Origin of the sequence: Kribbella sp. NPDC051936 (assembly GCF_040680955.1) — a bacterium.
In the GTDB taxonomy this organism is placed as follows: Bacteria; Actinomycetota; Actinomycetes; order Propionibacteriales; family Kribbellaceae; genus Kribbella.
In genome coordinates, this window is sequence record NZ_JBFAXS010000003.1 from 618319 (window position 1) to 800082 (window position 181764).

General features: G+C 69.8%; 168 protein-coding genes and 1 pseudogene. 100 read left to right on the forward strand and 69 right to left on the reverse strand.

Features of this window, described 5'->3' with window-relative positions; all coding sequences use genetic code 11:
• The first annotated feature begins 46 nt into the window (after positions 1-46).
• Genes AB0L64_RS13200 through pepN form a run of 3 tightly spaced genes read left to right on the forward strand, consistent with a single transcriptional unit; the run spans position 47 to position 3980 of the window.
• Positions 47-1126: an NAD(P)/FAD-dependent oxidoreductase gene (locus tag AB0L64_RS13200; RefSeq protein ID WP_363710367.1), complete on the forward strand. Its 1080-nt coding sequence runs from the start codon at positions 47-49 to the stop codon at positions 1124-1126.
• Between the two features lie 9 nt (positions 1127-1135).
• Positions 1136-1528 (forward strand): hypothetical protein, encoded by a 393-nt coding sequence (locus tag AB0L64_RS13205; protein ID WP_363710368.1) that lies wholly within the window; start codon positions 1136-1138, stop codon positions 1526-1528.
• 10 nt (positions 1529-1538) lie between these two features.
• On the forward strand, positions 1539-3980 hold the full coding sequence (gene pepN / locus AB0L64_RS13210; RefSeq protein WP_363710369.1) for an aminopeptidase N: 2442 nt from the start codon (positions 1539-1541) through the stop codon (positions 3978-3980).
• Position 3981: 1 nt separating this feature from the next.
• Here the strand turns inward: pepN and AB0L64_RS13215 are convergent, their stop codons facing one another.
• Complete coding sequence (locus tag AB0L64_RS13215) at positions 3982-4521, reverse strand: RNA polymerase sigma factor (protein WP_359941710.1); 540 nt, start codon at positions 4519-4521, stop codon at positions 3982-3984.
• Positions 4522-4562: 41 nt separating this feature from the next.
• Between AB0L64_RS13215 and AB0L64_RS13220 the strand changes: the two genes are divergently transcribed.
• Complete coding sequence (locus AB0L64_RS13220; RefSeq protein ID WP_363710370.1) at positions 4563-5573, forward strand: serine/threonine-protein kinase; 1011 nt, start codon at positions 4563-4565, stop codon at positions 5571-5573.
• 17 nt (positions 5574-5590) lie between these two features.
• Positions 5591-6187, forward strand: coding sequence for a hypothetical protein (locus AB0L64_RS13225; protein WP_363710371.1), 597 nt, complete (start codon positions 5591-5593; stop codon positions 6185-6187).
• 255 nt (positions 6188-6442) lie between these two features.
• Here AB0L64_RS13225 and AB0L64_RS13230 read toward each other — a convergent pair whose 3' ends face one another.
• From AB0L64_RS13230 to deoC, 4 genes are read right to left on the reverse strand one after another with little or no spacing between them, the layout of a single operon-like run.
• Positions 6443-7456 (reverse strand): S66 peptidase family protein, encoded by a 1014-nt coding sequence (locus AB0L64_RS13230; RefSeq protein ID WP_363710372.1) that lies wholly within the window; start codon positions 7454-7456, stop codon positions 6443-6445.
• A complete protein-coding gene (locus AB0L64_RS13235) occupies positions 7457-8329 on the reverse strand; it encodes an aldehyde dehydrogenase family protein (protein WP_363710373.1) in 873 nt (290 codons plus the stop codon).
• A complete protein-coding gene (locus tag AB0L64_RS13240; protein ID WP_363710374.1) occupies positions 8319-9755 on the reverse strand; it encodes an aldehyde dehydrogenase family protein in 1437 nt (478 codons plus the stop codon). Before AB0L64_RS13240 ends, AB0L64_RS13235 begins: the two co-directional genes overlap by 11 nt.
• 5 nt (positions 9756-9760) lie before the next feature.
• A complete protein-coding gene (gene deoC / locus AB0L64_RS13245) occupies positions 9761-10717 on the reverse strand; it encodes a deoxyribose-phosphate aldolase (RefSeq protein WP_363710375.1) in 957 nt (318 codons plus the stop codon).
• Between the two features lie 58 nt (positions 10718-10775).
• Here deoC and AB0L64_RS13250 point away from each other — a divergent pair, with 58 nt between their 5' ends.
• The 4 genes from AB0L64_RS13250 to AB0L64_RS13265 all read left to right on the forward strand — a co-directional run bounded on the left by AB0L64_RS13250 (position 10776) and on the right by AB0L64_RS13265 (position 13945).
• Positions 10776-11336 carry a PH domain-containing protein gene (locus AB0L64_RS13250; RefSeq protein WP_363710376.1) on the forward strand — a complete coding sequence of 187 codons (561 nt, stop codon included), beginning with the start codon at positions 10776-10778 and terminating at the stop codon, positions 11334-11336.
• Between the two features lie 2 nt (positions 11337-11338).
• Complete coding sequence (locus AB0L64_RS13255) at positions 11339-12235, forward strand: alpha/beta hydrolase-fold protein (protein WP_363710377.1); 897 nt, start codon at positions 11339-11341, stop codon at positions 12233-12235.
• A 114-nt stretch (positions 12236-12349) separates the two neighbouring features.
• On the forward strand, positions 12350-13318 hold the full coding sequence (locus tag AB0L64_RS13260; RefSeq protein ID WP_363710378.1) for a neutral zinc metallopeptidase: 969 nt from the start codon (positions 12350-12352) through the stop codon (positions 13316-13318).
• Positions 13319-13495: 177 nt separating this feature from the next.
• Positions 13496-13945, forward strand: coding sequence for a hypothetical protein (locus AB0L64_RS13265; protein WP_355696387.1), 450 nt, complete (start codon positions 13496-13498; stop codon positions 13943-13945).
• Between the two features lie 33 nt (positions 13946-13978).
• Here the strand turns inward: AB0L64_RS13265 and AB0L64_RS13270 are convergent, their stop codons facing one another.
• Both AB0L64_RS13270 and AB0L64_RS13275 read right to left on the reverse strand, forming a co-directional pair.
• Positions 13979-15628 carry a phospho-sugar mutase gene (locus AB0L64_RS13270; RefSeq protein WP_363710379.1) on the reverse strand — a complete coding sequence of 550 codons (1650 nt, stop codon included), beginning with the start codon at positions 15626-15628 and terminating at the stop codon, positions 13979-13981.
• A gap of 9 nt (positions 15629-15637) precedes the next feature.
• Positions 15638-16099, reverse strand: a complete 462-nt coding sequence (locus tag AB0L64_RS13275) for a gamma-glutamylcyclotransferase (RefSeq protein WP_355696391.1) — start codon at positions 16097-16099, stop codon at positions 15638-15640.
• Positions 16100-16130: 31 nt separating this feature from the next.
• Between AB0L64_RS13275 and AB0L64_RS13280 the strand changes: the two genes are divergently transcribed.
• Together AB0L64_RS13280 and AB0L64_RS13285 are read left to right on the forward strand one after the other, a co-directional pair.
• Positions 16131-17510, forward strand: coding sequence for an NAD(P)H-quinone dehydrogenase (locus tag AB0L64_RS13280; protein WP_363710380.1), 1380 nt, complete (start codon positions 16131-16133; stop codon positions 17508-17510).
• A gap of 527 nt (positions 17511-18037) precedes the next feature.
• A complete protein-coding gene (locus AB0L64_RS13285; RefSeq protein ID WP_363710381.1) occupies positions 18038-19726 on the forward strand; it encodes a DUF222 domain-containing protein in 1689 nt (562 codons plus the stop codon).
• A gap of 173 nt (positions 19727-19899) precedes the next feature.
• On the opposite strand, the gene AB0L64_RS13290 is transcribed toward AB0L64_RS13285, so the two are convergent.
• Positions 19900-20172 (reverse strand): hypothetical protein, encoded by a 273-nt coding sequence (locus tag AB0L64_RS13290; protein ID WP_363710382.1) that lies wholly within the window; start codon positions 20170-20172, stop codon positions 19900-19902.
• Between the two features lie 874 nt (positions 20173-21046).
• On the opposite strand from AB0L64_RS13290, the gene AB0L64_RS13295 reads away from it, so the two are divergent.
• Both AB0L64_RS13295 and AB0L64_RS13300 read left to right on the forward strand, forming a co-directional pair.
• On the forward strand, positions 21047-21946 hold the full coding sequence (locus AB0L64_RS13295) for a hypothetical protein (protein WP_363710384.1): 900 nt from the start codon (positions 21047-21049) through the stop codon (positions 21944-21946).
• Positions 21947-21967: 21 nt separating this feature from the next.
• Positions 21968-22882, forward strand: a complete 915-nt coding sequence (locus tag AB0L64_RS13300) for a hypothetical protein (RefSeq protein WP_363710385.1) — start codon at positions 21968-21970, stop codon at positions 22880-22882.
• A gap of 54 nt (positions 22883-22936) precedes the next feature.
• On the opposite strand, the gene AB0L64_RS13305 is transcribed toward AB0L64_RS13300, so the two are convergent.
• Positions 22937-23776: a hypothetical protein gene (locus tag AB0L64_RS13305; RefSeq protein ID WP_363710386.1), complete on the reverse strand. Its 840-nt coding sequence runs from the start codon at positions 23774-23776 to the stop codon at positions 22937-22939.
• 153 nt (positions 23777-23929) lie between these two features.
• On the opposite strand from AB0L64_RS13305, the gene AB0L64_RS13310 reads away from it, so the two are divergent.
• The 3 genes from AB0L64_RS13310 to AB0L64_RS13320 all read left to right on the forward strand — a co-directional run bounded on the left by AB0L64_RS13310 (position 23930) and on the right by AB0L64_RS13320 (position 27793).
• Positions 23930-25333: a peptidoglycan recognition protein gene (locus tag AB0L64_RS13310; RefSeq protein ID WP_363710387.1), complete on the forward strand. Its 1404-nt coding sequence runs from the start codon at positions 23930-23932 to the stop codon at positions 25331-25333.
• Positions 25330-26514, forward strand: coding sequence for a SpoIID/LytB domain-containing protein (locus AB0L64_RS13315; protein ID WP_363710388.1), 1185 nt, complete (start codon positions 25330-25332; stop codon positions 26512-26514). Before AB0L64_RS13310 ends, AB0L64_RS13315 begins: the two co-directional genes overlap by 4 nt.
• A gap of 109 nt (positions 26515-26623) precedes the next feature.
• A complete protein-coding gene (locus AB0L64_RS13320; RefSeq protein WP_363710389.1) occupies positions 26624-27793 on the forward strand; it encodes a glycoside hydrolase family 76 protein in 1170 nt (389 codons plus the stop codon).
• A 71-nt stretch (positions 27794-27864) separates the two neighbouring features.
• Here AB0L64_RS13320 and AB0L64_RS13325 read toward each other — a convergent pair whose 3' ends face one another.
• The 4 genes from AB0L64_RS13325 to AB0L64_RS13340 form a co-directional block, all read right to left on the reverse strand.
• A complete protein-coding gene (locus AB0L64_RS13325) occupies positions 27865-28713 on the reverse strand; it encodes a peptidylprolyl isomerase (RefSeq protein ID WP_363710390.1) in 849 nt (282 codons plus the stop codon).
• Positions 28714-28782: 69 nt separating this feature from the next.
• On the reverse strand, positions 28783-29175 hold the full coding sequence (locus tag AB0L64_RS13330; RefSeq protein ID WP_363710391.1) for a VOC family protein: 393 nt from the start codon (positions 29173-29175) through the stop codon (positions 28783-28785).
• Between the two features lie 3 nt (positions 29176-29178).
• Entirely contained in the window at positions 29179-30954 is a 1776-nt protein-coding gene (locus AB0L64_RS13335) for a biotin carboxylase N-terminal domain-containing protein (protein ID WP_363710392.1), read from the reverse strand.
• A gap of 74 nt (positions 30955-31028) precedes the next feature.
• Positions 31029-31463: an Lrp/AsnC family transcriptional regulator gene (locus AB0L64_RS13340; RefSeq protein WP_363710393.1), complete on the reverse strand. Its 435-nt coding sequence runs from the start codon at positions 31461-31463 to the stop codon at positions 31029-31031.
• A gap of 76 nt (positions 31464-31539) precedes the next feature.
• On the opposite strand from AB0L64_RS13340, the gene AB0L64_RS13345 reads away from it, so the two are divergent.
• The 3 genes from AB0L64_RS13345 (at position 31540) to AB0L64_RS13355 (ending at position 34282) form a co-directional block, all read left to right on the forward strand.
• Positions 31540-32472 (forward strand): SMP-30/gluconolactonase/LRE family protein, encoded by a 933-nt coding sequence (locus tag AB0L64_RS13345; protein ID WP_363710394.1) that lies wholly within the window; start codon positions 31540-31542, stop codon positions 32470-32472.
• A gap of 42 nt (positions 32473-32514) precedes the next feature.
• A complete protein-coding gene (locus tag AB0L64_RS13350) occupies positions 32515-33444 on the forward strand; it encodes an SMP-30/gluconolactonase/LRE family protein (protein WP_363710395.1) in 930 nt (309 codons plus the stop codon).
• 64 nt (positions 33445-33508) lie between these two features.
• The gene (locus tag AB0L64_RS13355) at positions 33509-34282 is read left to right on the forward strand and encodes a hypothetical protein (RefSeq protein ID WP_363710396.1); all 774 of its coding nucleotides are present in this window, start codon (positions 33509-33511) and stop codon (positions 34280-34282) included.
• A gap of 21 nt (positions 34283-34303) precedes the next feature.
• On the opposite strand, the gene AB0L64_RS13360 is transcribed toward AB0L64_RS13355, so the two are convergent.
• Complete coding sequence (locus AB0L64_RS13360) at positions 34304-34558, reverse strand: hypothetical protein (RefSeq protein ID WP_363710397.1); 255 nt, start codon at positions 34556-34558, stop codon at positions 34304-34306.
• A 72-nt stretch (positions 34559-34630) separates the two neighbouring features.
• On the opposite strand from AB0L64_RS13360, the gene AB0L64_RS13365 reads away from it, so the two are divergent.
• Complete coding sequence (locus AB0L64_RS13365; RefSeq protein ID WP_363710398.1) at positions 34631-35548, forward strand: LysR family transcriptional regulator; 918 nt, start codon at positions 34631-34633, stop codon at positions 35546-35548.
• Here the strand turns inward: AB0L64_RS13365 and AB0L64_RS13370 are convergent.
• Positions 35517-36953 (reverse strand): Nramp family divalent metal transporter, encoded by a 1437-nt coding sequence (locus tag AB0L64_RS13370; RefSeq protein ID WP_363710400.1) that lies wholly within the window; start codon positions 36951-36953, stop codon positions 35517-35519. The two genes, AB0L64_RS13365 and AB0L64_RS13370, sit on opposite strands and share 32 nt — an antisense overlap.
• 103 nt (positions 36954-37056) lie before the next feature.
• Here AB0L64_RS13370 and AB0L64_RS13375 point away from each other — a divergent pair, with 103 nt between their 5' ends.
• Positions 37057-40086, forward strand: coding sequence for a LuxR C-terminal-related transcriptional regulator (locus AB0L64_RS13375; RefSeq protein WP_363710401.1), 3030 nt, complete (start codon positions 37057-37059; stop codon positions 40084-40086).
• A 32-nt stretch (positions 40087-40118) separates the two neighbouring features.
• Here AB0L64_RS13375 and AB0L64_RS13380 read toward each other — a convergent pair whose 3' ends face one another.
• Positions 40119-42293 carry an MMPL family transporter gene (locus tag AB0L64_RS13380; RefSeq protein WP_363710402.1) on the reverse strand — a complete coding sequence of 725 codons (2175 nt, stop codon included), beginning with the start codon at positions 42291-42293 and terminating at the stop codon, positions 40119-40121.
• Between the two features lie 192 nt (positions 42294-42485).
• Between AB0L64_RS13380 and AB0L64_RS13385 the strand changes: the two genes are divergently transcribed.
• The 8 genes from AB0L64_RS13385 to AB0L64_RS13420 all read left to right on the forward strand — a co-directional run bounded on the left by AB0L64_RS13385 (position 42486) and on the right by AB0L64_RS13420 (position 52781).
• Entirely contained in the window at positions 42486-43862 is a 1377-nt protein-coding gene (locus AB0L64_RS13385; RefSeq protein WP_363710403.1) for an MFS transporter, read from the forward strand.
• On the forward strand, positions 43859-45973 hold the full coding sequence (locus AB0L64_RS13390) for a molybdopterin oxidoreductase family protein (RefSeq protein ID WP_363710404.1): 2115 nt from the start codon (positions 43859-43861) through the stop codon (positions 45971-45973). Before AB0L64_RS13385 ends, AB0L64_RS13390 begins: the two co-directional genes overlap by 4 nt.
• Positions 45970-49866, forward strand: a complete 3897-nt coding sequence (gene nirB, locus AB0L64_RS13395) for a nitrite reductase large subunit NirB (RefSeq protein WP_363710405.1) — start codon at positions 45970-45972, stop codon at positions 49864-49866. The genes AB0L64_RS13390 and nirB overlap by 4 nt, the downstream gene beginning before the upstream one ends.
• Positions 49863-50198, forward strand: coding sequence for a nitrite reductase small subunit NirD (gene nirD, locus AB0L64_RS13400; RefSeq protein ID WP_363710406.1), 336 nt, complete (start codon positions 49863-49865; stop codon positions 50196-50198). Before nirB ends, nirD begins: the two co-directional genes overlap by 4 nt.
• Positions 50199-50232: 34 nt before the next feature.
• Positions 50233-51360, forward strand: coding sequence for a uroporphyrinogen-III synthase (locus AB0L64_RS13405; RefSeq protein ID WP_363710407.1), 1128 nt, complete (start codon positions 50233-50235; stop codon positions 51358-51360).
• A complete protein-coding gene (locus AB0L64_RS13410) occupies positions 51357-52040 on the forward strand; it encodes a CbiX/SirB N-terminal domain-containing protein (protein WP_363710408.1) in 684 nt (227 codons plus the stop codon). The genes AB0L64_RS13405 and AB0L64_RS13410 overlap by 4 nt, the downstream gene beginning before the upstream one ends.
• A gap of 62 nt (positions 52041-52102) precedes the next feature.
• Positions 52103-52327, forward strand: a complete 225-nt coding sequence (locus tag AB0L64_RS13415; protein ID WP_359935112.1) for a hypothetical protein — start codon at positions 52103-52105, stop codon at positions 52325-52327.
• A 19-nt stretch (positions 52328-52346) separates the two neighbouring features.
• A complete protein-coding gene (locus tag AB0L64_RS13420; RefSeq protein ID WP_363710409.1) occupies positions 52347-52781 on the forward strand; it encodes an SRPBCC family protein in 435 nt (144 codons plus the stop codon).
• Positions 52782-52784: 3 nt separating this feature from the next.
• On the opposite strand, the gene AB0L64_RS13425 is transcribed toward AB0L64_RS13420, so the two are convergent.
• Positions 52785-53186 carry a MerR family DNA-binding transcriptional regulator gene (locus AB0L64_RS13425; protein WP_363710410.1) on the reverse strand — a complete coding sequence of 134 codons (402 nt, stop codon included), beginning with the start codon at positions 53184-53186 and terminating at the stop codon, positions 52785-52787.
• Between the two features lie 68 nt (positions 53187-53254).
• Here AB0L64_RS13425 and AB0L64_RS13430 point away from each other — a divergent pair, with 68 nt between their 5' ends.
• From AB0L64_RS13430 to AB0L64_RS13445, 4 genes are all read left to right on the forward strand, one after another.
• Positions 53255-54418: an acyl-CoA dehydrogenase family protein gene (locus AB0L64_RS13430; RefSeq protein WP_363710411.1), complete on the forward strand. Its 1164-nt coding sequence runs from the start codon at positions 53255-53257 to the stop codon at positions 54416-54418.
• A gap of 19 nt (positions 54419-54437) precedes the next feature.
• Positions 54438-55967, forward strand: a complete 1530-nt coding sequence (locus tag AB0L64_RS13435; RefSeq protein ID WP_363710412.1) for an acyl-CoA carboxylase subunit beta — start codon at positions 54438-54440, stop codon at positions 55965-55967.
• Between the two features lie 13 nt (positions 55968-55980).
• On the forward strand, positions 55981-56757 hold the full coding sequence (locus tag AB0L64_RS13440; RefSeq protein ID WP_363710413.1) for an aldolase/citrate lyase family protein: 777 nt from the start codon (positions 55981-55983) through the stop codon (positions 56755-56757).
• A 160-nt stretch (positions 56758-56917) separates the two neighbouring features.
• On the forward strand, positions 56918-57613 hold the full coding sequence (locus AB0L64_RS13445; RefSeq protein WP_363710414.1) for a maleylpyruvate isomerase N-terminal domain-containing protein: 696 nt from the start codon (positions 56918-56920) through the stop codon (positions 57611-57613).
• Here the strand turns inward: AB0L64_RS13445 and AB0L64_RS13450 are convergent.
• Positions 57610-58683 (reverse strand): GTP-binding protein, encoded by a 1074-nt coding sequence (locus AB0L64_RS13450; RefSeq protein ID WP_363710415.1) that lies wholly within the window; start codon positions 58681-58683, stop codon positions 57610-57612. The genes AB0L64_RS13445 and AB0L64_RS13450 overlap by 4 nt on opposite strands.
• 96 nt (positions 58684-58779) lie before the next feature.
• On the opposite strand from AB0L64_RS13450, the gene AB0L64_RS13455 reads away from it, so the two are divergent.
• Genes AB0L64_RS13455 through AB0L64_RS13480 form a run of 6 tightly spaced genes read left to right on the forward strand, consistent with a single transcriptional unit; the run spans position 58780 to position 64148 of the window.
• Positions 58780-59988, forward strand: a complete 1209-nt coding sequence (locus tag AB0L64_RS13455) for a GNAT family N-acetyltransferase (RefSeq protein WP_363710416.1) — start codon at positions 58780-58782, stop codon at positions 59986-59988.
• Positions 59989-60005: 17 nt separating this feature from the next.
• Positions 60006-60710, forward strand: a complete 705-nt coding sequence (locus AB0L64_RS13460; RefSeq protein WP_363710417.1) for a DUF4129 domain-containing protein — start codon at positions 60006-60008, stop codon at positions 60708-60710.
• Positions 60707-61294: a hypothetical protein gene (locus AB0L64_RS13465; protein WP_363710418.1), complete on the forward strand. Its 588-nt coding sequence runs from the start codon at positions 60707-60709 to the stop codon at positions 61292-61294. The genes AB0L64_RS13460 and AB0L64_RS13465 overlap by 4 nt, the downstream gene beginning before the upstream one ends.
• A 9-nt stretch (positions 61295-61303) precedes the next feature.
• Positions 61304-62293 carry a MoxR family ATPase gene (locus tag AB0L64_RS13470; RefSeq protein WP_363710419.1) on the forward strand — a complete coding sequence of 330 codons (990 nt, stop codon included), beginning with the start codon at positions 61304-61306 and terminating at the stop codon, positions 62291-62293.
• Positions 62290-63603 (forward strand): DUF58 domain-containing protein, encoded by a 1314-nt coding sequence (locus AB0L64_RS13475; RefSeq protein WP_363710420.1) that lies wholly within the window; start codon positions 62290-62292, stop codon positions 63601-63603. Before AB0L64_RS13470 ends, AB0L64_RS13475 begins: the two co-directional genes overlap by 4 nt.
• A complete protein-coding gene (locus AB0L64_RS13480; protein ID WP_363710421.1) occupies positions 63600-64148 on the forward strand; it encodes a hypothetical protein in 549 nt (182 codons plus the stop codon). The genes AB0L64_RS13475 and AB0L64_RS13480 overlap by 4 nt, the downstream gene beginning before the upstream one ends.
• 28 nt (positions 64149-64176) lie before the next feature.
• Here AB0L64_RS13480 and AB0L64_RS13485 read toward each other — a convergent pair whose 3' ends face one another.
• From AB0L64_RS13485 to AB0L64_RS13495, 3 genes are all read right to left on the reverse strand, one after another.
• Complete coding sequence (locus AB0L64_RS13485) at positions 64177-64575, reverse strand: type II toxin-antitoxin system VapC family toxin (RefSeq protein ID WP_363710422.1); 399 nt, start codon at positions 64573-64575, stop codon at positions 64177-64179.
• A 14-nt stretch (positions 64576-64589) separates the two neighbouring features.
• Positions 64590-64778 (reverse strand): hypothetical protein, encoded by a 189-nt coding sequence (locus tag AB0L64_RS13490; protein WP_359935139.1) that lies wholly within the window; start codon positions 64776-64778, stop codon positions 64590-64592.
• Positions 64779-64855: 77 nt separating this feature from the next.
• Positions 64856-65407 (reverse strand): TetR/AcrR family transcriptional regulator, encoded by a 552-nt coding sequence (locus AB0L64_RS13495; RefSeq protein WP_363710423.1) that lies wholly within the window; start codon positions 65405-65407, stop codon positions 64856-64858.
• Positions 65408-65499: 92 nt separating this feature from the next.
• Between AB0L64_RS13495 and AB0L64_RS13500 the strand changes: the two genes are divergently transcribed.
• Complete coding sequence (locus AB0L64_RS13500; RefSeq protein ID WP_363710424.1) at positions 65500-66915, forward strand: MFS transporter; 1416 nt, start codon at positions 65500-65502, stop codon at positions 66913-66915.
• 2 nt (positions 66916-66917) lie between these two features.
• Entirely contained in the window at positions 66918-67244 is a 327-nt protein-coding gene (locus AB0L64_RS13505) for an MmcQ/YjbR family DNA-binding protein (RefSeq protein ID WP_363710425.1), read from the forward strand.
• Here the strand turns inward: AB0L64_RS13505 and AB0L64_RS13510 are convergent.
• The gene (locus AB0L64_RS13510; RefSeq protein ID WP_363710426.1) at positions 67237-68277 is read right to left on the reverse strand and encodes a neutral zinc metallopeptidase; all 1041 of its coding nucleotides are present in this window, start codon (positions 68275-68277) and stop codon (positions 67237-67239) included. The two genes, AB0L64_RS13505 and AB0L64_RS13510, sit on opposite strands and share 8 nt — an antisense overlap.
• A gap of 387 nt (positions 68278-68664) precedes the next feature.
• Between AB0L64_RS13510 and AB0L64_RS13515 the strand changes: the two genes are divergently transcribed.
• Entirely contained in the window at positions 68665-70356 is a 1692-nt protein-coding gene (locus AB0L64_RS13515) for a DUF885 domain-containing protein (protein WP_363710427.1), read from the forward strand.
• Positions 70353-71543: a Maf family nucleotide pyrophosphatase gene (locus tag AB0L64_RS13520; RefSeq protein WP_363710428.1), complete on the forward strand. Its 1191-nt coding sequence runs from the start codon at positions 70353-70355 to the stop codon at positions 71541-71543. The genes AB0L64_RS13515 and AB0L64_RS13520 overlap by 4 nt, the downstream gene beginning before the upstream one ends.
• A 142-nt stretch (positions 71544-71685) precedes the next feature.
• On the opposite strand, the gene AB0L64_RS13525 is transcribed toward AB0L64_RS13520, so the two are convergent.
• Positions 71686-71889, reverse strand: a complete 204-nt coding sequence (locus tag AB0L64_RS13525; protein ID WP_363710429.1) for an acyl-CoA carboxylase subunit epsilon — start codon at positions 71887-71889, stop codon at positions 71686-71688.
• On the reverse strand, positions 71886-73463 hold the full coding sequence (locus tag AB0L64_RS13530; protein ID WP_363710430.1) for an acyl-CoA carboxylase subunit beta: 1578 nt from the start codon (positions 73461-73463) through the stop codon (positions 71886-71888). Before AB0L64_RS13530 ends, AB0L64_RS13525 begins: the two co-directional genes overlap by 4 nt.
• Before the next feature lie 90 nt (positions 73464-73553).
• On the opposite strand from AB0L64_RS13530, the gene AB0L64_RS13535 reads away from it, so the two are divergent.
• Complete coding sequence (locus tag AB0L64_RS13535) at positions 73554-74906, forward strand: hypothetical protein (protein ID WP_363710431.1); 1353 nt, start codon at positions 73554-73556, stop codon at positions 74904-74906.
• Here the strand turns inward: AB0L64_RS13535 and AB0L64_RS13540 are convergent, their stop codons facing one another.
• On the reverse strand, positions 74907-75389 hold the full coding sequence (locus AB0L64_RS13540) for an SCP2 sterol-binding domain-containing protein (RefSeq protein WP_363710432.1): 483 nt from the start codon (positions 75387-75389) through the stop codon (positions 74907-74909).
• 230 nt (positions 75390-75619) lie between these two features.
• On the opposite strand from AB0L64_RS13540, the gene AB0L64_RS13545 reads away from it, so the two are divergent.
• The 3 genes from AB0L64_RS13545 to AB0L64_RS13555 all read left to right on the forward strand — a co-directional run bounded on the left by AB0L64_RS13545 (position 75620) and on the right by AB0L64_RS13555 (position 79806).
• Positions 75620-76246, forward strand: coding sequence for a TetR/AcrR family transcriptional regulator (locus tag AB0L64_RS13545; protein WP_363710433.1), 627 nt, complete (start codon positions 75620-75622; stop codon positions 76244-76246).
• Positions 76247-76357: 111 nt separating this feature from the next.
• Positions 76358-78985, forward strand: coding sequence for a phosphoenolpyruvate carboxylase (locus AB0L64_RS13550; protein WP_363710434.1), 2628 nt, complete (start codon positions 76358-76360; stop codon positions 78983-78985).
• Positions 78985-79806, forward strand: a complete 822-nt coding sequence (locus AB0L64_RS13555; protein ID WP_363710435.1) for a biotin--[acetyl-CoA-carboxylase] ligase — start codon at positions 78985-78987, stop codon at positions 79804-79806. The genes AB0L64_RS13550 and AB0L64_RS13555 overlap by 1 nt, the downstream gene beginning before the upstream one ends.
• A 93-nt stretch (positions 79807-79899) precedes the next feature.
• Here the strand turns inward: AB0L64_RS13555 and AB0L64_RS13560 are convergent, their stop codons facing one another.
• Positions 79900-81303 carry an OFA family MFS transporter gene (locus AB0L64_RS13560; protein WP_363710436.1) on the reverse strand — a complete coding sequence of 468 codons (1404 nt, stop codon included), beginning with the start codon at positions 81301-81303 and terminating at the stop codon, positions 79900-79902.
• A gap of 165 nt (positions 81304-81468) precedes the next feature.
• On the opposite strand from AB0L64_RS13560, the gene AB0L64_RS13565 reads away from it, so the two are divergent.
• Complete coding sequence (locus AB0L64_RS13565) at positions 81469-82086, forward strand: PH domain-containing protein (RefSeq protein WP_363710437.1); 618 nt, start codon at positions 81469-81471, stop codon at positions 82084-82086.
• On the opposite strand, the gene AB0L64_RS13570 is transcribed toward AB0L64_RS13565, so the two are convergent.
• Positions 82083-83294: a GNAT family N-acetyltransferase gene (locus tag AB0L64_RS13570; RefSeq protein ID WP_363710438.1), complete on the reverse strand. Its 1212-nt coding sequence runs from the start codon at positions 83292-83294 to the stop codon at positions 82083-82085. The genes AB0L64_RS13565 and AB0L64_RS13570 overlap by 4 nt on opposite strands.
• Positions 83295-83369: 75 nt before the next feature.
• Between AB0L64_RS13570 and AB0L64_RS13575 the strand changes: the two genes are divergently transcribed.
• On the forward strand, positions 83370-84287 hold the full coding sequence (locus tag AB0L64_RS13575) for a hypothetical protein (protein WP_363710439.1): 918 nt from the start codon (positions 83370-83372) through the stop codon (positions 84285-84287).
• Position 84288: 1 nt separating this feature from the next.
• On the opposite strand, the gene AB0L64_RS13580 is transcribed toward AB0L64_RS13575, so the two are convergent.
• On the reverse strand, positions 84289-84849 hold the full coding sequence (locus tag AB0L64_RS13580) for a GtrA family protein (RefSeq protein WP_355696517.1): 561 nt from the start codon (positions 84847-84849) through the stop codon (positions 84289-84291).
• Between the two features lie 153 nt (positions 84850-85002).
• Between AB0L64_RS13580 and AB0L64_RS13585 the strand changes: the two genes are divergently transcribed.
• The 3 genes from AB0L64_RS13585 (at position 85003) to AB0L64_RS13595 (ending at position 87984) form a co-directional block, all read left to right on the forward strand.
• Entirely contained in the window at positions 85003-86175 is a 1173-nt protein-coding gene (locus AB0L64_RS13585; protein WP_363710440.1) for a 5-(carboxyamino)imidazole ribonucleotide synthase, read from the forward strand.
• 8 nt (positions 86176-86183) lie between these two features.
• Positions 86184-86687: a 5-(carboxyamino)imidazole ribonucleotide mutase gene (gene purE / locus AB0L64_RS13590; protein ID WP_363710441.1), complete on the forward strand. Its 504-nt coding sequence runs from the start codon at positions 86184-86186 to the stop codon at positions 86685-86687.
• Between the two features lie 76 nt (positions 86688-86763).
• On the forward strand, positions 86764-87984 hold the full coding sequence (locus AB0L64_RS13595; RefSeq protein WP_363710442.1) for an MFS transporter: 1221 nt from the start codon (positions 86764-86766) through the stop codon (positions 87982-87984).
• On the opposite strand, the gene AB0L64_RS13600 is transcribed toward AB0L64_RS13595, so the two are convergent.
• Positions 87981-89318, reverse strand: coding sequence for a UDP-glucose/GDP-mannose dehydrogenase family protein (locus AB0L64_RS13600; protein WP_363710443.1), 1338 nt, complete (start codon positions 89316-89318; stop codon positions 87981-87983). The genes AB0L64_RS13595 and AB0L64_RS13600 overlap by 4 nt on opposite strands.
• Positions 89319-89442: 124 nt before the next feature.
• Here AB0L64_RS13600 and AB0L64_RS13605 point away from each other — a divergent pair, with 124 nt between their 5' ends.
• On the forward strand, positions 89443-90606 hold the full coding sequence (locus AB0L64_RS13605; protein ID WP_363710444.1) for an acyl-CoA dehydrogenase family protein: 1164 nt from the start codon (positions 89443-89445) through the stop codon (positions 90604-90606).
• A gap of 373 nt (positions 90607-90979) precedes the next feature.
• On the opposite strand, the gene AB0L64_RS13610 is transcribed toward AB0L64_RS13605, so the two are convergent.
• The 10 genes from AB0L64_RS13610 to AB0L64_RS13655 all read right to left on the reverse strand — a co-directional run bounded on the left by AB0L64_RS13610 (position 90980) and on the right by AB0L64_RS13655 (position 105646).
• A complete protein-coding gene (locus AB0L64_RS13610) occupies positions 90980-92146 on the reverse strand; it encodes an IS110 family transposase (protein WP_363710445.1) in 1167 nt (388 codons plus the stop codon).
• A 166-nt stretch (positions 92147-92312) separates the two neighbouring features.
• A complete protein-coding gene (locus AB0L64_RS13615) occupies positions 92313-92879 on the reverse strand; it encodes a hypothetical protein (protein ID WP_363710446.1) in 567 nt (188 codons plus the stop codon).
• Positions 92880-92909: 30 nt separating this feature from the next.
• Positions 92910-94301 (reverse strand): hypothetical protein, encoded by a 1392-nt coding sequence (locus AB0L64_RS13620; RefSeq protein WP_363710447.1) that lies wholly within the window; start codon positions 94299-94301, stop codon positions 92910-92912.
• A complete protein-coding gene (locus tag AB0L64_RS13625; protein ID WP_363710448.1) occupies positions 94298-97906 on the reverse strand; it encodes a tetratricopeptide repeat protein in 3609 nt (1202 codons plus the stop codon). The genes AB0L64_RS13620 and AB0L64_RS13625 overlap by 4 nt, the downstream gene beginning before the upstream one ends.
• A complete protein-coding gene (locus tag AB0L64_RS13630; RefSeq protein ID WP_363710449.1) occupies positions 97887-99335 on the reverse strand; it encodes a CHAT domain-containing protein in 1449 nt (482 codons plus the stop codon). The genes AB0L64_RS13625 and AB0L64_RS13630 overlap by 20 nt, the downstream gene beginning before the upstream one ends.
• A complete protein-coding gene (locus AB0L64_RS13635) occupies positions 99316-100431 on the reverse strand; it encodes a CHAT domain-containing protein (protein WP_363710450.1) in 1116 nt (371 codons plus the stop codon). Before AB0L64_RS13635 ends, AB0L64_RS13630 begins: the two co-directional genes overlap by 20 nt.
• Entirely contained in the window at positions 100428-101540 is a 1113-nt protein-coding gene (locus tag AB0L64_RS13640) for an MBL fold metallo-hydrolase (RefSeq protein WP_363710451.1), read from the reverse strand. Before AB0L64_RS13640 ends, AB0L64_RS13635 begins: the two co-directional genes overlap by 4 nt.
• Positions 101541-101712: 172 nt before the next feature.
• Positions 101713-102876, reverse strand: a complete 1164-nt coding sequence (locus tag AB0L64_RS13645; protein WP_363710452.1) for a hypothetical protein — start codon at positions 102874-102876, stop codon at positions 101713-101715.
• Positions 102869-104398, reverse strand: coding sequence for a hypothetical protein (locus tag AB0L64_RS13650; RefSeq protein ID WP_363710453.1), 1530 nt, complete (start codon positions 104396-104398; stop codon positions 102869-102871). The genes AB0L64_RS13645 and AB0L64_RS13650 overlap by 8 nt, the downstream gene beginning before the upstream one ends.
• 45 nt (positions 104399-104443) lie before the next feature.
• Positions 104444-105646, reverse strand: coding sequence for a patatin-like phospholipase family protein (locus AB0L64_RS13655; protein WP_363710454.1), 1203 nt, complete (start codon positions 105644-105646; stop codon positions 104444-104446).
• An 895-nt stretch (positions 105647-106541) separates the two neighbouring features.
• Between AB0L64_RS13655 and AB0L64_RS13660 the strand changes: the two genes are divergently transcribed.
• Entirely contained in the window at positions 106542-106928 is a 387-nt protein-coding gene (locus tag AB0L64_RS13660; RefSeq protein WP_363710455.1) for a GNAT family N-acetyltransferase, read from the forward strand.
• On the opposite strand, the gene AB0L64_RS13665 is transcribed toward AB0L64_RS13660, so the two are convergent.
• Positions 106900-107472: a TetR family transcriptional regulator gene (locus tag AB0L64_RS13665; protein ID WP_363710456.1), complete on the reverse strand. Its 573-nt coding sequence runs from the start codon at positions 107470-107472 to the stop codon at positions 106900-106902. The two genes, AB0L64_RS13660 and AB0L64_RS13665, sit on opposite strands and share 29 nt — an antisense overlap.
• A 72-nt stretch (positions 107473-107544) precedes the next feature.
• On the opposite strand from AB0L64_RS13665, the gene AB0L64_RS13670 reads away from it, so the two are divergent.
• Both AB0L64_RS13670 and AB0L64_RS13675 read left to right on the forward strand, forming a co-directional pair.
• On the forward strand, positions 107545-107994 hold the full coding sequence (locus tag AB0L64_RS13670; RefSeq protein ID WP_363710457.1) for a pyridoxamine 5'-phosphate oxidase family protein: 450 nt from the start codon (positions 107545-107547) through the stop codon (positions 107992-107994).
• A gap of 73 nt (positions 107995-108067) precedes the next feature.
• Positions 108068-108850, forward strand: a complete 783-nt coding sequence (locus AB0L64_RS13675) for a hypothetical protein (RefSeq protein ID WP_363710458.1) — start codon at positions 108068-108070, stop codon at positions 108848-108850.
• Here AB0L64_RS13675 and AB0L64_RS13680 read toward each other — a convergent pair.
• The 3 genes from AB0L64_RS13680 to AB0L64_RS13690 are packed head-to-tail and all read right to left on the reverse strand — an operon-like array spanning position 108801 to position 110775.
• The gene (locus tag AB0L64_RS13680; protein ID WP_363710459.1) at positions 108801-109472 is read right to left on the reverse strand and encodes a DsbA family protein; all 672 of its coding nucleotides are present in this window, start codon (positions 109470-109472) and stop codon (positions 108801-108803) included. The two genes, AB0L64_RS13675 and AB0L64_RS13680, sit on opposite strands and share 50 nt — an antisense overlap.
• Positions 109469-109948: a pyridoxamine 5'-phosphate oxidase gene (locus AB0L64_RS13685; RefSeq protein WP_363710460.1), complete on the reverse strand. Its 480-nt coding sequence runs from the start codon at positions 109946-109948 to the stop codon at positions 109469-109471. The genes AB0L64_RS13680 and AB0L64_RS13685 overlap by 4 nt, the downstream gene beginning before the upstream one ends.
• A gap of 32 nt (positions 109949-109980) precedes the next feature.
• Positions 109981-110775: a phytanoyl-CoA dioxygenase family protein gene (locus AB0L64_RS13690; protein WP_363710461.1), complete on the reverse strand. Its 795-nt coding sequence runs from the start codon at positions 110773-110775 to the stop codon at positions 109981-109983.
• Positions 110776-110846: 71 nt separating this feature from the next.
• Between AB0L64_RS13690 and AB0L64_RS13695 the strand changes: the two genes are divergently transcribed.
• Entirely contained in the window at positions 110847-111677 is an 831-nt protein-coding gene (locus AB0L64_RS13695) for an AraC family transcriptional regulator (protein ID WP_363710462.1), read from the forward strand.
• Here the strand turns inward: AB0L64_RS13695 and AB0L64_RS13700 are convergent.
• Genes AB0L64_RS13700 through AB0L64_RS13710 form a run of 3 tightly spaced genes read right to left on the reverse strand, consistent with a single transcriptional unit; the run spans position 111655 to position 113872 of the window.
• Positions 111655-112047 (reverse strand): MAPEG family protein, encoded by a 393-nt coding sequence (locus AB0L64_RS13700; protein ID WP_359935202.1) that lies wholly within the window; start codon positions 112045-112047, stop codon positions 111655-111657. The two genes, AB0L64_RS13695 and AB0L64_RS13700, sit on opposite strands and share 23 nt — an antisense overlap.
• Complete coding sequence (locus AB0L64_RS13705; protein ID WP_363710463.1) at positions 112044-113003, reverse strand: hypothetical protein; 960 nt, start codon at positions 113001-113003, stop codon at positions 112044-112046. The genes AB0L64_RS13700 and AB0L64_RS13705 overlap by 4 nt, the downstream gene beginning before the upstream one ends.
• Positions 113000-113872 carry a glutamate-cysteine ligase family protein gene (locus AB0L64_RS13710; protein WP_363710464.1) on the reverse strand — a complete coding sequence of 291 codons (873 nt, stop codon included), beginning with the start codon at positions 113870-113872 and terminating at the stop codon, positions 113000-113002. The genes AB0L64_RS13705 and AB0L64_RS13710 overlap by 4 nt, the downstream gene beginning before the upstream one ends.
• A 58-nt stretch (positions 113873-113930) precedes the next feature.
• Between AB0L64_RS13710 and AB0L64_RS13715 the strand changes: the two genes are divergently transcribed.
• On the forward strand, positions 113931-114431 hold the full coding sequence (locus tag AB0L64_RS13715; RefSeq protein WP_363710465.1) for a MarR family winged helix-turn-helix transcriptional regulator: 501 nt from the start codon (positions 113931-113933) through the stop codon (positions 114429-114431).
• On the opposite strand, the gene AB0L64_RS13720 is transcribed toward AB0L64_RS13715, so the two are convergent.
• Entirely contained in the window at positions 114395-114976 is a 582-nt protein-coding gene (locus AB0L64_RS13720) for a winged helix-turn-helix domain-containing protein (RefSeq protein WP_363710466.1), read from the reverse strand. The two genes, AB0L64_RS13715 and AB0L64_RS13720, sit on opposite strands and share 37 nt — an antisense overlap.
• 25 nt (positions 114977-115001) lie before the next feature.
• Here AB0L64_RS13720 and AB0L64_RS13725 point away from each other — a divergent pair, with 25 nt between their 5' ends.
• Positions 115002-115601, forward strand: a complete 600-nt coding sequence (locus AB0L64_RS13725) for a dienelactone hydrolase family protein (protein WP_363710467.1) — start codon at positions 115002-115004, stop codon at positions 115599-115601.
• A 28-nt stretch (positions 115602-115629) separates the two neighbouring features.
• On the opposite strand, the gene AB0L64_RS13730 is transcribed toward AB0L64_RS13725, so the two are convergent.
• Positions 115630-117084 carry an MFS transporter gene (locus tag AB0L64_RS13730; RefSeq protein WP_363710468.1) on the reverse strand — a complete coding sequence of 485 codons (1455 nt, stop codon included), beginning with the start codon at positions 117082-117084 and terminating at the stop codon, positions 115630-115632.
• A 196-nt stretch (positions 117085-117280) separates the two neighbouring features.
• On the opposite strand from AB0L64_RS13730, the gene AB0L64_RS13735 reads away from it, so the two are divergent.
• From AB0L64_RS13735 to AB0L64_RS13745, 3 genes are all read left to right on the forward strand, one after another.
• Positions 117281-117925, forward strand: coding sequence for a helix-turn-helix domain-containing protein (locus tag AB0L64_RS13735; protein WP_363710530.1), 645 nt, complete (start codon positions 117281-117283; stop codon positions 117923-117925).
• 391 nt (positions 117926-118316) lie between these two features.
• Positions 118317-118664 (forward strand): VOC family protein, encoded by a 348-nt coding sequence (locus tag AB0L64_RS13740; protein ID WP_363710469.1) that lies wholly within the window; start codon positions 118317-118319, stop codon positions 118662-118664.
• Entirely contained in the window at positions 118654-119778 is a 1125-nt protein-coding gene (locus AB0L64_RS13745; RefSeq protein ID WP_363710470.1) for an epoxide hydrolase family protein, read from the forward strand. The genes AB0L64_RS13740 and AB0L64_RS13745 overlap by 11 nt, the downstream gene beginning before the upstream one ends.
• 81 nt (positions 119779-119859) lie before the next feature.
• Here AB0L64_RS13745 and AB0L64_RS13750 read toward each other — a convergent pair.
• Positions 119860-120180 (reverse strand): annotated as a pseudogene (locus tag AB0L64_RS13750) (GNAT family N-acetyltransferase); the annotation flags it as partial.
• 127 nt (positions 120181-120307) lie between these two features.
• Between AB0L64_RS13750 and AB0L64_RS13755 the strand changes: the two are divergent.
• Entirely contained in the window at positions 120308-120799 is a 492-nt protein-coding gene (locus tag AB0L64_RS13755) for a helix-turn-helix domain-containing protein (RefSeq protein ID WP_363710471.1), read from the forward strand.
• Here AB0L64_RS13755 and AB0L64_RS13760 read toward each other — a convergent pair.
• Positions 120796-121674 carry a helix-turn-helix transcriptional regulator gene (locus tag AB0L64_RS13760; RefSeq protein WP_363710472.1) on the reverse strand — a complete coding sequence of 293 codons (879 nt, stop codon included), beginning with the start codon at positions 121672-121674 and terminating at the stop codon, positions 120796-120798. The genes AB0L64_RS13755 and AB0L64_RS13760 overlap by 4 nt on opposite strands.
• A 156-nt stretch (positions 121675-121830) precedes the next feature.
• On the opposite strand from AB0L64_RS13760, the gene AB0L64_RS13765 reads away from it, so the two are divergent.
• Entirely contained in the window at positions 121831-122661 is an 831-nt protein-coding gene (locus AB0L64_RS13765) for an SAM-dependent methyltransferase (protein WP_363710473.1), read from the forward strand.
• Between the two features lie 52 nt (positions 122662-122713).
• Here AB0L64_RS13765 and AB0L64_RS13770 read toward each other — a convergent pair whose 3' ends face one another.
• Positions 122714-123793 carry a ricin-type beta-trefoil lectin domain protein gene (locus AB0L64_RS13770; RefSeq protein ID WP_363710474.1) on the reverse strand — a complete coding sequence of 360 codons (1080 nt, stop codon included), beginning with the start codon at positions 123791-123793 and terminating at the stop codon, positions 122714-122716.
• Between the two features lie 106 nt (positions 123794-123899).
• Positions 123900-124454 carry an XRE family transcriptional regulator gene (locus AB0L64_RS13775; RefSeq protein ID WP_363710475.1) on the reverse strand — a complete coding sequence of 185 codons (555 nt, stop codon included), beginning with the start codon at positions 124452-124454 and terminating at the stop codon, positions 123900-123902.
• A 66-nt stretch (positions 124455-124520) separates the two neighbouring features.
• Here AB0L64_RS13775 and AB0L64_RS13780 point away from each other — a divergent pair, with 66 nt between their 5' ends.
• The 7 genes from AB0L64_RS13780 (at position 124521) to AB0L64_RS13810 (ending at position 129949) form a co-directional block, all read left to right on the forward strand.
• Positions 124521-125207 (forward strand): AzlC family ABC transporter permease, encoded by a 687-nt coding sequence (locus AB0L64_RS13780; RefSeq protein WP_363710476.1) that lies wholly within the window; start codon positions 124521-124523, stop codon positions 125205-125207.
• The gene (locus tag AB0L64_RS13785; RefSeq protein ID WP_359935236.1) at positions 125204-125527 is read left to right on the forward strand and encodes an AzlD domain-containing protein; all 324 of its coding nucleotides are present in this window, start codon (positions 125204-125206) and stop codon (positions 125525-125527) included. The genes AB0L64_RS13780 and AB0L64_RS13785 overlap by 4 nt, the downstream gene beginning before the upstream one ends.
• 243 nt (positions 125528-125770) lie before the next feature.
• Positions 125771-126469 (forward strand): hypothetical protein, encoded by a 699-nt coding sequence (locus AB0L64_RS13790; RefSeq protein ID WP_363710477.1) that lies wholly within the window; start codon positions 125771-125773, stop codon positions 126467-126469.
• Positions 126470-126474: 5 nt separating this feature from the next.
• On the forward strand, positions 126475-127176 hold the full coding sequence (locus AB0L64_RS13795) for a tyrosine-protein phosphatase (RefSeq protein WP_363710478.1): 702 nt from the start codon (positions 126475-126477) through the stop codon (positions 127174-127176).
• Between the two features lie 42 nt (positions 127177-127218).
• Entirely contained in the window at positions 127219-128109 is an 891-nt protein-coding gene (locus AB0L64_RS13800; RefSeq protein WP_363710479.1) for an ABC transporter permease, read from the forward strand.
• Positions 128096-128854 (forward strand): ABC transporter ATP-binding protein, encoded by a 759-nt coding sequence (locus tag AB0L64_RS13805; RefSeq protein ID WP_363710480.1) that lies wholly within the window; start codon positions 128096-128098, stop codon positions 128852-128854. The genes AB0L64_RS13800 and AB0L64_RS13805 overlap by 14 nt, the downstream gene beginning before the upstream one ends.
• A gap of 147 nt (positions 128855-129001) precedes the next feature.
• A complete protein-coding gene (locus tag AB0L64_RS13810; protein WP_363710481.1) occupies positions 129002-129949 on the forward strand; it encodes a type IV toxin-antitoxin system AbiEi family antitoxin domain-containing protein in 948 nt (315 codons plus the stop codon).
• A 96-nt stretch (positions 129950-130045) separates the two neighbouring features.
• Here the strand turns inward: AB0L64_RS13810 and AB0L64_RS13815 are convergent, their stop codons facing one another.
• Both AB0L64_RS13815 and AB0L64_RS13820 read right to left on the reverse strand, forming a co-directional pair.
• A complete protein-coding gene (locus tag AB0L64_RS13815) occupies positions 130046-131044 on the reverse strand; it encodes a glycosyltransferase family 2 protein (protein WP_363710531.1) in 999 nt (332 codons plus the stop codon).
• A 12-nt stretch (positions 131045-131056) separates the two neighbouring features.
• Entirely contained in the window at positions 131057-132544 is a 1488-nt protein-coding gene (locus AB0L64_RS13820; protein WP_363710482.1) for an LCP family protein, read from the reverse strand.
• 259 nt (positions 132545-132803) lie between these two features.
• On the opposite strand from AB0L64_RS13820, the gene AB0L64_RS13825 reads away from it, so the two are divergent.
• From AB0L64_RS13825 to AB0L64_RS13850, 6 genes are all read left to right on the forward strand, one after another.
• A complete protein-coding gene (locus tag AB0L64_RS13825) occupies positions 132804-133637 on the forward strand; it encodes a serine protease (protein WP_363710483.1) in 834 nt (277 codons plus the stop codon).
• Positions 133638-133889: 252 nt separating this feature from the next.
• On the forward strand, positions 133890-135905 hold the full coding sequence (locus tag AB0L64_RS13830) for a spermidine synthase (protein WP_363710484.1): 2016 nt from the start codon (positions 133890-133892) through the stop codon (positions 135903-135905).
• On the forward strand, positions 135898-136530 hold the full coding sequence (locus AB0L64_RS13835) for a class I SAM-dependent methyltransferase (RefSeq protein WP_363710485.1): 633 nt from the start codon (positions 135898-135900) through the stop codon (positions 136528-136530). The genes AB0L64_RS13830 and AB0L64_RS13835 overlap by 8 nt, the downstream gene beginning before the upstream one ends.
• A 62-nt stretch (positions 136531-136592) precedes the next feature.
• Positions 136593-137546 carry a UDP-glucose 4-epimerase GalE gene (gene galE, locus AB0L64_RS13840; RefSeq protein WP_363710486.1) on the forward strand — a complete coding sequence of 318 codons (954 nt, stop codon included), beginning with the start codon at positions 136593-136595 and terminating at the stop codon, positions 137544-137546.
• An 85-nt stretch (positions 137547-137631) separates the two neighbouring features.
• Positions 137632-138051, forward strand: a complete 420-nt coding sequence (locus AB0L64_RS13845; RefSeq protein WP_363710487.1) for a cyclic nucleotide-binding domain-containing protein — start codon at positions 137632-137634, stop codon at positions 138049-138051.
• 31 nt (positions 138052-138082) lie between these two features.
• Complete coding sequence (locus AB0L64_RS13850; protein WP_363710488.1) at positions 138083-141295, forward strand: adenylate/guanylate cyclase domain-containing protein; 3213 nt, start codon at positions 138083-138085, stop codon at positions 141293-141295.
• On the opposite strand, the gene AB0L64_RS13855 is transcribed toward AB0L64_RS13850, so the two are convergent.
• Positions 141270-142058 (reverse strand): SDR family NAD(P)-dependent oxidoreductase, encoded by a 789-nt coding sequence (locus AB0L64_RS13855; protein WP_363710489.1) that lies wholly within the window; start codon positions 142056-142058, stop codon positions 141270-141272. The genes AB0L64_RS13850 and AB0L64_RS13855 overlap by 26 nt on opposite strands.
• A 1-nt stretch (position 142059) precedes the next feature.
• A complete protein-coding gene (locus tag AB0L64_RS13860; RefSeq protein ID WP_363710490.1) occupies positions 142060-142740 on the reverse strand; it encodes a TIGR03089 family protein in 681 nt (226 codons plus the stop codon).
• Positions 142741-142807: 67 nt separating this feature from the next.
• Between AB0L64_RS13860 and AB0L64_RS13865 the strand changes: the two genes are divergently transcribed.
• Positions 142808-143137 (forward strand): twin-arginine translocase TatA/TatE family subunit, encoded by a 330-nt coding sequence (locus AB0L64_RS13865; protein WP_363710491.1) that lies wholly within the window; start codon positions 142808-142810, stop codon positions 143135-143137.
• Here AB0L64_RS13865 and AB0L64_RS13870 read toward each other — a convergent pair.
• A complete protein-coding gene (locus tag AB0L64_RS13870; protein ID WP_363710492.1) occupies positions 143093-144007 on the reverse strand; it encodes a LysR family transcriptional regulator in 915 nt (304 codons plus the stop codon). The two genes, AB0L64_RS13865 and AB0L64_RS13870, sit on opposite strands and share 45 nt — an antisense overlap.
• Before the next feature lie 70 nt (positions 144008-144077).
• On the opposite strand from AB0L64_RS13870, the gene AB0L64_RS13875 reads away from it, so the two are divergent.
• The 7 genes from AB0L64_RS13875 (at position 144078) to AB0L64_RS13905 (ending at position 151393) form a co-directional block, all read left to right on the forward strand.
• A complete protein-coding gene (locus tag AB0L64_RS13875; RefSeq protein WP_363710493.1) occupies positions 144078-144890 on the forward strand; it encodes an SDR family NAD(P)-dependent oxidoreductase in 813 nt (270 codons plus the stop codon).
• A gap of 119 nt (positions 144891-145009) precedes the next feature.
• Complete coding sequence (locus tag AB0L64_RS13880) at positions 145010-146347, forward strand: hemolysin family protein (protein ID WP_363710494.1); 1338 nt, start codon at positions 145010-145012, stop codon at positions 146345-146347.
• Positions 146344-147426 (forward strand): hemolysin family protein, encoded by a 1083-nt coding sequence (locus AB0L64_RS13885; protein WP_363710495.1) that lies wholly within the window; start codon positions 146344-146346, stop codon positions 147424-147426. The genes AB0L64_RS13880 and AB0L64_RS13885 overlap by 4 nt, the downstream gene beginning before the upstream one ends.
• 103 nt (positions 147427-147529) lie before the next feature.
• On the forward strand, positions 147530-148600 hold the full coding sequence (locus AB0L64_RS13890) for an NAD(+)/NADH kinase (protein ID WP_363710496.1): 1071 nt from the start codon (positions 147530-147532) through the stop codon (positions 148598-148600).
• A gap of 11 nt (positions 148601-148611) precedes the next feature.
• A complete protein-coding gene (locus AB0L64_RS13895) occupies positions 148612-149706 on the forward strand; it encodes a sugar phosphate nucleotidyltransferase (protein ID WP_363710497.1) in 1095 nt (364 codons plus the stop codon).
• 104 nt (positions 149707-149810) lie between these two features.
• A complete protein-coding gene (locus AB0L64_RS13900) occupies positions 149811-150176 on the forward strand; it encodes a YciI family protein (protein ID WP_363710498.1) in 366 nt (121 codons plus the stop codon).
• Entirely contained in the window at positions 150176-151393 is a 1218-nt protein-coding gene (locus AB0L64_RS13905) for a DUF6596 domain-containing protein (RefSeq protein WP_363710499.1), read from the forward strand. Before AB0L64_RS13900 ends, AB0L64_RS13905 begins: the two co-directional genes overlap by 1 nt.
• 54 nt (positions 151394-151447) lie before the next feature.
• Here the strand turns inward: AB0L64_RS13905 and AB0L64_RS13910 are convergent, their stop codons facing one another.
• The 3 genes from AB0L64_RS13910 to cofD all read right to left on the reverse strand — a co-directional run bounded on the left by AB0L64_RS13910 (position 151448) and on the right by cofD (position 154198).
• Positions 151448-152164 carry a DUF3105 domain-containing protein gene (locus AB0L64_RS13910; protein ID WP_363710500.1) on the reverse strand — a complete coding sequence of 239 codons (717 nt, stop codon included), beginning with the start codon at positions 152162-152164 and terminating at the stop codon, positions 151448-151450.
• Positions 152165-152249: 85 nt separating this feature from the next.
• Entirely contained in the window at positions 152250-153224 is a 975-nt protein-coding gene (locus tag AB0L64_RS13915) for a coenzyme F420-0:L-glutamate ligase (protein ID WP_363710501.1), read from the reverse strand.
• Positions 153221-154198, reverse strand: a complete 978-nt coding sequence (gene cofD / locus AB0L64_RS13920) for a 2-phospho-L-lactate transferase (RefSeq protein ID WP_359935288.1) — start codon at positions 154196-154198, stop codon at positions 153221-153223. Before cofD ends, AB0L64_RS13915 begins: the two co-directional genes overlap by 4 nt.
• Positions 154199-154312: 114 nt before the next feature.
• On the opposite strand from cofD, the gene AB0L64_RS13925 reads away from it, so the two are divergent.
• From AB0L64_RS13925 to AB0L64_RS13940, 4 genes are all read left to right on the forward strand, one after another.
• Entirely contained in the window at positions 154313-155575 is a 1263-nt protein-coding gene (locus tag AB0L64_RS13925) for a hypothetical protein (protein WP_363710502.1), read from the forward strand.
• Positions 155576-155902: 327 nt separating this feature from the next.
• Complete coding sequence (locus AB0L64_RS13930; RefSeq protein WP_355473429.1) at positions 155903-156169, forward strand: WhiB family transcriptional regulator; 267 nt, start codon at positions 155903-155905, stop codon at positions 156167-156169.
• A gap of 172 nt (positions 156170-156341) precedes the next feature.
• Positions 156342-159254: a glycosyltransferase family 2 protein gene (locus AB0L64_RS13935; protein WP_363710503.1), complete on the forward strand. Its 2913-nt coding sequence runs from the start codon at positions 156342-156344 to the stop codon at positions 159252-159254.
• A complete protein-coding gene (locus AB0L64_RS13940; protein ID WP_363710504.1) occupies positions 159251-160732 on the forward strand; it encodes a DUF5719 family protein in 1482 nt (493 codons plus the stop codon). The genes AB0L64_RS13935 and AB0L64_RS13940 overlap by 4 nt, the downstream gene beginning before the upstream one ends.
• 6 nt (positions 160733-160738) lie before the next feature.
• On the opposite strand, the gene AB0L64_RS13945 is transcribed toward AB0L64_RS13940, so the two are convergent.
• On the reverse strand, positions 160739-161122 hold the full coding sequence (locus tag AB0L64_RS13945) for a DUF3499 domain-containing protein (RefSeq protein ID WP_355696637.1): 384 nt from the start codon (positions 161120-161122) through the stop codon (positions 160739-160741).
• Between the two features lie 31 nt (positions 161123-161153).
• Between AB0L64_RS13945 and AB0L64_RS13950 the strand changes: the two genes are divergently transcribed.
• The 3 genes from AB0L64_RS13950 to AB0L64_RS13960 all read left to right on the forward strand — a co-directional run bounded on the left by AB0L64_RS13950 (position 161154) and on the right by AB0L64_RS13960 (position 163648).
• On the forward strand, positions 161154-161600 hold the full coding sequence (locus tag AB0L64_RS13950; RefSeq protein WP_363710505.1) for a metallopeptidase family protein: 447 nt from the start codon (positions 161154-161156) through the stop codon (positions 161598-161600).
• A 223-nt stretch (positions 161601-161823) separates the two neighbouring features.
• On the forward strand, positions 161824-162909 hold the full coding sequence (locus AB0L64_RS13955; protein WP_363710506.1) for a Gfo/Idh/MocA family oxidoreductase: 1086 nt from the start codon (positions 161824-161826) through the stop codon (positions 162907-162909).
• Positions 162893-163648, forward strand: a complete 756-nt coding sequence (locus tag AB0L64_RS13960; protein ID WP_363710507.1) for a ThuA domain-containing protein — start codon at positions 162893-162895, stop codon at positions 163646-163648. Before AB0L64_RS13955 ends, AB0L64_RS13960 begins: the two co-directional genes overlap by 17 nt.
• An 86-nt stretch (positions 163649-163734) precedes the next feature.
• Here the strand turns inward: AB0L64_RS13960 and AB0L64_RS13965 are convergent, their stop codons facing one another.
• From AB0L64_RS13965 to AB0L64_RS13975, 3 genes are read right to left on the reverse strand one after another with little or no spacing between them, the layout of a single operon-like run.
• A complete protein-coding gene (locus tag AB0L64_RS13965; protein WP_355696644.1) occupies positions 163735-164382 on the reverse strand; it encodes an ATP-binding cassette domain-containing protein in 648 nt (215 codons plus the stop codon).
• Positions 164379-165218, reverse strand: coding sequence for an ATP-binding cassette domain-containing protein (locus AB0L64_RS13970; protein WP_359935299.1), 840 nt, complete (start codon positions 165216-165218; stop codon positions 164379-164381). The genes AB0L64_RS13965 and AB0L64_RS13970 overlap by 4 nt, the downstream gene beginning before the upstream one ends.
• Entirely contained in the window at positions 165215-168322 is a 3108-nt protein-coding gene (locus AB0L64_RS13975; protein WP_363710508.1) for an FtsX-like permease family protein, read from the reverse strand. Before AB0L64_RS13975 ends, AB0L64_RS13970 begins: the two co-directional genes overlap by 4 nt.
• Positions 168323-168495: 173 nt before the next feature.
• Between AB0L64_RS13975 and AB0L64_RS13980 the strand changes: the two genes are divergently transcribed.
• Genes AB0L64_RS13980 through AB0L64_RS14000 form a run of 5 tightly spaced genes read left to right on the forward strand, consistent with a single transcriptional unit; the run spans position 168496 to position 173291 of the window.
• Positions 168496-169881 carry a phosphomannomutase/phosphoglucomutase gene (locus AB0L64_RS13980; RefSeq protein WP_363710509.1) on the forward strand — a complete coding sequence of 462 codons (1386 nt, stop codon included), beginning with the start codon at positions 168496-168498 and terminating at the stop codon, positions 169879-169881.
• Entirely contained in the window at positions 169882-170088 is a 207-nt protein-coding gene (locus tag AB0L64_RS13985) for a Trm112 family protein (protein ID WP_363710510.1), read from the forward strand.
• Entirely contained in the window at positions 170088-171164 is a 1077-nt protein-coding gene (locus AB0L64_RS13990; protein ID WP_363710511.1) for an SIS domain-containing protein, read from the forward strand. Before AB0L64_RS13985 ends, AB0L64_RS13990 begins: the two co-directional genes overlap by 1 nt.
• On the forward strand, positions 171158-172312 hold the full coding sequence (gene manA / locus AB0L64_RS13995; protein WP_363710512.1) for a mannose-6-phosphate isomerase, class I: 1155 nt from the start codon (positions 171158-171160) through the stop codon (positions 172310-172312). Before AB0L64_RS13990 ends, manA begins: the two co-directional genes overlap by 7 nt.
• Before the next feature lie 19 nt (positions 172313-172331).
• Positions 172332-173291 (forward strand): cation diffusion facilitator family transporter, encoded by a 960-nt coding sequence (locus AB0L64_RS14000; RefSeq protein WP_363710513.1) that lies wholly within the window; start codon positions 172332-172334, stop codon positions 173289-173291.
• A gap of 97 nt (positions 173292-173388) precedes the next feature.
• Here the strand turns inward: AB0L64_RS14000 and AB0L64_RS14005 are convergent, their stop codons facing one another.
• Positions 173389-173748, reverse strand: coding sequence for a MerR family transcriptional regulator (locus AB0L64_RS14005; RefSeq protein ID WP_359935311.1), 360 nt, complete (start codon positions 173746-173748; stop codon positions 173389-173391).
• A gap of 113 nt (positions 173749-173861) precedes the next feature.
• Here AB0L64_RS14005 and ahcY point away from each other — a divergent pair, with 113 nt between their 5' ends.
• Positions 173862-175295 (forward strand): adenosylhomocysteinase, encoded by a 1434-nt coding sequence (ahcY, locus tag AB0L64_RS14010; RefSeq protein WP_363710514.1) that lies wholly within the window; start codon positions 173862-173864, stop codon positions 175293-175295.
• Positions 175296-175391: 96 nt separating this feature from the next.
• On the opposite strand, the gene AB0L64_RS14015 is transcribed toward ahcY, so the two are convergent.
• On the reverse strand, positions 175392-176444 hold the full coding sequence (locus tag AB0L64_RS14015) for an RDD family protein (protein WP_363710515.1): 1053 nt from the start codon (positions 176442-176444) through the stop codon (positions 175392-175394).
• Between the two features lie 45 nt (positions 176445-176489).
• Between AB0L64_RS14015 and AB0L64_RS14020 the strand changes: the two genes are divergently transcribed.
• On the forward strand, positions 176490-177485 hold the full coding sequence (locus AB0L64_RS14020) for a stage II sporulation protein M (protein WP_363710516.1): 996 nt from the start codon (positions 176490-176492) through the stop codon (positions 177483-177485).
• Between the two features lie 28 nt (positions 177486-177513).
• Positions 177514-178284 carry a DUF1206 domain-containing protein gene (locus tag AB0L64_RS14025; protein WP_363710517.1) on the forward strand — a complete coding sequence of 257 codons (771 nt, stop codon included), beginning with the start codon at positions 177514-177516 and terminating at the stop codon, positions 178282-178284.
• Between the two features lie 9 nt (positions 178285-178293).
• On the opposite strand, the gene AB0L64_RS14030 is transcribed toward AB0L64_RS14025, so the two are convergent.
• Genes AB0L64_RS14030 through AB0L64_RS14040 form a run of 3 tightly spaced genes read right to left on the reverse strand, consistent with a single transcriptional unit; the run spans position 178294 to position 181357 of the window.
• Positions 178294-179880, reverse strand: a complete 1587-nt coding sequence (locus AB0L64_RS14030) for an ABC transporter permease (protein WP_363710518.1) — start codon at positions 179878-179880, stop codon at positions 178294-178296.
• Positions 179877-180764, reverse strand: coding sequence for an ABC transporter ATP-binding protein (locus tag AB0L64_RS14035; protein ID WP_363710519.1), 888 nt, complete (start codon positions 180762-180764; stop codon positions 179877-179879). The genes AB0L64_RS14030 and AB0L64_RS14035 overlap by 4 nt, the downstream gene beginning before the upstream one ends.
• Positions 180761-181357, reverse strand: coding sequence for a helix-turn-helix domain-containing protein (locus AB0L64_RS14040; protein ID WP_363710520.1), 597 nt, complete (start codon positions 181355-181357; stop codon positions 180761-180763). The genes AB0L64_RS14035 and AB0L64_RS14040 overlap by 4 nt, the downstream gene beginning before the upstream one ends.
• Positions 181358-181764 lie beyond the last annotated feature (407 nt).

The window sequence follows — 181764 nt, forward strand, 5'->3', positions numbered from 1 at the left end:
TGTCGATACGGTGTATCGACACATACGGTGTATCCAGGGGAGAAGCATGATTGCGATCATCGGCGGGGGTCCTGGTGGACTCACGCTCGCCCGGGTGCTGCACGTCCACGGCATTGCAGCGGTGGTGTACGAGCGGGACGCCTCGCGCGACGCCCGCGACCAGGGCAGCATGCTCGACCTGCACACCGACACCGGCCAGGCCGCCCTGCGCGCGGCCGGTTTGGAGCAGGAGTTCTTGCGCCATGCCCGCCGCGAGGGGCAGGACCTGCGCATGTTCGACTTCACGGGTGCCTTGCTGCTCCAGGAGGTCACCCCTGACGACGCGCCGATGGCGCGGCCGGAGATCGACCGCGCCGATCTGCGGGATCTGCTGCTGCGATCGCTGCCGGCGGACACCATCCGCTGGGGGAGCGCGTTCCAGTACGCCGACGGCCACACCCTGCACTTCGCGGACGGCAGTACGGCGACCTGCGACCTGCTCGTCGGCGCCGACGGCGCCAACTCGCGTGTCCGCCCGCTGCTGACCGACGTCCGGCCCGAGCACACCGGCAGCATCTCGATCCTGAGCGCGATCCACGACGCCGACCGCACCCAGCCCGAGCTGGCGGCCATGGTCGGCCGGGGCAATTTCTGGGCCTTCGGGCCGGATCGCCGGCTGGCCGCGCAGCGCAACGGGAACGGCACCATCACGGTCGGGGTCTCGCTGCAGGGTCCGCCCGACTTCGATCCGCCCGCGGTCGGCGAACTGCTCGACGGTTGGGCGCCGGAGTTCCAGCGACTGCTCGCTGCGTGCGACGAGCCGTTCGTGGTGCGTCCGCTGTCCGTCCTGCCGATCGGTCTGACGTGGCCGCGCCGGCCAGGCGTCACGCTGCTCGGTGACGCCGCCCATCTGATGCCACCGGTCGGGGAGGGGGCGAATCACGCCATGCTCGACGGCGCCGAACTCGCCCGGGCCATCGCGGCGCACCCAGGTGATGTGGAGGCGGCGCTCGACCTGTACGAGCCGGCCATGTTCGCTCGCGCCGCCGAGACCGCCCGCCGCTCGGCGGCGGCCGCCGAGCTGCTGACCGGCCCGGACGCCGGCGAGAAGGTACTGCGGTTCTTCACGCCCGAGCCCGCCGACTAGCCTTCAGGCATGAGCGCGGACGAGGTCGGCATCCCCCTGCAGGCGTTCGACGCGTTGCTGCACAGCCCCAACGTGCCGACCGTCTGCCGGGCGCTGAACATGTACCAGGTGGCCGCGGCGTACACGCGGTTGAGCGGCGGCAACCCGCTCGAACCGCTGGCCGGCGACGTCCGCCAGGTCGCGCTTGAGATCCTGTCCCGGCCGCCGGTGGAGGCGAGCGAGGACATCAAGGCCGGCTTCGACCACCTGAGCGCCCTGAACGTCCTGACGACGTTGGCCGAGCCCGACGACGCCGAACTGCTCTCGGGACTGCTGGAGCGGACGACGGACGAGCAGATCCGCGCGGTCGCTTCGCTGGCAGCAGACACCGCGCGGCGGAAGGCGACCGGCGCGGCGGGATAGCGTGCTGTGCATGCGCGCGCTGACAGTTGAAGAGGCCCGGCAACGGGCGGCAGACCTGGCCCTGCGGTCGTACGAGATCGCGTTCGACCTGACCGGTGCCGGGGACACGTTCGTGACGACCAGCCGGATCCGGTTCGGGGCGACGAGCACCGGCAGTTGGGTGGACGTGAAACCCGAGCGGCTGCTCGGCGTCGAGCTCAACGGGCGGGTCCTGGACCCGCTGCTGCTGGACGGCGGCCGGTATCCGTTGAGCGACCTCCGGGCGGAGAACGAGCTCGTGGTCACCGCCGAGATGAAGTACTCCGCCGACGGCGAGGGCCTCGTCCGGTCCGTCGATGCCGCGGACGGCCGCGTCTACACCTACGGCATGTCCTCGCTGGAGTCCGCGCCGCGGTACTTCCCGTGCTTCGACCAGCCCGACCTCAAAGGCCCGTACACCGTGACCGTGAAGTGCCCCGAGGATTGGGTGGTCCTCGGGAACGGCGCCGCCACCCGCACCGCGCCCGGCGAGTGGGCGCTCGCCGAGACCAAGCCGCTGTCGACGTACTTCGTCACGGTCGTGGCCGGGCCGTACCACCAGATCCGCTCCGAGCACGACGGGATCCCGCTCGGCCTCGCCTGCCGGCAGTCGTTGAAGGAGCACCTCGAGCGCGACGCGGAGGACCTGTTCCGGACCACGCGCGAGGCGTTCGGCGAGTATCACCGGCTGTTCCGGCAGCGGTACCCGTTCGGCGAGTACTGGCAGGCGTTCGTGCCGGACTTCAACCTCGGCGCGATGGAGAATCCCGGGTGTGTGACGTTCGCGGACGGCCTGGTGTACCGCGGGCAGGCGACCGAGGCGGAGCGCAGTACCCGGGCCCGGATCGTCGTGCACGAGATGGCGCACATGTGGTTCGGCGACCTGGTCACGATGAAGTGGTGGAACGACATGTGGCTGAACGAGTCGTTCGCCGAGTACATGGCGCACCGGGTGTCGGAGGACGCGACCAGCTACACCGGCAACTGGACCGACTTCGCGTTCGTGCGGAAGTGGTGGGGGCTGCACACGGACCAGACCAGCTCCACCCATCCCGTGGCGCCGGACAGTCTGAAGGACGCGCGGCAGTCGCTCGACGACTTCGACGGGATCTCCTACGCGAAGGGCGCGGCGGTGCTGAAGCAGCTCGCCAAGTACCTGGGGGACGACGTGTTCCTCAAGGGGGTGAACGCGCATCTGGAGGCGCACGAGTACGGGAACGCGGATCTGGCCGAGTTCATCGAGAAGCTCACCGACGCGGGAGCGCGCGACCTGGATGCTTGGTCCGGCCAATGGTTGCGGACGTCCGGGCTGGACACGATTTCCGCCGCGCGGACAGCGGCCGGGGCCGTACTGCACCGTTCGAGCCCGGACGCGTCGCGGCGGTTGCACAAGCTGAGCGTCGGCGGGTACGCCGCGGACGGATCGGGGACCCCGGTCGACGTGGTTCTCGACCAGGACTCGGTCGAAGTTGTGTTAGGCAACGATATCGCCGTGGTCGTGCCGGACGCCGAGGACGACACCTGGGCGAAGATCCGGCTCGACGCGACCAGTCTGGCCAATCTGCCGGTGGTGCTGCCGACGATCGGCGACGGGACCACGCGGGCGGTGGTGTGGAACTCGGTGCGGGACTCGGTCGCGGATGCGGAGCTGGATCCGCGGCGGGCGCTCGAGTTGTTCGTGGCGGCGCTGCCGCAGGAGACGAGCGATATCGCGGTCGGATCTCTCGTGCAGTGGCTCGAGAACCGGCTGCTCGGACGGTACCTGGACTATGACGAGTACCACGGCGTGGCGGCCGACGCGTTGCGTGACAAGCTGGCGCGGACCGCGCCGGGGAGCAGCCTGCAGCTGGTGACCACGCGGGGCCTGATCGCGACCACGGACGACGCCGGCCTGCTGACCTCCTGGTTGCAGGGCACCGCCGGCCCGGACGGGTTGGAGATCGACGCGGACCTGCGCTGGGCGATCGTCCTGCGGCTGGTGCGGCTCGGAGCGTACGGCGCCGTGGAGATCGACGCCGAACTGGCACGCGACCGCTCCACCGAAGGCGTGAACCAGGCGGCCCGCTGCCGCGCCGCGCTGCCCGACGGCAAGGAGGCGGCCTGGACGCGGATCATGACCGACCCGACCGTCGGCGTGAAGGAACTCCTCGCCGCGGCGGAGGGTTTCTGGCACCCGATCCAGGCCGCCGCGACAGCGCCGTACGAGCGCCGGTACTTCACCGACATCGCGTACACCGGCGAGATCCGGTCCGGCATGGTCCTCGGGCTCACCGCTCACCGCATCGCGCCGCGCTTCAGCGTCGACCCGGAGCTGATCGCCCCGGCCGAGGCCCTGATCGCGGACGAGGCCGTGGTGTCCGGCATCCGCCGGCAGACCGCGGACTTCCTCGACGACCTGCGCCGCGCCGTCGAGGTACGGCGTACCTTCGGCTGAGTCAGCGGACGGTGAGACGTTCCGCGACGGCCTTGCGGGCCTGGTGGATCCGAGCCTTCACGGTGCCGAGCGGAACGTCCAGCTCATCGGCGATCTCGGCGTACGACAGGGCGCCGAGGTCGCGCAGGACGAGCGGCTGGACGAGCTGCGGGTGACTCGACTCGAGGGCCTCCAGCGCCTCGAGGAGGTCGAGCCGCGAACCGGCGATGACGGAGGTGGTCCGGGGGTCGACCGACTCCGGCAGCACCTCGGCGGACTGCTCGACCGAGCGGCGCTTCAGCGACCGGTAGGTCTGCCGCGCCTGGTTGGTGGCCACGATCGTCACCCAGCCCGCGAAGCTCCCGGTGCCCTTGAAGGTGTGCACCTTGTTCGCGACCTGCAGCAGGGTGTCCTGGACCGCCTCCTCGGCGTCCTCCCGGTACGGCAGGAACTTGGCCACCCGGCGCTGCACCTGCGGCCGGATGGCCTGAAGAAGTTGTGGAAGCACCGTCTGGTCCCCGGCCGCAGCCCGAGCCGCGAGTTCTTCCAACTCCTCGGTCATGCTCCCCCTCTTGAACTGGTTTGTAGCCGACAATAGCCGGGATGGATGTCATCGGGCGGTACCGGTTACGGGACAAGATCGGCGCGGGCGCGTTCGCGACCGTTTGGCGCGGGTACGACGACGACCTGGACGTCGACGTCGCCGTCAAGGTGCTCGCGGACAACTGGGCCTCGCGCGCCGACGTCCGCGAGCGCTTCCTGTCCGAGGCGCGGCTGATGCGGCGGATCTCCAGCGACCGCGTGGTCCGGGTGTTCGACCTCGGCAAGCTGCCGGACGGCCGTCCGTACTTCGTGATGGACTACGTCGGCGGCGGCACCATCGGGGATGTCCTGAAGCACGGGCCGCTCGACGCGGTCGACGCGCTCTGGTGGGGCGCGGACCTGGCGCGCGCGGTGGCCGCATTGCACAGTGAGGGTGTCGTGCACCGCGACGTCACCCCGGCGAACCTGCTGCTCCGGCCGGGTGACGAGGTCGGCGGCGGCACGCACCGGATCGTGCTCGCCGACCTCGGCCTGGCGAAACGGGCCGCCGAGGCGTCCGGACTCACCCAGGCCGTCGGTACGCCGTCGTACATGGCGCCCGAGCAGGGCCGCGGTGACGGCGGATTCGACGAGCGCGCGGACATCTACGCGGTCGGCGCGGTCACGTACGCACTGGTCACCGGCCATCCGCCGTACTCCGCCGGCTCGATCGGCGACGTGCTGAACCGTGACCCGGACCTGCCGCCGCCGAGCCTGCGCCCAATGCTGCACGAGTCGGTCGGGCAGCTCGACGACATCTTCGCGCGGACGCTCGCCTACCGCGTCACGGACCGCTGGGAGCGTGCGGACACGCTGGCCGAGCGCCTGGAGGCCGAGGCGTACCGGCTGGAGCAGGAGGCGCCGCAGCGGGCCTCCGAGCGGACCACGATCACCGACGACGCCATCGGCACGACCGTCGCGGCCGACCCGCCGGTCCGGCGACGGCGCCGGCGGCGCGCATGGTTCCTCCTCGCGCTGCCCGTGGTGTTCGTCGCGGCAGGCGTCGGTGGATGGTTCCTCTTCGGGATGTGACTGCATAGAGTAGTCGTATGGCTACTTACTGCAGTATTGCGGTGACTCTTGCCTTGTTGACCCCGGCAGCGCCGCCTGTCGCCACTTATGCCTGTCGCGCCGACACCAAATTCGGCCGGCACACCGTCTCGCTCCGGCAGGCCGTCGACGCGCAGGCGCCGGCCGTCGTCCCCGCCAACTCGCGCTTCACCGTCGCCGTCCACCTGCAACCCGGCACGCTCCCGAGCGAGGTGAAGGGCTTCAAGCTGAAGGAGGTCCGCGACCTCGCGCTGCGCATCCCGGTGCCGGCGAACTCGTCCTACCTCGGCGCCCGCCTCACCGGCGGCTCCGGCCTCAACTCCACTCCCACTGTGCAGCTCGAGGGAAACACCGCGGTCGTCAAGGTCGCCGGTCCGATCCCGGGCGGCGCGAGCTACGAACTCCCGGCGCTGAGCGTCCGCCTGAAATCCGGCCGCGCCGGCACCACCATCGAGACCAAGCTCAAGGGCACCAGCTACGACGACCCCGGCCTCACCTTGCAGGCCAAGATCAAGTGGAAGTTCGTCACCACCAACGCGCCCGTCAGCTGCTATCCCGACCCGAATCCAGTCCTCACTCGCACCGCGGTGCGCTGATCCACGCAGCTCCGAGCGGCCGCCGGCACCGGTGCCGCGATCACCGCTCGACTTCGCGCGCGATGCCGTCTCAGGGGTTGACCCCGGAGTTGGTTGGTTGACCCCTTGAAAACCGAGGGGCCAACCATCCCTGTGAGGGGTCAACCCCTGAGACGTACCGGCGCGTGTGCCAGACGGGCGTTGCGCTCAGGGGTTTGCAGCTCGTGCGGACGTGTGGCGCCGGGCCATGGTTCGGGGTGGTTCGGGGTGGTTCGGTCAGTAGGTGACGGTGATCCGCTGCGTGGCCGGGTCGACGCGCACGGGGCCGCCGTACGGGAGGACGAGCATCGGGTCGGTGTGACCGATGTCGAGGCCCTTCACGACCACCGCGTCCGGGTTGTACTCCGCGAGGGCGCGGTCGACGGCGATGTACTGGTCGGCGACGTACGCGACCGACTGCTCCGGCGTCATCGTCCGATCCAGCGCCCGGGATTTAGGGCGGCCCCAGAGCACCGCGTCGAAGCGCTCCAGCAGGCCGCGCTCGCCGAGGTTGCGGAGCATCCAGTAGACGTGCTCCGACGACGGCAGCTCCTCGCTGGTCTCACCGAACAGCACCCCGCCGTACGACTCGGTCGGCAGCATCCAGCGGTTCGCGGCGAGTTGCCAGTCGAGAATCTCGATGCAGCCGCCCCAGAGCTTCCCCGTGACCTCGCGCGTGCCGCTCCAGGTCCAGCCGGTGCCGGGGAACAGCGGCGGCTCGGTCTCGAGGTTCGCCGGGACGCTCCAGTCGTGGTCGACGTCGGTCCAGCCCGCGGCAGGTGTCAGCTCGAACTCGCCGCCGCCGAAGATCGCCGCACGCAACGCCCGTTCGGAGTCCGGGTGCATCGCGCCGCCGCGGCCGAACTGCACCATGACGCTGCCGCCGTAGTAGCCCGGCAGGCCCAGCGAATACAGGAAGTTCAGCAGGTTGGTGTTGTCGCTGTACCCGAAGAACGGCTTGGGATCGGCCGCGAAGATCGCCGGGTCCAGATGCTTCAGCACGGTGAGCTGGTCGGAGCCGCCGATCGATGCGAAGACCGCACGGATCGACGGGTCCGACCAGGCCGCGTGCAGGTCGGCGGCGCGCTCCGCGGGGGAGGTCCGCAGCTTCCGGGTGGTCGGGTACTCGACCGGGTCGAGCCCGAAGTCCTCCCGCATCCGGCGCAGGCCGAGCTCGTACGGACCCGGGAAGATCTCCGGCAACCCACCGGACGGCGAGACGATCGCGACCCGGTCACCAGGCTTCAGCATTCAGACCCCGATCGGGTGCCAGACGGTCTTCAGCTCGAGGTACTGCGTGAGGCGCGACAGGCCCTGGTCCGCGGTCCAGTCCTCCTCGGCGGGACGGCGGACCCGCTTGAGGTTGCCGGCCGCGGCGATCTCCAGGTCACGGGCCTCGTCCGCGGACTCGATGCCGCACAGGTCGATCGCGTTCACGTCTTGGTGCGACGCCAGCCACGGCCCGATCTCGGACGCCGACCCGGTGAGGATGTTGACCACGCCGCCGGGTACGTCGGAGGTCGCCATCACCTCGCCCAGCGTGACGGCCGGCAGCGGCCGCTCGAACGACGAGACCGCGACGACCGTGTTGCCGGACACGATCGCGGGCGCGATCACACTGGTCAGGCCGAGCAGGCTGGAGTCCTGCGGCGCGAGCACCGCGACCACGCCGGTTGCCTCGGGCAACGAGAAGTCGAAGTACGGCCCGGCCACCGGGTTGCTGGAGCCGACCACCTGGGCGAGCTTGTCGGCCCAGCCCGCGTACCAGACCCAGCGGTCGATCGCCGCGTCCACGACCGCGCGGGCCTTGGAGATCGACAACCCTTCGGACGCGGAGACCTCGGCACTGAACTGCTGGTGCCGGCCCTCCATCACCTCGGCGATCCGGTACAGCACCTGACCGCGGTTGTACGCCGTCCGCGCGTGCCAGCCGCCGAACGCCTTGCGGGCCGCCACCACGGCGTCGCGGGCGTCCTTCCGGGAGGCCTGCGACGCGTTGGCGAGGAACTTGCCCTTGGCATTGGACACGACGTAGGACCGGCCGGATTCGCTGCGCGGGAAGGCGCCGCCGATGTACAGCTTGTAGGTCTTACGCACTTCGAGCCGCTGAGTCTCAGTGGGCAAGGTAGGCCTCCAGACCGTGGCGACCGCCCTCGCGGCCGTAGCCCGACTCCTTGTAGCCGCCGAACGGCGACGCCGGGTCGAAGCGGTTGAACGTGTTCGCCCAGACCACGCCGGCGCGCAGCTGGTTGGCCATCCAGAGGATCCGGGAGCCCTTCTCGGTCCAGATCCCGGCGGACAGCCCGAACGGGGTGTTGTTCGCCTTCTCGACCGCCTCGGCCGGGGTGCGGAAGGTCAGCACCGACAGCACCGGGCCGAAGATCTCCTCGCGGGCGATCCGGTGCGCCTGCGAGACGCCGGTGAACACCGTCGGCGGGAACCAGTAGCCGTTGGCCGGCAGCTCGCACTCCGGCGACCAGCGCTCGGCGCCCTCGTCCTCGCCGATCTGCGACAGCTCGCGGATCTTCGCCAGCTGGGCCGCCGAGTTGATCGCGCCGATGTCGGTGTTCTTGTCCAGCGGGTCGCCGACCCGCAGCGTCTCCATCCGGCGCTTCAGCCGGCCGAGCACCTCGTCGTACACGCTCTCCTGGACCAGCAGCCGCGAACCCGCGCAGCAGACGTGGCCCTGGTTGAAGAAGATGCCGTTGACGATGCCTTCGATCGTCTGGTCGAGGGCTGCGTCCTCGAAGACGATGTTCGCCGCCTTGCCGCCGAGCTCGAGCGTGACCGCCTTGTGGGTGCCGGCCACCGACTTGGCGATCGCCCGGCCGACCTCGGTGGAGCCGGTGAACGCGACCTTGTCGACTCCCTCGTGCTCCACCAGGGCCTGACCGGTGCGGCCGGCGCCGGTGACGATGTTCACCACGCCCGGCGGCAGGTCGGCCTGCTGACAGATCTCCGCGAACGCCAGCGCGGTCAGCGGGGTGGTCTCGGCCGGCTTCAGCACGACGGTGTTGCCGGCCGCCAGCGCGGGCGCGATCTTCCAGGCCAGCATCAGCATCGGGAAGTTCCACGGGATCACCTGACCGGCAACGCCCCACGGCCGCGGGTCGTCGCCGACGCCGGCGTACTCGAGCTTGTCGGCCCAGCCCGCGTAGTAGAAGAAGTGCGCGGCCACCAACGGGATGTCGACGTCGCGGGACTCGCGGATCGGCTTGCCGTTGTCCAGCGACTCCAGCACCGCGAGCTCGCGCGAGCGCTCCTGGATCAGCCGGGCGATCCGGAACAGGTACTTCGCCCGGTCCCTGCCGCTCATCGGGCGCCAGACCTTGTCGAACGCCTTGCGGGCGGCGCGAACCGCCTTGTCGACGTCGGCGGGGCCGGCCTCGCTGACCTCGGCCAGGACCTCCTCGGAGGCCGGCGAAACGGTTTTGAACGGCTTGCCGTCGGTCGCCTCGACGAACTGGCCGTTGACGAACAGCCCGTACGACGACTTGATGTCCACGATCGCGCGCGACTCGGGCGCGGGTGCGTACTCGAATCTGCTCATGCCTGTCAGTCCAAGGTGAAGTAGTCGGGGCCCGGGTAGTGCCCGGTGGCCAGCTTGGTGCGTTGCATCAGCAGGTCGTTCAGCAGGCTGGAGGCGCCGAAGCGGAAGAGCTCCGGGTCCAGCCAGTCCGGTCCGGCCGTCTCGTTGACCGTGACCAGGTACTTGATCGCGTCCTTCGCGGTCCGGATCCCGCCGGCCGGCTTGACGCCGATGCGCAGGCCGGTGGTCTCGTGGTAGTCGCGGACCGCCTCCAGCATCACCAGAGTGACCGGCAACGTGGCCGCGGGGGACACCTTGCCGGTGGAGGTCTTGATGAAGTCCGCACCGGCCAGCATCGCCAGCCAGGACGCCCGCCGGACGTTGTCGTAGGTGACCAGCTCACCGGTCTCCAGGATCACCTTCAGGTGCGCGTCGCCGGCCGCCTCGCGGATCGCGGCGATCTCGTCGAACACCATGCCGTAGCGGCCCGACAGGAAGGCGCCGCGGTCGATCACCATGTCGACCTCGTCGGCGCCGGCGGCCACCGCGTCCTTGGTGTCCTGGATCTTGATCGCGAGGCTGGATCGCCCGCTGGGGAAGGCGGTGGCGACACTCGCGACGTTGATCCCGGAGCCGTTCAGCTCGCGCTTCGCGGTGGCGACCAGGTCCGGGTACACACAGACCGCGGCCACCTGCGGGGTGGACGGGTCGGACGGGTCGGGCCGCTTCGCCTTGGCGCACAGGGCCCGCACCTTGCCGGGGGTGTCCTGGCCTTCGAGCGTGGTCAGGTCGATCATCCGGATCGCCAGGTCCAGCGCGTACTGCTTCGCGGTGGTCTTGATCGACCGGGTGCTCAGGGTGGCGGCGCGGGCCTCCGCGCCGACCTGGTCGACGCCCGGCAGCCCGAGCAGGAACCGGCGCAGCCGGTCCTCGGACGAGGTCACGTCGGCCAGTGTGTCGACGCCGCTGTCGAGTGTGGTCACCCCTGGGAGTCTAGTGCCGATCCTAGTGCCGGTACTGCGGGCCGGTTACTTTGTGCGGGTGAAGTCGAAATCGCCCGAGAGCGAGCAGTACCTGTCCGCGTCGAACCGGATCACCGGGTCCATCGTGCTGGTGATCGGGGCGCTCGGCCTGCTCGACGTGCTGCTGGAGTGGCGGACCACGACCGGCCTGATGGTGTCCGCGATCATCGGGATGTTCATGGTGCTGGCCTACGTCGGCCTGATCCGCCCCTCGGTCACCCTCAGCCCGGAGAACGTGCTGCTGCGTAACCACCTGCGCGACCACCGGATCCCGTGGTCGAAGGTGACCGGCGTCGACGTGACCGACATCCTCCGGGTACACGTCGACGGCGGCCGGTTCCGCGCCCCCGGCGTCCAGCTGGTCATGCGTGACCTCCGCAAGCAGCGGGTCGGCAGTCGCAAGGCCAACGCGGAGAGCTCGATCTCCAAGGCCGAGTTCGTCGTGAACCGGATCGAGACCCACCAGGAGCAGTACGCCGCGACGTCCGGCGGCGAGATCGAGAACGGCTGGGCGGTGCCGGAGCTGGCGATCTTCGGAGTGCTGGCCGTGATCGCCGTCGTGGCGGCCGTGGTCCGCTGAGCGTGCTCACCCGTCGCGCGTTGCTCCGAACCGGAGTCGCGGCAGGGGTGGCGGGAGTCGCCGCGGTCGCCGCCCTGGAGACCGGGGTCGTCCCCGGCCGGGCGCGGGTGCACGACCTGTTGGGCCTCACCGGTCCGGACGGCGTCGTCCCCGACGTCCCCGCGGGCCCGGCGGTGTCCGGCAGCTTCGACTCGTTCGGCCGCCGGACGAAGGTCGGTTACAGCATCCTCTATCCGCACGGGTACGACGCGGCGGCCGAGCTGCCCGTCGTCCTCGTCCTGCACGGCCGCGGCGGCGATCACACCTCCGCGGTCAACGACCTCGGCATCGACCGCTACCTGACCGCCGCGGTCCGGGCCGGGACGCCGCCGTTCGCGCTGGCGACCGTCGACGGCGGCCGGGACAGCTACTGGCACCGGCGCGCCGACGGCAACGATCCGGGGTTCATGCTCGACCAGGAATTCCTTCCCCTGCTGGCCAGGCGCGGCCTGCGGACCAGCAGGTTCGGCGTCCTCGGCTGGTCGATGGGCGGGTACGGCGCGTTGCTGTGGGTCGCTCTGCACTACTGGCAGCGGCGGGTCGGGCCGTCCGCGCGGGCGGTCGCGGTCGGCGCGCTCAGCCCGGCGCTGTGGCGGACGTACGCCGACGTACAGCCCGGCGCGTTCGACGACGCCGCGGACTTCGAGCGCAGTCAGGTGTTCGACCGGCCGAGCGGTTTCCGGGACGTTGCCGTCCGCATCGACTGCGGGCGGGACGACCCGTTCGCCGACGCCGCCCGGGAGCTCCGCGAACAACTGCAGGCGGCCGGCGGGCAGCAAGCCGGCGTACATACTCCCGGCTACTGGCGGCGCATGCTGCCTGACCAGCTGCGATTCCTGGGCGAAAAAGTCGGCCGATGAGTGGAACTGTGGCGCGAATCGCCGCGTCCGAACCCGTGTCCAGCCCCGAGTGAACCCCTGTGCACCTCAGGATTGGTCCGACAGGTCCCCAGACACACATCGAGAGTGGAGCTCATGGTCAACCTCTCCCGCTACACCCTGCGTGGCGTGGCCACGGTCGGCGCCCTGGCCGGCTTCGCGGCCGCGGTGATGCCGAACGCCCAGGCTGCGCAGGACTCTGGCGCCACCAGCGCCGCGAACACCGCGAACACCGCCGCCACGGCGGTCGCCGCGACCCCGCCGCCGGTCGACGGCGTCGCGTACGCGATCGGCAACCCGCCGGCTGGTGACGGCCTCACCACGAAGTCGTCGCTGACGAACGTCGTGCGCTACAACCGTCTGTACAAGACCGGCGCGATCCCGTCGTCGGGCTGCAAGCAGCTGAATGTCTCGCTGCGCACCTTCAGCGGCGTCGTGGCCTACGAGAACAACCTGTTCAAGTGCCTCTACGGGTCCTGGGCGCTGCCGCTGAAGCAGGCCGGCGCGGCCTACAAGGTCGCCCCGACGCTGGTCGTCCACAACAGCCGGACGGTCAACTCGTACTGCGGCGCCGTCACCGACACCGCGTTCTTCTGCGGTTACAACGGCAAGGCGTGGATCTACATCCCGGCCTACCAGATCATCAACTACTGGAACCAGAGCCCGACGTTCGCGCAGGCGTACGCCACCTTCACGCTGTCCCACGAGTACGGCCACCACGTCCAGTGGCTGACCGGCATCCTGGGCGCGTCCTGGCAGCGTCAGCGCGCCTTCAGCACCTATGCCGCGCAGCTCGAGGAGAGCCGCCGTCGTGAGCTGCAGGCGTCCTGCCTGGGCGGTGCCGTGGACGGCGCGAACAAGCGCAACTACCCGTTCAGCGGCGGCTTCATGACCCAGTACAACTGGATCATCTCCAACAGCGGCGACCAGCCGGGCGGGGTCCGGGACCACGGTTCGCTGAAGAACCACGCGTTCTGGGTGACCGCCGGCTTCAACGCGAAGCACAGCTACACGGTCGCGGGCAACTGCAACACCTTCAACGCCTCGTCCGCCTACGTCGCCTGATTCGACGTGAGCTGACGACCCGCAGCACGTAACTCAGCCGCCCGGTACGCGTTGCCGTACCGGGCGGCTGTTTCGTTTTGGCGACACCTGCACGATCTGCGATTGTGTGGTTACTTGTTTCGGGTGCGCACGCCCTAGAGTTCTGAGTCGAGCGTCGAACGGCAGGAGTCAAGGACAGTGAACTACGACGAGTTCAACACCGAGTACGCGAAGGTGCTGGACAAGATCAAGAGCGGGCGGTCCACCTGGTCGGAGCTGTCCGGGCACGTCACCCGGCTGCGGCAGGCGACCGTGGGGATCACGGTGCCGGTGGAGCGCACCCAGGTCGATCACGACCTCGCCGCGCTGAGCCAGATGGTGGACATGTCCCGCAGGACCAACGACAAGGAGGACATCTGGACGGTCACGTCCGACGCGATCCGTAAGGCCAGCAGTCAGGAGGGTACGGTCGCTGACCGGATCGCCCGGATCGAGGCCGCCATCAACGACATCACCGCGCTGGCGAACCGGAACCCGGACGAGCGGGACGCGCTGATGCAGTCGACCAGCACGCTCCGCATCCTGCACTCCTCGCTGCAGAGCTCTCTGCGCGCCGAGCAGGCCGAAGCGGCCGCAGCCGCCCGCTGAGGCTCCCGGAACCACTCGCCAGGTGTTCCGGAGTCAGATACCTGCCGCGGCAGCCAGGTCCGTCTTGACGGCTGCCAACGCGGTCGCCGCCTGAGCGCGTGCCGAGGGGACGTCCGTCGTGACCGGGACGACCACCTCGAGGTAGCACTTCAGCTTGGGCTCCGTACCCGACGGGCGCACGACCACGCGTGCGCCGTCGGACAGCGTGTACCGCAGGCCGTCCGTCGGCGGCAGCGCCTCCGACCCCTGACTCAGGTCGTCGATCCGCTCGACGGCGTACGACCCGAGCGTCGTGGGCGGTGTCGCGCGTAGCCGGTCCATCGCCTGCGCGATCAGCGACAGGTCCTCGACCCGCACCGACAGCTGGTCGGTCGCGTGCAGCCCGTGCTTGACCGCAAGGTCGTCCAGCAGGTCGACCAGCGTGCGTCCCGCCGCCTTCGCCTGCGCCGCCAGTTGCAGCACCCGGACCAGCGTCGACACGCCGTCCTTGTCCTTCACGGCCGCCGGGTCCACGCAGTACCCGAGCGCCTCCTCGTAGCCGAACACCAGGTCCGGCACCCGCCCGATCCACTTGAATCCGGTCAGCGTCTCGACGTACCGGACGCCGTACGAGGCCGCGATCTTGCCGAGCAGCGAGGACGACACGATCGAGCACGCGGCGACGCCGGCTGATCCCGGGAGCAGGAACTCGCCGAGGAGGCTTCCCAGCTCGTCGCCGCGAAGCATCCGCCAACCCCCGTCCGCCGCGGCGTCCGGCACCGCCACCGCGCAGCGGTCCGCGTCCGGGTCGTTCGCGACCGCGATGTCCGCGTTCATCTCGCGGGCCAGATCCAGCGCCGCGTCGATCGCGCCCGGCTCCTCCGGGTTCGGGAACGAGACGGTCGGGAAGTCCGGGTCCGGGTCGGCCTGCGACGCGACCACCCGCGGTACGGCGAACCCCGCACGGGCGACCGCCGCCTCGACCAGGGTCCGCCCGACGCCGTGCAGCGGCGTGTAGGCGACGTTCAGGTCCCGCGGCGCGTCGGCCGGTACCAGCTCGGCGATCCGGTTCAGGTAGGCGTCCAGCAGGTCGTCACCGGCCAGCTGCCAGTCGTCGCCCCGCGGCACCTCGGCCAGCGGGCCGACCGCGGCGATGGCGGCCGCGATCTCGGCGTCGGCCGGCGGCACGATCTGCGAGCCGTCCCCCAGGTAGACCTTGTAGCCGTTGTCCTGCGGCGGATTGTGGGACGCGGTCACGACCACGCCGGCGACCGCGCGCAGATGCCTGATCCCGAAGGCGACCACCGGCGTCGGGGCCGGCCGGTCCAGCAGAACGGCGTCGAGGCCGGCGCCCCGGATCACCGCGGCGGTGTCCTGCGCGAAGACGTCGGACTTGTGGCGGGCGTCGTACCCGATCAGGACCGGGCCGTCGGTGAGGCCCTTCGCCTTCAGATACGCGGCGAGTCCGGCGGCGGCGCGGATCACCACGACCCGATTCATCCGGTTCGGTCCGGCGCCGACGGCGCCGCGCAGGCCCGCCGTACCGAACTCCAGGGTGCCGGCGAACCGGTCGGCCAGCTCTGCGGCGCTCTTGGAATCTGGCAGCGCCCCGGCGTCCAGGAGCGTCCGCAGCTCGGCGCGTGTGTCGGGGTCGGGGTCCTCGCTCAGCCAGGCTTCGGCGGCGGCCTTCAGATCATCGCTCACACGGGCACTCTAGTGACCCGACGACTGGCACGGGCGGGTCCGCAGGTCGGCCACGTAGTCGTCGGGGGCGCCGGCCGCCTCGGCGGCCTCGGCCAGGATGCCCAGGTAGCGGGCCGAGGGCAGGCCGCCCTCGTAGGCGTTCAGCACGTACATCCAGGCCAGCTGCTCGCCGTCCAGGGTCTGCACCCGGACCTGGATCTTGCGGTAGACGCCCTCGTCGATCCACTCCCACTCGTCGAGCCGCTCGACGTCCTTGGGGTGGATGTCGTACAGCGCCACGAAGACCTGGTTGGCGGGGTCGGCCGGGTCCTCGACCACGGTTGCCATCGCACCCTCCCAACCGAGCTCCTCGCCGCCGAAGGTGAGGCGCCAGCCGGTGATCCAGCCGGTCCCGCGCAGGGGCGAGTACGGGCACCGCTCGGCCATCAGGTTCGGGTCCAGATTCGACGCAAACGCGGCGTACAGGGTCACGGAATCAGAGGATACGGAAGAATGGCCTCCCGTGGCGCGAGTTGTGATCATCGGAGGCGGTCCAGGCGGGTACGAAGCGGCCAGTGCGGCCGCCCAGTTAGGGGCGGAGGTGACGGTCGTCGATTCCGACGGGATCGGCGGTTCCGGCGTGCGCACGGACGCGGTGCCGAGCAAGACCCTGATCGCCACGGCGGAAGTGATGACCGAGGTCGAGGAGGCCGGCGAGCTCGGCGTCCGGCTGGACGACGGGGACGACGATCCGGCGAACTCCGTGCGTGTCGATCTCTCCGTCGTCAACAAACGGGTGAAGGCGCTGGCCGCCGCCCAGTCGGCGGGTATCAGCCGCCGGCTGGACCGGGACAAGGTCCGGGTGATCCAGGGCCGGGGCCGGCTGGACGGCCCGGAGAAGGTCGTGGCCGGAGACGAGCGGCTGGACGCCGATGTGGTGCTGATCGCCACTGGTGCAAGGCCTCGCGTGCTGAAGGGCTCCGAGCCGGACGGCGAGCGGATCCTGACCTGGGAGCAGGTCTACGAGCTCTCCGAGCTGCCCGAGCGGCTGATCGTGGTCGGGTCGGGTGTCACCGGCGCCGAGTTCGCCAGCGCGTACGACGCGCTCGGGAGCGACGTCGTCCTGGTGTCCTCCCGGGACCGGGTGCTGCCGGGCGAGGACGCCGACGCGGCAGCGGTGCTGGAGGACGTGTTCAAGCGGCGCGGTCTTACCGTGCTGAGCAAGTCGCGGGCCGAGTCGGTGAAGCGGCAGGGCGACGGGGTCGTGGTGACGCTCACCGACGGCCGGAAGGTCGAGGGGTCGCACGCGCTGCTCGCGGTCGGATCGCTGCCGAACACCGACGACATGAATCTCGTCGAGTCGGGCGTGTCGCTCACCGACGGCGGGTTCGTGCAGGTCGACCGGGTGTCGCGGACCACCGCCCGCGGCGTCTACGCGGCCGGCGACTGCACCGGCGTCCTGATGCTGGCGTCGGTGGCCGCGATGCAGGGCCGGATCGCGATGGCGCACGCCCTCGGCGACGCCGTCGCACCGCTGGACCAGTCGACGGTGTCGGCGAACGTCTTCACCGCGCCCGAGATCGCCACCGTCGGCCTGACCCAGGCAGTCGTCGACGCCGGGGGAAGCACCGCCCTGGTCGTCAAGGTCCCGCTCGCCGACAACGCCCGCGCCAAGATGCAGGGCGTCCGCGACGGCTTCGTCAAACTCTTCTGCCTGCCCAACACCGGCATCGTCGTCGGCGGCGTCGTGGTCGCCCCCCGCGCCAGCGAACTCATCCACCCCATCTCCCTGGCCGTAGCCGCCCGCCTCACCGTCGACCAGGTGGCCCAGTCCTTCACCGTCTACCCCTCCATCTCCGGCTCAGTAGCCGAAGCAGCCCGAAGACTCCACCTCAGAAACTGAGGCGACAGTCAGCGCATCAGAGTAGGCATCGACCTACCGCGGCAGGGAAGTGGCCGGGCGGGTTTTCAGGTGCTGGACAGCCGGCTGAAAGTGTCCGGCCGACCGCCGAGCTTGGGGTTGTAACGGCAGGTGATGCTGGTGCTGACGTAACGGGGTCTCGGCACCGGTCACGGGTGGCCGCCACGGCGATCACCGAGTGCGGCTGGGAACGCATCCCGGACCAGCACACCTGGTACGCCGACGCCGCCTACTTCGGCACCACCGCCACCGTCCCGTGCAAGCCCGGTCCGCGGTCGAACGCGAGGGCAACGCCTGACGGGTGGGTTCGCGCTGTCTCAGTTCCTATGGGGCTGGATCGCGAGGAGGTCGGCGAGTTGGTTTTCCGTCCTTGCCTGCCCAGGCGACGCGGGCCGCGCGGGTGCAGTCGAGTGGCGCGTGGTGTTTGCTGGTGTGGGCCCCCGAATAGCCCACAAAATAAGGGGATTCCGGCGCGGAAACTGTCGGTGGCGCCGTCTAGAGTCAATGCCATGGAACTCCTGGGCGAACGGCCGGCGTGGTCGATGAGTGGCGGCGAACTGCTGTCCACCCTCGACACGCTGGAGGCCGAGCTCGCCCGCCTGGAGGCCTACCGGCTGAGTGTGATCGCCGCGATCGAGTCCACCGGGTACGCGCAGGAGCTCGGCGCCCGCGACACCGCCGAGCTCCTGCGTTTCCGGTACCGCCTTGACCCACCGGCCGCCCGCCGCACCCTCCGCCTCGCCCAGACCGCCACGCACTACCCAGCCGTGGCGGCCGCCCTCGACCGCACCGCCTCCTCCGCACCCGCCGACGCACCCGACGACAACCGATCCGACGACAGCGGATCCGAGGACGGCGACGGTGCTGGCGGCGATGCTGGTGGTGGCTGGTTGCTGCGGCCGGCGCAGGCGGCCGCGATCGTGTTCGGGCTCGACCGGGTCCGGTCCCGGGTCCCGGTGGAGCACCTGGACGCGGCCGCGGAACAGCTGGTCGGGCTGGCCGGTCACCTGTCGCCCGGCGAACTGCGGACCGCGGCCAAGGAGATCGCCGACCTGCTGGACTCCGACGGCCCCGAGCCCGAGGAGCTGAAGGCGTATGAACGAGAGTCCCTGACGCTGTCGGCTGCCGACAACGGGGTGAAGTTCAAGGGCTTCCTGGCCAACGAGAACGCCGAACTCCTGCGCGCGGTCGTGCACGCCGGCGCCCGCCCGCACAAGACCGTCGACGGCGAACACGACCCCCGCCCCCGCGACAAGCGCCAGGCCGACGCGCTGTCCGGCGCCCTGAGCATCGCCGCTGCCGCATGGGACACCATGGGACCCGCCGCGCCCACCGGACCTACCGGACCTACCGGACCTGCCGGACCTGCCGCGGCGACCACGGCCGCCGCGAGCAGTGCCGGCAGTGCGGGCAGTGCGGGCAGCGCCAGCAGCGCGGGCAGCGCGGGCAATGCGGGCAATGCTGGGAGCGTGGGGAAGGATCGTCGGGTGGCCGGGTACGGCGCGAAGGCGAACATCACGGTCACGATCGACCTCGAAGACCTCAGGTCCGCCACCGCGGACGCGATCGGCCACACCGTCTACAGCGGCGGGCTGTCGGCCGCGACGATCCGGCGGCTGGCCTGTGACGCGAACATCATCCCACTGGTGCTCGGCTCGAACTCCGAACCGCTCGACGTCGGCCGCCGCGTGCGGCTCGTCACCGGGGCGATACGCCGCGCCCTGGACGCCCGCGACCGCGGCTGCGTGGTCTGCGGAGCCCCGCCAATCATGTGCGACGCCCATCACCTGATCTCCTGGCTCGACGGCGGCGACACCAAGGTCTCGAACCTGGCGTTACTCTGCCGCCGCCACCACGTCGACCTGCACAGGGGCCACTGGACCATCACCATCACCAACGGCACCGTCCACGTCGCCCGCCCCAGCTGGGCCGAACCCGGACCCGCCCCCGCCGCAGCGCGACGCACCGCGCCTCCACGCGCCCGGCCACCAGACCGCGCGACAGGCTCACCGGGGCCCGAGCCCACCGAGCCCACCGAGCCCACCGAGCCCACCGAGCCCACCGGGCCCAGCGAGTTCGCTGACGCCGGCCTGCGGGCGGTCGAGGGCGTCGTGGTGGAGACCGTCGCCGACCGCTCGCGGTGGCGGGCCGACGAGGGTGTGCTCCAGCAAGCGGCCGACTTCGCAGCCACCGGCTGAGACCGGAGAACACAACAACCTCCTACCCGCAGGCCTGCGGGCAGGAGGCCGTTGTGCTGCGGCGGGGTCAGGAGACGGCGGGATCCTTCCAGCCGCCTCCGGCAGCGGGTGGCTCGTGTCGTCGCCCACACCGAACCGCCGAGTTCCCGCTCGTCAACACCTCAGTTCCGCCTTCAGGCAGCTTCGTCCGACACCGCCGTGCAGGTGAATGCACGCGCAGGCCAGCCCGGACGGGCGTTAACAGCCAGGCTGCGGCCATATCCAGCATGCCCAGCCGGTGCGGACAGCCCCGGAACCAGGTTGTTCAACTGGCCGTGCAGACGCTGCTGAGCCGCCTTGCGGTCAGTGACCAACCAGCGTCGGTGCCGCACCACCGCCTGCAACACCTCCACCTCCAACTCATCCACCAGCACCCGCCCCGCGCCTCGGCGGGCCAGATAGCTCAACGCGGCACAGTCCCTGTCCAGCGGTCTTGAAGCTCCCCGACCCCGGCTGGATCCGCGCGGCCTTGGTCTCCGACGGCGCGAACAACCACCCCGCCGCGATAGCGGCGCCCCAACTGACGCGCCCATGCCCGATGCAGACTCCCGATCGCCTCGATCGCCCCGATCGCGATCACCGGCCTCCCACCCGCATCACCAAATCCAGCCAACCGCGCCCAGCCAACCGCGCCTAGCCAGCTGCCCAGTCAGCTGCCCAATTAGCCGCCCAGACAGGCGCCCAGACAGCCGCCCAGACAGCCGCCCAGACAGCCGCCCAGACAGCCGCCCAGATAGCCGCCCAGACAGGAGTTGGTCCAGCCTCTCGACCCCAGGACGACAAACTGGCAGCGACATTGGATCTTCGAATGGACCTGAACCATCACCGACTCAGACCCGGTTCATCACCTTGCCAGGATCCACAGGCACCGCCGACGTCGCCGGCTCGAGAGCCATCTGAAGCATCGACATCGGGCAGCGTCCCCATCTCACGGTGTGAACCGCTCCCCAGCCCCGTGCGCGCAGCAGCTGTCCGCTCGACGGCCCAAGCATCGGCCTGCGCTGATCGGTGTCAACGTCGTACACGCTCGCTGCACTGCGCGTGCTCCACGTTGACACCGCTCACACGCCGGCCGACTTCAGCCGGTATCGAGCGAACCGGCACACTTCACGGCCTATCAGCTGACTGAACAGACCGGTGACACAACTGCGCCCCGCAGACAAACCTACGGCCGACCGCCGAAGCCGGCCACGACCCCTGGATCTCTTCTCTGAAAGAGATGCTCGAGGTTGCCGGACATGGCGGCGCAACTTCCGTGTGGGTGGTTGCATCGTGTGAGGTGTGAAGAGCTATCTGACACGAACCTTCGTCGCGGCGGCCACCACCCTGCTGCTCGGCGGCGTGGCCGTGGCGCCGGTGCGTGCCGCGGTCGCGGCGTCGGCCGGGGCCACCGCCGCCTGCCAGATTCCCGTTGGATCCATCACCAGCGGCGGCGACCTCGCCGACACGACCGTCACCGCGACGACGCCGCCGACCGCCAAGCGCACGCCAGGCAAGCATCTGTTCACCCCAGGCATCGCCAAGATCAGTTCGACCTGGACCTACACGGTCCTCAACCCGGTCGGGTACCGCGACTCCGGGTACGTCGTGCTGAACTCGTCGCTGTACTACGCGGCGTACGGCGAGGACACCGACGGCTCGACGATCAACACGTTGAGCAAGATCGGCGGCGGGTGGGGCAACTTCACCGCGGTCGAGGAGTCGTTCTATTGGGGCAAGACGTTCCGCGGCGCGGTGTACGGCCTGCGCAACGACGGCGTGCTGTTCCGCTGGACCGACGGTTTCCGCAAGGTCAGCTCGTACCCGGGCTTCTCGGCGGTGAAGACGATGACGCTGATCAGCGAGACCGCGACGTACGACACCTTCCTGGCGAACACCCGCGGTGGAGCGCTCTACACGATCCACATCCCGGTGGCGACGCCGATGAAACCGGTGGTCAAGCAGCTGCGCAGCCGCACCTGGCAAGGCTTCGAGCACCTGGTCGCCGACAAGTGCGGCAGCCAGAGCACGCTCCTGACCGCGATCGACAAGGACACGGGCTCGGCGTACCTGTACGCGGTCAGCCACGCGAACGGCGCCTCGACCGTCATCAACAGCCTGGGCAAGGTGCCCGGCACCTTCACCGACCCCGTCCACTACCTCAGCACCTACGAAGGAAACGCACCGCTGTTCGGCGAGTGACAACCCACGAAAGGCATGTCGATGAAATTCAACCGGGCTTCTGCTGTCACGGCCTCAGCCCTGCTGCTCGGCGGGCTGGCCGCGGCACCGGCCGGTACGGCGAGCGCCGCGACCGCCACGACGACCGCGACCACCGCGACGACCGCCGCGACCGCGGCCTGTTCGATCAACCTCGGCTCGATCACGGCCGCCGGTGATATGGCCAACGCTTCGGTCACCGCCACGTCGCCCGCCACCGTCAAGCGGTCGACCGGTCCGCACATGTTCTCGCCGGGCCTCGCGAAGCTCGCGTCCACCTGGACCAACTCGCTCGGCGTCGGCGCGGACTACACGGTGTACGGCGACGTGATCGTGAGCGGCACGCTGTACGGCGGCTCGTACGGTGTGGACTCGACCGGCAAGCCGTTCACCTCGCTGAAGTCCCGCGGCGTCGGGTACATCGGCTACAAGGCGATCGAGACCTCGTCGTACTGGGGCAAGGTCTTCCGCGGGGCGGAGTACCGGCTGCGGGGCGACGGGGTGCTCTACCGGTACGTCCCGTCCACCCGGGTGATGTCGCGCTGGGCGGGGTACTCGTCGGTGAAGACGATGGCGCTGATCAGCGAGCAGCCGACGTACGACACGTTCCTGGCCACCACGAACGGCGGCGCGCTCTACACGATCCACATCCCGGTCAGCGGGCAGCCGGTCGTGAAGAAGGTCCGTACGTCGACGTGGCAGGGCTTCGAGTACCTCATCGCGGAGAAGTGCGGCGCGCAGAGCACGCTGCTCGCGGCGGTCGACAAGGACAGCGGCTCGGCGTACCTGTACGCCGTTGGTCACGCCAACGGCGCAGCGACCGTGATCAAGGGTCTGGGCAAGGTGCCCGGCGACTTCAAGGACCCGGTCTACTTCCTGAACACCGCCGAGGGAAACGCCCCGCTGTTCGGCGAGTGAGGACAGCACAAGGCCCCGGTGACCTAAGTCTTGGTCACCGGGGCCTTGTCGTGCTCAGAAGTCGCCGCCGAAGTCCCCGCCGCCGAAGTCGAAGCCGCCGCCGTCGCCCCCGCCGTCGAACGGGTTGAAGTCGCCGCCGCCGTCACCGCCGTCGCCGCCCATGTCGCCGCCGCCGTCGGCCATCCCGTCCTCGTAGCCGGCCGCGTAGTCGCCGTAACCGCCGCCGGCGAACATGCCGCCGAGCGCCGTTCCGATGAACATGCCGGTCAGCACGCCGCCGACGCCGCCGAACAGGCCCTGCGCGTACGGCGAGTAGGCCGGGCCGGCCTCCCAGTACGGAACGCGCTGCGGGCCGACCATGACCTTGCGGACGTCCGGCTCGGCGCCGGCGCGGACCCGCTCGGCGTCGGCCGCACAGGCCGGCACCTCCCGCGGGGCGCCGCCCGGCGGCGACCACATCACGTCGACCACCGACGGGCCGTGCTGCGGGTTGAAGAAGCAGGCCGGACGGCGCTGCGGAAGCGGCTCGCCGGCCACGCGGGCCTTCACGCAGGCCGCGGCGTACCGCCCGTCCTCGAGGATCTCGACCACGTGCTTGATCTGGTCGGCCTGGGTGACCTGACCGATCGCCTGCTTGGCGGACTCGTAGGAGTCCAGCGCGCGCTGGTAGTCCTGCCGCGCGCCGTCGCCGAGGTCCTTGCCGACCATCTCGAGGTCGAGGTCCTGCAGTTCCTCGCCGAAGCGGGTGATGTCCTCGTCCGCGGTCCGCTTGACCGCCTCGAGTTCAGCGGCGGTGATCTCGTGCTGCTTCTTGGTCTGCAGCTGGGTCCGGCGGTACGAGCGGTACGCCAGCACCGCGATCACCACGACAGCGATGAGCAGGATGAATTCCATGTCGGGCCTCTTCTCGGGGGCTCTTTGGGGAGAGCCTATCCAACCCCTCAAGACGCCACGCAGGGTGATCGAATCCCCGGAAAGCGGTCACCCGCGGCGCATAATCGAAGTCGCGCCGCCCAGCGTCTGTCCGACCCCGCCGGAAGGTCATAGATGGGCATCACCGCCATGGGCAAGACCACGCGACTGCTGCCGCTGGTGCTGACCGCGGCCGCACTGGTCCCGCTACCGCACGAGAATCCGTCGCCCGATCGGTCGCGCCAGTCCTATCAGGAGATTCCGCTCGACGGCCTGTCCGTCCGCGCGCAGACCGAACCGTACGGAATGGTCGGCATCACCTGGCCCGACGGCGTGCGGGACGTGACCGCGAAGGTCCGCGTCGAACGGGGCGGGAAGTGGACCGACTGGCAGACCCTGCATGTCGAGGACGACCACGGCCCGGATCCATCGGCACCCGAAGGAATTGCGCGGTCCGGCACCGAACCACTGTGGGTCGCGGACGCCACCGGGGTGCAGGCGAGCGCGGTGACGGGTGCCGGCGCCGCGGTGGCCGGTGCGAAGGTGGTGCTGATCCAGCCCGGGGTGCTCGGATCCGATTCCGAGGACGTCGGCGGCGTCGAGGCGCAGGCCGGCAAGGCGCCGCACCCGATGCCGTTGATGGTGAGCCGGAAGCGCTGGGGCGCCGACGAGCGGCTGCGTGCGTACAACGGAGCCTCTTGTGTACGGCCGAAGTACACGACGACCGTGCTGGCGGCGTTCGTCCATCACACCGCCGATCGGAACGACTACACCCGCACGCAGGTCCCGGCGATGGTGCGGGCGATGTACGCGTACCACGTGAAAAGCCGCGGCTGGTGCGACCTCGGGTACAACTTCCTCGTCGACCGCTTCGGCCGGATCTTCGAAGGCCGGGCCGGTGGTGCGCAGCTGCCGGTGCTCGGCGCGCACACGGCGTCGTACAACGCGAACTCGTTCGGCGTCGCGGTGATCGGCAACTTCGAGCAGAGCGCACCGCCGGCGGCGATGCTGGAGTCCACGGCGCGCGTGATCGCCTGGAAGCTGGACGCCAACTACCGCTCGCCGCTGGCCACCGTGGTGCTCGACGGAAATCGTCTGCACACGGTTTCCGGGCACCGCGACACGAAGCCGACGGCGTGTCCGGGAACCCAGCTGTACAAGCAGCTCGCTTGGCTGAAGCAGCGCGTGAACACCTTGATGGGCGGGAGTTTCACGACGCCGATCTATGTGTTCGCACGGAAACTCGGTTTCCGAACCATCGGACAGCCGTTCTGGGGCGAGCATCCGACACGGACCGGGCGGGCGGCGTACTTCGGCACGCGCGACGTCTTCTACTCCGTTGCCACCGGCCCGCATTCCACCGCGGGCGCCTTCCGGACCCGCTTCCGGCGGCTCGGGGCCGGGAGTGCGCGGATCGGGCTGCCGATCACCGAGGCGTACCAGGTCGCGGGCGGGGCGCGGCAGAAGTTCCAGCGCGGGTGGCTCGTCTGGGACCGGCGCGACCGGCAGGTTCAGCTCGTCTACGGGAGAGTGTCGTGAGGAAACGTGCGATCGCGGCTGTAGTTCTGTCGTCCACGGTGATCAGCGCGACCGCCCAGGCGCGCGAGGTCGTGCCGGAGGCGGCGCCGGACACGACCATCATGGGTCGCGGCTTCGGGCACGGTCGAGGACTGTCGCAGTACGGCGCGCAGGGCGCCGCGCTGGCTGGGAAGTCGGCACGGCAGATCCTCGACTTCTACTACCCCGGAACGACCACCGGGAAGGCGACCGGCAGCATCCGGGTCCGGATCAGCGCCGACACCACCGACGGGGTCCGGGTCGGCGCGGTCAGCGGGCTGGCGGTCCGCTCGCTGGCCACCGGCAAGGTCTATCCGTTGCCGAGAGCATCGACACGGAACCAGTGGTCGATCGACCCGAACGGCGAGCACGGCACGAAGCTCAGTTCGTACGACGCGAGGACCCGGAAATGGACGCTCTACAAGACGTTTTCCGGGATGGCGCAGTTCGAGGGGGCCGCCGTGATCGGGCTGGTGCTGCCGAGCGGCGCCGTCCGCCGGTACCGTGGCGCGCTCCGGGCGATCGACGTGTCCGGGACACATCTGGACACGGTCAACGTGCTGCCGCTCGAGCACTACCTGCGCGGCGTCGTACCGCGGGAGTCGGTCTCGAGTTGGCGGCCGGCCGCGTTGCAGGCGCAATCGGTTGCCGCGCGCACCTATTCGGTCTTCCATCGCGCCCGGGCGACGCGGAAAGCGTACGACTTGTGCGACACCACGTCTTGCCAGGTGTACGGCGGGTACGACTCGGAGGAGACGTCGACCAACACCGCGATCGCGGCGACCGCGGGCCAGGTCCGGCTGTACCAGGGCAAGCCGATCATCGCGGAGTTCTCCTCGTCGAACGGCGGCGCGACGGCGGCGGGCGACGCGCCGTACCAGGTGACGAAGGTGGACGGCTGGGACGCGTACCCGAAGAACGGGAACCCGAACGTGTCCTGGACAGTGACCCGGACGGCGGCCGAGATGCAGGCGGTGTTCGGCGTCGGCGCGATCCGCTACGTCCGGGTCCTGAAACGGACCGGCGTCGGCCCGGGCGGCGGGCGGGCACTCACCGTCGAGGCCGCCGGATCGCGCGGAAAGCGTGTTCTCACCGCCGACCAGGTCCGGATCCGGCTCCACCTGCGGTCCGCGTGGATCAGTTTCCCGGCCCGCACTTCTTGATATACCAACTGCTGATTCCGTTGCGGGTCGGCTGAGGCATTGACGAGGCAACGATGCGCCGGTTAGAACATGACATCGCTGTCAATCACCGCCCAGGAGGAGCAGGTCGATGCGCAGGAAAATTGGTATATCAACCCGTCTGGCCGCTGGTGTGCTCGCGGTCGCGGTCCTCGGATCGCTGAACATGACCACGGCCAGTGCCGGTGACGCGGCAGGGACCGACCCGACCGCGGCCGCCCGGGCGCGCGCGTCGTACGACGCGATCAACACCTACTTCGACGCCGGGAAGGGGCTGCTGCTCGAGGACTACCCCAGGACCGGGTCGAACCCGTACTCGTACGTCTGGCCGTACTCGCAGGCGGCGATCGCGGCCGAGAACCTCGCGGGTGTGCCGGGTGCGGGCCGCGCGGGTGCCGCGGAGGCCGACCGCCGACTCGCGGCGTACGAGTTCTACTGGAACGCCGGCACGACGCCGACCGGCTACGACTCCTACGTCCGGCCGCCGAACGGTCAGGGCGGGGACAAGTTCTACGACGACAACGAGTGGATCGGGCTGAACCTGATCCAGCGGTTCAAGCGGACTGGTGACCGCGCTGCACTCGCTCGTGCCAAGGAGATCTTCGCGCTCGTCGTGCACGGCTGGGACACCGACCCGGCGCACCCATGCGCGGGCGGCGTGTACTGGACCCAGGCGCCGTGGAGCCAGGACCGCAACACGGTGTCGAACGGCCCGGGCGCCGAGCTCGGCGCGCACCTGTACCTGCTGACCCGCGACAAGTCGTACCTGACCTGGGCGCAGCGGATGTACCAGTGGGCGCAGACCTGCATGCTCGCGCCGAACGGGCTGTACTGGGACCACATCGACCTGGCCGGCACCATCGAGAAGACGCAGTGGAGCTACAACCAGGGCGTGATGCTCGGCGCCGGCGTCCTGTTGTTCAAGGCAACGGGTGACGCCCGCTACCTGAGCGACGCGAAGTCGGTCGCGAACGCGTCACTGGCGTTCTACAACACGCCGGAGATCCTCGCCAAGAACGGCGCCGCGTTCAACTCGATCTGGTTCAAGAACCTGCTGATCCTGGACTCGGTCGCGCCGGATCCCCGCTACCGCGAGGCGATGCAGTCCTACGCCGACTACAACTGGAACACCACCCGGGACCCCGCCACGAACCTCTACAAGTTCCACGACGGCTCGGTGGAACTCCTGCAGCAGTCGGGCATCACACAGATCCACGCCCTGCTGGCCTGGCCCCGCTCGCAGTACCACCTGCTCGCCTGACCCCGAGCTCTCGCACGAAAGCCGCGCCGCCCGTCCCCGGACCCGGGGACGGGCGGCGCGGTTGTCTCTTCTCAGGCTGCTGTCGTGGCCGACTTGATGTCGACCGGCGTGACCGGAGTGCCGTCCTGCGGGCCGTTCTGCGGGATGACACCGGCCTGGGCGACCTTGTCGATCAGCTTCAGGCTCGCCTCGTCGATCGTCCCGAACGCCGTGTACTGCGGGGTCAGGCCCGACGCGTCGCCGTACACGATGAAGAACTGGCTGCCGTTCGTGTTGGCGCCCGAGTTCGCCATCGCGAGGATGCCGCGGCCGTACTTCAGCGTCGGGTAGACCTCGTCGGCGAAGCTGTACCCAGGGCCGCCCGAGCCGGTTCCGGTCGGGTCGCCGCACTGCAGCACCTGCAGACCCTCGCCGACCGTGAGCCGATGACACTTGGTGTTGTCGAAGTACTTCTGCCCGACCAGGCTGAGGAAGTTCTTCACGGTGCACGGCGCCAGCGCGCTGTCCAGTGTGAGCTGCAGGTCGCCGATCGAGGTGTTCAGGCTGACCTTCGACGTACCCGATGCCTTCGTCTTGCCGTCGGCCGGCGGATCGACCTTCTTCGCGGCCGCCTCGCCGGTCTTCTTGTACGTGCAGCTCACCTCGGCCGGCAGCGGAGTCTCCCGCTTGGGCGCCGCCGCCATCGCGGTTGGGATGCTGGCCGGCTTGTTCTCCGGGGCGACCGAGGGCGTCGCGGCCGGCTCGTCGTCACCGCCCACCCCGAACACCACGAAGACCCCCACGAGGACCGCGACCACCACTGCGATCGCGGACACGGTGATCCCCAGATTCCGCCGCTGCCGCCGCCGCTCGGCCTCCCGCTCGGCCTGCCGCCGAGCCTTCCGCGCCGCCAGCTGCTGCTCATGGGTCTTCTTGGACATGCAGTAAGCCTCCTCACCGAAACGCCTGGAGGGAACCTACAGCGAAAACCTGAGAACTGTCTGTACGCGTCAGGCGCGGGTGGGGGAGCCGGCGCCCCAGACGAAGCAGAATTCGTTGCCTTCGGGGTCCCGCATGACTTGCCAGAGGTCGCCGTCATAGATGTCGTCGGCGAGGGTGGCGCCGAGGCGGAGGGCGTTGGCGACCGCCTGGTCCTTGCGGTCGGGTGGGACGTACAGGTCGAGGTGCACGCGGTTCTTGCGGACCTGCTTGCCTTCGGGGACCTGAGCGAAGTCCAGGCGGACTCGACCGCCGTGCAGTTCGACGACGCCGTCCTCGTCCGCGCGCAGTTCACCGCCGAGCAGCGCCTGCCAGAACTGCCCGAGCCCGTCCGGATCCTCGCAATCGAACGCGACCGCGTCGATCACGGGCACCGGCTCGGGCGCCGCCCCCGCCTCCGGCACGGGTCAGTCCTTGATCTCGCAGATGGCCGCGCCGGCGGTGACGGTGGCGCCGACCTCGGCGGTGAGGCCGGTGACGGTGCCGGACTTGTGGGCGTTCAGCGGCTGCTCCATCTTCATCGCCTCGAGCACGACGATCAGGTCGCCCTCGGCGACCGTGGCGCCTTCCTCGACGGCGATCTTGACGATCGTGCCCTGCATCGGCGACGTCAGCGAGTCGCCGGAGGCGGCCGAGTTCTTCGTACCGCCCGCGCGCCGCGCCGGCTTCTTCTTCGACCCGGCAGCGGCCGTGGCCACGCCGAGCGCACCGAGCCCGGCGGGGAGGACGACCTCGAGCCGCTTGCCGCCGACCTCGACGGTCACCTTCTCGCGCTCGGCGTCGGTCGGCGCCTCGGCGGTCGGGCCCTCGTACGGCGTGAGCTGGTTGTCGTACTCGGTCTCGATCCACCGGGTGTGGACCGTGAACCCGTCCGTCCCGACGAACGCCGGATCGGACACGACCGACGCGTGGAACGGGATGACGGTCGGCATGCCCTCGACAACGAACTCACGCAGCGCGCGCCGCGACCGCTCCAGCGCCTGCGTGCGGTCCCGCCCGGTGACGATCAGCTTCGCGACCAGCGAGTCGAACGCGCCCGGCACCGTCTCGCCCTGGTCGTACCCGCCGTCGAGGCGCACACCCGGACCGGACGGCGCGTGCCACCGGGTCAGCGTCCCGGGAGCGGGCAGGAAGCCGCGCCCGCCGTCCTCGGCGTTGATCCGGAACTCGATCGAGTGGCCGGAGACGACCGGGTCGTCGTACCCGAGCTCCTCGCCCTGGGCGATCCGGAACATCTCGCGGACCAGGTCCAGGCCGGTGACCTCCTCGGAGACCGGGTGCTCGACCTGCAGCCGGGTGTTCACCTCGAGGAACGAGATCATCCCGTCCTGCCCGACCAGGAACTCGCACGTCCCGGCGCCGACGTACCCGGCCTCGCGGAGGATCTTCTTCGACGACGAGTACAGGATCTCCAACTGCTCGTCGGACAGGAACGGCGCCGGGGCCTCCTCGACGAGCTTCTGGTACCGGCGCTGCAGCGAACAGTCCCGCGTCGACACCACGACAACGTTGCCGTGGGCATCGGCCAGGCACTGGGTCTCGACGTGCCGCGGCTTGTCCAGGTACCGCTCGACGAAGCACTCGCCGCGACCGAACGCACTGACCGCCTCGCGCGTCGCCGACTCGAACAGCTCGGGGACCTCGTCCAGCGTGCGCGCGACCTTCATGCCGCGCCCGCCGCCGCCGTACGCCGCCTTGATCGCGATCGGCAGACCGTACTGCTCCGCGAACGCGACGACCTCGGAGGCGTCCGCGACCGGATCCGGCGTCCCCGGGACCTGCGGCGCACCGACCTTCTCCGCGATGTGCCGCGCCTTGACCTTGTCGCCCAGCGAGTCGATCGCCGACGGCGGCGGCCCGATCCAGATCAGGCCGGCGTCGATCACGGCCTGCGCGAACTCGGCGTTCTCGGCCAGGAACCCGTAGCCCGGGTGCACGGCGTCGGCGCCCGACCGGGCGGCCACGTCGAGGATCTTGGCGATGTTCAGGTAGGAGTCGGCCGGTGTCGACCCGTCCAGCGCGTACGCCTCGTCGGCGAGCCGGACGAACAGCGCGTCGCGGTCCTGGTCGGCGTACAGGGCGACACTGCTCAGCCCCGCGTCGGCGGCGGCCCGGACGACCCGGACGGCGATCTCGCCCCGGTTGGCGACCAGCACCTTGGTGATCTGCTTGCTGTCGGTCACAGCTGACTCCCTTCGGTGGCCCGAGTCTAGGGTCAAGCGGCCGTCCTGGGAGCAGGGTGTTGCTCACACCACGATCACAGTGCGGCGGGTTGTTTCTCGAAGAAGGTCTCCAGCACCACGATTGTCTGGGTGCTGGTCACCCCGTCCACTTGATGGAGCGCGCGCAGGGTCGCCTGGAGGTCCTCGGTGGTCGCCGTGCGGACCTTCACCAGCACCGACGCGGGACCGGCGATGATGTGCGCCTCCTCAACGGCGGGGATCGACCGCAGCGCCTGCAGTGTCGGCTCGTCGCCCATCCAGGCGCCGGCGTCGAGCAGGACGAACGCCAGCACGCCGAGCCCGACAGCGGCCGGGTCGACGTCGACCGTCGTCCGCCGGATCACACCGGCCGCCCTGAGTTTCCGGACCCGTTCGTGGGCGGAGCCGGCCGAGAGCCCGACCGCCTGGCCGAGCGCGGCGTACGACTGGCCGGCGTCGTCCTGCAACGCGGCGAGTAGGCCGCGATCCACATCATCTATTGTCATGTCCGTCACAAACCAAATCTCGTTCTGTCTGAATTGTCGGCAACAGGATAGCGTTCGGTTCATGACGATCACGATGAACGCCGCGCCGCGACGGCTGCGGGCCGACCTGGTGGTGCTCGACGACCGTTTCCGCGCGATCGCCGGCGACGAGTACCTCGAATGCCTGTACGACGGCGGCCGCTGGCTCGAGGGACCGGCGTACTCGCCGGCCTGGCGCTGCCTGGTGTTCAGCGACATCCCGAACGACCGGATGCTCCGCTGGGACGAGAGCTCCGGTCACGTCAGCGTGTTCCGCGAGCCGTCCGGCTACGTCAACGGCAACACGATCGACCGCGCCGGCCGCCTGATCAGCTGCTCGCAGGGCGACCGCCAGGTCGTACGGACCGAGCACGACGGCAGCCGCACCGTTCTCGCCTCACACCTCGAGGGCCGCAGACTCAACAGCCCGAATGACGTGGTCGAACGCAGCGACGGCTCGATCTGGTTCACCGACCCGCCGTACGGGATCACCTCGAGTTACGAGGGCCACGCCGCCGAGCAGGAGATCGACGGGTGCCACGTCTACCGGATCGGGCCGGACGGCGCGCTGACCGTCGTCGCCGACGACTTCGTCCGGCCGAACGGGCTGGCGTTCTCGAACGACGAGACCCGGCTGTACGTCGTCGACACGCCCGCGAAGCACATCCGGCGGTTCGACGTCGACGGCGACAAGCTGATCGGCGGCGAGGTGTTCGCGCCGTGCGAGGCCGGCATGTTCGACGGGATCCGGCTGGACAACGCCGGCCGGGTCTGGGCGGCGACCCACGAAGGGGTGCACTGCTTCGACCCGGACGGCACGCTGATCGGCAAGCTGCTGCTGCCGGACGTGGTCTCCAATCTGACCTTCGGCGGCCCGAAAGGAAACCGCCTGTTCATCACCGCGACGACGTCCGTGTGGTCGTGGCTGTCGACCGCCTGTGGACAGCCGGGAGCGAACCGCGCCACGACCGCTTAGGCTCGTCGGCGAGCGTTGCAGCCGAGTTCGCGAGGAGTCGTGATGACGGGAATTCTCGAGCCGTTGGCAGGGACCGCACCGGCCGTCTGGGAAAAGCTGGACGACCGGTTCGCCGGGATCCGCGGCGACAGCCGGCTCGAACGGCTGTGGACCGGCGGCCGCTGGGTCGAGGGCCCGGTGTACTCCGCCGCCGGCCGGTACCTGCTCTGGAGCGACATCCCGAACGACCGGATCCTGCGCTGGGACGAGACGTCGTACCAGGTTTCCGTTTTCCGGAATCCGGCCGGAAACACGAACGGGCACACCCGCGACACCGAGGGCCGGCTGGTGAGCTGCGAGCACGGCAACCGCCGCGTGACCAGGACCGAGCACCACGGCGGCATCACCGTGCTCGCCCACGAGTACGACGGAAGACGTTTGAACAGCCCGAACGACGTGGTGGTGAAGCGCGACGGATCGGTCTGGTTCACGGACCCGGCGTACGGCATCGACAGCGACTACGAGGGGTACCAGGGCCAGATCGAGACCGGCGGCTGCCACGTGTACCGGGTCTCGCCGGACGGTGTGCTGACCCGCGTCGCCGACGACTTCAACCGGCCGAACGGGCTCGCGTTCTCGGTCGACGAGTCGTTGCTCTACATCACCGATTCGGAGGAGGCGACGATCCGCGTCTTCACCGTCGACGGTGACAAGCTGAGCGGCGGCGAGCTGTTCGCCGAGTGCGGCAACGGCATCTTCGACGGCATCCGCCTCGACACCCAGGGCCGCATCTGGGCCTCGGCCGCGGACGGCGTCCACATCTATCACCCCGACGGCACCCTGCTCGGCAAGCTCCTCGTCCCGGAGACCGTCAGCAATCTGACCTGGGGCGGCCCCAAGCGCAACCGTCTGTTCATCACCGCGACCACCTCGGTCTACTCGCTCTTCACCACCGCCAACGGAGCCCCGGAGGCCTACGGCCCGGTCCGGTAATTCGGTCGCTGACCGGCCCGTGGCCGCGTGATGATGGCCTGCTGACCTGATCCAAGGAGGACTGGTGAGCATGATTCCGGAACATCTCCGGGCGGTGGCGGACAACGTGGTGGCCGAGGCGGAGCGGGATCCGCGGGTGCTGGCGGTGCTGGCCGGCGGCTCGGTCGCCACGGGCGCCAGTGACGAGCACTCCGATCTCGATCTGGTGCTGGTGTGTACGGCGGAGGGCCAGCCCGCGTGTCTCGCCAAGGCGAAGGAGTTCGCGGGCCGGGTGGGTCCGTTGCTGACGAGTTTCACCGGCGAGCACGTCGGCGAGCCGCGGCTGCTGATCGCGCTCTACGGGCCGCCGCTCGTCCACGTGGACCTCAAGTTCGTCACGCCGGACGGCCTGCGGACACGCGTCGAGGACGGCGTCGTCCTGTGGCAGCGGGACGGGACGGTCGACCGGATCCGGCAGGAAAGCGCGCCGGCCTGGCCGCAACCGGATCCGCAGTGGATCGAGGACCGGTTCTGGTGCTGGGTGCACTACACGGCCGTCAAGATCGCGCGCGGGGAGCTGTTCGAGGCGATCGGGGCCGTCGACGCGCTCCGCTCGGCGGCGATCGCGCCACTGGCCACGCTCGGCCGGACGGCGAGACCGGCCGGCGTCCGGCGGTTCGAGACGCTCGCGCCCGACCTCGTGCCGCAGTTGCGTGCCACGCTCGCGGACGCGGATCCCGAGGACTGTCTGCGCGCGCTGCGGGCAGCCGTCGACGTCTATCGCAAGGTCCGCGAGGGCGTCGAGGTGGTCCGGCGGACCGCGGCCGAGGAAGCCGTGGTCGATTTCCTCGGCCACTGACCCGCGAGTGAACCGGTCTGGTCAGTTCCTCCGGCCGGACCGGTTCGCCACTCGCGCGGAGACCCGCCCGAGCGCGGGCATGACGAGGTTCGTCATAGCGGTCACGAGGACACCGCTGATCAACAACGCCCGCACCGCCACCGGCAGAGATTCCAGCCAGGGACCGGCGACCAGCAGCAGTACCGTCACGATCAAGTAGGCAGCCAACCAGGCCAACAGTGTTACGGCGATCCGGCTCCCGACCCGCCGGCCCGGTACAACCTCTGAAGTGTTCATGGCTTAGACGCTACGGGCGGCCAGGTCGATAAGTCCAAGACCTGTTACTGCTGGTTGTCATAGGATCTGCTTATGGAACTTCGGCAGCTGGCCTACTTTCTCGCCGTCGCGGAGGAACGCAACTTCACCCGCGCGGCCGAGCGGGTGGCGATCGCCCAACCGGCGATCAGCCAGCAGATCCAGCGCCTCGAAGCAGAGCTGAAGGAACGGCTGTTCGTCCGGGACCGACGAGCCGTGACGTTGACCCCGGCCGGTGAGGCGTTGCTGCCACACGCCCGTTCGCTGCTCCTCGGCGCGGATCGCGCCCGGGACGCGGTCGCGGAATTGTCCGGCCTGATCACCGGCCGGCTCGCGATCGGTCTGGTGCAGCCGTTGCCGGATCGCCGGATCATCGGGCTGCTCGGTGCGTTCCACCGGGATCACCCGGCGATCGAGTTGTCAGTTGCCGAAGGCGAGACCGACGGGCTGCTCGACGGTGTGCGGGCCGGTCGGCTCGACGTCGCGCTGATCGGCCTAGGTCCGTACGACGATCCGCCGGGCGACCTGCGGGCCCTGGTGATGGACCGCGAACCCGTCGTGGTCGCGCTGCACCCGTCCAGCCCCCTCGCGCGCCGTCGTACGGTCGAGCTGGCGGCCTTGCGTGACGAGCCGATGGTCACGCTCACTCACGCCAGTAAACTCCGCACGACCCTCGAGGCCGCCTGCCGGACGGCGGGGTTCGCGCCCCGGATCGTCGCCGAGAGCAGCGATCTCGGGGTTGTCGTGGCGCTGGCCGCCGAGCAGGTCGGCGTGGCCGTCCTGCCGCGATCGGCACTCGACGGCTCCACCGGTGTCGTCCGGCGACGGCTCACCGCGCCGGCACTGGAGCGCCGGCTGCTGCTGATCTCGCCGGCCTCCGGCGCCTCGCCGGCGGGTCGCGCTTTCGACGCGCTGGCCCGCCGGCGGTTTCCGGCGATGTCTAGAGCTTCTTCGCCTGGTCGAGGATCGTGAAGACGGCCAGGAAGCCGAAGGCCAGGAACGAGAACCACAGGACTGCCGCGCGCCAGCCGGGGATGCGGATGGCGTGTGGGAGGGCTCTGGAGTTCATCCACCACAGCAGGCCGGAGTAGACGAACATCATGGTGCCGGCGGTGCAGGCCGAGATCACCAGCAGGACCAGCGGCTGGGTGAGACCGGCCAGCAGGACGATGATGCCGAAGGCAACAAGTCCCCAGACCAGCCAGAAGTACAGTTTGGACTCCGACACCTTCGACTCGCGAAGGTAGCGGGCCTTGATCATGTCCGCTGACAGCCGGGACGTGTAGTCGACGATGCCGGCCGCCGCCGCGAACAGCGCGAACGCGCCGATCGCCCAGAACAGGTACCCGAACCAGCCGCCGACGATCGTCTGCAGTGTTGTGCCCTCGATCTTCAGGAAGCTGATGCTGTTCTTCACGGCGTCGTTCCCGAACAGCGTGGCGTGCGCGAGCATCGACGTGAACACGATGGTCAGCACGGTGATCGCCACGAACGTCGCCGCCTGCTCGATGTTCGCGAACCTCCACCAGCGCCGCCAGCGCGCCAGGTTCTCGTCGTTCGGCTCGAACGTGTACCCGTTGGCGGTCGGGTCGGCCTCGGTCTCGCCGGTCACCGGCGACGTCAGGCGCGGCACGTGCACGCCCATCCCGAAGCCTTTGTCGCGGATCCAGTTGCTCTGCACGAGGTTCTGCCCGCCGCCCGCGCCGGCGTACGCGATCGCGCCCATCACCAGCGCGAACCCGAGCTGCTCGGCCGGGAACTGCGGCTGCGTCACCGCGTCCCCGAGGGCGCTGTACGTCTTGCCGCGGATCGCGAACACCAGCGCCAGTACGACGAGCAGCGCGACGGCCGCGATCTTCACCGCGATCAGCCGCTCCAGCATCACGTACACGACCGGCGCCAGGGTCAGGATCGCCCCGATCACCACCAGCATGCCGATCGCGATCCAGCGCGGGTCGCCGCCGCCGAACAGGTACGTCAGCATGCTCGCCGAGCTCGTCGCCCAGCCGGGCCAGAGGTTCGCGAAGTACGTCATGATCGCGAAGAACAGACCCCAGTGCTTCCCGTACCGGTTGAAGCCGGTCAACGCTGTCTCACCAGTTGCCAGCGTGTACCGCTCGATCTCCATGTTCAGGAACCACTGGACCACCACGCCGACCACGGCGCCCCAGAGGAACACCAGGCCGACCTGGCTGGAGATGTAGGGCCAGAGGATGAACTCGCCCGAGGCCAGTCCGACGCCGGCGCCGACCATGCCCGGGCCGATGATCTTCCAGGTCTTGCTGGGCGGCTCGGGAAGGTCGCGAACCTGCGGTGCGGGCAGGTTCTTGGTGGGCAGTGCGAATCGTCCGTGGTCAGTCGACTTGGTGTCTGCCATCAGGCTCCTCACAGTCTCGACCCCCTGCTTCGCGAGGGTAGCGAATACTGTCGACAAGGGCGACCCGACACAGCCGAATGGCAGACTGACGCGTATGGGTGGGGTGACAGTTCTCGTTGCGTCGTACGCCGGCGCCGCCAGCGCGCCCGCGTACGCACGGCTGACCGGCCTGGCCGCCGAACTACCGGGCGAGCACCTTGTACGCCGGGAGGCCGGGTGGCCCGTCCTGGCGTACGACGACGCGGCCGAAGCGATCGCTGCCGCAGAGACGCTCCGTGAGGCGGCCTCGCTGGTACCAGCAGGCGAATTCCTGCGGATCGCCCTGCACACCGCGCCGACCACCGGGCCGGCGGTTCGCCACGCCGAACACCTGCTGGCACTGGCCAACGCCGGGCAAACGTTGCTTACCACAACAACCGCGACCGCCGTCGAGTCCGCCGCGGAGCACTTGCGTGATCTCGGCCTGCACCGGCTGCGGGACCTCGGCTCGCCCGAGCGGATCTTCGAGCTCACCACAACGGCGGAGCCGCTGCGTTCTCTCGACCTGGTGCCGAACAACCTTCCGGTCATGCTCACCAGCTTCGTCGGCCGCGCGACCCAGGTCGCCGCCCTCCGCACGCAGCTCGCCGGCAGCCGGCTCGTCACGCTGACAGGCCCTGGCGGCAGTGGGAAAACCCGCCTGGCCGCGCAAACGGCTGCGCAGTTGGCCGAGCGCTGGCCGGACGGTGTCTGGTGGGTCGACCTGTCCGCGGTGACGGACAGTGCCCAGATTCCCGAGGCGGTCGCCGCCGCGAGCGGTCTGCTGGTCGAGTCCGGAGATCGACTGCTGATCGGCCAACTGCGGACCAAGCGAGCCCTCGTCTGCCTCGACAACTGCGAGCAGATCGTCGACGGTGCCGCGGAGTTCGTCACCGCGTTGCAGACCGGCTGTCCCGAACTCTCGATCCTCGCCACCAGCCGCGAGCCACTGGACGTCCCCGGCGAGACGATCTGGCGCGTCCCGCCGTTGGCTCCCGAGGAGGCCCGAGCGCTGTTCCTCGAACGCTCCGCGACCACCGCGGCCGAGCCGGAGTCGGATTCGGAGTCGCAGGCCGAGTCCGACGCGGTTCGGGCCATCTGCACGCGACTCGACGGCATCCCGCTCGCCCTGGAGCTCGCCGCCGCGTGGACACGAACCCTGACACCGCCGCAGATCGCAGCAGGCCTGGACGACCGGTTCGGTCTGCTCACGAAGAACGTTCGCGGGGTCGCGGCCCGCCAGCGCACGCTCGCCGCATCGCTCGACTGGAGCTACGACCTGCTCGACGAGGACGAACGTCGCGTCTTCAGCCGGCTCGCAGTCTTCGCAGGCGGTTTCACCCTGGACGCCGCGTCGGCCGCGACGGGCGCCGTACTCGATACGCTCGCGCGTCTTGTCGACAAATCGCTCGTTGTTGCCGAAGGTGGGCGGTACCGGCTGCTGGAGACGATCCGCGAGTACGCGGCGACTCGCCTGGCGGATGCCGACGGCGTACGCGACCGGCACCTCGACCACTATCTGCAGCTCGCCGAGACCGCGGAGCCCTTGCTGGACAAGGATCGCGACGCCTGGCGCGCGCTGATCGAGCCGGACCGGGAGAACTTCCGCGCCGCGCTGGAACACGGCCTCGCCGCGGACGATCCGGAACCCGCCCGGCGACTGGCTGCCGCGCTGAGATGGCTGTGGAACCTCCAGGCGACCGGCGCCGAGGGCATCGGCTACCTGCGCCGCGCGATCGACCGTGCACCTGACGACCGGACGTTGCTCCAGGCCCGCTTGCTGTACGCGTACGCGACCGTCGCCGACACCGTCGACCCGTTCGGGTACGACGCCGCGGGCCGCGGGCTGGAGCTCGCGACCGAGTTGCGTGACGACCGGCTGCGTTCGCTGTTCCTTGCACTGGTCGCGGTCGGCGAGTTCTTCACCGACTTCCGGAAGGCCTGGGACCTGACGACCGCGGGAGTACGCCTCGCGGACGGGATCGGCGACGAAGCGGCCCGGAACGCGAACGTCGCGCTGCAGTGCGTACTGCTTGCGCTGTGGGACCGCCACGACGAGCTCCGCCCGCTGCTCGACCGCGCCGCCGACGGCCTGATCACCAGCGGTGAACGCGGTATCGCCTCCACCGTACTGACCGTCTGGTCCGAGAGCCTGTTCTCCACCGGGGAGCCGTTGCGGGCGGTCGAAGTCGCCGAGCGTGCTCTCGCCGCGGCCGAGCCCCTCGCCGACTTCCATCGCGTCGGCACGGCTCGCGCGCATCTGGCGACGCTGCTGGTCAGGACAGGCCGCCCCGACGACGCGCGAGCGCTGATGCGGCCGTTGCTCGAGCTGGCCGAGACCGCGGGCGCGGTCGTACCGAATCTGGGGCAGGCGATGAGCCTGATCTCGTACTGGACCGGCGAGTACGACGCCGCGGTCGAGTGGCTGGCCCGCGACACCGCACCGGACAGCCCGCTCGCCGGGACGTTCGCGCCCGCGATGCTGCTGCCGACGGTCGCCGCGGCGGAACGCGCTCGCGGCCACGATGCCACTGCGCTGCTCGAACGCGCCGCCGAGTTGGCGCGCCGGTACGACCTGCCGCGGATCCTGGCCGACGCGCTCGATCAGCTCGGCCGGATCGCGATCACCGACCACCCGGACCGGGCGGCAGACCTGCTCCACCAGGCCCTCACGATCCGCGTCGACCACGGCCTGCGCACGTACGTCGTCGACAGCCTGGAATCCCTTGCCCTGCTGGCGAACCACACGAACCGCGCAGTGGACGCGGCGCGGCTCGCCGGCGCAGCCTCCGCCGCCCGTACCGAGCTCGGCCTCGCGACACCGGCCGATCGTCCCGACCTGCCGACGTCGGACGAGCCACCACTCGCGATCGACGACGCCGTCGCCTACGTCCGCCGTACGCGCGGCGCTCGCGGGCGGCCGTCGTCGGGCTGGGCCAGCCTGACGCCGACCGAGGAGCAGGTAGTTGCCCTCGCCGTCGAGGGGCTCAGCAATCCGGAGATCGGCGAGCGGCTGTTCATCAGCCGCGGCACGGTCAAGACCCACCTGGCCCACGTGTACGCGAAACTTGGCGTCTCCAACCGCACCGAGCTGGCATCCCTCAAGAAGCCCTGAGCATCTCCAGCGCCTTCGCGAAACCCAGCCGGTTACTTCTCTTTGGCGAGTTTGCTGGGCCACCAGATCTTCGGGCCGACGTCGTGGGCGAGGGAGGGGACCAGGAGGGAGCGGACGACGGTGGTGTCGAGGAGGACGCCGAACGCCACCATGAAGGCGATCTGGACCAGGAACAGGATGGGCAGGACCGCGAGGGCCGAGAAGGTGGCGGCCAGCACGACGCCGGCCGACGTGATGACGCCGCCGGTGACGGCGAGGCCGACCAGGATGCCCGGTCTGGTGCCGTGTTCCTGCGACTCCTCGCGGACCCTGGTCATCAGGAAGATCGAATAGTCGATGCCCAGGGCAACCAGGAACACGAAGGCGTAGAGCGGGATGCCCGGATCGGCCCCCGGGAACTTGAAGACGTGGTTGAACACCAGCGCGCTGACACCGACGGTCGCGCCGAACGACAGCACGTTCGCGATCACCAGCAGGACCGCGGCGGTCAGCGACCGCAGCAGCAGCATCAGGACGACGAAGATCACCGCGAGAATGGTCGGGATGATCACCCGCAGATCGCGTTGCGCGGCGTCCAGCACGTCGAGATTGATCGCGGTGTTGCCGCCGACCAGGATGTCGGGACTCACCTTGTCCAGCTCGGTCCGCAGGTGTTTCACCACCTTGGTCGCTTCGGGCGAGTCGGCCGGGACCTCGAGCGTGGCCTGGACCAGTACCTTGCCGTCGACGACTTTCGGCGGTACGCCGGGAGCGGCGGAGGCGGACGCCTCGCCGACACCGTCGACCTTCGTCGCGGTCTGGACCACCTGGTCGGCCTGGGCGACCGGGGTCAGGATCTCCACCGGCGTACCGGCGCCGGCGTCGAAGTGCTTGGCCAGCTCCTCCTGACCGGTGACCGACTCGACCTCGTTCAGGAACAGGTCCTCCTGGGACGTACCGCTGGCCTTGAACGTCGGCAGGAACGCCGCGCACGCGAGCAACGCCAGCGCGGTGACCACCCAGACCCGCCGGGCACGCCGGCCGACCAGCCCGGAGACGCGGCCCCAGAGGCGGCGGCCGCCGACCTGGTCGCTGGAGTGCACGTGGTCGACGCGGGGGATCGACGGCCAGAAGATCCGCCGGCCGAACGCGAGCAGGATCGCCGGCAGGAATGTCATCGACGCGATCAGCGCGCCGGCGATCCCGAAGGCGCCGACCGGACCGAGGCCCTTGGTGCTGCCGAGCTTGGAGAGGAGCAGACAGAGCAGGCCGAGGATGACCGTCGCCGCGCTGGCCGCGATCGGCTCGATCGAGGCCCGCCAGGCGACCCGCATCGCCTCGTACTTGCTGGTGTAGTCGTGCAGCTCTTCCTTGTACCGGGAGACGAGTAGCAACGAGTAGTCGGTCGCGGCGCCGACGACCAGGATGAACAGGATGCCCTGACTCTGCCCGTTCAGCTGCAGGACGCCGTTCTTCGCCAGCGGGTACACCACGAGCGCGGCGAGCGCGAGGCCGAAGACCGCGGTGAGCAGGACCGCGATCGGGAGGATCGGGCTGCGGTACACGATCAGCAGGATCACGAACACGACCGCCAGCGCGACCCCGAGCAGGATCCCGTCGATCCCGCTGAACGCGACCACGAAGTCGGCGAACACCCCACCGGGGCCGGTCACATAGACCGTGAGGCCCGTCGGGGTGAGGTCCTGCTTGATCGCGGTGCGCAGGCTGTCCGCGACCGCGAACAGGACGGTCTCGCCCCCCGCGACCACCTCGTCGGCGCGGTCGCCGTCGATCTGGACGGTGAGCAGCAGCGCCTTGCCGTCCTCCGACCTGATCGCCGGCGCGACCGGGGAGGCCAGGTAGTCGCCGAGCTTCTTGCCGCCGCCCAGGTCCAGGGTGGCGACCTTCGCCTGGAACGCCTGGACGTTCTGCAGGTCGTCCGGCGTGATGCCGGAGTCACGCTCGACCAGGACGAAGTACGGCAGCGCCTTGGAGTCGACGAACTTCGCGGCCTCGTTGGCGACCACCGTGGACTCGGCATCTTTCGGAAGGAAGTTGGCGTTGTCGTTCTGCTGGACCTCGCTCAGCTTGCCGACCGCGGGGCCGCCCAGCGAGGCGAGCACCAGCCAGCCGATCAGTACGGCGGCGATCGCGGCCCGCCAGGCCCAGCGCCGCGGCGCACGCTGCCTCCCACTCGTTCCGGCGGCGTTCTGGTCGTCGTCGTGCACGGTGCCGTCCCCTCGGTCTCCGATCCCGCCCTGAGACCGAACAGTACCCAGCGGCACCCGCAGATCTCTCACCACCCGGCCGCGGGTGTGCGGGAGCCGTTTCGGCGGCGTAACAACAAGATGACTACTCGGAAACACCCCGGTCATAACGTCCAGGCCTAATCAGTGAGGTCGGATGATCGGAGACTTGCGATGACGCTCGAGGCACGACAAGCGACCGTCGCCAACCGCGGCCGGACAGACGGCAGTGGCGCGGTGGGTACGGTCGAGGCGCCGCGGCGCGGGCGCTGGATCGACGTCTGGGATCCCGAGGACGCCACGTTCTGGGCCGGGAAGGGCCGGGCGCTGGCCCGGCGGAACCTGTGGCCCTCGATCTTCGCCGAGTTCCTCGGTTTCTCGGTGTGGCAGCTGTGGAGCATCGTCGTGGTGTCGATGCCGAAGGCCGGCTTCACCTACAGCACCGACCAGCTGTTCTGGCTGGTCGCGCTGCCGAGCCTGGTCGGCGCGACGCTGCGGTTGCCGTACACGTTCGCCGTACCGCGGTTCGGCGGGCGGAACTGGACGGTGTTCTCGGCGCTCCTGCTGCTCGTCCCGACCACCGGGCTGGCGTACTTCATGACGCAGCCGGACACGCCGTTCTGGCTGATGGGCCTGGTCGCGGCGACCGCGGGCGTCGGCGGCGGCAACTTCGCCAGCAGCATGACGAACATCTCGTTCTTCTACCCGGAGAAGGAGAAGGGCTTCGCGCTCGGCGTGAACGCGGCCGGCGGCAACCTCGGCGTCGCCGTGGTGCAGCTGCTGGTCCCGGTCGTGATCGTCGCCGGCGCCGGTCTGTCGCTGAACCGGTCCGGCCTGATGTGGCTGCCGCTGATCGTGCTGGCCGCGTTCTGGGCCTGGAAGGCGATGGCCAACCTGTCGGTCGCGAACTCGTCGTTCCGGACGTCGATCGCCGCGGCGAAGCGGCCGCACACCTGGGTGATCTCGTTCCTCTACATCGGCACGTTCGGGTCGTTCATCGGCTTCGGCGCCGCGTTTCCGCTGCTGATCAAGACCACGTTCCCCGACATCACGCCGGCGCACTACGCGTTCCTCGGCGCGCTGGTCGGGTCGGTCTCGCGGCCGTTCGGCGGCAAGCTCGCCGACCGGGTCGGCGGCGCGTGGGTGACGGTCTGCTCGTTCGTGGTGATGGGCCTCGGAATCCTGTCCGCGGTGTTCGCGCTGAAGGCGGAAAGTTTCCCCGCGTTCCTGATCAGTTTCCTGATCCTGTTCGTGGCCAGCGGCATCGCGAACGGGTCGACGTACCGGATGATTCCGGCGGTTTTCCGGCTCACCACGCCGGGTGACCCGGGCCGGGCCCGGCGGGAGGCGGCGGCCTGTATCGGGATCGCCTCCGCGGTCGGCGCGTACGGCGGTTTCCTGGTCCCGCGCGGGTTCGCGATGTCGACGAGCCACTTCGGCTCGCTGATCCCCGCGCTGTACGTGTTCTGCGGCTTCTACGTGGTCTGCCTCGCGGTGACGTACTTCTGCTACCTGCGCAAGGGTGGCCCGCTCACCCAGGAGCGCGTGTGACGGCTACCCATTGTCCGTACTGCGCTCTGCAGTGCGCCACCACGCTGCACCCGGTCGCGCGACCGGGTGCCGTGGAGGTGCGGCCTCGCGACTTTCCCACCAACAGGGGTGGGTTGTGTCGTAAGGGCTGGACGGCGCCCGAGGTTCTCACGGTGCCGGACCGGCTCACCGTGCCGCTCGTCCGCAACGCGGCGGGCGACCTGGTAGAGACGAGCTGGGACGCCGCGCTGGACTTCGTGACCGAGCGGATCGAGGCGCTGCAGGCCGCCCACGGGCGGGACGCGATCGCCGTGTTCGGTGGCGGCGGGCTGACGAACGAGAAGGCGTACGCGCTGGGCAAGTTCGCCCGGGTGGCGCTGAAGACCGCGAACGTGGACTACAACGGCCGGTTCTGTATGTCGTCCGCCGCGGCGGCGACGAACCGGGCGTTCGGGATCGACCGCGGACTGCCGTTCCCGCTGGCCGATCTGGGCGGGGCCGGTGCCGTTCTGCTGGTCGGCAGCAACATCGCGGAAACCATGCCGCCGGCCGTGGCCCATCTGCAGGGCGCACGCGACTCGGGTGGACTTCTGGTCGTCGACCCGCGTCGCTCCGCCACCGCAGGCCTGACCGAGGAAGACGCCGGCATTCACCTGCAGGCAACGCCGGGGACGGACCTCGCCCTGGTCCTCGCGCTCACCCACGTCGTACTGCAGGAAGGTTTGGCCGACACCGCATTCCTGGCCGAACGGGTCGACGACCCCGACGTGCTGATTCGTTCGACGGCGTCGTGGTGGCCGGAGCGGGCCGAGCGGGTCACTGGTGTGCCCGCCGCCACGATCCGGCGGGCCGCTCGGGTGCTGGCCGCGGCCGCACCGGTGCACGGCGGCGCCGGGGCGTTCATCCTCACCGGACGTGGAGCCGAGCAGCACAGCAAGGGCACCGACACCGTGACTGCCTGCATCAACCTCGCGCTGGCGCTGGGTCTGCCGGGACGGTTCGGGAGTGGATACGGGTGTATCACCGGCCAAGGGAACGGGCAGGGCGGGCGTGAGCACGGGCAGAAGGCGGATCAGCTTCCGGGGTATCGGAGCATCGAGGACCCGGCAGCACGCTCGCACGTTGCGCTGGTCTGGGGTGTGGACCCCGAGGAGTTGCCGCGGTCCGGGAAGAGCGCTGTCGAGCTGATCGATTCGCTCGGTACGGCGGATGGTCCGAAGGCGCTGTTCGTGCACGGGAGCAACCTGCTGGTGTCGGCGCCCAATCTCGCGTCGGTGCGGGAACGGCTGTCTGCGCTGGATCTGTTGGTGGTCGCGGACGTGGTGCCGTCCGAGACGGCGCTGCTGGCGGACGTGGTGTTCCCGGTGACGCAGTGGGCCGAGGAAGAAGGCACCATGACGTCGCTCGAAGGGCGGGTGCTGCGGCGGCGTGCCGCGGTGACCGCTCCGGGTGAGGTGCGCAGCGACCTCGCGGTGTTCGCGGGGATCGCGGAAAGGCTCGGAATCGCAGGGTTTTCCACCGACCCCCGCGAAGTGTTCGAGGAGCTGCGGCGGGCGAGTGCCGGCGGAAAGGCCGACTATTCCGGGATTTCCTGGGCGCGGCTGGACGCGGACGAGGCGCTCTTCTGGCCGGTGCCGCACGACGGGCATCCGGGCACGCCGCGGCTGTTCGCCGACGGTTTCCCGACCGCGGACGGCCGGGCGCACGTCGTACCGGTCGATCACCGGCCGGTGGCGGACGATCTCAACGCCGACGCACCGCTCTATCTGGTGACGGGGCGGTTGCTGCAGCACTACCAGAGCGGTGCGCAGACGCGGCGCGTTCCGGAGCTGGCGGAGGCCGAGCCGGAGGTGTACGCCGAGATCCACCCGCGGGTCGCCGCGCAGCTCGGGATCGGCGACGGCCGCCCGGTGCGGCTGCGTACGGCCCGCGGGTCGATGGTGCTGCCGGCCCGCGTGACGGCCGACGTCCGGCCGGACACCGTTTTCGTGCCGTTCCACTTCGGTGGCGCGGAGGCGGTCAACGAGCTGACCAACGACGTCCTCGACCCGCTGTCGCGGATGCCCGAGTTCAAGGCGTGTGCCGTCGAAGTCACCGCCGCTGCCCTGCCAGCGACGGGAGTGCCGGCATGAGAGTAGTGATCATCGGCGGTGGAATGGCCGGCCGGCGGCTGGCCGAGCTGCTGCCGCCGGACGACGTGACGGTCCTCGGCGACGAGCCGTCGTACAACAGAGGCCGGCTGACCGAGTACGTCGCAGGCCGGGCAGAGGTTGCTCGCGGCAACGAGCCGAGAGCGGTCGCGGTCGCGGTCGACCGGCGGCGACAGGTGGTGACAGACGCCGAGGGACGCCAGTATCCGTACGACCGGCTGGTCCTCGCGACCGGCGCGGTGCCTGTCGTGCCGGAAGGGGTAGGTCCGGCGGCGGGCATTCGTACGCTGCGGTCCGCCGACGATGCCGAGGCGATCGTCGCCGAGGCGGCGCAGGTACGGCGCGCGGTGGTGCTGGGCGGCGGCGTACTCGGCGTCGAGACGGCCTGTGCGCTGCGTGAACGCGGCGTCGCGGTGACCCTGGTCCACGACGGAGAAACCCTTCTGGACAAGACGGTTCGGCCGTCCGCAGGACGGAGGGTGACGCGCGCGGTCCGGCGGCTCGGCGTCGAGGTGCTCCTCAATACGGAGCTGGCCGGCACCGACACGAAGGACGGCCGGTTTCGCCGCCTGAGGTTGCGGAACGGCTCCGAGGTGTACGGCGAACTCCTGGTCGTGGCGTGCGGTGTGCGAGCGCGGACCGAGCTTGCGGACGGCCTGACGGTGCGCGGTGGGATCGTCGTCGACGGCACGCTGACGAGCCCGGACGATCCGCGCGTGCACGCGATCGGCGACTGCGCCGAGATCGAAGGCCGGCTCACCGGCACGGTCGAGTCCGCATGGACACAGGCCGAGGCGCTGGCGAACCACCTGACCGGCGAGGCCGCCCAGCTGCCGGACTACGAGGTCGTGCGGGTGACCGCCGGCGGACTCGACCTGCTCGTCCTCGGCGACAAGGACGAGGACGGCGAGGTGGTGCGGCTCGAGGACGACGCGCGCTACGTACGAGCCGTCCTGCGTGACGGCGTGGTGCGCTCGGCCGTCGCGGTCGGTGCGCCGGACGTCGCCGCGGAGCTGGTGCTGCTGGCGGACCGGGGCACACCGGTGGTCGCGGACGGGCTGCTCGGCACGCCGCCCGCCGTACCGACGAAGAAGAAGGTGGCGACCGTCTGCAGGTGCAACGGCGTCACCAGGGTCGCGATCGAGGCGGCCTGGCGTGGAGGTGCCGACAGTGTCGCCGGCATCGCCGCCACGACGCGGGCGACGACCGGGTGCGGCAGTTGTACCGGCGCCGTCGGCGAACTGCTCGACCGCTTCCGGCGCGGCGAGACCGAACCAGTCCCGAGCAGGAGGGCGACGATGGCAGAGCTGAACAAGGCCAAGCACGTGGTGGTGGTCGGTGGCGGAATGGTCGCCCATCGACTGGTCGAGGCGCTCCGGCAACGCGACACCGAGACCACCTACCGGATCACGGTCTTCGGCGAGGAGCCGCGACTGCCGTACGACCGCGTCGCACTGACCAGCTACTTCTCCGGCCGCGACCCGCACGACCTCTCGCTCGGCGACCCGGGCCTCTGGGACGACCCGGCGGTCAACCTGCGCAAGGGTGTCCAGATCACGTCGATCGACACCAAGGCCATGACCGTCACGACGGCCCGCGGCGAAGAGGTCCTGTACGACGAGCTCGTGCTGGCGACCGGTTCCGCGGCGTTCGTGCCGCCGGTGAAGAACAACGACGCGCAGGGCTGCTTCGTCTACCGGACCATCGACGACGTCGCCGCGCTGCGGGTGTACGTCGAGCGCCTGAAGAGCGAGGGCAAGCAGGTCAACGGCGTCGTGGTCGGCGGCGGTCTGCTCGGCCTCGAAGCGGCCGGCGCGCTGCGGGCGCTCGGCGCTGGTACGAAGGTCGTCGAGTTCGCGCCGCGGCTGATGCCGCTACAGGTCGACGAAGGCGGCGGCGCCGCACTGTCGCGGTTGATCGAGGGGCTCGACGTCGACGTCCTGACCGGGACGCAGTGTCAGCGCGTGAAGCTGACGCCGCAGGGCGCGGCGCGTGCGATGGGCGTTGCCGACGGCCCCGATCTGCCCGCCGATGTGGTCGTGTTCGCGGCCGGTGTCCGGCCGCGTGACGAACTCGGTCGCGAAGCGGGGCTGCAGATCGGTGAACGCGGCGGCGTCGTGGTCGACGAGGCCTGCCGGACGTCGGTTCCCGGTGTCTGGGCGATCGGCGAAGTCGCTTGTATCGAAGGGCGTGTGTGGGGCCTGATCGCCCCCGGCTACACGATGGCGGAGATCGTCGCCGACCGGTTGCTCGGCGGCGAGGCGACCTTCCCGGGGGCGGACACGTCGACGAAGCTGAAGTTGCTCGGTGTCGACGTCGCCAGCTTCGGCGACGCGTTCGGCGCCACCGAGGGCGCGCTGGACATCGTGTACGCCGACCCGGTCGCCGGTGTCTACAAGAAGCTCGTGCTGTCCGACGACGCCCGTACGCTGCTCGGCGGCATCCTGGTCGGCGACGCGTCGGCGTACTCCGGACTGCGGCCGATGGTGGGGCGCGAGCTCGGCGCGGACCCGGCCGCGTTCCTGCTGCCGGAAGGCGCCGGGCCGGTGCAGCTCGAGCTGCCCGACGACGCGCCCGTCTGCTCCTGCAACAACGTCGATGCCGGCACGATCCGCTGCGCCGTCCGCGACGAGGGCTGCACCGACATCAAGTCGGTCTGCGGCAAGACCAAGGCGGGCACGTCCTGCGGATCCTGCCTGCCGATCGTAAAGAACCTGCTGAACAGCGAGCTGACCAAGGCCGGCGTCGAGGTCAGCAAGGCGCTGTGCGAGCACTTCGCGCTGTCCAGGGCCGAGCTGTTCGACGTCGTCCGGATCACCGAGCTGCGGACGTTCAGCGAGATCGTCGAGCGGCACGGCACCGGCCGCGGCTGCGACATCTGCAAGCCGGTCGTCGGGTCGATCCTGGCGAGTCTCGACCCGGCCGGTCACGTGCTCGAAGGCGAACGCGCGACGCTGCAGGACACCAACGACCACGTGATGGCCAACATGCAGAAGGACGGCACGTACTCGGTCGTCCCGCGGATCCCCGGCGGTGAGATCACGCCCGAGGGGCTGATCACGATCGGCGAGGTGGCCCGCGACTTCGGCCTGTACACGAAGATCACCGGCGGCCAGCGCGTCGACCTGTTCGGGGCCCGGATCGAGCAGCTGCCGGCGATCTGGAAGCGGCTGGTGGACGCGGGCTTCGAGTCGGGTCACGCGTACGGCAAGGCGCTGCGGACCGTGAAGTCGTGTGTCGGGTCGACGTGGTGCCGGTACGGCGTCCAGGACTCGGTCGGGATGGCGATCGCGCTGGAGCTGCGATACCGCGGGCTGCGCTCGCCGCACAAGCTCAAGCTCGGCGTCTCCGGCTGTGCACGCGAATGCGCGGAGGCGCGCGGCAAGGACGTCGGCGTGATCGCGACCGAGAAGGGCTGGAACCTGTACGTCGGCGGCAACGGCGGGATGACGCCGCGGCACGCGGAGCTGCTCGCGTCGGACCTGACCGACGAGCAGCTGTTCCAGGCGATCGACCGCTTCCTCATGTACTACGTGCGGACCGGTGACCGGCTGCAGCGGACCTCGGTGTGGATGCGCGAGATCGGTCTCGACCAGGTGCGGGACGTCGTCCTCAACGACAGCCTCGGGATCGCGGCCGACCTGGATGCGGCGATGGCCAAGCACGTGGACGCGTACGTCGACGAGTGGCAGGCGACGCTCAACGATCCCGACAAGCTGGCCCGGTTCGTGTCGTTCGTGAACGCTCCGGACCAGCCCGACGCCGACCTGCGGTACGTGGTCGAGCGCAACCAGCCGCGTCCGGCCACCTCGGCCGAACGCGGGCAGCTGGAGCCGGTCCTGCTGGCCGGCCCCCGATTGGAGGTACGCCGATGAGTGTCACGGCCGTTGGTACGACGGTGATCTGTGCTATCGACGCGCTGCTGCCCGAGCGTGGTGTCGCCGCGCTGCTCGGGGACGTGCAGATCGCGTTGTTCCGCACCCACGACGGCGAGGTGTTCGCCATCGGCAACCAGGATCCGTTCAGCGGGGCGAACGTGATGTCGCGGGGCATCGTCGGCAGCCGCGGCGACGTACCGACGGTGGCGTCGCCGATGTTCAAGCAGGTCTTCGATCTGCGCACCGGGGCGTGCCTCGACGATCCGGACGTGTCCCTGCCCGTGTATCCGGTCGAGATCGTCGACGGACAGGTCGTGGTGGGTACGTGACCGGGGCGGTGGGGTGGGGAAGGAATTCACTACAGTGACGACCAGGCCCGGGCCGCTCAGCGGCTGCACGATCGCCATCACCGCGCACCGGCGCGCGGAGGACCTGATCGCGTCGTTCGAACGGCGCGGCGCGAAGGTGCTGCACGCGCCGACGCTGCAGATCGTGCCGGTCGCGGACGACCACGCACTGCTCGAGGCGACCCGGCGGGTGATCGCGAACCCGCCGGACGACGTCGTGGTGACCACCGCGGTCGGGTTCCGCGGCTGGGTCGAGGCGGCCGACACCGCGGGCCTGGCCGCGGACCTGCTCGGCACGCTGGAGCAGTCGCGGCTGCTCGCCCGCGGCCCGAAGGCGCGCGGCGCGATCCGGGCGGCCGGGCTCGTCGAGCACTGGTCGGCCCGGTCGGAGACGACGGCCGAGGTCGTCGACTGGCTGCGCGCGCAGGGCGTCGGCGGGCGGAAGATCGTCGTACAGCTGCACGGCCTGTCGGATCCCGCCCTGCAGGACGCGCTGCGCTCGGCCGGCGCGTCGGTGCGCGGGCTCGAGGTGTACCGGTGGGGCCCGTCGCCCGATCCGGTGCTCGTGGAGCGGATGATCTCGCAGGTCTGCGCCGGCACCGTGGATGCCGTCGTCCACACGTCCGCGCCGGGCGCCCAGGCGATGCTCGACGCGGCGGCGCTGAACGGGCAGTACGACGAGCTGACGTCGTCGCTGCGGACCGGTCGCGTGCTGAACGCCTGCGTCGGCCCGGTGACCGCGGGACCCTTCGTGGCGCTCGGACTGGACCCGCTGGTGCCGGACCGGTACCGGTTGGGCGCGCTGATCCGGATCGTCACCGACAGGCTCACCGACGACAACGCCCGCTCGATCGAAACGGCCTTCGGCCAACTGGTCATCCGCGGCGGCGCGGCCGTACTCGACGGTGTCGTCCTGCCTTTGGGCCCCGGCCCACGCGCCGTACTCGCGGCCCTGGTCGCTGCCGGCGGCGACGTGGTCTCCCGCCCCGAACTGCTCGCCGTACTCCCCGGAGCCGAAGACGTCCACGCCGTCGAGGTCACCGTCAACCGCCTACGCACAGCAGTAGGCCGCCCCGAACTGGTCCGCACAGTAGTCCGCCGCGGCTACCGACTCGCCGTAGAACCCGCCGGAGTGCCCTCATGACCGACCTCGTCGCCGTAGCCCACGGAACAGCCGACCCGACCGGCATCCGCGTCGTCCACGACCTGGTTCGGGAGATGGCCGCGCAACGCCCGGATCTCCCGATCTCTTTGGGTTTCGTGGACCTCCTCACTCCGGCGCTCCCGTCGCTGGTCCGGCGCATTACCTCGGACACCGACGACGCCGTCGTTGTCCCGCTGCTGCTCAGCGCGGGTTACCACGTGTACGTCGATGTCGCCGCAGAAGCGCGGCGCTATCCGGGGCGGGTTCGCGCGGCCGGCGCCCTGGGCCCGGATCCGGTCCTGGCAGAAATCCTGGCCGACCGGCTCGGCGACCTGACCCGCATCGGTCACGTGGTACTGGCGGCCGCCGGCTCGTCCGACCCCCGCGCACTCCTGGACTGCGAGGAAACCGCGGCTCTGCTCGCGCGCCGCATCGACCGCCCGGTGACCGTCGGGTACCTGTCCGGCGCCGGCGACCGCCTCCCGGCCGTCTTGGCCCGCACCCCGGGCCGCGTGGCAGTGGCGAACTATCTCCTCGCCCCAGGCTTCTTCAACTCCCTCGTCCACCGCCATGCCCGCGGTCACCAGACCGCGGCCCCACTCGGCGCCGACCCCCGCCTCGCCACACTGGCCCTCCAACGCCACGACGCCGCCCTCCACCCAGCCGCCGTCGCCGTCTGATCCCACCCCCAGCCGGCCTGGGATGAGTTGTCAGCCGGGCACTGCAGGGGCATCGTGGAGGGATGGCCGGGAAGAAATGGGCTGAGCTGAGCCCTCAGCAGCAGCGGTTGGTCATTGCCGGAGTCGTTGTCGAGAGCGTGTTGAAGGCGGTCGCACTGGCCGATCTGGCGCGGCGTCCTGCGGCTCAGGTTCGCGGGCCCAAGCCGATGTGGGCTTTGCTCCTCACCCTGTCCAACTCCCTCGGCGTGGCTCCGGTCATCTACTGGTTGTACGGGCGCCGGACGTAGGCGGAATCGGAGGGGCGGGATGCCCGAGGCTGAGCACACGGTTCGGATCCGGCGGCCGGTGGGGGTCGTGTTCGCGTACTTCGCGGACGGCGAGAACGACCCGCAGTGGCGTCCGCTGGTGAAGGAGATCGTTCGGAACGGACCGATCGGGCCGGGGGTGACGTACCGCCAGCGGATCGCCGGACCCGGCGGCCGCGCGATCCCGTCGGACTACCGCGTCACGGCGTTCGAGCCGGACAGCCACCTGGCGTTCGAGGTCATCGCCGGCCCGGTGCGACCGGTCGGGGACTACCGATTCTCGCCGATGGCCGACGGAACCGAGGTCACGTTCAAAATCTCGGCCGGACTGTCCGGCCTCAAGAAGCTCCTGCTGACCAAGCCGGTTCAGCAGTCGATGAACACCGAGGTCGCCGCCCTCGATCGCGCAAAGGAAATCCTGGAGCAGCAGGGCTAGGACCTACGACGACGCTGCCTGGCGGTTGCGGAGGGTGTTCAGGTCGGCGTGGCAGCGGGCCTCCACCTCGGCGAGGTCCTGGAGGGTTTCCTCGATGTCGCGGCGGCGTTGTTCGAGTTCGGTGCGGCGGTGGGTGATCTGGTCGAGGAGGTAGACGAGCTGGCCTTCCTCGCCGGGTTCGGCGTCGTACATGTCGACGATCCTGGCGATCTCGTCGAGGGAGAAGCCGAGGCGTTTGCCGCGCAGGATGAGGGCGAGCCGGACGCGGTCGCGCGGGTGGTAGACGCGCGTGGTGCCGCGGCGTTCGGGGGTGAGCAGGCCGCGGTCCTCGTAGAACCGGATCGTGCGGAGCGTCACGTCGTACTCGGCGGCCAGTTCGGCGATCGACCAGGTTTCTGCGGGCACCTGGCTATTGTGCATGCTGCCTAGCGTGCTTTACGTTTACGTAAGCGTCAAGCACGAAGGGGTGCCGCATGTTCGAGTTGTCCGCGGAGCATCAGGAGTTCCGCCGTAGCGTTCGCGACTTCGCGGAGGCGGAGATCGCGCCGCACGCGGCCGAATGGGACCGCAAGCACTACTTCCCGGTGGAGGTCGTGCAGAAGATGGGGCGGCTCGGGCTGTTCGGGCTGACCGCGCCGGAGGAGTACGGTGGCGCGGGCGGCGACTTCACCAGTCTCTGCGTGGCGATCGAGGAGATCTCCCGGGTCGACCAGTCGATGGGGATCACGCTCGAGGCGGCGGTCGGGCTCGGCATCAACCCGATCCTGACGTTCGGCACCGACGAGCAGAAGGCGACCTGGCTGCCCGACTTGGTCGCGGGCACCAAGCTGGCCGGGTTCGGGCTGACCGAGCCGGAGTCCGGGTCGGACGCCGGCGCCACCAAGACCCGCGCGGTGCTCGACGGCGGCGAGTGGGTGATCGACGGCTCGAAGCAGTTCATCACGAACTCGGGATCCAGCATCACGAGCTGCGTCACCGTCACCGCGCGCACCGGTGAGCGTGCGGACGGCAAGCCGGAGATCTCCACGATCATCGTCCCGAGCGGTACGCCGGGATTCACCGCGGAGGCGGCGTACGACAAGCTCGGCTGGCACGCCAGCGACACGCACCCGCTGTCGCTGGTGAACTGCCGCGTCCCGGAGGCCAACCTGCTCGGCGAGCGCGGCAAGGGTTTCGCGCAGTTCCTCGCCACGCTCGACGACGGCCGGGTCGCGATCGCGGCCGTCGCGCTCGGCTGTCTCCGGGCGTGCCTGGAGATGTCGGTGCAGTACGCCGGTGAGCGCCAGACGTTCGGCGTACCGATCGGGCGGAAGCAGGGCGTCGCGTTCCAGATCGCCGACCTGTTGGTGATGGCGGACGCGGCCGAGCTGCTCGTCTACCGGGCCGCCGCGCTGAAGGACGCCGGGGCGTCGATGGCCGAGTTCAAGCAGGCCGCGTCGGTGGCCAAGCTGTACGCGACCGAGTCCGCGGTGACCGCGACCCGGATCGCCACCCAGGTGTTCGGCGGCTACGGCTTCATGGAGGAGTACCCGGTCACCCGTTTCTACCGCGACGCCAAGATTCTGGAGATCGGCGAGGGTACGTCGGAGGTGCAGCGGATGCTCATCGCGAGGTCGCTCGGCCTCCCGGTGGAATGATGCCTGGGATGATTCTGCTATGACCCACGATCACTGGACCGAGGTCAAGGTCGCCCGCGAGGCCACGCTGTCCCCGCCGGACAAGGCCGCGGCCAAGCTGAGGTCCCAGAACAAGCTGTACGTCCGGGACCGGATCGCGCTGCTGGTCGACGAGGGCAGCTTCGTCGAGGACGCGCAGCTGGCGAACGCGCTGAAGGCCGGCCTGCCCGCCGACGGCGTCGTCACCGGCCGCGCGCTGGTCGACGGCCGCCCGGCGCTGATCGTCGCCAACGACCCGACCGTGAAGGCCGGCTCGTGGGGTGCGCGGACGGTCGAGAAGATCGTCCGGGTCACCGAGGTCGCGATCCGCGACGAGCTGCCGATCTTCTGGCTGATCGACTCCGCCGGCGCCCGGATCACCGACCAGGTGGAGCTGTTCCCGGGCCGCCGCGGCGCCGGCCGGATCTTCCACAACCAGGTCGCGCTGTCCGGCAAGGTCCCGCAGATCTGCTGCCTGTTCGGCCCGTCGGCGGCCGGCGGCGCGTACATCCCGGCGTTCTGCGACATCGTGATCATGGTCGACGGCAACGCCTCGATGTACCTCGGCTCGCCCCGGATGGCCGAGATGGTCGTCGGCGAGAAGGTCACGCTGGAGGAGATGGGCGGCGCCCGGATGCACACCAGCGTCTCCGGCTGCGGCGACCTGCTGGCCAGCGACGACACCGAGGCGATCGAGCTCGCGAAGCAGTACTTCTCCTACCTGCCCGGCTCGTGGCGCTCGCGGCCGCCGTCGTACGACGCCTCGGACGCCGGCCGCGACTTCACCCGGGACCTGGTGCCGGCCGAGGAGAGCGTCGGGTTCGACATCCACGACGTGATCGACGCGGTCGTGGACGCGGACACCTTCTTCGAGATCAAACCGGCGTACGCGCCGGAGCTCGTGGTCGGGTTCGGGCTGCTCGCCGGTCAGGTGGTCGGGATCGTCGCGAACCAGCCCGCGGTCAAGGGCGGCGTGCTGTTCGTCGACTCCGCCGACAAGGCGGCCCGGTTCATCTGGCTGTGCGACGCGTTCAACGTGCCGCTGGTGTACCTGTGCGACGTGCCGGGCTTCATGATCGGCAGCGAGGTGGAGCAGGCCGGGATCATCCGGCACGGCGCGAAGATGATCACCGCGGTGTCCGAGGCGACCGTGCCGACGGTGTCGGTGATCGTCCGGAAGGCGTACGGCGCGGGGCTCTACGCGATGTGCGGCCCGGGGTTCTCGCCGGACGCGTGTGTGGCGCTGCCGACCGCGAAGATCGCGGTGATGGGGCCGGAGGCGGCGATCAACGCCGTGTACTACAACAAGATCCAGGAGATCGCCGACGAGGGCGAGCGGGTCGAGTACGTGTCCAAGCTGCGCGAGGAGTACGAGACCGACATCGACATCCTCCGGCTGGCCGCCGACCTGGTCATCGACGCGATCATCGAGCCGGAGGACCTCCGCGCCGACCTGATCGCCCGGCTCGCCGCGGCCCAGTCCAAGGACCGGACGTTCTCCCACCGCCGGCACGGCGTCCCGCCGGTGTAGATAGGCTCAACCCGTGAATGCAAACGATTTCGCGCGCAGGGTCAGGTCGCGGGAGAAGCTCGTCGGGTACTGGGTCACGCTGGACGTGCCGCCGGCGGCCGAGCGGATCGCCCGGTTGGGGTACGACTACGTGGTGCTCGACGGGCAGCACGGCCTGATCGGGTACCAGGGGCTGATGACCGGCCTGCTCGCGATCGACGCCGGGTCCGCGATCGGGCCGCGGCCGACCGCCGGGCTGGTGCGGGTCGAGGCGAACGACCCGACGTCGATCGGGCGGGCGCTGGACGCCGGCGCGACCGGTGTGATCGTGCCGCTGGTCGACAGCGCGGACGACGTGGCGCGGGCGGTCTGCGCGGCGAAGTACCCGCCGGCGGGGGCGCGCTCGTTCGGTCCGATGCGGGCCGCGCTGCGGATCGGGCCGGTGCCCGCGGACAGCAACGACGCGACCGTCGTGCTCGCGATGATCGAGACGCCGCTCGGCCTGCGCAACGTCGCCGAGATCTGCGCGACGCCCGGTCTCGACGGCGTGTACGTCGGCCCGTCGGACCTGAGCCTCGCGCTCGGGGCGCGGTTCCCGGGCGACCCGGAGGTCGAGGGGCCGTTCGAGGAGGCGGTGGAGCTGATCGCGCGCACCGCGCAGGAGGCCGGCATCGCGGCGGGCATCCACACCTTCGACGGCGACTCGGCGAAGAAGCGCCTGGACCAGGGCTACACCTACGCGACGGTGGCCTCCGACCTCAGCCACCTCGAGGCGATCGCCGCCGCGCATCTGAACACAGCCCGCTCCTAGGGCGGACTTCCATCACTCACCAAGCGGCCGCCCCTCGGGCGGCGCACGCTCAGCGCGGTCCCGCATCCGGCCGGCGGTGTGGGTTGGTGAGTGGTGGCGGTCCGGAACATCTCGGTGCGTTCTCGGGTTAAGTTCGTCAGAGCACACCGAGGAGGCCGGGATGAAGGCACCCGAGCGCGGCGCGTTGCCGCTGGGGCTGGCGGCGACACTGGGGCGAGCCTACGGGCGGCTCACCGAGACGGTGCAGGGGCTGAGCGACGCGGACTTCCAGCGCGAGACCCGCTGCGCCGGCATGCCGGTCGGTCCGCTGCTGGTGCACCTGCTGTACGACGCCGAGCGCGCGCTGATCGCGTTCGCGAGCCCTGCCATCGCCGAGCCGGACCGGGACTTCGTGACGTACTGGCACGACTTCCCGCCGAAGCCCGACGGCGACACCAGCTTCGTGCAGGGCGTGGCGGCGTCGTACCGCAAGCCCGGCCTGCTCGTGCAGCACTGGCGTGAGGTGTCCGAGGCGGCGGTCCGCGCGGCCGCGGCGGGCCTGGCGACCAAGGGCCGTCGGGTCGAGACCCAGGGCCATGTCCTGCGGGCGACCGACCTCGTGGCCACCTTGGTGCTCGAGGCAACCGTCCACCATCTCGACCTGACCGTCGGCCTGCCGGACGCGCCGGAGCCCGATCCCGAGGCGTTGCAGGTCACCGCGCGGACGCTGGACGGACTCTTCGGTCCGGAGGCCTGGGACGTGATCGGCTGGGACACCACGACGTACGTCCTGAAGGCCACCGGACGGCTGCCGCTCGACGAGGCCGACCACGACATGCTCGGCCCGCACGCCGGTCGGCTCCCGTTGCTCGGCTAGAGCACCCCGGCGAACGGGTCGTCGAGGCTCGTCCAGTCGAGGTCGGCCAGCTCGGACTCGGTGAGCAGGCAGGCGTCGAGGATTGCCTGCAGACGGGCCGGATCCAGGCCCATACCGGTCGCGACGACGGTGCACTCGGCCAGGTGCTCGGTCTCGGACCATTCGCCCAGCGTCCCCAGCGAGGCGCTGTAGCCGGCCGATTCCCACCGCACCCGCTGCGTCGGCCGGTTCGCCAGCCAGACCACGCCGCGGCTGCGCACCACGCCGTCCACGATGTCCTCGAGCGCATCGTTCAGCCGGGCGGGATGCAGCGGCCGCGCCGACCGCCACAGGACCGTCGTCACGCCGTCGCCGCTCGGCTGCACCCGATCCGAGGCCGCGAGCTCGCCGGCCCACGCCTCGGCCGCGTGGAAGTCGAATCGCCCCGTCCGCGCGACCGGTCCGCGGGGCACGCCGGCCAGGTCCGCCGGCGTCACCGAAGTCCGCGGGTTCAGGTGCAGCAGCAGGTGCTCCAGCCGGGCGGCCGCCGTACTGCGATGCGCGTTCGCCAGCACGCAGACGTCGGCGTACTCGATCTGGCGGGCGGTCAGCTCCGCGACGTTGCGCCGGTCCGGTACGCCGAGGGCCAGGCCGCGCTCTGCGAGCAGCTCGTCACCGGACAGTTGCTCGACGAGCAGCACGGCGTCGGCGACGCAGGTGACCGTGTCGACGGCAATCTCCGGCAGGGCGGACACCAGCGCGCCCACGAGCGGCCGCGCCTCCATCGCCGGCGGCGCCGCGAGGGCGATGTGGTCCCAGTGCTCGCGGGCGGCGAGCGTCTCCAGCAACGGCACGAGCGACTCGATCAACTGGCACGCACCGCAGTCGTCCCCGACCGCGAACTCGCCCGCGTCGATCGGTCCCGACGCGTCCCGCACCCGCCAGGACAGCACGCCCCGGCCCGGCAGGTCGTCCTGGTCGATCGCCACGACCACGGTGGCGGCGTCGGTCATCGCGTCCAGCACGGGCTCCCGCAACGTCGTGGAGAGCCCCACCAGCAAGGACAACGGGGTTTTCGCTCGGGCGGTCATCTCTGCATTATATGAAAACGGTTTTCATCAGTCCAGACCTGGGCGTGCCGTGAAAACGGCAGCTGAAGCGCCCGGTCGTCTGATAGGCAAGGGGACATGGCGATCGAGATCGGGCGGTACACCGGTGAATGGGACGAGCTCCTGGAGCTCCTGGACATGGCGTTCTCGGCGCCGTGGACCGACGAGCAGTACGAATCCGAGCGGCGGGTGTGGGAGCGGGACCGCAGCGTCGTCGCGAGCGAGGACGGGCAGCTCGTCGGACACACCGGGACGTTCTCGCACCTGATGACGGTGCCCGGCGGGCAGTTGCCGGTCGCGGGCGTGACGATGGTCGGCGTCCGGCCGACGCACCGGCGGCGCGGCATCCTGCGCGACCTGATGCGCAGGCAGCTGACCGACGTCCACGAGGCAGGTGAACCGCTGGCCGCGCTGACCGCGAGCGAGCCGGTGATCTACCCGCGGTTCGGGTACGGGCTGGCGTCCGACCATCAGGAGATCGTCGTACCCAAGGCGTCGCGGGGACTGCGCCCGGTGGCCGGCATCGACGACGTCCGGATCCGGCACGTCGACATCCGCGAGAACCGCGCCCGCTGCGCCGAGCTGCGGAACACGCTGGCCCTGCAGCGGCCCGGTCTGTTCGTGCACGACGAGCGCTGGCAGGAGTACGCGATCAGCAACACCGTCACGCTCAACTCAGGGAACGCCTCCAAGCGCCGCTGTGTCGTCGCCGAGCGGGACGGCGAGCTCACCGGTTTTGCGTACTACCGCACGCGGCGGGCCGAGAAGGGGTACGTCGACGTGCAGCGGGTTCATGCGGTCGACCTCGCGTCCCACGCGGCGCTGTGGAGGTACCTGCTCGAGCCGGATCTGCTCAGCGAGACGCGCTGCGAGATGGTCGCGTCGGACGACCCGCTGCTCGACCTGCTGCTCGATCCGCGCGCGCCGGGGCCGATCAGCCGGGACGGGCTGTGGGTCCGGCCGGTCGACGTCGGACGCGCGCTCGCCGGCCGCACGTACGCGCGGGACATCGACGTCGTGATCGAGGTGGTCGACGAATTCCTCCCGTGGAACGCGGGGCGCTGGCACCTGAGCGGCGGACCCGACGGCGCCTCCTGCGAGTCGGTGTCACGCGATGCCGACCTGACCCTCGACGTGCGCGACCTGGGCGCGGTGTACCTCGGTCGTCCGTCGCTGGAGCGGCTCGGTCGCGCTGGTCTGGTCACCGAGCACACCGCCGGTGCGCTGGCCGCGACCTCGGAAGCGTTTTCCGCATCCCGCCTTCCCTTCCTCGACACGGGCTTCTGACGAGGTAGCCTGCCGAGATGCAGACGCAGCGTCGGGGTGCGCTCGCGGTGGTCGCCGTGCTGCTCGTGGGGGTTGTGATGGCCGGCTTCGTCGTGCTCGCCTCCGCGAGCGGGCCGGTGCGCCCGGTCAGCGACAGCACGTTGAGCGCGAGCCCGCGCCCGCTGCCGACCCGGTCGCTCAACGCGACCCCGCCGCCGCAGTCGCAGCCGACGCCGGTGCTCACGATCCCGCCGGGCAGGACGCCCGGGTGGGTGCTGTCGCTGTGGCAGGCCGTGGTCTACCTGGTGATCGCCGCGGTAGTGGCGTTCGTGATCGTGGTGATCGTCCGGATCCTGCGCCGGGTCCGCCTGCCGCACCTGGAGCCGGACGAGCCCGACTGGGAGCGGATGAAGACCGAGCGGCTGGCCGAGGCGGTCGACACCGGGCTGGCCCGCATCGACAGCGGTACGGCGACGGACTCGGTCATCGCGTGCTGGGTCGCGCTGGAGCAGGCGGCCGCGTCGGCCGGCGTACCGCGGGATCCGTCCGAGACACCGGCCGAGTTCACCGTACGAGTGCTCGGAGTCGGCGGGATCTCCGAGCAGCAGCTGGTCCGGCTCGGCGAGTTGTATCGCGAGGCCCGGTACTCCACGCATGGCTCGAGCGAACCGGCGCGTTGGGAGGCCCGCGCGGCACTGCTGCGACTGCGCGAGGAGCTCACCGTAGGCGAGGCTGCCCGATGACGTCGTACCGCTGGTCTCCCCTGGAGGAGAAGGGGCCGCCGCCGGAGGTCAAGCCGAAGCGGCGGCTGTGGCCGAGCAAGCTGCTCGTGCAGCATCTCGGGCTGGCGGTGCTGGCGAGCCTGCTGTTCGTCGGGATCTTCAGCGCCGCCGGCATGGCGCCGCGGCCGTTGTGGTTCGTGGCGACGGGGATCGCGATCGCGGTGGCGTCGCTGGCGATCCGGCTGGTGGTGCCGCAGATCCTGGAGACGAGCTGGCCCGGCCGGAACGACGACAAGCTGGCCGTGCTCCGCGCCCGGAACACCGACAACCGCACGCAGTTCGTCGCCACCTGGCTGCTGGAGTCGGGCCGCGAGCGACGCGCCGGCGAGGGATCGCGGACCTTCCAGCGCCGGATCCAGCCGCTGCTGCTGGAGCTGGCCACCGACCGTCTGGTGCACCGGCACGGCGTGAACCCCGAGCTCGAGCCGGAGCGCGCCCGGGCGATCACCGGCGACCGACTCTGGCTGTTGATGACCGACGACGACAAGCGCACCGCGTCCCTCGACGAGATCGAGTACGCGATCCACACCATCGAGAACCTGTGAGGGATAGCAGTGACTGAGGCGGAGTTGACACTCGGTGAGGTGTCCGCACTGAGCCGGCAGGTGCTGGAGCGGGTCAGCCAGGCCGTGGTCGGGAAGGCCGAGGCGCTGGAGCTGGTGCTGGCGGGCATCCTGGCCGGCGGCCACGTGCTGCTCGAGGACTACCCGGGCCTGGCGAAGACGCTGGCCGCGCGGTCGTTCGCGCAGGCGCTCGGGCTGGAGTTCCGGCGCGTGCAGTTCACGCCGGACCTGCTGCCGTCGGACGTGACCGGCGCGTTCGTGTACGACCAGAAGGAGTCGGAGTTCGTCTTCCGCCCGGGTCCGATCTTCACCGGCCTGCTGCTGGCCGACGAGATCAACCGGACGCCGCCGAAGACACAGGCAGCGTTGCTCGAGTCGATGCAGGAGCACCAGGTCACGGTCGAGGGGCAGACGTTCCCGCTGCCCAGCCCGTTCCACGTGCTCGCCACCGCGAACCCGGTGGAGTACGAGGGCACCTACCCGTTGCCGGAGGCGCAGCTCGACCGGTTCATGCTGCGGATCGGCTTCGGGTACCCGAGCCCCGCGGAGGAGTGGGAGGTGCTGCGCCGGCGGATGAGCCGCCGTCGCGAGGACCAGTCGGTCGAGGCGGTCACGGACGCCGAGGGGCTGCTCGCGGCGCAGCGTGCCGTCGAGACGGTGACGGTGGACGACACGGTCGGTCAGTACTGCGTGGACCTCGCCACCGCGACCCGCCGCGACTCTCAGGTGCTGGTCGGTGCGTCGCCCCGTGGCTCGCTGGCGTTGCTGCTGACGGCACGCGCGTACGCCGTGATCCATGGCCGCGACTACGTCGTACCGGAGGACGTGAAGGCGGTCGCGGTGGCCGCGCTGGCGCACCGGATCACCGTGCGGCCAGAGCTCTGGCTGCACGAGGTCACCGGCGCCACGGTCGTCCGGGCGGTCCTCGGCTCGGTCGCGGCGCCGCCCACCGTGTCGGGCCCGGCCGTCGCCCGCGCATGAGTTGGCGGCCGACGCACGCGCAGATCCGGGCGATCTGCGTCGCTGCGGTGCTGCTCACCGCCGCCGTCCTGCTGCGGCGACCGGATGCCGCCGTGTTCGGCTTGCCGCTGGCGTTCCTGGCGGCGTGGGGCCGGTTCTTCCGCCCTCGGGAGCGGCCCGAGGTGCACACCGAGCTGGACGCCGACGTGCTGTTCGAAGGGCAGGGGACGACGTACCGGCTGCGTGTCACGCCGTCGAGTTCGGGATCCGTGGATCCGGACATCGATCTGATCGTGGCCGCGCTGCCGCGGGCGGCGTGGTTCCAGTTCGACCCGCCGCAGGCCGCGATCGCCGAACCGGTGACGCACGGTGCGGTGCGGCTCGAGGTCGGCGTCCGGTCGAAGCGGTGGGGCCTGCGCTCGTTGGATCGGCCAACGGTCGCGGCGACGTCGACGGTCGGGGCGTACCGGATCCAGGTGACCTCGGCCGAGACGCTGGCGGTGACGACCCTGCCGTTGCGTGAGGGGTTCGCGGCGGTGGACGCCGTACCGCGGCCGGCCGGGCTGGTCGGGCTGCACCGGTCGCGACGGCCCGGAGAAGGGACGGAACTGGCCGGTGTCCGGCCGTTCCGGACCGGTGACCGGTTGCGGCGGATCAACTGGGCGGTGTCCGCGCGGACGCAGGAACTGCACGTCACGTCGACGTGGTCGGACCGCGACACCGAGGTGGTGATCCTGGTCGACACCGGCGGCGAGATCGGGATCAGCGAAGGGATCGACGGGCGCTCCTCGAGTCTCGACACCGCCGTCCGGGGCGCCGCCGCGATCGCCGAGCACTACCTGCGCAACGGCGACCGGGTGCGGCTGATCGACACCGGGAGCCTGTTCCGCGGCGTGCGGTCGGGCAGCGGCCGCGGGCATCTGCGGCGGATCCTGGACACGCTGGTGCACGCGGACCAGCGCGGCCGGCAGCAGGACGAGGAGCAGTTGGCGCGGCGCAACCGAATCCGTTCGGACAGCCTGGTGCTCGTCCTCAGTCCGCTGCTGAGGCCGACGATCCTCGGGTACGTCGTCACGCTCGTGCACTCCGGCTGCACGGTGATCGCCGTCGACACGCTGCCGCCGGACGTCGCCTCGATCATGGATCTCGACGCGCACGACGCCCGCACCTGGCCGCTCGCCTGGCGCGTCCGGCTGCTCGAACGCCGCCGCGACCTCGACCGCCTCAGCGACCTCGGCGTACCGACCGTCCGCTGGCAAGGCGCCGGCACCCTCGACGAGGTCCTGCGCGACGCCTCCCGCCTGTCTGCGGCCCCAAGGATCCGCTCATGACCGCCGACGAGCAAATTACGCTGTGGCTCGCGCAGTTGCGGGCGGCGGGGCGCGGTGTGCTGGTGGCCCGGATGGTGATCGCGGTGGCGGGGATCGTCGCGCTCGTCGTACCTGCGGTGCAGCCGTGGGATCAGGCGGATCTGGTTCCGATCGCCGGTGCGGTGCTGCTGGTCGGCACGGTCGTCCTGCCCGACTCGCTGGCCGGGATGATCTTCCTGTTCGTGGTGGCACTCGGCTGGCTGCTGCGTGGACCCGCCGCGCCGAGCTGGGGCCTCGTCGTCACCGCGGCCGCCCTCGTCGTCGTCCACCTGGCGGCCGCCTTCGCCGGCCAGATGCCGTCGTACGCCCGCGTCCACCGAGCCGCCCTCCGCCGCTGGTGGTTGCCCGGGGCAATCGCCGTCGTGCTGACACCCGCCGTCGCCGTCGCGACCGCGCTGATCCGAGGCGCCGACGTACCAGGCTCGCTCCTGGTGACAGTCGCCGCCATCACCCTCACCGCCACCACCATCTGGTTCACGGCCGGCCAGACACTCGGCCGCGACTAAGCGACGTCAGGAGTGCGCCGTCGGCAAACTAGTGGTCCTCGTGTCCCACGATCCGTAGACCCTCGTACTCGGCGAAGTCGATGAAGTCCTTGACGTTGAGCGTTGCCAGCGGCAAGTCATAAACCAGGCAGCATGCCGCGATCCAGCTGTCGTTCTGAGGGCGTGGACGGCCGCGCCTGGTGGCATAAGCGGAGATCTCACCCCACCGCCGAGCCACAGCTTCGGTGTATGGCAGCGTTGGACGGGTGCTGAGCCAGGCCTCGAGCCCGGCGACCTTGGAAGGCCCCCAGTTGCGAAGGTGGGCCCAGCGACTCAGCTCTCCCAGGGTGACGAACGTGATGCCGACCTGAGCACCCAGCAGCTCGCGAAGCAACGCAGGTGGAAGCGTGTTCTTGATGCTCAGAGAGGCAACATCGGTGTCCAGCACGATCCTGCGTAGGGTCACGCGACGTCGGCCCGGCGCATCGTGCTCAGGTCGGCGAGGAACTCGCGCAGCTCTCCGTCGTCATCGAACACGCCGTCGGCGGCGAGATCCTCGGCGGACCGCACCGGAGCAGTCTCGCGGAAGAGTTCGTCGACGGACGCGGCCGCGCGCGATCGGCCGGAGTGTTCAGCGTTGTCAGCAGTCACGGCGCACCTCCAATGTCGACTACTGCTCCAAGAATATCCCACGCATGTCGGACAGGTCGGCGCAGCGACGGCCGCGACTAAGGAGCGTCCTGGCCGAAGGTGCTGGTGATCTCCTCGGCCCAGGGCATCGGGATGGGGTCGGGGCCGAGGACCTGCATCGCGGCCATGACGGTCATCAGCATGCCCGCGGAGAGGAACTCGCGGGCCTCCTGCGGTGAGGCGCCGGTGAGGTCGCGGACCAGGGTGTAGATGCGGCCGAAGCGGTCGCGGACGCAGTCGCCGATGGCCGGGTCGCCGCTGGCCGAGAAGCCGTGCAGGAGGACGAGCAGGAGTTCGCGCTCGGACAGCAGCCGCTTGTAGTTGTGGCCCAGCGCGCTCAGCTCCGGCGTCTCGGCCGCGGCCTCGCGGAAGATCTCCTCGATCCGCCCGCAGACGCTGTGCAGCGCGGCGAGGAACAGCTGCTGCTTGGTCCCGAACAGCCGGATCACGTACGGCTGCGAGACCCCGGCCAGACGCGCGATCTCGTCGGTCTTGGTGCCCTCGTACCCGGACGCGGCGAACGCCTGCACCGCGGCCCGCAGCACCTCGTCGCCGCGCTCCTTGGCGGTCAGCCGGACCTTCGTCGTCATACCTGCTCCTTCCGTTCCCTTGACATGTTATCAGTCGATGCATACTCTCGTGATCAAGCTTGTTATCAGTCAATTACAACTAGGAGTACGAGATGACCTCGACCGCTCTCGACGAGAGGGAAGTAGCGGCGGTACCGCAGCGCCGTGGGCTCGGTGTGGTGCTCGCCGCGGTGGGGATCCCGACGTTCATGGTCACGCTGGACAACCTGGTGGTGACGAACGCGCTGCCGGTGATCAAGTCCGAGCTGGGCGCGTCGCTGTCGGACCTGCAGTGGTTCGTGAACGCCTACACGCTCGCGTTCGCCGCGCTGCTGCTGACCGCGGCCGCGATCGGTGACCGGCTCGGCCGGCGGCGCGTGTTCCTGGCCGGGATCGCGCTGTTCACGCTCGCATCGGCCGCGTGTGCGCTGGCCGGCGAACCGTGGATGCTGATCGGGGCCCGCGCGATCCAGGGCATCGGCGCCGCGGCCGTGATGCCGCTGTCGCTGACGCTGCTCGCGGGCGCCGTACCGGAGAAGCTGCGCAGCGCCGCGATCGGCATCTGGGGCGGCATCTCCGGCCTCGGGATCGCGGTCGGCCCGGTGGTCGGCGGGGCCGTTGTCGACGGCCTGAACTGGCAGTGGATCTTCTGGCTGAACGTTCCGATCGGCGCGATCGCCGTCGTACTGGCCGCGCGGGTGCTGACCGAGTCCCGGGGTGCGGCGAAGCGGCTCGACCTGGCCGGGCTCGTGCTGGCGACCTCCGGTGTGCTGTCCGTGGTCTGGGGTGTCGTGCACGGGGCCGACGACGGGTGGACCTCCGCCGGCGTGCTGGGCTCGTTGGTCGCGGGCGGTGTGCTGCTGGCAGCGTTCCTCGGCTGGGAGCGCCGTACGCCGGCGCCGATGCTGCCGCTGCGGTTGTTCTCGGTCCGTTCGTTCAGCGTGGTGAACGTGGTGGCGTTCACGTTCGCGGTCGGGGTGTTCGGTGCGGTGTTCCTGCTGGCGCAGTTCTTCCAGGTGGTGCAGGGGTACACGCCGTTCCAGTCCGGCGTCCGGACGCTGCCGTGGACCGCGGCGCCGCTCGTCGTCGCGCCGATCGCCGGCCTGATCGTCGACCGGGTCGGTCCGCGCACGCTGATCGTCGCGGGGCAGGCGCTGCTGGCCGTCGGGCTCGGGTGGATCGCGCTGATCACCACGGCGACGACGCAGTACGGCGACATGGTCGTACCGTTCGTCCTCGCCGGGATCGGCATGGGCCTGACCTTCGCCCCGTCCGCGAGCGTGGTGATGGCCAGTGCCTCCGACGCCGACCGCGGCGTCGCCTCCGGCACCAACAACACGATCCGCGAGGTCGGTGTCGCGATGGGCGTCGCCGTACTCGCCTCCGTCTTCGCGTCCTCCGGCTCCTACGAGTCCCCGACCCAGTACGCCGCCGGCCTGGTCCCCGCCGTCTGGACCGGGGCCGCCATCGTCGCCGCCGGCACCCTCGTCGCGCTCCTGCTGCCGGGGCGTGCGCGCTCTAGAGTGTGAGCGTGCTGGACGCTGATGACGTACGACGGATTGCGCTGTCCTTCCCCGGGACCGTGGAGAAGCAGCGGTGGGGGCATCCGACGTTCGACGTGGCGGGGCGGATGTTCGTGACGGTGCCGGACGACCAGACGTCGTTCGCGGTGCGGTGTCCGCGGCTGGAGCGGGACGAGTTGATCGCCGCGGAGCCGGAGAAGTTCTGGGTGCCGAAACACGAGGCGGGCTCGAACTGGGTTCGAGCCCGCCTCGACGCACTCGAGGACGCCGACGAACTGCACGACATCCTCGTCGACTCCTGGCGGCAGGTCGCGCCGCCGGGACTCGTCAGCTGACGTTGGCCGGTGAGGCCGAGAAGGTGTTGCAGCTGGCCGGGTTGGCCGTGTTGAACGACTTCCCCATGAACCGCGCCTGACTGGCCACACTTCCGTGGTCGCCCTCTTCGGGCTTGTCGCCCGCGGTGACGACGTACTTCTTCCAGACGTACAGCAGGTTCCCGTTGATCGGGTAGCTGCGCTTGTTCGCAGCCAGGAAGACGCCGGCGAAGCAGTTCGCCTGCAGCTCCATCCGGCGCGTCATCCGGGTCCGGCCCTCGTAGTCCGGCTGCTCGTAGCGCAGGTTGCTGGACGCCTGCAGGATGCCGGTCATGAACTGCACGCTGTGGCCGTACTCGTGGGCGATCGACCGGCTGTACCACATCCGCGCGTACGCCTGACCGATCGGATCACCCGGGTACTGGGTGTACGCCTTCACGAAGACGTCCACCTTCATGTACATCATGTGGTTGCCCGAGCAGTAGAACGGTACGGCGACCGGGCCGTCGCCGCACGGGGTAGACATCGACGACCCGGACCAGTACGTCATCCGCGGCGCGGTGAACTTGTAGCCGGCCTTCGCCACCAGCGGCGCCCAGGACCTGTCCAGGCACGGCTTGATCGCGGCCCAGTAGGCGGCCGCGCCGCTCGCGTTCGTCGGCCGGGCCTTCGGCTCCTTGCAGTTGACCGTCCGCATCTGGCCGACCTTGTAGAGCGCGTTCTTGCCGACCACGACCGCGTCCGACGCCTTGTTCGGCGTGCTCGACGTCTCCGTCGTGGTCGGCTCGGTCGTGGTCGGCTCGGTCGTGGTGGGCTCGGTGGTCGTCGGCTCTTCGGTCGGCGACCCGGTGGGCTCCTCGGTCGGGGACTCGGACGGCGTGGTCGGCTCCGGTGTGTACCGCGACGGGGTGACCGGCGGCGTGGTGACGTCGGTGGTTGCCTTCCGCACCAGACCGATGATCGTGCCGCCGACGACGGCGATCCCGACGATCGTCAGGATCGCGATCAGCGGCGCCTTCGACTTCTTCCGCGGCTGCTGCGGCTGCCACCCCATGCCAGGACCACCCGGACCACCCGGACCACCAGGGCGGCCGGGGCCACCAGGACCGCCCGGACCGAAGCTCGGACCCCAGCCGAACCCAGGCCCCTGCTGCTGCGGCGGCGAGCTGTACTGCGGCGGACCGCCGTACTGACCAGGGGGCGGACCGCCGTACTGACCCTGCGGCGGCGGACCGTACTGACCGGGCGGAGGACCCTGCGGCGGCGGACCGTATTGCCCCGGGGGCGGGCCCTGCTGGTACGGCGGGTTCTGGCCGGGCGGCCCGTAGGGTGGCTGGCTCAACGCCGTTCCTCTCGTCCCTCGTGCTGGCATTCAGCGACCGCCACAGTATCGGCAACAAACAGGTCAGCCCCGCCGACCCTCGGCGGGTAGGGTCGGCGTGTGACCGATGTCAGTACGCCGAACAGCCCGATCGACCAACTCGCCGAGCGGCACCTCGAGCAGGAGATCGCGCTCGACCCGCTGCTGGCCACCGAGCTGGGCATCACCGGCCACGACCACGAGCTGCCGGACTTCACACCTGCTGGGTTCGCGGCCCGCATCGAGCTGACCCGCGGGTCGCTCGCCGAGGCCGCGTCGATCGAGCCGAGGAGTCCGCGCGAGGAGGTCGCGAAGGACGCCTTCGTGGAGCGCCTCGGCCTGGAGTTCGAGCGTTACCAGGCCGGCGTACCGCAGCACCAGCTGAACTCGATCGCCTCGGTGCCGGTGGGCTTGCGGCAGGTGTTCGACCTGATGCCGACCGCGACCCCGCAGGACTGGGAGATCGTCGCGATCCGGCTCAACCAGATCGGTACGGCGCTCGACGGATACCGCGACACGCTGCTCGAGCAGGCCGACCAGGGGCGGGTCTCGGCCGTCCGCCAGGTGACCGGGCTGGCCGACCGGATCGCCAGCTGGACCGGTGCCGACAGCGACGACTTCTTCGGCAGCCTGGCCGCGCAGGCGCCGGACGACGCGGTCAAGCCGACCGTGGAAGCCGCGGCCGCCGCGGCGCGGAAGGCCTTCGACCAGTTCGGCGCCTGGCTGACCAGCGACCTCGCGCCGCGCGCGCCGCAGCGCGACGCATGCGGCCGGGAGGTGTACGAGCTGGCGTCGCGGAGCTTCCTCGGCGCCGCGGTCGACCTCGAGGAGACGTACGCGTGGGGCTGGGCGGAGCTGGCCCGGATCGAGTCGGCGATGCAGGACATCGCGGCCGGGCTGAACGGCGGCGACCGGACCATCGAGGCGACCGCGGCCCTGCTGGACGCCGACCCGGCGCGGACGATCCACGGCAAGGAAGCCTTCCGGGGCTGGATGCAGGAGCTGTCCGACACCGCCGTCGCCGAGCTGGCCGGCACCCACTTCGACATCGCCGACGAGATCCGCCGGCTGGAGTGCATGATCGCGCCGACCTCGGACGGCTCGATCTACTACACGCAGCCGAGCGAGGACCTGACCACGCGGCCGGGCCGGATGTGGTGGGCGGTCCCGAACGGCCTGGACACGTTCGCCACCTGGCGTGAGGTCACCACGGTCTACCACGAGGGCGTGCCCGGGCATCACCTCCAGGTCGCGCAGACGATGCTGCGCACCGACCTGCTGAACCGCTGGCAGCGGCTGGCCTGCTGGGTCTCGGGCCACGGCGAGGGCTGGGCGCTGTACGCCGAGCGCCTGATGGAGGAGCTCGGCTACCTCGAGGACCCGGGCGCTCGGTTCGGCATGCTGGACGCGCAAGGTTTCCGCGCGGCGCGGGTGATCGTCGACATCGGCATGCACCTGGAGCTGGAGGTGCCGCGGGACAACCCGTTCGGCTGGCGGCCGGGCGAGCGGTGGACCGCCGATCTCGGGTTCGAGTTCCTGCGGGCGCACTGCCGGATGGAGACCGAGTTCCTGCAGGCCGAGCTGAACCGGTACCTCGGGTGGCCGGGCCAGGCGCCGGCGTACAAGGTCGGCGAACGGATCTGGCTGCAGGCGCGTGAGGAAGCCAAGCAGCGCAAGGGTTCCGCGTTCGACCTGCGGGCGTTCCACTCCGGCGCGCTGAACCTGGGATCGATCGGCCTGGACCCGCTGCGACGCGCGATGGCGAAGCTGTGAGCCCCCGGTTCGTCCTGGCGTCGGCGTCGCCGGCCAGGTTGAAGACACTGCGGGCCGCGGGGATCGAGCCGGAGGTGATCGTCTCCGGCGTCGACGAGGACCACGTCACCGCGGAGAACCCCGGCGAGCTCGCCCGCCTGCTCGCGACGCTGAAGGCCCGCGCGGTCGTCGCGAACCTGACGGACCACGCGACCGTGCTCGGCTGCGACTCGGTTCTCGAGTTCGACGGGGAGCCGTACGGCAAGCCCGAGACGCCGGACATCGCCCGCGAGCGCTGGCGGATGATGCGCGGGCGCAGCGGCGTACTGCACACCGGGCACTGCCTGATCGACACCGCCGGCAAGCAGGAGTTGCGGGAGCTGTCGTCCACGAAGGTCGAGTTCGCGGACCTGACCGACGAGGAGATCGACGCGTACGTCGCCACCGGCGAGCCGCTCGTCGTCGCCGGAGCCTTCACGGTCGACGGCCTCGGCGGCCCGTTCGTGACCGCGATCGAGGGCGATTACCACAACGTCGTCGGCCTCTCGCTCCCGTTGCTGCGCCGGATGCTGATCGAGGTCGGGATGTCCTGGCCGGAGCTGTGGAAGACACAGCAGCCGTACAGCTACGACGAGACCGTGGCGTCGTCGTACGACGAGACGCGGGGCGGGTTTGTGCGCGCGGAGGCGGCTGCCCGCGCGGTCGATTCGCTGTTGCCGAAGGGCGGACGGGTTCTGGAGCTCGCGGTCGGGACCGGGATCGTCGGCGCCGAACTGGTTGCTCTCGGCAACTTGGTGCACGGCGTCGACCTGTCCACCGCGATGCTGCGCCACGCGCGAGTCCGACTCCCCGGGCACGTCGCCGCCGCCGACGCGGCCCGCCTCCCGGTCGCCGACCGCCGTTGTGACGCGGTCGTCGCGGTCTGGCTCCTGCACCTGCTCGACGACAGCGACCCTGTGATCGCCGAGGTCGCCCGCGTTCTCCGCACCGACGGCGTCTTCGTCACCACCACCGAAAAGTCCGACGCCGGCCGCTACGCCGACAGCCGCACCCCCGACGACACCCGCTCCCAGGACGCCCTCAGCCACCTGGTCGCCACCGCAGCGCGCTACGGCCTCGTCCTGGACGGCGCGACGAGTTTCGTTGGGCCGACCCGCAACACGGGAGACGCGCCGGTGTATCCGGTCGTGCGGTTCCGTCGTACCTGACCGCGGGGTTCGCCCGTGGACGAGTGCCCGCGCGGGGGCGGACGCCCACCACTCACTAACTGGCGGCGCTGGGCGCGCCGCACGCTCAGCGGGTGCCGCTAAGGGCGTCTCGCCGCGACGTGGTGAGTGACGGGCGTCCGGGTCACGGGTGCGCCGAGGCGCGCCACTGGCCCGGGCCCGGGTGGAACGGGGTGCGGGCGTTGCGCCAGTACGTCGACCAGTTGCTGGCTCGGTCGGTTTCCGGCTCGGCGGCCGGTGCGGCGGCGCGGGCGGCGATCACGGTGATCAGGGCCGCGAGTTCTTCAGGCGTCGGGTCGCCCTTGACGATCTTCACGATGTCGCTCACAGCGGAATATTCCCATGCTTCTTGGGGGGCAGGGTGTCTCGTTTGGTGCGGAGGAGGCGGAGGGCGCGGACGATTTCGGCGCGGGTTTCGCTGGGTTTGATCACCGCGTCGATGTAGCCGCGTTCGGCGGCGATGTACGGGTTCGCGAGGTGGTCCTCGTACTCGGTGATCAGTTGCTGCCGGCGGGTGTCGGGGTCCTCGGAGCCGGACAGTTCGCGGCGGTAGAGGATGTTCACCGCGCCCTGGGCGCCCATCACCGCGATCTGTGCGGTCGGCCAGGCGATGTTCATGTCCGCGCCGAGGTGCTTCGAGCCCATCACGTCGTACGCGCCGCCGTAGGCCTTGCGGGTGATCACGGTGATCATCGGGACGGTTGCCTCGGCGTAGGCGTAGATCAGCTTGGCGCCGCGGCGGATGATGCCGTTCCACTCCTGGTCGGTGCCGGGCAGGAAGCCGGGCACGTCGACGAAGGTGAGGATCGGCAGGTTGAACGCGTCGCAGGTGCGGACGAACCGGGCCGCCTTCTCGGAGGCGTCGATGTCGAGGGTGCCGGCGAACTGCATCGGCTGGTTCGCGACCACGCCGACCGGACGGCCCTCGACCCGGCCGAAGCCGACGATCATGTTCGGCGCGAACAGCGTCTGCACCTCGAGGAAGTCGCCGTCGTCGACGACCGCCTCGATCGCGGTGTGCATGTCGTACGGCTGGTTCGGCGAGTCCGGGACCAGGGTGTCGAGCGCCAGGTCGGTCTCGGTCGGCTCCAGGTCCGCGGGCGCGTCGTACACCGGCGGGTCCTCGAGGTTGTTCTGTGGCAGGTGACCGACGAGCGCCTTCACCCACTCGATCGCGTCCTCCTCGTCGGAGCCGAGGTAGTGCGCGTTGCCGGACTTGGTGTTGTGCGTCCGGGCGCCGCCGAGCTCCTCCTGGGTGACGTCCTCGCCGGTGACGGTCTTGATCACGTCCGGGCCGGTGATGAACATGTACGACGACTCGTCGACCATGACCGTGAAGTCGGTGACCGCGGGGGAGTAGACCGCGCCGCCCGCGCACGGGCCCATGATGAGGGAGATCTGCGGGATCACGCCCGACGCACGGACGTTGCGCCGGAAGATCTCGCCGTACAGGCCGAGCGAGACCACGCCCTCCTGGATCCGGGCGCCGCCGGAGTCGTTGATGCCGATCAGCGGGCAGCCGATCTTCATCGCCAGGTCCATCACCTTGACGATCTTCTCGCCGAAGACCTCGCCGAGACTGCCGCCGAAGACGGTGAAGTCCTGCGCGAACACGCACACCTGACGGCCGTCGATGGTGCCGAACCCGGTCACCACGCCGTCGCCGTACGGGCGGTTCCCGTCCAGGCCGAAGCTCGTCGACCGGTGCCGGGCGAACTCGTCCAGCTCGGAGAAGGAGCCCTCGTCCAGCAGCAGCTCGATCCGCTCGCGGGCGGTCTTCTTGCCGCGCGCGTGCTGCTTCTCCACCGCGCGCTCCGACCCGGCGTGCACGGCCTCGTCGAGCCGGTGCTCGAGGTCCGCGATCTTCCCGGCGGTGGTGTGGATGTTCACGGTCTCTCCCATGAATGGGCAGCCTACGCGCCAGTACGCCGTACCGCTTGTGACCTCGCTCGCAGACCCCTGACTGAACCGCTCCGGGGATAGGTTTCCGGCGTGGCTGCCGTCGACAGACTCGTCCAGCAGGTGATCCGGCTCGTCGAGAGGGACACCGTCGACGGTGTCGCTTCGGGACGGCCGCCCGAGCTGAGCGCGGGGCACGTGGAGATGCTCCAGCCGCTCGCCGACAACCTGGACCTGCCGGGACGGCTGGCGACGACGCTCCGGGTGGTCTCGAACCGCCAGGACGGCCGCTGGTACGACCGGCGCGAGGACGCCCGCGCCGGGCTGACCGAACTGGTCGCGCTGTGTGCGGACTCCCTCGAGCCGGACCCGTCGCTGCCGCCGCCCGTCGACGCCGGGGCGCGGGACCGGCTGGCCGGGGCCGTCAGCCGGGCGTACGCCGCCAACGCGACGCCGCGGCTCGTCGCGGACCTGTTCACGGACGGACGGCCGGACGACCTCGGACGGTTCGCGCTGCCGCAGCTCGAAGGAGACGTTGCGGCGGCCCGGGCGATGGCGATCGCGATCGGCGCCCGGACCGCGACCCGGGAGGAGGACGTCCTGCGGAAACTCGTTGCCGAGGGCCACGGCGGGGCGGCGTACGCGGCCGCGGGAATGCTCCTGGACGACCGGCTCGACTACCAGCGGCTGCCGGCCGAGCAGCAGCCGGGGATCCGCCGGCACCTTGCCCGGAGCATCGAAGCCGGCTTCGCCACCCGGGACATCCGGGAGGCCAAGCAGCGGGAGTTCACCGAGGAGTTGGAGAACCGGCGCGAGGACGTCACCGGCGGCGCGGGGACGATCGACGACGCCAGCAAGATGGCCACCGAGGAGCTGGGCAAGCTGAACGGGTTCCTGGCGGACATCGACTACTGGCAGCGCTCGGCCGAACCGCGCCTCGAGGACGTCCGCGGGATCGTTGCCGAGCACCTCGTGTCCAGGGTGGAGCACCACGCCGGCATCCAGACCGATCTCACCGCCGCCCAGGTGACCTCACCCGCTGCCGCGACGACCGCCGCCGCACAGACGATGGTGACGGCCTCGTCCATCCCAGCCGCGAGCCGTCCGGCGGCCGCCGCCGCGACCGCCACCATGTTGGCCGAGGGCTTCGACGAACTCCCGGCGCTGGTCACCGGCTGGCAGGCCGACGGCGCGAACGTGAGCCGCCAGGCGGAGCTGTACGGCGCCACCCTCGGCGACCGGACTCTGGCAGCTGTCCGCACCTTCGAGCAGCAGCCGCCCAACCCCAACGGCACGGCCCTGAACCGCGAGCAGGCCGGCCCGGCGGCGTTCGCGGCCGATCCCGCGATCCCGCCGCTGCGCCGCATCCACTCCGGCGAAGCGCGGCGTCCCGACGAAGGCGCCACCCGCCCGCGGACCGGAGGATCCGACGGCCTGACCCGGTGACTAGGCCGGGCCCGCGCTGAAGAGTTTGGGCAGGCGGGCGGCCTGGGCCAGGTCGCCGCGGACGGTGAGGCGCTGTTTGAGAACGGCCACGACCGGGTCCTCGTTGCCGGTGACGATCCGCAGCAGCGTGGTGGGGTCGGTGCGGATCGAGATGTCCGGGGGAGTGGACCTCCGGGGCACCAGCTTGCACCGGCCGTCATGGACGCGGGTCCAGTACTCGTCGACCGCGTCCGGACGACCGGCCCCGCCCGCGCCGGTGATCTGCCAGCTGATCACAGCGTCGAACCCGGCGGCCCGGGCGGGTCGGAGGTACTCCGGCATCCGGCGAAAGATCTCGCGCAACGCGATCTCTCGTACTCCCCCGATGAGTCGATGCCGAAGCTCCCGCTCCGACGTCCGGTCGACCAGCCGGGCGAGCTCGCTCGCGTCCAGGGCGGTGATGCCCGCGGACTCGAGCCAGCCGGCACTGCCTCGCTCGGTCATCGACCACCCCCGCGGCAGTTCGAAGGAACACTCGCCGGACATCCTTCGGCGCTTGCGGCGCCCAGGCACGCACCTCGCGGCACTTGGACCAGCGCCCACGATGCTCCGCATCGAGGCCACTGACCAAGCACCCCGATGCACGCACCTGGGCACCGCAATCACTCGAAGCCTGTCCGGCGAGTGTTCCTACCAGACCGTAGGAATTTCCTACGATGAGGTAGGTTTGTCAAGTGGTCGAGGATGCTGAGAAACGCCGGCGCGCGCGGCATCTCGGCCCTGAGCGCCGCCGGCCGATGATTCTGGACGCCGCGCTCGAGGTCTTCAACGCCAAGGGGTACGCCGGCACGACGATGCAGTCGGTGGCGGACGCGGCCGGCGTCACGAAACCGGTGGTCTACGACTCGTTCGCGAACCGCGACGAGCTGCTGCTCGCCCTGCTGGCCCGCGAGGAGCAGCATCTGGTCATCTCGATCGTGTCCGCGCTCCCGGCCGACCCGACTGTCGGCACCCCCGATGAGCACGTCCTGGAAGGACTGACCGCCTTCCTGACCGCGGTGCAGAAGAATCCGCAGTCCTGGCGGATCGTGTTCGGTGCGCAGTACGGCGCCGCTCCCGTCGTCTCGGAGCGGGTCCGTGCCGCCCGGGCGTTCCTGGTCGAGAGCCTGCGACTCACCCTGCTGCAGTCGTTGCCCGGCGTCACGGACCCGGACGCGAACCTCCCGGTCCTGGCCGAGTTGCTCGCCTCGATGACCGAGGCGTGCGCGCGGATGCTCGTCATCGACGGGACCACCCGCACCCCGGCCGAGCTGGCCCGGACCGTCTCCCAGGTCGTCGGCGGCGGATTCGGCAGCGTCTGACGGACCTGTCCGGCGTACATACTGTGAAGTAGCTGAACAACCGGTCACGATCGGCTTCCAGTGGGCGGACTCGGCAGCGTGGACGGGCGTCCGCCGATAGGGTGGGCGAACGTGAGCGAGACCGGTAGTGAGACCCGTACCCGCGCGCGGTTCGAGGTGCCTGAAGAACTCAGGGCCGACGTCCGCCTGCTCGGCGAGATCCTCGGCAAGGTCCTGGTCGAGTACGCCGGTCAGCCGCTGCTCGACGACGTCGAGAAACTGCGCGAGCTGACCATCGCCGGCGACGGCGCCGCGGCCGAGGAGCTGGTCGCGTCCTGGCCGCATGAGCGCGCCGAGGACGTTGCCCGGGCGTTCACCTGCTACTTCCACCTGACGAACCTCAGCGAGGAGCTGCACCGGGCGCGGGTCCTGCGGGAGCGCGACCGGGCCGGCAGCGAGGCCGTCGTGTCGGAGCTGGCCCAGGCCGTCGAGCAGATCTCCCGCGACAGCGGCGAGCAGCAGGCCCGCGCCCTGCTGAACGGCCTGGAGTTCCGCCCGGTGCTGACCGCGCACCCGACCGAGGCCCGGCGCCGCGCCGTGCTCGCGACGATCCGCCGGATCACGTCGCTGCTCGACGAGCGGCACGACCCGCGGGCCGGCGACAGCGACCTGGCCGAGAACCGTCGCCGCCTGGTCGAGCAGGTCGACGTCCTGTGGCGTACGTCGCAGCTGCGCACCAGCCGCCCGTCCCCGCTGGACGAGGTGCGGTCGGCGATGGCGGTGTTCGAGGAGACCCTGTTCACCGTCGTCGGCAACGTGTACCGGCGCCTCGACGACGCGCTGGCCGGTGACGCGGCCGGGACGCGGACGCCCGTGGTGGCGCCGTTCGTCCACCTCGGGTCGTGGATCGGCGGCGACCGCGACGGCAACCCGAATGTCACCGCCGCGATCACCCGCGAGGCGATGCAGATCCAGGCCGACCACGTGCTCCGCGCACTGGAGCAGGCCACCGAGGCGCTCGGCCGCGCGCTGACCCTGGACGCCGCGACCACGCCGCCGTCGGCCCCGGTGCGCCGCATCCTGGAAGACGCGCGGGCGGTCAACCCGGAGCTGATCACCGACATCGAGACCCGCTCCCCGGCCGAGCCGCACCGGCAGCTCCTGCTGCTGGCTGCTCGCCGGCTGGCCGCGACCCGGTCCCGCGACGCGGACTTCGGGTATCCGCGGGCCGCCGACTTCCTGCACGAGCTCAAGGTCCTGCAGGACTCGCTGGTGACCGCGGGTGCTCCGCGCCAGGCGTTCGGCGAGCTGCAGCAGCTGATCTGGCAGGTGAACTCGTTCGGGTTCCACTTGGCCGAGCTGGAGATCCGTCAGCACTCCTCGGTGCACGCCAAGGCGCTGGAGGAGGTGCTCGGCGGCGGCGAGCTGTCCGACCAGACGGAGGAAGTGCTCGCGACGCTGCGGGTGATCGCGCAGATCCAGCAGCGCTTCGGCCCCGAGGCCTGCCGCCGGTACGTCGTGTCGTTCACGCGCAACGCGGGCGACCTGGCGGCCGTGTACGAGCTGGCCGACGCGGCGCTCGACGGGCGGCCGATCGAGCTCGACGTCGTACCGCTGTTCGAGACCGGCGAGGACCTGCAGAACTCGGTCGAGGTGCTCGACAACGCGATCCAGCTCACCCGGGTCCGGCACCGGCTCACCGCGAACGACCGGCGTTTCGAGGTCATGCTCGGGTACTCCGACTCCGCCAAGGACGTCGGCCCGGTCTCGGCGACGCTGGCGCTGTACGACGCGCAGGCGCGGATCACCGCGTGGGCGCAGCGCAACGCGATCCGGCTGACGCTGTTCCACGGCCGGGGCGGCGCACTGGGGCGGGGCGGCGGCCCCGCGAACCGCGCCGTCCTTGCGCAGGCTCCTGGATCGGTGGCCGGGCGGTTCAAGCTCACCGAGCAGGGCGAGGCGATCCCGGCCCGGTACGGGAACGCGGCGATCGCGCAGCGGCACATCGAGCAGGTGACGGCAGCGACGCTGCTGGCCTCGACCCCGGCCGTCGAGGAGCGGGCCGCGGTGGCCGCCGAGCGGTTCTCGGTGATGGAGAAGACGCTCGACGAGGCCGCGCGGACGGCGTACCACCGGCTGGTGAAGGCGGACGGGTTCGCGGAGTGGTTCAGCACCGTGACGCCGCTGGAGGAGCTGGGGCAGCTGCCGCTCGGATCGCGCCCGGCGCGCCGGGGTGTCGCGGTGTCGTCGCTGGAGGACCTCCGGGCGATCCCGTGGGTCTTCGCGTGGTCCCAGGCCCGCGTGAACGCCCCCGGCTGGTTCGGTCTCGGTACGGCGCTCGCCGCGGTCGGTGACGTCGACCTGCTGCGCGACGCGAACCAGAACTGGCCGCTGTTCCAGGTGATGCTGGAGAACGCGGAGATGTCGCTGGCCAAGACAGACCGGCGCATCCTCGGCCGCTACCTGGAGCTGGGCGACCGGCCCGAGCTCACGCAGCAGATGCTCGACGAGCATGAGCTGACGACCGAGTGGGTGCTCAAGGTGCTCGGCCAGGAGCGTTTGCTGCAAGGGCGGCGGGTGCTGGGCCGTGCGGTCGAGCTGCGCAACCCGTACGTCGACGCGCTCAGCTACCTGCAGCTGCGGGCGTTGCGGACGCTGAGGACCGACGACTCACTGGACGAGGAGCAGATCGTCCGCACCCGCCGGTTGCTGTTGCTGACCGTTTCGGGTGTCGCCGCCGGTCTGCAGAACACCGGCTGATGTTCAGCGACCTGGACCGGCCCCCGCTGGACGAGAAGTTCCTGCGGGGGCGGCTGGTGCGTCCCGGTGCGCTGTGGACGCAGATCGACGTACTCGCGGAGACGCCGTCGACGAACGCTGTCGTGGCGGCTGCGGCCGCTGCCGGTCAGCCCGAAGGGTTGGTCGTTGCCGCGGAGTACCAGTCGTCCGGGCGCGGACGGCTGGGGCGGACGTGGACCACTCCACCGCGGTCTGCGTTGCTGATGTCTGTGCTGCTGCGTCCTGTTGCGGTCGATGCCGCGCGCTGGCCGTGGCTGGGTCTCCTTGTGCCGCTGGCCGTTGCAGCCGCCGTACGACGGGTTGCCGAGGTCCCGGCACAGGTGAAGTGGCCGAACGACGTGCTGGTCGAGGACCGCAAGCTCGCCGGCATCCTGCTGGAGCGGGTCGACGGTGCCGCGGTCGTCGGCATCGGCTTGAACGTGACGCTCCGCTCCGACGAGAAGCCCCACGAGGCCGCCACGTCCCTGGCTCTCGAGGAGGCGACCACGACCGATCGAGCCACTGTCATGGCGGCAGTACTGCGCGAGCTCGCTGGTCGCTATCAGTCCTGGGTCGACGCCGCCGGCGATCCGTCGGTCGTACTTCCGGAATACCGCGCGTTGTCGGCAACCCTGGGACAGGCGGTCCGCGTGGAGTTGCCCGACGGCACCTTCCTCGAAGGCACCGCCCGCGACCTTGCCGACGACGGCCGCCTCATCGTCGAGACCCCCGACGGCCCACGCCCGCTGGCAGCAGGCGACGTCACTCACCTACGTCGCCCTACCGGCGGCGCTACTCGGTGAAGATCTTGGCTGCGGTGATCAGGGTTTCGATGACGCCGTAGCCGAGGAGTATGGCGACCAGTAGCCAGGAGATGACCAGGCGTGGGGTCTGGTTCATGGCGTTGCCTCCAGCGTGGACTCGGACTTCTCGTGGAAGCGTTCGGAGACGGAGCGGATCAGTAGGTTCGCGACGAATCCGACGGCCAGCACGCCGACCATCGTGAACAGGGCCGGCCGGTACGCCGACGCGGTCAGCGTGCCCGGTTTGCCCTCGCGGTCCAGGAACCCGTTGATGATCAGCGGACCGGCGATACCAGCTGCGGACCACGCGGTCAGCAGCCGGCCGTGGATCGCGCCGACCTGGTAGGTGCCGAACAGGTCCCGCAGGTACGCCGGAACCGTCGCGAACCCGCCGCCGTAGAACGAGATGATGACCGCGGCCAGCAGCACGAACACCACCGTGCTGCTGTCTCCGATGCTCGCCAGCAGCGTGTACGCGATGATCCCGACGCCGAGGTACATCGCGTAGATGGGCTTGCGGCCGATCAGGTCGGACGTCGAGGACCAGCCGAACCGGCCGGCCATGTTGAAGATCGACAGCAGGCCGACGAAGCCCGCGGCGGCCGCGACGGCGACGCTCGACTTGCCCCCTGTGACACCGTCGCCGCGGAAGAAGTCCTGGATCATCGGACTGGCCTGCTCGAGGATGCCGATCCCGGCGGTGACGTTGCAGAACAGCACCACCCACAGCAGCCAGAACTGCGGCGTCTTGATCGCGTTCGCCGCCGAGACGTTGCCGGTGGTGACGAGCGCCTTCTGCCGCACGGCCGACGAGTCGAAACCCGTCGGCGCCCAGCCGTCAGCGGGGACGCGGATGTTGAAGACGCCGAACATCATGATGACGAAATAGCCGAGGCCCAGCGTCAGGAACAGCCCGACGAGTGCCCCGCCGCCGGCCACCGACGTACTGACGTTCGGGTCGTAGCCGGAGTCGTAGAGACCGAGCAGCTGCCGGGACAGCGGGCTGGCGACCAGCGCGCCGCCGCCGAAGCCCATGATCGCCAGGCCGGTCGCGAGTCCCGGACGGTCCGGGAACCACTTGATCAGCGTGGAGACCGGCGAGATGTAGCCGATCCCGAGACCGATACCGCCGATCACGCCGTACCCGAGGTAGACCAGCCACAGCTGGCCGGTTCCGATGCCCAGGGCACCGACCAGGAATCCGGAGGCCCAGAAGCAGGCGGCGACGAACATCGCCTTCCGCGGGCCGTTGCGCTCCACCCAGGTGCCGCCGACGGCGGCGGACAGGCCGAGCATCACGATCGCGATGCTGAACACCACGCCGACAGCGGTCTGGCTGCTGTCGAAGTGCTTCACCATCGACGTCTTGTACACGCTGGTCGCGTACGCCTGGCCGATGCACAGGTGTACCGCGAGCGCGGCCGGCGGGATCAGCCAGCGGCTGTAGCCCGGCGGTGCGACGGTGTGTTCCCGGTCGAGTATCGACAAGACTGCCATCACGGCTCCTTCTCGTCCCCCAGCTGATAACCCCTCGCGCATCCTTGCTCACTGTATGCATTTTGTGAAGTGTTAAACCTCTTTGCCGCCGGATCGTGCCCGCGGGAGTGCCCTTGATCGTGTCGGGAGGGGACAATCGAACCCGGGACCTGTGAGACTGGGCCCATGGCGATCTCGGCGAAGTTGTTGGGTGAGGACGAGTACGTCGTCGTCAGCACCCGGACGCACTGGAAGGCGCTGATCGGCCCGGTGTTCCTGCTGCTGGTCGTGGCGGCCCTGGGCGGGTTCCTGGCCGCGATCGTGCCGACCGGTTCGTTGCAGACGCCGGCCCGGATCGCGATCCTCGCGGTCGGCGTGGTGGTCCTCGCGACGTTCGCGCTGAAGCCGTTCCTGAACTGGTTCTTCTCGACGTACACGATCACCAACCGGCGGCTGATCACCCGGCACGGCATCCTCACCCGGACCGGCCGCGACATCCCGCTGATGCGGATCAACGACGTGTCCTACGAGCACGGCCTGGTCGACCGCCTGCTCGGCTGCGGCACGCTGCACATCGAGTCCGCAGGCGAACGCGGTCAGGTCGTGCTTCCCGACGTACCGCATGTCGAGCACGTCCACCTACAGATGTCCGACCTGCTGTTCGGCGGCCCTGAGGGCCGGCCCGGCGACGGCATCCTCGAGGACGAGCAGCCGCCGGAGCACATGCGCCGCCGCCCGCAGCCGCAGGAGCAGCAGCCGCGGACCGACGACGGCACGATCTTCAGCTCGGACGACGACCGCTAGAAGACTTCCAGGCTCACCGGTGCGACCGGCCAGCCGAAGGCTGCTGCCGTGCGGGTCAGTGCGCCCGGGGTGTGCTCGGTGACGCGGCCGGTGGCGGCGAACTCGGTCAGGGGACGACCGCCGAGGTAGGCGCCGCCGAGTTCCGTGACCGACAGGCTCAGGTCGGGCGCGTCGTTGGTGCGGTCGCACGTGACCGTCGAGCCGTCGGCGGTCAATCGGAACCGTCCGGTGTTCGACTCGATCAGGTTGTCCGTCACGTCCAGCACGACGTCGAGCGGTGTGGCATACCGACGCTGCCGCAGGGCCCGCGGTACGTCGGTCACCCGCAGCCACAGCGATTCGCCGAGCCGGCGCTCCAGGGCGGTCGGGTAGGTGACGAGTTGCTGGAGCGGCTCGTCCACGGCGGCGTACTCGTAGGTGAGCTTGGCGCTCAGGTCCATCGTCAGCAGGTGCTGCCAGAGCGCCTTGTACGCCGGGAGCTCGGGTGCGACCAGTTCCTCGACGGACACCTCGTACGCCGGGCCGGTCGGTCCCCAGATCATCTTGCCCCGCCACAGCGCGTAGCCGTCGATGCTTCCGGTCTCGTCGCGGTGAACCAGGATCCGGCGCTCGGTCCGCCCGCCCCGATCGTCCGTCTTGTCCTGGAGGCGGGCCTGCCAGCGCAGCTCGGACCGCCCGGACACTCCGGATCGCCGCGTCTGCAGCCTGCGCAGGATCGCCGGCAGCTCCTTGAGCGCCTCGTCCACGGTGAGTACACCGAGCTCGCCCGGACGGATCCGGTCGTTGGACGGACCAACACGGTGCAGGTCGACGGTGTACTCCACGCCCCACGCGGCCGCGGTGTACCCGAAGCGCCCGTAGATCGCCGGCTCGCTCGCCCACAGTACGGCGATCGCCTCCGGCACCTCACGCAACTGCCGCCCGATCAGCTGGGACATCACTCCGCGCCGACGATGTGTGGGCTGCACGCCGACACCGGTCACGTGCGCAGCGTCCACCAGCGCACCAGGCACCGACAGCTCCCTCGTCAACGCCCTGGTCGTGCCGATGATCTGGCCGCCGTCGGTCGCCACCAACGCCCGATCCGGCTCGAACAGCTGCTGCCAGAGCTCGTCCGGCTTCGGGTCGAACATCATCGCCCCGCCGAACACCGCCTGCACCGCGCCGTACTCGCCGGCCTGCGCCGCCCGCACCTGGATCTCGCTCATCCCCGCATCTTCACACGCCCTGTCGACAACCGCCGCCCATTTAGCAGCATCAAGACAAGTAAAGGGGGTGGACCAATGATCAAGCCACTCGCAACAACCGCGGCGGCCCTGCTCGCCGCAGCCACCCTGGCGCCGGCCGGTACGGCGGCCGCCACATCGACGGACAGCTGCGGCCTGTCGGCTTCGTCGGTCACCGCGCGAGGTGACCACAACAACCTCGGCATCCTGTCCACCAGGCCGCCCACGGCGACCGGCCAGGCGCTCGGGCGTGCAGCGTTCGCGCCGGGCCGGGTGAAGGTGATGGCGTCGATGTCGGTACTCGCCGACCAGGGCCCTGACGGCTCTCAATACTCCGTGTACGGCTACGTCGTCATCGGCGACGCGCTCTACCAGGCGGCATACGACGTGCACAGTGACGGGATCATCGACAACCCTCCGGCGGCCTTGCGGCGGATCGGTGGCGGCTGGGGGAACTTCACGACGGTGGAGGAGGCCGAGTACCAGGGGCCGACCCAGGGCGGCGTCTCGCGCTGGAACGTGTACGGCCTGCGCAGTGACGGCGTGCTCTTCCGGTGGAGTGTCAGCAGCAAGGGCGTCTGGCGCAGTACCGGATCCGCGCCCGGCTTCAGCTCGGTGAAGTCGATGGCGCTGGTCAGCAAGTCGGCGACCTACGACACCTTCGTCGCGAACACCCGCGGCGGCGCGCTCTACACGATCCACATTCCGACCAGCTCACCGATGAAGCCGGTGGTCAAGGTGGTCCGCACCCGCACCTGGCAGGGGTTCGAAACCTTGATCGCGCACAAGTGCGGTGTCTACGGCACCATCCTGCTCGGCATCGACAAGGACACCGACTCGGCCTACCTGTACGCCGTCGGGCGCTTCACCGGGACCAGCACGGTGATCCAGTCGGTGGGCAAGGTCCCCGCAACCTTTGCCGACAACGTCTACGCCCGGCTGAAGGACCCGGGCGGGCCCTTGAACGGCGAGTGACTCAGCGAACGACGGGGAGGTCGCCGGTCGACTCCCCGTCGAGCTCGGCGGGGGAGTCCGGGGCCGGGGTGTGTTCGACCTCGTCCAGGGCGATCTCTTCCCTGAAGACGAACTTCCGGTACGACCAGAAGCGGAACAGGGTGCCGAGGCCGAGACCGATGAAGTTCGCCGCGATGTTGTCGGACAGCCAGGTGTGCAGGTCCAGCACGTACCGCGAGAAGGCCAGACAGCCGGCCGCGATCAGCAGGCCGATCCCGTTCAGCACGAAGAACAGCACGTACTCCCGGTGCAGACCGCTGCGCTCCCGGTGCCGCCACGTCCAGTAGCGGTTGCCGAAGTACGTCACGATCGTGGCGACCGTGGTCGAGATCAGCTTCGCGGTCAGCGGCTTGTGGTGCAGCATGCCCTCGCCCGAGTCCGCGAGGACCAGCGGGTTGTTGAACACCAGCCAGTTGTAGATCGGCAGGTCCACGACCAGCCCGAGGACACCGACCAGACCGAACTTGGCCACTTCGTGCACCAGGTGCTGGAACTGGTGGTACAGCTTGGTGACGAGCTTCAACGGGGTTCGGAACCTTCTGTGATCACACCGCGACGGGAGGGCAGCTTCCCACGGTACCCGGCGACGGGTGCTACCCCGAAATCGCCCGCGCGCCCCAGAGTGTCAAACCTGGCCGCCGTCGGGCCGATGCTGTAAGGACATTAGGCTCCCACCGTGAAGTTCGATCGGAAGGACCTCCCCGCCGGTACGCCGGTGGTCGGCATGGTCGGTGGCGGGCAGCTGGCCCGGATGACCCAGGAGACGGCCGTCGCGCTCGGCATCCAGCTCCGTGTGCTCGCGGAGGGCGCGACGGTGTCGGCGGCCCAGGCGGTCGCCGACGCGCCCGTCGGCGACTACCGCGACCCGGAGACGGTCCGCCGGTTCGCCGCCGAGACGGACGTGGTGACGTTCGACCACGAGCACGTCCCGACCGACCTGCTGCACGCGCTCGAGGCGGACGGGGTCGCGGTCCGGCCCGGCCCGGACGCGCTCGTGCACGCCCAGGACAAGGCCGTGATGCGGGCCCGGCTCGACACCTTCGACGCGCCGTCGCCGGCGCACCAGGTGGTCGCGAACGCCGCTGACGTCGAGGACTTCGCGAAGCGGGTCGGCGGCTTCCCGGTCATCCTGAAGACCACGCGCGGCGGGTACGACGGCAAGGGCGTGTGGTTCGTCGACGGCCCGGACGACCCGCAGATCGCGACCGCGTTCGGCAGCGGCGTACCGATCCTGGCCGAGGAGAAGGTGGACTTCGTCCGCGAACTGTCCGCGATCGTGGCGCGCTCGCCGCACGGGCAGGCGGTCGCGTACCCGATCGTCGAGTCGGTGCAGCGGGACGGCATCTGCGTCGAGGTGACCGCGCCCGCGCCCGGCCTGGCGCCGGAGCGCGCCGCCCAGGCACAGCAGACCGCGCTGCGGATCGCCGGCGAGCTCGGCGTGGTCGGCATCCTCGCGGTCGAGATGTTCGAGGCCCGGGACGGGCGACTGCTGGTCAACGAGCTCGCGATGCGCCCGCACAACACCGGGCACTGGTCGATCGACGGCGCGGTCACGTCGCAGTTCGAGAACCACCTGCGCGCGGTGCTCGACCTGCCGCTCGGATCACCCGCCGCGCGGGCGCCGTACACCGTGATGGTGAACGTGCTCGGCGGCGACGTCGAGGACATGCACCGCGGCCTGCTGCACTGTATGGCCCGCGACCCGGGGCTGAAGGTCCACTTCTACGGGAAGTCGGTGAAGCCGGGCCGCAAGGTCGGCCACGTCACGGCGTACGGCGACGATCTCGAACAGACCCGGGAACGCGCGCGGCACGCGGCGGCGTACCTGACCGGCACCATCGACGAGTAAGGGTGAACATGTCCGTTGGAATCGTGATGGGGTCGGACTCCGACTGGCCGACGATGAAGGCCGCGGCGGAGGTCTGCGCCGAGTTCGACGTGCCCTTTGAGGCAGATGTGGTCTCGGCGCACCGGATGCCGACCGAGATGATCGACTACGGACGGTCAGCGCACGAGCGTGGCCTCAAGGTCCTGATCGCCGGCGCCGGCGGGGCCGCGCACCTGCCCGGGATGCTCGCGTCGGTGACGCCGCTGCCGGTGATCGGCGTCCCGGTACCGCTGAAGTACCTCGACGGGATGGACTCGCTGCTGTCGATCGTGCAGATGCCGGCCGGCGTCCCGGTTGCGACGGTCTCGATCGGGAACGCTCGGAATGCAGGACTGCTGGCGGTCCGGATCCTGGCGGCTTCCGACGAACGACTGCGGGAGCGGATGATCGGCTTCCAGGAGTCGCTCGCGGAGGTGGCCCGGGGGAAGGGCGGCACGGTGCGTGACGGGGCGGCAGAGTTGCGTAAAGGTTGAGGTCTGGACTGGTTTTCCACAGGTCGGGGGCGGGTAGTCGTGAGATCCCATTGGTTGTCGTTTAAGGTCGTCGATCGTGACTCCGCCCACTGACTCGGACACGCAGCGCATTCCGGTCCGCTACTGGATCTGGCTGTTCGGCGCTGCCGTGTCCCTCCTCGGCGATCTGACGATGTCGTTCGCCATCGGCTGGTCCGCCACCCGCCACGGCGGCAGCGTCGCCGGCCTCATCCTGCTGCTCGCCGCCGCCCCGAGAGCGATCCTCTTGCTGGTCGGCGGCGCGGTCGGCGACCGGTACGGCGCACCGCGCGTGCTGCTGGTGAGCTGCACCGCGATGTTCCTGGTGACCTCGGCCCTGGTCCCGGCGACCCGGGCCGTGGGCGAGCCGGTGTGGCTGCTGATCATCCTGGCCCTGGTGGTCGGGGTCATCGATGCGTTCTTCCTGCCCTCGTCGCGCGCGATGCCGCGACTGCTCGTGCCGCCGCCGCAGGTCCCGCGCGCACTGGCGAGCTTCCAGGTGACGGGAGTCGTGTTCGCGGTCACCGGTACGGCGGTGGGCGGCGTCCTGGTGAACTGGGCCGGTCTGTCCGCGGCGGCCGGCTTCGACGCGATCACCTTCGGCATCATGATCGTGGTCCTGCTCGTGCTGCGGAACACGATCGCGCCTCCCGGCCGGATGCCGGCCGGGATGCTGCGCTCGATCGGCGCCGGGATCCAGGTCGCCTTCGGCCGGCCGCTGACCCGCGCGCTGCTGATCATGATGACCGTCGCGGCCGGTTTGCTGATGCCGCTGGACGCGCTGCTGTTCCCGCTGCTCGCGCGGGACCACGGATGGGATGCCGCGACCGCCGGTCTGCTCGTCGCCAGCCGCAGCCTCGGAGTGGGCGTGATCGCCGTGCGCATCCTGCTACGGGGCGCGTTCCCGCGGCCGGGCATCTTCGCCGCGGTCGGTCTGCTGGTGGCGGCGGTCGGACTGCTCGGCCTGTCGGTCCTCGATCCGCTGCCCCTGACGTTCGCCGCCGGTGTGCTGAGCGGGATCGGCGTCGGAACGTTCACCGGTCACGTGCTGCCGTTGCTGATGAACTCGGTGGAGCGTGAGTTCCAGTCCCGTCTGCAGTCCATCGTCGTGCTGTGCCAGAGCATCGCGATCATGATCGCGAACCCGGTGCTGGGCAGCCTGGCCGATGTGAGCGGCATCGGCATCACCGGCGTCTGCCTCGGTATCGCGTGCGCCTCGGCGCTCACCGGCTGCGTCGTCCTCACCCGCCCGGTCCTGCGGGAGGCGAAGGTCGCCTAGGGCTTCCCGGGCGCCCGGTAGGTCCAGCCGGCGGCGCGCCACGCGGCGGCGTCGAGGTTGAGGCGGGCATCGACGACGACCGGGGTGCTGACGACCTGGCTCAGGGCGACCGGGTCGAGTTCGCGGAACTCGGGCCACTCGGTGAGGTGCAGGACGGCGTGGGCGTCGCGGCACGCCTCGATCGCGGTCGGGGCGTAGCGCAGCGTCGGGCGGACCTTGCGGGCGTTCTCCATCGCCTCCGGGTCGTAGACCGTGACGTTCGCGCCGTGCAGCTGGATCCGGCCGGCCACGTCGAGCGCGGGCGAGTCGCGGACATCGTCCGTACCGGCCTTGAAGGCGGCGCCCAGGACGGTGACGTTCTTGCCGATCCATTCGCCGCCGAGGGCGTCGTGGGTGACGTCGACGATCCGGCCGCGGCGGTGGTGGTTGATGTCGTCGACCTCGCGCAGCAGCGTGATGACCTCTTCGACGCCGAGCTCGCCGGCGCGGTGCATGAACGCGCGCAGGTCCTTCGGCAGGCAGCCGCCGCCGTACCCCGGGCCGGCGTTCAGCATGCCGCGGCCGATCCGCTTGTCGTACCCGAGCGCGTCGGCCAGCTGGGTGACGTCGGCGCCGGTCGCGTCGGCCATCTCGGCGAGCGCGTTGATGAACGAGATCTTCGTGGCCAGGAACGCGTTCGCGCCGCCCTTGACCAGCTCCGCGGTCGGCAGGTTGCAGACGACCACCGGCGAACCTTCCGCGATCGGTGTGGCGAACACCTCGCGCAGCCGCGCCTCGGCCGCCGCGGACTGGACGCCGAACACCAGCCGGTCCGGGTGCAGGGTGTCGTCGACGCCGTGCGCCTCGCGGAGGAACTCCGGCTGCCAGGCGACCTCCACCGCCGAACCGGCCGGGGACTCGCTGTGGAAGCGCTGCTCGAGGATCTTCGACGTACCGACCGGGACCGTGGAGCGGCCGACCACGAGCGTCGGCCTGGTCAGCAGCGGCGCCAGCATGTCGACGACCGAGTGCAGCTGGGACAGGTCGGCGGCCTCGCTGCCCTCGAGCTGCGGGGTACCGGCGCAGATGAAGTGCACGTCGGCCCAGTCCGCGATCTCGCGGTAGTCGCTGGTGAACCGCAGCCGGCCGGAGTCCACGTGCTTCTTCAGCAGCGGGTCCAGCCCGGGTTCGTAGAGCGGCGCCTTGCCGTCGTTCAGCAGCTTCAGGCGGTGCTCGTCGATCTCGACCCCGATCACGTCGAAACCGAACTCGGCCATCCCGGCGGACGTGTTGCAGCCGAGGTAGCCGGTGCCGATCACGGCGATCCGGAGCGGACGGGGCGTCGCTTCACTCATGTCGGGGACTCTACCCATCGTGGTTATCGGCCGGTGACCGGCTCATGTATGGCCTGTGCGTACTTGGTCACTTTCGGGGTACGACGTCCTGCCGGCGCGCGTGGTTCGTCGTACTGTGTGACTCGTGAGTAACTCATTCGAGCTGTACGCGCTGTCCGAGGAGCACCAGGCGATCCGCGAGGCCGTTCGCGACGTCTGCGACGCCAAGGTCGCCCCGCACGCCGGGGACGTGGACGAGCTGGCCGAGTTCCCGAAGGCGTCGTACGACGCGCTGAAGGCGTCGGACTTCCACGCGCCGCACATCCCGGAGCAGTACGGCGGGGCGGGCGCGGACGCGCTGGCCACGGTGATCGTGATCGAGGAGGTCGCCCGGGCGTGCGCCTCGACCTCGCTGATCCCGGCCGTCAACAAGCTCGGCTCGCTGCCGCTGCTGCTGTCCGCCTCCGAGGAGGTCAAGCAGCGCTACCTGCCGCCGGTCGCGGCCGGTGACTCGATGTTCTCGTACTGCCTGTCCGAGCCCGAGGCCGGCTCGGACGCCGCCTCGATGAAGACGCGCGCGGTTCTCGACGGCGACGAGTACGTGGTGAACGGCGTGAAGCGGTGGATCACGAACGCCGGTGTCAGCGATTTCTACACCGTGTTCGCGGTCACCGACCCGTCCGCGCGCTCCCGTGGCATCTCCGCGTTCGTCGTGGAGAAGTCCGACGAGGGCGTGTCCTTCGGCGCGCCGGAGAAGAAGCTCGGCATCAAGGGCTCGCCGACGCGCGAGGTGTACTTCGACAACGTCCGGATCCCGGCCTCGCGGCTGATCGGGGAGCCTGGCACGGGCTTCAGCACCGCGATGGCGACGCTCGACCACACCCGGGTGACGATCGCCGCGCAGGCGCTCGGGATCGCGCAGGGCGCGCTCGACTACGCGCTCGGCTACGTGAAGGAGCGCAAGCAGTTCGGCAAGGCGATCGCGGAGTTCCAGGGCCTGCAGTTCATGCTCGCCGACATGGGCATGAAGATCGAGGCCGCCCGGCAGCTCACCTACGCCGCCGCCGCGCGCTCCGAACGCGGCGACACCGACCTCACCTACTTCGGCGCCGCCGCCAAGTGCTTCGCCTCCGACGTAGCCATGGCCGTCACCACCGACGCCGTCCAACTCCTCGGCGGCTACGGCTACACCCACGACTACCCGGTCGAACGCATGATGCGCGACGCCAAGATCACCCAGATCTACGAAGGCACCAACCAGGTCCAGCGCATCGTCATGGCGAGGCAACTCCTGAAGGACCTCAGCTGAGACTGTTTCCGCAGGTCATCCCTGAAGGAGCGGGGCCGGTCAAGAGGGTGTTTGACCGGTCTTTGTTCTTCTCCGCTGGGTTTGGGGGCGCGTCGAGGTGAGGCGTCGTGGTCATAGGCTCGGGCGGAGCCCGACCGCTTAGCGGCCGTAGGGCCTTGACGACGGCGCCGGTCGGCGCACGATCTGGATTTGCGGAGAAGGGTTTGCGGCGTGGCTCCTGCTGTTGGGTGGGGGTGGGTATCTCGCTCGTCATGGCCGGGTGTGCCGGTGGTGGCAGGCCCCGGGTGGTGGGGCTGCTGTCATCCCTTCGCCGCGCCAACTTGGGGGCGGTGGCGGCATGATGGGGTTCGTAGTTGCTGGTCGGCGGGGTCAATCAGAGGCGCGACCACGCCAGGTGCTCTGAGTGCTTTGAAAGAGCCTGGGGGTCTTGACCTGCACGACCCGCGCCGACCGGTCCTAGGCGGCCGCTGGCTGATGCCGTGTCCGCGTGCTTGTCGGTGTATTTGCGCGGCCGCGGATCCAGGGCACGGACGTGGTGGTCGCGCAGAGCGTAGAAGACGTATTCGAGTTGGCGGCGGGCGGCCGCGACAACGGCGATGTTGTGGCCGCTGCGGGCGGCGACCCGATCCCGGAATCGCCCGACCACGGTGGTGCCGGGCAGGATCTGCACGGACTCGACCATCGCCCAGCGGACCAGTCGGGAGCCTTGCTTGGTGATCCGGCCGCGATGCACGTGCGCGTCGGACTCATGGTGGGTTGGTGTCAGCCCGGCCCAGCAGGTCAGCTGCTCGGGCCGGTCGAACCGGTCGATGTCGCCGATCTCGGCGACCAGCACCGCGGTCAGGGTCGGCCCGATCCCGGGAATGGTCTGCACCGCGGCATAGCCGGGGTGCAGCGCCAACCGGCCCCGCACCATCCCAGCGGCGTGGTCGATCTCGAACTCGAGCAGCTCCATGACCCGGCGCAGCGACCCGATCCTGGCCGCATACGGCGCCGGCAGCTGCGCGGAGTCCCGCAGCCGGTCCAGCAGCGCGGTGCCGTCGACACCGAACAGGTCGCTCATCGACACCGTCACCCCGCACTTGGCCAGCATCGCATGCACCTCGGCCTTGCAATGGCTGCGCAGCCCGACCAGCTTCGCGCGGTGCCGGACCAGCTCCCGCAACTCCCGCGTGGCCGGCGGCGCGATCCACGCCTCGGGCAGCCGCCCCATCCGCAGCAGGTCAGCCAGATCGGCGGCATCACGCTCGTCGTTCTTCACCCGCCGGTACTCAAACGCCTTCACCCCCAACGGGTGCGCCAGATGCACCCTCGCGCCCTGGGCCCGCAGCGCATCCACCGCCCAATACCAGCCGTAGGTGGCCTCCAGCACCACCTCCGGGCTGTCCCCGGCCCGGGCAATCACCGCCGCCAAACGATCCACGTCGTTGACGATCCGGACCCGCTCCAGCACCTCACCCTCGGCCGTCGTCCGCACCAGGACCGAACGGCGCCGATGCAGATCCATCCCCACAAACTGCCGTCCCGCGTACGCTTCCATCAGGGGCCTCCTTCGTCGTGAAACGCGAGCAACCCCAGCATCCGCCGGGGGACCCACGAGGAGCGGAGACCCCGCTCCTTCATCGCATCAGAGGGCCGGCTCGATCGCAGCAGAGACAGACTCCGACGACCAATCGGCCGATTGGGCCGGGAACGTCGATGGCCCTTCAGCCTGTGCCGTCTGGCCTGGGCTGGGTTTCTGTCTGGCTGGGCTGCTCTGTGGCAAGCCTTCTCCGGCGTTTCTGGGACGAACGACCTGCGTAGCGGATGTATCGGAGCTGATCCTTGTCTGCTTTGACGTCCTCGAATTCTTCAAGGACCTGTCTCAGGACCGAGTCGGTCGCGTGATCCTCGGCCCAGAGACGCGCATCAACCAGTTTTCCGTAGACCCGGCCGTAGCGGGTGCTCAGCTGCCGCGCTTGGCCGGCTTCCTCGGCGTAATTCTTGATCCGGGGAACCAAAGCGGCGAAACTCGACAGCACGCCGATTATCGCGACGAGTGCCTGCGCCCATCCGTTGGCTGTTTCAGCCAAGGTTGCCCACACGGACAGGCTGGTGATCGCGGCCAGAACGCCGGCAGTTAGCGCCCAGCGATCAGCTAAGCGCTGCATCCTGTCGGCGTACACCTGTAACTCCGCTGTCCAGCCTCGAGCGTTGTCCTCGCAAACCTGGATCCTCTCAGGCGTGATCGGCGGCTGACTTTCCCAGCCCGGCGCCGGCTGCTCATCAGGCATGCTCACGACTGTCGACCTCCTCCATTGGGGCTAGCCGTCGAGACGTTGACCGGGCGGCAGTTCCTGAGCTGCCACGACCCTCAGCCTGTGTGGTAGTGCGCGCAACGCCTTGTGGACCAACGCCACGGCGTGCACCGACGACGTGACGACAGTTGCGTTCCGCGGATAGTTTGCAGCGACGTCGACGGCGGCCCACTCCGCCGCGGCGAGGGCGGCAGGGTCGTGGGCGCTAAGCAAAGCGGACTCTACGTGTTGCGGAATCCGGGTCGGGTTCGGCATCAGCAGCAGACCGACCCGCCAGGCTTCCTCCGCGAGGCACTTGCGGACGCGGGCAGCGACGATCGCTGGATCACGCTGGGCGTTGGGTACCGTCGTCGGGTCGCGTAGCAGTGGATTCTCCGAGAAGGAGAGCTTCTCCGAGTCGATCCCGGCTGGGCCGATCTCCATCAGGAGCCACAGGATGCGCGCCAGATTGCGAACCGACCGGCCTTCGCGAACGAAGTTCCGGACGCACGCGGTCAGCATGTACTGCCGGGGATAACACTCGAGGAAAGTCGCGCCCATGTCCGGCAGCGCGAAGGCGACTTCCTCGAAGGCGCTCTTGATGTCGTGGTTCCAGACGAACCAGGATGCGTGATGCAGGAGGAAGGCCCTGAGAGGCCTCTCGACGACGTCGTCCCATCCAGCGTCCTCGCCGAGTTCGAACGGGCCGACGCGAACATCGTTCGCGGTGAGGCGAACCTGTCCCGGAGGAACCGCTGCGGGCACCAGTTCGAGGTCGGGGAAGTGCACGCCCTTCTGCGCGAACAATGCCTTGCGCAACGAGATCACGGCGTCCGGCCGGGGGTTTGCCCGGCGCAAGGTGTGCTCCGCGACCTCGAGGCGGAGCCGCGGCGGGCGGGCAGCCAGCTCACGTTCACCGATCTCCTCGGCGGAGACGTCGGGTATTTCCGATTGTTCGATCATCCAAGGGTCGAGGCCGGACGGCGTGCTCGAATCACGCATCACCGAAAAGCCATGGTCGACGAGGTACGCCGATACCGGGTCCGGCTCAGGACCGAGCAAGATCGACAACCGGCGCCGTAGCCGATCATCGACGGTCGCCATGAGCTTGGCAGGATTGGCCTGCAGGGAGGGATCGATGCCGACGGCCACCGGCCTGCCGTCGATGGCGATTTCCAGGCCAGGGCGGTCGGTGGATCGCACCTGGACGTCGAGGTCGTGGTCCAGCATCAACGCAGTCAGTTGCTGGGACAGCAGCTCCTCGAGCCGATTGACGACCAATCCCCAGCCGCCTTCCTTCCCGGGCACGCGAAGCACAACCAGCCGACCCGGTTGAGGTGCCGCCGCCATCTCCGGTGGGATCCGCTCTGTCCGAATGCTCTTCATCGCGTGCACGATGTCCCGGATGAACTCGCTCATGACAGCTCCTCTTCCGCGAGGACCCGAACCCTTGTCGCCTCGGTTGCGAGCATCCGCCAGACGAAGGGGCGAAGCCGGAAGTTGCCGACAGCAATCGCCACCACGCCGGACGTGCTGGACTGGCCGGCGAGCCAGCGGCGGAGGTCTGCCATCAACTCGATGGCCTGGTCCCTCTCCATCGACCATGCCCAGGAATCGGCTGATGCCAGCCCGCGTTCTGCGCGTTGCTCGAGCTCCCTCGGCAGCCGGACCGGGTCGCTGTCCCGCTCACGCCCAAGTCGCTCTGCCCCCAACCGTCGTCGGACCACGCGCAGCGCGTCCATCGGACCATGGCACTGAGGGGATTTCTCCGCTTCTCGCCAGCCGGCCAGGATGGCGTCTCGGTCGATCACCGGTACACGCTCGCGAAGCAGTAGCCTGAGCACGCGCGCCAAGCGGAGTCGTGCGTCCGGTGTCGGTGGTTCGCGACCGTTCTCGAGGGCGCCGGTAGGATCCCAACGCCGCAACCACAACGGGATGTCGTCGACGATCAGCAGGCGGTAGAGCTGAGCCCGAATCGCCTGCTCGCCAACGCTGAGCAGCTCCACGACTGCGGCCGCCGGGTCAGCCGGCAGTTGTCGCTCGGCAACGACCTGGTCATAAAGCAATATGGCGGTCGATGTGCTGCCTGGCGAGTTGGGTTCAACACGGACGCCGGGTAGCTGCACGCCCATCTCTTCGATGAGTTTCGAGCGGAGGCCACCGATCGCCGTGGCCACGTCCTCGTTGTGCCGAAGATGCGCGTGTCCGGCGTCGAGCCGGACTTCGATCGGCGACACGAAGGGAAGCATGTCTGATCCATGGACCGCGTCCCGGCGCAGCCGGTACACGTCGTCGAGTGGCAGACGGTCGATGACCCGGGTGATATCGCGGGTCGCTGCTCGATCGCCGGGCTCTGCGGAGCGCTCGAGCAAGGCCTGACGGTGGCGCCACCAGGACGGCACATCCCTCGCGAAGACCTGAAAAACGTCGTCCAGCACCGATGGGCTGTCCGGTCCCGGGGAGCGGGCAAGCAGCGCGATGTCGGTCGGCAGCCTTCGTCCCGCCAACTCGACTTCCGCGAATGCGAGTCGTCCCGCCAGGTCAGTGCGGATCTGGCTGCCTCCGTCGAGCAGGGGCAGGATGTCCGGCAGTCTGCGCCAGTTCTCGGCAGCCAGGGCGAGATCGTTGGCGTCGTGAACTGCTCGGTCCCCACGATCGAGGATCGCCCGGGCGGCGCGAGCGAGGCCGAGTCGGGCCTCCGGAACATCGTGGCGCCGGCAGAGTCGTTCGTACAGGTCGAGTGCCGTGACAGGGTCGCGGTCGGCCATCGCAGTCCGGGCCCGAGCAGCGATCTCTGCGGGGTCGTCGATGTGGCGGGTACCGGAGCGCAGTGCGGCGATCCGGTCCGCGGCCAGCTCCGTCAGCTCGGTGAGCTCGGGCAGCGACCGCCCACTCGGCAGAGTCTTCCGCAGGGCCTCGAACTCCATGGTGGTCATATGCACGAGTTCATGAGCCGTTGGCGCGGCGATGATGCCACCCCGAAGCGACTCGGTCCCTTCTGCCAGGTCCGCATCATCGCTTCCTCGCATCAGCAACATCTGACCCAGGTCGCGCCGGAAGGACGCATCTCTCGGCGCACGATCGACCAGGTCACGCTGGATTGCGATGGCATCGTCGAGCTCACCGCTTTGGAACGCCGCCCAGGCAGACACTGCTTTGGAGGAGAGCTGCGTGCGGTCCACCCAGGTGGCGCGAGCCTCCGCGCGAGCGCCGGGCAGATCGCCCAGAAGGACCAGACAGCCGGCCCGGAGGTAGGTCAGGCGCTCGTCCTCGCCGTTGAGTGTGCTCAGCGCTTGTTCGTATCGCTCGAGCCTGATCAGGGCCAACGCACGATGTACGACGAGCTCTGTCTGGCCTGGCCAGTCGGTGAGCGCTTTCGTCGCAATATTCAGTGCGGCCTGGTACTGGCCCAGATCGAGGTATGCCCCAGCCTGACGTGCGGCAGTGAAGGGGTGGCCGTAGCCCTGTTGCTGGCCCTGAGCCGCGGTGGCTAGCGCCTGTCGGGGCAGGCCCGCAACACGTAGGAAGGTGGCGAGGAAGCCGTGCGCTGCTTGGTTCTGCGGGTCGAGCAGCAGTGCACGTTCACACAGAAGCGACGGATCTTCTCCGTCGTGTCCCAGCTGCCGCTGGTAGTAGGCGACCAGCGCGGCCGACAGGAGGACCCAGGCCTCGCTGTTTGTTGGGCGCCTGATCTCGAAGCCGGCTGCGAGATGCGTCCCGGCGTCCTGGAGCACGTCGGGACTGACAACCTCATCCACGTCGACCGCATGCTCACGCAGCGCGTCGGCGTACGACCAGTGGTGCTCGGCGACGTCGGGACTGAGCTGGCATGCCTTCTTCAGTAGTGCACGGGCACGACCGGGCGACCCGGATCCGGAGAACGCGACGCCCGCTGCGTAGTAAGCCGCACCTGCCTCCGGGCTTCCCAGCCGCTTCAGAAGCTTCGCTTTCTCGGTCAGTGCCTCCGCTTCGGGTGCGGCCCCGACACCCCGGATGCCTTGGTCAAGGGCTCGCTGAAGCAGGTCCAGTGCGGCGGCTGCGTCGTCGGTGCACTGGGACAGTCGCCACAGCAGATTCCCGGGAACTGGCCGCAGTAATTGCGGCCTGGCAAGGATTACCTGCTCGCTCTGTGCGGTCGGGAGGGCGGAGGCCGCCACCGCCTCGTCATAGAGATCGTTTGCACGGTCGGGGAGATCCTGGGCCATCGCCAGGAGTGCCGCTGCGATGTGGATGTCCGGCGTCGGCTCCTCCGACTTCAGAGGCCTCCGCAACAGTTCCTCGGCAGGTTTGAGATCTCGCTGCTCGATCAGTACTTCGGCTGAGACCGCAAGCGCCAAGCTTTCCAGCCAGGCGACTTTGTCGATCAGCTGGGATCGCGACTGCGCGACTGCCTTCTGAGCCACGCGCCAAGCAGCCTCGTAGTCTGCGAACCAGTAGACAAGGGCGCGCGCCCGGAGGACGGCGAGCTTCACCCACGTGTCCTTGCCGAGTATCTCTGGACCGAAGTCGAGCAACTCGCCAGCCGCGCCGGGCACGTTCCAGATCTCACTGTTGCGCAATGCGGTAGTCAACTTGGCCATCGGGTCGGCCAGTTGTTGCTCGACCTCTCCGCCACCCGGGAGGCCCAGAACCTCGTCACACCGCTCCCACCGCTCTCCGACGACCCCTTGTAGCCACACCGCCGCCCACTGGTGCGTGGCAGATGGGGAGCCGGACTGTTGCCGACGGGTCAGGTCCTCGATTCGCAGGCGCCACCAGATCGGACCGAAAGGTTCTGCGACGGCAGCCTTCTTCTCAGCCGCCTCCACAGTCGCCTCGACGCCGGACAGGACATCGTCGATCTGGCGCAGATCAAGCCGCCAGCGCCCGACGGAACCGCGGATCTGCTCGGTGTTCCGCCGGCGCAACGCGCCGATCATCAGCCGAGTGAGTGGTCGAGCCGGTACCGAGAGGTCCAGTTCCTGCAGTCGCTTGGCTGCCAACGAGAGCGCCGCCTGAGACTCCTCATCCAGTGCGTCGGACATCGCCGGTCACCGCCTTGAGCATGCTGTTGAAGATCCCGAACATGGAGAAGTCGTCCGCGTGTTTCTTCAGTTGCGCTCGGAGGATCCGTTCGAGGTTGAGCTCATTGGACGCGACCTCATCCACCCAGTCGACGAGCCTCTGGCGCTGGTCGGCCGTCAGATCGCTGGTGCGCACGATCTCGATCAACTGCCCTCGGATCGGGCTGTCGAGGGCGAACTCGGGTCCGTTCAGGGGGCCGATCGAGCTCTTCTCCGGCTGACGTACCGGACCGTCCGCACAGCGCAGGTAGAGCACCGGTGCGCCGAACCAACGCATGTTCTGGTCCTTCTTGCGCATCTCGCTGCGCGCGAACTGGACCGACTGGCCGACCGCCTTTCCGCTGGCCAGCTGCTCGTAGAATGTGCGCAGGGGTCCTTGCGCCGCCGCGGCCGCGAGCGGATATTGCATCGCTAGGACGGCGGGAATGCCGCGATCGATGAAGTTCGGCGCGAGTCGCTCGAAATTCTCACTCGGATCACTTTGGTCGCCGGTCCACTCGCAGAGATGGAGCACGACGAGCTTGGTGCCTGCCCGTGAGCCGTTGCTCGCCTCCCGACCGGACAACTCCACGAGTGCATCGATCAGCACGTCCGGCGGCTGCCATGTCGGCGGTTGATCCTCCACGCCATAGAAGATCTTGGCCTTGCCGCGCTCGCCGAGGCAGGCGCCGACGAGGTGGATCACATCGGGCGGCGCGCCGTTCGGGACGCTACCTTCGCTGACCACGGCGGTCCGCGGCGGCCAGTCGTCGATGGCGACCTCGACTTGATCGATGGCTCGTACTCCGTCGATCATGCGAACCACCTTGCGATACTCGTCGCCGAAACCAGCGCCCTCCGGTAAGGCGAGCACAAACCGCACGTTGAGTGGTTTCGCGGTGGGCTCGAGCTCCTGCTGCTCCCCGGTGCGGACAAATCTGCTGAGTACCAGTTCCGACCGCGCCGAGAGGAAGTAGCCATGCGGGCAGAAGAGGAACTCCCAGGGCAAGCCCATCAGGCGCAGGACTTCGGCATCCGCGCCGTCGAAGGAGATCAGCACGCGCAACGTGCGTCCTTTGCGGTCTTGGTCGATAGCCTGCATCAATGCGGGACCTACATGCGTTCCTGCGAGGATCATGTCCCAGAGATGCGTGCCGAGCACCCGGAACGTCCGTGCGGTCAGCAGGCTCTGCCGGCTGCGGTCGAGGCTGGGCTTGTTGGGGTTGGTCATCAGCCGGCCGAGTACGTCCCAGTTGTTCAAGAGGTCCTCGAGCAAGTCGATCGTGTCGTCTCGCAGCTGATCGACTTCAATCGGGTCCGGGTCGATAAGTATGTCTGTTGCCTCAGGCGTTGAATAGATGCCGGCGACCTGAGTGGCCGACACCCTGACCTCAAACTGGTAGCGCCTCATTGCGCCCCTCCTGTTCCGGCCCGGGCAACAGAGGAGCATCGCTGTGCAGATACACCACTGGTACGCCGATAAGACGTACGCTGTTGTCCGTAGTGGCTATGTGCGCTCGCGCCGCTTGGACGGCCACGTCAGGCGGTTGTCGCTGCGCGAGCTCGTGGTAGAACCTCGTGCTGAAGTTGGTTGCGGTCTCGTTGGTCACGGGGTACTGCATCGCGACCACGCAGTGGACGCTGGCCCGGCATAGCTGCGGAGCCACTCCGGCGAATCCCGCCTCATAGTCGGTCGTGCCGCCTTCGCAGGCGTGCAGGACGACGGCACGAGGCGTCCACTCGGGGGTCACCAGCAGGTCCACCACGCCGGAGTCCGGTATCCACGCAGTCTCTCCGTGCGGGGCCGCAAAGGCCAGCCTTCCCTCTCCGCGGTCGGCGTCGAACCTGCCGTGGCCCATGAACTGAACGATGTGCGGTTGCCAGGCAGTGATGATCTCGCGCAACTCTGCTGCGCCGGGACTGTAGACGATCTCGACCTCGAGACCGCAGTCGACTGCGGCGCGATGGATGCCGGCCAGGACCTCGTCGGCGTCTACTCTTCTCTCTGCCTTCGGCTGCGACACGATCGCCAGCAGGCGTGGGTGCCTTATGAAGTCGAGCTCCGGGATCCCCGCCCTGGAAGGGATATAGCGCGAGAGCGTGACCCCGCTTCGGCCTGCCAGGAACCAGCCCTGCTCGTACTGCTTGTCAGGCCGATAGAGGAACTCCCAGGGAATCGAGGCCAGACGCGCGTGCGGAAACGTACCGGGGAACGTCAACGTCAGCCGAACCAGTTGGTATCCCTGGGCTGCTGTGCAGATCCAGTTCCAGAGGTCCGGTGGAAACAGAGCGCGGTGGAGCAGCGCCCCGAAGGTGCGGATCTCCGCCTGGATCCACCGGCGCCCACGTTCTTGCTGCCAGCGCTCGAACAGGCCGATCAGCTGCCGGTCGAGATCCGCGCTACTCAATGGCAACGGCAGCGTTGGGGAGTACGCGTTCTCGCCAACGACTCGCGCCGAGATTCTGCCCTTTTCGTCGACCTCGACCGCGATTCGCCGGGCGTTCATGGCATTTGCCCGGGGCACAGGACGACTCGGACACTCGACTCGTCGTCATTGCGGTAGCGCACCGAGTAGGAATAGGCCGTGCGAAGATCTTCGTCGTTCCAGGGCTCGGTGATGTCGGTGGCGTAGTTGAAGACGAGCTCCGCTCCGTCCGGCGCGCCCTTGACGACGGTTGCGATCGCGGTCGGGTCCGGGTGGCCGAAGTAGCCTCCGTTGCTGGAGATGAGGTAGTACCGCGCCGGGAGCAATCGGATCAGTTCGGCGTTCAGGTTCTTCTCACTGCCATGATGGGGGAGCTTGAACGCCGTCAGTGCAAACGTCCCGTCGTCGCCACCGCGCTCGGCGACGAGTCTGCGGGCCGCCGGGAGCAGCTCGCCGGGCGTCGCGTCGCCGGCCAATAGCACGCGCACGCCTCGGTATTCGGCAAGAATCACTATGCTGCTCGCGTTCGACACGGATCTGTCGGTGCCGGCACGGTCGGCCGCGAGCTCGTCGGGATCAAATGCTTCGGGACCCAGCCAGGTCTCGCCGGGGAGATGAATCCGGCTGCGGCGCTCGAAGGCGGCGAGCACATCGTCCTCGGTATCGAGGGACTTGAGATCCAGCCCTGCGTCTTCGCACACCTCGATCCATTCCGCGGCGAGTCGGTTGAGTGTGCCCGATGTCGGGCCGAGCACTGTCAGCCGGAGCCCGCCCGGCAGGTCTACCTCCGGTAGCGGTCCCTCGTCCGGTGCAACTACGGCCGCTCCGCCGAAGGCCACGTTCCAGGGGATCTGCCGACGCTTGATAATGGCCGCCAGGATCTCTCCGTGAACGGCATCGAGGTAATCACCGAGTTGATCCCAGCTGTTGTGCCAGACGTTGTCGACGATCAGCGGAAGTTCGGCGTCGTTGACGAGCTTGATTGTTCCCTCGACATGGTCGGCGTCGATATGGGTGAGCACCAGGAGGTCCAGTGCGCCTTCCGCGGCGATCTCTTCCATCCTGGCGTGCACATCTTTGTAGGCCCAGGCCGGACCGGCATCGACAAGCATCCGATGCGACCCTGTGGCGCCGTCCCAGGTCAGCAAAATCGCATCCCCATGGCGCGCAGGCAAAAGCTCGACCGTCATCCGGCCGGAACGTGACTCATCCATCCCCTCGGCCCCCCTCGTGGATGATTCCATTGCACAGCGGAATGACAAACTTGTCCACCGCCACTCACCCACCGTATTGACACAGTGCAGGCCTGTTGAATCCCTGTGCGTGGATCCGCAAACGGAGTGCCAAGACCCTGTGGTGCGATCAGGGGGCGAGTCGGGGAAACTTGATCTCGATGTGGGATCCACGCGCAATCTTTCGAGTGTCGTGCAGGGTGGCCCGCGATCCGTAGAGCTTGAGGGTGTCGTCGTCGGGCACGCTCGGCCAGTCGTCGTCGTGGGTCGAGACCAGAGCATGCCGGTCGCGGCCGTCGTCGCTCGCCATCGGCAGCACGTCGTCGATGTGGGCGTCCAATGTGCCGTTGTGGCTGCCGTGATGGGCGACCTTGACGAAGTGGACCGGCCTCAGAACTCCGAGGTCGTGCATCAGTTGCCACGACTTCAGCTCGGCGTCGCCGGGGAACAGCAGGCGCCAGCCGCTCCATTCGATTTCCAGTACGACACTAGTGTTGTTGTTTGCCTTGTCGATCTCCCTGATGTTCTGCCGGATGCCATCGCGGCGGGCACGGACGAGGTCGAAGTACCCGCCGGGATCCACTCCCGGTGGTGGACTCGGTAGCTCTTCAACTGCCGGTGTGGTCGGCGCGCCGTTCATAGCAGCGGCCGCGAGCGAGCTGCCGCGGAGTACGGGCCCGTAGTAGGAAGAGGTGTCCTCCTCTGGAGCGAGGATACGCAAGTGGGCCTCCTCGAAAGGATGCTTCCCCGACAGCTTCGTCGTTCGATCCACATAGTGGGTCTGGGACTCCGGGGCAAGCGTCCGCAGATGGTCGATGTAGTCGGCGGTGGTCAGTGCGAAGCCCCGGTCTGGGGCCAACGAGTTGTTCTTGACCATCATCGCGAGCCAGGCGTCGCTGTCGGCCTGCCGCAGGCGACGCGGGTCCCCGAGTGCGTCAACCAGATTGCGCCGCTTCTTCCGCGCGTTCTCGTGAGTCTCGTAGTAGTCCGGGTGGGCGGACCCGGTGAGCCACGCGTGCTGCGCTGTGAGCTCAACGCCCGCTCTCGATGCGGCGAGCAGTCCCTGGACGTGGTCGAGATGCTCGTGGGTCATCACGTAGAGGCCGACCACTCCGTTGGTCCGGTCGGCGATGTCGCGGACGACGTCGACGAAGACATCGTCTGCGTTTCCCTCACCGGCCAGCAAATTGCCGACATCGATGAGGAGGTGTCTGGTCGTGTCCCGCTCCGGAATCGACACCAGTACTGCGTCCCCGAAGCCGACGTTGTAGGCGCGGACGACGAGCTCATCCATGGCTGGACTCGTCGGACTGGAGCGCGACGCCCCCTAGGACGAGCGCGAGACAGGTGCCGTCCTGCCAAGACAGGCTCACTGTGGCTCCGGTCGGTGCCGGCTGCCGAGCGTCGTCCTCGCTGTCATGGTTCCAAGCGACCTTCAGGATGAGTTCACGCTTCGTGAGCCGCTGACCGTTCTGCTGTCCACCGGTCGCTTTCGTGCTGTCCACGCGCGGCAACACGGTGAACGGCCTGCCCGGCGGCATACCCAATACGTCGCGGTGCGTTTCAACGTACTGGTACGCGGCCCAGTCGCTGTCTCTGATCTCGGGCAGACGGGCGGGTGTCAGGTCGAGGCTGTGCGGGCGCTCGCAATCGAGTTCTGTTGCCGCCGCGACGACTTCTCGGGTGACGAAGTATTGCGCGAACTGCTCCCGAATGGCAGGTGTGTCTGGATAGATGGCCTTGTCCGCAGCGAAGGTTGCCCTCCCGACATCGGCGAAGCTGAGTTCGCCCGGCGGCAGATAGTCGATGCCTCGGAGCAGCAACCGGCGGAAGATGATCTGCGCGCTCGGCAGGGCCTTGTTCGCCGCGCGATCGCTGACGGTGGTGTCCGTCTCGCCGATCGCGGATTTCGCCACCTCAGCATCGAACTGCCTGGTGAAGATCGAGCGCAGGGTGTCGTAAAAGATGCTCGACAGTACGGTGCTCAGCACATGCGGACGCTCGCCGGCCAGTTCGGGCAGCGTACTGTTGTTCGACAGATCCCTCAGTTCGGTGCGCGCGATGCCGCCCGGCCCGGGTGTCGCCCGGCCGAACTCCTCGGCGATGGTGCTGAACGCGTTGGCTCCGCCGAGTGTGTTGTTCGACCGCTTGAGAACCGCCGTACGCAATGCGCCGCTGTCCAAGGCCATCAGTACCGCGACCAGATCCGCGAAGGCCTCGTGGATCGCGAGCGACTGCGCCGTTGAGCAGTCGTACAGCGACGGAACGACGGCGTCCAGCAGGGCGTGCCCGCACTCGTGGGCGACGATGTCGCGGCTGAGAGCCAGGTAGATGGGCTTCTTGCCGGTGGGCGTGAACCAGAAGAACTGCAGACTCCGCGTCGCGCGTTCGTAAAAAGAGTTCTCCCATTCGCCGGCCCGCGGTACAACGAGCAGCTGGTCGCCGTCGAATGCCCACGAGACCTGGCGTCCAAGCGCGTCGGGACCTTCGAACATCCGGATCGTCTGGAAGACGATGCCGAAGGCATTGATCGCGATCGATGCCGGCGACTCGGGATCGCCGTCGTCGGGGTACGAGCCGCGCACGGATCCGGGCTTCGAGGGAACGAACCTCGCGGCAGATGTGAGTGGTTCGCTGGTTCGCGGGTCGAAGTCTACGACCGCGACCCGTCGGCACGCGGGACCGTCGACAAACCGATCGTTCTGCTCTTCCGGGATCTTCAGTTCCTTCGTCTCCCGCGCGAGGTCCGCGCCGGAGCCCTTGACCTCGTCCGCGGTGAGCGCCCGGTCCTGGACGAGCAACTGAACTTTCGCCATTGGGCCAGCCATGGTCGCCCCCTCTATTGACACAGCGCGCGTTGGCTATCGGCCCGGCGGATTGTCCGGATACGGCCAACTCTCGGCAGGCAGCTCATGGTCGACGTACGCCAGAAGGCCGGCGTCGGCCGCCGCGAAGCCCCAGTTGATGAGCATCTCCTGTTGCTCGTCGGGCATGTCGGTCAGTCGTGTGCTGATGCTCGCCAGTTGCGTGGTGATCGCGGGATCGACCTTCATGTACGGCCGTTTGGTTGCCAACGGCCAATTCCGGAAGTCGCTGACCGTGCTGATGAAGAATCCGTTGTGTAGGTCGTCCGAACTCTTGAAGGCGCTGACGACCGCGCTTCGCCGCAGCGACCTCACCTGGGAGTCGATGATGTTCAGCACCCGGACGATGCCGCGTGCCCAGTCGCGTCCTGGTTCGTCGTCTGCAGCGAGATGCCCGCTCGCGTCGCTGATGTAGACGGTCTGGTATCGCTTCCAGACCGCCTCGATCCCGAGGTTGTCGTAGACGCCCCCGTCGCTGAGCAGGATGTCGGACCGGTAGCCGGGAGTCGTGTACACGTTGCCCTTGACGGTCTCCCAGCGTGCCTGCGACAGGTCGAGCTCGAAGGGGGAGAGGAACGGCGGAAACGCCGACGATGCGGCCACGGCCTCGGCCAGCAGGATGTCAGGCTCGGCGACCCGTCCGACCTTGTAGTCGGCCACGTACGGCCGGCTGAAGCGCATCAGTACACCGGACTCCAGGTTTGTGGCGTTGATGATGAAGCGCGGTCCGGATTCTGGTGGCAGGCTCTGCAGTGTCGCGTTGCCGTACAGGTGCTTCTTCAGCTTGCCGATCACCCGGTCGGAGATCGAGACGAAGGGGAGGGCCGCACCTGCGGCCACCGCCGGTAGATCGACCTTGGTGTGGGCGAAGGCCCGCAGCGGCTCGGTGATGTGCTCGTCGAAGTCGGTCGCGACGTCCTTGTCGTCGAAGGTCAGATCGTCCCATCGAAGTCCGAGCAATCCCGCGGTGATGGATCCGCCGGAGACGCTGGAAACCCTCTTCAGCTGCCGAAGTTGCCCGGCAAGGTTCAATCGCTTCAGTACGCCGACGTGGAACAACATCGCGCGGAAGCCGCCGCCGGACAGACACAGGCCGATGCCCTGCTGCGGTTCCTCGTGAGTGTCGTCCGGACCTGGACGCACCGGGCTGGAGGGCGCGAACTCCTCGCCGTCCGCGCTACGGACTGGAATATCTGTCATTTCTGATCCCCCCAAGGGCGCAGATGCTGTGGTGCTCATCGCGCGACCCCGCCGTCTTCTTCCACGAACTCGATATCGGCCGCCGGCGTCGATGGGGAGGTTCTGGAGCTGGTGCTCACTCGTGGGAATCCCCTGTCAGGCAGCACGCCGAAGCGCCCTGCCGAGCATCCACGCCCGTCGAATACCCACCCCTGTAACCCGGAGTACTCCTCCAAATCACCGAAGTCAACCAACAGATGCGCATGAAACGAGTGCATGAAATAGACCAACTTTTGTGCGCATCGACAACCGCCTCCGAACCATACGAGCAGCGGGTCGCAGAGTACGGCGGCAGTGGACTCCTCAAGGTCGTTGATGAGTTCGAGGTGCCAATCGGTGCGTGTTCACTGTCGAGCCGCTGGTCCGTCCGAGTGGCTTGGTGCAGCCGAGCGAAGGGAAGTCGCGCAGGCCGACCTTCGGAGCGGCGCGACACGCCGGGCCGCCGGGTTGGAAACCAGATGCTCAGTTTTGCGAGGCTTTGAGCTCCCGCGGTGCTTGTTGACCCAGGTGGCGAACGACTCCAGGTCCGGGTTCAGCTCGCGGACCTCTGCGAGGTTGCAGTCGCCCTCTTGGCCCTGGCTAATCATCGGCTACCGCCGAGGGTTGCGGCTGGTGCCGCCGGTGAGTATTTGGCGATCGCTCGTACATAAGCGGTATGCCTGCGTGGACTGTGGGGATCGGACGAGATGTACGTTCGCGGTCCGGCCAACTCGTGGAAGGCATCGGATGGGCGATTCAGAGCCGATGTTCCTCCGACCGCTCGCGTTGCCGGACGTGGCGACCTATGTCTCGTGGGGCTTCGACCGGCAGTTCTGCGAGCACGCCGGGTGGACGGTGGACCTGCCGGCAGCTGCCCTTGAGGCGCACTGGCGGGCATTGGTCCAGGCGCCGAAGCCGGACCACCTCCGTCGCGCGGCTGTTCGGGGACGAGATCGTCGGCTACGTCGACCTGGCCGGCGCGGCGCCGGATCGGCGGGAGCTTGGCTATGCCATCGGGCCTTCCGACAGCTGGGGGCGTGGGCTGGGTGGAATCGCTGCGAAACTCGGGCTCGACTGGGGATTTCACGAGCTGGGGCTGGACGAGATCTGGGCCGAGGCGGTCGATGCGAATCAGGCGTCGGTGCGCATCCTGCAGTCGCTCGGGATGACCGAGACCGGCCGAGGACAATACGAGCTCTTCCTCGCTGCGGCGACCTACTACCGGTGCTTCTCGATCACGCGGGGTTGGTGGCGATCGTGGTGACCAGGGTTGCGGCGCGGGTTACCAGTTCGGTGCGGCTTTTGGCGCCGGCGTGGATTTGCATGGCGACGCCGTCGAGGACGGATGTGATCAGGCGGGCGCGCATCCGGATCTCCTGGTCGGGCAGGCCTGGGGTGACGCGGCGGATGAGGACGCCGAGTTCGCGGTAGAACGCCTCGTAGATCTCGTGGTTGAGGAGGCGGAAACGCTCGTGGTGGTACGCGAGTAACGACATTGTGCCGAACACGGCGCCGGCTCCGGTGGTCCAGTTCCGCACCAGGGCCCGGGCGGAGGCGGTCAGGCCGTCGATCGTAGTCGCCCGGCGTACGGCGGCGAGGTCGTGCTCGAACTCGGCGCGGATCACGGCCTCGAGCAGGTCGTCGCGGGTCGCGAAGTAGTACTGCAGGTTTCCCAGCTTCATCCCGGCCTTCGCCGCGACCCGCCGCAGGACGAACTGGTCGAACCCGTCCTCGACCAGCAGCTCCCGCGCGACGGCGAGTACGGCGTCCCGCCGGGCCGCGCCGCGGTCGCTGAACGAAGTCGTCACGCCCGCACCTTATCGCCGTCTAGGTCGTTGACCTACAATTAGGTCAACGACCTAGAACAGGAAGGTATTCGGATGCCAGACCGTATGACCCGGGCCGAGCGGGAGGCCTTTCTCACCGACGTACGTGTCGGGGTGCTTGCCGTCACGTCGGACGATCCGGAGCGTGCTCCGGTCAGCGCGCCGGTGTGGTACGACTACTCGCCGGAGATCGGCGTGACCGTGATCATGAACGCGAAGTCCCGCAAGGGCGTCGCGATCGAGGCCGGCCGGCGGTTCGTGCTCGTCGTCCAGTCGGAGGCGACGCCGTACCGCTATGTGACCGTGGAGGGGCCGGTCACCGAGATCCGAAAGCCCGACACCGTGAAGGATCTCCTGCCGCTCGCGATCCGGTACCTGGGCGACGACTTCGGCACGACGTACACGAAGGAGTGGGAGGAGGCCGGCGGACCGGAGACCGACCTCGTGTACGTGATGCGGCCGCAGCAGTGGAACACGGCGGACTTCACCCGCGACTTCGCCTGAGCGGTCGCGTCAGCCGTCGGCGTACTACGGTGTGCGTCGAGCGGCGAGGCGTCGGAGGTTCACGGGGTGGCGGATGTGTTCGCCGGGCGGTTCGAGCTTCTCGACCCGATCGGGGTCGGTGGGGCCGGGACGGTGTGGCGGCGGCTCGGTGGAGACCCTGGTGGCGGACTTCGGGCCGCTGCCGCCGCGGTACGCCGCCGAGCTGCTCCGGCAGTTGCTCGGCGCACTCGACACGATCCACACAGCGGGCGTCCTGCATCGCGACGTCAAGCCCGCGAACCTCCTGCTCGAGGCGACCGGCACCGCGCGGCCGGTACTGCGGCTGACCGAGCCGCGCCTGACCATCCACGGAACAGTCGTCGGCACCCCCGGCTACCTGGCTCCCGAGGCGCTCGCCGGGGCCACGCCCGCGCCGAGCCAGGACCTGTACGCCGCGGGCGTGACCGCCTGGCAACTCCTGACCGGATCCGAACCTCCCGAACGCGGCACCCTCCCGGCCCGTCCTCTCGATGCCGTCGACCCGATCTGGGACCTGGTCACCCATCTCACCCAACCCGACCCCCGCCGACCGCCCCCACTCCGCAGCCGAAGCCCTCGAATCTCTCGCACCCTCCTCGCCGAGCGGTGGCGCGGGGAGTGGCGGGCCGGGATACGTCGGCGAGGCGAGCGGTGCGCGGAGGCCGGGTCGATGAGCGCATCGTCACGCACGCCCCGAGCTCACCGGCCGGCGAGCCCGGTCGGTTCGCTCACGAGGCCTGCGACGCTGGGAGCACCTGGCCTGGGCGGCCCGGACCGCGGCGGCCTGACTACCCGGCCGCGGCCCGCAGCAACTTCTCCGGCCAGGCAGGATCGGTGACCGTGGCGATGGGGTAGCCGGACGCCCACGGTCCTTCCCAGTGGACCTCGATCCCAGGGTTGTGGGCATCGGTGCCGTCCGGAAGGAAGAGGTGCGGGCTGCCCTGCACGGCGTCGGTGACCGCGACGGCGTGGTCGTCCATCACCGCCGACCGGGACCGACCGCTGTCGAGCGCCGCGGCCAGTTCGCCGGCGTCGACGGACTCGACCTCGGCCGCGATGTCGAGGATCGTCCGGCGGTGATCGATCGGCCGCGAGTCGAACCAGAAGGCCCGGCGGACGGCGGCGTCGAGGTCCTCGGAGGCCTGCAGGCCTTGGGTTTTGGCGGCCTGGACGGCCTCGGCGGCGAGCAGCACCGTCGACGGGTACGTCCAGTCGGGCTGCGTCCACAGCCGGAACCCGATCTCGGGAGCGAGTTGCCCGAGCCCGACCGCCTCGCTGTCGGTCCCGGGCCGGGAGTGCGGACCGTTGAACAGTTCGAGGGCGAACGTGTGGTGGTCCAGCCGGACCGCGCCGTCCATCCCGAGCTGGGCCCGGGTCGTCCGGAGCCGGTGGATCGCCACGTGCGCGAACGGGCACAGCAGATCCGACCACACCTGGATCGTCCCGGCGGTGACGTTCACTCGTCCTCCTCGTGGTCGGCCCCGGTCGGGTTGCTCGTGAAATGCTCCGGCTTGATCAGCACCGCCGTACGCCGGTCCGCCACCATCTCCCGGTCGTACGCGTCCAGATCCGGATGCACGCCGCCCGCGGCGTGGTAGATGTCCCGCAGCAACACCCGCAACCGCTCCGAGTCGATACCCTCCAGCGGATCGTCCGGACCGGCCAGCTCGACCGCTCCCTGCACGCCGATCCACTCCCAGTCCGCGCGGAACACCAGCGTCGCGGTCGGCGTCCGCCGCAGGTGCGCGAGCTTCGCGGTCCGCCCGCGCGCGACGAACGCGACGACCGGCTCGCCGGTGAGCGGATGGTCGAGGACCCCGGCGTTCACCACCGAGGCGGCCGGCTCGCCGGAGCGCCGCTGGGTGATCGCGACGGCCAGGAAGTGATCCCGGCGGCCGAGTTCGTTGATGCGGGCCAGTCCCGCGGTGGTCTCCATACCGTCGACACTAACGGACCGTGGTCCGGTTATCAATCGCGAGGCCAGAGCAGCGGCTGGATCGCCGGGTCGGTGTAGTCCGGGTCGGGGTTGTGGCGGACGAGCGTGTCGTTCGGGTGGCTGGCGCCCGCCCGCCGGCGGTTGTCGGCCGGCTGGAGGTGGATGGCCAGCGAGCGGCGTGGCGCCGCGCTCAGGTTGCCGGAGCTGCCGTGCACCGTCCGGCAGTGGTGGAAGCTGACCTGCCCGCGACGCATCCGCGGTACGACGGGCGTCGGGTCGTACCCCTGCGCGACGATCGACGCCTCGAGCCCGGCCGCGTCCTGCGAGAAGAAGTCCAGCCCGGTCACGGACCACCGATGGCTGCCGGGCAGGAACGCGACCGCGCCGTTCACCTCGTCGACGTCGTGGAACCCGACCCACGCGGTGAGCATCTCGTCCGACGTGCACGACTGCCAGTACTGCCGGTCGGTGTGCCACCCGACCTGCGCCGCCGATCCGCCCGGCGGCTTGTACAGCAACTGGTCGTGCCACAGCCGGATCCCAGCCGCGCCGGACAGTGCGGCCGCCGTCGCCGCGATCGCCGGATGGTGGACCAGCGCGGCCAGTTCGTCCACCCGCAGGGACGAGTAGTCGTTCTTCCGCAGTACGTCGCCGTCCTCGGGCTGCCACCCCCGCGTCGCCGGTACGTCGGGCAGCGCGTGATCGTGGTCGCCGGCGTAGAACCGCTCCATCCCGCGCTCGGCCGCGTCCAGTACGTCGGAAGGCACGATCACCGGCGAGATCCAGTACCCGTGCTCGCGGTAGAAGGCAATGTCGTCAGCATCCATGACGATCAAACTAGAAACCGACCGGCCCTGCCGGCGTTGCCGATGTTCAGGCAACTGGACACAATCCTCAGGTGTCTCTGTACCGACCCAGTGGGCTGCGCGCGGGCTTCCACGCCGACGGATTCGCGCCCGGCAGCGGCCTGCTGCACGCGGGCGAGCAGTGGGTGCCCGAGCAGTTCTTGATCGAGTCTCACGAGCATCCCGTCTGGGAGATCTACCTTCAGCAGCACGGCACCACGCACTGGGTTGCGGGCGGCGAGAGCTACGCGCTGCGGCCGGGACACCTGTTCGCCGTACCGCCCCAGGTCACGCATCACCTCGCGGGCCGGTCCGGGAACCACCACTTCTACTTCGCGGCCGTGGATCTGGACGTCGTCGCGGAACGTCACCCAGGCCTCGAGCGGCCGCGAGCCGTTGTCCATCGCGAAGCCGGCGATGTCGCCTACGCCTTCGCGCAACTGGTCCGGGAGCTCACCACACGCTACGAGTACGCCGAGACCGGACTCACGCTGGCCGTCGATCACCTGGTCCTCGCGGTCTCGCGGTCCCTGGCGCCGACCGCTGGACCGCAGCTCGCGATGCATCCCGCCGTACGAACGGTGAAACGCCTGCTGGACCAGGAGTTCCACGAGCGCTGGACACTCAAGGAGCTGGCGGACCGTGCCGGGCTCGCCCCGGCGTACCTCGCCGAGCTGTTCACCGGCGAGCTCGGCCAGCCACCGCACCGCTATCTCAACGAGCGCCGTGTCGACCGCGCCCGCCAGCTCCTCGAATCCAGTGACATCACCATCACCGCGCTCGCGCTGAGCCTCGGCTTCAGCTCCAGCCAGCACTTCGCGCGCGTGTTCCGTCAGTTGACCGGCGCCACGCCGACCTCGGTCAGATCGTCACGATCGCGGTGACGCCGAGCGCGACGCCGACCAGATAGGTGCCCAGGGCACCGATATCGCGGAGCGGGCCGTGGGACGCGAGCGAGGCGGAGCGCAGCATGCCGAGCGCGTGCGTGAACCGGACGACGACGGCCGCGACCGCGAGGACGTCGATCAGCCGGCTGTCGGACAACGCCGAACAGACCAGCAACAGCACGATCATGGTCGGGATGTACTCGGCCGCGTTGCCGTGCGCGCGGACCGCGATCAGCAGCGGGTCGGCCGGATCGGTCGGCTGCTGGTTGCCGCCGCCGCGGAGCGCGCGGTTGCGGGTGACGTTGGCGCCGAGCAGGAACAACAGGATGCCGAGCAGGGCGATGCAGACAACAGTGGTCGTGCTCATACGAGTGCTCCTTCGAACAGGCTGCTGACGATGGTGTGACTGAGCCGGGTCCCGAGCAGGGCGTCGGTCTTGTGCATGCCGCCGGGACAGGTGACGTTGACCTCGATCAGCCGGCCGTCGATCACGTCGAGACCGGCGATCACCAGGCCGTGCGCGCGGAGCACCGGGCCGAGGGCGCCGACGATCGCCCGGTCGTGGTCGTCGACGTCCGCGGGCGCGACCGGCGGGCCGATCCGGAAGTCGTCGACGGCCGGGCGCCGCAGGACCGCGCCGGCGATCTCGCCGTCCAGCAGGAACAGCCGCTTGTTGCCCTCCGCAACGGTCGGCAGGTACTGCTGGGCGATCACGTGCCGTCGGCCGCCGTCGGTCGCCGACTCCAGCAACGCGGCGGCGCTCCGGTCGTCGCGCACCAGCCAGACGCCGATCCCCGCGAACCCGTCCACCGGCTTGACGACCGCCGTACCGACGCCGCTCACGAACGACCGCAGTGCGCGCGGATCGGCGCCGACGTACGTCGGCGGGCACAGCTCGGGGAACTGCAGCGCGACGAGCTTCTCGTGCATCGCCCGGATCCCCGCCGGCCGGTTGACGACGCGCGTCCCGGCGCGTTCGACGAGGTCCAGCAGGTACGTCGTGTGCAGGTATCGCGCGTCGACTGGCGGATCGATCCGCAGATGCACCACCTCGAACGACGCGACGTCGACGACCGCGGCGCCGAGGTCGTCGAACCAGGTCGCGTCCACGATCCACCGGTGATCGCCACCGGCCAGCCGCGGACGCAGCCGGATCCGTCGCGCCCGGGCGCAGACCCGGCCCTCGACGACTGCGAGCTCCTCCGGGCCGCAGCACCAGACATCGAGCCCCAGGTCCTGGGTCGCGCTCATCAGCCCGATGCCGGCGTCGATGTCACTGTGCAGTCCGGCCAACGGGTCGGTCACGAACAGCACGCCGGTCATGCCGCCACCTCCTGATCCAGATCGCCGGCCGCTGCCGCGCTCCACAGCCCGGCCGGCAGCCGACGCAGCACGTCGCGGCGGCGTACGTCGTCGTACATGAGGTCCTGCAGCACCGCGATCGCCCGCTCGACGTCCTCGGGCGGCAGGGCATCGAGGAAGCGCACCTCGAGGTACGTCCCGCGCGGCCGGACCGGCGGGAACAGCGTGCTCAGATGCCCGGCCGGTCCGTCGACGAAGACCGTGGCGCCCGCCGCGAAGGCCGTGTACGACGCGACCGGATCGCCGTGCAGCAACCTGTCGTCGAAGGCGGTCCGCGCCGGATCGACCTCCAGCCAGGTGGCCAGCCGGTCGCTGCGGTTGAAGCGCGCGGCGAGGTACGGCCCGGCCAGGTTGAGCACCCGCCACTGCTCGATCCCTGCCTGCCCCGGCCACCAGTCCACGCAGATCTGCGTGGACGCGGTGCGGCGCATCATCCGCCGGCCGGCCGGTCCGATGCGGTCGAAGTGCCGCTGCATCGCCAGGTAACGCGGCGACGTCAACTGCAGCGGCACGTCCGGCCGCGGGTCGACCGGGATCGGCCGGAGTGAGATCCCGGCCAGCCGGGTTTCGAGATCGGCGGTCAGCACGCGCAGGTCGTGCACCGGTTCGCGCGACGGCGGCAGGCTGAGCTCGAGTTGCCCGCCGGGCTCGAAGCTGACGTACGGCGCGGCAGCCGACCCCGCCACGGCCCGCCGTACCTCCTCGATCGGCACCACGCCGCCGTCCACCGCGGCCACGACGTACTCCTGCTCGATCGCGACCCGCACCGACCGCCGGCGCCCCCGCGCGAACAGACCGGCCACCTCCGGGTGAAGCTCCCTGGCCTCCATCGGCCCTCCCTGATACCGTAAGGATTCCTGTCGAAATATTGGAAGGTATCCTTACGACATGTCAAGGCCTCAGCTGCGGCGGCCCGCCCACAAGCCGCTGATCGCGCTGGTCGAGCGCGCCAACCGGGCGCTCCAGACCGACCTGGTGCGGCAGGCCCACGCCCGCGGGCACACCGAGGTCAAGATGACCCACAACTCGGTGTTCGCGACGTTGCACACCGGGCCCGGGCGGGCGGCGGACATGGCCGCGCGGGCCGGGATCACCCGGCAGTCGATGGGTGAGGTGATCCGCGACATGGTCGCCCTCGATCTGCTCGAGATGCTGCCCGATCCGAACGACGGCCGGGCGAAGGTCGTCAGCTACTCCGAGCACGGGATGGAGGTGGCGGGTGACGGCTTCAGCTACCTGGCCGATCTCGAGGACCTGTTCGCGGAGGAGTTCGGTGAGGAGGAGTACGCGATCGCCCGCGACGTCCTGGGGCGCCTGGTCGACGTTCTCGACCGGGTCGCGGCCGAGGAGGCTCAGGCCTCGTCGTCGGCGGGCGGCAGCGTCGGGTAGTCGACGATCGGGTAGAGACCGACCGTGAAACCGTACGTCGTGCCGCCGCCGCGGGGGAGCTGGTCGAAGCGGTGGATCAATGCGTCCACCTGCTGCCAGAACTCCGCGGCCCGCTCGTCGGGGATTCGGGCGTGCCGGATGAACGAGCGCATCTGCCCGGCGTCGTAGGCCGGCTTGGACTCCTCGGCCGCGACCTCGAAGTCGTTGAAGTCGTGCGGCAGTTGGCCGTCCTTGCCCTGCCGGCCGAGCCCGACGAAGAACATCCGCGCCGCCCGCCCGTAGAAGCGCTCCTCGATCGCTCGCACCCGCCGGGTTCTGACCACCCGCAGGACGCCGGCGTCGGTCAGCACCTTCACGTGGTGCGCGACCGTGCTCTTCGGCCGCCCGACCGCCGTGGCCAGCTCCGTCACGGTCGCCGCGCGCTCGTGCAGCAGTCCGAGGATCGTCGTCCGGAGTGGATCACTGATCGCCCGGACCTGCTCCGCGGTGGTCAGCTCGAGCGTGTCCGCGAGCTCGTAATCGGGCACCGGCTTGTTGATCGACATGGCCCGAATAGACTAGCATCGCCGATTGTTCGAGATATTTGGATCATTGGAGCTGATGATGGCCGAGGTCGTGCTGTACCACCACTCGCAGGGGCTGACCGACGGGGTGAAGGCGTTCGCCGAGGAGCTCCGGCAGGCGGGCCACACGGTCCACACGCCGGATCTCTACGAGGGCAACACCTACGCGACCCTCGACGAAGGCATGGACTACGCGCGGGCCACCGGGTTCGGGACGATCCTGGAGCGCGGTATCGAGGCGGCGCAGAGCCTGCCGGAGAACGTCGTGTACGCCGGGTTCTCGCTCGGCGTGATGCCGGCCCAGAAGCTGACCCAGACCCGGCCGGGCGCCACCGGGGCGCTGTTCTACTACTCGTGCCTCCCGGTCGAGGAGTTCGGTAGCTGGCCGGACGGGGTGCCGGTCCAGATCCACGGCATGGACGAGGACCCGTTCTTCAGCGAGGAAGGCGGCGACCTGGACGCTGCCCGCGCCCTGGTCGCCGCCGTCGGCACCGCCGAACTGTTTCTCTACCCCGGCAAGGAGCACCTGTTCGCCGACTCGTCCCTCCCCGGCTACGACGCGACTGCCGCCAAGCTCCTCCTCGAGCGCACCCTCGCCTTCCTGTAGGTGCAGGAGGACAGGACGTATACGCCCACTAGGCCCGATCGGCCGCGCCGCTGAGCGTGGCGGCTCCGGCAGTGGACGTATACGTACTGTCGAGCCGCTCGCGGCGGGTGGGGATGAAGGAGGCGACGGCGAGGGCGGTGAGCGCGGCGCCGGCGCCGATCAGCAGGACGACCCGGAAGCCACTCTGCGACGGCAGGGTGTAGCCGCCCAGGCTGATCGTCAGGTTCGCCAGGATCACGCCGGCGACCGCGCTGGACACCGAGGTCCCGATCGACCGCATCAGGGTGTTGAAGCTGTTCGCGGCCGCGGTCTCCGAGACCGGTACGGCGCTCATGATCAGCGCGGGCATCGCGCCGTACGCCAGGCCGATGCCCGCGCCGATCAGCAGCGAGACCAGCACGAGCTCCCAGACCGAACCCATCAGCACGCTGCCCACGCCGTACCCGGCCGCGACCACGAGCGCGCCCAGCATCAGCGTGACCTTCGGGCCGCGGGTCTTCGAGATCTTCGCCGAGAACGGCGCGGCGACCAGCATGACCAGACCCGACGGGCCCATCACCAGACCGGACGCGAGCATCGACTGACCGAGGCCGAAACCGGTTGCCTTCGGCATCTGCAGCAGCTGCGGCAGGACCAGCGACATCGCGAACATCGCGAATCCGAACACCATCGACGCCAGGTTCGTCAGCAGCACCTGCGGGCGAGCGGTGGTCCGCAGGTCGACGAGCGGCTCGCCGGTCCGTCGTTCCCACCAGCCCCACGCGAGCAACGCGACCACCGCGAGGGCGAACAGGCCGAGCGTCCGCCCGCCGGTCCAGCCCCAGTCGGCGCCCTGGGAGATGGCCAGCAGCAACGAGATCAGGCCGATCGACAGGCCGAGTCCGCCGAGGACGTCGAACCGTCCGCCGGAGCGCACCGACGACTCCGGGACGAAGCGCAGCACCAGGCCGAACACGATCACGCCGAGCGCGGCCGACAGCCAGAACAGCGTGTGCCAGCTGAAGTTCTCGGCCAGCAACGCGGCCGCGGGCAGGCCGAGCGCGCCGCCGACGCCGAGCGAGGCGCTCATCTGCGCGGTGGCCGTACCGAGCTTCTCGGCGGGCAGTTCGTCGCGCATGATGCTGATGCCGAGCGGGATCACGCCGGCGGCCAGGCCCTGCAGCGCACGGCCGGCGATCATCGGAATCAACGAGCTGCTGAGCGCGGCGACCACCGAGCCCGCGACCAGCAGGCCGACGCTGATCAGCAGCATCCGGCGCTTGCCGTACATGTCGCCGAGGCGGCCCATGATCGGCGTCGCGACCGCGGCCGCGAGCAGGGTGGCCGTGATCGCCCAGGCGGTCCCGGCGGCCGAGGCGTGCAGCAGCCGGGGCAGCTCCGGGACGAGCGGGATCACCAGGGTCTGCATCAGGGCGACCGTGATACCGGCCGAGGCGAGCACCGGTACGACGGCACCGGCGCGCACGGGGGGAGTTGCGGACATCAGCAGCCTCCGGACTGAGATAGATAGTTGGTTTCTGCAACCAAAAGACTAAGTCAGGCAGTTGACTTAAACAAGCCTCCGAGGGAAGCTGGAAGAGAAACCACGCGGAGGCGATGATCTGTGACCGATAGTGACCAGTCCGTCGGGTATCCGATCCCGCCCTCGACGGACTGCGGGAGGTAAGGGTGATCTGGTGATGATGGCGAAAACGGTCCGGGCGGCGCGGGTGAGCGCGACGCGAGACCTGATCCTGGCGACGGCGGAGCGGATGTTCGCCGAGCGCGGTGTGCACGAGGTATCGAACCGGCAGATCAGCGAGGCGGCCGGTCAGGGCAACAACACCGCGGTCGGGTACCACTTCGGGACCAAGACCGACCTGGTCCGGGCGATCGTGCGCAAACACGCCGAGCGGGTCGAGGCGCGCCGCCGGGAGCTGATCGCGGAGCTCGGCGCCGACCCGGACGTGCGGGACTGGGTGACGGTCCTGGTCCGGTCCGCGACCGATCACATGGGCAGCCTGGGTACGCAAAGTTGGCTGGCGCGGTTCAGTGCGCAGCTGATGAACGATCCGGCGTTGCGGGAGATCCAGCTGCAGGAGTCGCGGAACTCGCCGTCGCTGCAGCGGGTCGTCGACGGCCTCGGTGAGCATCTCGCCGAACTGCCGCCGGCGGTGCGGATCGAGCGCGGCGACATGGCCCGGCACCTGATCGTCCAGATGACCGCGGAGTTCGAGCTCGCGCTGGCCGAGGGCCGGCCGACCGCGCGAGCGACCTGGCAGGAGATGGCCGACGGGCTGATCGACGGCATCGTCGGGCTGCTGACCGCACCGGTGACTTCGTGAGCGTTCTCGTGGTCCGAGATGCTGCAGGCCGACGTCCACCAGGCCGCGGCCGTCTGCCCGGCCCTCGCGATCGTCGTCGAGGACTGATCAGCCGACCGCGCCGAGATTCCGGCCGGCCCAGGCGCGGAAGCTGCCCGCGGGCCGGCCGGTGACGTCCTCGACGGTCGTGGTGACCGGCGCGGAGCTGACCCGCCCAGCCGAGCGCGTTGGACGCGAACGTGTCCGCCCGCAGGATCGTCCACTCCAACCCCGACGTCTGCACTGCTGCCGACGATGACAGGTACACGGCCCGCTGCGCCCGCTCCGCGATCCTCGCCGGTGCCCGTCACGAGGATCATGCTGGTGCCAACTCGCCACCGAAATGTCCGTATTCCCGGCTACTGTGCTGAAGATGATCAACGGAGCGCATGTGATCATCTACAGCACGGACGCCGAGGCGGATCGCGCGTTCTTCCGGGACGTGCTGGAGTATCCGTCGGTCGACGCCGGACACGGCTGGCTGATCTTCAAGCTGCCGCCGGCCGAGGTCGCGATGCACCCGGCGGAGGCCGCGTCGCACGAGCTGCTGCTGATGTGCGACGACCTCGAGCGGACGATGGCTGAGCTGTCCGCGCGGGGCGTGGAGTTCATCCGGCCGGTGGAGCGGCAGCGGTGGGGTGTGCTGACGGCGTTCCGGCTGCCGGGCGGCGGCGAGGTCGGGCTGTACGAGCCGCTGCACGAGCGGGCCCATGATCTCTGAGTTCCGGATCGCGGTGCCCGAGGCGGACGTCGCGGACCTGCGGGAGCGGCTGGCGCGGATTCGTTGGCCTCGCCAATTACCGTCGAGCGGATGGGAGCGTGGGGTTCCGGTCGAGTACCTGCGGACCGTGGCCGAGCGGTGGGCGGCGTACGACTGGCGGGCCTGGGAGGCACGGCTCAACGAGTATCCGCAGTACACGACCGAGATCGACGGGCAGACGATTCACTTCCTGCACGCGCGGTCGCCGGAGCCTGACGCCTTGCCGTTGATCGTGACGCACGGGTGGCCAGGGTCGGTCGCGGAGTTCCTGGACGTGCTCGGGCCTTTGACCGACCCGGCGGCGTACGGCGGGGATCCGCGCGACGCGTTCCACGTCGTCGCGCCGTCGGTGCCCGGGCACGGGTTCTCGGTCCCGTTGACGTCCGGGTGGAACCACACGCGGATCGCCCACGCATGGGCGGACCTCATGCGCCGGCTGGGCTACGAGCGGTACGGCGCACAGGGCGGCGACACCGGGTCGGTCGTGTCACCCCTGGTCGGGCAGGTGGATCCGACGCACGTGGTCGGCGTCCACATCAACGGGGGACTGGCGTTCCCGCCGCTCGAACCCGGTGATCGCGACCAGTTGGACGAGACCGAGCGCGAGCATCTCGCGGCCGCCGAGCGGTTGCGCGCGGTCGGCACCGGGTACGCCGACCTGCAGGGCACGCGGCCGCAGACCGTGTCGTTCGGACTGAGCGACTCGCCGGTCGGACAGCTGGCCTGGATCCTGGAGAAGTTCTGGGAGTGGACCGATCCGGCCCGCGAGCTCCCCGAGGACGCGGTCGACCTCGACCACCTGCTCACGGACGTGTCGATCTACTGGTTCACCAACACCAGCGCCACGTCCGCCAACCTGTACTACGAGAACCGCTCGGCCGCGGACGACGTACGCCCCGGTGTGCCGACCGGTGTCGCCGTCTTTCCCACCGACCCCGCGATCCGCCGGGTCCTAGACCGCCGGCACCACATCGTCCAGTGGTCGGAGTTCACCCGGGGCGGCCATTTCGCCGCCCTCGAGGCTCCCGGCCTCCTGGTCGACGACATCCGGGCGTTCTTCCGGCTGGTTCGGTAGCCGGGCCGGGGCGACGAAGTTCACCAGCGCGCCGTCGCGCTCGGCGGTGACGTCCGGCCAGCGGTGGCGGATCATCCGGATCGTGCGGTCGTTGGCGGCGCTCACGACGAACAGGAAATGGGTGGCGCCGGCGGCGATCGCGTCGGCGGCCGCGATCGACAGCATCCGGATGCCGAGGCCCCGGCGCTGGTCGTTCTCGGCGATCACGGCCGCGAGCTCGGCGGTCGACCCGCCGGGCGCCCAGGCCCACATCGCGTGGCCGACGATCGCGCCGGCCCGGGTCGCGACGAACGCGGCGCCGGTCGGGCAGAGCATCCGCAGCAGCAACGCCTGCCGCGGCGGCGAACCGATCGCGGTCTGGAACCGGAAGTAGCGGCTGAGGTCCGTCAGCCCGGACAGCATCCGCGCCAGCTCGTCCGCGTCGGGTTCGCCGGCGCGGCGGACGAGTGGCGGTCTCGCCTGAGTCTGATTCACGGATTCAGCCTTGCTCCACTTGGCTGAGTCTGTCAAGTGGACTTATCATCGGGGTATGAGCATGGCGGTCGGCGAACAGTTGCCCGAGGCGATGAACTGGTCCACGGAGAACTGCACGATCTCCCGGACGATGGACATCCTCGGCGACAAGTGGACGTTTCACGTCCTGCGCGAGGTCTTCGTCGGCGTCCGCCGCTTCGAGGACATCCGCGCACGGGCCGGCATTCCGCGGCAGGTGCTGACCGAGCGGCTCGCCGCGCTGATCGAGCGCGGCCTGATCCGCCGCCATCCGTACCGCCTGCCCGGTCAGCGGGAGCGCTCGGAGTACCGGCTGACCCAGGCAGGGCTCGATCTCTACCCGGTGCTGGTCGCGATGATCCAGTGGGCCGACCAGTATCTGCCGCTCGACGACGGCCCGCCGATCGAACCCCGCCACCGCGGCGACTGCGGCGAGCGCGTCACGGTGGTCATGCAGTGCGAGGCCGGCCACGAGCCGGGCCCCCGCGAGGTCGCCTTCCGGCCGGGCCCCGGCGCACAACCTCGCTAGGCGTCGAGGTCCGCGATCGCCCGGCGGAGGATGGATTCGGTCTCGCGGGGCTGGGCCGCGGTGATCGACAGTGCGTCCATGGTGACGACGTACGTGTCGAGTTCCTCGCGCTTGTCCAGGTAGACGGCGCTGGTCAGGTGCTCGATGTAGACGATGTCCGGCAGGTCGGGGTCGTTGAAGCGGAGCAGCGTGAACGCGCCGCCGGTCGCCGTGTACCCGCCCTTCTCGAACGGGATGATCTGCAGCGTCACGTTGTGCCGGCGCGCCGCGTCGATCAGGTGCTCCAACTGCGCCTTGAGAATCGCTCGGCTGCCGATCGGGCGGCGCAGTACCGCCTCGTCGACGACCGCCCACAGCCGCGCAGGCCGTTGCCTCGTCAGCACGTCCTGGCGGCTCATCCGCAACGACACAAGGCGATCCTGCTCCGCCCGCGAGAACGCCTGGTCCTGACGGCCGAGCTGGACGACGGCGCGCGCGTAGTCCGGTGTCTGCAGGAGTCCCGGGATGAACTGCAACTCGAACGTACGGATCAGATCGGCCGCCATCTCCAGGCCGAGATAGGAGTGGAACCACTGCGGCGTCAGGTCGTCGTACCGTTGCCACCAGCCCGGGTTGTTCGCCTCCGTGGCCAGTGCGAGCAGGCGCTCGCGTTCCTCGGGGTCGTCGAGCTTGTAGAGCGTCAGCAGGTCGTCGACGTCGCGCACCTTGAACCCGACCCGGCCGAGTTCCAGGCGGCTGATCTTGGACTCCGAGCCGCGGATCGCCCAGCCCGCGTCGGTGCGGCTGACGCCCGCGCCCTCACGGAGCCGGCGCAGGTGCACGCCGAGCATGATGCGCAGGGCGGTCGGGCCGCCGTACGCGCCCGGCTCGGTCACCCTCTCGCCTCCCCGCCGTGTGTCCGTTACCAACAGCTGATCATTTCACAACAGATCGCGATCCCGCACCGGGCGTGCACGGTGTGTTCATGGCGCCCTACGGTCAGTAGAGTCGGACGCACAGACTCCCCGATCACCCTCTGCGAGGTTCTACTGATGGTCGACGCCACCAAGGCACCCAGTTCGATCCCGGTCGGCGTGGACACCACCCGGGCCAGCATCGCCCGGGTGTACGACGCCTTCTTGGGCGGCAAGGACAACTTCGAGGTCGACCGCGAGGTACTGCGTGGGGTCCAGGCCGCCGCGCCGCAGGCCCAGGACCTGGCCTGGTCGAACCGGAACTTCCTGATCCGCGCCTGCCGGTTCCTGGCCGGCCAGGCGGGGATCACGCAGTACCTCGACTGCGGGTCCGGCCTGCCGACCGCCGAGAACACCCACCAGGTCGTCCAGCGGCTCGTGCCGGAGGCGAAGGTGCTCTACATCGACAACGACCCGGTGGTGCTCGCGCACGGCCGGGCGCTGCTGGAGGAGAACGAGAACACCCTGTTCGTCAGCGCCGACATCTTCGACCCGGACGAGGTGCTGAGCAAGCCCGAGGTCCGGGACTTCCTGGACTTCAGCCGGCCGATCGCCGTGATGCAGGCCGGCACACTGCACCACTACATCGGCACCGAAGGTGCGCAGATCATGCAGAAGTACGTCGACGCGGTGGTTCCCGGGTCGTACACGGTGATTTCGCACTTCTTCGACCCGGAGACTCCGGAGCACTCGGCGGTCGCCCAGCAGATGGAGGAGAAGTTCATCCACAGCCCGATGGGCAGCGGCAGGTTCCGCACCCGCGCGGAACTGATGGAGTTCTTCCCCGGCCAGGAGCTGGTCGACCCGGGCCTGGTGCTCTGCGACGACTGGTGGCCGGACGGCCCGCGGCTCAAGCCGCTGAACCAGGTCGAGGAGTGCATCGTCGGCGCGGTCGGCCGCAAGATCTAGCAGTGGTTACTTCGCGACGCCCGGGATCGCTGTCCCGGGCGTCGCGGTGTTTTCAGAACGTCCAGCGCTGCGCGGCCGAGTTGTTGCACGTGGCAACGGTTACGGCGTTGCCGAGTGTGGCCGGCGCGGTGAGGCAGCGGCCGCCGCTGCGGATCGTGCCGTCGCCGGGCAGTGTCCACTGCTGGTTCGTGCCGCCGTGGCAGCTGTAGAGAATCACCGAGCCGGCCTGCGTGGCGCTCGCGTCGAGACAGCTGAACAGGGCGTGGAACGTGTTGTTCTGCGCGTGCACCCAGTTCTGGTTGTTCCCGCCGGTGCAGTTGTACAGCAGGATCGTCGTCCCGTCGGAGCCGGAGACGTCCAGGCAGCCACCGCTGCCGCGGATGTCACCCGACGCCGAGTTGCCGATGCCGTTCTCCTGCACGGCGGTCGAGCCGTTCAGGGTGACCTGGCTGTCGGCGGCGCAACCGCTGCTCTCCGACGTGCCGGTGAAGTGGGCGGTGAGGCTGCCGCTGGTCGGCGCGCTCATCGTCAGCTTCGAGTACGGCTCGTCGTCACAGGTCGCCTTGTCGTTGTTCCAGTCGAAGTACTCGGTCCAGCTGACCATGCCCGACGTACTGATGGTGTTGCCGGATCCCGTCTGCAGGCTGCCGAGTTTGAACGACGTACCGGCGGTCAGGTCCCGGACCGTCACGCCGTACCAGCCGCTGCCTTCGCTCGCGACGGCGAACGCGTAGGTGTGGCCCGCGGTGGGGGCCTGGTCGAGGCGGCAACTGCCGCCGGTGCCGTCCTCCTGGAAGCGGATGCAGTAGGTGCCGGCGTCCCCGGCCTTCCAGTCGGTGGAGTTCCAGAGCGAGTACAGGAACATGCCGCCGCCGTCGCGGTGGGTCTGCATGCCGGTGTACCCGCCGACGTCGCCGCCGGTGAAGCCGAACTGGTTGGACCAGTAGACGTTCGCGCGACCAGGGGAGGCGTTGATCGTCATCCGGAACTCGGCCTGGGTGAGTGACGGAGTGTCGAACGCGTAGTTGACGTAGGTGCCGGGCGTGACGCCGACGGCGGCGGCCTGCGAAGTCGGAACCAGGGCGGCCGCGAGGCCGAGCAGGGCGCACGCCAGCAAGGACTTGAGTCTCATCGGGGGTGTTACCTCCAAGCGAAGTGGGGCGGACTTCGATCAGAGAGCTCTCTCAGCTGATGATGCGCAGAACTGCACACAAATGTCCAGAGGTGAGCAGTTAACGTTACACATGCTCGGAAACGAGCGTGGCCGCCGTGCCGTCCTCGAGGGCCTGGAAGATGTGCGGGAGGTCGCCGGGGTAGGCGATGTAGTCGCCGGGGCCGAGCTCGACCGGGTCGTCGAGCGGGCCGACGAGGGCGCGGCCGGAGCCGAGGACGACGTGCTCGACGACGCCGGGCATGTGCGGCTCGGACTTCCGGCCGGGGCCCGGCGAGGCGACGATGCGGTAGATGTCGCGGCGCGCGTTCGGCGGGCTGGATGCGACCAGCGTGGCGCTGTAGTCGGCGTGGTCGGAGTAGATCGCCGGACCTTCGCCGGCGCGGATGATCTGCACCTTCGGGCGCGGCGGGTCGAGCAGTGCCGCGAACGGCGTGTCGAGCGCGACGGCCAGCGCCCACAGGGTTTCGACGCTCGGATTGCCGGTACCGGACTCGAGTTGCGACAGCGTGGACTTGGCGACCCCGGCGCGCTTCGCGACCTCGGTCAGCGACAGGCCGGCCCGGGCCCGGTGCCGGCGGAGGGATGCGGCGATGACGTCCAAGGGTGCGCGGGAGTCCATTGTTCGCTCCATCGGTCTGGTTGTTCGGCTTGACGAACGCGTGGCGAGGTGTTCATCATAATGCCCATGCGTTCGATCTGGCGAACACTCGATCCGGGACTCGCCCGCGACATCGGCCTGGTCTGCCTGGCCGACGGTGTCGTCGGGCTGTCGTACGGTGCGATCAGCGTCGGCGGCGGGCTGCCGTTGTGGGTGCCGATCCTGTTGTCGGTCGTGGTCTTCGCGGGCGCGTCGCAGTTTCTGTTCGTCGGGATCGTCGCGGCCGGCGGGAGCCCGATCGCGGCGATGGTCGCGGGTCTGCTGGTGAACAGCCGGCACGTCGCGTTCGGGCTGGCGGTGAGCGACGTGATCGGCGGCGGGTGGCGGCGCTGGCTCGGCAGTCACGTGATGACCGACGAGAACGTCGCGTTCGCGATGGGCCAGGACGACCTGAAGCACAAGCGGGCGGCGTACTGGGCCGGTGGTCTGGGGATCTTCGTCTGCTGGAACATCGGCGTCGTCGCCGGCGGCCTCGCCGGCTCGGTGATCACCGACACCGACGTGTTCGGTCTGGATGCGGCGTTCCCGGCCGTGCTGCTGGCGCTGGTGCTGCCCGCGCTGCGGGATCGGTCGACGCGGACGGCGGCCCTCGTCGGTGTTGTGGTCGCGCTGGCGGCAACGCCGTTCCTGCCGGCCGGTCTGCCGGTTCTGTTCGCTCTGGCGGGCTTGCTGTTCTACCGCGCCGAGAAGCCGGCCGTGGAGGTCACCCGATGAACAACACACCGCTGCTGCTGATCGGCATCGGAATACTTGCCGTAGGCACCTTTTCGCTGCGGTTCGCCGGGCCGGCGTTGCGGAGCCGGTTCGAGGTGCCGGAGCGGGCGCAGCAACTGCTCGCCGCGGCCGCGATCATCCTGCTCACCGCGCTGGTGGCCACCTCCGCCCTGACGGACGGCCACGGTCCGGCAGGTGTCGCGCGCCCGGCCGGCGTACTGGTGGGCGGTGTGCTGGCCTGGCGCCGAGCACCGTTCGTCCTCGTGGTGGTCGCAGCCGCCGCCACCGCCGCCGGCCTCCGCCTGCTCGGCGTGCCCTGAGCCGACAAGGCGGACAGGAGGTGTCCGCAGGTTGGGTAGTGCACCTGAGCGTGATCGCCCCCGCGCGTACGCTGTCTCGCCGGTGCTCTACCTGTCGAGCGTGCCTGCCTGATTGCCTGCCCTGCGCGTTCCTCGCCACCAACACCGTGCACGGCGGCGCGAACAGCCTGAGGCTCGGCCGCACAGGTTGGTGCGACGACCTGACGCTCACCCGTCAGCCCTCGTAGCGGCTACCGTGCGGGTATGACGATGTATCCGCCGGCACCCGAAGCGCCCAAGAAGTCGGTTCTGCCGAAGCTTGCGGTCGCCTGTTTCGTGATCGGCGCGATCGTGGTGGGGTTCTTCGTCTGGCGGATCGTCGTCACCGCGCCGCGGACACCACAGCCGATCGAGGACGGTGTCGTCCACCTGACGAAACCAGGCCTGACGATCTACGCGTCGATCCCCGTGCTGACCCCGCCGTGCGAGGTCCAGGACGCGAACGGCAACGACGTGCCGATCAAGCCGCCGAGCGGGTCGGAGACGATCACGATCAACGGCGAGAGCTGGTACGTCGTCGCCCGGTCGACGCAGACCGTGCCGGCCGGGGACTACAGCATCTCGTGCACCGACGACGAGACCAGCGCGACGTACGCGGCCGGGCCGCGGTCGTCGGTGTTCGCGTTCGTGCTCTCCATTCTCGGCACCGTCTTCTCGTTCCTGATCTTCATCGGGCTCGGCATCACGCTGCTCACCGTCGGCGCGGTCAAGGCCGCCCGCCGCAAACGCCCGGCGAACACCTTCCCCGGGCAACCCGGTGCCCCAGGCAACTACTACCCGCCGATGCCGCCGCAGCAGCAGCACACCTTCCCGCCGCCACCGCCGTACCGCCCGGGTCCCAATCCGGACCGCCCGCAGGATCGTCCCGACAACCGCCCCGACGACCGGCCGCAGGACAGGTGACGGCGATGGATCTCGACTGGCCCGGGTGCCGCAACGTCCGCGACGTGGGCGGCCTGCCGACCGGCGACGGGCGGGCGGTGCGCGAGGGCGTGCTGATCCGTGCGGACAGCCTGCAGTACCTGACCGCGGACGGCGTCGAGGCCGTCCGGCGGTCCGGCGTGAGCAGGATCCTCGACCTGCGCGGCGACGGTGAGGTCGCGATCGCGCCGACGCCGTTCACCGGTACGGCGCTGGCGGTGCGGCAGCGGCTGGCCGACCCGGCGGACCCGGACCACGGGCAGCCGACCATCATCGAGGCGTGCACGTGGATGCTGGACCAGCGGCCGGAGCTGTTCGCGGCCGCGGTGAAGGCGATCGCGGACGAGCCGGACGGCGCGGTGGTCGTGCACTGCCACGGCGGCAAGGACCGCACCGGCATGGTCGTCGCGCTGGCGTTGAGCGTGGCCGGCGTCCCCGAGGAGGAGATCGTCGCCGACTACTACCTCACCCAGTCGCGGCTTGCGGACTGGCTGGCCGAGCAGCTCGCCGAGGAACCGGACGCGTCCAGACACCCGGAGATGATCGAGTTCCGCGATACCCGCGCCGAGTCGATCGTCGCCATCCTGCGGCATCTGGACGACCGGTACGGCGGACCGGAGGCGTACCTGCGGCACGGTGGTCTGACAGCGGCCGACCTGGACAAGCTGAGAGCCCGCTTGGTGGCCTGACCTGAGTCACCACGACGTCACCCACCGCAGTACATTGGCGCAATGCCGACCGCCGCAGAGCAGACAGGGCTGACCGACGCAGCGGCGCTGGCTCGACGTCATGGGCTCTCCAAGAGTTCGGTGCGGCCGCCGTTCGGGGCGTACCTGCAGGAGTTGTGGAGCCGACGCCAGTTCGTCGTCAGCTACGCCACCGCCCGCACCTACGCGATGTACGCCGGAGCGCGCCTCGGATCGATCTGGCAGGTGCTGACCCCGCTGCTGAACGCGGCGGTGTACTACCTCGCCTTCGGTGTGCTGCTCGGCACGAAGAACGGGATCGACAACTACGTCGCCTTCCTGCTCAGCGGGATCTTCGTGTTCACGTTCACGCAGCGCTGCATGACCGAAGGGTCGCGCTCGCTCGCCCTGAACCTGTCCCTGATCCGTACCCTGCACTTCCCGCGCGCGACCCTGCCGCTGGCCTACGTGCTGAACGAGCTGAACCAAATGCTGGTGTCGCTCGGCATCCTGTTCGTGGTCGTCGGCTTCACCGACGGCCCGGCCTGGCGCTGGCTGCTCGTCGTCCCGGCGATGCTGCTGCAGGTGATGTTCAACGTCGGGATCACGCTGGTCTTCGCGCGGATCGGGACGTTCGTCTCCGACATCACCCAGCTGCTGCCGTTCATCACCCGGACCTGGCTGTACGCGTCCGGGATCTTCTTCTCGCTGCCGGCCAAGCTGGACGAGATCGACGCTCCGGCCTGGGTGATCAAGGTGCTCGCGCTCAACCCGATCTCGGCGTACATCGACATCGTCCGGCGCTCGTTGCTCTCCGAACACGAGGCGAACCAGCTGCCGCACGCGTGGACGATCGCGATCATCTGGTCGTTCGTGATGCTCGCGGCCGGTTTCGTGTACTTCTGGCAGGCGGAGGACCGCTATGGCCGAGGCTGAACCGACCGTCATCGCCGACCGCCTCGACATCATTTACAAGGTGATCGCCGGCCAGGGCGGCAAGGGCACGGCGGCGACCGCGCTGCGCCGGATCGTGAAGCGCCAGGATCGGCCGACGATCCGCGAGGTGCACGCGGTGAAAGGAGTCAGCTTCACGGCGTACAAGGGCGACGCGATCGGCGTGATCGGGCGCAACGGCTCCGGGAAGTCGACGATGCTGCGCGCGATCGCCGGCCTGCTGCCGCCCGCGTCCGGGGCCGTCTACACCGGCGGCCGGCCGTCGCTGCTCGGCGTCAACGCGGCGATGATGAACGACCTCACCGGCGACCGCAACGTCGTCCTCGGCTGTCTGGCCATGGGAATGTCCGGGGACGAGATCCGGCGCCGGTACGCCGAGATCGTCGACTTCTCCGGGATCGGCGACTTCATCGACCTGCCGATGTCGACGTACTCCTCCGGCATGGCGGCCCGGCTGAAGTTCGCGATCGCCTCCGCGAAGACGCACGACATCCTGCTCGTCGACGAGGCGCTGGCGACCGGCGACGCCGAGTTCCGGGTCCGCTCGGAGCGCAAGATCAAGGAGCTCCGCGACCAGGCCGGCACGGTGTTCCTGGTCAGCCACAGCCTCGACGTGGTCCAGGAGACCTGCAACCGCGCCCTCTGGCTGGACGCGGGCGTACTGAAGCTCGACGGCCCGGTCGACGAGGTCGTCGCGGCCTACATCAAATCCACCCGAGCTGGCTGAGGCCGGCATACGAGTGGATATCCGTCGAAGTTGGGGGTTCTCCACCGGTATGCGAGCGAAGAACCCCCAACACGAGTGGATATCCGCTTATCCACAGATGTGCGCTCCGGTGGTCTGAGCGGTGCCGGACCGGTGGATGCTTGGTGGGTGAACGAGCGGCTCAAGCTGATCGCGCAGCAACAGGGTGGCGTCTTCAGCCGTCGCCAGGCGCTCGCCAGTGGATGTACGCACGAGCAGATCGTCCGTCGCCTGCGGGGCGGCAGTTGGGAACGGATCCGGCGTGGTCAGTACGCCGAGGCGCTGGACCTGACTGTTCTGCCGCCGTGGGAACGTGCGCGGCTGCTGCATCTTCGGCAGGTGCATGCGGTGATGAACGCGATGCGACCGGGTTCGGTTGCCGTCAGCCATCAGTCGGCGATGGTCCTGCACGGTCTGCCGATCTGGGGCCTCGATCTCGGTTGCGTGCACGTCACCCGCGTGGACGGACGGTCCGGTGGCGTCGTCGCCGGCGTACAGCATCACCTCGGCGTACTGACCGACGCCGACCTGACCGTCGTCCACGGTCGGCTCGTGACCAGCGTCGCTCGAGCGGTACTCGAGTCTGCGTGTACGACGTCGTTCGAAGTAGGAGTGGTCGGCGTGGACAGCGCGCTTCGAGCCGGTCACCTCGAGGAGGACGAGGTACGGCGGCTGCAGTCCGTAATGGCGTTCTGGCCCGGATCGGCGGCGGCACGGGTTGCGCTGCGGTTCGGCAACGGTCTGTCGGAGTCCGTCGGCGAGTCGCGCCTGCGGGTGCAGATGTACGAACAGGGCCTGCCGCGACCGAGGCTACAGACCGAGTTCCACGATCGGCTCGGGCGCATCGGCCGGGTCGACTTCGACTTCGACGGGTACGAGACGGTGGTCGAGTTCGACGGCGCGTTGAAGTACGGCGGCGGGTCGCCGGAGGTCATGATCCGCGAGAAGCGGCGCGAGGACCGGCTCCGCGCTATCGGCCTGACGGTGGTCCGCATCGACTGGTCCGACTCGGACCGGCCCGCCGAGACCGCCGCGGGCATGCTCCGGACCTTGCACAGCCGGCGCCGGCCCGCCTGACCCTGTTCTCAACACGGATGGATATCCGCTCGTATTGAGGGTTCTTCCCTCGCATACCAGCAGAGAACCCCCCAGAGGAGGGGATATCCAGCGTTGTTACACGGCCTTGGGGCGTTCGCGGAGGCCGATCAGGAAGCCGAGGCCCCAGGAGACGTGCATGGTTGCGCAGACCAGCGGCATCCAGAACAGCGCCTTCCAGGGCAGGTAGCGGCCTTCCATCGCGGAGCCGAAGATGAGCAGCAGTGCGTAGCCCAGCGGGGCCAGGAAGCCGATGTCGAGCCAGCTGATGCCGGTGGCCAGGCCGATGATGCCGAGGATCGTGCCGACGGCCAGGCCGATGACCGCGACCGGCGGGGCCAGGTAGCGCTTGCTGGCGGTCTCCGGGTGCCGGCGGATCACCTCGCGGCGCCACTGGCCGGTGTGGAAGAACTGCTTGGCCACCGCGGACAGCGAGGAGCGCGGCCGGTACGTGACGGACAGGTCCGGGCTGAACCAGATCAGGCCGCCGGTCTTGCGGATCCGGTAGTTCAGCTCCCAGTCCTGGGCCCGGTGCATGGTCTCGTCGAAGCCGCCGACCCGCTCCAGCGCGGCCCGCCGGAACACGCCGAGGTACACGGTGTCGGCCGGCCCGGCCTTGCCGCCCTGGTGGAACGTGGACGCGCCCAGGCCCAGCCGGGAGCGGTACGCGCAGGCGACCGCCATCTCGGTCGGGGTCCGGCCCTCGGCGGCCATCACGCCGCCGACGTTGTCCGCGCCGCTCTCCTCCAGCACCTCGACCGCGCGGGTGATGTACCCGTCGGTGAGCGCGCCGTGCCCGTCGACCCGGACCAGGATGTCGTGCTTGGCGTGCGCGATCCCGACGTTCAGCGCGGCCGGTGTCTTGCCGGTCGGGTTCGGCACGATGCTGATCCGGTGGTCCTTCTCGGCCAGCTTGTCCGCGATCTCCTGGGTCCGGTCCTTGCTCGGGCCGATCGCGAGGACGACCTCCAGGTCACCGGGGTAGTCCTGGTCGAGGACGCGGCCGACCGCCTCCTCGAGATGGCGTTCCTCGTTCAGCACGGGCATCACGACGGACACAGGTGGCCAGTGGGACAGCGGCATATCAGGTCAGGCCTTACAGATCGATGCGACGTCGTCGACGCCGGTGGCGGGTGTGGTCGGTGAGCTTGTCGGCTTCTTCGTGGTACTCGTGCTCGGCTTCTTCGTGGTACTGCTGCTGGTCGGCTTGCTGCTACTCGGAGTGCTCGAAGTCTTACCGTCTCCTCCCGAGCCCTCCTTGTCCAGCGATTCGGACTTCGCGATCGCCTCCGCGACCTTGGTCCTGATCAGCGCGAAGTCCGGGTCGCCGGTGTGGATCAACGGCGGGACCGCGGAGAAGCTTGACACCGGCAGCTTCTTCGCGTCCAGCGCGAGATCCGTGAAGGTGCCCAGCTCGCCCGCCGGGATGCTCGTCTTGACCACCTGTTTGCTGGCCGACGCGATGCCCTGGAACTTGGTCAGCACGGTCGACGGCGACAGCTGGTTCAGCATCGCGGACATCACGCACTTCTGCCGCGCCATCCGCTCGTAGTCCGACGACTCGGCCCGGGACCGGGCGAACCAGAGCGCGTGGTACCCGTCCAGGTGCTGGTTCTTGCCGGCCTCGATGTAGCCCTTGATCGGCGAGCTGCCGCCGCCGATCGGGACGCGCTTGCCGATGTCCAGCGTGATCCCGCCGACCGCGTTCAGCAGGTCGCGGAAGCCGGCCAGGTCGATCAGCACGTAGTAGTTGATCTTCAGCCCGGTGACCGCCTCGACGGCCTGGGTGGTCGCGGTCTCACCGGGGTTCGGGTCGCCGGGGAACAGGTTCTTGTGACCGGCGGCGTAGGTGTAGACCGCGTTCAGCAGGCACTCGGAGCCGCAGTTCTTCCAGTGGAAACCGTCCGGGAACTGCTTGGCCATCGCCGTACCGGCCGGGAACGGGACCTTGGCCAGGTTCCGCGGCAGGCCGATCAGGACCGTCCGGCCGGTGTCCGCGTCGATGCTGGCCACCGTCATGCTGTCCGGCCGGGTGCCGATCCGGTCCGCGCCGGAGTCGCCGCCCATCAGCAGCACGTTGTAGCGGCCCTTCTCGGCCTTCGACTTCTGCCCGTTGCCGAACACGCTGGCGACGAAGTCGCGCTGGGTGTTCACGATCACGCTGGCGTAGATCAGGGCGCCGACGACGACGAAGATCAGCACGCCGTCGAGGATGCTGGCGATCAGCCGGTGGTTGCGCTCGAGCGTCAGCGGCTGCGCGATCCGGTACGCGTCGACGAACAGCGCGGCCCAGCCGATCGCGAGCACGATCAGCAGCACCTGGACGATCCGCAGGGTGCCAGGGCGGGCCAGGATGTTGATCGTGCCGGACCGCCAGATCAGGCCGAGCACGATGAAGAAGACCACGATCGCGACCAGGCCGGCGACCACCCGCCAGGCCCAGCGGCCGGCCTTCCGGCTGCCCGCCACGATCTGGGCCGACCCGGGCAGCACCAGGGTCATGAACAGCAAGGCCAGCGCACGCTTGAACCGCACCGGTTCGCGGAGATTGCGCAGGTCTGGCTTCTCCTGCGGCATGACGTCCTTCCCCTGAAAATCCAACGCAGTCCTCCGGGCGGGCACTGCCGACCGTACCTTGTCGTTCCTCGTCACTCCGTATGACGTGCCGGGGCAGGCGATGGTTCGAGACCGGGCGGATCCGGAGACGAAGAGTAGCAGTCCTGACACGGAGCGCAGGAAAACCCCTGATCTCACCCTGCTTCACACGGCTGTGATGGTCGGCGGCGGCGGGATGCGTTACGAAGTCTCCAAGCCCAAACAGTGAGGAAACCGCCCCATGAAACTGTTCCGTACGCTTCTGGCCGCCACCGCGGTCGCGAGCACCACCCTTCTCGGCACGAGCTCCGCCCACGCCGCGGCACCCGGCGCCGACTTCACCGGGATCGCAGCGCTCAGCAACTGCTCCGCCTCCCTCGTCCGGTACGCCGAGTCGGTCTCCACCGACAAGGCCCTGGTACTGACCAACGGGCACTGCTACGAGGGTGGCTTCCTGCAGCCCGGCCAGGTCCTGGTGAACAAGACGTCGACGCGCTCGATCACGCTGCTCAAGCCGGACTCGAGCCGGGCCGGGACGATCCGCGCCGAGAAGATCCTGTTCGGCACGATGACCAAGACCGACATGATCGTGTACCAGATCAACGAGACCTACGCCTCGATCAAGAGCCGCCTGAACGTGACCCCGCTGACGCTGGCCAAGCAGGGCCCCGCGGACGGCGCCGGCATGGCGGTCGTGTCGGGGTACTGGAAGCGGATCTACACCTGCTCGGTGCAGGCGACGATCCCGCAGCTCCGCGAAGGCGACTGGACCTGGCAGAACTCGATCAAGTACCAGCAGCCCGGCTGCGAGACCATCGGCGGTACGTCGGGATCGCCCGTGGTCAGCACCTCGACCGGCGAGGTCATCGGGGTCAACAACACCGGTAACGAGGACGGCGAGCAGTGCACGATCAACAACCCGTGCGAGGTGGACGCCGACGGCAACGTCACGGTCGACCAGGGCGCGGCGTACGGCCAGCAGACCTGGTGGCTCTACACCTGCCTGACCGCGAACCGGACCATCGACCTGAACAAGACGGGCTGCGAACTCCCCAAGCCGGCCCGCCGCCACTGACCCCCCGCCCCCGTTTGAGCGGTTAACCATCCAGAATGCCCGTTCACCCTCCGCATGCAGGGGGTGAACGGGCATTCTTGGCGGTTAACCACTGAAACGGAGGGCCCAGGAATCCGTGTGGTGTGACGTGAGGCACTCGGTCCGGTAACGTCGCGGCGCATGGCAGTCGACTCCGCTACTGATCAAGTCGTCACAACCGGTTGGCCGAGCCCGTTCGGAGTTCGGACCCGGTTGGTCGCGTCCAGTGCGCTGATGCTGTTCGTCGAGCTCGCGCTGATCCGCTGGACCGGCTCGAACGTCGTCCATCTCAGCTACTTCTCGAACTTCGTGCTGCTCGGCTCGTTCCTTGGGATCGGGATCGGAGTGCTCCGCTCCGGACGGGCCAAACGGCTGCCGTACTACTCGCCGATCATGCTGGGCCTGCTCGTCCTGGTGATCGCGTGGAAGCCGGTCACCGTCAATCGCGGCAGCTCGTCCAGCGTCATCTACTTCACCAGCCTGAACACCACCGGCCCGCCGGTCTGGGTGATCCTGCCGGTCATCTTCGTCGCGGCCGCCGTGGTGCTGGCCGGTCCGGCCGAGCTGGTCGGCCGTTGTTTCGGGGAGTTGCCGCGCCTGACGGCGTACCGGTTCGACCTGGTCGGCAGCCTGGTCGGGATCGCGGCGTTCACGGGGCTGTCGTTCCTGGGCGCACCGCCGATCTGGTGGGGGCTGATCGTCACGCTCGCGTTCGCCGCGCTGATGATCCCGCGGTCCGCGGCGTTCTCCGGCCGCCGCGCGGTCGCGACCGGTGTCAGTGCCGCGCTCGTGCTGTCGCCGCTGATCGTGATGCTCGGCGTGCTGTTCCACGAGTCGACCAAGCCCGACAACAGCTGGTCGCCGTACTACAAGGTGCAGACCAAGCAGTACACCTGGGAGGGTGTGCCGCTGCTGACCATCACCGTGAACGGCGTACCGCACCAGCAGGCGATCCCGGCCGACGCGCGGCTGCAGTGGGAGCCGCAGTACGGGCTGCCGTACGAGCGGGCGAACGCCGGCAAGCAGCCGAAGAACGTGCTGATCATCGGCGCCGGTTCCGGCTCGGACGTGGCGATCGCGCTGAAGAAGGGCGCGCAGCACGTCGACGCGGTCGAGATCGACCCGCGGATCCGCGACCTCGGCAAGGCGCTGCACCCGGACCGTCCGTACCAGGACCCGCGGGTGAGCTCGCACATCGACGACGGGCGCGCGTTCCTGTCCCGGACGGACAAGAAGTACGACCTGATCCTGCTGGCGCTGCCGGACTCGCTGACGCTGGTGAACGGCGCGAGCTCGCTGCGGCTGGAGAGCTACCTGTTCACGCAGCAGGCGTTCGAGTCCGCGAAGGAGCACCTGAACCCGGGTGGCGCGTTCGCGATGTACAACTACTACCGCGAGACCTGGCTGATCGACCGGCTGGCGTCGACGGCGGAGCAGGCGTTCGGTCACAAGCCGTGTGTCGACAAGATCGGCGACGGCCTGCAGCAGGCAGTGGTGACGGTCGGTCTGACCGAGCAGGACCAGACGTGTGCCGCCGAGTGGCCGGGGGCGACCGCGCAGACGCCGCCGCCCGCGACCGACAACCGCCCGTTCCTGTACCTGTTCACCGACCGGATCCCGTCGCTGTACCTGGTGACGCTCGGGCTGATCCTGGTCGCCGGCCTCGTCGGTGTCGGGATCGCGGGCGGCGGCGCGTCGTACCGGCGGATGCGCCCGTACGCGGACCTGTTCCTGCTCGGCGCCGGGTTCATGTTGCTGGAAACCAAGAGCATCACCGGCTTCGCGTTGCTGTTCGGTACGACGTGGGTCGTGAACGCGATCGTCTTCGCCGGGGTGCTGGTGGCGGTGCTCGCGGCGGTCGAAGTGACGAGGCGGTTCAAGACACCACCGATCAAGGTGATGTTCGCGATCCTGTTCGGCGGCCTCGCGTTGTCGTGGGTGTTCCCGGACAGTTGGCTGTTGTCGATGCCGGTGGGGCTACGGGCGCTGGTCGCCGTACTGATCGCGTTCACGCCGATCTTCGCGGCGAACGTGATCTTCGCGAAGCGGTTCACCGACACCGCCGACGGGACGGCGTCGTTCGGCGCGAACCTGCTCGGCGCGATGCTCGGCGGCTGCCTGGAGTACGCCGCGCTGATCATCGGCTTCCACGGCCTGCTGATCATCGCCGCGCTGCTCTACGCCGGGGCGTTCCTGCTGACACCGAAGCTGGCACCGAACCTGGCACCGAAACTCCGAACCCGTGAGTGAGCTCGCCGACTACTACCGCGAGCGTGCCCAGGAGTACGACGCGGTGTACGACAAGCCGGAACGGCAGGAGGACCTGGCCCGACTGCGGGCCCTCCTGCCGCCGCTCGTCGCCGGCCGGTCGGTGCTGGAAGTTGCCGCCGGCACCGGTTACTGGACCACGGCGCTCGCGACCACCGCGCGGTCGGTGGTCGCGACGGACCTGAACGACGAGACCCTCGCGGTCGCGCGGACCCCGTCCTACGGCCAGGCCGAGGTCCGTTTCGAGACCGCGGACGCGTACGACCTCGGGGCCGTCGAGGGCCGCTTCGACGCGGTCTTCGCGGGCTTCTTCTGGTCGCACGTGCCGCGAGCCGACGTACGGCGCTGGGTCCGGGGGCTGCTGGACCGGGTCGAGCCGGGCGGCGTGGTGATCCTCGCCGACAACCGGTACGTGGCGGGCAGCAACTATCCGATCACCCGGACGACGGCCGGCGGGGACACGTACCAGACCCGGCAACTGTCGGACGGGCGCACGTTCGAGGTGCTGAAGAACTTCCCGACCCGGGAGGAGCTCGCGGCCGAGGTCGCGCCGGCCGAGGCGGAGTGGACCGAGCTGACCTACTTCTGGCTGGCAACCGTCTGCTGATCTGGTACGGGTTCGGCCCGTTTCCGGCGTTCCGGGTGCGGCCTGGTGGCAGGATCTGAGACATGACGTGGCTCGTGACTGGTGGTGCTGGGTACATCGGGGCGCATGTGGTGCGTGCGTTCCGCAACGACGGGATCGACGTGGTCGTGATCGACGACCTGTCGAGCGGGAAGGCGGAGTTCGTCCCGGACGGCGTGCCGTTCGTGCGGGCGAACCTGCTCGACGCGACGGCTGTCCGGAAGGCGCTCGAGGGTGTCGACGGCGTCGTGCACCTGGCCGGCTTCAAGTACGCCGGGGTCTCGGTCGAGCGCCCGCTGCACACGTACACGCAGAACGTGACCGCGATGGTGTCGCTGCTCGAGGCGATGGCGGAGACGTCGGTGCGCAACATCGTGTTCTCGTCCAGCGCCGGCGTGTACGGCACCCCGAAGGACGAGGTCGTCACCGAGGACACCGAGCCCGACCCGCAGTCGCCGTACGGCGAGTCGAAGCTGATCGGCGAGTGGCTGCTCCGCGACCAGGCGGCCGCGACCGAGCTGCACCACACCTCACTGCGCTACTTCAACGTCGTGGGCTCCGGCGACCCGACGGTGTACGACGCCTCGCCGTACAACCTGTTCCCGATCGTGTGCGACCTGCTCACCCAGGGGAAGGTGCCGCAGATCTATGGCACCGACCACCCGACCTCGGACGGTACGTCGGTGAAGGACTACGTCCACGTCGCCGACCTGGCCCGCGCGCACGTGGCCGCCGCCCGCGCGCTCGAGTCCGGCAAGACCCTCGAACCGGTCTACAACCTCGGCAGCGGCACCGGCACGTCGGTCCGCGAGATCATGGACGCCGCCCGCCGGGTCACCGGGATCGACTTCACCCCGACCGAGGGCCCGCGCCGCCCCGGCGACCCGTCCCGCGTCGTCGCGAACGGCGACCTGGCTGCCCGCGACCTGGCCTGGCAGAACACGTACACGGTCGACGACATGTTCGCCACCGCCTGGGAAGCCTGGCCGAAAAGCTGAGTGGTGAGCGATCCCCGGCGGTTGTAGCCTGTGGCGCAGTTCACAGTTGCTGCCCGGACCTGGGCACGATCGAGGGGTGCGATCCATGAGTCACGAGAGCCTGCCGCAGTTCCTGGCGAAGATCGATCTCTTCGAGGGGCTGTCCAGGGACACGTTGTCCGACCTGATCGAGCGTGGCACCACGCTGAAGGTTCCGGCCGGCAGCCGGGTGATCGAGCAGGGTGCGCACGACGCCGGCCTGCAGGTGGTGCTCGAGGGCTCGGCCGCCGTGGAGGTCAACGGCGTCGTCCGTGAGCCGCTGGGAGTCGGGGACTACTTCGGCGAGATCTCGCTGATCGACGGCCTGCCGCGGTCCGCGACCGTGGTGGCCGGGCCGGACGGGCTGACCACGTTCGCCCTGTCCGCGCTGGCGTTCGAGCCGGTCGTGAAGGAGAACCCGGAGGTCGCCCAGGCGTTGCTCAAAGCCCTGACCGCCCGGATCCGCGACCTCGAGTCCGAGAGCTGAACCGATCCGGCCCGAATCGCCTGGGGGCGCGATGACCGAGGAACGCAAGGTCGTCACGGTGCTGTTCTGCGACCTCGTGGGCTTCACCACCGCGTCCGAGTCCGCCGACCCCGAGGACGTCCGGCGCTGGCTGGCGCCGTACCACTCGACCCTGCGACAGACGGTCGAGCGGTACGGCGGCACCGTCGAAAAGTTCGCCGGGGACGCCATCCTGGCCGTCTTCGGCGCACCGCGCTCCCGGGAGGACGACGCCGAACGGGCGGTCCGGGCCGGCCTGGCGATCCTCGAGGCGGTGCGGACGCTGCCGGACGGGCCGCTGGAGGTCCGGATCGGCATCGAGACCGGCGAGGCGCTCGTCCAGCTGAGCGCGCGACCCGAGCTCGGCGAGCCGTTCGTCACCGGCATGGTGGTCAACCTCGCGGCCCGCCTGCAGTCGTCCGCGCCGATCGGTGCGGTCGTCGCCGGGCACGGGACCCACGAGGCGACGCACCGCGTCTTCGGCTACGACGCGCTGGAACCCGTTGCGGCCAAGGGAATCAGCCGTCCGGTCGAACGCTGGCAGGCCGGCCTGCCGCGAGCACGCTTCGGGACCGACGTCATCCGCGATCTCACGACGCCGATGGTCGGCCGGCAGCGCGATCTGACCTTGCTGTGCACGGCGTTCGAGAAGGCCCTCGCGGAGCGGGTGCCGCAGTTCGTCACCCTGCTCGGCGAACCGGGCATCGGCAAGTCACGTCTGACCGCGGAGTTCGGCGCCTGGCTGGACCGGCACGACGAGCTCGTCGCCTGGCGCGAAGGCCGATCGCTGCCGTACGGCGAGACGCCGTTCGGGCCGATCGCCGAGATCTTCAAGCTGCAGGCCGGGATCCTGGACACCGACCCGCCCGTGCAGGCCGTGGCCAAGCTCGACGCGATCGTGCCCGACGGCGCGGACCGTGCCTGGCTGCGGGCCCGGGTCGGCCCCTTGGTCGGCGCCGACCAGTCGGCCCAGCCGGGGCCGGCGACCCAGGAGGAGTCGTTCGCGGCCTGGCGGCAACTGCTGGAGTCGTTCGCCGAGCAGTCGCCCGTGGTCCTGGTGTTCGAGGATCTGCACTGGGCGACGGACGCGATGCTCGCCTTCGTCGATCACCTGGCCGAATGGCTGACCGACCTGCCGCTGATGGTCGTCGTCACCGCCCGGCCCGAGCTGCTCGAACGCGGACCGCAGTGGACCCGCGGCGTCCAGAACGCCCTCACCCTCGGCCTGTCACCGCTGACGGCGGACGAGACCGATCAACTCCTCACCGGGATGTTCGCCGGCCAGGACGTGCCCGCGGAGATCCGGCAGCGACTGGTACGCCGTGCCGACGGCAACCCCTTGTACGCCGAGGAACTCGCGCGGATCGTGACCGACTGCGGCCCGGACCAAGCCACCGCTGCCGAGCTGCCCGCGGGCATCGCCGCACTCATCGCGGCTCGGCTGGACACGCTGGAACCCGATCGCAAGGCACTGCTCGCGGATGCCGCCGTGGTGGGCCGGGTGTTCTGGGCCGAAGCCGTCGCAGCCATGTCCGGCCAGGACTCGGCGGACGTCGTCCAAGCGCTTCAGCTATTGGCCCGCAAGGAGTTGGTGCGACCCGTCCGGCGGTCGTCGATGCTGGACCAGCACGAGTACTCCTTCTGGCATGCACTGACCCGCGACGTGGCCTACAGCCAGGTGCCGCGCGCGGCCCGGTCGGCGCGGCACCTCGCGGCTGCGGACTGGCTCGAGTTGCGGTGCGCTGCCTGTCAGGCCGAGACGCCGAACCTGATCGCGTACCACCTGACCACCGCGCTCGACCTGGCCGCCGCCCAAGGCGACACTGCCGCGGTGGCGCAGATCGCGCCGCGGGCCCGCCACCACCAATTGGCGGCCGCGGAGCTGGCGATGAACCTCGACACCAACGAGGCGCTCGCCCTGCTCGACCGCGCGCTGGCCCTGAGCCCGGCCGGCGATCCCGAACGTCCCACGGTCCTGCTGCGCTGGGGCTGGGCGGCTTTCCAGGCGGGCCGCCTGGACGACGCCCAGGCCGCGTACCTCGACGCGATCGCCGGATTCGAGGCGATCGGTGACATCCGCGGAGTCGCGCTCGCCTTGAGAGCCTCGACGTACTCGCTCAGCAGCATGGAGGAGAGCCTGGCGACGGTCGACCGGGCGGTCGGGATGCTCGAGGAGCTCGGGCCGAGCGAGGACCTGGTGCTGCTGCTGTCGGGGCAGGCGAGTATCCGGGTGGTCGCGAGCCGCTATCAGGATGCGATCGACTCGGCGAACCGTGCCCTGCGGATCGCGACCGAGCAGGGGTACGCCGTACCGCACCGGGCTCTGGAGTCGCGAGGGCTCGCCCGGGTCGGTCTGGGGGACACCGGTGGGCTGGTCGACGTCAAGGAGGCGCTGACCGCGCTGCTCGAGGGCGGCCGGGGGCGCGATGCGGCGGTGACGTGGCTGAACTACGGCTGGGTGCTGTGGCAGATCGAGGGACCGCTGGTTGCCCTGGGCGAGCTGGAAGCGGCGCGCGATTTCTCCGCCCGGCGCCGGCTGGCCGAGATGGAGGAGCAGATCGGCTGTACCGTCCTGCAGTTGCTGATCGAGACCGGCCGGTCGGCCGAGGTGATCGCGGCGTGCCGGGCCCAGCTCGAGCGTCCTTCACCGGCGTTCACCGTGTTGCGGCGCATCGAGGTCCTCGGTGCGCTGGCGGTGGCGGAGGCCGACGCCGGCCTTCCCGGCGCTCGCGATCACGCCGAGGAGGCGTACCGGCTGGCGGTGGAAGCGGGCTGGCCGGACATGATCGCCGTCGCGGCCTCGCCCGCGGCGACGACGCGTGCGCGCGACGGCGACCGGGACGGCGTCCTGGAGATCCTGCGGTTGCTCGCCTCGCTGGCCGATCTGCAGGGCAGCATCGAATTCGACGTCCGCCTGCCGTCCTTGGTGCGGGCGGCGCTCGCCGTGGGGCACGACGACGCCGCGGCCGTGCTCGCGGATTTCGTGGAGCCGGTGCTGCCGATGCGCGAATACGCCGCGACGACGGCCCGGGCGCTGCTCGCCGAACACCGCGGCGACATCCAGGCCGCGGCCGCCGGATTCGCGCGCGCAGCCGCGGACTGGGGTGCCTTCGGCAACAAACTCGAACAGGCCCACGCCCTGCGTGGCCTGCACCGCACCACGGGCGATCCCGATGCCCTGGCCGAAGCCGAGCAGCTGGTCAGCTCCCGGGATACTCCTTCTTGAACGGCCCCGACGTCGTCAGGTCGAGGACGCCGGGGCCGGTGAGGACGCCGCCCTCGACGGGCAGGGTGTGGCCGGTGATCCAGGACGCGTCGTCGGAGGCGAGGAAGGCCACCGCGGCGGCGATGTCCTCGGGCTCGCCGATCCGGCCGAGCGGGTACATCGCGCCGAAGCGCTCCAGCGTGTCCGGCTGGTTGTCCCAGTTCGGGGTCCGGATGGTGCCTGGGGCAACGACATTGAAGCGGACGCCGAGTTCGCCGTACCGGGCCGCGTAATTCACGGTCATCGCGATCTGCCCGGCTTTGGCCGCGGAGTACTCGACGTTGCCGAAGGCGGCGATCCCGTTCACCGAGCTGATCGTGACCACGTTGCCGCGGGTCTTCACCAGCTGCGGCAGCGCGGCCTGGATGCAGCGCGAGGCGCCGACCAGTGTCAGGTCCAGCTGCGCGTGGAACTCCTCGGGCGTCGCGTCCTCGGGCACCGACCGGACGATGCACCCGCCGGCGTTGTTCACCACCACGTCGAGGCGGCCGAAGCGCTCGACCGCGGCCGCGACCGCGGCCTGAACCTCGCCGGTGTCGGTCACGTCGAGGTGGAACGGCAGCGCCCGCTCGCCGATCCCGGCCGCGACCTCGGCGAGCTTGTCATCCTGGAGATCGGTCACCAGCACCGCGGCGCCCTCGGCGGCCAGCCGCCGCGCGACCGCCGCACCGATGCCCTGCGCCGCCGCCGTGACCAGTGCGACCTTGCCTTCGAACCGCTGCACGCTACCCCTCCACCACTCGGTCGACCTTCTCGTCCGCCACCCGGCGCTCCACCTTGGTGGGGTCCAGGTTCCTGCAGAGCACGATCGAACCACCTCCGGCGATCACCCCGACCAGCAGTCCCAGCCCGTGGCGGTCCACCAGGCTCCGGGTGACCAGGATCCGGTCGCCGACGGGCTCCGCCGCACCGATCAGGTCCTCGTGGGTGAGCTCGTCGTACGCCGGTGAGGCCGGCGTCGGCGGGTCGAACGGCACGAACACGTCCGGGTGGTTGTAGACCTCGGCGCCGTAGTCCTGGACGCCGTCCGGCAACGGCTCGCGGAAGCGGCCGCCGAGCGGGAGCAGCGCGGAGGCGACCGTCTCGCGCTCGCCGCGGATCGCGACGTCCGGGCCGGTGATCGCGAGGGTGCCGGTGCCGCTGGTCAGCGCGGCGCCGGCCGACCAGGTGGACAGCGCCCAGACCACGCCGAGCCAGTGTGGCGGCAGCCCGATCGCGACGGTCTCGCCGGACTCGAGGTCGTACTCGTCGACGAGCAGGTTGGCGGTCTTCGCGACCCAGTTCGCGGTGGTGACCGCGCTCAGCTCGATGCGCTCGCCGCTCGCGTCGTCGTAGTAGGTGAGGAACGGGGCGGCGCCGTCCCGGCGGACCGCGGCCGCGAACAGCTCGGGCAGAACTCGTGACATATGGCCCACCCTACGGTTCGCGGACCGACGTAAGTTGGACGGGGATTGACCGGAAAGAAGGCTTGTCATGGTGCCAGAACTCGCGCTGCCCGAAGGCGGCGAATGGATCGTCATCCTGGTCATCGTCGTCCTGCTGTTCGGCGCGAAGAAACTGCCCGAGCTGACCCGCAACACGGCCCGCGCGATGAAGGAGTTCGACAAGGCCCGGCACGGTGACGACGACGAGACGCCGCCGCAGGTCACGCAGGCGGCGCCCCAGGCCACGGCTCCCCAGGCCACGGCTCCCCAGGCATCAGCTCCCCAGACATCAGCTCCCCAAGCGCCGGCTCAGCAGGCGCCGGCTCCGCAGGGCTCAGGTGATCTCGAGAGCGGCGGCGCGCAGGGCGTCGGCCAGTAGCGCGACCGGCTCCGGGAGCCGGCCGGGCAGCCGGGCGAGGATCGTCCGGCGCAGCTCCTGCGGACCGCCCCGGACGGTGACCACGCGGACACCGGGCGGCACCGCCGACGCCATCGACGCGGAGATCGTGGTGAGTCCTGCCCCGGCCGCGACCAGGTGGAGCTTCGCGAGCCAGTCGCGGACCGTGTGCGCGATCAGCGGCCGCTCGTCCAGACCGGGCCAGACGCCCATCCACAGCTCGCTGCTCGACGCGGGCCCGGCGATCCACCGCTGACCGCGCAGCTCGCCGACGTCCACCACGTCGTACGCCGCGAGCGGATGACCGGTCGGCACCGCCAGCCGCAGGCTCCGCTCCGCGAGCGTCTCGAGCTTCAAGGCCGGCGACTCGGCGTCCGGTGGGCGGAACGGCGGCGCGGACGCGATCAGCGCGAGGTCGATCGTGCCGGCGCGCAACGCCCGGACCAGCGTCGGCGTGGATCCCTCCCGCGTCGTCACGGTGATCGCCGGGTGCGTACGGCGTACCGCGCTGACGGCGCGTGGGACCAGGACCGCGCCGGCGCTCGGGAACCAGCCGAGCCGCACCGTTCCCCCCTCGGCCGGCAGGCCGGCCAGTTCCCGGGCCGTCGCGTCGATTCGGTCGAGGACGGCGGCGGCGTTGCGGAGGACCACCTGTCCCGCGGCGGTGACGACGACGCCTTCGCGGCGGCGTTCGAGCAGCTGGTTGCCCGCCGCGCGCTCGAGTGCGGCGATCTGGCGGGACACGGCCGACTGCGTGTACCCGAGCGCGGCCGCCGCGGCGGTGAACGTGCCCCGCTCCGCCACCTCCCGGAACACCCGCAGCGCGACCAGCGAGACGTCGGTGAAGTCCATGACATCTACGCATACCACCTGTGCGGAACTTTCGCTGGAGTCATACCGGTCGCCGACCTACGTTGGCCTCATGAGAACAGCACTGGTGACCGGCGCCAATCAAGGCATCGGATATGCGTTGGTGGCAGAACTGGCGAAGCGGATGAACTCCGAGGACCTGGTCCTCCTGACCGGCAGGAACCCGGAACGTGTCGCCGCCGCGGTGTCCCGGGTCGAGGGGAAGGCGAGGGTCGAGGGCCGGGTTCTGGATGTGACCGACGGGGACGCGGTGGCTCGGCTGGCCGAGGAGCTCGGCGGCGTGGACATCGTGGTGTCCAACGCCGTCGGGCCGTTGGAGCCGGGGAAGCCGGCGCAGGAGCAGGTGGACGAGTTCGTCGACGTGGCCAATCTCGGGGCGCAGCACGTGGTGCGTGCGTTCGGGCCGATCCTGCGGCCGGGTGGGCGGTTGATCGTGGTGGCCAGTTCGCTGGGGACGCTGGCGCAGCTGCCCGAGGAGTTGTGGGACCGGTTCGACGGGGCCTCGCTGGAGGACGTCGAGAAGGTCGTGGAGGAGTGGCGTACGGCGGTGCACGACGGGAGCGCGCAGCAGCGGGGCTGGCCGGAGTGGATCAACCTGCCGTCGAAGGTGGCCCAGGTGGCCGCGGTCCGCGCGGTCGCGGCCGAGCGCCGCGAGCGGGATCTCGCGGAGAACACCCTGGTCGCGTCCGTCTGCCCGGGCCTCGTCGACACCCGCGCGTCGCGCCCGTGGTTCGACGACTTCAGCCAGGCGAAGTCCCCGGCCGAGGCCGTCGTACCGATCGCCGACCTGATCCTCGCCGACGGCGTCGACCCGACCCGGTACGGCGAGCTGATCCGCGACGGCGAGGTGCTGCCCTGGAAGTAGGATCCCGCTGGTTAGGTTAGCCTAACTGGCGTGCAGGGTATGACGATCCGCGGTGAGATCAGGCGGTTGACCGGCGACCCGCAGTACTGCAGTCGCCGGAGCTCTCATAAGGTCGTCCCATGCTGATCCTGGCCGGCCTGGGCCTGATCCTGGTGCTGACCGTTGCCACCGGCTACTTCGTCTCCCAGGAATTCGCGTACGTCGCCGTCGACCGGAGCCGCCTGCAGACGCTCGCCGCGGACGGTGACGCGGCTGCCGCGCGAGCACTGAAAGTCACCGCGCGGTTGTCGTTCGTGTTGTCCGGGGCGCAGGTCGGCATCACCATCACGGCCCTGCTGGCCGGGTACTTCGCCGAGCCGTACCTCGGCGCCGGGCTCGAGCACCTGCTCGGCGGGGCCGGCGTACCGGACGCGCTGAGCACGTCGATCTCGGTGATCCTGGCGTTGCTGCTGGCAACCATCATCCAGATGGTGCTCGGCGAGCTGGCGCCGAAGAACCTGGCGATCGCGAAGGCCGAGGCGATCGCGCTCCGGCTGGCCCGCTCGACCCTGCTGTACCTGACCGTCGCCGGGCCGCTGATCCACCTGTTCGACTCGGCGTCGAACCGGATCCTGCGCCGGGTCGGGATCGAACCGGTCGAGGAACTGCCGCAGGGCGCGACCGCGCAGGAGCTCGACCGGATCATCGAGACGTCGTACGAACAGGGCCTGCTCGACCAGGACACGACGCGGCTGCTCGACCGCGGCCTCGACTTCCGCGGCCGGACCGCGGGCGAGGCGATGGTGCCGCGGGTCGACGTGGTCACCGTGCACCGCGAGGAGCCGCTGACCCGGGTCGTCGAACTGCAGGACACCGGGCACAGCAGGTTCCCGGTGATCGGGGCCTCGGTCGACGAGGTGATCGGCGTGGTCGCGATCGGCGAGGTGGTCGAGCTCGAACCGGCCGACCGCGCGACGATCGCCGTCGGCTCGCTGGCGTCGCAGCCGGTCGCCGTCCCGACGACGCTGCCGCTGCCCGCGGTCCTCGAGCGGCTCCGGGTCGCGCGCCGGCAGCTCGCGATCGTCGTCGACGAGTACGGCGGGTTCGCGGGCATCGTGTCGCTGGAGGACATCGCCGAGGAGCTGGTCGGCGAGATTCGCGACGAGGACGACCTGCCCGAGACCGGGCTGGTGCAGGGCGGCGACGGGTCGTGGGAGGTCCCGGCCCGGTGGCGGCTCGACGAGGTCGCCGAGGCCACCGGCGTACAGCTGCCGGACAGCGACGACTACGAGACGGTGTCCGGTCTGGTGATGGCGCGGCTCGGCCGGATCCCGGACGTCGGCGACTCGCTGGTCGTGGAGCTGCCGCACCGGATCGACCACGACGGGCGGCCGGTCCCGGCCGAGTTCGTCCGGCTGACGGTGCGGACGATCGAGCGCCGGGTGCCGGGCATCGTCGAGATGGAGCGGACGGCATGAGTACGACGTGGGCGTTGATCATCTCCGCCGTACTGCTCGCGCTGAACGGGTTCTTCGTCGCGGCCGAGTTCGCGCTGGTCGCGTCGAAGCGGCACCGGCTGGAGGAGGCCGCGGCGTCCGGCAGCCTCGCGGCGCGGGCCGCGATCGCCGGGGTCAGCGAGCTGTCGCTGATGCTCGCGGGCGCTCAGCTCGGGATCACGTTGTGCACGCTGGGGCTCGGTTCGCTGAGCGAGCCGGCGGTCGCGCAGCTGCTGCATCCGCTCTTCGAGCTCGCCCACGTGCCGGAAGGCGTCGGGCATGTGATCGCGCTGATCATCGCGGTCGCCGGGATCGGCCTGCTGCACGTGCTGCTCGGCGAGATGGCGCCGAAGTCGTGGGCGATCAGCGATCCCGAGCGGTCGGCGCTGGTGCTGGCGCTGCCGTTCCGCGGGTTCACGTACCTCTTCCGGCCGCTGCTGATCGTCCTCAACTGGTTCGCCAACCTGTGCGTCCGGCTGGTCGGCGTCACGCCGCAGAACGAGCTCGCCAACGCGCACGGCCCGGATGAGCTGCGCCTGCTGATCGAGTCGTCCCGCGAACACGGCACCCTCGCGGAACCCGAGCACGAACTCCTCACCGCGATGCTCGCGTTGCAGAACACCACCGTCGGCCAGGTGATGACGCCGATCGGCCGGCTGTCGACGGTGCCTTCGACCGCGACCGCCCGCGAGGTCGAACTCACCAGCCGCCGCGAAGGTCACTCCCGCCTGGCCGTGGTCAGCTCCGGTACGGACGGGGAGACGGGGATCTGCGGCATCGTCCACGTCCGCGACGCCGCCCGGGCGACCACCGCCGGCGACACCGCCGCGCGCGCGGCCGGCCTGATGATGCCCGCCCTCGAACTGGGCGAGAACACCCCGGTCGCCAAGGCCATCCGCACCATGCGCGACGAACGCTCCCAGCTGGCCGTGGTCTGCGGCGGCGACCGCGCGATCGGCGTCGTGGCCCTCGAGGACCTCCTCGAAGAGGTCATCGGCGAGTTCAACGACGAGACCGACCCCATCATCACCGCCGCCACCCGCATCGACCCCACCCCGTAGCCCACTTTGAGCACGCACCAACCGTTTTGCGGCGCCCGAAGTGGTTGGTGGGCGCCCAAGGTCGGCGGGTTACGGTTGGGGTGGCTAGCGCGGAGGAGGGTTTGTGGCGATCAAGCGGCTCGGGCTGGTGGTGCATCAGGGGCGGCCGGTGGCGGTGGAGACGGCCGAGACGGTGCGCAAGTGGGCGACCGCGCACGACATCGGCTGCACCGACATCGACGTCTGGAAGGACCACCAGGAGCGGCGGACCGGGACCGACGAGCTGCATCACGCCGGTGACCCGGATCTGGTCGTCACGCTCGGCGGCGACGGGACCTTCCTGCGCGGCGCGCGGATCGCGGCCAAGAACAACGCCGCCGTCCTCGGGGTCGACCTCGGCAAGGTCGGCTTCCTGACCGAGGTGGCCTGCAAGGACGTCGAGAAGGCGCTCGAGGCGGTCCTCCACGGCGGCGCGACGTACGAGGAGCGGATGACGCTGACCATGCGCGCGTCGCGTCCGCTGGAGATCCCGACCGGGATCGAGTCGCTGCTGCGGTACGGGCACGGGCCGGCGCTGCCCCCGCCGCCGGTGCGGCACGAGATGGCCGAGGGCGACGGCTGGGGGATGGCGCTCGACGTGACCGCGTTGAACGACGTGGTCGTGGAGAAGCTCGCCCGCGACCACCAGGTGGCGCTCGGCGTGTACCTGTCCGGCCGGCTGCTGGCGTCGTACTCGGCCGACGCGGTGATCGTGGCGACGCCGACCGGTTCGACGGCGTACAGCTTCGCGGCCGGCGGCCCGATCCTGTCGCCGAACACCGAAGCGATCGTGTTCACCCCGGTCGCCCCGCACATGACCTTCAACCGGACGGTCGTCGCGGCCCCGGACGAGCCGATCGCGCTGCGGGTGCTGCCGCACTCGGGACAGGCCGCGGTCAGCATCGACGGGCAGTTGCGCGGCGTCCTCGACCCGGGCGACTGGATCGGCGTGTACGGGTCGCCGCAGCGGCTGCGGCTGGTCCGGCTGCGGCCGACGGACTTCTACGGCCGGCTACGGGACCGTTTCCGGCTCACCGACGCGCCCGCGACGGCGCTCGACGGGCAGTCCGAGCTGTTCTGGCAGCCCGCGGACACCCCGGTGCCGCCGGATCTGAAGCACCTGCGGATTCCGCAGCCGCCTGGTGACGACCGGTAGGGTCTCTCCTCATGCGAAACGTGGTGATCCTGGCGGGTGGTTCGGGGACGCGGCTGTGGCCGATGTCCAGAGACGACAGGCCGAAGCAGGTGCTGCCGCTGGCAGCGGGACAGTCGCTGCTGCGGGTGGCGTACAACCGGCTGCTCGGCCTGGTGGAACCCGAGAACATCTACGTCTGCACGGTCGGCGCGATCACCGACGTCGTCCGCCAGGAGCTGCCGGAGCTCGGCCCGCACAACATCATCGGCGAGCCCGCCCGGCGGGACACCGCGAACGCGGTCGGCCTGGCCTCCGCGGTAGTCGCGCGCAACGACCCGGACGCGGTGGTCGCGTTCGTCGGATCGGATCACCTGATCAGCCCGGAGGACGAGTTCCGGGCCGCGATCGAGCACGGCTTCGAGGTGGTGGAGGCGCGGCCGCGGTCGCTGGTGACGTTCGGGATCGAGCCGACGCACCCGCACACCGGGCTGGGCTACATCGAGCGCGGCGCCCCGATCGAGGGTACGTCGGCGTACGTCGTGGACCGTTTCCGGGAGAAGCCGGACCGGGAGACCGCGGAGGAGTACCTGGCCACCGGGCGGTTCTGGTGGAACTCCGGGATGTTCGTGTGGCAGGCGTCGACGGTGCTGAACGTGCTCGACGCGCTGCTGCCGGAGTCGGCCGCGCGGCTGCGTGACGTCGCCGCGGTCTGGGACACCCCGGAGCGGGAGGCGACGCTCGCCGAGATCTACCCGAACCTGCGCAAGATCAGCGTCGACTACGCGGTCATGGAGCCGGCCTCGCAGGGCAAGGTCGACGCGGACGTGGTCGTCGTACCGATGCCGGTGCACTGGCTGGACGTCGGCTCGTGGGCCGCGCTCGCGGACACCTACACCGCCGACGCGAACGGCAACCGCACCGACAGCATCACGCTGAGCTGCCTGCTCGACTCCCACGACAACATCATCGTCACCGACGACCCGGACCACCTGGTCGCCGCGGTCGGCTTGCGCAGCCACATCATCGTCCACACGCAGGACGTCACGATGGTCTGCCCGCTCTCCGACGGCGAACGCGTCAAGGACCTGGTGGCCCAGGTCCAGTCCGACCACTCGAGCTACATCTAGCCCGCGGCGAGAAGTTTTTCGGGAGCGTTGTCGATCCGGGGACTTCCCGTTCGACCTGTGGGGGCGAGGGCCGAGAGGCGGCTCCGCGGGACGAGGAGGACACGATGCCGAAGTACATGCTGATCATGCGGGGCACCGACGAGTCGAACGCGGCGATGATGGCCTCGATCGAGGAGTCGATGGCCGCCACCCGGCAGCTGATCGAGGAGATGCTGAAGGACGGCGTGCTGCTGGCCGCGGAAGGGCTGGACGATCCGCGGCGAGGTGTCGTGGTCGACTTCGGCGGCGCGGCTCCGGTGGTCACGGACGGGCCGTACGGGGAGACGAAGGAGCTGTTCGGCGGCTACTTCCTGCTGGACGTCGCCTCGCAGTCCGAGGCGGTCGAGTGGGCGAAGCGGGTCCCGGCGGCCCGCGGTTCCAAGATCGAGGTCCGCCGGGTGGCCGGCGACGACGAGGTCCCGGAAGTCTGATGGGTACGGCGGCCGACGTCGCGGCTGTCTGGCGGATCGAGTCGGCGCGGATCGTGGCCGCGCTGACCCGGTTCGCCGGCGACTTCGGGCTGGCCGAGGACGCGGCGCAGGAGGCGGTGGCCGAGGCGCTGGAGGCGTGGCCGCGCGACTACCCGGCCGATCCGGCCGGCTGGCTGATGACCACGGCCCGGCGGCGGGCCATCGACGTGATCCGCCGCCGCGTCGCCCTGCGCGACCGGTACGCGCTGCTGGCGGCCGCTGCGCCGCTCGACGAGGAGATCGATCCCGAGACGATCGACGACGACGTCCTGGCGCTGATGTTCATCAGCTGCCACCCGGTGCTCGCACCCGAGGCCCGGATCGCGCTGACCCTGCGCGTCGTGGCCGGTCTGTCCAGCGAGGAGATCGCCCGCGCGTTCCTCGTACCGGTGCCGACCGTGCAGGCGCGCATCACCCGCGGCAAGAAGACGATCGCCGCCGCCGGGATACCGTTCGAGCTGCCGCCGCCGGACGAGCGCCGGGAGCGGCTGAGCAGCGTGCTCAGCGTCCTCTACGTGATCTTCACCGAGGGCTCGACGGCGACGTCCGGTGATCGGCTCGTCCGGCCGGACGTCGCGTACGAGGCGATCCGGCTGACGCGCACCCTGGCGGCGCTGCTGCCGGCCGAGCCGGAGGTCCACGGCCTGCTCGCGTTGTGCGAGCTGACCGCCGCACGCTTCCCGGCCCGAACCGCCGCCGACGGTACGCCGATCCTCCTCGAGGACCAGGACCGGACGCGCTGGGACTTCGCGGCGATCCGGCGCGGGCTCGCCGCGCTGACCGTGGCGTCCACCCGCGGCTTGGGTCCGTACGGCCTGCAGGCCGCGATCGCCGCCGCCCACGCGTCGGCACTGTCCGTCGAGGACACCGACTGGGACCGAATCGTGGTCCTGTACGAGGCCCTGGGCCGCGTCGCCCCCTCACCGATCGTCGAACTCAACCGAGCCGTCGCGGTAGCCATGGCCACCGGCCCGGCCGAGGCGCTCCGCATCGTCGACGAGCTGATCGCCACGGACCGCCTGCCCGGGTCCCATTTGGTCCCCACCGTGCGCGGCGAACTGCTCACCCGCCTCGGCCGCCGCCCGGAGGCCCGCGCCGAACTCGAACTGGCTGCCCGGCTCTGTCCCAACCGGCCCGAACGCTCGGTCCTGCTCCGCAAGGCCGCCGCCCTGCACTGAACGAGAACGCCCCCGAGGAGATGCTCCTCGGGGGCGTTCGCACAGGTCTCGGGGTCAGCCGCCGTTCGGCTCCTGGGCGTCGGTGGCCGGGTACTTGTCCATGAACTGCTTCAGGGCGTCGCCGCTGACCGAGCCGCAGAACTGGCGGTGGCCGAAGGACTTGTTGGAGGCGTCCGGGCCGCTCCAGTGGGCGAACGCCAGGTTCTTGCCGTCCGGCCAGGCCTTGCCCTCGTCCTGCTTGAAGGGGGCGGCGATGAACTTGTTGAGGGAGCTGTCCGGAAGCTTCGACTTGGCGATCTTCTCGATCTGGTCGATCTGGTCCTTCGGCAGCGTGTCCCGGTACCAGAGGATCGTGTAGCCGTGCTCCAGGTTGTGCACCAGGTTCTCCACCGCGGGTCGGTCGCCGGTGGAGTAGAACTTCTTGTCGAACGGCGCCCAGTTCGGGTAGTGCGGGCCGGAGGACGGCGGAGACACCGGGTACATGATCTTCTCGCCCTCGGGGCGGTGGTCCTGGGTGCCGCCGCCGTCGTCGTTGGTGACCGCGTCGCACGATGCCGCCGACGCGGCGACGCCGAAGTCGGTTAGGGCCTGGTTCTTGGTCCGGGAGTCCTGGATCAGCTTGATCGCCGGGTAGGCGATGATGGCCAGGCCGACCACGATCGAGCACACCACGATGAGGATCGTGCGGCGGCGGTCCGACCGGGCCTGCTCACGCTGCATCTTCTCGATCATCTCGCGGCGCGACTGCTTCTGCGACGACGCTTTACCCACAGTGTTGGTCTTCCCGGAAGGGGCGGCCACCGCGCCGCCTGGCGAAGGCAGTGTACGAGGTGACCCTAAGAAGTTGCCTAGAAAACTACTTCGACCGTGAGCCGAACGTGACCGTCGCCTCGTTCCCCGGGCCGGGGCGCACGGTCACGCCGTACCCCTCGGCATGCAGCAGGACGGCGAGCCGCTCGGCGATCACACCGACCGTGACGGGCTCGTCGCCGAACACCGTGACAGCGTTGTCGTCCGCCTGCAGCCGAACACCGTCGACCTCGGTGAGCAGCCCCGACCACAGCGCCGGATCCACCGCGCGCGGCGCGGCCGGCGGCTGCCGGTCGAGGACGGCGGCGCGCGCGGCCTCCCGCGTCCCGAGGCTGAACATGTCGGCCTCGGCGTCCCGCACCAGCGCCCGGGCGCCCGGCCCGTGCTCACCGACCGGCAGCACGGCGTCGTCCAGCCCACGCAGTACGGCGACCGGCACGCCGTCGGCCTTGCCCTTCACCAGTTCGCTGGCGCTCGCGATCTCGTCGGCCAGCGCCGGCTCGGTCACCGCGAGGACGTTGCCGTGGCTGTCCGTCGTACCGCGGAGATCCTCGACGACGCGGACGCCGGCGGCGCCGATCGCGAGGTCGGTCTGGCCGTTGCGCCACGGGCGGCCGAGCGTGTCCGTGACGACGATCCCGACGTTGACGTCGTACCGCTGCTTCAACTCGGCTCGCAGGGCGCGCGCCGACGCGTCGGGGTCGACCGGGAGCAGCAGGACCGTGCCGGGTGCGGTGTTGGACGTGTCCGTGCCCGCGGCGGCCATCACCAGGCCGTGCCGGGTCTGCACGATCCGGGTCTCACCACGCTGCGCGACGACCCGCACCAGCTCGGCGTCGACCGCCTCGCGACGGGTGCCCCGCGTCAGCCGGCCCTCCGCCTTGCTGACGATCTTCGACGTCACCGAGACGACGTCGCCGTCGCGCAGGTCGGTGCCGTCGGCGATCAGTGCGGCCAGGTCGTCGCCGGCCGTCACCTCCGGCAGTCCGGTCACCGGGAAGATCTCCAGGTGCTTCCTCATCGCCGTACGGCCTCCGCGAGGGTCAGTGCCGCGTCAGCCATCGCGGCGGTGGTGGTCTCGTCCGTCATCCACAACGGCACGGCCTGCACGTGAATTCCGGCGCCGGCGATCGAGTCCGCCTGGATCGCGTCGGAGGTGTCGATCAGCCAGCCGTCCAGGACGCCGCCGGAGGTGCGGGAGCCGTAGTACCGCGCGACCGCCGACGCCGTCGACGCCACACCGACGGTGGCGAGCACCTTGTCGGCCATACCGCGGACCGGTCCGGTGCCGATGATCGGCGACAACCCGATGACCGGCGCCGCGGTCTCCCGCACCGCGTCCCGGATCCCCGGTACGCCGAGGATGGTGCCGACCGAGACGACCGGGTTGGACGGCGGCACGATCAGCACGTCGCAGTCCGCGATCGCCTCCAGTACGCCGGGTGCGGGCTTGGCCTTGTCGGCGCCGACGGCAACGATCTGGTGCGCGGGGACCTCGGCCTGGTAGCGCACCCAGTACTCCTGGAAATGAATGGCTTTGCGCCGTCCGGGCTGCTCCGGGTCGTCCACCACCACATGGGTCTCGATCCGGTCGTCGCTCATCGGCAGCAACCGCACCGGCAGCTTCCACCGGCTGCAGAGCGCCTCGGTGACCGCGCTGAGTGTGAAGCCGGCGTCCAGCATCTGGGTGCGCACCAGGTGGGTCGCCACGTCCCGGTCGCCGAGCCCGAACCAGGTCGGCTCCACGCCGTACGCCGCGAGCTCCTCCTTGATCACCCAGGTCTCGTCCTCGCGGCCCCACTTCCGCTCCTCCGAGATGCCGCCGCCGAGCGTGTACATCACGGTGTCCAGGTCGGGACAGACCCGCAGACCGAACAGGGTGATGTCGTCCGCGGTGTTCCCCACGACGGTGATCTCGGCGTCCGGACGGGCCTTCAGCAGGCCGCGCAGGAAGGTGGAGCCGCCGATGCCGCCGGCCAGCACTGTCAATCGCATGGGAAGAGTCTGCCCGAGTCGTCAATGCGTCGGACCACCGCACGACTATGCTGCGGTGAGTCAGCACATCCGCACAGCTCAGTTGTACGGCCCCCCAACATCCGAGGAGCCCTCGTGGTCACCGACGCAACCAAGAAGCTCAGAGAGCCGGTCGCGTACATCTTGCTCGCATTCACCGGCCTGCTCGCGCTGGCCTCGCTGTTCCAGTTGTTCGTCGGCGGGATCGGCTTCGTCGCCGCGTCCGGTGGCGTGCACAGCCTGATCGTCCCGCCGGCCTTCCCGTCGCTGGTGGTGATCGCCGCGCTGGTCGGTGCGGTCTGGCTGGTGAACGAAGGCGAGCGGACGCCGAACGCGCGGATCGTCGTGTTGGGCGCGCTCGTCGTCACCGGTCTGCTCCTGCTGATCGGCCTGATCGCCACGTTCGCGCAGTTCAACGGGAGCGGCACGACCGGTGACAAGATCGTCGGCTTCATCGCCTCGATCGGCGGTCTCGCGCTGTACGGCGGTGTCGGCCTGTACGCACTGAAGACGTTCCAGACCCTGCCCGCGCCGGTGCGTGCGCCGAAGCCGGGCCAGTTCCAGCAGCAGGGGCAGCCGGGTCAGTTCGGCCAGCAGGCGCCGTACGGTCAGCAGCAGGGCTACGGCCAGCAGGGCTACGAGCAGCAGGGCCAGCAGTACGGCGGTCAGTACGACCAGGGCCAGCAGTACGGCGGTTACGCGGCCGGCGCTGCTGCGGGTGGCGCTGGTGGCTACGCCGCCGGCCAGGACCAGGGCCAGCATTGGCCGCAGGAGCAGGGCTGGAACCAGGGCGAGCAGCAGCAGAACTGGTCGGCCGGTGAGGCCGAGGCCCAGCAGCACGGCCAGCACGCGGCGCAGCACGGTGCGCAGCCCGGCGCCGAGCAGGCGTGGCCTGCCGAGGGTCAGGGCGTCGAGCCGACGCAGGCGTGGAGCTCCGAAGGCCAGCAGCAGTGGGGCGGCCAGGAGCAGGGTCAGCAGGCCCAGCAGTGGCCGCAGGAGCAGCAGTGGGGCGGGGCCGACGCCGGTCAGCAGCAGTGGGGCGGCCAGGAGTACGGCCAGCAGACCCCCGCGGGCCAGGAGTACGGCCAGCAGGCCGCGTCCGGTCAGGAGTGGGGCCAGCCGGAGCACGGCGCTGCAGAGGGTTCCCAGGAGCAGGCCGAAGCTCAGCCCGCCCAGCAGGCGTGGCAGCAGGAGCAGGCCTGGCAGACCGACGAGACGCCGGCCGCGGAGCCGAAGCCGAGCGAGCCGCAGGCCGAGTCCGCCGACGAGACCCGCGTCGACCCGCGGGTCGACTCCGACAAGAACGACCAGAACCAGCAGGGTCAGGGTCAGCAGGGCTGGTGGTCGCAGCCTTCCTGATCGGGCAACAGTTCGGGCGGTCTGCGACAGCAAGCCCTTACCGAGCCCTACGGGAAAATCCCGGCAACATCAGGTTTGTGCCCGGGTACACAGCGCGAGAGGCCTGTATCTACAGGCCTCTCGTTCTTTTGCGGGCATGTTGCGGATGATCCCAATAGCAGAGCACGGCTTGACTTTCGTGGATTGCAGGAATGTAATTTCAACCGTGTCGTTCGTTAGGACACTCGGTATCGGGGACCGTTGCAGAGCGCAGGACGGACGAGGTCAGGCATGTGGACCGCAAACCCACATGTACAGGGGAACGAACAGGGTCGAGGAGGTCGGACCGTGACAGAGAGCCTGATGGCGATTGTCGACGGTGAGGCGATCGAGGAGGAGCCGAACTGGCAGGAACGGGCGTTGTGCGCCCAGACCGACCCAGAAGCGTTCTTCCCGGAGAAGGGCGGATCCACCCGCGAGGCCAAGAAGGTGTGCCTCGGCTGCGACGTCCGGGGCGAATGCCTCGAGTACGCGCTGCAGAACGACGAGCGCTTCGGGATCTGGGGCGGCCTGTCGGAACGGGAACGCCGCAAGCTGAAGAAGAAGGCCGTCTGACGGTCCGAACACCAGCAGCAACAACTACATGACGGACTTCCGCGAGGCTCCGGGGTGATCACCCCGGGGCCCGCGGCTTTTCCCGGGTTCGGCGGGCGGCTGTATGGTGATTCCTCGCCGGGACCTGCGGTCGCGGTGACCGTCCGCAAGCATCGAGGTGTCACAGCTCCGCATGGAACAAGAAGCCCCGGCCGGCTGGGAATTCTTCGACTCCGTCGATTTCCCGACCGATCACATCGACGACCCGATGGGTCGTCCGCGGGTCCGGCATGTCGTCACCGCGGTGGTGGTCGGGCATGAAGGCGCGGCCTGGCTGCCGCGGCTGTCCGAGGCGTTGTGGGCGCTCAACCCACGCCCGGACCGGCTGATCGCGGTCGACACCGGATCCACCGACGACACCGCCGAACTGCTCGCCGCGATGCCCGGCGTGGAGCCGGTGGTCAGCGTCTCCGCGCGGACCGGCTTCGGGACGGCGGTCGCCCGCGGTCTCGAGGCGCACGGGTTCGCGCCGATCCCGAGCGCCGTCGGTCCGTACGGCGACGACGGTCACATGCCGGTCGTGGAGTGGCTCTGGCTGTTGCACGACGACTGCGCGCCGGCGCCCAAGGCCCTGGAGAAATTGTTGCTCCAGGCCACTATGTCGCCGAACACCGGCGTCTGGGGCCCGAAGCTGCGGCTCTGGCCGCGGGACCGCGAGCTGCTCGAGGTCGGCGTCACCACGTCGCTCGGCGGCCGCCGCGACACCGGCGTCGAGAACGGCGAGCTGGACCAGGGACAGCACGACCAGCTGCGCAACGTGCTGGCCGTCAGCTCGGCCGGCATGCTCGTCCGCCGCGACGTCTGGGAGGCGCTGCACGGTTTCGACCCGCGGCTGCCGATGTTCCGCGACGACATCGACTTCGGCTGGCGCGCCAGCCGCGCCGGCTACCAGGTCGGTGTGGCGCCGGACGCGGTCGTCTACCACGCACAGGCCGCGGCGACCGGTGAGCGGGCGTTGGCCGGCACCCGGCGGCACGCGTACCAGCTCGACCGTGCCCACGCGTACTACACCGTTCTCGCGAACGCCCCGGGCAAGCTGCTGCCGCTGCTGATCCTGCGGTTCCTGTTCGGCGCCGTGATGCGGTCGATCTGGTTCCTGCTCGGCAAGACGCCGTCCGGCGCGGTCGACGAGTGGACCGCGTTGCTCGGCACCCTGCTGGCCGGCGGCTGGACCCAGGCCCGCAAGAATCGCCGGAATCTCGACCAGGTGCCGTACGACGACATCAAGAACTTGTTCTCCCGGTCGGTGCACGCCTTGCGGCACAACCTGGAGGAAACGACCAGCACCATCTCCGAGCGGATCCGTGAAGCCTGGGCGGACGAGCCGGAGGAGCAGGTCGTCACGACCGCACGCCGCGCGAAGTCGACCGCGCGGGTAGCGGTCGACCAGCCGAGGTGGCGGCGGCAGCTGATCCGGCGGCCGTTCCTGGTCGCGTGGGTCGTGCTCGCGATCGGTGCGCTGATCGCGGCCCGCGAGCTGATCGGCGGCGGAGTCCTGCGCTCCCATCTGCTGTTGCCGGCGCACGACAGCCTTGCGGCGTTGTGGCATGCGGCGGCATCTGCGCCGCCGGGCGTGACCCCGCCTGCCTGGTTGGCCCAGTTCTGGGCGTTCTCGACGGTCATGTTCGGCCCGGGCGGAGCGACGAATGTCCTGCTGCTCGGCGCGGTTCCGCTGGCCGCGCTTGCCGCGTGGGCGTTGCTGCGCTCGTTCGTCGTCGACCGTGTGGCACGGGCCTGGGGCGCAACGGCGTACGGGCTGGCGGTTTTCGCGAACGGTGCGGTCACGCAGGGCCGGCTCGGGACGTGTGTGGCGGCGATCGTGCTGCCGCTGCTCGGTGCAGCTGTGCACACCGTCGCGCGGCGGCGGCGCGTCTACGTGCAGGGCAGCTGGCGGGCCGCGTGGTTCGCCGGGATCTGCCTCGCCGTCCTCTTGGCGTTCACTCCGGCGCTGGGTCTGCTGGTCGGTGTCTGCCTCGTCCTCGGCGCGGTGTTCGGGCTCGGCTGGCGGCGACAGGGACGGCAGTTGGTGTTCTCGGTCGTCCTCGGTCTCCTGCTTGTGCTGCCGTGGACGATCGACCTGGTGCGGCACCCATCGAAGCTGGGGCAGGAAGCGGGCGGTCCGCCGACCGCGGCGATCGGTCCGGGCGACAGCCTGCCGCATCTGCTGACCGGTACGCCGATCGGTGCGCCGACGCCGTGGTGGTTCGTCGTACCGCTGATTCTCGTGGCGCTGGTCAGCCTGCTGCGTCAGTCGCGGCAGCGGTACGAGTTGCTCGGCTGGTTCGCCGCGCTGGCCGGTCTGGCCGGGACGCTGGTCGCCAGCCGGCTCGGCGGCGGCAGCGGACCGTTGATGTTCCTGATGACCGCGGGCTGGATCATCACCGTCACGGTCGCGTGGGACTCGGTCGGCAAGTCCACCGAGCTCATCGTCCAAGGCGTACTTGGTGTCGTGCTGCTGACGACTGTCGTGACGGCAGGCTTCTGGTTGGTGCGCGGGACCGACGGCCCGCTGTGGCGCGGCCCCGCTCAGGACCTCCCGGCGTACCTCGTCGCTGCCCAGGATCCGCCGGAGAACCAGTCGATCCTGGTGGTGCGGAAGGCGCCCGAGGGTCAGATGCGGTTCTCGCTGGTCAAGGACGGCGGACCCCGGATGGGATCGCTCGAGGCGGCGCCGACGGCGGCGCAGACCAAGCCGCTCACCGGTGTCCTGGCGACTCTCGGCGGCGGCGGTAGCGGCGAAGAGGGCCGGCAGTTGGCCGCTCTCGCGATCGACTACGTGTACTTGCCCGGCCCGGTGGATCCGACGCTGCAGTCGACTCTCGACTCCCTGCCCGGCCTGACCAGGGCCAGTGCGAACGACGGTGACGCTTCGTGGCTGGTGGACCGTTCGAAGGTCGAGGGCAAGACGCCGCTGGTCGACCAGACCCACATGGTGTGGCGGATCCTCGGCCTGATCGGCTGGATCCTCGCGCTGATCTTCTGCCTGCCGACCGTGCGCCGCACCGTCGCCGTACCGCAGGGCACCCACGCGAGGAGGGTCCGGTGAGCCGGTTGCTGTCCGACCCGCGGCTGCGGATCGGAGCTGTTGTCCTGGCCATGGCCGCACTGGCCGGGCTCGGAGTGGTCACTCATCCGAAGAAGGCCGACACCCGGGTGGAGGCCGCGGTCACCGAGCCGGCCCGCACGGTCGTGAACCGCACCGCCATGGCCTGTCCGGTGCTGGCTCCCGGCGGCAAGATGACCAGCGTGGTGAACGGTGTGTCGCCGACGCTGCCCGACGGGACGCCGACCGCGCCCGGGACCGCGGAGCCGCTGTCGATCGCTCCGCTGCCGGCGACGTCGGACCCGGTCGGATCGCTGCTGAAGCGCGGCACCATCGGATCGAGCGCGGTGGCGGTGAAGCCGGAGACGCTGTCGATCCAGGGCACCGGACCGCTCGCCGCCGGCACGGTCGGCACGAGTACGACGACCGCGCAGGAAGGCGTGAACCGCGGTATGGCGAGCGTGCCGTGCCAGCTGCCCGGATCGGACTTCTGGTTCGTCGGCGCGTCGGGGGCGAGCGACCGGCGGGACGTGCTGGTGCTGACCAACCTGGACACCGTCAACGCGGAAGTCAACGTCAGCGTGTACGCGCGGACCGGCGCCCAGGACCTGCCCGCGGCGCGCGGCATCGTGGTCCCGGCGCGCGGCTCGTCCGAGCTGTACCTCAAGCAGGTCGCACCGAACCTCCGAGACCTCGCTCTGCACGTGGAATCGACCGGCGGCCGGGTAGCGGCCGCGGTCCGGTCCAACGCGTCGAACGGCAGCGAGCCGGCCGGGGTGGACTGGCTGAACGCCTCGGCGGCGCCCGCGACCAAGGTGTTCGTGCCGGCGGTGGCGCCCGGCGGCGGCCTGCGGATCCTGTCCGTGGCGAACCCCACGGATCTGCAGGCGACCGCGAGCCTGACGGTGAACGGGCCGAACGGTCCCTTCAAGCCCGCGGGACTGGAGACCGTGCAGATCGCGGCGGGCTCGGTGAAGACGTTCATGCTCGATCCGGTGCTGCACGGTGACGCCAGCGGTGTCACCCTGACCTCGGACCAGCCGGTGACCGCGTCGATGCGGATGACCGATGCGAGCCGGCAGGAGTTCGCGTCGATCGGGTCGGCCGAGGCGCTGACCGGACCGGCGTACCTGGTCATTCCGGCGCACAAGCAGCCGGCGCTGCTGCAGGTGACCGCGCCGGGCAAGAACGGGAGCGTGAAGTTCGAGCTACGGGACGCCGTCGACCGGGTGCTGAGCACGCGGACCCTCGACGTCGTCGGCGGCGCGACCTCGCAGATCCCGTTCCCGGCGCAGCCGCGGCCGACGTACCTGATGGTTCAGCAGACGCGCGGGAGCGTTGTCGCGGGCGTCACGTTGATGCCGGCGGCGAAGCCCGCGGACGACGACGTACCGCAGGTGGCCGCCTGGCCGCTGAACACGTCATTGGTGTTCCGCGCCCAGCTGGGCGCCCAGCCCGACGTGAGCGCCGCGCTGCGCTAGGCCCTGTCAGCCTTCGTTGGTGTTGGCGCCGGGGTCCTGGAGCATGCGGAGGTGGCGCCGGCGGGCCACCTCGACCGGGGCGCCCGGCGTCCCGGCTCCGGGCTCGCGGCGCGGCAGCGGGCGGGCTGCTTCGCGGACCGCGTTCGCCAGTGCTTCCAGATCGTCCGAGGACGGTCCGGCGGCGGCCGGGTCCGGAGCGAGCCGGATGACCTCCCAGCCGTTCGGCGCGGTGAGGCGATCGGCGTGGTCGGCGCACAGGTCGTAGCAGTGCGGCTCGGCGTACGTCGCGAGCGGACCGAGGACACAGGTCGAGTCGGCGTACACGTAGGTGAGCGTCGAGACGGCCGGCTTCTGACATCCGGCACGCGAACAGATCCTGGCGATGCTCACGGACAGACGTTACCCCCACTAGGCTGAGCGCGTGACCGAGGCTCGCCGTCATCGCAGGCACATCGACCGCCACGGCCGCGGCATGCTCGGCCCGATCAGCAGGCCGAGCACGTTCGCGCCGCGGGGGCTGCCGCTGCAGCGGTCTGCCGCCGCGCAGTTCGACGAGGTGGTCGCGATCGAGGTGACGCGGCTGGAGAAGCGGCTGCCGCAGGTGGTCGCGCGGGTCGAGTTCGCGATCGAGGACGTGCCGAACCTCGACCTGGACGCCACCGAGATCCCGCTCACGCACGCCACCGGCGGCACCTCCCACGAGCCGTACCGGATCGTCGTGTTCCGGCGGCCGATCGAGCTTCGCGCCGAACGCTCCGGCGCCGGCCTGGCCTGGCTGGTCCGCTCCGCGCTGGTCCTCGAGCTCGCCGACGTCCTGGCGCTGTCCCCCGAGCAGATCGACCCGGACTTCGACGCCGACGACGACTGACTTCCGCAATTTGCCTGGTAGGCCCACCAAATGGGGGGTTCTACACCCTGGACCTGGGTGTAGAACCCCCCATTTCGCTGGCTGGCCAGGCAAATTGCGCGAAGTGCGGGGAGCCGGGGCGTTACCGGTCTGTTAAGACAAGTCGGTTGACGGGTGTTGAAACCTGTTCCGTAGTGTGGGAAGCGGTTGTGTCCTTCGTTGTCATCGGGAGAGGATCGTCTTTGTGAACGATCAAAAACTGCGGGTCGGTGTCGTCGGACTGGGCTTCGCCGGACGGACGGCGCTGGAGGCGTTCTCGGAACTGCCGGACGTCGAGGTGATCGCGCTGGCGGGTCTGGAGAAGGACGTCCTGACCAGCCTGGGCGAGAAGCACGGCGTACCGCATCTGTACGAGAAGTGGGAGGACCTGCTCGAGACCCCGGGCCTGGAAGCGGTCAGCATCGGTACGCCGACGCAGCTGCACGCCCCGATCGCCCTCAAGGCGCTCGAGAAGGGTCTGCACGTGCTGTCCGAGAAGCCGCTGGCGCGGACGGTGGCCGAGGGCACGGCGATGGTCGAGGCCTCCAAGAAGGCCGGCCGGGTGCTCAAGGTCGTCTTCAACCACCGCGAGCGCGGTGACGTCGCGGCGCTCAAGCACCAGATCGACGAGGGCCAGCTCGGCCGGATCTACTACGCGAAGGCGCACTGGATGCGCCGCAACGGCATCCCGGGGATGGGCGGCTGGTTCACGAACCGGGAGCTGTCCGGCGGCGGCCCGCTGATCGACCTCGGGGTGCACATCCTCGACATGGCGCTGCACCTGATGGGCGAGCCGCAGGTGACCACGGTCTCCGCGGACACCTTCGCCGAACTCGGCCCGCGCGGCAAGGGCAGCCGCGACCCGAACGCGAACACGCTCGGTTCGGCGTTCGAGGTGGAGGACCTGGCCACGGCGTACCTGCGCCTGAAGGGCGGCGGTGCGCTGCAGCTGGAGACCAGTTGGGCGACGTTCCGGGCGCCGGGCGACAACTTCGGCATCGAGCTGTTCGGTACCGACGGCGGCGCGAAGATCGAGGTGCAGAACTACACCAGCGACGACACGCTGCGGATCTTCACCGATGTCGGCGGCGTACCGGCCGAGGTGAAGCCGGCGACCGGTGCCGGGCTCGGGCACCGCGCGGTCGTCGCGGAGTTCGTCCGGATCGTCACGAGCGGTGAGTGGGAAGGCCAGAACGGGTCCGAGGCGCTGCTGCGGACCGAGATCATCGACGCCTGCTACGCCTCGGCGAAGGCGGGACGAGAGGTTGTGCTCAATGACCAGGACAACTGACGGTCCGATCCGCGTCACCGTCTGGGGCGAGAACGTCCACGAGGGCCGCGACGAGTCCGTGCGCAAGGTCTACCCCGACACGATGCACGAGACGATCGCGGCCGCGCTGCGGGACAAGCTCGGCCAGGAAGTGGTCGTCCGTACGGCGTGGCTGCAACAGGACGAGCACGGCCTGACCGAGGAGGTGCTCGCCGACACCGACGTGCTCACCTGGTGGGGTCACGCCGCGCACGGCGACGTCGACGACGCGGTCGTGGACCGGGTCCAGCAGCATGTGCTGTCCGGTATGGGCCTGATCGCGCTGCACTCGGCGCACTTCAGCAAGATCTTCATCAAGCTGATGGGCACCACCTGCTCGCTCGACTGGCGGGCCGAGAACGACCGTGAGCTGATCTGGACGGTCGCCGCCGGGCACCCGATCGCACAGGGCATCCCGCACCCGCTGGTGATCGAGCGCGAGGAGATGTACGGCGAGCTGTTCGACATCCCGCAGCCGGACGAGCTGGTCTTCGTCAGCTCGTTCTCCGGCGGCGAGGTGTTCCGCTCGGGCTGCTGCTACCGCCGCGGCCAGGGCCGGGTCTTCTACTTCCGCCCCGGCGACCAGGAGTACCCGACGTACCACCAGCCCGAGGTCCAGCAGATCATCGCCAACGCGGCGCAGTGGGCCGCTCCGACCAGCCCGCGGCAGCTCCCGACGGTCCACCACCGCAAGGATGTCGGCTGGTTCGACAAGGCCTAAGGCCCTGTCTGGTAATCCATCGCCTACTGCGGGGCACTCGGCACCTCCTCGCGACGGCGCTGGATCACCAGACAGGACCTCGGCTCTCAGAGTCTCCGCTGCCAGGTCAGGTGGCCTTCGTCCATGGTGGCGTGGCCGTCGGCGCCGGCCGCGACGTTGGGGTCATGCGTAGCGATGATCACCGCGGCGCCGCGGCCGGCCTCCCGGCGGAGGAGGTCGAGCACTCGCTCACGGTTCGTGCCGTCGAGTTCGCTGGTGGACTCGTCGGCGAGGATGACGCGGCCCTGCTGGGCGAGTCCGCGGGCGACGGCGACGCGTTGCTGCTCGCCGCCGGACAGTTCCTCGACCAGATGGTCGCCGCTGTCCTGCAGCCCGACGTCGGCCAGTGCCTGCTCGACGTGACGGTCGACCGCTTCCGGCTCGGTGCGCTTGGCGAGCAGCGGCAGCGAGAGGTTCTCCCGGGCGGTCAGGACCCGGGCCAGACCGTTGCCCTGCGGGATCAGTACGACGCCGTGCGCCGCGGCCGCGGGCCGATCGGCGATCGTCAGGCCGTCGACCTCGACGTGGCCGGACTTCGCCCGGACCGCGCCGGCGATGGCCCACAGCAGCGAGCTCTTGCCGGCGCCGGACGGCCCGCTGACCGCGAGAACGAACCCCGGCGGCACGTGCAGCGACACGTCCGCGACGGCGACCAATTCGTCGTAGGCGACGGTGAGGTTGGAGACCGTGATCACGACTGACCTTCTTGCTGTACAGGGCTCAGGCGAACGTCGCCGTCCTCGGTGGTGGTGACGCGGAGCAGGGTTCCGGGGGCCAGCAGTTCGGCGACGTGCGGCGGCAGCGGCAGCGACCCGTCGGTGGCGACGACCGCGAACTCCTCGCCGCTGCGCCCCTCGGACGCGATCCGGCCGTCGCGGATGGTGACGGTCCGGGGCAGCACCGCGGCGACCTCGGGGTCGTGGGTGACCAGCAGCACCGTCATACCGGTGCTCTCGTTGACGGTCGAGATCGCGGCGAGCACCTCGTCCCTGGCCCGGTGGTCGAGTTGGCTCGTGGGCTCGTCGGCCAGCAGCAGGCCGGGGAACGTGGCGATCCCGACCGCTACCGCACAGAGCTGGATCTGCCCGGGCGTCAGCGACGTCAGCGGCGTTCGGGCGTGGTCGGCCAGACCGACCAGGTCGAGGACCTCCTCCGGCGCCGGTAGGGACTGGTCGCGCGCCGCGGCACGCTGTGCGTAGCGGACGTTGTCGACGGGGGACAGGTAGGGGATCAGATTGCGCCCGGCTCCCTGCAGCACGATGCCGATGTCGCGTGCGCGCATCCGGTCGAGCTCCGGCTCGGTCATCGTCGTCAGGTTGTGCTCGCCGATCTGCAGGCGACCGGCGCTCGGCGTCAGCAGGCCGCCGCACAGCTGCAGCAGCGTGGACTTGCCGGCGCCGGACGGGCCGAGCAGTCCGACGAACTCACCGGGACGCACCGTGATGCCGATGCCCGACAAGGCCGCGACGTCATGGCCCTGGCTGCGGTAGATGTGCACCAGCCCGCTCGTGCTGATCGCCAGGCCGCTCACGACAGCTCCTCCCGGATCCGGACGTAACCCGCGCGCCGGTTCACGCCGGTGCCCAGGACCAACGTGGTCGCCGTCAGCACCAGAGTGCCGGCCAGCCAGAGAATCACCGCTCCGGACCAGTTGATCGCCAGGTCGAGCGGGATCGGCGACGGTTCGGACGTCTCCGCGAACAGCGGGAACATGGGCAGCGCGATATGGGCGCCGACGATGCCGCAGGCCGACCCGAGCAAGGCTGCCAACGCGACCGGCCCGGTCTGTTCCCACCGTGCGGCCCCTCCGGTCGTCGACGCCGGTACGCCGTTGATCCGCAGGCTCGCGTAGTCCTGCGCGCGGGATCGCCAGGAGCTGACGCCCATCAGCAGCAGCACGATGACCGCGAGCGCCCAGCTGGCGAGTCCGACGACCGGGGTGAGCTGGAGCGCGAGGGCGCTGGCGGAGCGCCCGTACCCCTCGATCCGGTCGGACCGCCGATCGACGAGGGTCGGGGTCAGCCCGGCCGCGGTGAGCCCGTCGACGACCTTGCCGAGGTTCGCGAGCCCGTCGGCGTTCAGCCAGAGCTCGAGATCGGTCGAGGTGTCGTCGACGTTCCCGCCGAGCCGGCGGACGGTCTCCAGGTCCATCACGGCAGCACGTTCGGTGTGCCGCGGCATCGGTGTCCGCAGGCTGTCCACCTTGGTGATCGGGATCGACAACCCGTCGAGGCCGGGTACGGTCTGGACCTCGCTGACGGAGAAGTCCTGACTCACCAGCGCCGGGACAGGCGAGGGGATCGCGGCGTGCTGGAGGGTCAGGTCGCTCCCGAGGCTGGTCACCTCGAGCGTCAGTCCGTTCGGCCGGCTCTTCGCTGCGATATGGCTCTGGTCGTCGTCCCCTGCCGGCGGGCCGCTCGTCCAGTCCTGGGCCCTGCCCAGCGGGATCGACGGCTGGGTATCGGTCGCCAGCCGGCTGATCGCGATCTCGCCCTTGGCGCCCACGGGGTCACCCACCTCGCGGGCGACTCCGAGCCGGATCAGTTGGCAGGACGGCCGGCAGTCCATCGGCGTACTCAGCTGGACCGGGCCGCTGCGGCCCAGCGGTATCGGCGGGAAGCGCACCAGGTAGCGCGCCCCTCTGCGCTGGTTGACCACCGTCGCCTGCAGGATCACGGATCTCGCGCGGCCCTCGGGAGTGAGCTCCTCGCCGTCACTGGTGGGCGGTGCGTACGACGCCGTCGTGCCGACGTCGGCGGTCACCTTCAACTGGTCGCCGACGACCTTGATCGGCTGCGGCTCCGCCGGCGCCCGAAGATTGCCGAACCCCTCGGTTTCGGCAAGCCGGTCGCCGCGGAAGGCGATCCGCCGGTAGCTGTCCGGCTCGATGAGCACGGCGCGCAGACTCTCGGCCGCGGGCGCCTGGGTGAGCACGACCGGCGTCAGCCAGCGCCGGTCGGGATCGACCTTGTTGATCGCCGCGGTGAAGTCGATGAGGTTGATGGTGTCGATCGCGAGGACCGCCTCGGCGCCGGTCTCGTAGCCGGCCCTGGTGTCCCGGTTGCGACCGGCCACCGAAGCCGCCTGACCGGCGAACGACACCAGGCCGGTCGCGACGGCGACCACGGCGACAAGCCGCGTCACGGCTGGACGCCGGGCCACCTGCAGAGCGCCGAGCGCGAGACCGAGACGCCCGTTGCGCAGCGCCCGACGGCTCACCAGGCCGGCGACCGGGAGCAGCAGATGGGCGAAGGCCAAGCCGGCGGCCAGCGCGAGCAGGGTCGGGGTCAGGATCGGCAACGGACCCCGTCCGCCGCTGGTCAGTCCGGTCACCAGTCCGGCCGATGCGACGACGATGACGATCAGATCGATCAGACCGATGGTCCGGTGGCTTCCGCGGGGCGCGATCCGCCGGAGCAGGCTGGAGATCGGCCGGCGTACGACCGTACGAACCGACAGCGCGACGACTGCCAGCCCTGCCAGAGCTGCGAGACCGACCGCTGCCGGAACCGTCCACGGCACTTCCAGGGGCGGTACTCCGGCCAACCAGGCCGCTCGTACGGCGAGGAGCATCGCGAAACCGGCGGCCGCGCCAAGCACCGTACCGAGCAGCACGGGCACGCTCAGCTCGACGGCCAGCGTCCGGCCGATCGACCCTGCCCCCGACCCGCGGAGTCGCGAGACGGCCAGCTCGGGGCGGCGCTGGTCGACCACTGTGGCCAGCGCGAGTGCCAGGACGACCACGCCGAACAGGGCCACCTGCACCATCACCAGCGGAATGATCGTCGTGGCCTGGCGTCGCTCCGCCTGGATGCCGTCGATGACGTCGATCAGTCCTGAGCTGTTCTGCGCGTCGATGCCGCGTTCGGCGATCTGTGCTTCGAGCTGATCGGTCACCTGACGGATCCGAGCCAGGTCGTCGACTCGCACGCTTCCCGGCTGCGGGCGGGTGTCCAGCGTCGAGTAGGCGCCCCAAGGCCCCGCGGAGAGGGTGTCTCGCTCGGTGAGCAGGAAGTCGCCGAGCGCGGCCTGGGAGTCGCTGGCCTGCCGCGAGTTCCCGATCGGTCTCCGGCCGAACCAGTAGATGGCCTCGGCGTCCGCCTGGTAGATCCCGACCACCCGGAGCGGGCTGCGGGTGGGGTTGCTGGCCGTCTGGGCATTGATCGTCGCCCCGACCGCCAGTCCGAAGTTCTTCGCGTCTGCTGCCGACGCGGCGACCTCACCGGGGCTGCGGGGACACCGGCCGGCTGTCAGTTCGAGTTGGGCGCAGTAACCGTCCCGCCAGACCACCCGGCTCTGGACGGTCGGTCTGTCGTCGCCGAGGCCCCAGATCACTGCTGCGGCCCGCCCGTACACAGGTGGGGTGAACTGCTGCTTCAGGTCGGCAGGGACGAGTTGGTCGAGCTCCTCCGGCGGAGTCGATTCGGCCGATCCGCCGACGATCGTCTTCGGGACCGTCTTGACTTGCCAGGCCGCCGAGTTCCACTGGCGCGCCAGGGTCTCGGTCGTGACGGTCTGTTCGACCGCGCGCGCGAACCAGGGCGCGAACGCCGCGCAGGTGCCGATCAACAGGCTGACCCCGGCCAGGACCATCGCCTGGGACCACCGGTACCGCAGAGCCTGCCGCAGGAACATGTTTGGCCACCCCCCAGCCGCCAGGTCACGCCTGTCGGTGACCAAGGACCGAACATACGGAACGAGAGGGGCAGCGTCAGGACGCCGGCTGACAACGATGCCCAGTTGTTGCCTGCCGCACGCGGAGCGAGGCTGGGATACAGCTTGGCCGACGGGCCGGATAGGGTCCGTGCATGGCTGATGTTGCGGGGATCTTCAAGGCTTACGACGTCCGGGGGGTTGTGCCGGAGCAGTTGGACGAGTCGGTGGCCCGGGCGACCGGCGCGGCGTTCGTCGAGGTCCTGGACGTGCTCGCGGGGCCCGGCGCGGTGGTGATCGGGTACGACATGCGCCCGTCCAGCCCGGCGCTGGCGGCCGCGTTCGCGGAGGGCGTGGCGAGCACCGGGGCGGACGTCATCGACATCGGCCTGGCGTCCACCGACCAGTTGTACTTCGCGTCCGGCCGGCTCGACCTGCCCGGCGCGATGTTCACCGCCAGCCACAACCCGGCGCAGTACAACGGCATCAAGATGTGCCGCGCGGGCGCCGCCCCGGTCGGCTCCGACTCCGGTCTGCGCGACATCGCCGACCTGGTCGCGAAGGCCCTGACCGAGCGCCCGGCGGCCGGGTCCGCGACCGGGCACATCACCCGCAAGGACCTGCTCACGGCGTACGCCGACCACCTGCACGACCTGGTCGACCTGAGCGGCATCCGACCGCTCACCGTGGTCGTCGACGCCGGCAACGGCATGGGCGGCCACACCGTCCCGGCGGTGTTCGCCGACGGCCCGGTGACGATCGTCCCGATGTACTTCGAGCTCGACGGCAGCTTCCCGAACCACGAGGCCAACCCGCTGGACCCGAAGAACCTGGTCGACCTGCAGGCCAAGGTCCGCGAGACCGGGGCCGACCTCGGCCTGGCCTTCGACGGCGACGCCGACCGCTGCTTCGTGGTGGACGAGAAGGGCGACCCGATCTCGCCGAGCGCGATCACCGGCGCGGTCGCCGTCCGCGAGCTCGCCAAGCACCCGGGCGCGACCATCCTGCACAACCTGATCACCTCCAAGGCGGTCCCGGAGCTGATCGCCGAGCACGGCGGCGTCCCGGTCCGCACCCGGGTCGGGCACTCCAACATCAAGCAGAAGATGGCCGAGACCGACGCGGTGTTCGGCGGCGAGCACTCCGCGCACTACTACTTCCGCGACTTCTGGCGCGCCGACACCGGCATGCTGGCCGCGCTGCACGTGCTCGCGGCGCTGGGCGAGCAGGACCGGCCGGCCAGCGAGCTGTTCGCCGAGTACGAGCGGTACGTGGCGTCCGGCGAGATCAACAACAAGGTCGCGGACGCGGCGGCGACCGTCGCGGCGATCGAGGACACATATTCTGGCGTCGACGGCGTGACGGTCGACCATCTGGACGGGTTGACGGTGTCGGCGGGACAGTGGTGGTTCAACGTCCGTGCGTCGAACACGGAGCCGTTGCTGCGGCTGAACGTCGAGGCCGCGGACCGGGCCGAGATGGAACGCGTCCGTGACGAAGTACTGGCCCTGATCACCGGCGCATCGGTGGAGGAGAACTGAATGGCAGTCAATCTGGACCCGGATCTGCTGAGCATCCTGGTCTGCCCGAAGTGCCGCTCGGAGTTCCGGGTGGACGACGAGGCGAACGAGCTGATCTGCACCAACGCCGCCTGCGCGCTGGCGTACCCGGTGCGTGACGACATCCCGGTGCTGCTGATCGACGAGGCCCGGGACACGCGCGCGGAGTCCGAATCCGCGAGCAGCTGATGAGCGTCTTCGACGACACCCGGCTGGACGACCCGGCGGTACTCGAGGCCTCGGACCACCTGCTGCGCCGCCTGGCGATGGCCGGTGCCCGGATCCGCGCCGAGCTGGAAGCGTCCGAGGACGTGCTGGCCAAGCTGGAGTCCGACGGCTTCCGGCCGCGGGCCGTGGTGGCCGCGGGCCGCGACGCCCGGCTGGTCCGGGCCGTGCTGGAGCCGCTCTGCCCGGTTCCGTTTCTCGCCTGGCCCGGTCCCGGGCTGCCCGGCTGGGCCGGCCCGCTGGACCTGGTGATCGTCCTCGGTGGTGCCGCCGAGGACACGGACGCGGTGTCGGCCGCCGGTGAAGCGGTACGGCGTGGTTGCGGGCTGATGGTCGCCGCGCCGGAGGACTCGCCGGTGGCGATCGCCTCGGCCGGTCTCCGGCATGCGATCCGGCTGCCGTCCCAGTCGGACGACCAGTTGGCTGCGGCCGTCGCCGTGCTTCAGGCGCTGCACCAGATGGAGCTGGGCCCGGAGGTCGACCACAAGGCCGTGGCGGCGTTGCTGGACGACGTGGCGATCGAGTGCTCGCCCAACAACGATGTGGCGGCCAACCCGGCGAAGGAGCTCGCTCTGGTGCTGGCGGATGCGTTGCCGCTGGTCTGGGGTGGCTCTGTCCTGGCAGCGCGTGCTGCCCGCCGTGTCGTCGAGGCGCTACGGCTGGCCAGTGGACGGCCGGCCCTGGCCGCGGACGCGGGCCATCTGCTTCCGGTGCTGAACCAGCCGCCGCGGGACTTGTTCGCCGACCCGTTCGACAAGCCCGAGGAGCTACGGCCGGCGCTGATCATCCTGGACGACGGTGTCGACGAGGCCGGCATCGCCGAGCACCGCGACAAGCTGGAGTCCAAGGCAGAGGCACACGACGTCCGGGTGCACACGATCAGGCAGGCCAGCGGCACGGATGTCGCCCGGTACGCCGCTTTGACCCAGCAGGGTCGCTACGCCGCGGCGTATCTCGGGATCGGCCTCGGCCGGTACGGCATGGCGACCGTGGACGACCCGGTCGGGTCAGGCAACCCCTCGGAGGATCCGGCGTGGTAGTCCCGCTGCAGAACACCATCCGCGACTACGCGTGGGGTTCGCCGACCGCACTGCCGGAGTTGCTCGGCGTACAGCCGACCGGCGAGCCGCAGGCCGAGCTGTGGATGGGTGCGCACGAGTCCGCTCCGTCGGTCCTGCCGAACGGCGACACCTTGTACGACGCGGTGTCCGCCGACCCGGGCGCGGTGCTGGGGGAGGAGACGGCCGAGCGGTTCGACGGCCGGTTCCCGTTCCTCGCGAAGCTGCTCGCGGCGGCGCAGCCGTTGTCGATCCAGGCACACCCGTCGCGGGACCAGGCGATCGACGGGTACCAGCGGGACGAGGCCGCCGCGATCCCACGGGACGCCGCGGACCGCAACTACAAGGATGCCTGGCCGAAGCCGGAGATCCTGATCGCGCTGGAGCCGTTCGACGCGCTGGTGGGTTTCCGGCCGCTGGAGGCGACGGTCGCGCTCCTCGACGCGCTGGCCCCGGCCGGGTTCGAGGAGCTCACGGACCTGCTCCGCAACGGCAAGCTCCAGGACGCGTTCAGCGGTTTCATGAGCACCGACCGGGACGCGATCCGCCCGCTGGTCGCGGCCCTGGGCGAGGCCGTCGCGCAGTACCCGGGCGACGCGTTCCCCCTGGAGCGCGAGACGCTCGCGAAGCTGTGCGCGGACTTCCCGGATGACCCCGGTGTGCTCGCGGCCCTGTTGCTGAACAGGGTGCGTCTGCAGCGGTTCGACGCCGTGTACCTCCCGGCCGGGAACGTGCACGCCTACCTGCGGGGCCTCGGCTTCGAGGTGATGGCGAACTCCGACAACGTGCTGCGCGGCGGGCTGACGAGCAAGTACGTCGACGTACCGGAGCTCGTCTCGGTGGTGGATTTCGAGCCGCTGGCCGACCCGGTGCTGACCGCGACGGCGGACGGGATCTACGAGACAGGGTGTGAGTACTTCGCGATTCACCGGGTGGACCTGTCGTCGGGCGAGCGCACGATCGACGGCGTCGGGCCGCGGATCGTCTGCTGTGTGGACGGCTCTGTCGATGCTGCCGGCAAGGAATCCGTCGTGACGTTGTCCGCTGGTCAGTCGGCGTTCCTCGCCGGACCCGAAGGACCCTGTACCCTGCGTGGTTCCGGCACGGCGTTCGTCGTCGCCGCACGCTAACTGGAGGACCTGAACAACCATGGCTGGTGGCGGGAACAAGGCCGTTGTCGCGGCTTTGCTGGCGAACACCGGGATCGCGGTCACCAAGTTCGCCGCCTGGGCGCTGACCCAGTCGGCCTCGATGCTGGCCGAGGCGATCCACTCGCTCGCCGACGCGGGCAACCAGGTGCTGCTGCTGGTCGGCGGTCAGCGGGCCAAGCGCGAGGCCGACGAGCTGCACCAGTTCGGGTTCGGCCGGGAGCGGTACGTCTACTCGTTCATCGTGTCGATCGTGCTGTTCAGCGTGGGTGGTCTGTTCGCGCTGTACGAGGGCTACCACAAGGTGCACGACCCGCACGGGATCGACAACTGGAAGTGGGTCCCGGTCGCGGTGCTGGTGGTCGCGATCGTCATGGAGAGCCTGTCGTTCCGGACCGCGATCGTCGAGGCGAACAAGCTCCGCGGACACGTGTCCTGGGTGAAATTCGTCCGGAACGCGCGCGCCCCGGAGCTGCCGGTCATCCTGCTCGAGGACTTCGCGGCGCTCACCGGTCTGGTGCTGGCGCTGATCGGCGTCGTCCTGACGCTTGCCACCGGCAACGGTGTGTTCGACGGTCTCGGGTCGATGGCGATCGGCGCGCTGCTGGTCTGCGTCGCGGTCTTCCTGGCGATCGAGATGAAGTCGCTGCTGCTCGGCGAGTCCGCGACCCGCGAGTCCCAGGCCCGGATCGTCGCCGCGATCGAGAACACCCCGGGTGTCCAGCGCCTGATCCACATCAAGACTCTGCACCTCGGCCCGGAGGAGGTCCTGGTCGCCGCGAAGCTCGGCGTCGAGCCGACCGCCGACGCGGCCGTCGTCGCGGAGACCATCGACGCCGCCGAGCGAGCCGTCCGCGCCGCCGAGCCGATGAGTCAGCACATCTACCTCGAGCCCGACATCTTCCACGAGCACCACGTCCCCGACGAGCGCCCCGCCGTCCCCGAGGCCCCGTCCCACTAACGCCCATCTCAGGGGTCAACCCCTCACCTTGCCGGTTGGCACCGCGCATGCCGGTAGGCGAACCGTCCATCGCGGGGGTTGACCCCGCAGATGGACATCACCGTGGTCTGGGTGGCAGTACGCCGGAGCGGCCGAGCCAGCGGAGGGCGCGGTCGCGGTCGATCTCGGCCTGGGTCGGCGGCGCGGTGAGGCGGCCGGTGCGATAGCCGAGGTTGCGGATGTCGGCCGCCACGGACGGCTCGGCCAGCGCGCGCAGTGCGAAGGCGAGTGCCGCCGGCGTCACGTCGTACCGGCGTTCGAGGTCGAGCGCCAGCCGGACGGCGGCGAGGTCGCGGTCGTCGTACTGGCGCTGTGACGTGTGCTCGGAGCGGGAGCGCGGCAACAGCCCGAGTGCCTCCCGGTAGCGGAGCATGCGCGGAGTGGTACCCAACTGGCGAGCGGCCTCGGTGATGCGCATAGCATCAATCCTGACATTTCGGTGTCAAAAATGCGCCTGGAGCGATCAAACCGCGTGGCTCGGCCCTCTAGGCTCGGGCAGGTAGTAATCACAGTCTTCAGCAGGGGAGCGGCATGACCTTCGACTACAAGGTGGCGGATCTCGGCCTGGCCGAGTTCGGGCGCAAGGAGATCCGGCTGGCCGAGCACGAGATGCCGGGCCTGATGGCGATGCGCGAGCAGTACGGCGAGAGCAAGCCGCTGGCCGGCGCGCGGATCATGGGCTCGCTGCACATGACGATCCAGACCGCCGTGCTGATCGAGACGCTGGTCGCGCTCGGCGCCGAGGTGCGCTGGGTGTCGTGCAACATCTTCTCCACCCAGGACCACGCGGCGGCCGCGGTCGTCGTCGGCCCGGACGGCACGGCCGAGAACCCCGCCGGAGTCCCGGTGTTCGCCTGGAAGGGCGAGACGCTGGAGGAGTACTGGTGGTGCACCGAGCAGGCGCTGACCTGGCCCGGTGAAGGCCCGAACATGATCCTCGACGACGGCGGCGACGCCACGATGCTCGTCCACAAGGGCACCGAGTTCGAGAAGGCGGGCGCCGTGCCGGACCCGTCGACCGCGGACTCCGAGGAGTACGGCGTCGTCCTGAGCCTGCTGACCCGGACGCTGGCCGAGTCGCCGACGAAGTGGACGACCATCGGTCAGGGCATCAAGGGTGTTACCGAGGAGACCACCACCGGCGTGCACCGGCTGTACGAGATGCACAAGGCCGGCGCGCTGCTGTTCCCGGCGATCAACGTCAACGACTCGGTCACCAAGTCGAAGTTCGACAACAAGTACGGCTGCCGGCACTCGCTGATCGACGGCATCAACCGCGCCACCGACGTCCTGATCGGCGGCAAGGTCGCGGTCGTCTGCGGGTACGGCGACGTCGGCAAGGGCTGCGCCGAGTCGCTGCGCGGTCAGGGTGCGCGGGTGATCGTCACCGAGATCGACCCGATCTGCGCGCTGCAGGCCGCGATGGACGGCTACCAGGTGTCGACCGTGGACGACGTCGTCGGGATCGCCGACATCTTCGTCACCACGACCGGCAACAAGGACGTCATCACCGCCGACCACATGGCGGCGATGAAGCACCAGGCGATCGTCGGCAACATCGGCCACTTCGACAACGAGATCGACATGGCCGGGCTGTACAAGGTGCCGGGGATCGAGCGGGTCAACATCAAGCCGCAGGTCGACGAGTTCCGCTTCCCCGACGGCCACACGATCATCGTGCTGTCCGAGGGCCGGCTGCTGAACCTCGGCAACGCCACCGGGCACCCGTCGTTCGTGATGTCGAACTCGTTCACCAACCAGGTCCTCGCGCAGATCGAGCTGTTCGTGAAGACCGCCGATTACCCAACCGAGGTGTACGTGCTGCCGAAGCACCTCGACGAGATGGTCGCCCGGCTGCACCTGGACTCGCTCGGCGTGAAGCTGACCGAGCTCACCAAGGAGCAGGCGGCGTACCTCGGCGTACCGGTCGAGGGCCCGTACAAGGCCGAGGCCTACCGCTACTGAGGTCGTTCTGTGAACACCCCCCGCGCCGTGGCGCGGGGGGTGTTTTCATCGGATCGCGGTAAACAGGTCCTTGTCAGCGACCCGGCCGAGGACGGCTCAGGACCAGTGGCCGGCTTCGTTGCTGCCGGGGGCGGCCCAGCCTTCGGCGTTCACGGTCGCGGGACGGGACTGGGCCGGCGGTGCGGGTGGCGCGAAGAGGCCGGGCGGCGGAGGAGCCGGCGGGAGGGCGCCGTACGGGCTGGGCGGGGCGAACGGGCCGACGGGCACGGCGTACGACGGGGCCGGGGCCGGGGCGGCTGGGCCGTACGGTGATGGGGCTGGTGGGTATGGCGAGGTGGAGGGGAAAGGGCCGGTCGGCAGGGGGCGGTGGGTGGAGAGGCGTTGGAGTTCGCGGCGGCGGCGTTCGGCGAGGACGGCCGACAGGTAGGCGGGGGCGATGACCTGGGTCGGCGGCGCCGGCGCGATGACGGCAGCAACCCGGGCGGCCAGTGCCTCGCCGAGTGCGTACTGCGGGCCGGGCAGGAGCTCGGTGAAGCGGGCCAGGTAGTCGCGGGCCGCATTCGCCAGCTCGTCGGACAGCCGCGACAGCTCCAGCGACTGCGCCCACTGGACCAGATGACCGGGCACGAACAGCGGCGGCGACGCCATCGGCTGGTTGCGCTCGCGGATGACGACCGTCCCGGACACCATGTCCCCGATCCGCTTGCCCTGCTTGTTCATCAGGCTAGCGACGATCCCGGGACAGGCCGCGAACCACGGCGCGAAGTCGACGAAGAACCACATCAGCGTCCGCACCAGCGCGTGCCGGAAGCGGATCGAGCTCCCGTCGTCGCGCACCACCTTCAGCCCGAGCACCATCTTGCCGAGCGTCCGCCCGCGGGTCAGCGTCTCCATCACGACCCGGTAGCCGACCACCACGAGCAGCACGACGACGAAGATCAGCGCACCCGCCAGCGCCTCACTGACCTCGCTCCCGAACAGGAAGCCGGCCAGGAGCGCGATCAGCACGCTCAGCACGATGCCTTGCAGCAGCATGTCGATCGCACACGCCAGCGCCCGCGTGGGCATCCGGGCGATCCGCACCTGGAGGACGACTGCTTCGCCGGTGACCAGCTGGGACACTCCGCCGCCCCCCTCCTGCGTAGACACTAGGTCCGGTTAGTCTGCCACCAGTCGGGTGGAGGAGGTGTGGCGGTGGACGTAGAAGCGTTTGTCTCGGTGCACCAGCCGCAGTGGGACCGCTTGGCGTACCTGACTCGCCGCCAGCGCCGCCTGTCCGGGGCGGAAGCCGAAGAGCTCGTGGTCCTCTACCAGCGGGTCGGCACGCACCTCGCCGCGCTGCGAGCGGCCGGGGCGGATCCGGTGTCGATCGGCCGGCTCTCCGGTCTGATCGCCGACGCACGCGGCGCCGTGACCGGCGTCCAGGCACCTGTCTGGCGCGACATCTCGAAGTACTTCCTGGTCAGCTTCCCCGCCGCGCTGTACGCCTCCAGACGCTGGTGGATCACCATCGGTCTGCTCTTCTACCTGGTCGCCGCCTGGGCCGCCTGGAGAGTGCTGGCACACCCCGAGGTGATCGACTCGATCGCCACACCGGACCAGATCAAGCAGCTCGTCGAGCACGACTTCGAGGCGTACTACTCGGAGAACCCGGCACAGGACTTCGCGCTGCGCGTCTGGATCAACAACGCGACCATCAGCGCCGCTGTCCTCGCGCTCGGCATCCTGCTGATCCCGTCCGTCTTCGTGCTGTGGGACAACGCGCTCAACCTGGGCCTGAGCGCCGGACTGATGATCGGCCACGACCGCGGCGGTCTGTTCTTCAGCCTGATCGCGCCGCACGGCCTGCTCGAGATCACGGCGGTGTTCGTCGCCGCCGCGGCCGGCCTACGGCTCGGCTGGGCCTGGGTCGTACCAGGACCGCGCACACGCATGCAGGCTGTCGCGCAGACCGGCCGTGCCACTGTCGGTATGGCGATCGGCCTGGCCGCGGTGCTCCTCGTCACCGGCCTGATCGAGGCGTTCGTCACGCCGTTCCTGCCCGGGCCGCTCCGGGTCACCATCGGTATCGTCGCCGAGCTGGCGTTCCTCACGTACGTCTGGACGCTGGGTCGCCGCGCGTACCGTCAGGGTGAGTACGGCGACATCGACGAGTCGGACCGCGAGGCGAGCGCACCCGTCTCCGCCTGACAGTTTCCGCACTGGGAACTGCTCAGGTGTGACTACTACCGCCCAGGAAGTTCGATACAGCCGGCCGTACCGGTACGCGGTGACGGTCGGCCTGGTGGCGTACGGCGTCGTACACCTGCTGATCGCCTGGATCGCCCTGCAGCTCGCGTTCGGCAAGTCGTCGCAGGAGGCTTCACAGCAAGGCGCCCTGCGGGAACTGGCGGACCAGCCGCTCGGTGGCGTGCTGTTGTGGGTTGTGGCGATCGGGCTGTTCGCACTGGCCGTCTGGCAGGTACTGCAGGTGATCTGGGGCCACCTGGAACCGCACAAGAAGCTGTCGTCGGTCGGACGCGCGATCGTCTACGTGGTGCTGGCCATCAGCGCGGTGAAGGTCGCGGTCGGCTCGGGCGGTTCGGGAACCGGTCAGCAACGGAGTGTCTCTGCCCGGCTGATGGGGCACGGCTGGGGACGGGCCGTGATCATCGCGGTCGGTGTCGCGATCGTCGCGATCGGTTGCTACCACGTCTACAAGGCGATCACGAAGAAGTTCACCGAGGACCTGGTGGGCGGCGTCTCGGACGTGACCGTCGCGCTGGGCCGGATCGGGTACGGCGCGAAGGGCTTCGCGTACGCCGTGGTCGGCGTTTTGTTCGGCTGGGCGGCGATCGCCTACGACCCGCAGAAGGCCGGCGGCCTCGACACCGCGCTGCACACGATCAAGGAACAACCCGCCGGCTCGGTGTTGCTGGCCGTGCTCGCGGCCGGCATCGCTGCTTTCGGCGCCTACTGCTTCAGCTGGTCCCGGAACGCCCGCCGCTGAGGGTCCTCGTCAGGCCGGGAGGTCCCGCCGGCGGAGGCCGATCAGGCCGGCGAAGGCGACGACGAGCGCGATCGCGAGCAGTGCGACGAACGGTCCGGCCGACACCGCTCCGCCGGGGAGCGACGGGAGATGGGTGAAGGGCGAGAGGTCCCGGATCCAGCCGGCTGTGCTCACTCCGGCGCTCACCAGCCCGATCAGGATGCAGACCGCCGGGCCGGCCCACGACACCATCGAGGCCCGTGGGAACAGACCGAAGATCGCGATCGCTATCGCCGCCAGCACCCACACGGCCGGCAGTTGGGCGAGCGCCGCACCAACCAGCCGCGGTACCTGACCACTCACATCGCCGATTGCCGCGCCGTACGCCAGTCCTTCGGCGACACCGGCTGCCAGCAGTGCGAGGGCCGGGCCCAGCAGGCTGAACACCAGGTGGCTCGCGGCCCATTGCCAGCGACTCGTCGCGGTCGCCAGCACGGGCTCGGCGCGTCCGCTGCTCTCCTCGACCCGCATCCGCAATGTGGCCTGGACGGCGTACGCCGACGCGATCAGCCCGACCAGCGTCATCACACCGGCCAGGAACGAGTCGATCAGCCCGGCCGCACCACCCATCCGCTGGAACATCTCCTGGATGCCCGGATCGTCGCGCATCATGTCGCCGACACCCTCCGCGACACCGCCGAACAGCAGACCCAGCAAGGCGAATCCGACGGTCCACGCCGCCAGCAGCCCACGATGCAGCCGCCACGCCAACGCCAACGGCGACCCCAGCTTCCCGTCCGCGGGCCCGAGCCGATCCGGCAAGATCCCGGCCCCGACGTCCCGCCGTACAGCGAGGGCAACCGCGGCTCCGATCAGGGCGATGGTTGCTGCCAGCAGCACGACGGCCAACCACCAACGGTTCTGGGCGTACGGATGGATCTGCTGCGCCCAGCCGAGCGGCGACAGGTACGACAACCACGCGAGCGGCCCGTCCGTGTGCGCACTGGTATCACCGGCAGCTCGCAGTACGTAAGCCCCGCCGAGGACACCGATCGCGATGCCCCGCGCCGTTCCCGCGCTGGCCGTCAACTGCGCCGCGACCGCGCCGAGCGCCGCGAAGAACCACCCGGTGCCGGCGTACACGATGCCGATGGCAATCGATCCGCCGAGCGGCAGATCCTGGCTGTGCATGCCGAGGGCAAGCAGTACGGCGAGCACCAGATTCGCACCGAGGACCGTGATGAGCGCCGCCGCCAGCTGGGCGTGCCGTCCGACAACGGTTGCCCCGAGCAACTCACGGCGGCCGGTCTCCTCCTCGACGCGGGTGTGCCGGATCACCGTGAGCAGGCTGATCAGCCCGACCATCACCGGCACGAACCCGAGCCGCCACGTCACGAACTCGCCCAGGCTCGGCCCGGAAAGCTCGCCGTACAAGGTGATGAAGCCGGCGTTGCTCGCATACTTGACCCGCGAGTCCGGCGTGGGGAACAGGTCGCCGTACTCCTTCACGTAGCTCACCGAGATCGCCGTGAGGAGGACGATCCAGAGCGGCAGCACGATCCGGTCCCGGCGCAGGATCAGCCGGATCAGACCGGCGGTGCCGGCCAGCGACGTCATTTCACGGCCTCGGGTTCGTACAGCCGCAGGAACAGTTCCTCGAGCGATGGCGGCTGGCTCACGAGACTCCGTACGCCGATCTCGGTCAGCCGCCGCAGCACCGGGTTGATCTCGTCCGTGTCCACGTCGAACTGGACGTGCCCGTCGATCTCCTTCAGGTCATGGACGCCGGACAACTGCGCCAGGCCGTTCATCGGTCCGACGAGCTCGGCCTGGATCGACGTCCGGGTGAGGTGCCGCAGCTCGCTCAGCGTGCCGCTCTCGACGGCGCGGCCGGCCCGGATGATCGTGACGCGATCGCACAGCGCCTCGACCTCGGACAGGATGTGGCTGGACAGCAGAACGGTCCGGCCGTCACGATCGCTGATCTCCTGCACGACGTCGCGGAAGACCTCCTCCATCAGCGGATCCAGTCCGGACGTCGGCTCGTCGAGCAGCAGCAGTTCGACGTCGGACGCGAACGCGGCGACCAGGGCGACCTTCTGCCGATTGCCCTTCGAATAGGCGCGCGCCTTCTTCCGCGGGTCGAGGTCGAACCGCTCGAGAAGCTCGGCCTTGCGCTTCTTGTCGACCCCGCCGCGCATCCGGCCGAGCAGATCGATCGCCTCGCCGCCCGACAGGTTCGGCCACAGCGTCACGTCACCGGGCACGTACGCGAGCCGCCGGTGCAGCTCGGTCGCGTCCGACCACGGGTCGCCGTCCAGGACCCGCGCCGTACCGCCGTCGGCACGCGTCATCCCGAGCAGGATGCGAATGGTGGTGGTCTTCCCCGCGCCGTTCGGGCCGAGGAATCCGTGCACCTCGCCGGTTCGCACCGTGAGGTCGAGACCGTCCAGGGCCCGGGTACGCCCGAACCGTTTGACCAGACCTTCCGTGCTGATCATCGCTTCTCCTGTTTCTCGATCTGTTCCTGGGTGAGCAGCGGGATCGTGAAGACCTCCATCAGCGCCTGGCCGATGCGGTTGTAGCCCGCCGGTGTGGTGATGTCCTCGCCCAGCGCCGTCGAGACCTGCTCGCGGAACACGAACACGCTGAGCTTGATCGCGGCCAGCGCCGCGGCGTACCCGCGCCGGTCCTTGGGGTCGATGCCGAAACTCGTCGTCCACTCCTCGACCGCGTCGACCCCCTCGAGGAACAGCGCGGTCGCGGTCTCCGAGCCGTCCATCATCGAACGGACCAGATACAGCTGCAGCGGGAACGCGAGTGGATGCAGCACGAGCGGGTCGAGCCCGGTCAGGTCCCCGTCCCTGGTCAGCTCGGAGCCGATCTGAAGCATCCGCTCCTTCGCGTACTTGTCGCACGCCTCCCGCAACGCCTCCTTCGACCCGAAGTGATGCCGCACCAGCCCCGACGACACCCCTGCCTCCGCCGCGATATCCCGAATCGAAGCCCCCTCGATCCCCCGCTCCCCGAACAACTTGATCGCCGCATCCCGAATCCGGGCCCGCGCCGTGAGATCTTCCACCGCCCGATCCATCCCCACTCCTCTCCCTACACACAACAGCAAACTCCTACACGGTCGTGTAGTCAAGTGCCCACTTGTAAAGCCCCGGTTTGGTTGGTCGCGGGTGATGCAGCCCACGCGTGCTCGGCGGACGCTGACCTGGTCGCTCCGCTCCTCACCGCCCACTCCGCGCGCTCCCACCCGCCCCCTGCTCAGCGCTCAGTCCGCGGCCAATCACCCATCACCCGCCTGACCAACCTCCCTGGACACATCACACCTCGGTCGTGCCGACTCGCCTTCACCCGCGAGCGCCAGCTCGCAACTAGCCGCCGCAAGCCGGCAACTTGTCGACGTCGGGTGAAGACTGACCCTCTATCGGCGGCTGAAAATGAACCCCCTGCGTGACCCTGTGAAGGGTGATGACAGTGGAGGACTGGGCT

What these genes read in the sequence shown, in the direction of transcription:
- AB0L64_RS13200 (WP_363710367.1), top strand. Translation starts at nt 47, where the DNA reads ATGATTGCGATCATCGGCGGGGGTCCTGGTGGACTCACGCTCGCCCGG.
- AB0L64_RS13205 (WP_363710368.1), top strand. Translation starts at nt 1,136, where the DNA reads ATGAGCGCGGACGAGGTCGGCATCCCCCTGCAGGCGTTCGACGCGTTG.
- pepN (WP_363710369.1), top strand. Translation starts at nt 1,539, where the DNA reads ATGCGCGCGCTGACAGTTGAAGAGGCCCGGCAACGGGCGGCAGACCTG.
- AB0L64_RS13215 (WP_359941710.1), bottom strand. Translation starts at nt 4,521, where the DNA reads ATGACCGAGGAGTTGGAAGAACTCGCGGCTCGGGCTGCGGCCGGGGAC.
- AB0L64_RS13220 (WP_363710370.1), top strand. Translation starts at nt 4,563, where the DNA reads ATGGATGTCATCGGGCGGTACCGGTTACGGGACAAGATCGGCGCGGGC.
- AB0L64_RS13225 (WP_363710371.1), top strand. Translation starts at nt 5,591, where the DNA reads ATGGCTACTTACTGCAGTATTGCGGTGACTCTTGCCTTGTTGACCCCG.
- AB0L64_RS13230 (WP_363710372.1), bottom strand. Translation starts at nt 7,456, where the DNA reads ATGCTGAAGCCTGGTGACCGGGTCGCGATCGTCTCGCCGTCCGGTGGG.
- AB0L64_RS13240 (WP_363710374.1), bottom strand. Translation starts at nt 9,755, where the DNA reads ATGAGCAGATTCGAGTACGCACCCGCGCCCGAGTCGCGCGCGATCGTG.
- AB0L64_RS13260 (WP_363710378.1), top strand. Translation starts at nt 12,350, where the DNA reads ATGGTCAACCTCTCCCGCTACACCCTGCGTGGCGTGGCCACGGTCGGC.
- AB0L64_RS13285 (WP_363710381.1), top strand. Translation starts at nt 18,038, where the DNA reads ATGGAACTCCTGGGCGAACGGCCGGCGTGGTCGATGAGTGGCGGCGAA.
- AB0L64_RS13300 (WP_363710385.1), top strand. Translation starts at nt 21,968, where the DNA reads ATGAAATTCAACCGGGCTTCTGCTGTCACGGCCTCAGCCCTGCTGCTC.
- AB0L64_RS13305 (WP_363710386.1), bottom strand. Translation starts at nt 23,776, where the DNA reads ATGGAATTCATCCTGCTCATCGCTGTCGTGGTGATCGCGGTGCTGGCG.
- AB0L64_RS13310 (WP_363710387.1), top strand. Translation starts at nt 23,930, where the DNA reads ATGGGCATCACCGCCATGGGCAAGACCACGCGACTGCTGCCGCTGGTG.
- AB0L64_RS13320 (WP_363710389.1), top strand. Translation starts at nt 26,624, where the DNA reads ATGCGCAGGAAAATTGGTATATCAACCCGTCTGGCCGCTGGTGTGCTC.
- AB0L64_RS13325 (WP_363710390.1), bottom strand. Translation starts at nt 28,713, where the DNA reads ATGTCCAAGAAGACCCATGAGCAGCAGCTGGCGGCGCGGAAGGCTCGG.
- AB0L64_RS13345 (WP_363710394.1), top strand. Translation starts at nt 31,540, where the DNA reads ATGACGATCACGATGAACGCCGCGCCGCGACGGCTGCGGGCCGACCTG.
- AB0L64_RS13350 (WP_363710395.1), top strand. Translation starts at nt 32,515, where the DNA reads ATGACGGGAATTCTCGAGCCGTTGGCAGGGACCGCACCGGCCGTCTGG.
- AB0L64_RS13360 (WP_363710397.1), bottom strand. Translation starts at nt 34,558, where the DNA reads ATGAACACTTCAGAGGTTGTACCGGGCCGGCGGGTCGGGAGCCGGATC.
- AB0L64_RS13365 (WP_363710398.1), top strand. Translation starts at nt 34,631, where the DNA reads ATGGAACTTCGGCAGCTGGCCTACTTTCTCGCCGTCGCGGAGGAACGC.
- AB0L64_RS13370 (WP_363710400.1), bottom strand. Translation starts at nt 36,953, where the DNA reads ATGGCAGACACCAAGTCGACTGACCACGGACGATTCGCACTGCCCACC.
- AB0L64_RS13385 (WP_363710403.1), top strand. Translation starts at nt 42,486, where the DNA reads ATGACGCTCGAGGCACGACAAGCGACCGTCGCCAACCGCGGCCGGACA.
- nirB (WP_363710405.1), top strand. Translation starts at nt 45,970, where the DNA reads ATGAGAGTAGTGATCATCGGCGGTGGAATGGCCGGCCGGCGGCTGGCC.
- nirD (WP_363710406.1), top strand. Translation starts at nt 49,863, where the DNA reads ATGAGTGTCACGGCCGTTGGTACGACGGTGATCTGTGCTATCGACGCG.
- AB0L64_RS13410 (WP_363710408.1), top strand. Translation starts at nt 51,357, where the DNA reads ATGACCGACCTCGTCGCCGTAGCCCACGGAACAGCCGACCCGACCGGC.
- AB0L64_RS13415 (WP_359935112.1), top strand. Translation starts at nt 52,103, where the DNA reads ATGGCCGGGAAGAAATGGGCTGAGCTGAGCCCTCAGCAGCAGCGGTTG.
- AB0L64_RS13420 (WP_363710409.1), top strand. Translation starts at nt 52,347, where the DNA reads ATGCCCGAGGCTGAGCACACGGTTCGGATCCGGCGGCCGGTGGGGGTC.
- AB0L64_RS13430 (WP_363710411.1), top strand. Translation starts at nt 53,255, where the DNA reads ATGTTCGAGTTGTCCGCGGAGCATCAGGAGTTCCGCCGTAGCGTTCGC.
- AB0L64_RS13435 (WP_363710412.1), top strand. Translation starts at nt 54,438, where the DNA reads ATGACCCACGATCACTGGACCGAGGTCAAGGTCGCCCGCGAGGCCACG.
- AB0L64_RS13445 (WP_363710414.1), top strand. Translation starts at nt 56,918, where the DNA reads ATGAAGGCACCCGAGCGCGGCGCGTTGCCGCTGGGGCTGGCGGCGACA.
- AB0L64_RS13450 (WP_363710415.1), bottom strand. Translation starts at nt 58,683, where the DNA reads ATGACCGCCCGAGCGAAAACCCCGTTGTCCTTGCTGGTGGGGCTCTCC.
- AB0L64_RS13455 (WP_363710416.1), top strand. Translation starts at nt 58,780, where the DNA reads ATGGCGATCGAGATCGGGCGGTACACCGGTGAATGGGACGAGCTCCTG.
- AB0L64_RS13460 (WP_363710417.1), top strand. Translation starts at nt 60,006, where the DNA reads ATGCAGACGCAGCGTCGGGGTGCGCTCGCGGTGGTCGCCGTGCTGCTC.
- AB0L64_RS13465 (WP_363710418.1), top strand. Translation starts at nt 60,707, where the DNA reads ATGACGTCGTACCGCTGGTCTCCCCTGGAGGAGAAGGGGCCGCCGCCG.
- AB0L64_RS13475 (WP_363710420.1), top strand. Translation starts at nt 62,290, where the DNA reads ATGAGTTGGCGGCCGACGCACGCGCAGATCCGGGCGATCTGCGTCGCT.
- AB0L64_RS13480 (WP_363710421.1), top strand. Translation starts at nt 63,600, where the DNA reads ATGACCGCCGACGAGCAAATTACGCTGTGGCTCGCGCAGTTGCGGGCG.
- AB0L64_RS13495 (WP_363710423.1), bottom strand. Translation starts at nt 65,407, where the DNA reads ATGACGACGAAGGTCCGGCTGACCGCCAAGGAGCGCGGCGACGAGGTG.
- AB0L64_RS13500 (WP_363710424.1), top strand. Translation starts at nt 65,500, where the DNA reads ATGACCTCGACCGCTCTCGACGAGAGGGAAGTAGCGGCGGTACCGCAG.
- AB0L64_RS13510 (WP_363710426.1), bottom strand. Translation starts at nt 68,277, where the DNA reads ATGGGGTGGCAGCCGCAGCAGCCGCGGAAGAAGTCGAAGGCGCCGCTG.
- AB0L64_RS13530 (WP_363710430.1), bottom strand. Translation starts at nt 73,463, where the DNA reads ATGGGAGAGACCGTGAACATCCACACCACCGCCGGGAAGATCGCGGAC.
- AB0L64_RS13540 (WP_363710432.1), bottom strand. Translation starts at nt 75,389, where the DNA reads ATGACCGAGCGAGGCAGTGCCGGCTGGCTCGAGTCCGCGGGCATCACC.
- AB0L64_RS13555 (WP_363710435.1), top strand. Translation starts at nt 78,985, where the DNA reads ATGTTCAGCGACCTGGACCGGCCCCCGCTGGACGAGAAGTTCCTGCGG.
- AB0L64_RS13560 (WP_363710436.1), bottom strand. Translation starts at nt 81,303, where the DNA reads ATGGCAGTCTTGTCGATACTCGACCGGGAACACACCGTCGCACCGCCG.
- AB0L64_RS13565 (WP_363710437.1), top strand. Translation starts at nt 81,469, where the DNA reads ATGGCGATCTCGGCGAAGTTGTTGGGTGAGGACGAGTACGTCGTCGTC.
- AB0L64_RS13570 (WP_363710438.1), bottom strand. Translation starts at nt 83,294, where the DNA reads ATGAGCGAGATCCAGGTGCGGGCGGCGCAGGCCGGCGAGTACGGCGCG.
- AB0L64_RS13575 (WP_363710439.1), top strand. Translation starts at nt 83,370, where the DNA reads ATGATCAAGCCACTCGCAACAACCGCGGCGGCCCTGCTCGCCGCAGCC.
- purE (WP_363710441.1), top strand. Translation starts at nt 86,184, where the DNA reads ATGTCCGTTGGAATCGTGATGGGGTCGGACTCCGACTGGCCGACGATG.
- AB0L64_RS13600 (WP_363710443.1), bottom strand. Translation starts at nt 89,318, where the DNA reads ATGAGTGAAGCGACGCCCCGTCCGCTCCGGATCGCCGTGATCGGCACC.
- AB0L64_RS13610 (WP_363710445.1), bottom strand. Translation starts at nt 92,146, where the DNA reads ATGGAAGCGTACGCGGGACGGCAGTTTGTGGGGATGGATCTGCATCGG.
- AB0L64_RS13615 (WP_363710446.1), bottom strand. Translation starts at nt 92,879, where the DNA reads ATGCCTGATGAGCAGCCGGCGCCGGGCTGGGAAAGTCAGCCGCCGATC.
- AB0L64_RS13620 (WP_363710447.1), bottom strand. Translation starts at nt 94,301, where the DNA reads ATGAGCGAGTTCATCCGGGACATCGTGCACGCGATGAAGAGCATTCGG.
- AB0L64_RS13625 (WP_363710448.1), bottom strand. Translation starts at nt 97,906, where the DNA reads ATGTCCGACGCACTGGATGAGGAGTCTCAGGCGGCGCTCTCGTTGGCA.
- AB0L64_RS13630 (WP_363710449.1), bottom strand. Translation starts at nt 99,335, where the DNA reads ATGAGGCGCTACCAGTTTGAGGTCAGGGTGTCGGCCACTCAGGTCGCC.
- AB0L64_RS13635 (WP_363710450.1), bottom strand. Translation starts at nt 100,431, where the DNA reads ATGAACGCCCGGCGAATCGCGGTCGAGGTCGACGAAAAGGGCAGAATC.
- AB0L64_RS13640 (WP_363710451.1), bottom strand. Translation starts at nt 101,540, where the DNA reads ATGACGGTCGAGCTTTTGCCTGCGCGCCATGGGGATGCGATTTTGCTG.
- AB0L64_RS13645 (WP_363710452.1), bottom strand. Translation starts at nt 102,876, where the DNA reads ATGGATGAGCTCGTCGTCCGCGCCTACAACGTCGGCTTCGGGGACGCA.
- AB0L64_RS13650 (WP_363710453.1), bottom strand. Translation starts at nt 104,398, where the DNA reads ATGGCGAAAGTTCAGTTGCTCGTCCAGGACCGGGCGCTCACCGCGGAC.
- AB0L64_RS13655 (WP_363710454.1), bottom strand. Translation starts at nt 105,646, where the DNA reads ATGACAGATATTCCAGTCCGTAGCGCGGACGGCGAGGAGTTCGCGCCC.
- AB0L64_RS13670 (WP_363710457.1), top strand. Translation starts at nt 107,545, where the DNA reads ATGCCAGACCGTATGACCCGGGCCGAGCGGGAGGCCTTTCTCACCGAC.
- AB0L64_RS13675 (WP_363710458.1), top strand. Translation starts at nt 108,068, where the DNA reads ATGTGTTCGCCGGGCGGTTCGAGCTTCTCGACCCGATCGGGGTCGGTG.
- AB0L64_RS13685 (WP_363710460.1), bottom strand. Translation starts at nt 109,948, where the DNA reads ATGGAGACCACCGCGGGACTGGCCCGCATCAACGAACTCGGCCGCCGG.
- AB0L64_RS13690 (WP_363710461.1), bottom strand. Translation starts at nt 110,775, where the DNA reads ATGGATGCTGACGACATTGCCTTCTACCGCGAGCACGGGTACTGGATC.
- AB0L64_RS13700 (WP_359935202.1), bottom strand. Translation starts at nt 112,047, where the DNA reads ATGAGCACGACCACTGTTGTCTGCATCGCCCTGCTCGGCATCCTGTTG.
- AB0L64_RS13705 (WP_363710463.1), bottom strand. Translation starts at nt 113,003, where the DNA reads ATGACCGGCGTGCTGTTCGTGACCGACCCGTTGGCCGGACTGCACAGT.
- AB0L64_RS13710 (WP_363710464.1), bottom strand. Translation starts at nt 113,872, where the DNA reads ATGGAGGCCAGGGAGCTTCACCCGGAGGTGGCCGGTCTGTTCGCGCGG.
- AB0L64_RS13715 (WP_363710465.1), top strand. Translation starts at nt 113,931, where the DNA reads ATGTCAAGGCCTCAGCTGCGGCGGCCCGCCCACAAGCCGCTGATCGCG.
- AB0L64_RS13720 (WP_363710466.1), bottom strand. Translation starts at nt 114,976, where the DNA reads ATGTCGATCAACAAGCCGGTGCCCGATTACGAGCTCGCGGACACGCTC.
- AB0L64_RS13730 (WP_363710468.1), bottom strand. Translation starts at nt 117,084, where the DNA reads ATGTCCGCAACTCCCCCCGTGCGCGCCGGTGCCGTCGTACCGGTGCTC.
- AB0L64_RS13735 (WP_363710530.1), top strand. Translation starts at nt 117,281, where the DNA reads ATGATGGCGAAAACGGTCCGGGCGGCGCGGGTGAGCGCGACGCGAGAC.
- AB0L64_RS13740 (WP_363710469.1), top strand. Translation starts at nt 118,317, where the DNA reads ATGATCAACGGAGCGCATGTGATCATCTACAGCACGGACGCCGAGGCG.
- AB0L64_RS13745 (WP_363710470.1), top strand. Translation starts at nt 118,654, where the DNA reads ATGATCTCTGAGTTCCGGATCGCGGTGCCCGAGGCGGACGTCGCGGAC.
- AB0L64_RS13755 (WP_363710471.1), top strand. Translation starts at nt 120,308, where the DNA reads ATGAGCATGGCGGTCGGCGAACAGTTGCCCGAGGCGATGAACTGGTCC.
- AB0L64_RS13765 (WP_363710473.1), top strand. Translation starts at nt 121,831, where the DNA reads ATGGTCGACGCCACCAAGGCACCCAGTTCGATCCCGGTCGGCGTGGAC.
- AB0L64_RS13770 (WP_363710474.1), bottom strand. Translation starts at nt 123,793, where the DNA reads ATGAGACTCAAGTCCTTGCTGGCGTGCGCCCTGCTCGGCCTCGCGGCC.
- AB0L64_RS13775 (WP_363710475.1), bottom strand. Translation starts at nt 124,454, where the DNA reads ATGGACTCCCGCGCACCCTTGGACGTCATCGCCGCATCCCTCCGCCGG.
- AB0L64_RS13780 (WP_363710476.1), top strand. Translation starts at nt 124,521, where the DNA reads ATGCGTTCGATCTGGCGAACACTCGATCCGGGACTCGCCCGCGACATC.
- AB0L64_RS13785 (WP_359935236.1), top strand. Translation starts at nt 125,204, where the DNA reads ATGAACAACACACCGCTGCTGCTGATCGGCATCGGAATACTTGCCGTA.
- AB0L64_RS13790 (WP_363710477.1), top strand. Translation starts at nt 125,771, where the DNA reads ATGACGATGTATCCGCCGGCACCCGAAGCGCCCAAGAAGTCGGTTCTG.
- AB0L64_RS13795 (WP_363710478.1), top strand. Translation starts at nt 126,475, where the DNA reads ATGGATCTCGACTGGCCCGGGTGCCGCAACGTCCGCGACGTGGGCGGC.
- AB0L64_RS13800 (WP_363710479.1), top strand. Translation starts at nt 127,219, where the DNA reads ATGCCGACCGCCGCAGAGCAGACAGGGCTGACCGACGCAGCGGCGCTG.
- AB0L64_RS13805 (WP_363710480.1), top strand. Translation starts at nt 128,096, where the DNA reads ATGGCCGAGGCTGAACCGACCGTCATCGCCGACCGCCTCGACATCATT.
- AB0L64_RS13820 (WP_363710482.1), bottom strand. Translation starts at nt 132,544, where the DNA reads ATGCCGCAGGAGAAGCCAGACCTGCGCAATCTCCGCGAACCGGTGCGG.
- AB0L64_RS13825 (WP_363710483.1), top strand. Translation starts at nt 132,804, where the DNA reads ATGAAACTGTTCCGTACGCTTCTGGCCGCCACCGCGGTCGCGAGCACC.
- AB0L64_RS13830 (WP_363710484.1), top strand. Translation starts at nt 133,890, where the DNA reads ATGCTGTTCGTCGAGCTCGCGCTGATCCGCTGGACCGGCTCGAACGTC.
- galE (WP_363710486.1), top strand. Translation starts at nt 136,593, where the DNA reads ATGACGTGGCTCGTGACTGGTGGTGCTGGGTACATCGGGGCGCATGTG.
- AB0L64_RS13845 (WP_363710487.1), top strand. Translation starts at nt 137,632, where the DNA reads ATGAGTCACGAGAGCCTGCCGCAGTTCCTGGCGAAGATCGATCTCTTC.
- AB0L64_RS13850 (WP_363710488.1), top strand. Translation starts at nt 138,083, where the DNA reads ATGACCGAGGAACGCAAGGTCGTCACGGTGCTGTTCTGCGACCTCGTG.
- AB0L64_RS13860 (WP_363710490.1), bottom strand. Translation starts at nt 142,740, where the DNA reads ATGTCACGAGTTCTGCCCGAGCTGTTCGCGGCCGCGGTCCGCCGGGAC.
- AB0L64_RS13865 (WP_363710491.1), top strand. Translation starts at nt 142,808, where the DNA reads ATGGTGCCAGAACTCGCGCTGCCCGAAGGCGGCGAATGGATCGTCATC.
- AB0L64_RS13870 (WP_363710492.1), bottom strand. Translation starts at nt 144,007, where the DNA reads ATGGACTTCACCGACGTCTCGCTGGTCGCGCTGCGGGTGTTCCGGGAG.
- AB0L64_RS13875 (WP_363710493.1), top strand. Translation starts at nt 144,078, where the DNA reads ATGAGAACAGCACTGGTGACCGGCGCCAATCAAGGCATCGGATATGCG.
- AB0L64_RS13880 (WP_363710494.1), top strand. Translation starts at nt 145,010, where the DNA reads ATGCTGATCCTGGCCGGCCTGGGCCTGATCCTGGTGCTGACCGTTGCC.
- AB0L64_RS13885 (WP_363710495.1), top strand. Translation starts at nt 146,344, where the DNA reads ATGAGTACGACGTGGGCGTTGATCATCTCCGCCGTACTGCTCGCGCTG.
- AB0L64_RS13895 (WP_363710497.1), top strand. Translation starts at nt 148,612, where the DNA reads ATGCGAAACGTGGTGATCCTGGCGGGTGGTTCGGGGACGCGGCTGTGG.
- AB0L64_RS13900 (WP_363710498.1), top strand. Translation starts at nt 149,811, where the DNA reads ATGCCGAAGTACATGCTGATCATGCGGGGCACCGACGAGTCGAACGCG.
- AB0L64_RS13905 (WP_363710499.1), top strand. Translation starts at nt 150,176, where the DNA reads ATGGGTACGGCGGCCGACGTCGCGGCTGTCTGGCGGATCGAGTCGGCG.
- AB0L64_RS13915 (WP_363710501.1), bottom strand. Translation starts at nt 153,224, where the DNA reads ATGAGGAAGCACCTGGAGATCTTCCCGGTGACCGGACTGCCGGAGGTG.
- cofD (WP_359935288.1), bottom strand. Translation starts at nt 154,198, where the DNA reads ATGCGATTGACAGTGCTGGCCGGCGGCATCGGCGGCTCCACCTTCCTG.
- AB0L64_RS13935 (WP_363710503.1), top strand. Translation starts at nt 156,342, where the DNA reads ATGGAACAAGAAGCCCCGGCCGGCTGGGAATTCTTCGACTCCGTCGAT.
- AB0L64_RS13960 (WP_363710507.1), top strand. Translation starts at nt 162,893, where the DNA reads ATGACCAGGACAACTGACGGTCCGATCCGCGTCACCGTCTGGGGCGAG.
- AB0L64_RS13975 (WP_363710508.1), bottom strand. Translation starts at nt 168,322, where the DNA reads ATGTTCCTGCGGCAGGCTCTGCGGTACCGGTGGTCCCAGGCGATGGTC.
- AB0L64_RS13980 (WP_363710509.1), top strand. Translation starts at nt 168,496, where the DNA reads ATGGCTGATGTTGCGGGGATCTTCAAGGCTTACGACGTCCGGGGGGTT.
- AB0L64_RS13985 (WP_363710510.1), top strand. Translation starts at nt 169,882, where the DNA reads ATGGCAGTCAATCTGGACCCGGATCTGCTGAGCATCCTGGTCTGCCCG.
- AB0L64_RS13990 (WP_363710511.1), top strand. Translation starts at nt 170,088, where the DNA reads ATGAGCGTCTTCGACGACACCCGGCTGGACGACCCGGCGGTACTCGAG.
- AB0L64_RS14000 (WP_363710513.1), top strand. Translation starts at nt 172,332, where the DNA reads ATGGCTGGTGGCGGGAACAAGGCCGTTGTCGCGGCTTTGCTGGCGAAC.
- AB0L64_RS14005 (WP_359935311.1), bottom strand. Translation starts at nt 173,748, where the DNA reads ATGCGCATCACCGAGGCCGCTCGCCAGTTGGGTACCACTCCGCGCATG.
- ahcY (WP_363710514.1), top strand. Translation starts at nt 173,862, where the DNA reads ATGACCTTCGACTACAAGGTGGCGGATCTCGGCCTGGCCGAGTTCGGG.
- AB0L64_RS14030 (WP_363710518.1), bottom strand. Translation starts at nt 179,880, where the DNA reads ATGACGTCGCTGGCCGGCACCGCCGGTCTGATCCGGCTGATCCTGCGC.
- AB0L64_RS14035 (WP_363710519.1), bottom strand. Translation starts at nt 180,764, where the DNA reads ATGATCAGCACGGAAGGTCTGGTCAAACGGTTCGGGCGTACCCGGGCC.
- AB0L64_RS14040 (WP_363710520.1), bottom strand. Translation starts at nt 181,357, where the DNA reads ATGGATCGGGCGGTGGAAGATCTCACGGCGCGGGCCCGGATTCGGGAT.